203 protein-coding genes, 6 tRNA genes and 1 riboswitch (1 of these 210 only partly in view) are annotated in these 227,133 nt (G+C 67.5%); of the genes, 107 read left to right on the top strand and 102 right to left on the bottom strand.

Annotated features, from left to right (window positions below; all coding sequences use genetic code 11):
• Positions 1–35 precede the first annotated feature (35 nt).
• Entirely contained in the window at positions 36–2,036 is a 2,001-nt protein-coding gene (gene acs, locus FHY06_RS05005; RefSeq protein ID WP_145758599.1) for an acetate--CoA ligase, read from the bottom strand.
• 163 nt (positions 2,037–2,199) lie between these two features.
• On the opposite strand from acs, the gene FHY06_RS05010 reads away from it, so the two are divergent.
• Positions 2,200–2,835, top strand: a complete 636-nt coding sequence (locus FHY06_RS05010; protein WP_126182026.1) for a YqhA family protein — start codon at positions 2,200–2,202, stop codon at positions 2,833–2,835.
• Between the two features lie 6 nt (positions 2,836–2,841).
• Here the strand turns inward: FHY06_RS05010 and FHY06_RS05015 are convergent, their stop codons facing one another.
• The gene (locus tag FHY06_RS05015) at positions 2,842–3,774 is read right to left on the bottom strand and encodes a LysR family transcriptional regulator (protein WP_019652341.1); all 933 of its coding nucleotides are present in this window, start codon (positions 3,772–3,774) and stop codon (positions 2,842–2,844) included.
• Positions 3,775–3,878: 104 nt separating this feature from the next.
• Between FHY06_RS05015 and FHY06_RS05020 the strand changes: the two genes are divergently transcribed.
• A complete protein-coding gene (locus tag FHY06_RS05020) occupies positions 3,879–4,496 on the top strand; it encodes an NAD(P)-dependent oxidoreductase (protein WP_184603673.1) in 618 nt (205 codons plus the stop codon).
• Between the two features lie 60 nt (positions 4,497–4,556).
• Here FHY06_RS05020 and fumC read toward each other — a convergent pair whose 3' ends face one another.
• Complete coding sequence (fumC, locus tag FHY06_RS05025) at positions 4,557–5,954, bottom strand: class II fumarate hydratase (RefSeq protein ID WP_184603676.1); 1,398 nt, start codon at positions 5,952–5,954, stop codon at positions 4,557–4,559.
• Positions 5,955–6,465: 511 nt separating this feature from the next.
• On the opposite strand from fumC, the gene proV reads away from it, so the two are divergent.
• From proV to FHY06_RS05060, 7 genes are all read left to right on the top strand, one after another.
• The gene (gene proV / locus FHY06_RS05030; RefSeq protein ID WP_184603679.1) at positions 6,466–7,731 is read left to right on the top strand and encodes a glycine betaine/L-proline ABC transporter ATP-binding protein ProV; all 1,266 of its coding nucleotides are present in this window, start codon (positions 6,466–6,468) and stop codon (positions 7,729–7,731) included.
• Positions 7,732–7,753: 22 nt separating this feature from the next.
• The gene (gene proW / locus FHY06_RS05035) at positions 7,754–8,932 is read left to right on the top strand and encodes a glycine betaine/L-proline ABC transporter permease ProW (RefSeq protein WP_184603681.1); all 1,179 of its coding nucleotides are present in this window, start codon (positions 7,754–7,756) and stop codon (positions 8,930–8,932) included.
• A gap of 17 nt (positions 8,933–8,949) precedes the next feature.
• Positions 8,950–9,972, top strand: coding sequence for a glycine betaine/L-proline ABC transporter substrate-binding protein ProX (gene proX, locus FHY06_RS05040; protein WP_184603684.1), 1,023 nt, complete (start codon positions 8,950–8,952; stop codon positions 9,970–9,972).
• Between the two features lie 91 nt (positions 9,973–10,063).
• Complete coding sequence (locus FHY06_RS05045; protein WP_184603686.1) at positions 10,064–11,617, top strand: fumarate hydratase; 1,554 nt, start codon at positions 10,064–10,066, stop codon at positions 11,615–11,617.
• 1 nt (position 11,618) lies between these two features.
• On the top strand, positions 11,619–12,422 hold the full coding sequence (gene murI, locus FHY06_RS05050; protein WP_184603688.1) for a glutamate racemase: 804 nt from the start codon (positions 11,619–11,621) through the stop codon (positions 12,420–12,422).
• 8 nt (positions 12,423–12,430) lie between these two features.
• Complete coding sequence (locus tag FHY06_RS05055) at positions 12,431–13,228, top strand: PA3715 family protein (protein WP_184603689.1); 798 nt, start codon at positions 12,431–12,433, stop codon at positions 13,226–13,228.
• 90 nt (positions 13,229–13,318) lie between these two features.
• A complete protein-coding gene (locus tag FHY06_RS05060) occupies positions 13,319–15,535 on the top strand; it encodes an Ig-like domain-containing domain (RefSeq protein ID WP_184603690.1) in 2,217 nt (738 codons plus the stop codon).
• Between the two features lie 102 nt (positions 15,536–15,637).
• On the opposite strand, the gene FHY06_RS05065 is transcribed toward FHY06_RS05060, so the two are convergent.
• From FHY06_RS05065 to tig, 8 genes are all read right to left on the bottom strand, one after another.
• Positions 15,638–16,270, bottom strand: coding sequence for a DUF6806 family protein (locus tag FHY06_RS05065; RefSeq protein ID WP_019652331.1), 633 nt, complete (start codon positions 16,268–16,270; stop codon positions 15,638–15,640).
• 20 nt (positions 16,271–16,290) lie between these two features.
• A tRNA-Leu gene (locus tag FHY06_RS05070) sits at positions 16,291–16,382 on the bottom strand.
• A gap of 103 nt (positions 16,383–16,485) precedes the next feature.
• Positions 16,486–16,559 (bottom strand) — tRNA-Cys (locus FHY06_RS05075).
• 63 nt (positions 16,560–16,622) lie between these two features.
• Positions 16,623–16,698 (bottom strand) — tRNA-Gly (locus FHY06_RS05080).
• A 61-nt stretch (positions 16,699–16,759) separates the two neighbouring features.
• A complete protein-coding gene (gene lon, locus FHY06_RS05085; RefSeq protein ID WP_184603691.1) occupies positions 16,760–19,201 on the bottom strand; it encodes an endopeptidase La in 2,442 nt (813 codons plus the stop codon).
• Positions 19,202–19,224: 23 nt separating this feature from the next.
• Positions 19,225–20,490 (bottom strand): ATP-dependent Clp protease ATP-binding subunit ClpX, encoded by a 1,266-nt coding sequence (gene clpX / locus FHY06_RS05090; protein WP_026346146.1) that lies wholly within the window; start codon positions 20,488–20,490, stop codon positions 19,225–19,227.
• 107 nt (positions 20,491–20,597) lie between these two features.
• The gene (gene clpP / locus FHY06_RS05095; RefSeq protein ID WP_019652328.1) at positions 20,598–21,206 is read right to left on the bottom strand and encodes an ATP-dependent Clp endopeptidase proteolytic subunit ClpP; all 609 of its coding nucleotides are present in this window, start codon (positions 21,204–21,206) and stop codon (positions 20,598–20,600) included.
• A gap of 116 nt (positions 21,207–21,322) precedes the next feature.
• Positions 21,323–22,639 (bottom strand): trigger factor, encoded by a 1,317-nt coding sequence (tig, locus tag FHY06_RS05100; RefSeq protein WP_184603692.1) that lies wholly within the window; start codon positions 22,637–22,639, stop codon positions 21,323–21,325.
• 261 nt (positions 22,640–22,900) lie between these two features.
• Here tig and FHY06_RS05105 point away from each other — a divergent pair, with 261 nt between their 5' ends.
• Positions 22,901–23,878: a tetratricopeptide repeat protein gene (locus FHY06_RS05105; RefSeq protein ID WP_184603693.1), complete on the top strand. Its 978-nt coding sequence runs from the start codon at positions 22,901–22,903 to the stop codon at positions 23,876–23,878.
• An 87-nt stretch (positions 23,879–23,965) separates the two neighbouring features.
• On the opposite strand, the gene FHY06_RS05110 is transcribed toward FHY06_RS05105, so the two are convergent.
• The 4 genes from FHY06_RS05110 to FHY06_RS05125 all read right to left on the bottom strand — a co-directional run bounded on the left by FHY06_RS05110 (position 23,966) and on the right by FHY06_RS05125 (position 30,505).
• Positions 23,966–24,052 (bottom strand) — tRNA-Leu (locus FHY06_RS05110).
• Between the two features lie 104 nt (positions 24,053–24,156).
• Positions 24,157–27,345, bottom strand: a complete 3,189-nt coding sequence (locus tag FHY06_RS05115; protein WP_019652326.1) for an efflux RND transporter permease subunit — start codon at positions 27,343–27,345, stop codon at positions 24,157–24,159.
• On the bottom strand, positions 27,342–28,541 hold the full coding sequence (locus FHY06_RS05120; RefSeq protein WP_184603694.1) for an efflux RND transporter periplasmic adaptor subunit: 1,200 nt from the start codon (positions 28,539–28,541) through the stop codon (positions 27,342–27,344). Before FHY06_RS05120 ends, FHY06_RS05115 begins: the two co-directional genes overlap by 4 nt.
• 119 nt (positions 28,542–28,660) lie before the next feature.
• Complete coding sequence (locus FHY06_RS05125) at positions 28,661–30,505, bottom strand: potassium transporter Kup (RefSeq protein WP_126182355.1); 1,845 nt, start codon at positions 30,503–30,505, stop codon at positions 28,661–28,663.
• Positions 30,506–30,655: 150 nt separating this feature from the next.
• On the opposite strand from FHY06_RS05125, the gene hpnC reads away from it, so the two are divergent.
• From hpnC to FHY06_RS05145, 4 genes are read left to right on the top strand one after another with little or no spacing between them, the layout of a single operon-like run.
• Positions 30,656–31,570 (top strand): squalene synthase HpnC, encoded by a 915-nt coding sequence (gene hpnC, locus FHY06_RS05130; RefSeq protein ID WP_184603696.1) that lies wholly within the window; start codon positions 30,656–30,658, stop codon positions 31,568–31,570.
• Entirely contained in the window at positions 31,567–32,406 is an 840-nt protein-coding gene (gene hpnD, locus FHY06_RS05135; protein WP_145758615.1) for a presqualene diphosphate synthase HpnD, read from the top strand. The genes hpnC and hpnD overlap by 4 nt, the downstream gene beginning before the upstream one ends.
• Positions 32,407–32,408: 2 nt before the next feature.
• The gene (gene hpnE / locus FHY06_RS05140; protein WP_184603698.1) at positions 32,409–33,671 is read left to right on the top strand and encodes a hydroxysqualene dehydroxylase HpnE; all 1,263 of its coding nucleotides are present in this window, start codon (positions 32,409–32,411) and stop codon (positions 33,669–33,671) included.
• Between the two features lie 4 nt (positions 33,672–33,675).
• A complete protein-coding gene (locus FHY06_RS05145; RefSeq protein ID WP_184603700.1) occupies positions 33,676–33,984 on the top strand; it encodes a hypothetical protein in 309 nt (102 codons plus the stop codon).
• Positions 33,985–34,003: 19 nt separating this feature from the next.
• Here the strand turns inward: FHY06_RS05145 and FHY06_RS05150 are convergent, their stop codons facing one another.
• The gene (locus FHY06_RS05150) at positions 34,004–34,645 is read right to left on the bottom strand and encodes a LysE family translocator (RefSeq protein WP_132798071.1); all 642 of its coding nucleotides are present in this window, start codon (positions 34,643–34,645) and stop codon (positions 34,004–34,006) included.
• Between the two features lie 139 nt (positions 34,646–34,784).
• Here FHY06_RS05150 and FHY06_RS05155 point away from each other — a divergent pair, with 139 nt between their 5' ends.
• Positions 34,785–35,090 carry an NIPSNAP family protein gene (locus FHY06_RS05155; RefSeq protein WP_126182041.1) on the top strand — a complete coding sequence of 102 codons (306 nt, stop codon included), beginning with the start codon at positions 34,785–34,787 and terminating at the stop codon, positions 35,088–35,090.
• 124 nt (positions 35,091–35,214) lie between these two features.
• Here FHY06_RS05155 and FHY06_RS05160 read toward each other — a convergent pair whose 3' ends face one another.
• Complete coding sequence (locus tag FHY06_RS05160) at positions 35,215–35,961, bottom strand: HAD family hydrolase (RefSeq protein ID WP_132751249.1); 747 nt, start codon at positions 35,959–35,961, stop codon at positions 35,215–35,217.
• Positions 35,962–35,976: 15 nt separating this feature from the next.
• Between FHY06_RS05160 and hemH the strand changes: the two genes are divergently transcribed.
• Genes hemH through FHY06_RS05175 form a run of 3 tightly spaced genes read left to right on the top strand, consistent with a single transcriptional unit; the run spans position 35,977 to position 38,974 of the window.
• Positions 35,977–37,023: a ferrochelatase gene (gene hemH / locus FHY06_RS05165; RefSeq protein ID WP_184603702.1), complete on the top strand. Its 1,047-nt coding sequence runs from the start codon at positions 35,977–35,979 to the stop codon at positions 37,021–37,023.
• Positions 37,020–37,868, top strand: a complete 849-nt coding sequence (locus FHY06_RS05170; protein ID WP_019652315.1) for a class I SAM-dependent methyltransferase — start codon at positions 37,020–37,022, stop codon at positions 37,866–37,868. Before hemH ends, FHY06_RS05170 begins: the two co-directional genes overlap by 4 nt.
• Positions 37,865–38,974: a hypothetical protein gene (locus FHY06_RS05175; RefSeq protein WP_132751251.1), complete on the top strand. Its 1,110-nt coding sequence runs from the start codon at positions 37,865–37,867 to the stop codon at positions 38,972–38,974. Before FHY06_RS05170 ends, FHY06_RS05175 begins: the two co-directional genes overlap by 4 nt.
• A gap of 10 nt (positions 38,975–38,984) precedes the next feature.
• On the opposite strand, the gene FHY06_RS05180 is transcribed toward FHY06_RS05175, so the two are convergent.
• The 13 genes from FHY06_RS05180 to FHY06_RS05240 form a co-directional block, all read right to left on the bottom strand.
• Entirely contained in the window at positions 38,985–39,548 is a 564-nt protein-coding gene (locus tag FHY06_RS05180; RefSeq protein WP_184604129.1) for a thioredoxin family protein, read from the bottom strand.
• Between the two features lie 133 nt (positions 39,549–39,681).
• Positions 39,682–40,188, bottom strand: coding sequence for a DUF1993 domain-containing protein (locus FHY06_RS05185; protein ID WP_019652312.1), 507 nt, complete (start codon positions 40,186–40,188; stop codon positions 39,682–39,684).
• A gap of 65 nt (positions 40,189–40,253) precedes the next feature.
• On the bottom strand, positions 40,254–41,138 hold the full coding sequence (locus FHY06_RS05190) for an alpha/beta fold hydrolase (protein WP_184603704.1): 885 nt from the start codon (positions 41,136–41,138) through the stop codon (positions 40,254–40,256).
• Positions 41,135–42,202 carry a branched-chain amino acid ABC transporter permease gene (locus tag FHY06_RS05195; RefSeq protein WP_126182047.1) on the bottom strand — a complete coding sequence of 356 codons (1,068 nt, stop codon included), beginning with the start codon at positions 42,200–42,202 and terminating at the stop codon, positions 41,135–41,137. Before FHY06_RS05195 ends, FHY06_RS05190 begins: the two co-directional genes overlap by 4 nt.
• Positions 42,203–42,218: 16 nt before the next feature.
• Positions 42,219–43,202: a branched-chain amino acid ABC transporter permease gene (locus FHY06_RS05200; RefSeq protein WP_184603706.1), complete on the bottom strand. Its 984-nt coding sequence runs from the start codon at positions 43,200–43,202 to the stop codon at positions 42,219–42,221.
• On the bottom strand, positions 43,199–43,927 hold the full coding sequence (locus FHY06_RS05205; protein ID WP_019652308.1) for an ABC transporter ATP-binding protein: 729 nt from the start codon (positions 43,925–43,927) through the stop codon (positions 43,199–43,201). The genes FHY06_RS05200 and FHY06_RS05205 overlap by 4 nt, the downstream gene beginning before the upstream one ends.
• Entirely contained in the window at positions 43,924–44,688 is a 765-nt protein-coding gene (locus FHY06_RS05210) for an ABC transporter ATP-binding protein (protein ID WP_019652307.1), read from the bottom strand. Before FHY06_RS05210 ends, FHY06_RS05205 begins: the two co-directional genes overlap by 4 nt.
• Before the next feature lie 45 nt (positions 44,689–44,733).
• Positions 44,734–46,194: an extracellular catalytic domain type 2 short-chain-length polyhydroxyalkanoate depolymerase gene (locus FHY06_RS05215; protein ID WP_184603708.1), complete on the bottom strand. Its 1,461-nt coding sequence runs from the start codon at positions 46,192–46,194 to the stop codon at positions 44,734–44,736.
• Positions 46,195–46,439: 245 nt separating this feature from the next.
• Complete coding sequence (locus FHY06_RS05220; RefSeq protein ID WP_019652305.1) at positions 46,440–47,630, bottom strand: substrate-binding domain-containing protein; 1,191 nt, start codon at positions 47,628–47,630, stop codon at positions 46,440–46,442.
• Between the two features lie 132 nt (positions 47,631–47,762).
• Positions 47,763–48,050 carry a hypothetical protein gene (locus tag FHY06_RS05225; RefSeq protein WP_184603711.1) on the bottom strand — a complete coding sequence of 96 codons (288 nt, stop codon included), beginning with the start codon at positions 48,048–48,050 and terminating at the stop codon, positions 47,763–47,765.
• Positions 48,047–48,382: a hypothetical protein gene (locus FHY06_RS05230; RefSeq protein WP_019652303.1), complete on the bottom strand. Its 336-nt coding sequence runs from the start codon at positions 48,380–48,382 to the stop codon at positions 48,047–48,049. The genes FHY06_RS05225 and FHY06_RS05230 overlap by 4 nt, the downstream gene beginning before the upstream one ends.
• A 48-nt stretch (positions 48,383–48,430) precedes the next feature.
• Positions 48,431–48,946, bottom strand: coding sequence for a hypothetical protein (locus tag FHY06_RS34725; RefSeq protein ID WP_221404096.1), 516 nt, complete (start codon positions 48,944–48,946; stop codon positions 48,431–48,433).
• On the bottom strand, positions 48,943–50,481 hold the full coding sequence (locus FHY06_RS05240; protein ID WP_132798085.1) for a sigma-54 interaction domain-containing protein: 1,539 nt from the start codon (positions 50,479–50,481) through the stop codon (positions 48,943–48,945). Before FHY06_RS05240 ends, FHY06_RS34725 begins: the two co-directional genes overlap by 4 nt.
• Before the next feature lie 135 nt (positions 50,482–50,616).
• On the opposite strand from FHY06_RS05240, the gene FHY06_RS05245 reads away from it, so the two are divergent.
• The 4 genes from FHY06_RS05245 to FHY06_RS05260 are packed head-to-tail and all read left to right on the top strand — an operon-like array spanning position 50,617 to position 57,213.
• Entirely contained in the window at positions 50,617–51,315 is a 699-nt protein-coding gene (locus FHY06_RS05245; protein ID WP_260310032.1) for a TetR/AcrR family transcriptional regulator, read from the top strand.
• On the top strand, positions 51,312–52,871 hold the full coding sequence (locus FHY06_RS05250) for an efflux transporter outer membrane subunit (RefSeq protein WP_184603713.1): 1,560 nt from the start codon (positions 51,312–51,314) through the stop codon (positions 52,869–52,871). Before FHY06_RS05245 ends, FHY06_RS05250 begins: the two co-directional genes overlap by 4 nt.
• Complete coding sequence (locus FHY06_RS05255) at positions 52,868–54,076, top strand: efflux RND transporter periplasmic adaptor subunit (RefSeq protein WP_184603715.1); 1,209 nt, start codon at positions 52,868–52,870, stop codon at positions 54,074–54,076. Before FHY06_RS05250 ends, FHY06_RS05255 begins: the two co-directional genes overlap by 4 nt.
• 20 nt (positions 54,077–54,096) lie before the next feature.
• Positions 54,097–57,213 carry an efflux RND transporter permease subunit gene (locus FHY06_RS05260; RefSeq protein ID WP_132751260.1) on the top strand — a complete coding sequence of 1,039 codons (3,117 nt, stop codon included), beginning with the start codon at positions 54,097–54,099 and terminating at the stop codon, positions 57,211–57,213.
• An 84-nt stretch (positions 57,214–57,297) separates the two neighbouring features.
• Here the strand turns inward: FHY06_RS05260 and FHY06_RS05265 are convergent, their stop codons facing one another.
• From FHY06_RS05265 to FHY06_RS05275, 3 genes are all read right to left on the bottom strand, one after another.
• Positions 57,298–58,821: a tripartite tricarboxylate transporter permease gene (locus FHY06_RS05265; RefSeq protein WP_126182054.1), complete on the bottom strand. Its 1,524-nt coding sequence runs from the start codon at positions 58,819–58,821 to the stop codon at positions 57,298–57,300.
• A gap of 1 nt (position 58,822) precedes the next feature.
• On the bottom strand, positions 58,823–59,359 hold the full coding sequence (locus FHY06_RS05270) for a tripartite tricarboxylate transporter TctB family protein (RefSeq protein WP_184603717.1): 537 nt from the start codon (positions 59,357–59,359) through the stop codon (positions 58,823–58,825).
• A gap of 142 nt (positions 59,360–59,501) precedes the next feature.
• Positions 59,502–60,461: a Bug family tripartite tricarboxylate transporter substrate binding protein gene (locus tag FHY06_RS05275; protein WP_019652295.1), complete on the bottom strand. Its 960-nt coding sequence runs from the start codon at positions 60,459–60,461 to the stop codon at positions 59,502–59,504.
• Between the two features lie 136 nt (positions 60,462–60,597).
• Between FHY06_RS05275 and FHY06_RS05280 the strand changes: the two genes are divergently transcribed.
• From FHY06_RS05280 to FHY06_RS05295, 4 genes are all read left to right on the top strand, one after another.
• Complete coding sequence (locus FHY06_RS05280) at positions 60,598–61,281, top strand: response regulator transcription factor (protein ID WP_019652294.1); 684 nt, start codon at positions 60,598–60,600, stop codon at positions 61,279–61,281.
• Positions 61,282–61,396: 115 nt separating this feature from the next.
• Complete coding sequence (locus FHY06_RS05285) at positions 61,397–62,839, top strand: sensor histidine kinase (protein WP_184603719.1); 1,443 nt, start codon at positions 61,397–61,399, stop codon at positions 62,837–62,839.
• A 19-nt stretch (positions 62,840–62,858) separates the two neighbouring features.
• Positions 62,859–63,293, top strand: coding sequence for an Hsp15 family ribosome-associated heat shock protein (locus FHY06_RS05290; RefSeq protein ID WP_132798099.1), 435 nt, complete (start codon positions 62,859–62,861; stop codon positions 63,291–63,293).
• Positions 63,294–63,349: 56 nt separating this feature from the next.
• A complete protein-coding gene (locus FHY06_RS05295) occupies positions 63,350–64,156 on the top strand; it encodes a PPK2 family polyphosphate kinase (protein ID WP_184603721.1) in 807 nt (268 codons plus the stop codon).
• A 56-nt stretch (positions 64,157–64,212) separates the two neighbouring features.
• Here FHY06_RS05295 and FHY06_RS05300 read toward each other — a convergent pair whose 3' ends face one another.
• Positions 64,213–64,881 carry a hypothetical protein gene (locus tag FHY06_RS05300; protein ID WP_019652290.1) on the bottom strand — a complete coding sequence of 223 codons (669 nt, stop codon included), beginning with the start codon at positions 64,879–64,881 and terminating at the stop codon, positions 64,213–64,215.
• A gap of 142 nt (positions 64,882–65,023) precedes the next feature.
• Here FHY06_RS05300 and FHY06_RS05305 point away from each other — a divergent pair, with 142 nt between their 5' ends.
• The gene (locus tag FHY06_RS05305) at positions 65,024–65,368 is read left to right on the top strand and encodes a c-type cytochrome (protein ID WP_132798103.1); all 345 of its coding nucleotides are present in this window, start codon (positions 65,024–65,026) and stop codon (positions 65,366–65,368) included.
• A 100-nt stretch (positions 65,369–65,468) separates the two neighbouring features.
• Positions 65,469–67,412, top strand: coding sequence for a sensor histidine kinase (locus FHY06_RS05310; protein ID WP_184603724.1), 1,944 nt, complete (start codon positions 65,469–65,471; stop codon positions 67,410–67,412).
• Here the strand turns inward: FHY06_RS05310 and FHY06_RS05315 are convergent.
• Complete coding sequence (locus tag FHY06_RS05315; RefSeq protein ID WP_409327435.1) at positions 67,400–69,109, bottom strand: acyl-CoA dehydrogenase family protein; 1,710 nt, start codon at positions 69,107–69,109, stop codon at positions 67,400–67,402. The genes FHY06_RS05310 and FHY06_RS05315 overlap by 13 nt on opposite strands.
• On the opposite strand from FHY06_RS05315, the gene FHY06_RS05320 reads away from it, so the two are divergent.
• From FHY06_RS05320 to ileS, 12 genes are all read left to right on the top strand, one after another.
• On the top strand, positions 69,108–69,422 hold the full coding sequence (locus FHY06_RS05320; RefSeq protein ID WP_184604158.1) for a hypothetical protein: 315 nt from the start codon (positions 69,108–69,110) through the stop codon (positions 69,420–69,422). The two genes, FHY06_RS05315 and FHY06_RS05320, sit on opposite strands and share 2 nt — an antisense overlap.
• Positions 69,401–70,240: an AraC family transcriptional regulator gene (locus FHY06_RS05325; RefSeq protein WP_019652286.1), complete on the top strand. Its 840-nt coding sequence runs from the start codon at positions 69,401–69,403 to the stop codon at positions 70,238–70,240. The genes FHY06_RS05320 and FHY06_RS05325 overlap by 22 nt, the downstream gene beginning before the upstream one ends.
• Before the next feature lie 279 nt (positions 70,241–70,519).
• Positions 70,520–71,512: a class I SAM-dependent methyltransferase gene (locus tag FHY06_RS05330; protein WP_026346142.1), complete on the top strand. Its 993-nt coding sequence runs from the start codon at positions 70,520–70,522 to the stop codon at positions 71,510–71,512.
• An 80-nt stretch (positions 71,513–71,592) separates the two neighbouring features.
• Positions 71,593–72,408: a hypothetical protein gene (locus FHY06_RS05335; RefSeq protein ID WP_019652284.1), complete on the top strand. Its 816-nt coding sequence runs from the start codon at positions 71,593–71,595 to the stop codon at positions 72,406–72,408.
• Between the two features lie 35 nt (positions 72,409–72,443).
• Entirely contained in the window at positions 72,444–72,758 is a 315-nt protein-coding gene (locus FHY06_RS05340) for a DUF1330 domain-containing protein (RefSeq protein ID WP_126182059.1), read from the top strand.
• A gap of 89 nt (positions 72,759–72,847) precedes the next feature.
• Entirely contained in the window at positions 72,848–73,768 is a 921-nt protein-coding gene (locus FHY06_RS05345; RefSeq protein WP_184603728.1) for a DMT family transporter, read from the top strand.
• A 50-nt stretch (positions 73,769–73,818) separates the two neighbouring features.
• Entirely contained in the window at positions 73,819–74,544 is a 726-nt protein-coding gene (locus FHY06_RS05350; protein WP_184603730.1) for an alanyl-tRNA editing protein, read from the top strand.
• Between the two features lie 30 nt (positions 74,545–74,574).
• A complete protein-coding gene (locus tag FHY06_RS05355; protein ID WP_184603732.1) occupies positions 74,575–75,192 on the top strand; it encodes a Rieske 2Fe-2S domain-containing protein in 618 nt (205 codons plus the stop codon).
• Between the two features lie 279 nt (positions 75,193–75,471).
• Positions 75,472–76,575, top strand: coding sequence for a Leu/Phe/Val dehydrogenase (locus FHY06_RS05360; protein WP_184603735.1), 1,104 nt, complete (start codon positions 75,472–75,474; stop codon positions 76,573–76,575).
• On the top strand, positions 76,572–77,714 hold the full coding sequence (gene argE, locus FHY06_RS05365; RefSeq protein WP_126182063.1) for an acetylornithine deacetylase: 1,143 nt from the start codon (positions 76,572–76,574) through the stop codon (positions 77,712–77,714). The genes FHY06_RS05360 and argE overlap by 4 nt, the downstream gene beginning before the upstream one ends.
• Positions 77,711–79,102: an MFS transporter gene (locus FHY06_RS05370; protein WP_126182064.1), complete on the top strand. Its 1,392-nt coding sequence runs from the start codon at positions 77,711–77,713 to the stop codon at positions 79,100–79,102. Before argE ends, FHY06_RS05370 begins: the two co-directional genes overlap by 4 nt.
• Before the next feature lie 58 nt (positions 79,103–79,160).
• Positions 79,161–81,953, top strand: coding sequence for an isoleucine--tRNA ligase (gene ileS, locus FHY06_RS05375; protein WP_184603736.1), 2,793 nt, complete (start codon positions 79,161–79,163; stop codon positions 81,951–81,953).
• Between the two features lie 71 nt (positions 81,954–82,024).
• On the opposite strand, the gene FHY06_RS05380 is transcribed toward ileS, so the two are convergent.
• From FHY06_RS05380 to cysS, 6 genes are all read right to left on the bottom strand, one after another.
• Positions 82,025–82,117 (bottom strand) — tRNA-Ser (locus FHY06_RS05380).
• A 27-nt stretch (positions 82,118–82,144) separates the two neighbouring features.
• Positions 82,145–83,413 (bottom strand): aspartate kinase, encoded by a 1,269-nt coding sequence (locus tag FHY06_RS05385; protein WP_019652220.1) that lies wholly within the window; start codon positions 83,411–83,413, stop codon positions 82,145–82,147.
• A gap of 55 nt (positions 83,414–83,468) precedes the next feature.
• Positions 83,469–84,446: a tRNA lysidine(34) synthetase TilS gene (tilS, locus tag FHY06_RS05390; RefSeq protein WP_184603738.1), complete on the bottom strand. Its 978-nt coding sequence runs from the start codon at positions 84,444–84,446 to the stop codon at positions 83,469–83,471.
• Positions 84,447–84,465: 19 nt separating this feature from the next.
• Positions 84,466–85,446: an acetyl-CoA carboxylase carboxyltransferase subunit alpha gene (locus FHY06_RS05395; protein ID WP_019652218.1), complete on the bottom strand. Its 981-nt coding sequence runs from the start codon at positions 85,444–85,446 to the stop codon at positions 84,466–84,468.
• 153 nt (positions 85,447–85,599) lie between these two features.
• The gene (locus tag FHY06_RS05400; protein ID WP_020722911.1) at positions 85,600–86,250 is read right to left on the bottom strand and encodes a DNA-3-methyladenine glycosylase family protein; all 651 of its coding nucleotides are present in this window, start codon (positions 86,248–86,250) and stop codon (positions 85,600–85,602) included.
• 17 nt (positions 86,251–86,267) lie between these two features.
• Complete coding sequence (gene cysS, locus FHY06_RS05405) at positions 86,268–87,644, bottom strand: cysteine--tRNA ligase (protein ID WP_019652216.1); 1,377 nt, start codon at positions 87,642–87,644, stop codon at positions 86,268–86,270.
• A 215-nt stretch (positions 87,645–87,859) separates the two neighbouring features.
• On the opposite strand from cysS, the gene FHY06_RS05410 reads away from it, so the two are divergent.
• The 6 genes from FHY06_RS05410 to FHY06_RS05435 all read left to right on the top strand — a co-directional run bounded on the left by FHY06_RS05410 (position 87,860) and on the right by FHY06_RS05435 (position 92,026).
• Positions 87,860–88,450, top strand: a complete 591-nt coding sequence (locus FHY06_RS05410; protein WP_019652215.1) for a tetratricopeptide repeat protein — start codon at positions 87,860–87,862, stop codon at positions 88,448–88,450.
• Positions 88,451–88,536: 86 nt separating this feature from the next.
• On the top strand, positions 88,537–89,130 hold the full coding sequence (locus tag FHY06_RS05415) for a peptidylprolyl isomerase (protein ID WP_019652214.1): 594 nt from the start codon (positions 88,537–88,539) through the stop codon (positions 89,128–89,130).
• A 54-nt stretch (positions 89,131–89,184) separates the two neighbouring features.
• Positions 89,185–89,697, top strand: coding sequence for a peptidylprolyl isomerase (locus FHY06_RS05420; protein WP_019652213.1), 513 nt, complete (start codon positions 89,185–89,187; stop codon positions 89,695–89,697).
• Positions 89,698–89,743: 46 nt separating this feature from the next.
• On the top strand, positions 89,744–90,526 hold the full coding sequence (locus FHY06_RS05425; protein ID WP_184604134.1) for a UDP-2,3-diacylglucosamine diphosphatase: 783 nt from the start codon (positions 89,744–89,746) through the stop codon (positions 90,524–90,526).
• 17 nt (positions 90,527–90,543) lie between these two features.
• Positions 90,544–91,335, top strand: coding sequence for a M90 family metallopeptidase (locus FHY06_RS05430; protein ID WP_184603740.1), 792 nt, complete (start codon positions 90,544–90,546; stop codon positions 91,333–91,335).
• Positions 91,336–91,429: 94 nt separating this feature from the next.
• Complete coding sequence (locus FHY06_RS05435; RefSeq protein WP_184603742.1) at positions 91,430–92,026, top strand: hypothetical protein; 597 nt, start codon at positions 91,430–91,432, stop codon at positions 92,024–92,026.
• Positions 92,027–92,112: 86 nt separating this feature from the next.
• On the opposite strand, the gene FHY06_RS05440 is transcribed toward FHY06_RS05435, so the two are convergent.
• Together FHY06_RS05440 and FHY06_RS05445 are read right to left on the bottom strand one after the other, a co-directional pair.
• Positions 92,113–94,965 (bottom strand): DUF349 domain-containing protein, encoded by a 2,853-nt coding sequence (locus FHY06_RS05440; RefSeq protein ID WP_184603744.1) that lies wholly within the window; start codon positions 94,963–94,965, stop codon positions 92,113–92,115.
• 254 nt (positions 94,966–95,219) lie between these two features.
• Positions 95,220–99,053, bottom strand: coding sequence for a DUF748 domain-containing protein (locus tag FHY06_RS05445; protein ID WP_184603746.1), 3,834 nt, complete (start codon positions 99,051–99,053; stop codon positions 95,220–95,222).
• A gap of 670 nt (positions 99,054–99,723) precedes the next feature.
• On the opposite strand from FHY06_RS05445, the gene FHY06_RS05450 reads away from it, so the two are divergent.
• From FHY06_RS05450 to nrdR, 3 genes are all read left to right on the top strand, one after another.
• On the top strand, positions 99,724–100,563 hold the full coding sequence (locus tag FHY06_RS05450) for a lytic transglycosylase domain-containing protein (RefSeq protein ID WP_019652207.1): 840 nt from the start codon (positions 99,724–99,726) through the stop codon (positions 100,561–100,563).
• Positions 100,564–100,604: 41 nt separating this feature from the next.
• A riboswitch (ZMP/ZTP riboswitch) is annotated at positions 100,605–100,728 on the top strand.
• Between the two features lie 41 nt (positions 100,729–100,769).
• The gene (gene glyA, locus FHY06_RS05455) at positions 100,770–102,014 is read left to right on the top strand and encodes a serine hydroxymethyltransferase (RefSeq protein ID WP_019652206.1); all 1,245 of its coding nucleotides are present in this window, start codon (positions 100,770–100,772) and stop codon (positions 102,012–102,014) included.
• A 42-nt stretch (positions 102,015–102,056) separates the two neighbouring features.
• Positions 102,057–102,500 (top strand): transcriptional regulator NrdR, encoded by a 444-nt coding sequence (gene nrdR, locus FHY06_RS05460; protein ID WP_007836918.1) that lies wholly within the window; start codon positions 102,057–102,059, stop codon positions 102,498–102,500.
• 39 nt (positions 102,501–102,539) lie between these two features.
• Here the strand turns inward: nrdR and FHY06_RS05465 are convergent, their stop codons facing one another.
• Genes FHY06_RS05465 through FHY06_RS05490 form a run of 6 tightly spaced genes read right to left on the bottom strand, consistent with a single transcriptional unit; the run spans position 102,540 to position 108,753 of the window.
• Positions 102,540–103,001 (bottom strand): type IV pilin protein, encoded by a 462-nt coding sequence (locus FHY06_RS05465; RefSeq protein ID WP_184603748.1) that lies wholly within the window; start codon positions 102,999–103,001, stop codon positions 102,540–102,542.
• 10 nt (positions 103,002–103,011) lie between these two features.
• On the bottom strand, positions 103,012–106,185 hold the full coding sequence (locus FHY06_RS05470; protein WP_184603751.1) for a PilC/PilY family type IV pilus protein: 3,174 nt from the start codon (positions 106,183–106,185) through the stop codon (positions 103,012–103,014).
• A gap of 18 nt (positions 106,186–106,203) precedes the next feature.
• Positions 106,204–106,905: a pilus assembly PilX family protein gene (locus FHY06_RS05475; RefSeq protein ID WP_132798137.1), complete on the bottom strand. Its 702-nt coding sequence runs from the start codon at positions 106,903–106,905 to the stop codon at positions 106,204–106,206.
• Positions 106,906–106,907: 2 nt separating this feature from the next.
• Entirely contained in the window at positions 106,908–107,714 is an 807-nt protein-coding gene (locus FHY06_RS05480) for a PilW family protein (RefSeq protein ID WP_132798139.1), read from the bottom strand.
• Positions 107,711–108,259, bottom strand: a complete 549-nt coding sequence (gene pilV, locus FHY06_RS05485; protein ID WP_126182077.1) for a type IV pilus modification protein PilV — start codon at positions 108,257–108,259, stop codon at positions 107,711–107,713. The genes FHY06_RS05480 and pilV overlap by 4 nt, the downstream gene beginning before the upstream one ends.
• Positions 108,253–108,753 carry a GspH/FimT family pseudopilin gene (locus FHY06_RS05490; RefSeq protein ID WP_184603753.1) on the bottom strand — a complete coding sequence of 167 codons (501 nt, stop codon included), beginning with the start codon at positions 108,751–108,753 and terminating at the stop codon, positions 108,253–108,255. Before FHY06_RS05490 ends, pilV begins: the two co-directional genes overlap by 7 nt.
• A 204-nt stretch (positions 108,754–108,957) precedes the next feature.
• On the opposite strand from FHY06_RS05490, the gene ribD reads away from it, so the two are divergent.
• The 11 genes from ribD to FHY06_RS05545 all read left to right on the top strand — a co-directional run bounded on the left by ribD (position 108,958) and on the right by FHY06_RS05545 (position 118,569).
• Positions 108,958–110,079, top strand: a complete 1,122-nt coding sequence (gene ribD / locus FHY06_RS05495) for a bifunctional diaminohydroxyphosphoribosylaminopyrimidine deaminase/5-amino-6-(5-phosphoribosylamino)uracil reductase RibD (protein ID WP_184603755.1) — start codon at positions 108,958–108,960, stop codon at positions 110,077–110,079.
• 44 nt (positions 110,080–110,123) lie between these two features.
• A complete protein-coding gene (locus tag FHY06_RS05500) occupies positions 110,124–110,780 on the top strand; it encodes a riboflavin synthase (protein WP_019652198.1) in 657 nt (218 codons plus the stop codon).
• Positions 110,777–111,934 carry a bifunctional 3,4-dihydroxy-2-butanone-4-phosphate synthase/GTP cyclohydrolase II gene (ribBA, locus tag FHY06_RS05505; protein WP_019652197.1) on the top strand — a complete coding sequence of 386 codons (1,158 nt, stop codon included), beginning with the start codon at positions 110,777–110,779 and terminating at the stop codon, positions 111,932–111,934. Before FHY06_RS05500 ends, ribBA begins: the two co-directional genes overlap by 4 nt.
• Positions 111,935–111,939: 5 nt before the next feature.
• Positions 111,940–112,407, top strand: coding sequence for a 6,7-dimethyl-8-ribityllumazine synthase (ribH, locus tag FHY06_RS05510; protein ID WP_019652196.1), 468 nt, complete (start codon positions 111,940–111,942; stop codon positions 112,405–112,407).
• Positions 112,404–112,958 (top strand): transcription antitermination factor NusB, encoded by a 555-nt coding sequence (gene nusB, locus FHY06_RS05515; RefSeq protein ID WP_019652195.1) that lies wholly within the window; start codon positions 112,404–112,406, stop codon positions 112,956–112,958. The genes ribH and nusB overlap by 4 nt, the downstream gene beginning before the upstream one ends.
• A 52-nt stretch (positions 112,959–113,010) precedes the next feature.
• Positions 113,011–114,207, top strand: a complete 1,197-nt coding sequence (locus FHY06_RS05520; protein ID WP_184603756.1) for a pyridoxal phosphate-dependent aminotransferase — start codon at positions 113,011–113,013, stop codon at positions 114,205–114,207.
• On the top strand, positions 114,204–114,662 hold the full coding sequence (gene ybgC, locus FHY06_RS05525) for a tol-pal system-associated acyl-CoA thioesterase (RefSeq protein WP_019652193.1): 459 nt from the start codon (positions 114,204–114,206) through the stop codon (positions 114,660–114,662). The genes FHY06_RS05520 and ybgC overlap by 4 nt, the downstream gene beginning before the upstream one ends.
• Entirely contained in the window at positions 114,659–115,378 is a 720-nt protein-coding gene (gene tolQ / locus FHY06_RS05530; RefSeq protein ID WP_019652192.1) for a protein TolQ, read from the top strand. Before ybgC ends, tolQ begins: the two co-directional genes overlap by 4 nt.
• Positions 115,379–115,393: 15 nt before the next feature.
• On the top strand, positions 115,394–115,831 hold the full coding sequence (locus tag FHY06_RS05535; protein WP_126182081.1) for an ExbD/TolR family protein: 438 nt from the start codon (positions 115,394–115,396) through the stop codon (positions 115,829–115,831).
• A 3-nt stretch (positions 115,832–115,834) separates the two neighbouring features.
• Complete coding sequence (locus FHY06_RS05540; protein WP_019652190.1) at positions 115,835–116,752, top strand: cell envelope integrity protein TolA; 918 nt, start codon at positions 115,835–115,837, stop codon at positions 116,750–116,752.
• Positions 116,753–116,838: 86 nt separating this feature from the next.
• Entirely contained in the window at positions 116,839–118,569 is a 1,731-nt protein-coding gene (locus FHY06_RS05545) for a peptidoglycan D,D-transpeptidase FtsI family protein (RefSeq protein ID WP_184603757.1), read from the top strand.
• A gap of 22 nt (positions 118,570–118,591) precedes the next feature.
• Here FHY06_RS05545 and FHY06_RS05550 read toward each other — a convergent pair whose 3' ends face one another.
• Positions 118,592–119,002 carry a YgiW/YdeI family stress tolerance OB fold protein gene (locus FHY06_RS05550; RefSeq protein ID WP_145758647.1) on the bottom strand — a complete coding sequence of 137 codons (411 nt, stop codon included), beginning with the start codon at positions 119,000–119,002 and terminating at the stop codon, positions 118,592–118,594.
• Between the two features lie 104 nt (positions 119,003–119,106).
• Positions 119,107–122,625, bottom strand: a complete 3,519-nt coding sequence (gene dnaE / locus FHY06_RS05555; RefSeq protein WP_019652187.1) for a DNA polymerase III subunit alpha — start codon at positions 122,623–122,625, stop codon at positions 119,107–119,109.
• Between the two features lie 135 nt (positions 122,626–122,760).
• On the opposite strand from dnaE, the gene FHY06_RS05560 reads away from it, so the two are divergent.
• The 5 genes from FHY06_RS05560 to FHY06_RS05580 all read left to right on the top strand — a co-directional run bounded on the left by FHY06_RS05560 (position 122,761) and on the right by FHY06_RS05580 (position 128,108).
• Entirely contained in the window at positions 122,761–123,546 is a 786-nt protein-coding gene (locus FHY06_RS05560) for a sulfurtransferase (RefSeq protein ID WP_184603758.1), read from the top strand.
• 31 nt (positions 123,547–123,577) lie between these two features.
• Positions 123,578–124,294 (top strand): response regulator, encoded by a 717-nt coding sequence (locus FHY06_RS05565; protein ID WP_019652185.1) that lies wholly within the window; start codon positions 123,578–123,580, stop codon positions 124,292–124,294.
• Positions 124,245–125,849: a sensor histidine kinase gene (locus tag FHY06_RS05570; RefSeq protein ID WP_184603759.1), complete on the top strand. Its 1,605-nt coding sequence runs from the start codon at positions 124,245–124,247 to the stop codon at positions 125,847–125,849. Before FHY06_RS05565 ends, FHY06_RS05570 begins: the two co-directional genes overlap by 50 nt.
• A 155-nt stretch (positions 125,850–126,004) precedes the next feature.
• Positions 126,005–126,535, top strand: coding sequence for a tripartite tricarboxylate transporter TctB family protein (locus tag FHY06_RS05575; protein WP_184603760.1), 531 nt, complete (start codon positions 126,005–126,007; stop codon positions 126,533–126,535).
• A 4-nt stretch (positions 126,536–126,539) separates the two neighbouring features.
• Entirely contained in the window at positions 126,540–128,108 is a 1,569-nt protein-coding gene (locus FHY06_RS05580) for a tripartite tricarboxylate transporter permease (RefSeq protein WP_019652182.1), read from the top strand.
• 78 nt (positions 128,109–128,186) lie between these two features.
• Here the strand turns inward: FHY06_RS05580 and FHY06_RS05585 are convergent, their stop codons facing one another.
• The 4 genes from FHY06_RS05585 to FHY06_RS05600 form a co-directional block, all read right to left on the bottom strand.
• Complete coding sequence (locus FHY06_RS05585) at positions 128,187–129,110, bottom strand: pirin family protein (RefSeq protein ID WP_019652181.1); 924 nt, start codon at positions 129,108–129,110, stop codon at positions 128,187–128,189.
• A 148-nt stretch (positions 129,111–129,258) separates the two neighbouring features.
• On the bottom strand, positions 129,259–129,810 hold the full coding sequence (locus FHY06_RS05590; protein ID WP_019652180.1) for a flavodoxin family protein: 552 nt from the start codon (positions 129,808–129,810) through the stop codon (positions 129,259–129,261).
• Positions 129,811–129,950: 140 nt separating this feature from the next.
• Positions 129,951–130,370 carry a DoxX family protein gene (locus FHY06_RS05595; protein WP_019652179.1) on the bottom strand — a complete coding sequence of 140 codons (420 nt, stop codon included), beginning with the start codon at positions 130,368–130,370 and terminating at the stop codon, positions 129,951–129,953.
• 87 nt (positions 130,371–130,457) lie between these two features.
• The gene (locus FHY06_RS05600; protein WP_019652178.1) at positions 130,458–131,159 is read right to left on the bottom strand and encodes a pirin family protein; all 702 of its coding nucleotides are present in this window, start codon (positions 131,157–131,159) and stop codon (positions 130,458–130,460) included.
• Between the two features lie 162 nt (positions 131,160–131,321).
• On the opposite strand from FHY06_RS05600, the gene FHY06_RS05605 reads away from it, so the two are divergent.
• The 8 genes from FHY06_RS05605 to FHY06_RS05640 all read left to right on the top strand — a co-directional run bounded on the left by FHY06_RS05605 (position 131,322) and on the right by FHY06_RS05640 (position 139,982).
• Positions 131,322–132,275, top strand: coding sequence for a LysR substrate-binding domain-containing protein (locus FHY06_RS05605; RefSeq protein ID WP_019652177.1), 954 nt, complete (start codon positions 131,322–131,324; stop codon positions 132,273–132,275).
• A gap of 149 nt (positions 132,276–132,424) precedes the next feature.
• Positions 132,425–133,552 carry an NAD(P)/FAD-dependent oxidoreductase gene (locus tag FHY06_RS05610; protein WP_184603762.1) on the top strand — a complete coding sequence of 376 codons (1,128 nt, stop codon included), beginning with the start codon at positions 132,425–132,427 and terminating at the stop codon, positions 133,550–133,552.
• A gap of 10 nt (positions 133,553–133,562) precedes the next feature.
• Complete coding sequence (gluQRS, locus tag FHY06_RS05615) at positions 133,563–134,525, top strand: tRNA glutamyl-Q(34) synthetase GluQRS (protein ID WP_184603764.1); 963 nt, start codon at positions 133,563–133,565, stop codon at positions 134,523–134,525.
• Positions 134,525–135,280, top strand: coding sequence for a tRNA (guanosine(46)-N7)-methyltransferase TrmB (gene trmB, locus FHY06_RS05620; RefSeq protein ID WP_132751300.1), 756 nt, complete (start codon positions 134,525–134,527; stop codon positions 135,278–135,280). Before gluQRS ends, trmB begins: the two co-directional genes overlap by 1 nt.
• A 70-nt stretch (positions 135,281–135,350) precedes the next feature.
• Positions 135,351–135,806, top strand: coding sequence for a helix-turn-helix transcriptional regulator (locus FHY06_RS05625; protein ID WP_145758653.1), 456 nt, complete (start codon positions 135,351–135,353; stop codon positions 135,804–135,806).
• Between the two features lie 35 nt (positions 135,807–135,841).
• Complete coding sequence (locus tag FHY06_RS05630) at positions 135,842–136,252, top strand: VOC family protein (RefSeq protein ID WP_019652172.1); 411 nt, start codon at positions 135,842–135,844, stop codon at positions 136,250–136,252.
• 17 nt (positions 136,253–136,269) lie between these two features.
• Positions 136,270–138,723: an ATP-binding cassette domain-containing protein gene (locus FHY06_RS05635; protein ID WP_184603767.1), complete on the top strand. Its 2,454-nt coding sequence runs from the start codon at positions 136,270–136,272 to the stop codon at positions 138,721–138,723.
• An 86-nt stretch (positions 138,724–138,809) separates the two neighbouring features.
• Entirely contained in the window at positions 138,810–139,982 is a 1,173-nt protein-coding gene (locus FHY06_RS05640; RefSeq protein ID WP_184603769.1) for an ABC transporter substrate-binding protein, read from the top strand.
• A 15-nt stretch (positions 139,983–139,997) separates the two neighbouring features.
• Here FHY06_RS05640 and FHY06_RS05645 read toward each other — a convergent pair whose 3' ends face one another.
• Complete coding sequence (locus FHY06_RS05645; RefSeq protein ID WP_184603770.1) at positions 139,998–140,720, bottom strand: Crp/Fnr family transcriptional regulator; 723 nt, start codon at positions 140,718–140,720, stop codon at positions 139,998–140,000.
• 154 nt (positions 140,721–140,874) lie between these two features.
• Here FHY06_RS05645 and FHY06_RS05650 point away from each other — a divergent pair, with 154 nt between their 5' ends.
• The 10 genes from FHY06_RS05650 (at position 140,875) to FHY06_RS05690 (ending at position 154,360) form a co-directional block, all read left to right on the top strand.
• Positions 140,875–141,468 carry an HD domain-containing protein gene (locus tag FHY06_RS05650; protein ID WP_126182093.1) on the top strand — a complete coding sequence of 198 codons (594 nt, stop codon included), beginning with the start codon at positions 140,875–140,877 and terminating at the stop codon, positions 141,466–141,468.
• 159 nt (positions 141,469–141,627) lie between these two features.
• A complete protein-coding gene (locus FHY06_RS05655; protein ID WP_019652166.1) occupies positions 141,628–142,395 on the top strand; it encodes a class II aldolase/adducin family protein in 768 nt (255 codons plus the stop codon).
• 128 nt (positions 142,396–142,523) lie between these two features.
• Positions 142,524–143,450, top strand: coding sequence for a LysR substrate-binding domain-containing protein (locus FHY06_RS05660; protein ID WP_132798164.1), 927 nt, complete (start codon positions 142,524–142,526; stop codon positions 143,448–143,450).
• A gap of 82 nt (positions 143,451–143,532) precedes the next feature.
• Positions 143,533–144,960 carry an FAD-dependent tricarballylate dehydrogenase TcuA gene (gene tcuA / locus FHY06_RS05665; RefSeq protein ID WP_184604136.1) on the top strand — a complete coding sequence of 476 codons (1,428 nt, stop codon included), beginning with the start codon at positions 143,533–143,535 and terminating at the stop codon, positions 144,958–144,960.
• Positions 144,944–146,170 carry a tricarballylate utilization 4Fe-4S protein TcuB gene (gene tcuB / locus FHY06_RS05670; RefSeq protein ID WP_184603771.1) on the top strand — a complete coding sequence of 409 codons (1,227 nt, stop codon included), beginning with the start codon at positions 144,944–144,946 and terminating at the stop codon, positions 146,168–146,170. Before tcuA ends, tcuB begins: the two co-directional genes overlap by 17 nt.
• Positions 146,171–146,369: 199 nt before the next feature.
• On the top strand, positions 146,370–148,961 hold the full coding sequence (locus FHY06_RS05675; protein ID WP_184603772.1) for a type VI secretion system Vgr family protein: 2,592 nt from the start codon (positions 146,370–146,372) through the stop codon (positions 148,959–148,961).
• A complete protein-coding gene (locus FHY06_RS05680) occupies positions 148,961–150,820 on the top strand; it encodes a Tle4 family T6SS lipase effector (protein WP_184603773.1) in 1,860 nt (619 codons plus the stop codon). Before FHY06_RS05675 ends, FHY06_RS05680 begins: the two co-directional genes overlap by 1 nt.
• Positions 150,821–150,856: 36 nt before the next feature.
• Entirely contained in the window at positions 150,857–151,804 is a 948-nt protein-coding gene (locus FHY06_RS05685) for a T6SS immunity protein Tli4 family protein (protein WP_184603774.1), read from the top strand.
• Between the two features lie 11 nt (positions 151,805–151,815).
• Positions 151,816–151,968, top strand: a complete 153-nt coding sequence (locus FHY06_RS34730) for a hypothetical protein (RefSeq protein WP_221404097.1) — start codon at positions 151,816–151,818, stop codon at positions 151,966–151,968.
• Between the two features lie 85 nt (positions 151,969–152,053).
• On the top strand, positions 152,054–154,360 hold the full coding sequence (locus FHY06_RS05690; protein ID WP_184603776.1) for a glycoside hydrolase family 3 N-terminal domain-containing protein: 2,307 nt from the start codon (positions 152,054–152,056) through the stop codon (positions 154,358–154,360).
• A 19-nt stretch (positions 154,361–154,379) separates the two neighbouring features.
• Here the strand turns inward: FHY06_RS05690 and FHY06_RS05695 are convergent, their stop codons facing one another.
• Positions 154,380–154,739: a hypothetical protein gene (locus FHY06_RS05695; protein ID WP_019652158.1), complete on the bottom strand. Its 360-nt coding sequence runs from the start codon at positions 154,737–154,739 to the stop codon at positions 154,380–154,382.
• A gap of 167 nt (positions 154,740–154,906) precedes the next feature.
• Here FHY06_RS05695 and FHY06_RS05700 point away from each other — a divergent pair, with 167 nt between their 5' ends.
• The 4 genes from FHY06_RS05700 to FHY06_RS05715 are packed head-to-tail and all read left to right on the top strand — an operon-like array spanning position 154,907 to position 156,579.
• Entirely contained in the window at positions 154,907–155,419 is a 513-nt protein-coding gene (locus FHY06_RS05700) for a GNAT family N-acetyltransferase (protein ID WP_221404098.1), read from the top strand.
• A 13-nt stretch (positions 155,420–155,432) separates the two neighbouring features.
• Positions 155,433–155,915, top strand: coding sequence for a hypothetical protein (locus FHY06_RS05705; protein ID WP_184603780.1), 483 nt, complete (start codon positions 155,433–155,435; stop codon positions 155,913–155,915).
• 20 nt (positions 155,916–155,935) lie between these two features.
• The gene (locus FHY06_RS05710; protein WP_184603782.1) at positions 155,936–156,232 is read left to right on the top strand and encodes a hypothetical protein; all 297 of its coding nucleotides are present in this window, start codon (positions 155,936–155,938) and stop codon (positions 156,230–156,232) included.
• Positions 156,229–156,579 carry a VOC family protein gene (locus FHY06_RS05715; protein ID WP_184603784.1) on the top strand — a complete coding sequence of 117 codons (351 nt, stop codon included), beginning with the start codon at positions 156,229–156,231 and terminating at the stop codon, positions 156,577–156,579. The genes FHY06_RS05710 and FHY06_RS05715 overlap by 4 nt, the downstream gene beginning before the upstream one ends.
• A 30-nt stretch (positions 156,580–156,609) precedes the next feature.
• On the opposite strand, the gene FHY06_RS05720 is transcribed toward FHY06_RS05715, so the two are convergent.
• The 9 genes from FHY06_RS05720 to urtA all read right to left on the bottom strand — a co-directional run bounded on the left by FHY06_RS05720 (position 156,610) and on the right by urtA (position 165,324).
• The gene (locus FHY06_RS05720; RefSeq protein WP_019652156.1) at positions 156,610–157,905 is read right to left on the bottom strand and encodes an aspartate carbamoyltransferase; all 1,296 of its coding nucleotides are present in this window, start codon (positions 157,903–157,905) and stop codon (positions 156,610–156,612) included.
• A 142-nt stretch (positions 157,906–158,047) separates the two neighbouring features.
• Entirely contained in the window at positions 158,048–158,398 is a 351-nt protein-coding gene (locus tag FHY06_RS05725) for a hypothetical protein (protein WP_020722905.1), read from the bottom strand.
• A 200-nt stretch (positions 158,399–158,598) separates the two neighbouring features.
• Positions 158,599–158,940 carry a zinc ribbon domain-containing protein gene (locus tag FHY06_RS05730; protein WP_132751317.1) on the bottom strand — a complete coding sequence of 114 codons (342 nt, stop codon included), beginning with the start codon at positions 158,938–158,940 and terminating at the stop codon, positions 158,599–158,601.
• Positions 158,941–158,962: 22 nt separating this feature from the next.
• On the bottom strand, positions 158,963–160,195 hold the full coding sequence (gene fmdA, locus FHY06_RS05735) for a formamidase (RefSeq protein WP_126182110.1): 1,233 nt from the start codon (positions 160,193–160,195) through the stop codon (positions 158,963–158,965).
• A 39-nt stretch (positions 160,196–160,234) separates the two neighbouring features.
• The gene (gene urtE / locus FHY06_RS05740; protein WP_019652152.1) at positions 160,235–160,936 is read right to left on the bottom strand and encodes an urea ABC transporter ATP-binding subunit UrtE; all 702 of its coding nucleotides are present in this window, start codon (positions 160,934–160,936) and stop codon (positions 160,235–160,237) included.
• Position 160,937: 1 nt separating this feature from the next.
• On the bottom strand, positions 160,938–161,681 hold the full coding sequence (gene urtD, locus FHY06_RS05745) for an urea ABC transporter ATP-binding protein UrtD (RefSeq protein ID WP_019652151.1): 744 nt from the start codon (positions 161,679–161,681) through the stop codon (positions 160,938–160,940).
• A gap of 15 nt (positions 161,682–161,696) precedes the next feature.
• Positions 161,697–162,896: an urea ABC transporter permease subunit UrtC gene (gene urtC / locus FHY06_RS05750; protein WP_126182111.1), complete on the bottom strand. Its 1,200-nt coding sequence runs from the start codon at positions 162,894–162,896 to the stop codon at positions 161,697–161,699.
• Between the two features lie 94 nt (positions 162,897–162,990).
• Entirely contained in the window at positions 162,991–163,905 is a 915-nt protein-coding gene (urtB, locus tag FHY06_RS05755) for an urea ABC transporter permease subunit UrtB (RefSeq protein WP_019652149.1), read from the bottom strand.
• Positions 163,906–164,058: 153 nt separating this feature from the next.
• On the bottom strand, positions 164,059–165,324 hold the full coding sequence (gene urtA / locus FHY06_RS05760) for an urea ABC transporter substrate-binding protein (protein ID WP_019652148.1): 1,266 nt from the start codon (positions 165,322–165,324) through the stop codon (positions 164,059–164,061).
• A gap of 241 nt (positions 165,325–165,565) precedes the next feature.
• On the opposite strand from urtA, the gene FHY06_RS05765 reads away from it, so the two are divergent.
• The 3 genes from FHY06_RS05765 to FHY06_RS05775 all read left to right on the top strand — a co-directional run bounded on the left by FHY06_RS05765 (position 165,566) and on the right by FHY06_RS05775 (position 170,705).
• On the top strand, positions 165,566–168,970 hold the full coding sequence (locus FHY06_RS05765) for a hybrid sensor histidine kinase/response regulator (protein WP_260310048.1): 3,405 nt from the start codon (positions 165,566–165,568) through the stop codon (positions 168,968–168,970).
• On the top strand, positions 168,948–169,844 hold the full coding sequence (locus tag FHY06_RS05770; RefSeq protein ID WP_019652146.1) for a response regulator transcription factor: 897 nt from the start codon (positions 168,948–168,950) through the stop codon (positions 169,842–169,844). Before FHY06_RS05765 ends, FHY06_RS05770 begins: the two co-directional genes overlap by 23 nt.
• A gap of 90 nt (positions 169,845–169,934) precedes the next feature.
• A complete protein-coding gene (locus tag FHY06_RS05775; protein ID WP_184603790.1) occupies positions 169,935–170,705 on the top strand; it encodes a TIGR04325 family methyltransferase in 771 nt (256 codons plus the stop codon).
• A 13-nt stretch (positions 170,706–170,718) separates the two neighbouring features.
• Here the strand turns inward: FHY06_RS05775 and FHY06_RS05780 are convergent, their stop codons facing one another.
• A complete protein-coding gene (locus tag FHY06_RS05780; RefSeq protein WP_184603792.1) occupies positions 170,719–171,213 on the bottom strand; it encodes a Spy/CpxP family protein refolding chaperone in 495 nt (164 codons plus the stop codon).
• A 224-nt stretch (positions 171,214–171,437) separates the two neighbouring features.
• Between FHY06_RS05780 and FHY06_RS05785 the strand changes: the two genes are divergently transcribed.
• The 3 genes from FHY06_RS05785 to FHY06_RS05795 all read left to right on the top strand — a co-directional run bounded on the left by FHY06_RS05785 (position 171,438) and on the right by FHY06_RS05795 (position 173,556).
• Positions 171,438–172,337, top strand: coding sequence for an SPFH domain-containing protein (locus tag FHY06_RS05785; protein ID WP_019652143.1), 900 nt, complete (start codon positions 171,438–171,440; stop codon positions 172,335–172,337).
• Between the two features lie 40 nt (positions 172,338–172,377).
• Positions 172,378–172,590 carry a type II toxin-antitoxin system antitoxin gene (locus FHY06_RS05790; RefSeq protein ID WP_019652142.1) on the top strand — a complete coding sequence of 71 codons (213 nt, stop codon included), beginning with the start codon at positions 172,378–172,380 and terminating at the stop codon, positions 172,588–172,590.
• 99 nt (positions 172,591–172,689) lie between these two features.
• On the top strand, positions 172,690–173,556 hold the full coding sequence (locus FHY06_RS05795; RefSeq protein ID WP_240649862.1) for a substrate-binding domain-containing protein: 867 nt from the start codon (positions 172,690–172,692) through the stop codon (positions 173,554–173,556).
• 41 nt (positions 173,557–173,597) lie between these two features.
• On the opposite strand, the gene FHY06_RS05800 is transcribed toward FHY06_RS05795, so the two are convergent.
• The 5 genes from FHY06_RS05800 to FHY06_RS05820 all read right to left on the bottom strand — a co-directional run bounded on the left by FHY06_RS05800 (position 173,598) and on the right by FHY06_RS05820 (position 179,695).
• Complete coding sequence (locus tag FHY06_RS05800) at positions 173,598–176,132, bottom strand: response regulator (protein ID WP_260310049.1); 2,535 nt, start codon at positions 176,130–176,132, stop codon at positions 173,598–173,600.
• Positions 176,125–176,583: a response regulator gene (locus FHY06_RS05805; RefSeq protein ID WP_019652139.1), complete on the bottom strand. Its 459-nt coding sequence runs from the start codon at positions 176,581–176,583 to the stop codon at positions 176,125–176,127. Before FHY06_RS05805 ends, FHY06_RS05800 begins: the two co-directional genes overlap by 8 nt.
• On the bottom strand, positions 176,576–178,825 hold the full coding sequence (locus tag FHY06_RS05810) for an ATP-binding protein (protein WP_311733671.1): 2,250 nt from the start codon (positions 178,823–178,825) through the stop codon (positions 176,576–176,578). Before FHY06_RS05810 ends, FHY06_RS05805 begins: the two co-directional genes overlap by 8 nt.
• A 103-nt stretch (positions 178,826–178,928) precedes the next feature.
• Positions 178,929–179,558: a biliverdin-producing heme oxygenase gene (locus FHY06_RS05815; RefSeq protein ID WP_184603795.1), complete on the bottom strand. Its 630-nt coding sequence runs from the start codon at positions 179,556–179,558 to the stop codon at positions 178,929–178,931.
• Positions 179,555–179,695, bottom strand: coding sequence for a hypothetical protein (locus FHY06_RS05820; RefSeq protein WP_184603797.1), 141 nt, complete (start codon positions 179,693–179,695; stop codon positions 179,555–179,557). The genes FHY06_RS05815 and FHY06_RS05820 overlap by 4 nt, the downstream gene beginning before the upstream one ends.
• A 163-nt stretch (positions 179,696–179,858) precedes the next feature.
• On the opposite strand from FHY06_RS05820, the gene FHY06_RS05825 reads away from it, so the two are divergent.
• A complete protein-coding gene (locus FHY06_RS05825) occupies positions 179,859–180,611 on the top strand; it encodes a transporter substrate-binding domain-containing protein (RefSeq protein ID WP_184603799.1) in 753 nt (250 codons plus the stop codon).
• Positions 180,612–180,621: 10 nt separating this feature from the next.
• Here FHY06_RS05825 and FHY06_RS05830 read toward each other — a convergent pair whose 3' ends face one another.
• The 22 genes from FHY06_RS05830 to alaS form a co-directional block, all read right to left on the bottom strand.
• Entirely contained in the window at positions 180,622–181,035 is a 414-nt protein-coding gene (locus FHY06_RS05830; RefSeq protein ID WP_132751327.1) for a hypothetical protein, read from the bottom strand.
• Positions 181,036–181,114: 79 nt separating this feature from the next.
• Positions 181,115–183,355, bottom strand: a complete 2,241-nt coding sequence (locus FHY06_RS05835) for a M1 family metallopeptidase (RefSeq protein ID WP_184603801.1) — start codon at positions 183,353–183,355, stop codon at positions 181,115–181,117.
• Between the two features lie 657 nt (positions 183,356–184,012).
• A complete protein-coding gene (locus FHY06_RS05840; protein WP_132751328.1) occupies positions 184,013–185,347 on the bottom strand; it encodes an MFS transporter in 1,335 nt (444 codons plus the stop codon).
• Positions 185,348–185,381: 34 nt separating this feature from the next.
• A complete protein-coding gene (locus tag FHY06_RS05845) occupies positions 185,382–186,488 on the bottom strand; it encodes a porin (protein WP_132798208.1) in 1,107 nt (368 codons plus the stop codon).
• Positions 186,489–186,532: 44 nt separating this feature from the next.
• A complete protein-coding gene (locus tag FHY06_RS05850; RefSeq protein WP_184603803.1) occupies positions 186,533–187,501 on the bottom strand; it encodes a PDR/VanB family oxidoreductase in 969 nt (322 codons plus the stop codon).
• A 19-nt stretch (positions 187,502–187,520) separates the two neighbouring features.
• Positions 187,521–188,576: a Rieske 2Fe-2S domain-containing protein gene (locus FHY06_RS05855; RefSeq protein WP_019652128.1), complete on the bottom strand. Its 1,056-nt coding sequence runs from the start codon at positions 188,574–188,576 to the stop codon at positions 187,521–187,523.
• A gap of 16 nt (positions 188,577–188,592) precedes the next feature.
• Positions 188,593–188,817, bottom strand: coding sequence for a recombinase-like helix-turn-helix domain-containing protein (locus FHY06_RS05860; RefSeq protein ID WP_019652127.1), 225 nt, complete (start codon positions 188,815–188,817; stop codon positions 188,593–188,595).
• A 34-nt stretch (positions 188,818–188,851) separates the two neighbouring features.
• Positions 188,852–190,015 (bottom strand): FAD-dependent monooxygenase, encoded by a 1,164-nt coding sequence (locus tag FHY06_RS05865; protein WP_184603805.1) that lies wholly within the window; start codon positions 190,013–190,015, stop codon positions 188,852–188,854.
• Between the two features lie 28 nt (positions 190,016–190,043).
• Entirely contained in the window at positions 190,044–191,039 is a 996-nt protein-coding gene (locus FHY06_RS05870; protein ID WP_184603807.1) for a Bug family tripartite tricarboxylate transporter substrate binding protein, read from the bottom strand.
• A 17-nt stretch (positions 191,040–191,056) separates the two neighbouring features.
• Positions 191,057–192,028: a VOC family protein gene (locus FHY06_RS05875; RefSeq protein WP_145758675.1), complete on the bottom strand. Its 972-nt coding sequence runs from the start codon at positions 192,026–192,028 to the stop codon at positions 191,057–191,059.
• A 151-nt stretch (positions 192,029–192,179) separates the two neighbouring features.
• A complete protein-coding gene (locus FHY06_RS05880; RefSeq protein WP_184603809.1) occupies positions 192,180–193,658 on the bottom strand; it encodes an aldehyde dehydrogenase in 1,479 nt (492 codons plus the stop codon).
• A gap of 14 nt (positions 193,659–193,672) precedes the next feature.
• On the bottom strand, positions 193,673–194,482 hold the full coding sequence (locus tag FHY06_RS05885; RefSeq protein ID WP_184603811.1) for an aspartate dehydrogenase: 810 nt from the start codon (positions 194,480–194,482) through the stop codon (positions 193,673–193,675).
• A gap of 14 nt (positions 194,483–194,496) precedes the next feature.
• Positions 194,497–196,197 carry a thiamine pyrophosphate-binding protein gene (locus FHY06_RS05890; RefSeq protein WP_184603813.1) on the bottom strand — a complete coding sequence of 567 codons (1,701 nt, stop codon included), beginning with the start codon at positions 196,195–196,197 and terminating at the stop codon, positions 194,497–194,499.
• Positions 196,190–197,026: an SDR family oxidoreductase gene (locus FHY06_RS05895; RefSeq protein WP_184603814.1), complete on the bottom strand. Its 837-nt coding sequence runs from the start codon at positions 197,024–197,026 to the stop codon at positions 196,190–196,192. Before FHY06_RS05895 ends, FHY06_RS05890 begins: the two co-directional genes overlap by 8 nt.
• Before the next feature lie 10 nt (positions 197,027–197,036).
• Positions 197,037–197,882, bottom strand: a complete 846-nt coding sequence (locus FHY06_RS05900) for an IclR family transcriptional regulator (RefSeq protein ID WP_019652119.1) — start codon at positions 197,880–197,882, stop codon at positions 197,037–197,039.
• Between the two features lie 40 nt (positions 197,883–197,922).
• Entirely contained in the window at positions 197,923–198,780 is an 858-nt protein-coding gene (locus tag FHY06_RS05905; protein ID WP_184603816.1) for an alpha/beta fold hydrolase, read from the bottom strand.
• Between the two features lie 113 nt (positions 198,781–198,893).
• Positions 198,894–199,442 (bottom strand): cupin domain-containing protein, encoded by a 549-nt coding sequence (locus tag FHY06_RS05910; protein WP_184603818.1) that lies wholly within the window; start codon positions 199,440–199,442, stop codon positions 198,894–198,896.
• A gap of 45 nt (positions 199,443–199,487) precedes the next feature.
• The gene (locus FHY06_RS05915; RefSeq protein ID WP_132751337.1) at positions 199,488–200,303 is read right to left on the bottom strand and encodes an SDR family oxidoreductase; all 816 of its coding nucleotides are present in this window, start codon (positions 200,301–200,303) and stop codon (positions 199,488–199,490) included.
• Positions 200,304–200,334: 31 nt separating this feature from the next.
• The gene (locus tag FHY06_RS05920) at positions 200,335–201,318 is read right to left on the bottom strand and encodes a Bug family tripartite tricarboxylate transporter substrate binding protein (RefSeq protein WP_184603820.1); all 984 of its coding nucleotides are present in this window, start codon (positions 201,316–201,318) and stop codon (positions 200,335–200,337) included.
• Between the two features lie 178 nt (positions 201,319–201,496).
• Positions 201,497–202,756, bottom strand: coding sequence for a D-amino acid dehydrogenase (locus FHY06_RS05925; RefSeq protein ID WP_184603822.1), 1,260 nt, complete (start codon positions 202,754–202,756; stop codon positions 201,497–201,499).
• Between the two features lie 51 nt (positions 202,757–202,807).
• Complete coding sequence (locus tag FHY06_RS05930; protein WP_019652113.1) at positions 202,808–203,824, bottom strand: 2-dehydropantoate 2-reductase; 1,017 nt, start codon at positions 203,822–203,824, stop codon at positions 202,808–202,810.
• 35 nt (positions 203,825–203,859) lie between these two features.
• Complete coding sequence (alaS, locus tag FHY06_RS05935; RefSeq protein WP_184603823.1) at positions 203,860–206,484, bottom strand: alanine--tRNA ligase; 2,625 nt, start codon at positions 206,482–206,484, stop codon at positions 203,860–203,862.
• A gap of 264 nt (positions 206,485–206,748) precedes the next feature.
• Between alaS and FHY06_RS05940 the strand changes: the two genes are divergently transcribed.
• Positions 206,749–207,573 (top strand): ferritin-like domain-containing protein, encoded by an 825-nt coding sequence (locus FHY06_RS05940; RefSeq protein WP_019652111.1) that lies wholly within the window; start codon positions 206,749–206,751, stop codon positions 207,571–207,573.
• 185 nt (positions 207,574–207,758) lie between these two features.
• Positions 207,759–208,073 carry a hypothetical protein gene (locus FHY06_RS05945; protein ID WP_019652110.1) on the top strand — a complete coding sequence of 105 codons (315 nt, stop codon included), beginning with the start codon at positions 207,759–207,761 and terminating at the stop codon, positions 208,071–208,073.
• Positions 208,074–208,565: 492 nt separating this feature from the next.
• Here the strand turns inward: FHY06_RS05945 and FHY06_RS05950 are convergent, their stop codons facing one another.
• From FHY06_RS05950 to FHY06_RS05960, 3 genes are all read right to left on the bottom strand, one after another.
• Positions 208,566–208,865, bottom strand: coding sequence for a hypothetical protein (locus FHY06_RS05950; RefSeq protein WP_019652109.1), 300 nt, complete (start codon positions 208,863–208,865; stop codon positions 208,566–208,568).
• A 281-nt stretch (positions 208,866–209,146) separates the two neighbouring features.
• Entirely contained in the window at positions 209,147–209,584 is a 438-nt protein-coding gene (locus FHY06_RS05955) for a hypothetical protein (protein WP_184603825.1), read from the bottom strand.
• 362 nt (positions 209,585–209,946) lie between these two features.
• A complete protein-coding gene (locus FHY06_RS05960) occupies positions 209,947–210,873 on the bottom strand; it encodes an SDR family oxidoreductase (RefSeq protein ID WP_184603828.1) in 927 nt (308 codons plus the stop codon).
• A 310-nt stretch (positions 210,874–211,183) separates the two neighbouring features.
• Here FHY06_RS05960 and FHY06_RS35135 point away from each other — a divergent pair, with 310 nt between their 5' ends.
• From FHY06_RS35135 to FHY06_RS05990, 6 genes are all read left to right on the top strand, one after another.
• A complete protein-coding gene (locus FHY06_RS35135) occupies positions 211,184–211,420 on the top strand; it encodes a helix-turn-helix domain-containing protein (protein ID WP_409327441.1) in 237 nt (78 codons plus the stop codon).
• A 13-nt stretch (positions 211,421–211,433) separates the two neighbouring features.
• Positions 211,434–211,604 carry a hypothetical protein gene (locus FHY06_RS05970; RefSeq protein WP_184603833.1) on the top strand — a complete coding sequence of 57 codons (171 nt, stop codon included), beginning with the start codon at positions 211,434–211,436 and terminating at the stop codon, positions 211,602–211,604.
• A gap of 71 nt (positions 211,605–211,675) precedes the next feature.
• Positions 211,676–212,158, top strand: a complete 483-nt coding sequence (locus FHY06_RS05975; protein ID WP_126182139.1) for a hypothetical protein — start codon at positions 211,676–211,678, stop codon at positions 212,156–212,158.
• Positions 212,159–212,700: 542 nt separating this feature from the next.
• Positions 212,701–213,174 carry a hypothetical protein gene (locus FHY06_RS05980; protein ID WP_221404099.1) on the top strand — a complete coding sequence of 158 codons (474 nt, stop codon included), beginning with the start codon at positions 212,701–212,703 and terminating at the stop codon, positions 213,172–213,174.
• A gap of 577 nt (positions 213,175–213,751) precedes the next feature.
• Positions 213,752–213,825, top strand: a tRNA-Gly gene (locus FHY06_RS05985).
• A 123-nt stretch (positions 213,826–213,948) separates the two neighbouring features.
• On the top strand, positions 213,949–214,554 hold the full coding sequence (locus FHY06_RS05990) for a hypothetical protein (protein WP_184603837.1): 606 nt from the start codon (positions 213,949–213,951) through the stop codon (positions 214,552–214,554).
• Here FHY06_RS05990 and FHY06_RS05995 read toward each other — a convergent pair.
• A complete protein-coding gene (locus FHY06_RS05995; RefSeq protein WP_184603839.1) occupies positions 214,540–215,331 on the bottom strand; it encodes a Crp/Fnr family transcriptional regulator in 792 nt (263 codons plus the stop codon). The two genes, FHY06_RS05990 and FHY06_RS05995, sit on opposite strands and share 15 nt — an antisense overlap.
• A 73-nt stretch (positions 215,332–215,404) precedes the next feature.
• Here FHY06_RS05995 and FHY06_RS06000 point away from each other — a divergent pair, with 73 nt between their 5' ends.
• Complete coding sequence (locus FHY06_RS06000) at positions 215,405–217,654, top strand: DUF6351 family protein (protein ID WP_184603841.1); 2,250 nt, start codon at positions 215,405–215,407, stop codon at positions 217,652–217,654.
• A gap of 16 nt (positions 217,655–217,670) precedes the next feature.
• Here FHY06_RS06000 and FHY06_RS06005 read toward each other — a convergent pair whose 3' ends face one another.
• Complete coding sequence (locus FHY06_RS06005) at positions 217,671–218,570, bottom strand: LysR family transcriptional regulator (RefSeq protein WP_184603844.1); 900 nt, start codon at positions 218,568–218,570, stop codon at positions 217,671–217,673.
• A 107-nt stretch (positions 218,571–218,677) separates the two neighbouring features.
• Here FHY06_RS06005 and FHY06_RS06010 point away from each other — a divergent pair, with 107 nt between their 5' ends.
• The 4 genes from FHY06_RS06010 (at position 218,678) to FHY06_RS06025 (ending at position 221,896) form a co-directional block, all read left to right on the top strand.
• A complete protein-coding gene (locus FHY06_RS06010) occupies positions 218,678–219,958 on the top strand; it encodes an SGNH/GDSL hydrolase family protein (RefSeq protein ID WP_184603846.1) in 1,281 nt (426 codons plus the stop codon).
• Between the two features lie 102 nt (positions 219,959–220,060).
• Positions 220,061–220,285 (top strand): hypothetical protein, encoded by a 225-nt coding sequence (locus FHY06_RS06015; RefSeq protein WP_184603849.1) that lies wholly within the window; start codon positions 220,061–220,063, stop codon positions 220,283–220,285.
• 21 nt (positions 220,286–220,306) lie between these two features.
• On the top strand, positions 220,307–220,828 hold the full coding sequence (locus FHY06_RS06020; RefSeq protein WP_184603851.1) for a 2'-5' RNA ligase family protein: 522 nt from the start codon (positions 220,307–220,309) through the stop codon (positions 220,826–220,828).
• A gap of 36 nt (positions 220,829–220,864) precedes the next feature.
• Positions 220,865–221,896, top strand: a complete 1,032-nt coding sequence (locus FHY06_RS06025; RefSeq protein ID WP_184603853.1) for a phosphotransferase enzyme family protein — start codon at positions 220,865–220,867, stop codon at positions 221,894–221,896.
• A gap of 36 nt (positions 221,897–221,932) precedes the next feature.
• Here FHY06_RS06025 and FHY06_RS06030 read toward each other — a convergent pair whose 3' ends face one another.
• From FHY06_RS06030 to FHY06_RS06040, 3 genes are all read right to left on the bottom strand, one after another.
• Positions 221,933–222,859, bottom strand: coding sequence for a hypothetical protein (locus FHY06_RS06030; protein WP_019652093.1), 927 nt, complete (start codon positions 222,857–222,859; stop codon positions 221,933–221,935).
• A gap of 77 nt (positions 222,860–222,936) precedes the next feature.
• The gene (locus FHY06_RS06035; protein ID WP_184603855.1) at positions 222,937–226,293 is read right to left on the bottom strand and encodes an error-prone DNA polymerase; all 3,357 of its coding nucleotides are present in this window, start codon (positions 226,291–226,293) and stop codon (positions 222,937–222,939) included.
• Positions 226,286–227,133 carry the 3' portion of a Y-family DNA polymerase gene (locus FHY06_RS06040; protein ID WP_184603857.1) on the bottom strand. The gene runs 526 nt beyond the window's last position, so 848 of the gene's 1,374 nt are visible here — the last part of the coding sequence; its start codon lies beyond the right edge, outside the window; it ends in the stop codon at positions 226,286–226,288. The genes FHY06_RS06035 and FHY06_RS06040 overlap by 8 nt, the downstream gene beginning before the upstream one ends.

Raw genomic sequence — 227,133 nt, forward strand, 5'->3', positions numbered from 1 at the left:
GCTTCGCACGCACCAGCCTGCGGCCGGATCCCGGATCAGTTCGTCTGCGACAACTGCTCCAGGATCGCAGGGTTCTCCAGCGTGGAGGTGTCCTGCGTGATCGCCTCGCCCTTGGCGATGCTGCGCAGAAGGCGGCGCATGATCTTGCCGCTGCGGGTCTTGGGCAGGTTGTCGCCGAAGCGGATGTCCTTGGGCTTGGCGATCGGGCCGATTTCCTTGGCGACCCAGTTGCGCAGTTCGTTGGCGATCTGCTTGGCTTCCTCGCCGGTCGGGCGGGCGCGCTTGAGCACGACGAAGGCGCACACGGCCTCGCCGGTCACGTCGTCGGGGCGGCCCACCACCGCGGCCTCGGCCACCAGGTCGGTCTTGGCGACCAGCGCCGATTCGATCTCCATCGTGCCCAGGCGGTGGCCCGACACGTTCAGCACATCGTCGATGCGGCCGGTGATGCGGAAGTAGCCGCGGTCGGCGCTGCGCACCGCGCCGTCGCCGGCGAGGTAGATCGTGCCGCCCATCTCCTCGGGGAAGTAGCTCTTCTTGAAGCGCTCGGGGTCGTTCCAGATCGTACGGATCATCGAGGGCCAGGGCCGCTTGATGACCAGCATGCCGCCCGCGCCGTTGGGCAGGTCCTTGCCCGTCTCGTCGACGATGGCGGCCATGATGCCCGGCAGCGGCAGCGTGCACGAGCCCGGCACCAGCGGCGTGGCGCCCGGCAGCGGCGTGATGACGTGGCCGCCGGTCTCGGTCTGCCAGAAGGTGTCGACGATGGGGCAGCGCTCGCCGCCCACATTGCGGTGGTACCACATCCAGGCCTCGGGATTGATCGGCTCGCCGACCGAACCGAGGATGCGCAGGCTGGTGAGGTCCCAGTTCTTCGGATGCACCTTCTCGTCGCCGTCGGCCGCCTTGATGAGCGAGCGGATCGCGGTGGGCGCCGTGTAGAAGACGCTGACCTTGTGCTTCTCGATCATCTGCCAGAAGCGGCCCGCGTGCGGGAAGGTCGGGATGCCCTCGAACACCACCTGCGTCGCGCCGGCGGCGAGCGGGCCGTAGGCGACGTAGGTGTGGCCGGTGATCCAGCCGATGTCGGCGGTGCACCAGAACACGTCCTCGGGGCGGATGTCGAAGGTCCAGTCCATCGTGAGCTTCGCCCACAGCAGGTAGCCGCCGGTGGAGTGTTGCACGCCCTTGGGCTTGCCGGTGGAGCCCGACGTATAGAGGATGAAGAGCGGATGCTCGGCGTTGACAGCAACGGGCGCGCATTCGGTGCCCTGCCCCTTCAGCGCCTCGGTGAAGGTGATGTCGCGCCCCTCGACGCGGTTCCACGCGGTGGGCGTGCGCTCGTAAACCAGCACGGTCTTGATCGACTCGCAGCCGCCCAGCGCGATGCCGTCGTCCACGATGGCCTTCAGCGGCAGTTCCTTGCCGCCGCGCAGCTGGTAGTTGGCGGTGATGACGGCCACCGCGCCCGCGTCGATGATGCGCTCCTGCAGCGCCTTGGCAGAGAAGCCACCGAACACCACGCTGTGGGTGGCGCCGATGCGCGCACAGGCCTGCATGGCGACGACGCCCTCGATGGTCATGGGCATGTAGACGATGACGCGGTCGCCCTTCTTGATGCCGCGTGCCTTCAGCGCGTTGGCGAACTGGCTCACGCGCGCGAGCAGTTCCTTGTAGGTGACCTTGGTGACGGCGCCGTCGTCGGCCTCGAAGACGATGGCCGTCTTGTTCTCGACCGGGGTGCCGATGTGCCTGTCGAGGCAGTTGGCACTGGCGTTGAGTTCGCCGTCGCCGAACCACTGGTAGAACGGCGCATTCGATTCGTCGAGCGTCTTCGTGAAGGGCTTGGTCCAGTTCAGGTTGTCCTTGGCCAGGCGGGTCCAGAAACCCTCGAAATCCTGCTCGGCCTCCTTGCACAGGGCCTCGTAGGCGGCCATGCCGGAAATGCGCGCGCCCTGCGTGGCGCGGGCGTCCGGCGGGAAGACGCGGTTCTCGACCAGGACGGATTCAATGTTCTTCGATGCGCTGCTGCTCATGCTCTTTGTCTCCAGGATGGGTGCGGCCGTAATGTCGGCGGACCCACTTACGGGTCACTGACGGGTGCCATGTTAGAGCCTGTTCGATGGCCCTCTCGGGGTTATCACGAGTGCGTCACCGGGACACCCCTAGAATTCCCGGTCCTCCACAACCGCACTGCAGATGTCTGCTCCCGACCCTTTCGACACCCGGAACCCGCCCGTACCACGCCGTGGTTCGCCGCTTCGCCCCCTGCCCAAGCTGATCTTCGCGAGCCGCTGGCTGCAGCTGCCGCTGTACCTGGGCCTGATCGTGGCGCAGGCTGTGTACGTGGTGCACTTCCTGGTCGAGCTGCTGCATCTGGTGGAGGCCGCCTTCGGCTCCAAGGAGGCGCTGCAGGCGCTGATCACCAGCATCGGCTACAAGACCACGGCTCCCGTGGGCACGCTGAACGAGACGGTCATCATGCTCGTGGTGCTCGCGCTGATCGACGTGGTGATGATTTCCAACCTGCTCATCATGGTGATCGTGGGCGGCTACGAGACCTTCGTGAGCCGCATGGACCTCGAAGGCCACCGCGACCAGCCCGAGTGGCTGAGCCACGTGAACGCCTCGGTGCTCAAGGTGAAGCTGGCCACCGCCATCATCGGCATCAGCTCCATCCACCTGCTGAAGACCTTCATCAACGCAGACAACTACACCGACCGCGTGCTGATCGCGCAGACCGTGATCCACATCGCGTTCCTGTTCTCGGCGATGGCCATCGCCTACACCGACCGGCTGATGGCGCCCGCCCATCCGCCCGCCGACCCACACTGATCTCCCCTAGCCCCGACCCTGGCCTGCCTGCGATGCAACGTCCCAGGCGGGCGGGTCGGAGAAGCGCTCGGCAAGGAAGTCGAGCATCGTGCGCAGCGTGGCCGGCATGTGCTTGCGCGAGGCGTACACCGCATACATGCCCACCACCTGCGGCTCGAAATCGGGGAAGAGCGGCACCAGCTCCCCGTCATGTACCCGCTGCGCAGTCAGGTAGGTCGGCAGCATCGCGATGCCCGCGCCGGCGCGCGCCAGCGACATCAGGCTGACCGCGTCGTTCGCCGACACGTTCCCGTCGACTGCCACCGACACCGGCTCGCCGTCGCTCTTTCGCGTGAAGTTCCAGAGGCTGCGGCCGAAATACGAATGCGTGAGGCAGTTGCGCTGCGCCAGTTCGTCCACGCGCTGCGGGTGCCCATGCCGGGCCAGATAGGCCGGTGAGGCGCAGACCACCGAACGGCAGGTCGTGAGACGGCGTGCGATGAGGTTGGGGTCGATCTCGGCCGCGGTGCGGATCGCAAGGTCGATGCGCTCATCGACCAGGTTCACGGTGCGATCCAGCAGAACCAGGTCGACCATCACGGCCGGATGGAGCCGCACGTAGTCCGCGATCGCATCAGCAAGCTGGGCCTGCGCGAAGGAAGTGCCGGTGGTGATCCGAAGCTGCCCCCGCGGCGCCTCCGCCGGATGGCGCACCGCCGCCTGCATGTCGCCGGTGAGCTCCAGCACCTGCCGGCATCGCGGCAGCAGTTCCTCGCCCGCCGCAGTGAGGCTCAGGCGGCGCGTCGTGCGGTGCAGCAGGCGCGCGCCGGTCCATTGCTCCAGCTCGGCGACATAGCGCGTGACGACCGGGCGGGACATGTCGAGCTTGTCGGCCGCGGCCGAAAGGCTGCCTGAATCGACCACGGTAACGAACACGCGCATTGCGTTCAATCGGTCCATTCGAACGATTCTAGGAATAAACAAGCGCGTAAATCGAGGTATTTCTTTCGAAAGCAGAAACCTAAGATGCGGCTCATCCCATCCGATCTTTCACAGGAGTCACCATGAGCCACATCGCCATCATCGGCGCCACCGGACGTGCCGGCAGCCAGCTTCTCGAGGAGGCCCTGCGCCGCGGCCACACCGTCACCGCCATCGCCCGCAAGGCCAGCGCCAAGCTGGCGGGCCGTGCCAACGTGAAGGCCGTCGACCTCGACGTGCTCGACGGCGCAGCGCTCGAGAAGGCACTTGCCGGCCACGACGCAGTGTTCAGCGCAGCGCACTTCGCCACCGTGCCGCCCGCGGCCATCATCGAGCCGACGAAGCGTGCCGGCGTGAAGCGCCTGCTGGTCGTCGGAGGCGCGGGCAGCCTGTTGGCGGCGCCCGGCCTGAAGGTGATCGACACGCCCAACTTCCCCGACGCGTACCGCGCCGAAGCCTCTGCCGGCGGCGTGTTCCTCGACACGCTGCGCAACGAGAAGGACCTGGACTGGACCCTCCTCTCGCCCTCGGCCGAATTCGTCGAAGGCGAGCGCACCGGCAAGTTCCGCCTGGGCAAGGACGACCTGCTCGTGAGCGCCGAAGGCCGCAGCTGGATCAGCTTCGCGGACTACGCGATCGCGTTCATCGACGAACTGGAAAAGCCGGCGCATTCCCGCCAGCGCTACACCATCGGCTACTGAGCCGCAGGCAACAACAAAAAAAGGACCCTCGCGGGTCCTTGTTTGCTTGCGCTGGCCGGATCAACGCCCGGTCATGTTCTCCGGCACCACCCACTGGTCGAACTGCTCGGCCGTCAGGTGGCCCGAAGCGATCGCCGCCTCGCGCAGGCTGGTGCCTTCCTTGTGCGCCTTCTTGGCGATGAAGGCGGCCTTGTCGTAGCCGATGTGCGTATTGAGCGCCGTCACGAGCATCAGCGAGCGCTGCACCAGCTCGGTGATGCGCTCGCGGTTGGGCTCGATGCCCACGGCGCAGTGGTCGTTGAAGCTCACCATGCCGTCTGCCAGGAGGCGCACGCTCTGCAGGAAGTTGTGCGCCACCATCGGACGGAACACGTTCAGTTCGAAGTTGCCCGAGGCGCCGCCGATGTTGATGGCGACGTCGTTGCCGAACACCTGCGCGGCCAGCATCGTCACGGCTTCGCTCTGCGTCGGGTTGACCTTGCCCGGCATGATCGACGAACCAGGCTCGTTCTCGGGAATGCTCAGTTCGCCGATGCCGCTGCGCGGGCCGCTGGCGAGCCAGCGCACGTCGTTGGCGATCTTGTTCATGCTGGCAGCCAGCGTCTTCAGCGCGCCGTGGGCGTGCACCAGCGCATCGACGCTGGCCATGGCCTCGAACTTGTTCGGTGCGGTCACGAAAGGCAGGCCGGTGAGCTTCGCCAGCTCCGCTGCCACCTGTTCCGCATAGCCCTTGGGCGCGTTGAGGCCGGTGCCGACGGCCGTGCCGCCCAGCGCCAGTTCGCACAGGTGCGGCAGCGCGGCGCGCACATGTGCCTCGCCATGGGCGAGCTGGGCGACATAGCCCGAGAACTCCTGGCCCAGCGTGAGGGGCGTGGCGTCCTGCAGGTGGGTGCGGCCGATCTTCACGATGTCGGCGAAGTCATTCGACTTCTGCTCCAGCGTGGCGCGCAGCTTGCCGATGGCCGGCAGCAGCTTGTGGGTGATGGCCTCGACGGCGGCCACGTGCATCGCCGTCGGGAACACGTCGTTGCTCGACTGGCTGCGGTTCACGTCGTCGTTGGGATGAACGAGGCGCCCTTCGCCGCGCTCGCCGCCGAGGATTTCGCTGGCGCGGTTGGCCAGCACCTCGTTGACGTTCATGTTGGTCTGCGTGCCAGAGCCGGTCTGCCAGACCACCAGCGGGAACTCGCCCGGGTGCTTGCCGGCGATGACTTCGTCGGCCGCGGCCACGATGGCCTGGGTCTTCTTCTCGTCCTGCAGGCCCAGCGCATGGTTGACCACGGCGGAGGCGCGCTTGACCTGGGCCAGCGCCTTGATGATCTCGCGCGGCTGCTGCTCGCCGGAGATGTCGAAGTTCTGCAGCGAGCGCTGTGTCTGCGCGCCCCACAGCTTGTCGGCCGGAACGTCGATCGGTCCGAAGGTGTCGCGCTCGGCACGGGTCTTGGGGGAAGTCGTCATGAGAAAAAGCTCCGCAGGATCGTGAAAGGTCGCGCCGCTTGCCGGCGCGACCCGGAGTATCGCCCCGATGAGAGTAGCTCTCATCTGACGAGGGCATTGCGCCGCCGCCGACACCGCCGGCCAGCGGCTCGCCTTGACCGCATCATGTCGAAAAGTTATAATCAACGTCCTCTGACGACCAGCAAGTCATGATGATGACGCCGCTGGTCAAGCCTGCACTACTCGCGGATCTCCGAATCCCGTCGCGGTGCAAGGTGCTCCCGCCGGGCCCTGCCCGGCAAATCGGCCGGATTTTTCCGGCTCCATTGCCACGTCACGCTCTTCCAGCCGGCGCCCCTCGACCAGGCCCGTCGCGCTGCGAATGAAGCATCCGGCGGGCACTGGCTTCGTCGCCCTGTCGTCTTCAGTGCCTGTCGGCCGCCCCTTCTTCTGACGGGCCGGGGCGTGGCTGCGCCGTTCCTTCGGGACGGCGAACTCTCAGTCAACCTTCAACCAAGGAGAGCCCCGACTTATGGCCAAAGGAATTCTCATCGACCATGTCTTCAAGGTGTTCGGCGACGAGCCCGAACAAGCCCTGGAGCTGGTCCGGCAAGGACTTTCGAAGAAGGAGATCCTGGCGCGCACCGGCCAGTCGATCGGCGTGTTCGACGCCACCTTCGAGATCCAGGCCGGAGAAATCTTCGTCATCATGGGCCTCTCGGGCTCGGGCAAGTCGACGCTGGTGCGCCTGCTGAACCGGCTGATCGAGCCGACCGCGGGCCGCATCGTGATCGACGGCGCGGACATCAACGAACATTCCGACATCAAGCTGCGCGCGCTGCGCCGCAAGGACATCAGCATGGTGTTCCAGTCGTTCGCGCTGATGCCGCATATGACGGTGCGCGAGAACACCGCCTTCGGCCTCGAGCTCTCGGGCACCGGCAAGAAGGAGCGCCTCGCGCAGGCCGACAAGGCACTCGCGCAGGTGGGCCTGGCGGGCTGGGGCGACAGCTATCCCGACGAGCTCTCGGGCGGCATGCAGCAGCGCGTGGGCCTGGCGCGCGCGCTGGCATCCGACCCATCGATCCTGCTGATGGACGAGGCCTTCTCGGCGCTCGATCCGATCATCCGCACCGAGATGCAGTCGGAGCTGCTGCGCCTGCAGCAGGAGCAGCGCCGCACGATCGTCTTCATCTCGCACGACCTCGACGAGGCGATGCGCATCGGCGACCGGATCGCGATCATGAAGGACGGCCAGGTGATCCAGGTCGGCACGCCCGACGAGATCCTGCGCAGCCCCGCCAACGACTACGTGCGCAGCTTCGTGCGCGGCGTGGACGCGGCGGCGGTGTTCAAGGCGGGCGACATCGCGCGCAAGCAACTCACCGTGGTCAGCGAACACCCGGAGCGCGGCGCGCGTGCGGCGCTCAAGCAACTGGAGGACCAGGACCGCGACTTCGCCTACGTGACCAGCCCCAACAAGCGCTACCTGGGAACCGTGTCGGCCGACACCCTGCGCGCCGCGCTCGACGGCCATTCGGGGCCGCTGGGGCTGCGCCACGCGTTCCTGAACGACCTCGGCACGATCGACGCCGATGCCCCCGTGGCGGGACTCTTCGGCCAGGTGGCCCAGGCGCCGTGCGCGATGCCGGTGGTGGCTGCCGACGGCCGCTTCTGCGGCGCGATCAGCAAGACGACGCTGCTGAAGTTCCTGGACCGCGACACGCCGCCCATCGACCCGGCGCACCAGCCGCAGCAACCCGTGGCCGCCACCGCCGACGCCGCCAACGCGGCCTGAACGAACTCGAAGGACACATCAGATGAACGACACCGCACTGTCTTCCGAACTCGCACCGCTGAACGACGCATCGACCGCGCTCGCGACGCCCTCGCCTGCGCCGATGCCTGTCGACCCGTGGGAAGCCCTGTCGGCAGCGCCCGACACCTCCGCGACCAGCGCCTGGCTCGACGCCCCCGCGCCGCTCGATGGCGCCCATCAGCTCGCCGACCACGCGGATGCCGCCGGCGGCCTGCAGCTGCACCGCCTGTGGGACGGCTCGCTGCCCGTCGAATCCTGGATCAACAGCGGCCTGGGCTGGGTGGTCGAGCACTTCCGCCCCTTCTTCCAGACCGTGCGCCTGCCCATCGACGGCACGCTGAACTGGATCCAGGGCCTGCTCACCGGCCTGCCCACGCTGGCGATGATCGCGCTCATCGGCCTGCTGGCCTGGCAGTTCGCTGGCCGCGCGCTGGCCATCGGCACCACGGTGGCGCTGCTGCTGGTGGCCATGCTGGGCATCTGGCCCGAGGCGATGGTGACGCTGTCGCTGGTGCTGACCTCGCTGGTGTTCTGCATGGCCGTCGGCCTGCCGCTGGGCGTGCTGCTGGCCAGCAGCGACCGGGCCCAGCGCGTGATGCGCCCGGTGCTCGACGCGATGCAGACGACGCCGGCCTTCGTGTACCTGGTGCCGGTGGTGATGCTGTTCGGCATCGGCAACGTGCCGGGCGTGATCGTGACCATCGTCTTCGCGCTGGCGCCGCTGGTGCGCCTGACCAACCTCGGCCTGCGCCAGGTGCGCCCCGACCTGATCGAGGCCGCGCGCGCCTACGGCGCCTCGCCCTGGCAGATGCTGGTGAAGGTGCAGCTGCCGCTGGCCATGCCGTCGATCATGGCGGGCATCAACCAGGCGCTGATGCTGTCGCTGTCGATGGTGGTCATCGCTTCGATGATCGCGGTGGGCGGCCTCGGCCAGATGGTGCTGCGCGGCATCGGCCGGCTCGACATGGGCCTGGCCACCGTGGGCGGCCTGGGCATCGTGCTGCTGGCGATCTCGCTGGACCGCCTGACGCAGGCCATGGGCAAGTCGCGCCGCGGCGGCGGACGCCGCTGGTGGCACACCGGGCCGGTGGGTTTCGCGCTTCGCCTGCTGCAGCGTGCCGTGGCGCCGTCGCGTACCGACGCCGAGCCCGCGCCCGCCCTTTCCGCCCAGGTGCGATGAACGGAGGAACCCGCCACATGAACTTCGTCGGCAACAAGACCGGACTCATCGCCCGCGGCCTGCTCGCCCTAGCCTTCGTGGCCTCGGGCGCGGCCGCCCAGGCCTCCAACGACCTGCCCGGCAAGGGCGCCACCGTGCAGCCGCTGAAGAGCTCGCTTGCGGAAGAAGCCTTCCAGACGCTGCTGGTGATGCGCGGCCTGGAGAAGCTCGGCTACAAGGTCGAGCCCATGAAGGACCTGGAGCCCGCCACCGAGCACCTGGCCATCGCCAACGGCGACGCCACCTTCATGGCCAACCACTGGAGCCTGCTGCACGCAGACTTCTACAAGAACAGCGGCGGCGACGCCAAGCTGTGGCGCAAGGGCGTGTATTCCGCAGGCGCGGTCCAGGGCTACCTGATCGACCGCAAGACGGCCGAGCAGTACGGCATCACCAACATCGCGCAGCTGAAGGACCCTGCCATCGCGAAGCTGTTCGACACGGACGGCGACGGCAAGGCCGACCTCACGGGCTGCAACCCGGGCTGGGGATGCGAACTGGCCATCGAGAGCCACCTGACGGCCTACCAGCTGCGCGACACCGTCAGCCACCGGCAAGGCAGCTACGCCGCGCTGATGGCCGACACCATCGCGCGATTCAAGCAGGACAAGCCGGTGCTGTACTACACGTGGACGCCGTACTGGGTCAGCGCCGTGCTGCGCCCCGGCAAGGACGTGGTGTGGCTGCAGGTGCCCTTCTCGTCGTCGCAAGGCGACGGCGGCAACGTCGACACGCAGCTGCCCAACGGCCGGAACTACGGATTCCAGGCCAACGACGAGCAGATCGTCGCCAACCGGGCCTTCATCGAGAAGAATCCCGCCGCGGCGAAGCTCTTCGAGGTGATGAAGCTGCCGATCGGCGACATCAACGCCCAGAACCTGCGCATGAGCCAGGGCGCCAACACGCAGCAGGACGTGGAGCGCCATGCCGACGGATGGATCCGGGCGCACCAGGAGCTGTTCGACGGCTGGGTCGAGCAGGCCCGTGCCGCGGCAAGGTAGGCGGGACGGGCGGCACGGGTGGGCCAGGCGGGGCAGGCGCCGCGGCTGAGATAATCGGGGGGCGTTTCCACACTCCTACAAAGCCCCCACCATGACGACCACGATCCAGCAGGCCGACCTGATCGAATCGATCAGCGCCGCGCTGCAGTACATCAGCTACTACCACCCCGCCGACTACATCGCCCACCTGGCGCGCGCCTACGAGCGCGAGCAGAGCCCGGCGGCCAAGGACGCCATCGCGCAGATCCTGACCAACAGCAAGATGAGCGCGACCGGCCAGCGCCCGATCTGCCAGGACACCGGCATCGTCAACGTGTTCCTCAAGGTGGGCATGGACGTGCGCTGGGGCGGCTTCACCGGCAGCCTGGACGACGCCATCAACGAAGGCGTGCGCCGCGGCTACAACCACCCCGACAACACGCTGCGCGCCTCGGTCGTGGCCGATCCGCAGTTCGACCGCAAGAACACCAAGGACAACACGCCCGCAGTGATCTTCACGGAGATCGTTCCGGGCGACAAACTGGAGGTCACCGTGGCCGCCAAGGGCGGCGGCAGCGAGAACAAGAGCAAGCTGGTCATGCTCAACCCCGGCGACAGCGTGGTCGACTGGGTGCTCAAGACCGTGCCCACCATGGGCGCCGGCTGGTGCCCGCCGGGCATGCTGGGCATCGGCATCGGCGGCACGGCCGAGAAGGCCGCGCTGATGGCCAAGGAAAGCCTGATGGACGACCTCGACATGCACGAGCTGCTGGCCAAGAAGAATTCCGGCGCAGAACTGAGCAAGGTCGAGGCGCTGCGCGTCGAGCTGTACGAGAAGGTCAACGCCCTGGGCATCGGCGCACAGGGCCTGGGCGGCCTGGCCACCGTGCTGGACGTCAAGATCCAGATGTACCCCACGCACGCGGCGAGCAAACCCGTGGCGATGATCCCCAACTGCGCGGCCACGCGCCACGCGCACTTCGTGATGGACGGCAGCGGTCCGGTCTACCTCGAGGCGCCCTCTCTCGACCTGTGGCCCGAGGTGAACTGGGCCCCCGACGAGAAGAAGAGCAAGCGCGTCGACCTCGACAAGCTCACGCCCGCCGAAGTGGCGAGCTGGAAGCCGGGCGAAACGCTGCTGCTCAACGGCAAGATGCTCACCGGCCGCGACGCCGCGCACAAGCGCATCCAGGGCATGCTGGCCAAGGGCGAGAAGCTGCCGGTCGATTTCACCAACCGCGTCATCTACTACGTCGGCCCGGTCGACCCGGTGGGCGACGAGGCCGTCGGCCCCGCCGGCCCCACCACCGCCACCCGCATGGACGGCTTCACCGAGATGATGCTGGCGCAGACCGGCCTGATCGCCATGATCGGCAAGGCCGAGCGCGGCCCGGTCGCCATCGAGGCCATCAAGAAGCACAAGAGCGCATACCTCATGGCCGTGGGCGGCGCCGCCTACCTGGTCAGCAAGGCCATCAAGACCGCCAAGGTGGTGGGCTTCGAGGACCTGGGCATGGAAGCCATCTACGAATTCGACGTGGTCGACATGCCGGTGACGGTGGCGGTCGACGCCGGCGGCACCAGCGCGCACATCACCGGCCCGGCCGAGTGGCAGAAGCGCATCGCCACGGGCGAGTACAAGACCATCATGATGGAAGAAGCCTGAGTTGAGCCCGGTAGGCGTCTTCGACAGCGGGGTCGGCGGGCTCAGCGTGCTGGCCGCGCTGAGGGCCGAACTCCCGCACGAGCACTTCGTCTACTTCGCCGACACGGCCTATGCGCCCTACGGCGAGCGTGGAGACGCCTACGTGATCGAACGCTCGCGCGCGGTGGTCGAACACCTGCTGCGCGAGCACGGGGTCAAGGCGCTGGTGGTGGCCTGCAACACGGCCACCACCGCCGCCATCCACCTGCTGCGGGCAGACCATCCCGACCTGCCGATCGTCGGGCTGGAACCCGGCCTCAAGCCCGCGGTGGCGGCAAGCCGCACCGGGCACGTCTCGGTGCTCGCCACGCGCGGCACGCTGGCCAGTGCGAAGTACGCAACCCTGCGCGCCTCCTTCGCGGGATCGGCCGACGTGCGGCCCGTGCCCTGCGACGGGTTGGTGAAGGCCATCGAAGGCTTCGACTCGGCCGGCATCGCGGCGCTGGCCGAGCGCTACATGGCCGAAGCCGGCCCTTTCGGCGACGGCCCCGACGAAGTCGACACGGTGGTGCTCGGCTGCACCCACTATCCGCTGGTGAAGGACGAGCTGGCCAAGCATGCGCCGGCCACACTGCGCTTCATCGACACCGGCGTGCCGGTTGCGCAGCAGACGCGGCGCCTGCTCGCATCGGCGGGCCGGCTCGCCGACGCCACCGAAGCAACCGGCGCCGTCGGGAGCCTGCTGCTGCAGAGCAGCGGCGACGTCGCGGTGCTCGAAGCCGCGGCTGCCAGGTGGCTCGGGCTTTCCGCAGCCGCCACGGCCTGAACCGAGCCATGCGCCTGCCGCTTCCGCGCCGCGCCGCCCCGTGGGCCTTCTTCCTCCTGGGCCTCTCGGTCGCCGGAGTGAGCCATGCGGCCTGCGAGAGCGGCCTTGCCGAGCGCATGCATGCCAAGCTGCACCCCAAACGCCAGCTCGACGAGCGGCTCGCAGCCTGCAAGGTGTGGCCGGCCTTTCCGGGGCGCAGCATCGTCGTGCTGCCGATGCCGCGCGAAACCACCGACCGCGGCGCCAAGGTATTCGACCTCGAGATCCTGCTGATCCAGCGCCCCGACAACGGCAACACGGAGCGCGACACCGTCATCGGCCGGCTCGTGCAGCCCGAGGCGCTCGACGAGGACGCCACCACCTCCATCCAGGACATCCGCATCGACACCTCGCGGTACGTGCTCTCGCCCGAGGCGCGCGCCTTCGGGCTGCGCGTGCGCTACAAGGGCAGCAACGGGCCCGGCAGCCCGCTGGCGAGCGAGACGGTGCGGCTGTACGTGCATCACGGCAAACAGCTGCGCCAGGTGCTGCAGGAGATCGAGCTCGACCACGACCATGGCGGCTGGGACTCCACCTGCACCGGCCACTTCGAGAAGCTGCGCACCATGCTCTCGGTCGGCAAGGGCATCAGCAACGGCTTCGCCGACCTGCAGCTGTCTCGCACCTTGCTGCAAAGCCGCGCGCAGGAGCAGGAAGACCAGGGCTGCATCGAGAAGGCCCTGCCCCCGAAGTTCAACACCGTCACGCTGCGCTACGACGGCGAGCGCTTCAAGGTGCCGAAGTCGCTCCAGCAGCAGATTCCCTGACGGGAGGCTGATCCAGGGCCCGCTTTTTCACCGGGCCGTCACACAGAAGTACCAGCATGCGCGGTTTGTCAAAAAGTATTGCCGCGCACAATGAACTCCCTCCCCCAGCTTCGCATTCCCTTCAAGCCCCTGATCCTCGTCGGCGCCCTCGCGCTGGCCCTTGGCGCCTGCGGAGGCGGCGGTGGAGGCTCAGGGCTTGGCGGGATCTTTCCGCCAGTCAGTTCGGCGCCGCCCGCTGCCCAGCCTCCCGCACAGCAACCCGCGCAGCCGCCGGCAACGCCCTCCGAGCCCGGCCAGTTCGTCTCCGAGGCGCGGTTCACGCCCAATGCGGGCACCACCGAAGGCTCGTCCGACGCATCGACCGCCATCGCGCTGCCCGACAACTTCATGATCGTCGCGGACGACGAAGCCAACGTGCTGCGCGTCTACCCGCGCGCCGGCGGCGCGGCGGTGAAGGAATGGAGCTACAAGCTCGACGGCCCCAAGCTCACCAAGGAACTCGACCTCGAGGCCGGCACGCGCATCGGCGACACGCTGTACCTCACCGGCTCCAACAGCAACAAGAAGGACGGCGCGGACGCCGCCTCCGACCGCTCGCACCTGTTCGCCGTCAGGGTCAGCGGCACCGGCGCGGCCACCGCGTTCGACTATGTCGGCCAGTTCGCGCTGCTCGAAGCGCAGCTCATCGCGTGGGATTCCGGCAATGCGCACGGCCTCGGCGCCAACCACTTCGGCTTTGCCGTATCGGCAGGGGCCGGCATCGCGCCTGAGCGGGTCGACGGCTTCTCCATCGAGGGCATGACCAGTTCGCCGGGCGACACCGCGCTATGGCTGGGCTTCCGTGCGCCGCAGACGGGCGCCGCCGTACGCTCCAAGGCGCTGATCGTGCCGCTGCAGAACTACGCGGCGCTGGTCGCCGGCACCGCCACCCAGGCCGCCTTCGGTACGCCCATCGAGCTCGAACTGGGCGGCCGCGGCATCCGCTCGATCGACAAGGGCACCGATGGCAACTACCTGATCGTCGCCGGCCCGGCAGGCCCCGCGAGCCCGGACGTGGACCGCAACTTCGCGCTGTTCGCGTGGAACGGCAACCCTGGCAGCGCACCAGTCGAGCTGTCGAACGACCTCGATTCCCTGTCGAAGAAAACCGGCGGCAGCTTCGAGTCCGTCGTGGAGGTGCCGGGCCCCGTGAAGGCCGGCACGGTGGTCCAGCTGCTGCTGGACAACGGCGATACCAAGTGGGACGGCAAGACCGCCTCGAAGGACCTGCCGCCCGCCGACCAGAAATTCGACGGCTTCGTGGTCCGCCTGGGTGCGCCCCTGGTCGACACCACAGCGCCGAAGCTGAAGAAGGCATCACCGGCGGGCCTCGTCGGCGTGAACCTCGATGCGTCGCTCACGCTGACGTTCAACGAAGCCGTTCGCCTGGGCTCGGGCAGCATCGTGCTGCACAAGGCCGACGGCAGCGTGGTCGAGACCTTCAACTCCAACAGCCCCGCCGCACGCCTGCAGGTGGCCTTCAACAAGCTGAAGCTGGTGCCGACCGCACTGCTGTCGGCAAGCAGCGGCTATTACGTCACGATCGACGGCAACGCCATCACCGATCCCACCGGCAACGCCTTCCCCGGCATCGGCGACGCGACGACGCTGAGCTTCACCACCACCGCTGGCGCCACCACGCTCGCCACCGGCGACCTGCTCTTCATGGCGGCCAACGCCGAGGCGCCCGACGCCTACGCCTTCGTGCTGCTGAAGGCGGTCAACGGCGGCACGAAGGTGCTCTTCACCGACCGCGACCGCAAGTCGGGCACCAACGAGTTCTCCGGCATCACCAACGAGACCGCCTTCTTCTGGACCGCCGACCGCAACCTGCCGGCAGGCACCATCGTGACGATCCAGACCGACGTGACGGGCAATCCGATCGCGGACAAGGGCTTCACGCTCGGGTCGCCGGGCGGCATCGGCAAGTCGGAAACCGTCTATGCCATCGCGGGCGGCACCATCGCCGGACTGGGCGACGGCGTAGCGGGACAGATCACCGCCGTCGGCGACTACCTCGCGACCATCACGCTGGGCGGCACCGCGGGCACCATTCCCGACGCCGTCACGGCCGCAGGCACCGCCTTCAGCTTCACGGTGAGCCCCGCCAACCAGACCAACGCGATCTACACGGGTTCACTCGATCGCTCGGACCTGGCAGCCTTCGCGGCGCGCGTGAAGAACCCGGCGAACTGGACGGTGCGCTACGCACCCGAAGTCGGGTGGCCGCTGACCAACGACAGCCTGTTTGGCGACAAGCGGCCCTGATCGCCGGCGGTCAGGAGAAAGCGCGCTGCGCGGCCTGCAGGCCGCGCCATGCCCGGAGTTGCGGAGTTGCGGAGTCCCGCCCGGGCAGGCGGGGGACTCTGCTCAGTGCAGATGGCGCGGACGACGACCGCCGCCGTGACCACCGCCGCTGCCCGGCCCGCCCGTACCGCGCGGGCGTTTGCCGATTTCGAGCGAGTTCACGAGCGCGTCGAAACGGTCGCTGAACAGGCGGTCGATCTCGGCAACCACGCCGCCCAGTTCGGAGCCGTCGAAATGACGCTCCATGAGATTGACCACGTCTTCCACCAGCAGGTCGCGCTGCACCTGCATGATCGCGGCCGGGTTCGGGCCGACGAACAGCATCAGGAAGTCGTCGCGCGATTCTTCCTCGGGGTCGCCTTCTTCCTCGTCGAAGTCGGTGTCGTAGAAGGTGACCTCGATGGCCGCACCGCGCTCGGAAAGCTCGTTCAGGCCCATGCACATCTCGTCGAGCGCCTGGCGGAAGTCTTCGTCGCCGGCCACGGTCCAGCACATCTGGAGCATGTGGTCCTTCTGCTCGTAGCGGATGCCGGGCTCTTCCTCGTAGGAACTGGTCGCGCCATCGGCCAGCGACTTGGCGCCGGCGTACTTCCACAGCGGCTTGAGCGCTTCCTGGATCTGATCGAAGGTCACGTCCGAACGCAGCGGCACGTCGCCGTGCACATGAATTTCAAATGGAGCGTTGTAGCGAGGCATCTAATGCTCCCTTTTAAGTGTGGTACCCGGAACGGGGGTCGAACCCGTATGCCCCGATTAAGGAAGCGGCGGATTTTAAGTCCGATGTGTCTACCAATTTCACCATCCGGGCATCAGGTTGGACATCGACGATAACCCAAATAAAACAAGCCCCGGCAACGTCGGTTGGCGGGGCTTGGTGTTCGGGGTCGAATCAGTTTGAACCGAGAGGAGAGTGGAGGCGCGATCCGGAGTCGAACCGGACTAGACGGATTTGCAATCCGTTGCATAACCGCTTTGCTATCGCGCCACGCTGAAATACGAAATCGACCTAGCGAAAAAAAGGGAAGCTGGAGCTTCCCTTTTTCAAAACTGGAGCGGGAAAAGAGTCTCGAACTCTCGACCTCAACCTTGGCAAGGTTGCGCTCTACCAACTGAGCTATTCCCGCGTTTCGAGCCTTGAAGTATATACCAATTTTTCAAGGTCCCGCAACTTCTGCGACGCTTCGATCAGTGCTTGACCGAGCCTTCCGAAGCCGGTGCAGGCGCGCGCTGCTTGGCCAACTCGGCCATCGCAGCAGCGGATGCAGCCACCTCTTCGTCCGACAGCGGCTCGGGCATCTTCTCGAGGGCGATCTCGAGCACCTTGTCGATCCACTTCACCGGCACGATCTCGAGGCCGTTCTTCACGTTCTCGGGAATGTCCTGCAGGTCCTTGGCGTTCTCTTCCGGGATCAGCACGGTCTTGATGCCGCCACGCAGCGCCGCCAGCAGCTTTTCCTTCAGGCCGCCGATGGCCGTGACCTCGCCTCGCAGCGTGATCTCGCCCGTCATCGCGACATCGCTGCGCACAGGAATGCCCGTGAGCGCCGACACGAAGGCCGTCGTCATCGCGGCGCCCGCACTCGGGCCGTCCTTTGGCGTCGCGCCATCGGGCACGTGGATGTGGATGTCGCGCTTTTCGAAGACCTCGTCCTTGATGCCCAAGCGGCGCGAGCGGCTGCGCACCACGGTGCGCGCGGCCTCGACCGACTCCTTCATCACGTCGCCGAGCGAACCGGTGCGGCTGATCACGCCCTTGCCGGGCATGGTGACCGCCTCGATCGTCAGCAGGTCGCCGCCGACTTCGGTCCACGCAAGGCCGACCACCTGGCCGACCTGGTTCTGCTTCTCGGCCAGCCCGAAGGTGTACTTGCGCACGCCGAGGAAGTCGTTGAGGTTCTCGCCCGTGACGGTGACCTTCGGCGTGAGCTGCTTGAGCAGCAGGCCCTTCACCACCTTGCGGCAGATCTTCGATAGCTCGCGCTCGAGCGAGCGGACGCCGGCCTCACGCGTGTAGTAGCGCACGATGTCGCGCACCGCTTCTTCGGTGACCGCGAGCTCGTCGTCCTTCACGCCGTTGTTCTTCATCTGCTTGGGCAGCAGGTACTTGATCGCGATGTTGGTCTTCTCGTCCTCGGTGTAGCCCGAGAGGCGGATGACTTCCATGCGGTCCAGCAGCGCCGGCGGGATGTTCATCGAGTTCGAGGTGGCGACGAACATCACGTCGCTCAGGTCGAAGTCGACTTCCACGTAGTGGTCGCCGAAGGTGTGGTTCTGCTCGGGATCGAGCACCTCGAGCAGCGCGCTCGACGGGTCGCCGCGGAAGTCGGTGCCCAGCTTGTCGATCTCGTCGAGCAGGAACAGCGGATTGCGCGTGCCGATCTTGCTCAGGCCCTGCAGCACCTTGCCCGGCAGCGCGCCGATGTAGGTGCGGCGGTGGCCGCGGATCTCGGCTTCGTCGCGCATGCCGCCCAGCGCCATGCGGGTGTACTTGCGGCCGGTCGCCTTGGCGATCGACTGACCCAGCGAGGTCTTGCCCACGCCCGGAGGTCCAACGAGGCACAGGATCGGCGCCTTCACCTTGTCCACGCGCTGCTGCACCGCGAGGTACTCGAGGATGCGGTCCTTGACCTTCTCGAGGCCGTAGTGGTCGGCATTGAGCACCGCCTCGGCATTGGCGAGGTCGTGCTTGATCTTGGTCTTCTTGCTCCAGGGCAGGCCGACCAGCACGTCGATGTAGTTGCGCACCACGGTGGCCTCGGCCGACATGGGCGACATGAGCTTGAGCTTCTTGAGCTCGCCCTCGGCCTTCTTCAGGCCTTCCTTGGACATCTTCGCGAGCTTGATCTTCTTCTCGATCTCCTCGATGTCCGCGCCCTCTTCGCCTTCGCCGAGCTCCTTCTGGATGGCCTTGACCTGCTCGTTGAGATAGAAGTCGCGCTGGTTCTTCTCCATCTGGCGCTTCACGCGCCCGCGGATCTTCTTGTCGACGTTGAGGATGTCGACCTCGCGCTCGAGCTGCCCGAACAGGTTTTCCAGACGCTCCTTGACGTCGTCGAGGTCGAGCACGGCCTGCTTGTTGTCGAGCTTGAGCGGCAGGTGCGCGGCTATGGTGTCCGCGAGGCGGCCCGGATCGTCGATGCTCGAGATCGAGGTGAGGATCTCGGGCGGAATCTTCTTGTTCAGCTTGACGTACTGGTCGAACTGCTGCATCACCGCGCGGCGCAGCGCCTCGACCTCGGTGCCCTTCTCGCCACCTTCGGGCGCCTCGACGGGCGTCACGTTGGCGGAGAAATGGGTCTCGCCGTCATCGATGCGGTTGACGCGGGCGCGCTGCTGGCCCTCGACGAGCACCTTCACAGTGCCGTCGGGCAGCTTGAGCATCTGCAGGATGGTCGAGACGCAGCCGACCTCGAACATGTCCTCGACGGAGGGCTCGTCCTTGGCCGCGGCCTTCTGGGCCACGAGCATGATGCGGCGCTCCGCCTCCATGGCCAGCTCGAGCGCCTTGATGCTCTTGGGGCGTCCCACGAACAGCGGGATCACCATGTGGGGAAACACCACGACGTCGCGCAGCGGCAGCAGCGGCAGGTCGAGGGCTTCGGGAGGCAAGGGGGTGTGGCCAGACATGCAAATCCTTCGCGTCTTAGGCTTTAAGCCTTTTTCGCCGCTTCGCGGTACACGAGCAGCGGGGGCTTGTTTTCGTCGATGGTCGATTCCTCGACCACCACCTTGTCGACATTGGTCGCGTTCGGCAACTCGAACATGGTGTCGATCAGCGACTGTTCAAGGATCGAACGCAGACCGCGTGCACCGGTCTTGCGGGCCAGCGCCTTGCGGGCGATCGCCTTGAGCGCCGCCGGACGGATCTCGAGGTCCACGCCTTCCATCTGCAGCAGCTTGGTGAACTGCTTGACCACCGCGTTCTTGGGCTCGGTGAGGATCTGCACCAGCGCGTCCTCGGAGAGCTCGGCGAGCGAGGCGACCACGGGCATGCGGCCCACCAGTTCGGGAATCAGGCCGAACTTGATCAGGTCCTCTGGCTCGACCTCGCGGAACACTTCCGTGAGGCTGCGCTGCTGCTTGCTCTTGACCGCTGCCCCGAACCCGATGCCCGAGGCCTCGGTGCGGTTTTCGATGACCTTCTCCAGGCCCGCGAACGCGCCGCCGCAGATGAACAGGATGTTGGTCGTGTCGATCTGCAGGAAGTCCTGGTTCGGGTGCTTGCGCCCGCCCTGGGGCGGCACGCTGGCCATGGTGCCTTCGATGAGCTTCAGCAGGGCCTGCTGCACACCCTCGCCCGACACGTCGCGCGTGATGGAGGGGTTGTCGGACTTGCGCGAGATCTTGTCGATCTCGTCGATGTAGACGATGCCGCGCTGGGCGCGCTCGACTTCGTAGTTGCAGCTCTGCAGCAGCTTCTGGATGATGTTCTCGACGTCCTCGCCGACGTAGCCGGCTTCGGTCAGCGTGGTGGCGTCGGCCATCACGAAGGGTACGTCGAGCATGCGCGCCAGGGTCTGCGCCAGCAGCGTCTTGCCCGAGCCGGTGGGACCGATCAGCAGGATGTTGCTCTTGCTGAGCTCCACGTCGTCGCCCTTGGCCTTTTCCTTGTGGCGCAGGCGCTTGTAGTGGTTGTAGACGGCCACCGACAGCATGCGCTTCGCCGGCTCCTGGCCGATCACGTAGTTGTCGAGGTTGGCCTTGATCTCCAGCGGCGTCGGCAGGTCGCTGCGCGCTTCGCGCGCTTCCTCACCCGCCGGGAGCTCGTCGCGGATGATCTCGTTGCAAAGGTCGATGCACTCGTCGCAGATGAAGACCGAAGGGCCCGCGATCAGCTTCTTGACCTCGTGCTGGCTCTTGCCGCAGAACGAGCAATAAAGCGTTTTTTCGCTGGAGGAGCCTTTTTTATCGGCCATGGACATTTGCCTCGTTACAGGGTAGGGACAATGATAACTAAACAAAAACGGCGTTCCCCGTGTGGAAAACGCCGTCTTTTGCCATTTGGCGCCCTCGGCGCCGGCGTTTAACCGCGCTTGGTGACGACCTGGTCCACCAGGCCGTACTCCTTGGCCTCGTCAGCCGTGAGGAAATAGTCGCGCTCCGTGTCGGCCTTGACCTTTTCCAGCGGCTGGCCGGTGCGCTCGGCCAGGATACGGTTCATCTGGTCCTTTGTACGCAGGATGTCCCGTGCGTGGATCTCGATGTCCGTGGCCTGGCCGCGTGCGCCGCCGAGCACCTGGTGGATCATGATCTTCGAGTTGGGCAGCGAGAATCGCTTGCCCTTCTCGCCGGCAGCCAGCAGGAAGGCACCCATGCTGGCCGCGAAGCCCAGGCACATGGTCGAAACGTCGGGCTTGATGAACTGCATGGTGTCGTAGATGGCCATGCCGGCGCTCACGCTGCCGCCCGGGGAGTTGATGTAGAAGGAAATGTCCTTGTCCGGGTTCTCGCTCTCGAGGAACAGCAGCTGGGCCACCACGAGGTTGGCGGTCTGGTCGTTGACCTCGCCCACCAGGAAGACGATGCGCTCCTTGAGGAGGCGCGAGTAGATGTCATACGACCGCTCGCCGCGGCCCGATTGCTCGATGACCATCGGGATCATGCCGAGGGCCTGGATATCCTGTGCGCTCATGAATTTGCTCTCCGGGAAAAGGGATCGTTCGCTGTTTCTGGAATGTACGCCTTGAGTGAAATGGGGCTCGTGCCGCAAAGCACAAGCCCCATCGGCGTAGCGGGCGAAGACGGAGATCAGCCCTGCTGCTGAGCCATCAGCTCGTCGAACGAGACCGACTTTTCGTTGACCTTGGCCTTGCCCAGCACGAAATCGGTCACGTTGTTCTCGATGACCACGGCTTCGACTTCCGCCAGGCGGTTGTTGTCGCTGAAGTACCAGCGCACCACGTCGGCGGGCTTCTCGTAGCTGGCGGCCAGCTCGTCGATGTGGGCCTTGATCTGCTCGGGCTTAGCCTGCAGGTTGTTGGCACGCACCAGCTCGGCGACCACCAGGCCCAGGCGCACGCGGCGCTCGGCTTGCGGGCGGAACACTTCGTCGGGGATCGGAGCCTTGTCGGCATCCTTGATGCCGCGCTGCTTCAGCTCGGCGCGGGCGCCTTCGATCATGCGGTTGACTTCCGCCTGCACGCTGGCGTTGGGCAGGTCGAGCTCGGCGTTGGCGACCAGGGCATCCATGACGGCGTTCTTGTTGCGCGCCAGCAGGCGGAACTTCACCTCGCGCTCGAGGTTGCGCTTGATGTCGGCGCGCAGGCCTTCGACGGTGGCTTCGGCGATGCCGAGCGACTTGGCGAGCTGCTCGTTGACTTCGGGCAGGTGCGAGGCTTCGATCTTCTTCACGGTGACGAGGAAGTCGGCCTGCTTGCCGGCCACGTCCTTGCCGTGGTAGTCGGCCGGGAACGACAGCGGGAAGGTGCGGCTGTCGCCCGACTTCATGCCGCGCACGGCGTCCTCGAATTCCTTCAGCATCTGGCCTTCGCCGACGACGAACTGGAAGTCTTCGGCCTTGCCGCCCTGGAAGGGCTCGCCGTCGATCTTGCCTTCGAAGTCGACGGTCACGCGGTCGCCGTCCTGGGCCACGGCGTCCTGGGCGCGCTGGGCGAAGGTGCGGCGCTGCTTGCGCAGGATGTCCAGGGTCTTGTCGATGGCGTCTTCACCGACTTCGGCCGACAGCTTCTCGACTTCGGCACCCGACAGGTCGTTGATCTTGACGTCGGGGAACACTTCGAAGACGGCGTCGAAGGCCAGTTCGCCTTCGGGCGCGCCTTCCTTCTCGGTGATGCGGGGCTGGCCCGCGACGCGCAGCTTGGCTTCGTTGGCGGCCTGCGAGAAGGCCTCGCCGACCTTGTCGTTCATGACTTCGTAGTGCACCGAGTAGCCATAGCGCTGGGCCACGACGTTCATCGGCACCTTGCCGGGGCGGAAGCCGTCCATCTTGACGGTGCGCGCGAGCCTCTTGAGGCGCGAATCGACTTCGGACTGGATGGTGCCGACCGGCAGGGTCAGCGTGATCTTGCGTTCGAGCTTCTCGAGGGTTTCAACGGTCACGGTCATGATGTCTTCCTGGTGAGGGGCTGCCGCGCAATGCCTGTGTCTTTTGTCGATACGGATCAAAGACTTGCACGCGCTGGCGGGATTTAAGCGGAGGCACGCGTGTGCCGCCTGCAAAACTGGGCAACCTGCAATTCTAATCTGGCCGCAAAGCGGGTTTTCACGGGGTTGGAGCCGGGGCCCGGCGGCGGTCAGGTTCGTCCAATATTCAGCCCGTAGAGTGGCCGTGTCATCCTCCTGCACAGGAACGCACAGGAAAATCTCATGCTCCAGCGAATGTTCGCCGCCCTCGCCTTCACCCTTGCCCTGGCACTGGGCCTGCCCTCGCTCGCGCAGGCCGGGACCGAGGCGGCCGCGCCGAAAGACCCCACCATCCAGCAGATCTACGAAGCGGCCAACGGCGGGCGCATGTCCGATGCCGACGCCATGATCGCGAAGGTGCTGAAGGATCATCCCGACAGCGCGAAGGCCCATTTCGTCCACGCCGAACTGCTCGCGGCAGAAGGCAGGCTGCAGGACGCGAGAGGTGAGCTCGCGAAGGCGAAGAAGCTCTCACCCGGCCTCGATTTCGCCAGGCCGGAAGCCGTCGAACGGCTCACGAACAAGCTCGACTCGCCCGCGCCGCGATCCGTGAACACGCCTTCGCGCGTCAGCGAGTCCGCTCCCACTCCCGCACCTGTGACAAGCGAAGGCAGGACGGGCTCCGTGCCGTGGATGCCGATCGCCCTCGTCGGCCTGCTGGTCGTGGGCTACCTGGCCTTCCGCAGCCGGGTGGCGCCGCCCGCGGCCGCGCCTTCGCCGTCGTACGGTCCCGTGCCCGGCGCACCCGGCGCGCAAGGCATGCCGGCGGGCTACGGAAGCTACGGTCCCGGCGGCAACTGGACGCCTGCGCCCCCGCCTGCGGCAAGCCCCGGCATGGGCCTCGGCTCAGCCCTCGCCACCGGTGCGGCCGTGGGCGTCGGCGCGGTGGTTGCGGAAGAAGCCGTGCGCCACTGGATGCACGGGCGCAGCGACAACGGCGTGTTCGACAGGAACGACAGCGGCACGACGACGCACGTGCCCGACAGCGGCAACACCGAGATGGGCCGAAGCCTCTGGCCCTCGTCGTCCACGCCCTCGACCTCGCAGGAGCCCGACCGCTTCGTCGACAACGACTTCGGCATCAAGGACACGAGCTCCTGGGACGACTCGAGCAGCAGCGGCGGCAGCTTCGACAGCGGCAGCAGCGACAACGACTGGTGAAGAAAACGAAGAGGCAGAAGGAAAAAGCCCCGCTCCTTTCGGAACGGGGCTTTTAGTCTGCTCGATAGAACGGGCTACGTGCAGGGCTGGTGCGCGGGGCCGGACTCGAACCGGCACGTTCTTGCGAACGTCAGGACCTAAACCTGGTGCGTCTACCAATTTCGCCACCCGCGCGATGCCAATCTTTTTTCAGGTGAATGCAAAAGCGGACGGCCTTTTCGCACCACGGATTCCCGTGGGCCAAAGACCATCCGCTTGAAATCGGTCAGCCAGCGATTTTAGACGCTAATCGGCCGCGTTTCCGGCTCACGCTTCACACGGAATGCAGCGGCGTACATCGCAGGCAGCGCGAGCAGGGTCAGCACCGTCGCCACGATCAGTCCGCCCATGATGGCGACGGCCATCGGCCCCCAGAACACGCTGCGCGACAGCGGGATCATCGCCAGCACCGCCGCGGCGGCCGTCAGCACGATGGGCCGCAGTCGGCGCACCGCGGATTCGACGATCGCATCCCACGCCGGCACGCCCGCCGCGCGGTCGAGCTCGATCTGGTCGATCAGGATCACCGCGTTGCGCTGGATCATTCCCATCAGCGCGATCACGCCCAGCAGCGCGACGAAGCCGAAGGGCCGGTTCAGCACCAGCAGCGCACCTGCCACGCCGGCGATACCCATCGGACCGGTGATGAACACCAGCAGCGAGCGGCTGAAGCTGTGCAGCTGCAGCATCAGCAGCGTGAACACCAGGAACAGCATGATCGGCACGCCCGCCACGATGGAGGCGGAGCCCTTGCTGCTTTCCTCCACCGCACCGGCCACCTCGATGCGGTAGGCGCCCTGCCCGGCCGCGACCCAGCCGGCCTCGAGCTCGCGCAGCTTCGGCAGCAGCTGCGCGGTCACGGTGGCGCCCTGCAGGCCCTCGACCACGTCGCCCTGCACGGTGATGGCGTAGTCGCGGTTCTCGCGCCACATCACGCCCGGCTCCCAGGTGAACACCGGCTTGGCGATCTGCGTGAGCGGAATCGAGCGGCCCGAGGCCGTCGGGATGTAGGCGTTGCCGATGTCGGAAATGGCCTGACGCTCGTCGGGCGCCTGGCGCAGCACGATGTCGATCAGCAGGTCGTTCTCGCGGTACTGGCCCACCGTCGTGCCGCTGAACATGGTCTTGGAAGCCTGCGCGATGGCCTGGCTCGTCACGCCCAGGGCGCGCGCTTTGGCCTGGTCGATCTCGAGGCGGATCACCTTCACCGACTCGTTCCAGTTGTCGTTCACGCCGCGCATGTTGGCGTTGTCGCGCAGCACGGCCTTCACCTCGTCGGCATGGCCGCGCAGCAGCGCCGGGTCGGGGCCGATCACGCGGAACTGGACCGGGTAAGGCACCGGCGGGCCGTTGGGCAGCAGCTTGACGCGGCCGCGCACCTCGGGGAATTCCTGCGCCAGCAGCTGCGGCAGCCTGATGCGCAGGGTCTCGCGCACCTTCAGGTCCGTGGGCAGCACGATGAGCTGCGACACGTTGGTCTGCGGGAACACCTGGTCCAGCGGCAGGTAGAAGCGCGGCACGCCCGAGCCGATCCAGGTGCTGACGGTGCTCACGCCGGCCTCCTGCATGATGCGTTTCTCGACGCGCTTGGCCACTTCCTCGTTCGCGGCGAACGAGGTGCCTTCTGGGAACCAGATGTCGACCAGGATCTCGGGCCGGCTCGAATCCGGGAAGAACTGCTGCTGCACCTTGCCCATGCCGAAGATGCCCAGCGCGAAGATCAGCACCGTGGCGCCGATGGTCATCCAGCGGTGCTGCACGCACCAGTTCACCGTCTTGCGGAAGGCGTTGTAGAAGGGCGAGTCGAAGAGCTCGTGCGGCGTCGCGTCAGGAGTGGACTGGCCAGGCGACTCCGTCGCAGCCGCGTGCGGCTTCACCTTGAGCAGCAGCGTGCCGAGGTAGGGCACGAAGTACACCGAGACGATCCACGACAGCACCAGCGCGATCACCGTCACCGCGAAGATCGCGAAGGTGTATTCGCCCGTCACCGACTTGGCGATGCCGATCGGCAGGAAGCCAGCCGCCGTGATGAGCGTGCCCGTGAGCATCGGCTTGGCCGTCACGTCGTAGGCGAAGGTGGCGGCGCGGACCTTGTCGTAGCCCTCTTCCATCTTCCGCACCATCATCTCGACCGCGATGATCGCGTCGTCCACCAGCAGGCCCAGCGCGATGATGAGCGAGCCCAGCGATATCTTGTGCAGCCCGATGCCGAAGTAGTTCATGGCCAGGAAGGTCACGGCCAGCACCAGCGGAATAGTGATCGCCACCACCAGCCCCGGGCGCATGTCGATGTACCAGCCGAAGCGTCCGCCCTTGTGCAGGCCGAGCGAGACGATGCTCACGCCCAGCACGATGGCCACGGCCTCGATCAGCACGCCCACGAACTCGTTGACCGAGCTGGCCACCGCCACCGGCTGGTCCTGCACCTGCGCCAGCTTCACGCCGGCCGGCAGCCGCTGCCCGATGGTCACGGCCGTGGCCTTCAGCGCCTTGCCCAGCGCGATGATGTCGCCGCCCTTGGCCATCGACACGCCCAGGCCGATCACTTCCTTGCCCTGGTGGTGCACCTTGACCGAAGGCGGATCGATGTAGCCGCGATGGATGTCGGCGATGTCGCCGAGCTTGAGCTGGTTGCCCGAGCTGCCGCGGATGGGCATCTCGCGCAGCTGGTCGACGCTGGTGAACTGCCCCGCGACGCGCACCTGCACCACGTCCGCCGGCGACTGGATCGTGCCTGCGCTCTCCACCGCGTTCTGCGAGCCGAGCTGCGAAAGCACCGCGTTGAAGTCGAGCCCCAGCTGGGCCAGGCGCTTCTGCGAGATCTCGATGTAGATCTTCTCGTCCTGCACGCCGAACTGGTCGACCTTGGCCACGTCCTTCACGCGCAGCAGCTGCTGGCGCACGTCGTCGGCCATCGTCTTGAGCTCGGCGTAGCTGAAGCCCTCGCTCTCCAGCGCGTAGATCACGCCATAGACGTCGCCGAAGTCGTCATTGAAGAACGGTCCCTGCACGCCTGCCGGGAGCGTGGCGCGCATGTCGCCGATCTTCTTGCGCACCGTGTACCAGACGTTGGCCACCTCGGTGGACTTCGACGAATCCTTGATGTTGAAGATGATCTGCGACTCGCCGGGCTTCGAGTAGCTGCGGATCTTGTCGGCGTACGGGGCCTCCTGCAGCGTGCGTTCGAGCTTGTCGGTGACCTGCTCGGCCACCTGCTGCGCTGTGGCGCCGGGCCAGTAGGTGCGCACCACCATCGCACGGAAGGTGAAGGGAGGGTCCTCGTCCTGCCCGAGCTGGAAGTACGCGAATGCGCCCAGCACCATCAGCACCACCATCAGGTAGCGCGTGAGGGGCGCGTGGTCCAGCGCCCATTTGGAGAGATTGAAGCCGGAAGGCTTGTCGGTGGGGTTCGCTGCGCCGCCGCTCATTTGGCGGCACCCGATGCGATCTCCTTGTTCGTCGCAGCGACAGCCGTGACGGGCTGTGCCGACTCCTTCGCAACGGCATTGGCGGCAGCCGCGGCCGCCTCCCTGGACTGGTAGATGGTGACCTTCTGCCCCGGCGACAGCACGTGCACGCCGGCCGCCACGACCATCATGCCGGGCGAGATGCCGCCGGCGATCACGGCTTCGTTGCCGTCGGCGGTGGCCACCTGCACGGGCTGCGAGCGCACGGTCATGGTCGACTTGTCGAGCACCCACACGGCCGTGCCCTTGCCTTCCTGGCGCAGCGCGCTCGTCGGAAGCTTCATCACGGGAGCGCTGGAGTGCGCGAGCGCCTGCGGGCGCGCATAGACCGTGGCCCCGAGCGGCGGCGCGGTGGCGGCGTCGATCGCTACCTTGACCGAGTAGGTGCGCGTGACCGCGTCGGCACTGGCCGCCACCTCGCGCACCTGGCCCTGCAGCTCATTGCCTCCGGACCAGCCGCGCACCGTGACGGGCGAGCCGGTCTTGATCAGCGTGGCGCGGTCTTCGGGCACCGCGAACACCACGTCGCGCGCGCCGTCCTGGGCGATGCGCACCACCGGCGTACCGGCCTGCACCACCTGGCCCGGCTCGGCCTCGATGGCGGTGACGATGCCGGCCACGTCGGCCACCAGCGTCGTGTAGTTGGCCTGGTTGCCCTGCGATGCGAGCTGCGCCTGGGCCTGTTCGAGCTGGGCCTGCGCGGCCTTCCAGGTGGTTTCGCGGCGCTCCAGCTCGGCGCCGCTGATGAAGTTCTGGGCCCGCAGTTCGGTGTAGCGCTTGAGGTCGGCGGCAGCGAGGTCGCGATTGGTGAGCGCAGCGGCCTGCTGGGCGCGTGCGGCTTCGGCGGCCAGGCGATAGTCCTGCGGATCGAGCTGGGCCAGGACCTGGCCGGCCTGCACGTGCTGGCCGAGCTCGGCCTGGCGCTTCGTGATCTTGCCTCCCACGCGAAAGCCCAGGCGCGATTCGACGCGGGCTCGCACCTCGGCCGAGAACTCGGGCTGGGCATCGAATTCGCTGGTCCCCACGGTCACGAACTTGACCGCCCGGACCGGATCTTCGGCCGCGGGCTTCGGAGAGCAGCCGGCCAGAAGCACGGCGGGAAGCAGCAGCCAGGCGGCGCTGCGCACACGGAACGGAGAGACGGTGGAGGCGGTCATGAGACACCCTGGATAGGACGAACCGAGTCATTACTGACCCACTGGTTAGTAATCTAGGGTAAACGTGAACCAGTGTCAATGACCCGTTGGTCACTAGGACGCCCGCCCGCCGAAAAAATCTAGGTGCGCTGGCCCATCTCCACGAGGCGGTTGTCAGGAAGCTCGAAGTAGTCCGATGCCCGTCCCGCATTGCGCTGCAGCCAGCCGAAGAGCGCACGCCGGACCGGGTTCATGCCCGGCAGGTTCTCCTCGCCCACCGAGGCGCGCGAGACGAAGTACGAGGTCTTCATCGAATCGATCGCCAGCGTCTTCTGGTAGGCCAGGATGCGGATGAATTCCGGCACGTCGGGCCGCTCCATGAAGCCGTGGCGCGCCGTGACCATCCAGATGCCCTCCATCAGCTGCTCGGCCTCGATGCGGATGCGCGCGTCGACGCGCGGCGTGTCGCAGGCCAGCACGCGCAGCACGATCACCTGCTCGTGCAGCACCTGGTTGTGCTTGAGGTTGTGCAGCAGCGCATGCGGCACCGCCGTGGCGTCGGGGTTCAGGAACACGGCCGTTCCGCTCACCCGGTGCGGCATGTGCTGCGCCAGCGACTCGACGAAGGGCCGCAGCGGCAGGCTCTCGGCGGCGGCCGCTTCCAGGCCCAGCCGGCGCCCCTTCGCCCAGGTGGTGAAGAGCACCATCACCACAGCCGCCACGGCCAGCGTGAGCCAGCCGCCCTCGGCCACCTTCAGGCTGTTGGCGATCACGAAAGTCAGGTCGACCACCGCGAAGGCCGCGACGCCGATCACCACCGCCACCTTGTTCCAGCGCCACAGCCCCCAGGCCACGATGCCGGCCAGCAGCGTGGTCGTCACCATGGTGATCGACACCGCGATGCCGTAGGCCGCCGACAGTGCCCCCGAGCTCCTGAAGCCCAGCACCAGCAGCAGCACGCCCACCATCAGCAGCCAGTTGACCGTCGGCACGTAGATCTGCCCGATGGCCGTGCCCGAGGTCTGGATCACCCGCATGCGCGGCAGGTAGCCCATGCGCATCGCATGCGCCGTGAGCGAGAACGCGCCCGAGATCACCGCCTGCGAGGCGATCACCGTCGCCATCGCGGCGAGCACCACCATCGGCAGCACGCCCCACGAGGGAAAGAGCCGGAAGAACGGGTTGTCGATGGCCGCCGGGTTCGCCAGCACCAGCGCGCCCTGCCCGAAGTAGTTGAGCACCAGGCCCGGCAGCGCGATGAAGAGCCACGCAAGGCGGATCGGGCGGGCGCCGAAGTGCCCCATGTCGGCATACAGCGCCTCGCCGCCCGTGAAGGCCAGGAACACCGCGCCCAGCACCGCCAGCGACTGCGCCCGGTGCTCGACCAGGAAGCCCAGGGCACGGCGCGGATCGAGCGCGGCGAGCACCTGGGGCTGCTGCAGCACCTGCCACGCGCCGGCCGCCGCCAGCACGATGAACCACAGCAGCATGACCGGCCCGAAGATCTTGCCCACCGTGCCGGTGCCCTTCTTCTGCACCATGAAGAGCGCGATCAGGATCGCCACCGTGATCGGCAGCACCGCACGCTGCAGCACCGGCGCCTGCACCTCCAGCCCCTCGACCGCCGACAGCACCGAGATGGCCGGCGTGATCAGGCTGTCGCCGTAGAACATGGCCGCGCCCACGAGGCCCAGCAGCCCGATGACGTTCCACACCCAGGGCTTCGTCTTAGGCCCAGACACGGCGCTTCGCGCGAGCGCCTGCAGCGCCAGGATGCCGCCCTCGCCGTCGTGGTCGGCGCGCAGCACGAACACCACGTACTTCAGCGTGACCACGAACATCAGCCCCCAGAAGATCAGCGAGAGCAGGCCCAGCACCGAATCGGGCGTGAACGGCACGCCGTGCTCGGGGTTCATCGTCTCCTTGAAGGCGTACAGCGGCGAGGTGCCGATGTCGCCGAACACGACGCCCAGCGCTGCGACCATGAGCGCCGGCCCCGCCGGGTGCGCCGCCTCGCCGTACGCTGAAACCTGTGGCCCGGAAGCCGGAGCGGATGCTTTCATGAAGCGGGAGTTCGTAGTGGCGACGCTGCGAGCATAGTGCCGGGGCATTGCATCGTGGCTGACAATCGTGGCGTGTCCGCCACTCCCCAACACGCCGCGCCGCCGGCGCACTACGAAAACTTTCCCGTAGCCTCGTGGCTATGTCCGCCGCACCTGCGCCCGCCCATCGCGGCGATCTACCACTTCGCGCGCACCGCGGACGACATCGCCGACGAAGGCAGCGCCTCGCCCGCCGAGCGCCTGGCCGACCTGCACGCCTACCGGGAAGAACTCGCAGCCGCAGCCCGCGGCGAAGTGCTGCCCGAATCGCGCTGGCCCCACGTCTTCGGCCCGCTGGCCCACAGCATCGCCCACCATGGCCTGCCCGAAGGCCTGCTCGCCGACCTGCTGAGCGCCTTCGTGCAGGACATCGAGAAGACCCGCGACCGCAGCACCTACGCCGACCGCGCCGAGCTGCTCGACTACTGCCGCCGCTCCGCCAACCCCGTCGGGCGCCTCCTGCTGCACCTGTACGGCGTGCATGACGCACAGGCCCTGGCGCAGAGCGACGCCATCTGCAGCGCGCTGCAGCTCATCAACTTCTGGCAGGACCCGAGCGTCGACCTGCCGCGCGGCCGCTTCTACTTTCCGCTGACCGACTGCGACCGGCGCGGCCTCTCGCCCGAGAACTTCAAGGTCTTCGCGCCGCTCTCGCGCGCGGAGCCTCCGCAGGAAGCTATCAATCTCATAGCAGTGATGTGTTACTGGGCGCGCGAGCTCATGACCGAGGGCGCGCCGCTTGTGCACCGGCTGCCCGGTCGCGCCGGCTGGGAGCTGCGCCTCGTGGTGCAGGGGGGACTGCGCATCCTCGACAAGATCCAGGAGCTGGGCTTCGACACCTTCAGCCAGCGCCCCACCATCGGCAAGCTCGACGCTCCGGTGCTGCTCTGGAAGGCCGTGCGGATGCGGAGACAATCACGCCCCATGAAAGCAGCGCCTCCCCGATGACCCCCGAGCAATACGTGCAAGACAAGGCCGCCGCCTCGGGCAGCAGTTTCTATTACGCCTTCCTGTTCCTTCCCAAGCCGCGCCGCGCCGCGATCACGGCCTTCTATGCCTTCTGCCGCGAGGTCGACGACGTGGTCGACGAGGTCAGCGACCCGGGCGTGGCCGCCACCAAGCTCGCCTGGTGGCGCACCGAGGTCTCGCAGTCCTTCGCGGGCACGCCGCGCCATCCGGTCATGCAGGCGCTGATGCCGCACGCCGCGGCCTACGGCATCGAGGCGCGCCAGCTCAACGAGGTGATCGACGGCTGCCAGATGGACCTCGATCAGACGCGCTACCTCGACTTCCAGGGCCTCGCGCGCTACTGCCACCTTGTGGCTGGCGTGGTCGGCGAGGTCGCCGCCCGCATCTTCGGCCAGACCGAAGCCCAGACCACCGCCTACGCCCACAAGCTGGGCCTGGCGCTGCAGCTCACCAACATCCTGCGCGACGTGGGCGAGGACGCCATGCGCGGTCGCATCTACCTGCCGGTCAACGAGCTGCAGAAGTTCGACGTGAAGGCGCACGAGATCCTGAACCGCGTGCACTCCGAGCGCTTCGTCGAACTCATGAAGTTCCAGGCCGCGCGCGCCCACGCCGCCTACGACGAAGCGCTCGCCCTCCTCCCGCTGGCCGACCGCCGCTCGCAGAAGCCCGGCCTGATGATGGCCAGCATCTACCGCACCCTGCTGCGCGAGATCGAACGCGACAACTTCCAGGTGCTCAACCAGCGCGTGAGTCTGACGCCAGTGCGCAAGTTCTGGCTGGCCTGGAAAGTCCAGGCCCTCGGACGCATCTGAGCTTGAGCAAGAAGAAGACCGCCGTCATCGGCGCCGGCTGGGCCGGCCTCGCCTGTGCGGTGGAGGCCACGCGGCTCGGCCATGCCGTGACGCTGTTCGAGGCGGCGCACACGCCGGGCGGGCGGGCGCGGCGGGTCGACGACATGCACGGGCTGGCCCTGGACAACGGCCAGCACATCCTGATCGGCGCATACACCGCAACGCTGCAGCTGATGCGCGATGTGGGCGTCGACGTCGAAGGCGCGCTGCTGCGGCTGCCTCTTTCGCTGCGTTTCGCCGACGGCGGCGGGCTGAAGCTGCCGCGGCTGCCTGCGCCGCTCGATCTGCTGGCGGGCATCTTCACGGCGCGGGGCTGGACGTGGCGCGACAAGTCGTCGCTGCTGCGCACCGCCATCGGCTGGAGGCTCTCGGGCTTTCGCTGCGGCCGCGCCGCGACGGTTGCCGATCTTTGCGCCGGGCTCACTCCGCGCGTGATGCGGGAGCTGATCGAACCGCTTTGCGTTTCCGCGCTCAATACGCCCGTCGCGCAGTCGAGCGGCGAAGTCTTCCTGCGTGTGCTGAATGACGCGCTCTTCAGCGGAAGCGGCGGCGCCGACCTGTTGCTGCCGCGGGCGGATCTCGGAGCGCTGCTGCCCGACGCCGCGATCCACTGGATGGGGCAGCACGGCGCCCAGGTACACATCGGCACGCGCGTGCGTGCCATCGCATCGAAGGCGGGGCAGTGGCTGCTCGATGGTGAAGCCTTCGATCGGGTCGTGCTGGCCTGCGCGCCATGGGACGCGGCGCGCCTTGTCCGCAGCTCGGGCCTGCCGGCGGACCGCTGGTGCGAGACCACCGAGGCGCTGCGCTTCGAGGCCATCGCGACAGTCTACGTGCGCGGCGCCAAGCCGCTGGCCGAGCCGATGCTCGCGCTTCGCAGCGATCCGGCCACGGCACCGGCCCAGTTCGCCTTCGACAGGAGCCAGCTCGGCGGCCTGCAGGGCGTGCTCGCGATGGTGGTGAGCGCGAACGAGGCGTCGCGCGAGGTGCTGGAAGCGCAGGTCATCGCGCAGGCCGAAGCCCAGCTGGGCCAGTCGAATCTGGAGCTGGTGCAGACGGTGATCGAGAAACGCGCCACCTTCGCCTGCACGCCCGGCCTCGCGCGGCCGCCCTCGACCATCGCACCGGGCCTGCAGGCCTGCGGCGACTACGTCGAAGGCCCCTACCCCGCCACGCTCGAAGGCGCGGTGCTCAGCGGTCTCGCCGCCGCCAGATCACTGGATTGACCACATGACGACCGAACTGCGCTACCTCGATTTCGACTACAGCGAGGACACCGAGGGCCACGGCACCTTCGACGCCATGGCATCGACCTCGCCCGACAAGACACCCGAGGTGCGGGCCGAAGTCGCGCAGGTGCTCGCGTGGGCCGAGGCCGCGTTTCCCGATGCGCGCGGCGCCCTCGAAGACGGCGGCACGTGGGACTACGACCTGCAGGAATCGAGCGAGGACGATCCGCGCTACGAGACCATCACCCTCTCGATCAGCGGCACCGCCGACTTCTGCGCGGCGCTGCGCGAACGCTTCGGGATCGACTGAAGCAGAAGGAAGGCCGGGCTCAGGCTGCCTTGTTGCGCAGTCTCAGCAGGCTCAGCCCCAGCAGCACGAAGGCCGCGCCCGACACCTTGTTGAAGATGCGCGTGCGGCGCACGTCGGAAAGCTGCTTGCGCAGCAGGCGCGCCAGCAGCACGTAGAACGAATGCGCGATCACCGACGCTGCTGCGAAGGTGCCGGTCAGTACCGCGAACTGCGTGAGCATCGGCGCGTCCTGCGTGAGGAACTGCGGGAACAGCGCGGAGAAGAAAAGAATGCCCTTGGGGTTGGTCAGCGCTACCGTCATCCCGTGGCCGAAGAGGCGCCAGCTCGATCGCGGTGCCGCGCCGCCCTGGCCGCCCTGCACGTCGGCGAACACGCTGCCCTGGCTGCGCCACTGCTTGATGCCCAGGTAGATCAGGTAGGCCGCACCAGCCAGCTTCAGCACCATGAAGGCATGGGCCGAGGTGGAGAGCACCACGCCCAGCCCGGCCATGGCGGCAGCGGACACCATGAAGAGCCCCGCCGCATTGCCCAGCGAACTGATCATCGCCCGTCGCGGGCCCACGCTCATCGAGTTCGAGACCGCCAGCAGCACGGCCGGTCCGGGGGTGAACGCAACGAGCAGCGTGACGCCGCAGAAGATGAGCCAGTTGGAGAGATGCACTTCGGGTTTCCTGTCCGGCGCGAGGCCGCGGAGGGTGGGACAACAGCCGGGAAACTATAGTCAGCCCCGCGCGCGGCCGCAGACGCCGCGAGCAATACCCCTCACCACTCCCCGACCTGCATCCCGAAAGACATCCCTCATGGTCACCTGCTACCTGCGCTACATCGTCGATCCCTACAAGCTGAAGGAATTCGAGCACTACGGCAGGCTCTGGATCCCGCTCGTCGAGAAGTTCGGCGGCAAGCACCACGGCTACTTCCTGCCCTCGGAAGGCACGAACAACGTCGCGCTGGCGATGTTCAGCTTCCCGAGCCTGGCCGACTACGAAAAGTACCGCGCCGATTCGATGCAGGACGCGGAGTGCCAGGCCGCCTTCAAGTACGCGGAGGAGACGCGCTGCATCCTCAGCTACGAACGCAGCTTCTTCCGACCTGTATTCGGCTGACCCCCCAAGGCTTCGCGCACTTCGTTTCGCGACGCCCCCTTGCAGGGTGCGACACCTGCGGCCCGGCAAAGCCGGTTCCGCGGGGTTTTGAAAGGCGCGCGGCTCTTGTCGGACTGGTGGCGCCTCAGCCGTCGAGCGCCATGCACAGGGCGTGCAGGTTCGGCACGATCAGCTGCGGCCGCGCGCCGTGCACCCAGGGGCGTTCGTCGCGCACCAGCCAGGCGGCCTGCATGCCGGCGTTGAGCGCGCCGACCACGTCGAGCTCCGCATCGTCGCCCACGTGCAGCACGTCCTTGGGCAGCAGGCCGACCGATGCGGCGGCGGCGCGGAAGATGGGCGCGTGCGGCTTGCCGCTGCCGAAGGCCCGCGCATTGAAGGCGGTGCGGAACCAGCGGCCGACGCCCGTCTTGTGGATGTCGGCGTTGCCGTTGGAAATGGCCACCAGCGGATAGCGTTCACTGAGCCACTTCAGCGCGGGCAGCGCGTCGTCGTACAGCGTCACGCGCTGGCGCTCGGCGAAGAAGGCATCGAAGGCCGGTTCGGCCAGCGCCGGGTCTTCCCCCGCGCGGGTGAGTGCGGTGCGGATCGACTCCCGGCGCAGCGCGCTCAGGTCGTGCGCGAGGTCGGAACGCTCCTTGGCAGTGGCTTCGCGCAGCTCGCGCAGGATGCCCGGGGTCATCAGCAGCGTGGCGGTCTTGGGCGCCTCGCGCAGCAGCCACTGGTGCAGCACGGCCTCGGCGCGTTCGATGGTGGGCCAGATCGGCCAGAGGGTGTCGTCGAGGTCCAGTGAGATCGCCGAAATGCGCTTGAGCTCGAGAGGCTTGAGATCGAGAGGCGCGGCGCCCGCTGGCACCGGGGAAGCGGAAGTCATGCCGCAGAATACCGCATGCCTTCGATCCAAGAGAACGCCACTCCGAGTACCCCCGGTTCCCTTCGCACCGCAGTGCTCTGGTGCAACCTGGGCTCTCCCGACGCCCCCACCGCCGCCGCGGTACGCCCCTACCTCGCCGACTTCCTGGGCGACCCGCGCGTGGTCGAGATCCCGAAGGCGCTGTGGGCGCTGATCCTGCACGGCATCATTCTTCGCACGCGCCCGGCCAAGTCGGCCGCCAAGTACGCGAGCATCTGGATGCGCGAAGGCTCGCCGCTGAAGGTGTGGACGCAGAAGCAGGCCACCCTGCTGGCCGGCTGGCTCGGGGAGCGCGGCCATCGCGCGACCGTGCGCGACGCGATGCGCTACGGCAGCCCTTCCATCGCCTCGCGGCTCGACGCGCTGCAGGCCGAAGGCGTCGGCCGCGTGCTGGTGCTGCAGGCCTATCCGCAGTACTCGGGCACGACCACCGCGAGCGTGATCGACGCGGTGAACGCCTGGAGCAGCAGGCAGCGCCGCGTGCCCGAATTCCGCTTCGTCAACGACTACCACGACGACCCGGCCTACATCGAGGCGCTCGCGCAGAGTATCGAGAAGCACTGGAAGACCGAAGGCCGCGGCCAGGTGCTCCTCATGAGCTTCCACGGCATTCCCGCACGCAACATCGCGCTGGGCGATCCGTACCAGGCGCAGTGCCTCGAAACGGCCCGTCTCCTCGCCGCGCGCCTGGGCCTGTCGGACTCGCAGCACCGCGTGACCTTCCAGTCGCGATTCGGCCGCGCCAAGTGGCTGGAGCCCTACACAGAGCCTACGCTGCGCGAGCTCGGTGCGTCCGGCGTGAAGCGCGTGGACGTGGTGTGCCCGGGCTTTCCGGCCGACTGCCTCGAGACCCTGGAAGAAATCGCCATGGAAGGCCGCGAAGCCTTCCTGCACTCGGGAGGCGAAGCCTTCAGCTACATCCCCTGCCTGAACGACAGCCCCGCATGGATCACCGCGCTCGCGGGCATCGCCGAACGCAACCTCGCCGGCTGGCCCACGCAAACGGTGCCCGCAGCCCGATGAAGAAGGACCTGCACGAAGCCAACCGGCTCTCATGGAACGCGGCCACCGTCGCGCACAACAGCCACAAGGGCGACCAGGCCACCTTCTTCCGCCAAGGCGGCTCCACGCTCTTTCCCGAAGAAGCCGGCCTGCTCGGCGACGTGAAGGGCCTGTCGGTGCTGCACCTTCAGTGCAACGCGGGTCAGGACAGCCTGAGCATCGCGCGTCTGGGCGCCGACGTGACGGGCGTGGACATCTCCGACGAAGCCGTCGACTTCGCAGCGCGGCTATCGCTGCAGTCGGGCATTGCCGCGCGCTTCGTGCGCTCGGACGTCTACGACTACTTCCGTGACGCACAGGTGCGCGGCGAGCGCTTCGACATCGTGTTCTGTTCGTACGGCACGCTTTGCTGGCTCTCCGACATCGCTGCATGGGCACGCGGCGTGGCGCAGATGCTCAAGCCCGGCGGGCGCTTCGTCATCGTCGAATTCCACCCCTTCGCGCTGGTGTTCGATCCGGCCTGGAAGTTCCACTACGACTATTTCAACGACGCCGCCGTGCCCGAAGAGGGCGTGGGCGACTACGTGGCGGAGTCCGGCGACGGCCTGGTGCGCGAAGGTTACGAGCGCGGCGTGGAGAACTTCAGCAACCCGCACCCGAGCTTCGAGTTCACCTGGGGTGTGGGCCAGGTGACGACCGCGCTGTCGCAGGCCGGCCTCGTCATCGAGCAGTTCGACGAGTATCCGTACGCCAACGGCTGGAAGCCCTTCGAGGGCATGCGCGACATCGGCGGGCGCCGCATGGCACCGCCCGAGGGCATGCCGCGCATTCCGCTCATGTATTCCATCTCCGCCCGCAAGCCATGAAACATCTCCGCGCCCGGTGCCTCGCCGGCCTGATCCCGCTGCTGCACCTGCTGCCCTGCCCGGCCGCAACCGCGGACGTACCCAAGGGCGTATGGGAAGGCACGCTCGGCACCAAGGCCATCGTGGCCTGCTTCAACGCGGAGTTTCCGAGCGGGAGCTACTTCTACAGGCAGTACAAGAAGCCGATTCCGCTGAGCCGCATCGAGAAGGACAGCTTCTGGCACGAAACCGGCGACACCGGCCTCTGGTCGCTCGAGCCGGCCAGGGGCAATACGCTCACCGGCACCTGGAAGAGCGTGAAAGGAACACCCGTCACGCTGCCGATCAAGCTCGACCTTGCCGACGCCACGGGCGGCGACAGGGCCTGCGGAAGCGAAGGCTATGCAGGCCAGCTCGAGACGCCGCCGAAGATCGAGATCGGAAAGAAGGAGGAGTTCGCCGCCGGCCGCAGCTTCCGCCGGCTGCGCTTCGCCGGACAGGAAACCATCGAGCTCTCCGGCCCCGAGCCCACGCTGGCGGCCATCAACCGCGAACTGCGGCGCGACTTCGACACCAGCAAGGACGCGGTCACGGAATACTTCGACAAGCGCCGCGAGTTCCTCGGCCGCGTCGGCGTGCCGGCGGAGGACGAGAACACCGCCGACCCCGAGTACTGGACCTCGCAGTGGCTCAGCATCCGCAACTACACCTGGGCGGCCGGCATGGGCCGCTCGGGCATCTCATGGTTCTACCGCACATGGGACCTGCAGACCGGCAGGCAGATCGACCCGTGGTCCTGGTTCGGACTGCGCTCGCTGTCGAAGGCCCGCCCGGCCGAAGGCCGGATATCCGGCACCGGAGGCGCCTCGATGACACCGAAGCTGCGCCGCTTCCTGTTCCGCCATGCGGGCATCGATCCCTCGAAGGCCGAGGACAACTGCCGGTCGAACTACGAAGAAGGCGCCTACTACGACCTCACGCTGGAAGCCAAGGGCATGCGCTTCGCCCAGCCCGCCTACGGCAACGGTTGTGAGATCGAGATCGAAGTGCCCTACACCGAGCTCGACCCCGTGCTCACGCCAGTGGGCAAGGCGGCGGTGCGGCGCATCATCGAGTCGGCGAAGTAGCGCCGCTGATTCAGGCCGGCGGCCTGCGCGCCAGCAGCGCCTCGATCGCGGCCTCCATCTCGGCGTACTCCCCTTCGCCGAAGTGCTGCCGCATCACCTGCCCGTTGCTGTCGGCCAGGTAGAAGGCCGGCCAATACTGGTTGTTGTAGGCCTTCCAGGTAGCAAAGCCGTTGTCCTGCGCCACCGGGTAGCGGATGCCGAAGCGCTGGATCGCGTCCTGCACGTTGCGCGTCGACTTCTCGTAGGCGAACTCGGGCGAATGCACGCCCACCACCACGAAGCCCCGCTCCTTGTACTTCTCGTACCAGCTCACGACGTAGGGCAGCGTGCGGATGCAGTTGATGCAGGAGTAGGTCCAGAAATCGACCAGCACCACCTTGCCCGCCAGGCCCTGCATTGTGAGCGGCTCCGAGTTGAGCCATTTGTCGATGCCCGTGAATTCGGGCGCCTTGCCGTAGTCCCGCAGGCCCGGCGACGCAGCCAGCGCGGTGCGCACCGGCCATGCGCCGCCCGCAGCGGCCGCGAGCGCCGAGGAGCCGATGGCGAGCCCCGAGAACGCCCTTCTGGACAACATCTTCATGATCGCGAACCTCGCTCGAGTGTCAGACCGAAAGCGGTCAGGCGCGATTGTTCGCGGCGCACGCCCCGCGTGCGCATGTGTCACGGCAATTTGAAGTTTGTCCCGGCGGCGTGACGGCCTGCCCGGATCAGAACTTGCCCAGGTAATCCAGCTTGCCGATGGGCATGCCCTTGTGGCGCAGCACGTCGTAGGCGGTGGTCACGTGGAAGAAGAAGTTCGGCAGCGCGAACTGCAGCAGGTAGCGCTGCGCCGTGAAGGTCGCCTCGCCTTCGCGGGTCTTGATGGTCACGGCGCGATCCTCGTGGCCGTCGATCAGGGCGCGATCGACGCCGGCCAGGAAGTCGTGTGTCTTCGCGATGCGCGCGACCAGGTCGTCCCAGGTCTTTTCCTCGTCGGGAAAGCTCGGCGCCGCGATGCCGGCGATGCGGGCCGTGCCGAGCTTGGAGGCATCGCTCGCACGCTGGATCTGGCCGACCAGCGTGAGCATGTCGGGCGCCAGCCGCGCATCGACCAGCGAGGCCGGGTCGATACCGTTGGCCTTCGCATGCGCGAGGCTCTTGTCGAGGATATGGGTGAGCTGGCCGAGTCCGCGCGTGAAGACAGGCACGGACAGGTCGTACATCGAGAGCGCCATGGTGTTCGAGGCCTTGTCTCGGCCTTGTGGTTGAGGTGGGCGGCGATTGTCACGCCGCCGCAGCCTCAGCGGCCGGCCGCCCGGATAAACCCCTCGACGGGATCAAGTTGTTCGGGCACGTTGAGCGCGGGCGCGTGACCGCAGGCAGGAACTTCGATCACCTGCAGCCTGCCGGCCACGCCGGGGCCGCGCCGCTTCATTTCCTCGACCACGCCGGGCAGCACCAGGTCGGACTCGGCTCCGCGCAGGCACAGCACGGGCACCTCGATGGCGTCGTAGTGCGGCCAGATCAGGTAGTCGTTGTCGTGTGCGCTGAACTGCCGGACCATGGCCGGGTCGTAGTGCGGCGTCACGCGGCCGTCGGGCAGGCGGCGCGTGGAGGTCTCGGTCAGGCGGCGCCACTGCGCGCCGCTGAGCCAGCCGTAGGGCTTGTAGACCGTGCGGAAGAAGGCCTCCAGCTCGGCCACCGTGTCGAAGGCCGGCGGATTGCCCGCGTAGGCGCGGATGCGCTCGATGGCGGGCTGCGCCAGCTCCGGCGCGTTGTCGTTGAGCACCAGGCTCGCGATGCGCGCCTTCATGCGCGGCTCGAAGAGGCCCGAGGCGCATACGGTGCCGATGGCGCCGCCCATCGAGGTGCCGACCCAATGCACGCGCCCCAGCCGCAGCTCGTCGCACAGCGCGTTGGCGATGCGCGCATAGAACGCGAGCGTGTATTCCTCGTCGGGCAGCGGGCTCCACTGGCTCAGGCCGCGGCCGATGGTGTCGGGGCAGATCACGCGGAAACCGCGCGAGGCGAAGTGCTGGGCCAGTTCGTCCATGTCGCGGCCCGTGCGTGCGAGGCCGTGCCAGGCGATGACCACGGGCGCCTCGGGCGCGCCCCATTCGAGCCAGTGGATCTCGCGGCCCGCGAGCCGGGCGTAGCGGGAAAGTGGAATCTGGTTGTCGCTCATCGCGCTGCCCTTGCTCGCAGTTTTCCGACGATGCCGGTGGGAAAGTAATAGACGGAGAGCACGAACAGCAGGCCCAGCCACAGCAGCCAGCGGTCGGGCGACAGCAGCGCGGCCAGCCATGGCAGGCCGCTTGCGGCCTCGTTGCCGATGCGAAGCAGGTCCTGCAGGTAGCTCTGCGCCACCACGAAGAGCACCGCGCCGATGGCCGCGCCGTAGATGGTGCCCATGCCGCCGATCACCACGATCAGCAGCACGTCGATCATGATCTCGAAGCTCAGCGAGGTGTCGGGCCCGTTGTAGCGCAGCCAGATCGCGAGCATCGCGCCGGCCAGCGTGGCGAAGAGCGCCGACAGCACCGCGGCCGTGGTGCGGTAGACCACCACGCGGTAGCCGATGGCCTCGGCGCGGAACTCGTTCTCGCGGATCGCCTGCAGCACGCGGCCGAAGGGCGAGTTCACGATGCGCAGCAGCGCCAGCACCAGCACCACCGCCGCCACGAACAGCAGGTAGTAGCAAAGCAGCCGGCCGTCGAGCGAGACGCCGAGGAAAGGCTCTTCGGCGAACTCGAAGCTCGGCGAGATCAGCTCGGGCAGCTTGAAGGTGAGGCCGTCCTCGCCGCCGGTGAAGTCCGACATCTGCGAGGCCAGCGTCTGGAAGGCCGAAGCCACGGCCAGCGTGATCATCGCGAAGAAGATCGCGCGCACCCGCAGCGAGAACAGGCCGATGGCGAACGAAAGCACCAGCGAGATCGCCAGCGAAGCGCCCAGCCCCACGAGCACCGCGCCCCAGTTGGGCCCGAGCCGCGAGGCGGAGATGGCGATGCCGTAGGCACCGATGCCGAAGAACATGGTGTGCGCGAAGCTCACGATGCCCGTGTAGCCTAGCAGCAGGTCGAAGCTGGCCACCAGCACCACGAACACCAGAATCTTGGCCGCCACGCTCAGCGCCTTCACGCCCGGGAAGATGAACGGCGCGAAGGCCAGCGCGACGAACACCGCGATCAGCAGCACCGCCAGCAGGCGGCTGCGGGGCATGTCGTTGGAGAGAAGTCGTTTCAGGAACATGTGGTCTTCTCCCCCTTCAGCGGTTGGCCACCGGGTACACGCCCTGCGGGCGCCACAGCAGGACGGCCACCATCAGGAAGATGCTCGCGAACTGCGTGAGCGTGGGCAGCAGGAAGCCCACGTAGTTGGTCATCAGCCCCACCAGCAGCGCGCCGATGAGTGCCCCGCCCGTCGAGCCCAGCCCGCCAATGATGATCACGATGAAGATCAGCACGTTGACCTGCGCGCCCATCTGCGGCACCAGGTTCTGCTGGAAGAGGCCCCACATCACGCCGCCCAGCCCGGCAAGCGCGCTGCCGACCACGAACACCCCGACGAAGAGCCGCCCGATGCGGTAGCCCAGCGACTCGACCATCTCGCGGTCCTGCACGCCGGCACGGATCAGCAGGCCGATCTTGGTTCGGCCCAGCGTCCATGCGAGCACGCCGAACACCACCACGCCCACGGCCACCGCGAGCAGGCGGTACTTGCTGATGGCCGCATCGCCCACCAGCAGCGAGCCGCGCAGCGCCTCGGGCAGCGGCAGCGGAACCTGCGCCGGGCCCCAGATCACCTTGATGAGCTCCTCGCCGATGATCATGCCGCCCATGGTGATTAGGATCTGCTTCAGGTGCTGGCCGTACACCGGCCGCACGATGAAGCGCTCGAAGGCGAAACCGATCGCGCCCGCCACCGCCATCGCGGCCAGCATTGCCGGGAACACCGCCACGAGGTTGCGCCACAGCTCGCCCGAACCGGTCCAGTCGCCCATGAGGCCGAGCACGCTGCTGGCCACGAAGGCGCCCAGCGCGATGAACACGCCGTGGCCGAAGTTCAGCACGTCCATGAGGCCGAACACCAGCGTGAGGCCCGAGGCGATGATGAAGATGATCATGCCCATGGCCAGCCCCGCCACCGTGAGCGTGAGCCAGGTGGAGAAGGAGCCGGTGAGCGGCAGCGCGACGAGCGCGAGCGCCGGCGCGAGCAGCAGGGGCCGCAAGTCGAAGTCGAGTTTCTTCATAGAGCCAGTCCCAGCAGCGATTGCTGCAATTGCGCGTCCGCAGAAAACTCCGCCATGGAGCCCGCATGCACCACGCGCCCGTTGTCCATCACCGCGACGGTGTCGCCCAGCCGCTGGGCGAAGTTGATGTTCTGCTCCACCAGCAGGATGGTCACGCCGCTGCGCTTGAGCTCTGCGAAGGCGTCGATCATGTTGTTGATCATCACGGGCGCCAGGCCCTTGCTGGGCTCGTCGATGATCAGCAGCTCGCGCGGCTCCACGATGGCGCGCGAGACGGCCAACATCTGCTTCTGCCCGCCCGAGAGCTTGCCCGCCGGGTGGTTCCAGAACTTCTCGACCGCGGGGAAGAGCTTGAAGATCCACTTCAGCCGCGTGTCGTCGATCTGCGCCGCGTTCTTCGCGCCGCGCGCGGCCAGCAGCATGTTCTCCTTCACCGTGAGGTCGGAGAAGATGCCCATGTTCTCCGGTACGTAGGCGATGCCCAGGCCGGCGATCTGCGGTGTGTGCTGGGCGGTGATTTCTTTCTCGCCGAAGCGCACCCTGCCCTGCGACGCATGCCACAGGCCCATGATGGTCCGCAGCGTGGTCGTCTTGCCCGCGCCGTTGCGGCCCAGCAGCATGGTGAGCTGCCCGCGCGGCACGGCGAGGTCGACGCCGTGCAGGATGTGATACGCCCCGATGTGCGTGTGCACGCCCTCGAGGGTCAGCAGATTGTTCGCGCTCATGCGGCCTCCTTCGAAACGCCCAGGTAGGCCTCCTGCACCACCGGCGAGGCGATCACCTCGGCCGGCTCTCCGTCGGCCACCAGCGTGCCGTTGTGCAGCACGATGATGCGGTCGGCGAGTTCGCGCACCACGTCCATCTTGTGCTCAACCAGCAGGATGGTCTTGGTCTTGTCCTTCTTGAGCTTGCGGATCAGGTCGAGGATGACGGGCGCCTCGGCCGCGTTCATGCCGGCCGTGGGCTCGTCGAACATGAAGACCTTGGGCTCCAGCGCCATCAGCAGCGCCACTTCCAGCTTGCGCTGGTCGCCGTGCGGCAGGCTCGCCACCGTGGCGTGCTCGCGCGACTTCAGCGCCACGTCGGCCAGGATCTGGTCGGCGCGCTCGGTCAGCGCCCTGTGGTCGCTCCAGATGCTCCACAGGTTGAGCCCGCGCCGGTGCGCGCCTTCGCGCGTGGCCTGCACCGCGAGGCGCACGTTCTCCAGCACCGTGAGGTTGGGGAAAAGGTTGGTCAGCTGGAACGCCCGCCCCAGCCCCGCGTGCGTGCGCGCGGAGGGGGACAGGCCCGACAACGACTGCCCGTCGAGCGACACGGTGCCCGCACTCGCCTTGAGCTGGCCCGAGATCAGGTTGAAGTAGGTGGTCTTGCCCGCGCCGTTGGGGCCCACGATGGCCGTCAGCGTGCCGGGCGCGAAGGCGCAGCTCACGCTGTTGACGGCCACGTGCCCACCGAAGCGGATGGTCAGATCTCGGGTCTCAAGCATCGTCGTTGGTCATTGCGAATCGGAAAACAGGAAAGAAGACCGGCCTCAACAGGTGCCGATCACGTAGTAGTTGGGCCCCGTCTGCTTCAGCGTGGTCGTCACGTAGATGTTCCACAGCCCCATCGACTGGTTCGAGCCGTACGCATAGGTCAGGCCGTACAAGGCATAGGCGCGCCCGGCGATGGTGTGCGTGTAGTTGCTGGCGGTGTAGCAGGTGCCGCCGCTGCCGCCTCCGGTGGTGGTGCCGGTGGCGGCCGACGACATGGCGCCCTCGACGTTGCTCGCGTTCAGCGCGGCCACGGTCCAGCTGTAGGTGGTCGACGCGGCAAGGCCGCTGTCGGTGTAGCTGGTGGCAGTCACCGGCGAGGCGTTGACCTTGCTGCCGCCGCGGTACACGTTGTAGCCGCTGGCGCCGCTCACTGCGTTCCAGGCGATCACCATGCTGCTGGCGGTGGCGCCCGACGTGCCCACGCCGGTCGGCGCCGGCAGGCCGCTGCCGCCCGAGGAGCCGGTGACGCGGTCGATCATCGCCTTCATAGCGGCCATCTGCGGGCCCGACTTCTTCGCATAGTTGGCGTTGTCGTAGCCCCACCAGTCCCAGCAGCTGTTGGTGGCGGCCGTGCTGGTCTGCGGATAGATCAGCACGATGTTGTTGGTGTCGGCCCAGCGGTTGTAGCCGGTCTTGCGAACGTACTGGTCGCCCACGTCGGTGTAGTTCTGCTTGCAGCCGTGCAGCACCAGGTGCACGCGGCACGAGGTGGTGGTGCAGGCCTGCGGCACGTAGATCCAGCCGGTCGCGGCCATGCCGTGGCCGCTGACGAACTCCGACTGGTTGAACTCGGTGAAGGTGCCGCCGAGCGCGCCGTTGTTGCGCGGGTTCAGCGGGCCGTACAGCTGCGTGAGGATCTCGCCCGCGAGGTCGAAGCCGCAGTTGTTGATGTAGGGGGCTGCAGTGGTGCTGCAGGCGCTGCCGTAGTCGTCGGTGACCATCGCGTGGCCCGCGCCGATGTTGTTCTTGTAGACGACGTTGGCCGCGGGCACGAAGCTCTGGTAGTAGGTCTTGAGGTCGTCCATCACCGCCTGCTTGACGGTGTTGTCCGAGGTGCCCGAGAACATGTAGACCTTGGAGCCGCTCATGTTCGACACCGGGTCGATCGCACCGCTGGCAGCCCAGCTGTTGGTGGTGCTCACGAGCGAGGACACCGGGATGCTGGTGCTGTGCGTCATGCAACGCCCCGTGGCGTTGAGCACCGAACCTTCGGCGCAGTAGTACGGGCCGCCCGCCACCACGCCCGCGCCGCGCTTGAACGTGGCGGAGTACGCCACGTGCAGCTGCACGGCCATGAAGCCGCCGGCCGACAGTCCCGACACGCTCACCTCCGCCGGATTGGCACCGAGCGCGGGCAGCGGCACGGCCGCCTGCGCGGCGTGCACCGCCGCCGTCATCGCCGCGGCTGCGGCGAGCGCCTTCCAGTTCTTCCACTTGTTCCATTTCATCGCTGGCATCGCTGTCTCCTTGTGTTGTGGGTATCGAACGCTTGCTTTGCTGACTGACGAATCGAATCGGCCGGGGGAACAACATGCCGCCGCGAAGAAGGACGCAGGCTGGCGCTTCGCCCGGCGGCCATCCGGGGCGAAACTGAAATTAAGTCGAGGAACACCGCGGAACCGGCTTTGCCGGGCCGCAGGTGTTGCCCCCCTGTAGGGGTTGGCGTAGCGACACGAAGGGCGCGTAGCCTGGGGGCGAGTTCTTACCTCTTGTTCTTGATCGGGATGTCCATCTCTTCAGGCTTGATCTCGTGCACCAGCTCCGGCACGCCCCAGGCGAACGCCGGGTCGACCTTGATCTTGAAGTGGTACATCGACTGCATCGCCTGATGGTCTTCCTTGCGGAAGGTCATCTTGCCCTTGGGCGTGTCGAAGCTCATGCCTTCCATCGTGCTGATGAGCTTGTTGGTGTTGGTGTCGCCGTTGGTCTTCTTCAGCGCGGTCACCACCGCCATCGCGGCCGAGAAGCCGCCGGCCGTGAAGAAGTCGGGCGGCGTCTTGAATTCCTTGTAGTGGGCCGACACCATCGCCTCGTTCACCGGGTTCTTCGGAATGCCGAAGTAGTAGTAGGCCGCGCCTTCCATGCCCGGCAGCGCCTTGTAGGCGGCCATGGCCGGCAGGATGTTGCCGCCGGTGGCGATCTCGATGCCGTAGCGCTTGAGGTCGAGGTCGACGATCTTGAACGGGTTGCCCGCGCCGGCCCAGACGATCCAGATGATCTTGCGGCCCGGCTGGTCCTTCAGCTTGTCGATCAGGCGCTGCGCGCCGGCGGTGAAGTCGGTGGTGGCGGGCGGCAGGTATTCCTCGTGGACCAGCTTGGCCTTCTTGAGCGCGGCGCCGAAGGCCTTCACGCCGTCGCGGCCGAAGGCGTTGTCCTGCGCCAGCGTGGCGACGGTGACGCCGGGCTTGTCGATGGCCACCGCGTTGGAGATCGCGTCCTGGCTCGAATTGCGGCCGGTGCGGAAGATGTACTTGTTCCACTTGTCGCCGGTGATCGAGTCGGCAACCGCGGGCTCGACGATCAGGATCTTCTTGTACTCCTCGGCCACCGGCAGCATCGCCAGCGCCACGCCCGAGGCCGTCGGGCCCACGGCCAGCGCGGCCTTGTCGTCGGAATACGCGGCGGCCAGCAGCGACTTGCCCAGGTCGGGCTTGCCCTGGTCGTCCTTCTCGATGACCACCAGCTTCTTGCCCGCCACGGTCATCGTGCCGCCGGTGGCGTAGTCCAGGCCCATCATGAAGCCGGTCTGGGTCTGCTTGCCGTAGGCCTCCAGCGCGCCGGTCTTGCTGTAGATGTGGGCGATGCGGATTTCGTTGGACTGTGCCCAGGCCGGAGCGGTGGCTGCGGCACAGGCGGCGAGCGCGGCCAGAGCGACGAGGTGGCGACGGTTCATTCTTTGTCTCCTGAAAAAGGTGACTGAATATTGCACAGTTCGTGCCACCCGCTAAGCCATTGATAACAAACGTTTCTCCATTCGAGAGAAGCGCTCTCCGGCTGAATTCAGAACACTCGCAGTGTCTGAATTTCAGTCGAATGTCTGATTTTCAGTCAGGGTTTTCGCGGAGACCTGACGCTGGGCGATCCACTGCTCGAACTGGCGCTCGGCCTGCTGGCGGAACTCGTTGCGCGCATGGTTGCAGGCGGCGTGCGCGAGCCGCCGGTGCTTCGAGGAGCGCACTCCGCCGAAGGTCGAATCCACCAGATGCTCGATGGTGGCCGACTCCGGCCGGCCCGCCGGCTCGTCGAAGTCCATCGGCAGCCCGCACCAGTGGCAGTTGGGGCCGAAGGTGGAACGCAGGGCCTTGACGCTCACAGGTCCGCGTACTCCAGGATCTCCTGACCCATCAGCGTGCAGTCGTTGCCCGACACGTAGTAGATGAGCCGCATGCGGTACTGCCCCTTGTAGATGCTGCCCCAGACCTCGAGCACCTTGAACTGCTGCTTCTTGTTGGCGGGGTTGCGGATCGGCGGCAGCTCCTTCACGTCGGGACTGATGCGGATGCGGTCGTCCTCGCCGAAGTGGAAGGTCAGCAGCTTCTTTGCGCGGGAGACGGCTTCGCCGGAACACTGCGGCGCGGCGTTGGCCATGCCGGCGACTGCGCAGAGGCCAAGACAGGCGGCGATACGGACGAGGGCCTTCTTCATCGGATGTGGCGTCGGGGTTGTGGGATGGGGCGGGAGTATCGCTCGGGCTCAGTGTTCAGGCCCTGCAGGCTCCACCCAGTAGAGCTGCTTGTGACAACGTGCCTCGTAGACTCGCCGGTAGTAATCGGCAACCCGGCGGCTCTCGTATTCGCGCATCAGAATGCGATTTCCGTTGTCGTCCAGCCGAAAAAGACGGCAGTGCTGCAGGTGCTTTGTGAAGGCCGGAGACTTCGTCCTCAGCAACTCCACCATGTGCGCATCAACGTGCATCTTGAAATCACTGAGCTTCAGAAAATCCAGCACGGCCTCGATCTCCAGTGATTCCAGATAGATATTGAACCAATCGATGGAAGTGTGGCGCTCGAGGGTGATCTTGTGTCCCCATGGGAGCTCGAAGAACCATAGTTCTACGGGTCCCGGCGCATCCCAGTCGGGGGGATGGTCCGAATGCCTTTCACCAAACCGACTGCTGAAGTCCGCCGGCGACATCTCGATGGAGATCAATCGCTCGCCAAGCTCGATGTCCGCCCGATCTATCCTGCGCATTGCAAGCAGCGGATTCACGTCGATTGCTCCTGACTCGTCATCCGCTCATAGAGCGTCGCGCGCGAAATGCCCAGCAGCCGCGCAGTCGCCAGCTTGTTGCCGCCGGTGGACGCCATTGCCGCGGCGATCGCCTTGCGTTCCAGCTCGGCCACCTGCTGCGACAGCGGCCGCAGCAGCGCGGCCTGCTCGTCGGCGTCGTGGCTGGTCTGCAGGGTGGCAGGCAACTCGATCTGCTCCAGCCCGGCTTCGCGCAGGATGCGTTCGAGCTGCACGGCGTCGATGCGCTGCGAGTCGCTTCGCATCGTCACCTGCTCCAGCACGTTGCGCAGTTCGCGGATGTTGCCGCGCCAGTGCTGGCCGGCGAGCAGCGCGAGCGCGTCGGGCGTAAGTTCGGGGGGCGCTTCGCCGCTGCGCAGCGCCATGTCTTCGCCCAGCGCCTCGACGAGCGCGGGGATGTCGGCGCGCCGCTCGCGCAGCGGCGGCACACGCAGCGGGAGCACGTTGAGGCGGTAGTACAGGTCTTCGCGGAACTGGCCGCGGCGCACGAGTTCAGGCAGGTCGCGCGAGGTGGCGGCGATCACGCGGGCGTCGAAGGGTACGAGCTTGTTGGAGCCCAGCGGCTCGATCTCGCCCTCCTGCAGCGCGCGCAGCAGCTTGGCCTGCAGGCCCAGCGGCATGTCGCCGATCTCGTCGAGGAAGAGGCTCCCGCCATCGGCCAGCTTGAACTTGCCTTCGCGGCCCTTGCGGTCGGCGCCAGTGAACGCGCCGGGCGCGAAGCCGAAGAACTCGGCTTCCAGCAGCGTGTCGGGCACGGCCGCGATGTTGACGCTGACGAACTGGCCCCTGGCCCGCGCCGACGAGGCATGGATCGCATGCGCGAGCAGCTCCTTGCCGGTGCCGGTCTCGCCCAGCAGCAGCACCGGGCTCGTCGATTGCGCCGCGCGCCGAGCATGCCGCTTCACCTCCACCGCCGCCGGGCTGCTGCCGATGAAGCTCGCGAAGGTGTACTTGGAGCGACGCTGGCCATCGCCCGAGTGCTGGTAGAGCGGGTTGTTGCGCTGGCTCGCGAGTTCGCGGCGGGCGTCGTCGAGGTCGCGCTGCAGCAGCGCGAACTTGCTGATGAGCGGCTGCAGCGTGGTCTCGGGCTGGTCGAAGAGCACGATGCCGATCGCACCGATGACCTTGCCCATGCCGCCCTCCCCGCCACCGCGCTCTTCGCGCAGCGGAATGCGGCTGACGACGAAGGTACCGGCCTTGTTGGTCAGCAGGTCGACCAGGATGGGCTCGCCGGTCTCGAGCACGCGCCGCATCTGGGTGTTGGGGATCACGTCCTCCACCATGTGGCCCATGAACTCGTCGATGGACGAGAAGCCCAGCGCGGGCAGGAAGCGCCGGTAGCCTTCGTTGACCCACACGATGCGCCCGGTGCTGTCGACCAGGAACATGCCCTGGCTGATGCTCGAAAACAAATGAAACATCGAGCGCGCGGCGAGCGCGAGAATGCCCTCGGCATCGAGAGGCAGCGAGGGTGTTGCGGTGGAGGCTGCAGGCATGCCGGGATCGTAGCGCGGGCCGGGCCCGCCCCTTAAGTCTTAAGGATTCGCTTCGACGGGCACGGTCCGGCAAAGACCTTCAGGAAGCCTTAAGTTAATCAATCGTTTGATTTTGTACGTGGTGTAATGCCGGGCATGAACGCGAGAGATCCGATCACCCAGGCACCTCGCCGCGCACCGCGCGCAGACGGTGCCGAGGCACGCCACCGGCTGCTCCACACCGCCTTGAGGCTGTTCGCGCAGAAGGGCTTCGCAAAAACCTCCACGCGCGAGATCGCCCGCGAGGCCGAGGTCAACATCTCGGCCATCAGCTATTACTTCGGCGACAAGGAGGGGCTCTATGCGGCCACCTTCAGCGAACCGATGGGCGGCGACTCCAGCGACCTCATCGCCGCCTGCAACGTGCCCGGCCAGCCGCTCGAGGCCACGCTGCGCAGATGCATGGTGTTGATGATCGACCCGCTCAAGCAAGGCGAGATCGTGCGGCAGTGCATACAGCTGCACATGCGCGAGATGCTGGAGCCCACGAGCCGCTGGGCCGAGGAGCTGGAGCGCGACATCAAGGGGCCGCACCGCGCCATCGCCGAGCTGCTGTGCCGCCACCTGAAGGTGGAGCGGCCCGACGACGACATCCATCGCCTGACCTTCGCGATCACCGGATTGTCGATGCAGCTCTACGTGAGCCAGGACTTCATCGAGGCCCTGCGTCCGTCGCTGCTGCGCACACCGCGCGCCATCGACACCTGGGCCGATCGCCTTACTTCCTACGCGCTGGCGCTGGTCCAGACCGAGGCGGCGCGCAGGCAGGCCGAGAGAAAGCAGAAGAAACAATGAGAAAACTCCGATTCAGATCCAGGCTGACGGCCGTCCTCTGCATGGGGATCGGCATCGGCCTCTCGGGCTGCTCGCTGACGCGTCCGCCCGCGCAGGTCGAAGCGCCGGTGCCCGCGCAATGGCGCGCGCCCCTGCCCCATGGCGGCTCGCTGGCCTCGCTGGCCAACTGGTGGAGCCAGCTCGACGATCCGCTGCTGGTCGAACTCATCGCCGCCGCCGAGGCCGCGAGCCCCAACGTCGCAAGCGCAGCCGCGCGCGTGGCCGAGGCGCGCTTCACGCGTGTGCAGGCCGGTGCGGCGCTGCTGCCCAGCCTCGACGGCACCGCTTCGGCAAGCCGCGGGCCGGTGGGCGTTTCCGGCGGCAGCCCATCTGGCGCGGGCACGGGCGCGGGCACGGGTGCAGGTTCAGGAAGCAGCAGCAGCAGCGGCGGACTCTCTTCCAGCACGCCGATCACCACGCTGCAGGCGGGCCTGCAGTCGAAGTGGGAAGTCGATCTGTTCGGCCGCCTGCGCGCCGACCGCGACGCGGCCGAAGCCAAGCAGAACAGCGCCAACGCCAAGTGGCACGACGCCCGCGTGGCGGTAGCGGCGGAAACCGCCAACGCCTATTTCGCAGAACGCGCCTGCCAGCAGCAGCTTCGCGTGTCGGAGGCCGATGCACGCTCGCGTGCCGAGACTTCGCGGCTCACCGACCTGTCGGCGAAGGCCGGCTTCACCGCGCCCGCCGATGCGGCCCTTGCACGCGCCAGCGCATCCGATGCATCGGGCCGGCTCACGCAGCAGCGCGCCCAGTGCGCCGTGCAGCGCAAGGCGCTGGTCGCGCTCAGCGGCATCGACGAGGCCACGCTCGAAGGCAAGCTCGCCGCCGCGCCGGCGCAGCGCGCTCTGCCGGCCGTGGGCAGCGTCGCGAGCGTGCCGGCCGAGGCGATCTCGCAGCGCCCCGACGTGTACGCGGCCGAGCTCGGCGTGGCCTCCGCGAGCGCGGACGTGGGTTCGGCCGAGGCCGAGCGTTATCCCAAGCTCACGGTGTCGGGCTCCATCGGCCGCTCGCAGTACCGCGTGAGCGGCGTGCGCCAGTCGCTCGAGACCTGGACCGTGGGCCCCGTCGCGCTGACGGTGCCGCTGCTCGACGGCGGCTCGCGCAAGGCGAACGTCGATGCGGCCAAGGCACGCTATGCCGAGGCCGTGTCGCTCTACCGTGCCAACGTGCGGCAGGCCGTGCGCGAGGTCGAGGAGGCACTGGTCAATCTCGACGCTACCGACACCCGCACGGCAGACGCCGATGCCGCGGTGAAGAACTACCAGGCCTCCTTCGACGCCACGCAGGCGCGCTACAGCACCGGTCTCGCAAGCCTGTTCGAGCTGGAAGACTCGCGCCGCACGCTGTTCTCGGCACAGACCGCGCGCGTCTCGCTGCAGCGCGAGCGCACCGAGGCATGGGTGGCGCTGTACCGCTCGATGGGCGGCGGCTGGAATCGCCAGGCCGCGCAGGGCCCCTCTTTCGAATCGTCCTCAATGACCACATCCCCGGCCGCGAAGGTCGCGACGTCGCCATGAAAACAATGAAGCGTTCCACTCTCGCCATCGCGCTGATCGCGCTGGTCGTCGTCATCGCGGCGATCTTCTTCATGAGGGGCGGCAAGCCCTGGGGCAAGGCCGGCGACCAGGTCGCGGCAACCAAGGGCAAGGACGGCGCCGCGGCACCCAAGCCCGCGCTGACCGTCACCGTCGCCAAGCCAGAGCCCACCGAACTGATGCTCACGCTCGCGGCCAACGGCAACGTGGCCGCGTGGCAGGAGGCAGTCATCGGCTCCGAGTCCAACGGCCTGAAGCTGGCCGAAGTGCGCGTGAACGTGGGCGACACGGTGAAGAAGGGCCAGGTGCTCGCCGTGTTCTCGCCCGAGACGGTGCAGGCCGACATCGCGCAGGCACGCGCCTCGCTGGCCGAGGCCCGCGCCACCGCGGCCGACGCCGCCGGCAACGCGGCGCGCGCACGCACGCTGCAGGCCACGGGCGCACTCAGCCAGCAGCAGATCAACCAGTACCAGACCACCGAGCAGACCGCCAAGGCGCGCGTTGAAGCGGCCGAGGCCGTGCTGGCCGCGCAGCAGGTTCGCGGCCGCAACACCCAGGTGCTGGCACCCGACGACGGCGTGATCTCGGCGCGCACCGCCACGGTGGGCAGCGTGGTCGCGGCGGGCACCGAGCTCTTCCGGCTGATCCGCCAGGGCCGCCTCGAATGGCGCGCCGAGGTGACCTCGGCCGAGCTGAGCCGCGTCGCGGTCGGCACCACCGCCTTCGTGGTGAGCGCCAGCGGCGCGCAGGTGCGCGGCAAGGTGCGCAGCATCGCGCCCACGGTCGATCCGCAGACGCGGGCGGCCCTGGTGTACGTGGACCTGCCCAACGTGCAGCAGAACACCGGCGTCAAGGCCGGCATGTTCGCGCGCGGCGACTTCGAACTCGGCCGCAGCACGGCACCGACGGTGCCGCAGGCCGCCGTGGTGCCGCGCGACGGCTTCAACAACGTGTTCATCCTGAAGCCCGACAACAAGGTGGCGCAGATGAAGGTGCAGATCGGCCGGCGGCTGAACGACCGCATCGAGATCACCAGCGCGCTGCCCGAGGGTGCCCAGGTGGTGGTGCAGGGCGCGGGCTTCCTCAACGACGGCGACCTGGTGCGCGTGGTCGATGCGCCCTCGCCTTCTTCATCCGCCGCGGCCCAGCCCGCCAGGCCGGCGGCATCCGACGCTGCGGCGAAGTAAGCAATGCAAAGGACACGCCCATGAACGTTTCCGCCTGGTCCATACGAAACCCGATTCCGGCGGTGATGCTGTTCGTGCTGCTCACCTTCGGTGGGCTGCTGTCGTTCAACGCGATGAAGGTGCAGAACTTTCCGGACATCGACCTGCCGACCGTGACGGTCTCGGCCTCGCTGCCCGGCGCCGCGCCTTCGCAGCTGGAGACCGACGTCGCGCGCAAGCTCGAGAACTCCATCGCCACGGTGCAGGGCCTCAAGCACATCACCACCAAGGTGCAGGACGGCGCCGCCACGCTGATCGTCGAATTCCGCCTCGAGAAGCCCGTGCAGGAGGCGGTCGACGACGTGCGCTCCGCCGTGCAGCGCGTGCGTGCCGACCTTCCGGCCGACGTGCGCGACCCCGTGGTCACCAAGCTCGACTTCGCGGCGCAGCCGGTGCTGGCCTTCACCATCGCCTCCTCGGCCATGGATGCCGAGGCGCTGAGCTGGTTCGTCGACAACGACGTCACCAAGAAGCTGCTCGCCTTGCCCGGCGTGGGTGCGGTGAACCGCGTGGGCGGCGTCACGCGGCAGGTTCACGTCGACCTCGATCCGGCCAAGCTGCAGGCGCTGGGCGCCACCGCGGCCGACATCTCGCGCCAGTTGCGGCAGGTGCAGACCGAGAGCGCGGGCGGCCGCTTCGACCTGGGCGGCAGCGAGCAGCCGGTGCGCACCATGGCCACGGTGAAGTCGGCCGACCAGCTCGCCGACATGCAGATCGCGCTGAGCGACGGCCGCCGCATCCGCCTCGACCAGGTGGCGCGCGTGAGCGACACCATCGCCGAGCCGCGCGCTGCCGCGCTGCTCAACGGCAAGCCCGTGGTGGGCTTCGAGGTGGCCCGCAGCCGCGGCGCCAGCGAGGTGGAGGTGGGCCATGCAGTGATGAAGGCGCTGGCCGACATGCGCGCCGCGCGCCCCGACATCGAGCTGACCGAAGCCTTCAACTTCGTCGAGCCGGTGGAAGAGGAATACAACGGCTCGCTGCACCTGCTGTACGAGGGCGCCATCCTCGCGGTGGTGGTGGTGTGGCTGTTCCTGCGCGACTGGCGCGCCACCTTCGTCTCTGCCGTGGCGCTGCCGATGTCGGTGATACCGGCCTTCATCGGCATGCACCTGCTGGGCTTCTCGGTGAACGTGATCTCGCTGCTGGCGCTGTCGCTGGTGGTCGGCATATTGGTGGACGACGCGATCGTGGAGGTCGAGAACATCGTGCGCCACCTGCGGATGGGCAAGACGCCCTACCAGGCGGCCATGGAAGCGGCCGACGAGATCGGGCTGGCGGTGATCGCCACCACCTTCACGCTGATCGCGGTGTTCCTGCCCACGGCCTTCATGAGCGGCGTGGCCGGCAAGTTCTTCAAGCAGTTCGGCTGGACGGCCTCGCTCGCGGTGTTCGCGTCGCTGGTGGTGGCGCGGGTGCTCACGCCGATGATGGCGGCCTACATGCTCAAGCCGGTGGTCACGGCCGAGACGGAGCCGGGCTGGATGCGCTGGTACATGCGCGCCGTGACCTGGAGCACGCACAACCGCTTCAAGACGATGGTGCTGGCCACCCTCTTCTTCTTCGGCTCGCTGGCGATGATCCCGCTGCTCAAGACCGGCTTCATTCCGCCGGACGACAACTCGCAGACGCAGATCTACCTGTCGCTGCCGCCGGGCTCCACGCTGGCGCAGACCACGGCGGCGGCGGAGGAAACCCGCAACCGCGTGATGAAGATCCAGCATGTGCGCAGCGTCTACACCACAGTGGCCGGGGGCAGCGCGGGCGGCGACCCGTTCGCGAACTTCGGCACGCCCGAAACGCGCAAGGCGACGCTCACCATCAAGCTCGACCCGCGCGGCGACCGGCCGCGCAAGCAGGTGATCGAGAACCAGATCCGCGCGGCGCTCGAGACCCTGCCCGGCGTGCGCAGCACGGTGGGCTTGGGCGGCTCGGGCGAGAAGTACATCCTGGCGCTCACGGGCGAGGACCCGGTGGCGCTGTCGAGCGCGGCCAGCGCGGTGGAGAAAGACCTGCGCACCATCCCCGGCCTGGGCAACATCACCTCGACCGCGAGCCTGATCCGTCCCGAGATCGCCGTGCGCCCCGACTTCGCGCGCGCCGCCGACCTGGGCGTGACCAGTTCGGCCATCGCCGAGACGCTGCGCGTGGCCACGCTGGGCGACTACGACCAGTCGCTGGCCAAGCTCAACCTCGCGCAGCGTCAGGTGCCGATCCTGGTGAAGCTCGAGGACTCCGCGCGCACCGACATCGACCTGCTGGGGCGTCTGTCCGTGCCCGGCACGCGCGGGCCGGTCATGCTGAACCAGGTGGCATCGCTGAGCATGGAAGGCGGCCCGGCGGTGATCGACCGCTACGACCGTTCGCGCAACGTGAACTTCGAGATCGAGCTCTCGGGCGTGGGCCTGGGCGACGCGAAGGACGCGGTGCAGAAGCTGCCGTCGATCCAGAACCTGCCGCCGGGCGTGCGCATCGCCGAGGTGGGCGACGCGGAAGTGATGACCGAGCTGTTCGCCAGCTTCGGCCTGGCCATGCTCACGGGCGTGCTGTGCATCTACATCGTGCTGGTGCTGCTCTTCAAGGACTTCCTGCACCCGGTGACCATCCTGTGCGCGCTGCCGCTCGCGCTGGGCGGCGCCTTCGTGGGCCTGCTGATTGGGCAGAAGGCGCTGTCGATGCCTTCGCTGATCGGGCTGATCATGCTGATGGGCATCGCCACGAAGAACTCCATTCTTCTGGTGGAGTACGCCATCGTGGCGCGCCGCGACCACGGCATGAACCGCTGGGACGCCCTGCGCGACGCCTGCCACAAGCGCGCGCGCCCCATCATCATGACCACGCTGGCCATGGGCGCGGGCATGCTGCCCATTGCGGTGGGCTTCGGTGCGGCCGACTCCAGCTTCCGCTCGCCGATGGCAATGGCGGTGATCGGCGGCCTGATCACCTCCACTGTGCTGAGCCTCCTGGTGGTGCCGGCCGTCTTCACCTACGTCGACGATATCGAGCACTGGATCAAGCGGACGGTGCGCAGGCTGCGCGGGCAGCCGGCGGATCCGCACATCGACGACGACCTGGTCGAGACGCCCGCGCCGGGGCGATAGCAAGAAGCTGCTGCGCAAACAAAAAAAGCTGCGGCAATGCCGCAGCTTTTTTTTGGCCAGGCCTCGAACGAAGCCTTCGGAAGATCAGGCGTCCATCTGCGCCAGTTTCGCCAGCTTGCGTTCGCTCATGCGCTTGGCAAGGCGCGGCAGGACCAGCACGGCCACCACGATGACGACCAGGGCGATCGACATCGGGCGCTGGAAGAACACCGCCGCGCTGCCCTCGCCGATCGACATCGCGTTGCGCAGCTGCGCTTCGGCCAGCGGGCCGAGGATCATGCCGACCACCACGGGAGCGGTCGGGAAGTCGAAGCGGCGCATCACCACACCCAGCAGGCCGATGGCGTACAGCAGGAACAGGTCGAACGCGCTCTGGCGCATGCCGTAGGCACCCACCGTCGCGAAGATCAGGATGCCGGCGTAGAGCTGGGGCTTCGGGATCTTCAGCAGCTTCACCCACAGGCCGACCATCGGCAGGTTCAGCACCAGCAGCATCACGTTGCCGATGTACAGCGACGCGATCAGCGCCCACACCAGCGCGGCGGAGGTGGTGAAGAGCTGCGGCCCCGGCTGGATGCCGTAGTTCTGGAACGCGCCCAGCAGGATGGCGGTGGTGTTCGAGGTCGGAATGCCCAGCGTGAGCAGCGGGATCAGCGCGGCCGTCACCGTCGCGTTGTTGGCGGCCTCGGGGCCGGCCACGCCTTCGATGGCGCCGGTGGTGCCGAACTCGGCCTTGGCCGCCTCGTCCTTGGCCAGCTTCTTCTCGGTGGCGTAGCTCAGGAAGGTCGGGATCTCTGTGCCGCCAGCCGGAATGCAGCCGAAGGGCGTGCCGATGGCGGTGCCGCGCAGCCAGGCCGGGATGGAGCGCTTCCAGTCGCGCCTGGACATGTGCACGCGGCTGAGCTTGTTCTGCCCTTCCACCACGCGGCCTTCGTACAGCACGGCGTACAGCACCTCGGCCACGGCGAACAGGCCCACAGCCACCAGCACGATCTCGATGCCGTCGAGCAGTTCGGGGATGCCGCCGGTGTAGCGGCCCTGGCCCGAGATCTGGTCTAGGCCGATGCAGCCTGCGGCAAGGCCGACGAACAGCGCCGTCATGCCGCGCAGCGTGCTCTTGCCGAGCACCGCGCTCACCGTGGTGAAGGCCAGCAGCATCAGCATGAAGTATTCCGGCGGGCCGAGCTTGACCGCGAAGTCGGCCACGAAGGGCGCGAACAGCGTGACGATGACGGTGGCGATGGTGCCGGCCACGAAGGAGCCGATGGCGGCCGTGGCGAGCGCCGCACCCGCACGGCCGCTCTTGGCCATCTTGTTGCCCTCCATTGCCGTCACCATGCTGGCGGTTTCGCCGGGCGTGTTCAGCAGGATGGAGGTGGTCGACCCGCCGTACATGGCGCCGTAGTAGATGCCCGAGAAGAAGATCATCGAGGCCGTGATGTCGACCTTGCCGGTGATCGGCAGCAGCATGGCCACCGCCACGGCCGGGCCGATGCCGGGCAGCACGCCGACGGCGGTACCCAGGGCGCAGCCGACCAGGCACCAGAGGAGATTGACGGGAGTGATGGCGGCCGCGAAGCCGGCCATCAGGGCGTTGAAGATTTCCATGTCAGATCCAGCCGGTCGAAGTGAGGCCAGGCAGGTTGATGGCCAGGAATTGCGTGAACATCCAGAACACCGGGGCGGAGATCACGGCGCCGGTGACGAAGTCGGTCGCCCAGGTGCGCGGCGAATTGACGCCGGCCTGCCCGCTCGCGCGGCGCAGGCCCTGCACCGCCAGCAGGTAGCACAGCGTGCAGCTCAGGATGAAGCCCAGCGTGGTGATGAGCGCCGCATTGAGCAGCAGGCCCGCCGACACCCAGATGAAGCCGGGCCAGTAGGCATGCTCGGCGCCCGACGGCGCATCGAGTTCGCGAAAGCCGCCGGTGCGCGCCTCCCACAGAATCCAGGCGCCGCACAGCACGAGCACCACGGACACCAGCCAGGGCAGGAAGTTGGGACCGACGCCGCCGTAGCCCGCGTCGGAGGAAATGCCGATGGCGCCGAAGGCCAGCGCCACGCCGGTCAGCAGCACGCCGGCGCCGACAAGGGTTTGGGGCCACGTGGCCGCAGGTTGCGGCGAGGCCGAGGAGTCTGGAGTTGTCATTTTTTGCTCCCGCATCGAGGGGAAAGAGAGCCCCTTCGGCAAGAAACACCGAGGAGCCGGCTTTGCCGGGCCTCGGGTGTTGACCCCGAAGGGGGAAGGCGCGCGCGTCACGAAGTGCGCGCAGCCCGGGGGAGAACCAGGTTCAGACCATGCCGGACTTCGTCATGATCGCGCGCAGGTTCGCGAAGTCGTCGTCCACGAACTTGGCGAAGGCGTCGCCCGAGAGCACCGCCGCCGTCCAGTCGTTCTTCTTGAGCGATTCGGCCCACGAGGCGCTCTTCATCGCGGCCAGCACCATGTCGGTCAGCGCCTTGCGCTGCTCGGCCGAGATGCCGGGAGCGCCGTAGACGCCGCGCCAGTTGCCGATCTCGACGTCGATGCCTTGCTCCTTCAGCGTGGGCACGTCGACGCCCGGCAGGCGCTGGGCGGAGGTGACGGCGATGGGCTTCATCTTGCCGGCGGCGATGTACTCGGCGAACTCGCTGTAGCCGCTGCCGCCGACGGTGACGTTGCCGCCCAGGACGGCGGCGGTGGCCTCACCGCCCCCACGGAAGGCGACGTAGTTGATCTTGGACGGATCGGCGCCGACCTTCTGCGCGATCATCGCCGCGGCGATGTGCTCGGTGGAGCCGCGCGAACCGCCGCCCCACTTGACGCTGCCCGGGTCCTTCTTGAGCTGCTCGACCACGTCCTTCATGGTCTTGAACGGCGAGTTGGCCGGCAGTACGAACACGTTGTATTCGGTGGTCAGGCGCGCGATGGGCGTGGCCTGCGACAGGTTGACCGGCGGCTTGCCGGTGATGATGCCGCCCAGCATGACCGAGCCCATGACCATCAGCGCGTTGGCGTCGCCCTTGGAGCCGTTGACGAACTGGGCCAGGCCCAGCGCGCCGGCGGCGCCGCCCTTGTTGTCGTAGGTGACGGTGTCGGCCACCTTGGCGTCGGTCAGCGCCTTGCCCAGCGCACGGCCGGTGGTGTCCCAGCCGCCGCCCGGGTTGGCGGGGATCATCATCTTGACGTTGGCGGCCGCGCGCGCCGACAGTGGCAGCGCTCCCACGGCGGCCATGGCGGCCAGTGACTTCAGAAAGGTGTCGCGACGCATGCTTAGGTCTCCTGATTGGAAGTAACTTGAAAGGAAGCTGACTTGTAGCTGAGCGCTATCATGCGCCGCCCCGCTGTCAGTTGGCTGTCCGCCAGACTGGGGAAAACACCAAAGTACGCACCCCGAAGCCCCACGTATGAAGCTGCTGCTGGTCGAAGACGACCCCACGATGCAAATCACCCTGCAGCGCACCCTCGGGCGCCGCCGCATCGACGTGCGCGTCTGCGGAGACGGCGCCCAGGCCGTCACCCAGTGGCGAGCCATCGAACCCGACGTGGTCGCCCTCGACCTGAGCCTGCCGAACCTGGACGGCCTGCAGGTGCTGGCCCAGGCCCGCGCCGAAGGTTTGCGCACACCGGTGCTGCTGCTGACCGCGCGCGGCACGGTGGGCGACCGCATCGTCGGCCTGAACGCCGGCGCCGACGACTACCTGCCCAAGCCCTTCGACCTCGACGAACTGGAAGCGCGCATCCGCGCGCTGCGCCGCCGCAGCCACGGCGCCACCGGGCCGGACGCGGGCCTGAACCCGCAGGAGATCGGCGGCCTGCGCTTCGAGCCCGACAACGGTGCCATCTACAACCGCGCCGAGCTGCTCGAGCTCACCCCGCGCGAACTGGCCCTGCTGAAGGCGCTGATGATGAAGCCCGGCCACGCAGTGACCAAGGAGCGCCTGTTCGAACTGGTGTTCCCGGGCGAGACCGACGTGCAGTACGAGGCCATCGAGGTGGTGGTGTACCGGCTTCGCAAGAAGCTGGTCGGCACCGGCGCCGTGCTGATGACGATGCGCGGACTCGGCTATCTGCTGCGCCCTGAAACATGACAAACCCCCAGGCTGCGCGCACTTCGTGCCGCCTCGCCAACACTCTTGCAGGGGACAGCGCCTGCGGCCCGGCGAAGCCGGTTCCGCGGCGTTCGCCGGCCTGCGCGCGCATTCGATGATCCGCGCGATCTCGTTGCGCGCGCGGCTGCTGATCGGCATCCTCGCGCCGGTCACGGTGTTCATCGTGATCAACAGCGTGAGCCTGTACCGCCAGAGCCTGGCGGCGGCCACCACCGCCTACGACCGCACGCTGCTGGCCTCGGCCAAGACCATCGGCGAGCAGCTCGACGTGGAGGGCTACGACGACATGGCTCGGCTGCGCGCCATCGTGCCCTACTCCGCGCTGGAGGCCTTCGAGGCCGACAACCGCAGCCGGCTCTTCTACCGGGTCTCGGCACTCAACGGCGAGATGATCTCGGGCTTCGCGGAGCTGCCCTTCTGGCACGGCCGCATCCCTGACCGCAGCGCCTATGCGGCCCTGGTCGACTTCTACGACGCGCAGTTCCGCAACCAGCCGGTGCGCGTGGCGGTGCTCCTGCAGCCCGTCGCCAGCGCCACCGGCCGCGGCATGGCCGTGGTGCAGGTGGCCGAGACGCTGGAGATCCGCGAGACGCTGGCGCGCAAGCTGCTCATCGACACGCTGTGGCGCCAGCTGCTGCTGATGGGCGTGATCGCGCTGGTGACCGTGTTCGTGGTGCAGCGCGCCACGCGGCCGGTGCGCGAACTGGGCGAGGCGATCGAGAAGCGCCAGGCCGACGACCTCTCGCCCATCGACGCCCCCGACGCGCCGCGCGAACTGCGCCCGCTGATCGACGCCACCACCCAGGTCATGGGCCGGCTGCAGCGCCTGCTGGACCACCAGAAGCGCTTCGTGCGCGACAGCGCCCACCAGCTGCGCACGCCGCTGGCGGTGCTCAAGGCGCAGGTGCAGTCCGCGCAGCGCGGCGACGTGGTGCCGGAGCAGGCGCTGGACGAGATCAGCGGCACCGTCGACCGCGCGACCATGCTGGCCAACCAGATGCTGTCGCTCGCCAAGGTGGAACAGCTGCGGCAGCAGCCGGAATCGGTGACGCTCGATTTCGCCGAGGTGGCACGCGACATCGCGCTCGACCTGTCGCCGCTGGTGGCCGACAAGGCGCTCGACTTCGAGCTCGCCGTCGACGAGCCCGTGCCTGTGCGTGCCCACCAGTGGATGCTGCAGGAGCTCACGCGCAACCTGCTGCACAACGCGATCAAGCAGAGCCCGCCGGGCGCCGCGCTTTCGGTGGCGGTGCGCGCGGAGGGCGCCGACGCGGTGCTGGTGGTGAGCGACGACGGCCCCGGCATCTCGCCCGAGCTTCGCCAGCGCCTGTTCGCGCCCTTCTCGGCTGGCAGCACCTCCAGCGGCTCGGGGCTGGGTCTGGCGATCTGCCGCGAGATCGTGCTGGCGCTGGACGGGCACATCAGCCTGGACAACCGTACCGAGCCCGACGGCAGCGGACGGATCGTCGGGCTGGACGCCGTCGTGCGCCTTCCGCTCGCGTCGCCGCAGCCGGTGCCGTCGCGGCACAATGCCTGACCTCCACTCCTCGAATTTCATGGACCGTCTGCGCATCGACAAATGGCTCTGGGCCGCCCGCTTCTTCAAGACGCGCTCGCTGGCTGCGGAAGAAATCGGCAAGAACCGCGTTCAGGTGAACGGAGACGTCGCCAAGGCCTCGCGCGAGGTCAAGGCGGGCGACACCGTCGCGATGCGCATGGGCCCGCTGACGCGGACCGTCACGGTGCGCGGTCTCAGCGGCCAGCGCGGGCCGGCGCCGGTGGCGCAGCAGCTCTACGAGGAAACGGCGGAGAGCCTGGCGGCGCAGGCCGCCTTCCGCGAGATGCGCCGCGCGGGCATCGAACCGGCACTGACCATCGAGCAGGGCCGCCCCACCAAGCGCGACCGGCGCGAGCTCGACGGCGCGGTGCGCCAGCATGCCGAGTGGGACAACCGCTGGAGCGCATCGCTGCCCGAGGACGACGAGTCCTGAGCAATCGCTTAACCTGCGGGCTTCGTCGTTCCCTTCCCAACACGGAGTCCAGCTACATGGCCAGCTTCAAGAAGTACCGCGTCGGCGGCAAGTTCAAGCTCACCCACATCGACCCCGACGACACGCCCTTCTGCGAAGGCGACGAGAACGCCCAGCGCGTCGAGCTCGATGCCCTCGCCGTGGAGCTCGACGAGCTGCAGGATCTGCTGAACGCCGAGGGCAAGCGCAAGCTGCTGCTGGTGCTGCAAGGCATGGACACCAGCGGCAAGGACGGCACCGTTCGCTGGGTGTTCTCGCGCACCTCGCCGCTGGGCGTGCGCGTGACCGCATTCAAGGCCCCGACGGTGGACGAGCGCGCGCGCGACTACCTCTGGCGCTGCCATGCCGTGGTGCCGCGCACCGGCGAGATCATGGTCTGGAACCGCAGCCACTACGAGGACGTGCTGGTGCCCGTGGTGGAAGGCTGGATCGACAAGGCCGAGGCGAAGCGCCGCTACGCACAGATCAACGACTTCGAGCGCCTGCTGACGGAAACCGGCACGGTGGTCGTCAAGTGCATGCTGCACATCGACAAGGACGAGCAGCGCGAGCGCCTCCAGGCCCGCATCGATACGCCCGGCAAGCAATGGAAGTTCAGCATGGACGACCTGTCGGTGCGCACCAAGTGGAGCGCCTACCAGCAGGCCTACCAGAACGCCCTGGTGGCCACGTCGAGCGACCATGCGCCGTGGCACGTGGTGCCGGCCAACAGCAAGCGGCACCGCAACGTGATGATCGCCCAGCTGCTGGTGAAGACCATGCGGCAGATGAAGCTCAAGCCGCCCGCGCCCGATCCGGCGCTGAAGGGAATGATCGTCAAATGAAAAACGGGCCCGCGTCGCGGGCCCGTTTGCCTTGCCGAGGGCGGGAAGCCGCCGACTCAGGAGCGGCGTATCGCCGCCTGTGCCAGCACGCGGCACTTGCCGAACTCGCAGCGCACCGCCCAGGTTCCGCCGTTGTCGCAAGGCACGTTGTAGCTCTCGTAGCCGGGGCCCTTGGCCGTCAGCTCGGCGCGCGGCTGGATGTTGCAGCGGCCGGCCTTGGCCAGCGCTTCGACGTTGTAGGTGTCGACGCCGGTGCGGCGCGGCTTGACGATCACGCCCGGATCGAAGGTGTTGCCGTAGAAGGTGTCGCGCACGTTCGGGTCGAGGTTGCGGTAGCCGCGCTTGGCCATGCAATGCACGATGGCGATCTGCTGATGATCGGCGATGAGTTCGGAACTCGGGCGGCCGTTCCAGTCGATGACGGCCGCCGTGATGCCGGTGTACGACGCCGCGGCGACGATGCCCTGCCCGTACACGGTGATCAGGCCCACGCCCAGCGCGCCCCACATGGCGTCGCCGGTTTCGCTGCGGGCGGTGATGCGGTTGGCGGCGGTGCGGCAGTCGGCCACGTCCTGGTCGTAGCGCACCTTGTCCACGCCTTCCATGGCCACCATCGGCACATAGGAAGTCCCCCTGCCCGTTCCGGGTTCGGTGGGGGTGGTCGGAGCGCTGGCGCAACCGGCCAGGGCCACGGCGGCGAACGCAATGCTCAGCAGCAGCTTCATGCAATCCCTCGTCTTCTTCGCGATAGTTGCGGGGATTTAACCATACATATAGTTACTCTTGAATCGTCTTGTCGTGAATGCACGACGGCCGGCCCCGCGCAAGCGGCATGCGACGATGACGGGCGCAGGCACCGCCCCACCCATGAAGATCCAGACTCCCGTCCAGCGCCTTTGCCAGTTCCTCGCGGGCTGTGCGTTGGCCATCCATTCGCTCTCCGCCATCGCCCAGACGCCGGCCGAGCTGGCCCGCAAGAACGCATGCATGGCCTGCCACGGCCTCGTGCACAAGCAGGTGGGCCCGGGCTTCGCGCAGATCGCCGAGCGCTATCGCGGCGATGCGGAGGCGGCCGCGCGGCTGGCCGGGAAGATTCGCAACGGCAGTGTCGGCACCTGGGGCCGCGTGATCATGCCGAGGCAGACCCAGGTGTCGGAGGCCGACGCACAGGTGCTGGCGCAGTGGATCCTCTCGCAACCCGCCCCGCGGTGAGGCCATCGGGGCTCACCCGATGGGCCGGCTGGTAACAAAGTGAGAAAATAGGTTACATAAACCTCCGCGCCGGCCCGGGTCGCGGCACTTCCAGCATCCCTTGAACTACCGCCCCGCACCCTTATTCGCCTCCGTGGTGCTCGTTCTCTCGATCGCACTGCTGGGCATCATCGGCGTCTACCTGGTCGGGGCGACCGGCGTGCGGCAATCCGACGCGCTCCTGCACATGACGCACGCCGACTGGCAGGTGCAGGACGCTTCGGGCTTCAGCACGCCGCCGGCCCGGCAGGACAGCGGCGCGCTGCCGCAGGACTGGAAGCAGATCGAGCTTCCGCTGGCCCTGCCCATCGCGCTCCTGAGGCAGGCCGGGAACACCTCCACCAGCACCACGCGCACGACCTGGATCAGGCTCGGCACCCGCGGCCTGCCGGCCGGCGCCGGCCCCTGGGCGCTGTACGGCGCGCGCATCAAGACCGACGGCACCATTGCCGTCTATGCCGATGGCCAGTTGGTTCATCGCGCGCAGCAGTCGGGCCCGCTGTGGAACAGCACCCGCACGCCGCTGTGGGTGCAGCTCGACGGACATGGCGCCGGCGGCAACGCGCCGCCTGCGGAGATCCTCCTGCGCCTGGAGCACACCCATAGCGCGCAGGTGGCGCTGTCCTCACTGTGGATCGGCCCGGTGGATGCGCTCAGGGGCCGCCACGGCATGCGCCAGTGGCTGCAGCAGGAACTGCCCGCGATGCTGGGCGCGGCCTTCATGGCGGTGGGCGTGTTCGCCCTCTTCGTGTGGTTCAGGCGCCGCGACGAGACCGGCTACCTGCTGTTCTTCAACCTCTCGGCCACCTCGTTCATGCGGGGGCTGCACTTCTACGTGGGCCTGCCGGTGCTCAACGACTGGTTCGCGTGGCTGACCGTCAACTCGCTGTTCTGGCTGGTGATGGTCGTGCACTTCTTCCTGCGCCAGCTTCATGGGCGGCAGCTCGTGTGGCTGACCCGCGGCGTCGTCGTGACCACCACGGCCATCGGCATCGTCACGATTCCCGGTCTTGCCATCGTGCAGAACACGCCCCAGGTGACGCCGCTGATCTACGCGATCGCCGCGATGATGGGCACCGCCGTTTGCCTCGTGGGCGGCGTCAGTGCCTGGCGCCGCTCCAGCGAAGGACGGCTGGTGGCGGTGGGCATCGGCGTCTGCGTGCTGCTGGGCGTCACCGACTGGCTGCTGCAGAACAACTTCATCAGCCCCGAAGGCTGGTATCTCGGTGCGTACACGAACGCGGCCACCTTCATCGTGTTCGGCGTGCTCATGTACCGCCGGTACGTGCATGCCATCGGCGAGGTCGAGGAGCTCAACGCGAGCCTCGCGCACCGCCTGCAGGTGCGCGAGGCCGAGCTCGAGCTCAGCCACCGCAGGCTGCGCGAGGTCGAGCGCCTGCAGACCATCAGCGACGAGCGCCAGCGGCTGATGCAGGACATGCACGACGGGCTGGGCTCCTCGCTGATCAGCGCCATCCGCTCGGTGGAGGGCGGCGGCATGAGCGACGACAAGGTCTCGCAGATCCTCAAGAGCTGCCTGGACGACTTGAAGCTCACGCTCGATTCGCTGGAGCCCATCGAGGCCGACCTGCTCGTGCTGCTGGCCACGCTGCGCTACCGGCTCGAGCCGCGCCTAGAAGGCACGGGCGTCTCGCTGCGCTGGGAGGTGCAGGAGCTGCCCGCGCTGGAGTGGCTCGATCCGTCGAGCGCGCTGCACATCCTGCGCATCGTGCAGGAGAGCATCTCCAACATCCTGCGCCACACGCGCGCGACCGAAATCCGCGTGGGCACCTCGCTGGGTGACGGCGGCGTGCGCGTGACAATCGAGGACAACGGACAAGGCTTCGACATCGACAAGGCCATGGCCGCATCATCGGGCCGGGGCCTGCAGAACCAGCGGCGGCGTGCGCGCTCGATCAACGGCACCGTCAGCTGGGAGCCGCTGCCGAGGGGAACGCGCTTCGTGCTGTGGCTGCCGCTGCGGCGCCAGGCTCAGGCGGCCTGACGCACGGGCGCGACCGACGCGCGGGAGACGATCCCGCGCAGGTCGGCTCCGGCCTCCAGCGTGCCCATCACACCGGCATGACGGCCACCCAGGCGCGATTCGACGAAGCGCTGCGCAACCGCGCCATCGCTGTGCTTCAGCATCTCGCTCGCCTGCAGCGCAAGCGCCATGCGCGTCACGATCGCGCGTGCGTTGCCCTCGTCGATCGCGCCCGCGGCAAGGTCGTCGCGCAGCGCGGCAACGAACTTCGCGTGCGCGGCGTTGGCCTGTGCCTGCGGCGGCGAAACCTCGTCCATGAAGACCTCGAGCGCGCCCTTCTCGCGCCCCAGCGCGCGCAGCACGTCCATGCACATCATGTTGGTCGTGCCTTCCCAGATCGAATTGAGCGGCGCCTCGCGGTACAGCCTGGCGATCGGGTTCTCCATGATGAAGCCGTTGCCGCCGTGCACCTGCAGCGCCTCGTAGACGAAGTACGTCGCCCTCTGGCAGTTCCAGTACTTGGCCACCGGCGTTGCCACGCGTGCAAGAAGCCGCTCGCGTTCGTCCGACGCCATGCCGTCGGTCGCGCGCGCCACGCGCATTGCGCAAAGCATGGCCGCTTCGCTCTCCAGCGCGAGGTCCGCGAGCACGTTGGTCTGCATCGGCAGGTCGGCCATGCGGCGGCCGAAGCCGTCGCGCGTCGATGCGTGGCCGATCGCCAGCGTCAGCGCCTGGCGCATCAGGCCCGCCGAGCCGACGGCGAAGTCCAGCCGCGTGAGGTGCGCATGCGAGAGGATCTCGCGGATGCCGCGCCCCTCCTCGCCGACCAGCATCGCCCATGTCTTGTTGAACTCGACCTCGCTCGATGCGTTGGAGCGGTTGCCGCACTTGTCCTTCAGGCGCTGCACCGCGACGCGGTTGGCACTGCCGTCGGGCAGGAAGCGCGGAACGAAGAGGCAGCTCACGCCCGACCTGGTTTGCGCGAGCGTATAGAAGCCATCGGAAGTGGGCACCGAGAAGAACCACTTGTGGCCGGTGACGCTGTAGACCTGCACGCCGTTCTCGGTTCCGACGAAGGTGGCGGTGGTCTGCGTCTGGCGCAGGTCGGAGCCGCCCTGCTTCTCGGTCATCGCGTAGCCGATCACGGCTCCTGTCTTGTGCGAAAGCGGAAGGCGGCGCGGATCGTACTTTCCGGAGAGCGTCTTCTCTCTCCAGAGCGCGAACTCGGGCCTTCCCTCGAAGCCGGCGCATGCGGCATACGCCATGCCCGTGGGGCAGCCCGTGCCGTTCTCGACCTGGTTCCACAGGTAGCTGAGCACGGCGCGTGCGAAGTGGCCCGAGCTTTCGCTCGTGGTCCATGCAAGCCCGGGCACGCCATGCGCGAAGGCCAGGCTCATCAGCTGGTGCCATGCGGGATGGAACTCGACCCAGTCGAGCCGGTTGCCGAAGCGGTCGTGCGTGCGCAGCTGCGGGTTGTGCTCGTTGGCCAGCCGCGCGAGGTCCTGCACCTGCTCGTCGCCCGCCAATGCACCGACGGCCATCGCATGCGGAATGCTCCATGGTGCATGGCGCTCCACCAGCCCACGTAGCGCCACGTCGTCGATGAACGCGTTGTGGCCGATGCATGGCTCGGCCTGGTTGAATACCTTGTGCGTTTCGACGCCATCGGCAAGCGAAAACTGAAACGCCAGTTCGGTGCTCTCGAGAGGCATGTTCATGAAGGTCTCCAATGAGCGGCGGCAAGATGGCTGCGCCGCGAAGTATGTTGAGGCATTCGCCGCCGTTCGTGAATCTGATCTTTCCCGCAGCGGCTGCGGGCCATGCAGGGGCCGCCGAATGGCACACCGCTTGCTTGATTTCCGCATCGAGGCTGGAGGCTTTCCGCATCCACCAAGATCGCGCTGTAATCACCGCAACGAGACGGCCTTGCTCACCATTCAGGTGCCATCGATCGGTTCGACGACGCTGGCGGGATGTGTGGCAACCGCCGATGCAAACGGAGGTTTTCATTGGCCAAGCTGGACCCTCTGAACACGTCGCGCTACTGGCATGCATCCGGAATTCCCGGCATGGACATGCTGCATGCCGACTTCACAACGCACGAGTACGCGCCGCACGTGCATCATTCCTTCGTGATCGCGGTCACCGAAGTGGGAGGCGCGGAATTCAAGAGCCGCGGGCGCACGGGCATCGCGCATCAGCAGGCGCTGCTCGTCTTCAATCCTTCCGAGCCCCACTCGGGCCGCATGGGCGGCAGCGCGCGCTGGCGGTACCGTGCCCTCTACCTCGCAGACCCGGGCATCAGGCATTTGATGTCGACGCTGGGCATCGACCAGACCCGATACTTTGGTTCCAACATCTACGACGACCCCGAACTCATCGCCTGCTTCCTGGAGTTGCACCGCGCCTTCGATGGAGACAGCGGCCAGTGGGACCCATTGCGGCAGCAGGAACTGTTCGTCCATAGCTTCGGCACGCTCTTCCAGAACCATGCGCAGCCGGGACAGCGCGTGCTTCCTGTGCCGGCGGATGCGAGCGTGCTCGCGCCGGTGCTCGAGTTGCTGCGCGACGCGTTCGCCGAGCGGCTGACGCTCGAGCAGATGGCGTCGGCCGCCGACCTCACGCCCTTCCAGCTGATCGGCGCATTCAACCGCACGATCGGCCTGACGCCTCACATGTACCTGACGCAGCTGCGGCTCAGGGCCGCGATCGGCCTTCTCACCGCGGGCCGCCCGCTCATCGAGGCCGCGGTGGCGAGCGGCTTCTACGACCAGAGCGCACTCACGCGGCATTTCAAGCGCACCTTCGGCATGACGCCGCTGCAGTACGTGCGCGCGCGGATCAACTGACAGCCTGATCGCCGCCCACCCTCGCGATGCACGTCGAGGGGTTCGCACCCTTCCCTTCACAAGCCTCTGGCAGCTGAACGCCGCGCCGGCCACGTGCCGCGCGCGAATGCATTCGCACGCCCGACTGGAATTCTTCGGCCCACTTTTTTGCGGATTGCTGCTGTGCCGCAATTTTTGCCAATACGGGTTCGGGCGCCCCCTCTATCGTGCAACTAAATGGTTTCGGCCAGAGCAGATTAATCAGTTCGTTTTCAATAGCTTTCAACCCACAGGTGACCCATGCAAAACGTTGATCGCGGCATTACTGGTTCTTCCCTCGCAGGTTCCGCAATCCTGCTGGAAATAGGCGCCGAATACGGAGTCATTGAATTCCTCCAGAAATCGCCGGTCGTGGATGCCGCCGCGGCATCCCGTTCCTGCGGCATCAAGGAGTCGGTCATTTCGGCGTACCTCGATTCGCTGAGCAAGGCCGGCATCATCGAAGACCTCGGCACCAAGGCGCCGGCGACCTACAAGGTGGGAAGCAACTTCGACGAGCTGATCAACGAGGTCGGCTATCTCTCGTGGGCGCTTCGCGCCTGCGCGCCGCTGATCAACAACGCGAAGGAGTTCTCCGAGAACAACGAGGAGGCGCAGGCCAAGTACCCGCGCAGCGGCGGCCTGGTGGCGCGCACCTCGAAGTGGATGGGCGAGAAGTCGTTCTATCCCCAGCCGGAGAACGCCATCGTCGCGATGGCACCAAAGAAAATCGTGGATCTTGGATCGGGCTCCGGCGGCTTCCTGATCCGCATGCTGCGCAAGATCCCGGGCTCCACCGGCGTGGGCATCGACCTCAGCCCGTCGGCCACCGAGCAGGCGGTGCAGGCGGCGCGCGAGGCCGGCATGAGCGACAGGCTCCAGTTCGTGACCGCACCCATCCAGGTGCTCGTGGAGGACGCCTCCCTCATCAAGGACGCGGACATCATCCACGCGGGCTTCGTCATGCACGACCTTCTTCCCGCGGAAGAAGAAACGCTGGATTCGTTGCTGCGCGCCTGCTGCGCCCATGCCATCAAGGGCACGCTGATCATCGTCGACGCAATTCCGGTCGCCCAGTCGAATTGGGAAAAACCGTTCGCCGCCGCATTCAATCATCTGCACAACCATTTCATGTCCAGAAGGCTCCTGAGCGAGGAGGAATGGACGGAAAAGCTTTTCCGCGCGGGATTTTCAAACGTCAGGATCGAAGTACTCGACCACCCTGGAGGGCGCATGTTGATGGCAAGCAAGTAACCCACCCCACCCTTTGAAACACGAGCAATCGAATTTTCCCCTTGGTATTTTTTTCAACCCACTGTGATTAGGAGCAAGAAATGAGCGTGACCATTTCCGATCTGGTTGACAGAGTCAAAAATCATCGGTGCTATTCACACCCGATTTTCAAGAATTGGGCCAAAGTCGAACCGGAGCCGCCCGTCGTCGGCGCGCTGTTCCATCAGATCCAGAGCTTCTGCGCCTCGACGCGGCCGGGCTGGAGCTTTCCCGATGCGCTGAAGAAGCACGGTCTGCACAAGCAGAGCGAGCTGCTCGAGGAGATCGTCGAGAGCGAATCGGGCCACGGACCCGAACTCGCGACGATGGCCGGCTTCATCGTGAACCAGTCGGCGGACCAGCCCGTCTTCGCGGACCTCTACAACCAGGAGAAGGTCGAGGCGAAGCTGAAGGCCTTCTCCGACCAGCTGCTCGGTTCGCTGCCGGGCTACGACATGGAGACCGGGCTGACCACGCAGGTGCGCAAGGCCATCGGCGTGTTCGACCACCGCAAGCTGACGGACATCGAGAACACCTACCGCAACCTCGGCACCACGCTGGCGCTGGAGATGATCTCGAACCAGCAGCTGATCCCGGGCGAGAAGTACTGCCTGGTGGACAGCGGCATCTACAACGCCGACCTCGAAAAGCCCGAGATGCACTACCTGCTGGAGCACTGGGGCGAAGTCGGCGCCGAGCAGCACCATGAGCAGAACGCGCGCACCGCGGTCGAGCTCGCGCTGAAGACGGAGTACGCCCACCTGGTCATCGAAGGCGCGGACGACTTCCTCGATTCGCTGACCGGCCTCTGGGACGTCCTGGACGCGGCGCTGCTGCAGTCGGGCGTCGCGACGCAGAAGAAGGTGGCCTACGTCTAGCAGCGCCCGCGGCTGAGCAACCTCGGGAACGCCAGATGGTCGCCTATCTGATCGGCCGGATGTCCATCGTGAATCCGGACCAGTACAACCGATACAAGCAACTCACGCCCGGCATTGTCGAGAAATTCGGCGGCAGGTTCCTGACGCGGGGAGGCGAGCGCATGCACCTGGAAGGCGCTCCCGATGACAGGCGAGTGGTTCTTGTCGAGTTCAAGACCGCGGACGCGGCGAGGAAGTTCTACGAGTCGCCCGAGTACACCCACGCAAGAGGGTTGCGCAAGGACGCCGCGGTCGACATGCAGCTCATGGTGATCGAAGGTTTCGAAGAGCCGCCGCTACTACGGCCCTAGCCCGTCGCCTTCGCCATGTCCGTGCTTCAGACGATTCACAACAAACCGAAGGATGCGACCGATGGAGACTCGGTCGCATCAAGCAGAACATGACGACAACCATCGCACTACCGGCTGCATCGAAGAGCAGCTTCTTCTCTTTCGTCGCGCTCCTGCTGGGCGCGGCGGCATTGGCGCTGGGCGGCGTGTTCCTGCGCCACAGCGAACTGCCGCCGACCGCGAGCGCGGTCTACCGGGTCGCGCTCGCGATCCCGATCTTCTTCCTGCTCGACATGCTCTCGGCAAGGGCCGAGCCGGCGCCTGCAGGCACGCAGCAACCCGCGCAGAAATCCACGCCAGGCATTCCCTTCAAGCTCATCCTCGTGGGCTTCATCTTCTCGGGAAACCTCGCGCTCTACCACTGGTCGATGACGCTGACCACGCTGGCCAACTCCAACCTGCTGGCCAACCTGGCGCCGATCTTCGTGGTGCTCGGCTCCAGGATCTTCCTCGGCAAGAGGTTCAAGCCGGGCTTCCTGTTCGGCATGCTGTTCGCGCTGACCGGCGCATTCATCCTCATCGGCCACCGGCTCGACTTCGGCTCCAGCTACATGGCAGGCAACCTGCTGGGGCTGCTCACCGCGGTCTTCTACGGCTCCTATCTGCTGGCGGTGAGCCTCGTGCGCTCCAACTACCGGACGATGACCGTCATGGCATGGAGCAGCGTCGGCACCTTCATCGTGCTGCTGCCGATCACGCTGCTGCGCGGCGAATCGCTGGTGCCGCACACGCTCCACGGCGTGCTGATGCTGGTGGCGCTCGCCGTGGTGTCGCACGTCGGCGGCCAGGGCCTGATCGCCTATGCGCTGGCCAAGCTGCCGGCCGCGATGTCGTCGATCACGCTGCTGATACAGCCCGTCATCGCGACGGTGTTCGGCGCCTACCTCTTCCACGAGTACCTGAGCGTCACCGAGTTCGTGGGTGCCGTGATCATCCTCGCCGGCATCGTGACGGCCCGGCGATTCTCCTGAGCGGCAACCCGCAAGCAAGCAACCCAGCATTCCGCACAACCGAGGAATCCATGTCCCAGTATCTTTGCCACATCGAACCCGACCGCCTCCAGTTCGAGGCCGACGTCATCGCGCGCAGGCCGAATGCAGTTCTTCTCGACAAGTCCTATTTCTATCCGGGAGGCGGCGGGCAGCTGGCGGATCGCGGCACGCTGCAATGGAACGGCAGCACCGTGAAGATCGACCGCATCGAGATGGAAGGCAAGAACGCCTGGCACGTCTTCGACGAGGCGGACATCGGCAAGGCCCCTGGCGAGAAGGTGGTCGCCAGCGTGGACCCCGACTTCCGCCTCATGATGTGCCAGCTGCACACCGGCCTGCACATCCTCAACGCGCTGGTCTACCAGCGCTTCGAAGGCTCGCTGGTCACCGGCGTGCAGATGGCCGCCGACGGCACCGCCCGCATCGACTTCGACCTGCCCGCGGTCGACAACAACGAACTGCGGAAGCTGGAGCCGGAGCTCAACAGCCTGATCTCCGACGGCCTGCAGGTGAATGCGGTCTACCTCGACTCCACCGCGCTCGCACGCGAGCCGGGCGTGCTGCGCAGCCGCTCGGTCGCGCCACCTCCGCAGGACGACGGCACCACCCGCATCATCGAGATCGTGGGCCTCGATCGCCAGGCCTGCGGCGGCACGCATCTCTCGAAGACTTCGCAATCGGCGCCGCTGCGCATCATGAAGATCGAGAACAAGGGCCAGCACAACCGGCGGATCCGGATCGGGCTGGTGAAGTAGACCGATTCAACGCGCACAGGGAGGCGAGACATGACCGTCGAAGCGGCTTCTGCCCGCCCGCTGCCCGAGGGCTTTCTCCCGCCGAACTGCACCTACACGGAGCAGGACTGGCCCGTGCTGGCGCGGCTGTGGTTTCCCCTGGTGCGCGCGGACGATCCGCTCGCGAAACCGCGGCAGGTCGTGCTGCTGAACCTGCGGCTGGCCGTCTACCGAATGCCCGAGGGCATCCGCATCGGCCGCGACATGTGCCCGCACCGCGGATTGCCGCTGAGCAGCGGGCGAATCGAAGGCGAAGAACTCGTCTGCGCCTACCACGGCCTGCGCTTCGCATCGGACGGCAGCTGCAGCAAGGTTCCGGAGAAGCTGGCGCCCAAGACACCGGACTGCTTCAGGATCACTGCGTTTCCGGCCGTCGAGCGGCACGGACTTATCTGGACCTGCCTCATACCCGAAGACGAAGCTGCGATTCCCGAAATTGCTTCGGGCGCCGTGGTGCATGGTCTGGTCGACGAGACATTCGATTTCAAACTTTCAAACGATCTCCTTGGCGATTCACAAATCGATCTTGCCATTAACGAATACAGAAGACTGATCAACGAGATGAGTCAGGCGAGTACGCTTCAGGCGCTTCATGCTTCTCGAAGCTGATTCTTCGTCGATCGAAATTTTCGCCAATATCGCGGCGACCTTCCCTGTCATGCTGCACCTCAAAGCGAGGCCAACACATGACGCAATCATTTCGCCAAGCAAGCCCTGAAATCCTGCCGCTATGTGGCACGGAATTCGATGTGCAGCACATCGAGCTGCTGCTATATCTACGTCGACTGTTGCTGTTCCTAGCCTGCTTGACCAGGCATGGATGCGGCGGCCCTGCATAGCGCGAAGCCGGTCCGCACTCGTTCAAACGAAATTCAGAAGAAGAACCAGATGACAGTCTTTTCCACCGAGTCTTTCGCGGACCACGAGCAGGTCGTTTTCATATCCGACGACAAGGTCGGGCTGCGCGCCATCATCGCCATCCACAGCACGAGGCTGGGGCCCGCGCTGGGCGGATGCCGGATGTATCCCTACGCAGACGAGGCCTCGGCCCTGCGCGACGTGCTCCGGCTGTCGCGCGGAATGACCTTCAAGGCCGCGGCGGCCGGGCTCGGCCTGGGCGGCGGAAAGTCGGTGATCCTCGGCGATCCCCGCAAGAGCAAGACACCCGACCTGCTGCGCGCCATGGGCGTGGCGGTCAACCGCCTGGGCGGCCGCTACATCACGGCCGAGGACGTGGGCACCACGGTCGACGACTTCGCCTGGGTACGGCAGAGCACACGGCATGTGGTCGGCCTGCCCGAAGCGCTGGGCGGCACGGGAGATCCGTCGCCGACCACGGCGCTGGGGGTCTACCACGGCATCGTGGCCAGCGTCGCGCACCGCCTGGGCTGCGGGCTGCAGGGGCTGACCGTGGCGGTGCAAGGCCTTGGCAACGTCGGCTGGAACCTGTGCCGGCTGCTCGACGAGGCCGGTGCGCGACTCGTCGTGTGCGACGTCGATCCGGCACTTGCAGCCAGGGCGAGCGCCGAATTCGATGCACGCATCGTCGAGCCCGATGCGATCTACGCGGTGCAGGCCGACGTGTTCGCGCCCTGCGCGATGGGCGCGGTGGTGAACGACAAGACGCTGCCGCAGATGCGCTTTCGCGTGATCGCGGGCGGCGCGAACAACCAGCTCGCACGCGACGAGCACGGCAGGCAGCTGCGCGAGCGGGAGATCCTCTACGCACCCGACTTCGTCATCAACGCGGGCGGGCTGATCCGCGTGGCGTCGGAGCATGAAGGCTTCAATGCCGCGAAGGTGGATGCGCAGGTGAAAGGCATCGGCGCCACGCTGCGCCGCATCTTCGAGCTCGCCGACCGCGACGGCACGCCGACCCAGTCGGCCGCGATGCGGCTCGTGCAGGAGCGATTGGGCAGCACCGGCAGGCCGGGCGGCGCCGCCGCGAACAACAACACCAATGAGCGGCCCCTTGCCGAGCGCATCGCATGACCACCATCGACATCCTGCGGGCCCTGGTGGCGTTCGACACGACCTCGCACCGCTCCAACCTCGACCTGATCCACTGGATCGGCAACTACCTCTCGGGGCACGGCGTCAAGGTGCACCTGGTGCACAGCGAGGACAGGCGCAAGGCCAACCTGCTCGCGAGCATCGGACCCGACGCTGCGGGCGGCATGGTGCTCTCGGGGCACAGCGATGCCGTCCCCGTGACCGACCAGAACTGGAGCGCCAGCCCCTTCGCGCTGGTCGAGCGCAACGGCCGGCTCCACGGGCGCGGCGCGGCGGACATGAAGGGCTTCATCGCGGCCTGCCTGTCGGCGGTGCCCGCGTGGCGGCGGCAGCCGTTGCGCCGCCCGATCCACCTGGCCTTCTCCTATGACGAGGAGATCGGCTGCCTGGGCGTTCCGCAGCTCGTGGAGCGCCTGAAGACGCAGATCGAGGCACCCGCGCTGGCCATCGTCGGCGAGCCGACCGAGATGCGCGTGGGGGTGCGGCATCGCGGCTTCTTCGGACACCGCGCGCTTTTCACGGGGCTGCCCGCCCATTCGAGCGATCCCTCGCTGGGCGCCAGCGCGATCGAGCCGGCGGCCTACCTCGTCACGCGTCTGGCCGGGCTGCGGCGCAACCTGGCCGGGAAAGGCGGCGAGGCCACCATCAACATCGGCCAGATCAACGGGGGCACCGCGATCAACATCGTGCCGGGCAGCTGCGAAGTGCTGTGGGAATTCCGTCCGCAGGACGAGGCCACGGCCCAGCTGGTGCGCGACACGGTGCGCGAGGCGCTGGCCGAGCTTCCCGAAGGCGTCACCGTCGAGGCCGGGCAGGTCGCGGGCGTGCCGGCGCTTTCGGCGCGCGACAACGACGCGGCCGTCTCGGTGGCGCGCGAACTGGGCGCGCTCTGGCCCGAGGCGGAACTGCCCTTCGGCACCGAGGCGGGGTTCTTCCAGCAGGTCGGCATCTCGACGGTGGTATGCGGCCCCGGCTCCATCGCCCAGGCGCACCAGCCCGACGAATGGATCGCCGCAAGCCAACTGCAGGCCGCCGACCGCTTCATGCAGTCGGCCGGCGCATGGGCTCTTTCCGGGGCCACCGACCGTTCCACCACTCCAACCCTCAAGACAGCATGAAAAACCTCGACGCAGCCGCGCTGGCGGACGCCACGAGCAGCCTCGCTCCCCTCTCCTCCTCTCCCCCTTCTTCCTCTTCTTCATCTCTCTCCTCCGCTCACGGCCTCCCTGCACAGGGCGCAGGGACTCGCGACGCCACGCGCCGGACGATCCTCGCCGCCGTCATCGGCAACACGCTGGAGTGGTTCGACTTCGCGGTCTACGGCTTCTTCGCGCTCACCATCTCCCGGCTCTTCTTCCCGACGGGCGACGAGACTTCGTCGCTGCTGCTGACGGTGGCGACCTTCGGCGTGGGCTTCGTGATGCGGCCCGTCGGCGCGGTAGTGCTGGGTGCGCTGGGGGACTCGCGCGGGCGCAAGGTCGCGCTGTCCACGACCATCCTGCTGATGGCACTGGGCACGGCCATGATCGGCTTCGCGCCGACGTATGCCGACGTGGGCCTGTGGGCGCCGGCCTGGATCGTGCTGGCGCGGCTCATCCAGGGCTTCTCCGCCGGCGGCGAAGTGGGCGGCGCGACCGCATTCCTCGTCGAGCACGCGCCCAAGGGCCGCAGGGGCTACTTCGCGAGCTGGCAGCAGGCGAGCCAGGCCGGCGCGCTGCTGCTGGGCTCTGTCTTCGGCGCGACGCTCACGGACGTGCTGACGCCGGAGCAGCTCGAGGCGTGGGGATGGCGCGTGCCGTTTCTCTTCGGCCTGGTCATCGGACCGGTGGGCTGGTACATCCGCACCCGCACGCACGAATCAGAGAGCTTCGAACAGGTGAGGGCCGCCAACAGGCAGACCTCGCCGCTGAAGCAGGCACTGGGCTCCTACCGCCGGGAAATCATCGCGGGCTTCGGCGTGACCATCGTATGGACGGTGTGCACGTATTTCTTTCTCGTCTACATGCCGACGTACGCGGTGCGCACGCTGAAGCTGCCGCAGAGCGTGTCGCTGTGGGCCAATGGCGCGGGGCTGATGGTGCTGGTGGTGCTGGCGCCCTTCTTTGGCGCGCTGTCGGACCGGATCGGGCGCAGGCCCCTGCTGATCGGCTTCGCCACTGCGATCCTGGTGCTGGCCTATCCGGCGCTCTGGCTTCTCACGGCCGTGCCCAACCCGTCGACGCTGACCATCGTGCTGCTCGTGTTCGCGGTGCTGATCGCCGGCTTCACCGGGCCTGCGCCCGCCGCCATGGCGGAGCTCTATCCGCCGCAGGTGCGCTCCACAGGCCTTTCCATTGCCTACAACTTCGCTGTCACGATCTTCGGAGGCTTCGCGCCCTTCATTGCAACGGCGCTGATCGCGCGGACCGGGAATCCGCTCGCTCCCGCCTGGTACGTGGTGTTCGCCGCGGCGGCCAGCCTCGTCGCGCTGCTGGCCGCCGGCTCGGCCCTGCGCAACAAAGACTGAGCACCACGCGGCCGCTCACCCCATCGACGAGAAGAAAAGAAATCGACGAAGCCACCACATGTCAGACCTGAAGAACACACTGAACCTGCTGACCACTCCGTTCCCGATGAAGGGAGACCTGCCCAGGCGCGAACCCGCACTGGTCGAGCGCTGGGCGCGGCAGCGCATCTACGAGCGGATGCGCGAGGCGGCTGCCGGCCGCCCACCCTTCATCCTTCACGACGGCCCGCCGTACGCGAACGGCGACATCCACATCGGGCACGCGGTGAACAAGGTGCTCAAGGACATGGTCTTCAAGAGCCGCTTCTTCGACGGCTTCGACTCGCAGTGGATTCCTGGCTGGGATTGCCACGGCATGCCCATCGAGCACCGCATCGAGCAGATGAACGGCCGGGGCCTGCCGACCGAGCAGGTCCAGGCGCTATGCCGCGAATACGCCTTCTCGCAGACGCAGAGCCAGAAGAAGGATTTCCTGCGCCTGGGCCTGCTCGGCGACTGGGACAACGCCTTTCGCACCATGGACTTCGAGACCGAAGCCAACGAGATCCGCTTTCTCGATCGCATCCGGCAGCGCGGCCTGCTGTTTCGCGGCCAGAAGCCGGTGAACTGGTGCGTCGACTGCCAGTCGGCGCTGGCGGAGGCGGAGCTCGAATACGCGCACAAGCGCTCGACGACGGCCTACGTCGGCATGCAGGCCATCGACGCGGCCGACCTGGCGTCGCGCTTCAAGTGCGCTCCCGTCGCAGGCAAGCCGGCGCGTGTCGTGATCTGGACCACGACGCCATGGACGCTGCCCGGCAACGCCGCCGTCGGCCTGGACCCGGAGGCGAGCTATGGCCTGTACGACACGCCCGAGGGCCTGCTGGTGCTGGCCTCGGATAGCGCTGCGAAGCTGCTGGGCGGCTTCGGCATCGCGCACGAACTCCGCGCGGTCGCGCCCGGCATCGACCTCGTGGGCGCGATGCTGAAGCATCCGCTGCACGACAAAGCAGTGCCCATGGTGGCGGCCGATTTCGTCTCGCTGGACACCGGCACCGGCCTCGTGCACCTGGCGCCGGCGCACGGCGCGGAAGACTTCGAGCTGTGCCGCGGGCTGGGCATCACCGGCGACAACGTGATCGACGGTGCCGGGCGCTTCGTGCCTGGCCTGCCGGTGATCGGCGGCATGTCGCTGGAGGAAGGCAGCAGGACCATCCTCGAAATGCTGAAGGCCGACGGCTCGCTGCTGCGGCAGGAGCGCATCGAGCATTCGTATCCCCATTGCTGGCGGCACAAGACGCCGATCCTCTTCCGCTCGACGACGCAATGGTTCATCGCCATGGACCATCCCGCGAAGGGCGACGAGCGTACGCTGCGCGAGACCGCGCGCGAGGCGATCAGGGACGTGCCGTTCTATCCGGCATCCGGCCGCTCGCGCATGGAAGCGATGATCGACGGCCGCCCCGACTGGTGCATCTCGCGCCAGCGCGCATGGGGCGTGCCCCTCGCCTTCTTCGTCAGGCGCAGCGACAACTCGCTGCACCCCGAGACCTCGCGCCTCGTCGAGGAAGTGGCACAGCGCGTGGAGCGCGAAGGAATTTCCGCCTGGACTCGACTGAGTCCCGCGGACCTGGGCGTGGATGAGTCGGAGTTCGAAAAGCTGTCCGATACCCTCGACGTGTGGTTCGACTCCGGCTCCATCCACGCAACCGTCTACAGGGACCCGCGCCGCCTTGACGCGCACGACCACCCGGCCGACCTGTACCTGGAGGGCTCCGACCAGCACAGGGGCTGGTTCGGCTCCTCGCTCATGACGGGCTGCGCGGCGGACGGCCGCGCGCCCTTCAAGGCCGTGCTCACGCACGGCTTCGCCGTCGACGGGAACGGCAAGAAGATGAGCAAGTCGCTGGGCAACACCGTCAGCCCGCAGGAGGTGGCGAGCACGCGGGGCGCGGAGATCATCCGGCTGTGGATCGCGAGCACCGACTACTCGACGGACATCTCCGTCTCCGAGGAGATCCTGGATCGCGTCGTCGAGATGTACCGGCGAATCCGCAACACGATCCGCTTCCTGCTGCTGAACGTGTCGGACTTCGACGCGCAAGCCGATGCAGTGTCCGAGCACGATCTCGCGAGCGTCGACCGCTACGCCATGGCCCGCTGCCGCGAACTCGGCGAGCAGTGCCGCAGGAGCTACAGGGACTACGACTTCGTCGCGGTGACGCGGCTCATCCATGGCTATTGCGCCGACGAACTCGGCGGCTTCTATCTCGACGTGCTGAAGGACCGGCTGTACGCGAGCGCGCGGGACAGCCACGAAAGGCGGTCCGCACAGACTGCGCTGCATGCGATCCTGAAGAACCTGCTGCTGCTTTCGGCGCCCATCCTCAGCTTCACCGCCGAGGAGGCATGGACGGTGCTGTTCGATGCAGAAGAGGAGAAAGGCGACAGCGTGTTCCTTCACACCTGGGACGAAGCGCTGCCGCCCGGCATGGAAGACCCGGACGTCCGCGACTTCTGGCGCCATGCAAGGCAGCTGCGCCCGAGCGTGATGAAGGCGATCGAAGACCTGCGCTCGTCGGGAAGCATCGGCCGTTCCAGCGAGGCGAATCTGGTGATCGAGGCGCCCGTGGAGATCCTCGAGTCGCTCGCGCTGCTGGGTTCGGAACTGGCCTCGATCTTCATGGTCGCCGACGTGGTGCTGAAGGTAGGCGACAAGGTCGAAGTCCGCGTCAGGCCGACCTCGTTCCTTCGCTGCCGCAGGTGCTGGCGGCACGACGCCACCGTGATGGGCGACGACGCCGAGCAAGCGATGCTCTGCGAGCGGTGCCGGACGGTACTGGCGGGGTTCCCGGAATTGCATGGCGCCTGAGGCGCCCCGGACGGAGTCCGGACCTGGAAAGAAAAAACCCCTGTAGCTGGGTTGCTACAGGGGTTGCATCTTGGCGGAACCGGAGGGATTCGAACCCTCGATGAGGCTCTACACCCCATACTCCCTTAGCAGGGGAGCACCTTCGGCCACTCGGTCACAGTTCCAGAAAGAAGCTGAGATTATGCCACTACTTAGGCGCCCGGCTGATCAAGATCGAAGGCTTTGTGCAGTGCGCGCACTGCCAATTCCATATATTTTTCGTCGATCACGACCGAGGTCTTGATTTCGCTGGTCGAGATCATCTGGATGTTGATGCCCTCTTCGGCCAGAACGCGGAACATCTTGCTCGCCACACCGACGTGGCTGCGCATGCCGATGCCCACGATGCTGACCTTGCAGATCTTGGTGTCGCCGACCACTTCGGTCGCGCCCAGCGAGGGCATCACCTTCGACTGCAGCAGGTCGATGGTGCGCGCGTATTCGTTGCGGTGGACGGTGAAGCTGAAGTCGGTCTTTCCGTCCTTGCTCAGGTTCTGGATGATCACGTCGACTTCGATGTTGGCGTCGGCCACTGCACCGAGGATGTGATACGCAATGCCCGGCTTGTCGGGCACGCCCAGCACCGAGATCTTGGCTTCGTCGCGGTTGAATGCGATGCCGGATACGACGGCTTGTTCCATGTTTTCGTCTTCCTCGAAAGTGATCAGCGTGCCGGACTTGGCCTCTTCATTGATATCGATGTCCCACGGCGTGAAGCTCGAAAGCACACGCAGCGGCACCTTGTACTTGCCGGCGAATTCCACCGAGCGGATCTGCAGAACCTTGGAGCCCAGGCTCGCCATCTCGAGCATCTCTTCGAAGCTCACGGTCGTCAGCCGACGTGCGTCGGGCTCGACGCGCGGGTCGGTCGTGTAGACGCCGTCGACGTCGGTGTAGATCAGGCACTCGTTCGCCTTCATCGCAGCCGCGATGGCCACGGCAGAGGTGTCGCTGCCGCCGCGACCCAGCGTGGTGATGTTGCCCTCGTCGTCCACGCCCTGGAAGCCGGTGATGACCACCACCTTGTTGGCGTTCAGGTCGGCCATCACGCGCTCGTTGTCGATGCTCTCGATGCGGGCCTTGGTGTAGGAGTTGTCGGTGCGCACCGAAACCTGCCAGCCCGCGTAGCTCACGGCCTCGACGCCCTCGGCCTGCAGCGCGATGGCCAGCAGCGCCGACGAAGCCTGCTCGCCGGTGGAGGCCAGCATGTCGAGTTCGCGGTTATGGGCCACGCCGGGTTTGCTGGGCGCCAGCTCCTTGGCCAGGCCGAGCAGGCGGTTGGTCTCGCCGCTCATGGCACTCGGAACCACGATCATCTGGTGGCCTGCGCGCGCCCACTTGGCGACGCGCTTGGCGACATTCTTGATGCGCTCGGTCGAGCCCATCGACGTACCGCCGTATTTGTGAACGATCAATGCCATGGGTGAAATCAGAGAAAAGGAAAGGGCCGCTGGATAGGCGGCGCCCTGCAAGCGGTCAGAGCGAAGTCTTCGGCGAGGGCGCAGCATTGTACCAATGCAGCAAGTCACCCCTGCGTTCGACGAAACCGGCGGCCACCTTCAGGTGGATGCGATGGCCGCGCGTGGTGCAGGCCCGAACCTGGTCGAGCAGCTGATCGAGCTGCGCCGCGCTAGGCGCACATCCGTGCGAGCGCATCAGCCAGTGGCGCAGCAAGTTGGCCTGCCGGGCGCGCGACAGCGCCTGCAGCGCGGCGATGCGCGGCGGGCTGCCGACGCTTTCCAGGTCCTGCGCCGCCAGCTCGCCCAGCAGCTGCTGAGCCTGGGCGGCATGGCCCACGCTGCGCGCGAAGGTGGCCCGGAACTGCGGAAAGGCCTGCTCCAGCGCGGGCAGGAGCACGGAGCGGATCCTGTTGCGGGTGTAGCGCGCGTCGTCGTTGGTCGGGTCCTCGATCCAGGGCAGGTCGCGGCCGGCCAGCCATTCGCGGATCTCCGCCCCCGGCACCGCGAGCAGCGGCCGGTAGATGTCGAGCCCGCTGCGCTGGGCCAGCGCCGGCATGGCAGCCAGCCCCGGCAGCCCTGCCCCGCGCGACAAGGCGAGCAGCAGCGTCTCGACTTGGTCGTCGGCATGGTGCCCCAGCGCCACGGACCGGATTGCCGCCCTCGCCCCATCGGCATGCGCCATTTCGGCGAACGCCGCATAGCGGGCCCGGCGGGCCGCGTCCTCTGGGCTTTCGCCCGGCGCATGCCGGGCATCGACGCGATGGACGACCAGCGGCACGCCAAGGCGCTCGCACACCGAGCGGCAATGCCGCTCGAAGCCATCGGCCGCTGCCTGCAGCCCGTGATGCACATGGAAGGCGACCACCTGCCCCGGCCAGCGCGCCGCGCAGGCAGCCAGCAAGGCGGTCGAATCGGCACCCCCGCTGAACCCCACCGCCAGCGGCCATTGCGCCGGCTCGAACGCGGCGATGGCGCGTTCGAAAGCGGAGTTCATGGCAGCGCCCGGGCGGGAATCACCTGCCGGTATCGGCCTTGGTGTCGTTGAAGCGGCCGTAGCTCTGCAGGCGCTCGTAGCGGCGCTCCAGCAGCTCCTTCGGTTTCAGGTCGCTGACCTGGCGGAAGGCGTCGTTGAGGGCACGCTTGAGGAAGGCGGCCATCTGGCGATGGTCGCGGTGCGCGCCGCCCACGGGCTCGTTGACGATCTTGTCGACCAGACCCAGCGCCTTCAGGCGGTGGGCGGTGATGCCCAGCGCGTCGGCGGCTTCCTGAGCCTTCTCGCCGGTCTTCCAGAGGATGGAAGCGCAGCCCTCGGGGCTGATCACCGAATAGATCGAGTACTGCAGCATCAGCAGCTGGTCGCCGACCGAGATCGCCAGCGCGCCGCCTGAGCCGCCCTCGCCGATGATGGTGACGATGATCGGCACCTCGAGCTGCGCCATCTCGAAGATGTTGCGGCCGATGGCTTCCGACTGGCCGCGCTCTTCGGCATCGATGCCGGGGTATGCGCCGGGGGTATCGACGAAGGTGAAGACCGGCAGCTTGAACTTCTCGGCCGTCTTCATCAGGCGCAGCGCCTTGCGGTAGCCCTCGGGCTTGCTCATGCCGAAGTTGCGCGCCGTGCGCTCCTTCGTGTCGCGGCCCTTCTGGTGGCCGATGACCATGCAAGGCACGCCGTTGAAGCGTGCGAGGCCGCCCACAATCGACAGGTCGTCGGCGAAGTGCCGGTCGCCGTGCAGTTCGACGAAGTCGGTGAAGATCTCGTTGACGTAGTCCAGCGTGTAGGGGCGCTCCGGGTGCCGCGCGATCTTGGTGATCTGCCAGGGCGTCAGGTCGCTGTAGATGTCCTTGGTGAGCTGAAGGCTCTTCTTGCCGAGCTGATCGATTTCTTCAGAGATGTCGACCGCGGATTCGGTCTGCACATAGCGCAATTCTTCGATCTTTGTTTCGAGCTCGGCAATCGGCTGCTCGAAGTCGAGGAAGGTTCGTTTCGCCAACGTCTTCTCCTGTTTATTTCAGTTTGCTGCCCGCTCAACCACCGCACCATCCATTCCAGGAACACCGCGGAACCGGCTTCGCCGGGCCGCAGGTGTTGCCCCCTAGAGGGGGTTGGCGAAGCGACACGAAGTGCGCGCAGCCTGGGGGTGTTGCTAATACACGACTGGAGCGGGATCCAGCGATCGCCAAATATACCAAGTCGCCACGCTGCAATAAGGCGCCCACGCCACTGCGACGTCGCGGGCATCGCTGCGGCTGACGGGGTCTCCCGAAAAGTAGTTGACGCTGATGCCGTTGAGCAGCCCCAGGTCGTCCACGGGCAGCACGTTCGGGCGCATCAGGTGGAAGATGAGGAACATCTCGGCCGTCCAGCGGCCGATGCCGCGGATCGCGACGAGCTCCTCGATGATCTGCTCGTCGTCCATGTCCTTCCACGCATCGACGTGCACCAGGCCCGAGTCGAAATGCAGGGCCAGGTCGACGAGGTACTCGATCTTGCGTGCCGACAGCCCCGCGCCGCGCATGTCGTCGACCTTGAGCTTGAGCACGTTGGCCGGTGTCAGCTTGCGCGGCAGCGCGGCGAACTTGTCCCACACCGATTGCGCGGCCTTGACCGAGATCTGCTGGCCGACCACGCTGCGCGCGAGCGTGGTGAACGCGTCGCCGCGCGACTCCAGGCAGGCGTCGCCGAACTTCGGGATCAGCCGCTTCATCACGCGGTCCTTGCGCGAGAGGTGCTTGCACGCCTCTTCCCAATAGTCCGGCGTATAGATCTTGACGCTGGGCTTCCTGGGGGCGGGCATGGGGTTCGTCGTTCCGTTCACTGCGCAGCCGCCCAGGTCGTGCCCGTGGGCGAATCCTTGAGCACGATGCCCTGCTCGAGGAGTTCCTGGCGGATGCGGTCGGCTTCGGCGAAGTTCTTCGCGGCCTTGGCTGCGGCGCGCGCATCGATCTTGGCCTGGATGGTGGCTTCGTCGAGCGTGCTGCCGGCCTGCAGGAAGGCGCGCGGGTCGCCCTGCAGGATGCCCAGCGACGCCGCCAGCGCCTTCAGCAGCCCGGCGGTTTCGGCGGACTTGGTGCGGTTGACCTCGCCGGCCAGCTCGAACAGCACGGCAATGGCTTCCGGCGTGCCGAAGTCCTCATCCATGGCGGCCTTGAAGCGCGCGGCATGGGGCTGGGTCCAGTCGATCTCGACGTCGGCCGGCACGACCAGGTCGAGCGCGGTGTACAGGCGCTTCAGCGAATTGCGCGCGTCGTCGAGATGTGCGTCGCTGTAGTTGAGCGCGCTGCGGTAATGCGTGCGCACCAGGAAGAAGCGCAGGGTCTCGGCGTCGTACTTCTGCAGCACCTCGCGGATGGTGAAGAAGTTGCCCAGGCTCTTGGACATCTTCTCGTTGTCCACGCGCACGAAGCCGTTGTGCACCCAGAAGCGCGACAGCGGCTTGCCGTTGGCACCCTCGCTCTGCGCGATCTCGTTCTCGTGGTGCGGGAACTGCAGGTCGGCGCCGCCGCCGTGGATGTCGAAGGTCTCGCCGAGGGTGGCGCAGCTCATGGCCGAGCACTCGATGTGCCAGCCCGGACGGCCCGTGCCGTAGGCGCTTTCCCATTTGGCATCGGCGGGTTCGGTCGGCTTGGCGGCCTTCCAGAGCACGAAGTCGAGCGGGTCCTGCTTGCCGTCGAGCACCGCGACGCGTTCACCCGCGTGCAGCTCGTCGAGGGACTTGCCAGAGAGCTTGCCGTAGCCCGGGAACTTGCGCACCGCGTAGTTCACGTCGCCGTTCTCGGAGCGGTAGGCCAGGCCCTTCTGCTCGAGCTTCTCGATGATGCCGAGCATCTGCGGCACGTATTCGGTGGCGCGCGGCTCGATGGTGGGCGGCTCGATGCCGAGCGCGCCGATGTCCTCGTGCATCGCCGCGATCACCTCGTCGGTCAGCTGGCGGATGGTGATGCCGCGCTGCACCGAGCGGGCGATGATCTTGTCGTCGATGTCGGTGATGTTGCGCACATAGGTCACCTCGTAGTCGCTCGCGCGCAGCCAGCGCTGCACCACGTCGAACGCCATCATCATCCGGGCGTGGCCGATGTGGCAGAAGTCGTAGACCGTCATGCCGCAAACGTACATGCGCACCTTTCCCGGTTGCAATGGGGAGAATTCCTCCAATTCACGCGACAGCGTGTTGTAGATGCGCAGACTCATGAGATTCGGAAAACGTCGTTTCGCGCACGTGCGGCACGGGCGAAAGACGGTGTTTTTCAGGGGTGGCTGGGACTGTGTTCGCGAGGGGGTCGAGATAGCCCCTCGGTTACAATCCGCTCAAGTATAAACGGCCGCCGTCGGGTAGCGTCCGGGTGTTCCCCAAGCCCGCACCCCGAGCTCGCCCCCCGCATCTCCCCCAATTCCGCCGAGGCTTCATGAAGCACGCCGCCTTCTCCAGACTCTCCATTGCCTTCGCACTGCTGTTCAGCCTCTGGGGCTCCGCCGCGCACGCGAACGAATACGACGACGTGAACGCGCTGCTGCGCCAGGGCAAGTCGAACGAGGCGCTCGCCAAGGCCGACACCTACATTGCCGGCAAGCCCCGCGATCCGCAGATGCGCTTTCTTCGCGGCGTGATCCTCACCGAGCAGAACAAGCAGGCCGAGGCCATTGCCGCCTTCACCCAGCTCACGCAGGACTTCCCCGAGCTTTCCGAGCCCTACAACAACCTCGCGGCGCTCTATGCGTCACAGAGCAAGTTCGACCAGGCGCGCGCCGCGCTGGAACAGGCCCTCAAGCTCAACCCGAACTACGCCACGGCGCACGAGAACCTCGGCGACGTGTATGCCCGCCTGGCTGCGCAGGAATACGTGCGTGCGCAGCAGTTCGCGAGCACCAACGCCAGCGTCGCGCCCAAGCTCGCGCTGATCCGCCAGATCTTCACCCCCAAGACCGAAGCCGAGGCGGCCGCCCTGCCCCCCGCGCCGGCGGTGATCCGCAAGCCGGTCGGCCGTACGAGCAAGTAGCCAGGTCATCCAATCCGTCGCCGCCGCGGCACCGCCATGGTCTGCACGGCGCGGCACCGTTCCTCCATCCGCATACGGAGCCTCACTTGACGATTCATTCCCTCTCTCGCTTCAGCCGCCGCGGCGCCCTCGCCCTGGCCGCCGCATTCGCGCTCGCCGCCAGCGGCCATGCGCAATCGGCCACGCCGCGCGTCAAGCTCGCCACCACGGCCGGCGACATCGTGGTCGAACTCGACGAAGCCAAGGCGCCCAAGACGGTCGAGAACTTCCTGCAGTACGTCAAGGACAAGCACTACGACGGCACTGTGTTCCACCGCGTGATCGACGGCTTCATGATCCAGGGCGGCGGCTTCACGGCCGACCTGCAGCAAAAGCCCACGCGCGCGCCCATTCCGCTCGAGGCGAGCAACGGCCTGAAGAACGACAAGTACACGATCGCCATGGCGCGCACCGGCAATCCCAACTCGGCGACCTCGCAGTTCTTCATCAACGTGAAGAACAACGACTCGCTCAACGCGCCCAACCCCGATGGCTACGGCTACACCGTGTTCGGCAAGGTCGTCTCCGGCACCGACGTGGTCGACAAGATCCGCGCCGTGGCCACCGGCAACAAGGGCGGCATGCAGAACGTGCCGCTCGAAGCCGTCACCATCAAGTCCGCCACCGTCGTGGCGAAGTAATCGCATCGCATCGGTTTTCGAATCGGTTTTTCCCTTCCCAAGCAGGAGCCCAACATGAGCAACCCCCAAGTCGAACTGCACATCAAGAACCTCGGCGTGATCACGCTCGAACTCGACGCCGCCAAGGCGCCGAAGTCGGTCGAGAACTTCGTCTCCTACGTGAAGAAGGGCCACTACGACAACACGGTGTTCCACCGCGTCATCCCCGGCTTCATGGTGCAAGGCGGCGGTTTCGAGCCCGGCATGAAGCAGAAGCCCACCGATGCCGAGATCCAGAACGAAGCCAACAACGGCCTGAAGAACGACAACTACACCGTGGCCATGGCCCGCACCAGCGCGCCCCACTCGGCCACCGCCCAGTTCTTCATCAACGTGGCCGACAACGGTTTCCTGAACCACACCGCTCCCACGGCCCAGGGCTGGGGCTACGCCGTGTTCGGCAAGGTCATCAACGGCACCGATGTGGTCGACAAGATCAAGGGCGTGAAGACCGGCCGCAAGGGCTTCCATGACGACGTGCCGCTCGAGGACGTCGTGATCGAGAAGGCCGTCGTCACCGCGGAATGATCCTCGACCGGGCCAGCTCGGCGGCAACGGCGCCGGCAGCATGAGCATGGCGGCGAACCCGGCTTTCGCTGAGCTGGTGGCGCCGCCCGGGTGGCGCACGGTCGACCTCATCTCCGACCTGCACCTGCAGGCCGGCGAGCCCGCCACCTTCGAGGCCTGGCAGGGCTATCTGCAGACCACGCCGGCGGACGCGCTCTTCATCCTCGGCGACCTCTTCGAGGTGTGGGTGGGCGACGATTCCGCCGCGCAGCCCGGCGAGCCCGCGACCTTCGAGGCCCAGTGCGCCGAGCTTCTGCGCCGCACCGCGCAGCGCCTGCCGGTGTTCTTCATGCACGGCAACCGCGACTTCCTCGTCGGCCCCGCCTTCGCGGCGCAATGCAACATCACGCTGCTCGACGACCCGACCGTGCTGGTGCTGCACGGCCAGCGCTGGCTGCTGAGCCACGGCGACATCCTCTGCCTGGAAGACACGGAATACCTGAAGTTCCGCGCCCAGGTTCGCACGCCCGGATGGCAGGCCGCGTTCCTCGCCCGCCCCCTCGAAGAGCGTCGCGCGCTCGCGCGTTCCATGCGCGTGCAGAGCGAAGACCGCAAGCGCAACCCGTCGATGGTCTGGGCCGACGTCGATACGCCGGCCGCGCGCGACTGGCTGCGGCAGGCGAATGCCCACGCGCTGGTGCACGGCCACACCCACCGGCCTGCCGACCATGACCTGGGCGACGGCCTGCGCCGCATCGTGCTGAGCGACTGGGATGCCGCCGCGCATCCTCCGCGCGCGCAGCTGCTGTGCCTCTCGCCCGCCGGCGCGCAGCGCGTCGACCTGCGCTAGCCGCGCCGCCGACGACGATGTTCAAGTGGCTGCGCCGCCTGCGCGCCCTGCCCCCGATCCCCGAAGCCGCCTGGCAGGCCACGCTGCGGCGCTACGCCTTCCTGGGGGCGCTGTCCGAGTCCGACCGCCAGCGGCTGCGCACGCTCACGGCCGAGTTCCTGCGCGACAAGGAATTCCACGGCGCCAAGGGCTTCACCATCACCAACGAGGTCGCGCTGGCCATCGCGGCCCAGGCGGTGCTGCCGGTGCTGCACCTGAAGGGCGGGCTGAACTGGTACGACGATTTCGTCGGTATCGTCGTGCATCGCTCCGAGGTGGTGGCGCGGCGCAAGGTGGTCGACGAAGCGCAGGTGGTGCACGAATACGGCGAAGTCGTCGCCGGCGAGGCCATGGACCGCGGCCCCGTCATGCTGAGCTGGGACGACGTGCTGGCCAGCAGCATCACCAGCGAGCGCGGCTACAACGTCGTGATCCACGAGTTCGCCCACAAGATCGACATGCGCAACGGCGAGGCCAACGGCTGTCCGCCGCTGCCGCCGGGCTTCGCCGGTCAGCGCAGCTCGCGCGCGGCCCGCGAGGCCTGGCTGGCCGTGCTGCAGCCCGCCTACGAAGACTTCCGCGAGCAGACCATCAAGGCCGAACGCTTCGGCACCGAGGCGCCGTGGCTCGATGCCTACGGCGCCACCTCGATCAGCGAGTTCTTCGCGGTGGCTTGCGAGGCCTACTTCGTGAACCGCCCGAACTTCGCGCGGGACTTCCCTGGAGTGCTGGCGATCTTCGACGAATTCTTTCTTCCTAAACAGCCTTAAGCCCACACCCAGACTCAGTTGTCAGCTATCTATTTGATAGCGATTCAACCCTTAACATCGACGGGTTATCAACTCGTCCAAAAAGGTACACAACATGAGGGACTGGCTCTATCAACTCACGGGCAAGGCATGGATCGCGCTGCTGTTCGGCATCGGCATCCTGGGCTGGGCTGCGTATGCGCAGTTCAAGGCAAGCTCCGATACGCACGGCACGGCCGTCGAGGACCTCGTCGCGAAAAGCGGCACGATCGTCAGCGGCAGCGAGGTCACCGAGACCACCAAGCGCCGTCGCGGCGGAACCAGCACGCGCCGCTACTTCATGCTCGACGCGAAACTGGCCGATGGCAACACCGAGAAATGGCGCGTCGACTACGCGGTCGGCCGCAGCAAGCTCGAGCCGCTGATCGACGAAGCCGTCGAGGTGAGGGTCGATCCCTCGGACAACAACCTGGTCTACGAAGTGAAGCTCAAGGGCAAGCCCGTGGTGTCGCTGGCCGACGTGCAGAAGATCATGGAGGTGAAGGACAAGGCGGCCGCCTCGAGCGCGACCGACAAGGGCACGCTGATCGTCGGCGCACTCGCGCTGCTGCTGGGCATCGGCGGGCTGCTGGTCCGCCGGAAGATCCGCGACGGCTACCTGGCCGAGCAGGCCGGCGCCGTGCAGACGCCGGCCATCGGAGAGAAGGTCTGAGCCGGGCCGGGTCCCGACCGGCCTGAAACGAAAAAAGAAAAGGCGCCCCGCGGGGCGCCTTTTTCATGGAGGAAGCGACCTGCGCCTTACTTGCGCAGCAGAGCCTTCAGCGCGTTCTGCAGGCGGCGTGCGCTGGCGGCATCGTGCGCAGCGGCGAGCACCTTGCCGGCGTCCTGGCCCCAGGTCTGCGACGGTGCCGGGTCGCCGCGCTTCGTCAGCAGCTTCAGCTGCAGCGCACGGCGCGCCTCGAGCTGTTCGGCTGGCGTCGGCACCTCCGCTGCCATCTCGAGGCGCAGCAGCGCTTCGGCGGCATCGTTGGCAGCAGCCGTGGGCGCGGAGCCGATGGCTTGCGACCAGCCGCTGCGCACGGCCGGCGTGACCGCCCGGCCAAGCTCCTGCACGCTCGGCAGGCGGCTGGCATCGCGCTGCTCCCACGCGCCCAGCACCTGGGTCAGGGCCTCGCCATGGGCCTGGGCAGCGAGCTTGCGCAGTGCCATGTCGGCGCGCTCGAGTGCCTCGCGCTGTGCCCTGAAGGCTGCGTCGCCCAGGCGCGGGCCGCGGTCTTCGCGCGGAGGACGGTCGCCGAAGCGGCCGCCCGGGGCGCCGCGATCGCCACCACGAGGAGCCCCACGGTCGCCGCGATCACCGCCGGGACGACCCGGACCGCCGGCACCGGGACGGCCGCCATCGCGGCGGTCGCCGAAGCGGCCACCGGCACCGCCGCGCGCGGCAGGCGCCGCCTCGGCCTTCTTGCTGCTCGGACGGTCGTCGCCGCGCATCGCAACGACGGGCTTGGGTGGAGCCTTCGGCGCAGAAGCCGGTGCCTGGACGACTGCGGCGGCTTCACCGGCGTCGTGCGCCGCAGCATCGGCGCGCGCCGAAGCGTCGGCACCGTCGGCGGGCGCCACCAGGTCCTCGGCAGCAGCGGATGCCGCGCCTGCTTCGTGGAACGTGCCGGGAGACGCTTCCGCATCAGCCGGGCTCGGCGCTTGTTCGGCGCTTTCACTGAATTCTGCGGCTGCCTGCCCAGGCGCCACGATCTCGGTCGCGCCGACCGCCGGGCCGTCGGCCTTCGGCGCGGGCGGCGGCGCTTCGCCGCGCAGGGCGCCTTCGAGGCGCGCGATGGCCGAGCGGATCTTCTGCGCGTCGCCGGTGGCATTGGCCGCGTCGAGCGCCTTGGAGGCCTCCAGCACATGACGGTCATGCTCGTTCATCGCGGCCGATGCCTTCTCGCGCTCGGCCGTCTTGCGATTGAAGGCCTCGTCGATGGGCGCGCGGAAGGCATCCCAGAGCTTCTGTTCCTGGCGGCGATCCAGCGGCACGGTCTGAGCTTCGGCCTGCCAGCGCTGCTGCAGCGCCTTGACGGCATCGATGCGCAGCACCGGCTGGGCGCCGAGCTCGGCCGCCTCGGCGATCATGGACTGGCGGCGTTCGATGCTGGCCTTCTGAGCCTTCTCGAACGGGGCACGGGCGGCGCCGAAAGCCTCGTTCCACAACGGCTGCAGTTCTGCGAACACCTTCTCGCCCACGTGGCCGGCATCGCGCCAGCGGTCGGCGAACTGGTGCAGCGCGCGGTTATGCGCCTTCAGGTCGGTGGCCCCGGCGTGTTCGGCGGCCCAGGCCTTGACCTCCTCGATCAGGGCGACGCGCAGCGCGCGATGCTCGGCCGCATCGGCGCGCACCTTCTCGAGCCAGGCCTCGACCACCTTGTGGGCTTCGTTGCAGGCCTCGTCGAAGCGCTTCCACAACGCGTGGTTCGGCACCCCGCCCTGGTCGGCCTGCTTCCACTGGTCGCGCAGCGAGCGCAGTGTTTCCTGCATCTTGCGGCCGCCCAGCGCCTGGCCTTCGGGGCGCTTCAGCAGGCCTTCGGCCTTGGCGACCAGGTCTTCGCGCACCTTGTCGGCACTCCAGCGCTGCCAGCCTTCGAGTTCGCCCGCAGCGACCAGCGCGGCGTGCACGCGGGCTTCGAGCGGCGCGTCGACCAGCTTGCCGTGCTCCTTGAGCACGGCGCGCAGCGCGGCAGCCGCGCCGGCGCTGGCCTTGCCATGGCCTTCGGCTGTTTCCTGCTCGAGCTTGGCGAGCGCAGCCTGGACGGCCTCCTGCGCGGCGGCGCGCACGGCCGGATCGACCTTGGGCGCGGCCGGACGGGCCGGCGCCGCAGGCTTGGGCGCCACGACTTCGCCGCGCGCGGCGCGCAACTCGTCAGCCCACACGGGCACCGGCGGCAGCGGCGCTGCAGCGTCGGAAGCCGCGGCAACGGCCTGCGCCAGAGCGCTGTGGAACGCGTCGGAAACCACGAGCAGCTGCGACTTGGAGGCTTCGAGCTGGGGCGCGAACTTGGCGTCGAGGCTGCTCCAGTTGGCATCGGCCACGATCTCGGCGGCCTGCTGCTGCCAATGCGCCACATCGGCGCGCAGCGATTCCTCGGCGGCCTGGGCGTCCTGCCAGCCCTTGGTGGACAGCACCTCGAAGCGCTGTGCCAGCAGCACGGCGGCTTCGCGATGAACCTGCGCGCGGTGCTGCAGGTCTTCGATGCCCTTGACGCGCTCCGACAGCTTGAGCTTCAGGCTCGCCAGCGGCTCGCGCGACAGGGGCGCGCCGGCCTTGGCGGCGTCGCGCTGCCAGGCGAGCGCATCGGCGATGTTGAGCTTGGACTGGGCGACCAGCGCCTCCGCCTTCTGGGCCCATTCGGCGGCGATGGCCTCCTGGCCCTTGGCGCGCTTGAGTTCGTCGAGCTTCTCGCGCAGCAGGCGTGCGGCGCCCTTGTCACGCCCGCTCAGCTCCTTGAAGACTTCCTGCATCTGCTCGGGCGCGGGGTTGCCCGCGAGCCAGTCGCGGATGCGCGCAGCGCGCTCGCCGGAGGTCGGCGCGGTGAAGGCGCCGCCGGTGAGCGTGTCGAGGGCCTGAATGTCGTGTGGCTTGGAAGAATTAGAGGTCACTGCGCGAAATCGTTGTCTTGGTGGAGAAAGCGAAGGCGCCGGCAAAGGCCGGCGCAGATCGACATTTTGACCCACTTGGGGCCGCTCGCTGAATTCCGCCATGAAACGGCGGCACTGCGCGGTGCCGTGGGCCGGGGGCTGACGGACTACATATATAGCAAGCCCAGGCGAAAAACCAAGGGGCGGGCAAGTCCGGGCGAGTGCGACGAAGCGCCGACCAACCGCGCGTCGCCCTCCTCGCACCCTCCCCTGGCTCACTTCATGGTGAGGCTCAGCTCGGCGCCGGGCTTCCAGTCGCTGCCGCTCGCACTGGTACGCACCGCGCCCAGGAAGAGCCGTTCGCTCGGCACGTTCTTGGCCAGCAGGTAGTCGCGCACCGCCGCACCGCGCTCCACCGCGAGCTGGCGCATCGACTCCTCGTCGACGGGCACGCTGGCGAAGAGCAGCTTTTCCATGTCCTGCAGCGGCAGATCCTTGGCCAGGCCGACGATGTTGCGCGGCTTGGTGATGTCGGCGCGCTTGTAGACGGCAGTCAGCAGCTCGGGATATTCGGCGTCGGTCACGGGCGGCACGTCGGTGCCAGTCTGGCCGCCGCGCACCGCGACGCGGCGCTTCTCGGCATAGGCCAGCTGGCGCACGCGCTGGCGCTGGTAGGCGTCGCGTTCCTTCTCGAGGCTGGAAGTGCCGACCACCGTCATCTGCAGCGTGGGCCGGTCGGTCAGCGCCTTGGCGACCTTGTCGAGGCTTTCCTTGGCGGAAGCGCTGAGTTCGGAGCTGCCCGCCTCGAAAGTGATGGCGCTCGATTCGCCGCTGCCGCCGCCCAGGCCGCCCGTGAGCAGGCTGAACGGTGCGGTCACCGCCTTGACGACCAGGTTGACCACCGCCTTCCAGATCAGCGGGCCGATGCTGAACTGCGGGTCGTTGAGCGATCCGCTGAGCGGCAGGTCGACGTCGATCACGCCGTTGCGGTCAGCCAGCAGCGCAACAGCCAGCTTCACCGGCAGGCTGTTGGTGGAGCCGGCCACCTCGTCGCCGAACTGCAGCTGGTTGAGCACCAGCTTGTTGGTGGCGGTGAGCTGGCCGTCGGGCGCGACCTTGTAGTTGACGTCCATGCTCATCTTGCCGCGCTCGATGCCGTGGCCGGCATAGCGCACCGAGTACGGCGACAGCGGCGCCAGGTCGAGGTCGCGCATCTTGGCGGTGATGTCGAGTTCGAGCGGCTTGGCCAGCGGGTTGAGCTTGCCCGTGATCTCCAGCGCGGCGGTCTGCTGCGCCTTGCCGCGCAGCTCGAGGTCGGCCAGCGCAGGCCGGCCGCTCTCGCCCTTGGGCGGGTTGGACGAGAAGGAACTGAGCTTGCCGGTCAGCTCGCTCAGGTCGGCCGAGTAATTGGGCTTGACGAACAGGTCGGTGAAATCGATCTTGCCGTTGACCAGGCTCATCGGGCCGAAGTTGATGACCGGCGCCAGCCCCGCATCGGCCGGGGCCGCCGGGGCGGCGGCGGTCGCGGCCGCCACCGGCTTCGCGGGTTCCGGCCCTGCGCCGACCATTTCCTCGGCCGACATCGGCCTGCCGGCGGAAGCCTTCGGCGCCGATGCCTTGGCCGTCGTCGTGGTGGTCGTCCCACCCGGGCCCTTGCGCGTGTTGGCCTCTCCAGCGGCCGCCGCTGCGGCAGCGGCTTCCGCTTCGCCCTTCTTCGTCAGGCTCAGCAGATTCAGGCGGCCGGTCGGGTCGACGATCACGCGGGCGAAGAAGTCGGTCAGCGTGGTCTCGCGCACGTCCACGTTCGGTGGCGTATTGGGCGCCATGCTGACCTGCAGTCCGCGCAGGCTCAGCGTCTTCCAGCTCAGCAGCTGGTTGTTGTTGCGGTCGAAGCCGGGCGACTGGGTCAGCGAGACGCTGTTGGCGCGGAAGTCGTCGAGCGCGGTGTCGCCGGCCAGCTTCACGCTCATGCCTGCGGGCGAGGTCGCATAGCGCACCGTGCCGCGATAGCTCGCGAAGGCACGGCGGATGTCGATATTGAGCGCGTCGGCGTAGTAGGCCTTGAAGGCGTGCGCCGGGAACGACGCGATCTCGACCCTGCCCTCGGCCGCCAGCGGCTTGAGCACGATGTTGCCCTTGTAGTCGAAGCGGCCCGGGTCGGAGCGCCCGGAGCCGATGCGGCCCGACACCTCCAGCGGCGAGGTCGCGCTGGTTTCGGGCGCCAGCTTCTGGGCGTGCAGCTTGAAGGCCGTGACTTCCACCGTCACCGGGGCGGCGCCGGCCTTGTCTGAATAAGAGAGCGCGCCGTTGTCGACCGCCAGCGTGCCGATGGTCAGCGCCCACGGCTTGGTGTTGGCGCCGGGCTGGGGCGTCTCGGCGGCCGCGGGCTTGGGCGCGGCGACCTTCGCCTCCGCTTCCTTCGTGGCACCGCTGCCGGCCGGTGTCTTGAGCCAGCGTTCGAACATCCAGCGCTTCTCGCTGTCGCGCTCGACGCGGATCTTGGGATTGGTCGCGGTGAACGAAGCCACGTTCAGCGTGTGCTTCGTCATGTCGGCCTCGGCATCGACGAGCTCGAAGCGACCGACGCTCGCCAGCGCGGTCTTGCCCTGGGTCAGCGCCAGGCCGTCGGCGGCGACGCGGCGCGCCTTGAACTTCAGGTCGGGCTGGGCCCATGCGATGTCGATCTGGCCGCTGAGCTTGCCGTCGAGCGTGGGTTCGAGGCTCTGCGCCAGGTAGGGCGCCGCCAGCGAGAGCGGCAATGCCTCGACCTCGGTTTGCACGTCGGCCACCTTGTCGGTGGCGCTGCCCTTGAACTTGAGCGAAGCGCCTGCGATGGCGGTGCTGCCGCTGAACTCGGCGGGCTTCTCCATCGGCCAGGTGACGCCCGACACGTCGATTCCGAGGCCGGTGAGGTCCACGGCGGCGGCCGGATTGACGGTCTCGTCGCGCCAGCCGATGCGGCCACCGCTCAGCGCGACCTTGTCGACCTGCACCTTGAGCGCCGGCTTCTGCGCTGGCTGGCCTGCCGCGGCCGGTGCGCTCGCCGCCGCTGCGGGCGGCGCAGCGACCTTTTCCGCCGCGCCGGTGGCCGGGTCGGTGGCCAGCAGGTTGAGCTTGCCGGCCGCGTCGCGCGCCACCGCCAGCTGCGGATTGGCCAGCGCGACCTCGCTGAGGTGGAACGCCGACTCCAGCGGCCGAACATCGGCCAGCCCCAGCTTGAGCGAGTCGAAGGCCAGCAGGTCGCGGCCTCGCGCGTCGGCCACCTTGGTGGCGTGGGCCTCCACGGTGCCGGTGATCTTCAGGCCGGTGGTGGCCGCCTGCTCGAAGGCGATCTTCAGATCCGCATCAAGGCTGCCCGCCTGCAGCTTCACCGGCAGCCCACCGGGGATGTAGCCGAGGTAAGGCACCAGATCGAGCCCCTTGAACTGCACGTGGGCGTCGGTCTTGCGGCTGTCGGCGAAAGGCGTGGTGAAGGCGGCCGAGTCGAACTTGCTGCCGTTGAGCGCGAACGCGAGCTTGGGTTCGGTGTTGACGTCGCGCTTGGAATCGAGGTTGCTCAGGAAAGGCACCTTCAGCACGAAGTCGCGCAGCTCGTGCTTGCGCTTGACGGTCTGGTCGTCGAAGTCGACCGAGCCGCCATTGATGGCGATGTTGTAGATGGCGAAGCGCGCGGGCTTGGCGTTCGGATCGGGCGGCGGGCCGGCCGAGAGCTTGGCCAGGATGTCGTCGATGTCATATTTGCCGTCGGCCAGGTGCGTGAGCAGGATGGCCGGGCCGTCGATGGTGACGGCGTCGATCACCGGTGCGAGGCGGAAGATCGACTGCAGCTCGGCGTCGGCGTAGATGCGGTTGACGGCCACCTGCGGCTTGCTGCCGTCGGCGGTGGCGATGCGCAGGTCGTTCAGCGTGAGCTCGAGAGTCCAGGGCTTGAAGTCGATCTTGCCGACGGTGACCTGCCTGCCGAGTTTCTCGCTTGCGATCTTCTGGAGCTGGCTCTTGGCGATCGGCGGCACCGCCAGCCATGCGATGACCCAGAAGGCCAGGAGCGCAAGCAAAGCGACGATCCCACGCCGCACCCATTTGTTCTGTTTGATCGAAGCTACGTCCATCGCTGGAGTGTGCCGCAAACATGCGCCGGCGCTGCGTACGCAGAAAGGACGCACGCGCATCTGCGGGAGAAATACCGCAGACAGTCCATCGCGGAGTTTCCAGAATGAAGAAAGCCCGGTGAGTCGACGAGCGTCTTCTCACCGGGCTTGATGGCGGGCCCAAAACCCATGCCATCGATTCGCGCGACGGGAAGTCGATGGTTCCCACCGTGCTGGCAGCAAGAGATTGCCACCGTGGCTCCTCGACCGCCGAACCCTCGGACTTGCACCTCGGGTTTCCCGGGCCTCGGAAGAACGCCTGAAAATCCAGGCCCGTTCAGATTAGGCGTGGCTCCCTCCGATTGCAAACGTGTTTTACAAAGGGATTTCCCCTAAGCCGAAACGCCTCTGTGGCGGCCAACTTTTTAAACAATTATTAGCATAAGAAAACAAATGCTTATGCTTGACCGGGTATTTAGCCACGCTAGAATCCGCGCTGCCCTGACTGCCCGACGCAGAGGGGCCACCTGAAACCGCTGCCGGGTTCCCCGGCTTGATCAGGTCACCACGCACCCAACCAACCCCTTCACTCCATGCGCGGAGCCTGATTCGTACCAATCCAAGCGCCGCTGCCTTCATCCCTCGCCTTCCATGGCGTTGCGAACCGGGTGCCGCACAGAAAGGAAGAGCGATGAATAAGGCGTTTGATGTCACGGCCCGCGGGCTACGGACTTTCTTGTCCGACGTGGCAGACGGCTTTTTTGAAATCACGCACAACGGGTTCGCGCTGGTCGGCCTGGCCATCGTGTTCGCGGCCCTCGCCCTGGTGGCGCGGCCCGACCTGCGCAAGACCGGCGAAGAGGAACTGATGGGCTGGCTGCAGTCGCGCAAGCCCGCGCCCGAAGCCACGGACCTCGAGCCCACGGCCATCGAGCGCACCACGGCTGCAAGCCCCGCCGACCTGCCCAAGCAGCAGGCGGCCGTGGCCTACTGGCTGAGCAAGAAGTACCGCGTGGCCGCCGAGCCGCTGAGCGTGCTGGTAGCCGAGGCCTACGGCATCGGCAAGCGCACCAAGATCGATCCGACCCTGATCCTCGCGATCATGGCCGTCGAATCCAGCTTCAACCCCTTCGCCCAGAGCCAGGTCGGTGCCCAGGGACTGATGCAGGTCATGACCCGCGTTCACGGCGACAAGTACGAAAGCGCGGGCGGCACGCTCACCGCCTTCGACCCGGTCACCAACATGCGCGTCGGCGTCAAGGTGCTGCAGGAATGCATCGCCCGCGCCGGCTCGCTCGAAGGCGGACTGCGCTACTACGTGGGAGCAGCCAACCTCGAGGACGACGGCGGCTACGCCGCCAAGGTGATGGCGGAGCACGAGCGCCTGCTGCAGGTCGCCAACGGCCGCGCGCCGTCCACCGTCACGCCGCCGACCGTGCGGCCGCAGCCGATCCCGGTGGTCGCGCCTCCCGCGAAGCGCGAGGAAGGCGGCGAACCCGCCAAGGTGGCCCTGCTGTCTTCCGTTTCCTGAAGGAGTTTCGGCAGCGCGGGTGCGGCCTGCTGAGCTACACTCGAGCGGTACGCGACTGGCGATAGGCGCAGCACCCGTCAAGGTGCCACGCGCTGACGTGGAATACCACTGGGAAGCGTACCGCCTGGTCACACAGGTGTTCAGCCGTTCGCCTGGGCAGCCCTTGTTTGGTTGAAGAACAAGGACCTCGTCTTCAAAGGACTGCCATGTACCAACGCAATATCCTGGTCGAACAGACCGACCCCGAAATCTGGGCCGCGATTCAAGCCGAGAACGCACGCCAGGAACACCACATCGAGCTGATCGCCAGCGAGAACTACGCCTCCCCGGCCGTCATGGCCGCCCAGGGCTCGCAGCTCACCAACAAGTACGCCGAAGGCTATCCGGGCAAGCGCTACTACGGCGGCTGCGAACACGTCGACGTGGCCGAACAGCTGGCCATCGACCGCATCAAGCAGATCTTCGGCGCCGACGCGGCCAACGTGCAGCCGCACTGCGGCGCCTCGGCCAACGAAGCCGTGATGCTGGCTTTCCTGAAGCCCGGCGACACCATCATGGGCATGAGCCTGGCCGAAGGCGGCCACCTGACCCACGGCATGCCGCTGAACATGAGCGGCAAGTGGTTCAACGTGGTGAGCTACGGCCTGAACGAGAAGGAAGAAATCGACTACGACGCGATGGAGCGCAAGGCGCATGAGCACATGCCCAAGCTGATCATCGCGGGTGCCTCGGCCTACTCGCTGCGCATCGACTTCGAGCGCTTCGCCAAGGTGGCCAAGGACGTCGGCGCGATCTTCATGGTCGACATCGCCCACTACGCCGGCCTCGTGGCTGCGGGCGTCTACCCCAACCCGGTGCCGCACGCAGACGTGGTCACCTCCACCACCCACAAGAGCCTGCGCGGCCCGCGCGGCGGCATCATCCTGATGAAGTCGCAGCACGAGAAGGCGATCAACAGCGCGATCTTCCCGGGCCTGCAAGGCGGCCCGCTGATGCACGTGATCGCCGCCAAGGCCGTGGCGTTCAAGGAAGCCATGTCGCCCGAGTTCAAGGCCTACCAGCAACAGGTGGTCAAGAACGCCCAGATCGTGGCCGAGACCCTCACCCAGCGCGGCCTGCGCATCGTGAGCGGACGCACCGAAAGCCACGTGATGCTGGTCGACCTGCGCTCCAAGGGCATCACCGGCAAGGAAGCCGAAGCCGTGCTGGGCAGCGCCCACATGACGATCAACAAGAACGCGATCCCCAACGACCCGGAAAAGCCGATGGTCACCAGCGGCGTGCGCATCGGTACCCCCGCATTGACCACCCGCGGCTTCAAGGACGAAGAGGCCCGCATCACGGCGAACCTGGTTGCCGACGTGCTCGAGAACCCGCGCGACGCGGCGAACATCGAAGCGGTGCGCGCCAAGGTTCATGCCCTGACGAGCCGCTTCCCTGTCTACCGCTGATCTGTTGTCGGCTCGTAGAGAGAAGCAGGAAGACCTGGCCGCATGAAATGCCCCTTTTGCGGCCATCTTGAAACGCAGGTTGTGGAGACCCGCGTTTCAGAAGACGCCGACTTCGTCCGCAGGCGCCGCCAGTGCAGCGCCTGCGACAAGCGGTTCACCACCTACGAACGGCCCGATGTCAACTTTCCCGTGGTCGTAAAGAAGGACGGCAGCCGCGCCGACTTCGATTCGACCAAGGTGCGCGCCTCCATGATGCTGGCGCTGCGCAAACGCCCCGTGAGCATCGAGCAGATCGACAACGCGCTGCTGCGCATCGAGCAGAAGCTGCTGGCCAGCGGCCTGCGCGAGATCGATTCGACCAAGGTCGGCGAGCTCGTCATGCGCGAACTCAAGAAGCTCGACAAGGTCGCCTACGTGCGCTTCGCCTCGGTGTACCGCAGCTTCGAGGACGTGGACGAGTTCAGGCAGTTGCTGCGCGATATCTGAGCCGCGCCGCGCGCCCCAACCTCCTCTCTCCGCCCGAATTCAGCGGGTCCAGCAGAGCTGAACCAATGAATCCGCGCTGCTTGTCCGCCCTGCGGCCAGTTTGACGCCTCGATGGTTCACCGTCAGCGTTCCGCACTCGTCTGCGGTTGACGCGCCTTGAGGTACGGCCTGCAGGGTATAGCTGGTTTCGCTGCGAGATACATAGCCTATGTTGTAGCTGGCCGACCCGGACGAAGGTGACTGCTTCAGCCCGGAGGGCAATCCGACGCTGCCGAGCGGATATTTGCCGTTGGCTGTCAGGTAGCGCTCGTTCCATTGCGCCGCCTGCAGCAGTTGCTGCTTTGCGTCCGCGCGCTTGGCCCGCAGCACATAGCGGGTGTAGCTCGGGTAGGCAATGGCAGCGAGGATTCCGATAACCACCGTCACGATCATGAGTTCGATCAGCGTGAAGCCGCACGAACGAGCCCACGGGCGGGCTTGTGCTCTGGGATTCCTGTCCATGGTTTCCGTTTCAGTCGCTCGAAATCAGACTGCGCCAGCCGAATCGGCGCACGATGTCCGGCCGGATGGGTGACTTGCAGTCGCCAGCGGCATTGCAGATCACGTCCTGGCCCTTCTGCCGGTTCTGCGGCTGCAGGACCAGGTCGTCCCTGCCGGACCGGTTCCTGAAGCCCGCGTAGGCGCCCACCGCACCGGATGTGGTGTACGAAATGCCTGCCGGTGCGGAGCCGCTGAAGAAGTCGATCAGCAGCGACCACCCGTCGTCGCCCGTGCCGGCGGCGCAGTCGACCGAATTGCTGCTCGAACCAGGGATGGTTGTCGAGAACAGACCCACGCCGCTGCCCAGGACGTCACCTGGATAGACGATGCGCTCGCCGGCCACCGGCAGCTTCAGATGCCAGCCACGTCGGGCCCGCGAACCGCCGAAGCTCACGCCATTGCGGGAGACGGTGCGCAGTTCGGCGTCGCCCTCAGTGACGGAAGCGTCGCCGATGGTCTGCGCCACGAGATCGGTGAAGGCCGCAGTGCCCGAGCTTCCGTTGGCCAGGTCCCGGATGCCATACAGGTACTGGTCCGCAGTCGAGCCTTCATCACCCGAGGCGAAAAGTCGTCCGGTGCCGAACACCACCATGTAGCCGCCGTGGGGATGCCCGACCACAACAGGCGCCGCCGTGATCGGCTGGCTGGCTCCTGCTGCAAACAACGGCTTGTCGTCGAGGCCGGAGGCGGATTCCGATCCGGCCGCGCGGCGCCTGTCGAAGGGCCCCATGGTGGCCTTCCACCGGCGACTGTCGGTGCTGCTGAGATCGAACTTCCAGAGATTGCCGAGCAGGTCGCCGGCGTAGACAAGGTCGACCTTGCCGTCGCCGTCATGGTCCACCGGACGTGGCGCGGACAGGCCGTTGCCCGTGTCTTTCGCCTGCGTGGTCGGCGCGGGAATCTTGAGGATCTCCTTGTCCCCATCGAGATACTGGATCCACAGCACCGCCTTCTCGCTCCTGCTGTTGTAGCCGTTGCCCAGGATCAGGGCCTTTCGGTCGTTGCTCAACTGTGCGACCTGCAGCGCCCGCCCCGAGAAGGCGTCGATCGCAGGCTGCTGGAACTGATGGCCCAGGTCATCGTCCGCAAGCGCGGTCGTGTCGATCAGCGCCACGGCGGCGGCATTGCCTTCGTCGATGCTTTCCGGCCGCGTGACGTCGAGTACGAAGTACCCCTTGCCACCCGCGCCCAGGGTGCCCACGAGCAGCGACTTCCAGTGGGCCGCCTTCTGCGCGTCGGTCGTCCTGGCCGAGGATGCCGCCCCCATGTAGATGTCGGCGACGAAGGCACTCCCGTCGACGTAGTACCGGTGGGTGTAGCCGCCTTCGCTGAGCCGCTTGAGATTCGGCGCCGCCGCCGTGCCGTAGAGGCCCTCGGGCACGTAGGCGAACGTCTCCTTGCCAGTGCTTGCGTTGAAGGCGTGCAGCATGCCGTCGTTGGCGCCGACATAGACCATCGGCGCGCGAGGGACTGCTGCGAACGCGGCATAGGCGTTACCTGTGAAGCCGCTTTTCGGTTGTCCCGAATACCAGACGCTGGAGCCCACGATATCGCCGAGCACGTGGCCGCGTTTGCGGAACTGGCGACCGGCGCCCTCGTTGCTGCGGTCCCCGCGCAGGAAGTCGAGCACGGCCCGGCCCAGGGCGGTGCTTTCGGGACCGGTGTCGGCGCTGGCCTTGAGCGCGGCTCTCTGCACGTCGCTCAAGGCGGCCCACCTGAACGGCACGCCCACGCCGGTCGTCGCCGCACGCCCACCCGACGCAGGCGTGGTGCCTGAGAAGCTGAGCACATTGCGATCCCGGTCGTGTGCGCCAGCGCCTGCCATGCGGGTATCGAGCAGATCACGCGCCGACCAGTCGGCTTTGGCAGAGAGCTTGCCGTCGGCGCCGAACTTCGTGGCGCTGAGGCTGCCGGACCAGTCGGCCGTGTCGTAGCCGGCCCGATAGACGGAAGTGTTGGTCGAGACCCGGGAAGCGTTTGCCGAGATCGACGTCAGCGGTGTGCTGGTGTTGACAAGAACCTGTCCGAGGATCGATTTGAAGGCACCGCTCAAGGCTTGGGCATTGGAGACCGGCGTGAACGTGCCGCGGCTGTTGAGGGCGGCATGCCAGAGGTCCATGCGTTCGTTACCCTCGAACGGGTTCAGCCATCGGATCGAGCCGTCGACCAGGCGGGCATAGTCTCCGCTGTAGCTGGGCTGCGATGCAGTTGCAGAGATTTTCGGCGACGACCACCACGTGCCCGCGGCACCGAACCCGATGAAGTGAGTCGTCAGGTGCTGCCAGGTGGCCGGGTCGTTCTTGGGATTCCAGTACTCGGGAAGCTTGGCGCTTCCGACTGTCGCGTCGCCGGGCTCGGCAATGATCTTCCTCAGGTTGTTGGGCACCCCCGGCTGCAAGTCGGTGGCCCAGTAGTGAAAGCTCAAGTCGGCGAGCGTCGGACGCTTCGTCCTGCCGAAGTTGTCGGCATAGGGTGCACGCGGCTCGTAGCGCGTTGAGTCGGGCAGGACGCGGCGAGAGCCATCTTCATTGGCAACCGCGGGCATGAAGCTCTCCAAACCCGTGGGATGCCAATAGTCGCCATCCGTCATGAAGATATGGAACGACCTGCGGCAACTCGACTGCGCGGCTCCAGCCACGCCCGGCTCATCCGAGAAGGGGCTGTGCTGACCGGTGGTCTGCATGTACTCGCCGGCGCGGGCCATCATCTCATGAAGAGGCGTGCCGCCCGTCGCCTGAACGGCGTCGACCCAGGCCATGAAATTGGCTCGGTGCGTCCGGTCCAGCGAACGCATCAGGTTCGCGTTGACGCGTCCGCCGATCAGGCAAGGACGCTCGGCGTTTCGGAATGCAGCGCAGTTGCGATCGCTGTGGTCGTCGTTCAGCGACTGCCAGGCCAGACGGATGCGGTGATCGGGCATGTTGGCCTCGGAAAAGTTCTCCTTGAGCGCAGCGCGCAGGGTCGCCATGCCGCTGCCGTCCATGCTTCCGGAGTTGTCGACCGAAACGATCACGTTCGGCGCGGGCTCTGCGACCGCGGCATTTCGCGGCACCTGCGCCAGCGGATACTGCGCAGCGTGGACGATGGTCTGTGCAAGTACGAGGCCCGACATGACTGCGCGTGCTGGCAACTTCCTGATCCTCATCTCTTTCTCTCCCAATGCTCAGTTGATCCGGGAGACCGGGTCCGGATCGAACGACACCTGCAGTTCGACCTTCGTCCCCTCCCCTTTGCCGATGACGCTGCGCGCCCCGGTGGCAGTGGCCGTGATGCGAAACAGCGGGTATTTGCTGTTCCTTCGGTCGATCACCTCGATCCAGTACCTGGCGCCATCCAGCGCCGGACTGCCGGCTTTGAGCGCTCCGGTGAACTGGCCGTACCTGGCGTACTTGGACTTGTATGCATCGCGGTGCCAGAAGCGGTAGGCCTCGCTGCCGTGGGCGGCAACAACAGAGCCCGCCTCCGAGAAATAGCAGATGCCCCGCTCGCAGCTGTTGGGGCCGTCGTTCATGTAGGCGGTGACCCAGCCCGTATCCCGGTCGGGAAAGACGCGTCCGTCCTCCGACTTGCGGCAGCGCGCCGTGGCGAGTGCCGTACACGCCACATAGGTCTTGCTCGCGGAATCGAAGGCGAGTTGCCGGATGTCGCGCTCCGCATCCAGCAGCGCTGCCTCGGCGGCCTCGAAGGCGCGCTGGTAGTCGCGCTGGTTGCCTGCCATCGATTCGAGAAGCACCGCGGTGCGCGCCCCGCCTATCAGCAGTAGCGCCGAGAGCAGCAGCATGATCATCACGATGAAGAGCGTGAAGCCATGCTGCGCCGGCAGTTCGCCGGCCTGCCCGCGCGCGGGCCCCGTCGCCTTCGTCATGCTCACAGCGCTCCCAGGTCGTTGCGCAGCGAGAACACTGCCGTGTAAACGCGCCGCAGCCTGCCGTCGCTGCTCGTCTTCGAAACCCCGTCGCAGTCGACATGGCTGCCCGCAGGATTGCTCCTGGAGGCGCCCGCGAGTTGAAGGCAGATGCGAACCGTTCGGACGTTGCGGAAGCCATCGTCGACGCCGTCGGCCGTCACGTAGCGCACCACCTGCCGGCTTCCGGACGTGGCGCTGACCCCATACATGACGTCGAAACGCTCCACACCGTCGATGACCGGCTGCGGAGTCGCATTGCCGCTGCCCTGGCACCTGAGCGTGCCGTTCGACACGGAGAACTCGCTGGTGATGAGCCGCGCGTTGCCCTGCGCTTCGGGCTCGGTCCGGTCGTATTCGCCGCCCGAAGAACGCCCCGGCTCCTGACCCAGGCAGTCCTTGAAGTAGTCGGGGTTCGGCGCGTAGCCCAGCTTCAGCTTGTCGTTGGAGCCGTCCGCGGACTCCACGCCCTTGACCGCGAAGAAGGCCTGCTCGTCGGTCAGGTTGGTGCCCCGGTCGGCGCTGGTGTTGAAGTAGTAGAGCGGCTCGGTGGGATCGATGGGGATGTAGCCCGCCTGCCGTATCTGCTGGCCGAGCATCCTGAAAGCCAGCGCCGACGATTGGTTGAGCGTGTTGACGTCGTCGCCCGTCATGGCGTTACTGCGCGTGCCGAGCATGGCCGCGATGGCGGCCAGCACGATCAGCATTCCGACGACCAGTGCGACGAGGAACTCGACCAGCGTGAAGCCGGATGGCGCTCGGCTCTTCATGGCTGCGGCACCGCGACGGAGACTTCGAGGCAGGCCTTGCCTGTGGGGCACTGCCAGTCCGGATCGGGCGCGATGGGGTCGAGCACCGCCGGCTCGTCCCAGGCAAGGTGCATGAGCAGCACGCCGCCCGCCGTGGCGCTGGCCCTCACGTCGGCCGCCCCGCCGGGCAAGGCGGCAGCTATCGCGCGCTTCCAGTTCCATAGATCGTGCGCCGCAAGTTCGGCGGCGTTGCAGGCGGCCTTGAGCCCCTCGCAAGAAGGTCTGGGCCCGTTGGCTGACGCAGCCGACCAGTCTGTCACGTACCGGCTGGGCGTCGTCGCCGCTGCTGCGGGATTGGCACGGATGCGATCGGCCAGGTCGCCGGCCAGCTGGATTGCGAGGTTCTGGTTACTTGCACCGACACTGTCGACCAGCACGCGAACCTGGAAGCCGGCCAGCGCCAGCAGGCCCAGCGAGAGCACGAGCAGCGCGACCAGCGCTTCGATCATCGAGAAGCCCGGCTGCACCCGCTGCGCCCGGCTGACGCGGGGACGGCGCATCAGCATGAGTCGCTCCCCCTCACCAGCCGAACGCGGCCCCCAAGGGCAAGGCACACCACGACGATCTTGGACGAACCGGAGCTGTCGGCCGGACGAAGGCGAAAGCGGCCCCCACCCGTCGAGTGGCCTATCGGGTCGAACGACATGGCGCCCGCGGTGCTCTTCTCGATGGCGACACGTCCGTCGGGATCCTGGCGCTTGAGGATTTCGATGGCCTCGCCGCTTCCGACCAGCGTCTCCCAGCCGCAGCTCCAGTCCCGGCCCTGGCACTCCGATCGCTGCTGCATGGTCACCTTCACCCCTCGGCGGGCCGCCTCGGCGCGCGCATCGCTGACGCTCGCCATCAGCGCCCTGGCCATGCCCTCGACCCGATGCGTTTCGATGAGGCCGTTGAAACTCGGCAGAGCCAATCCCAGCATCACGGCCATCAGTACGATCACGACCATCATCTCGATGAGCGTGAAGCCCCGTTCGGACGCGCAGAATCCGTTGTTGTCCATGTCGTGCCACCCGCTGCGTGCATCTGCGTGCCGGCGGGCGCTCCTCCCTGATTTCAATTGGTGCGAATTCTATTTTTCCGGTTTCCCAGTGACCGGCCAATAACGTCAATTGCGCGACGGGCGGTCAAAACAGATGGATTGGCGGCAAATTGTTTTCGATCAATTTCGAATTGACATTTGCAACGAATTTGATTTAACAAAAGAATGACAAAAGAAAATCCGAATTTCATGATCCAGGCGCTGAATCTGGCGCGCCAGGCCGGCCCGGAGACCGATCCGAACCCCCGCGTCGGCTGCGTGCTGGTGGCGCCAGACGGCACGGTGATCGGCGAGGGCCACACCCAACAAGTCGGCGGTCCGCATGCCGAAGTCATGGCGCTGCGCGATGCGGCAGCGCGGGGCAATTCGGTGGCAGGGGCAACTGCCTGGGTCACGCTGGAGCCCTGCTCCCATCACGGCCGCACCGGTCCGTGTTGCGACGCCCTGGTCGCGGCAGGCATCGGCCGGGTCGTGGCGGCGATGGCCGATCCCAATCCGCTGGTCTCGGGCCAGGGTTTCGGGCGGCTGCGCGCAGCAGGCGTTCAGGTCGAGGTGGGGACTGGCGCGGATGAGGCGCGGGAGCTCAACCTCGGCTTCTTCAGCCGCATGGTCCGCAAGACGCCTTGGGTGCGGCTCAAGGCGGCGGCCTCGCTCGACGGCAAGACCGGCCTGCGCAACGGCGTGAGCCAGTGGATCACTTCCGAGCAGGCGCGCACCGACGGCCATGCCTGGCGGGCTCGTGCCAGCGCGGTCCTGACTGGCGTGGGCACGGTGCTGGAAGACGACCCGCGCCTGGACGTACGGCTGGTGCAGACCACCCGGCAGCCGCACGTGGTGGTGATCGACAGCCAACTGCAGACCCCCCCGGATGCGAAGCTCTTCATGCCCGGCCGTGCGGTCTGGATCTACGCCGCGACGCAGGACGCGCAGAAGTCCGCCGCCTTGGAGGCGCGCGGCGCCACGGTCACCTGCCTGCCGAATGCGCAGGGCAAGGTCGACCTGGCGGCGATGCTGAAAGACCTTGCCCGCCGGGAAGTCAACGAATTGCACGTGGAGGCCGGGCACAAGCTCAATGGCTCGCTGCTGCGCGAAGGTCTTGTCGACGAATTGCTGATTTACCTGGCGCCGAAGCTGATCGGCGACGGGCTGGATATCGCTTCCGAAATCCACGCTGGTGGGCCGTTGACGGAATTGACGGGCGCCCTGCCCCTCGAATTCCGCGGCTTAGAGCAGGTCGGTCCCGACCTTCGCATCGTCGCCCGGGTCGCCGGAAGGGACGCCTTCTAGCCCGCCCGCCGCGTGGCCCCTTCGTTCTCTGCGAAAATGGCGGGATGTTCACCGGAATCATCACCGGCGTGGGGCGCATCGCCGCCATCCACGACCTCGGCACCACCTCCTCCCATGGCAAGAGACTCAGCATCGAGGTGCCCGCGGGCTATCTCGACGACGTCGGTCTCGGCGACAGCATCGCGCTCAACGGCGCCTGCATGACGGTCACCACGCTCGCTCCCGAGCGCCAGCAGTTCACCATCGACATCTCGGCCGAATCGCTCGACAAGACCGCCGGCCTGACCGACGAAGGCAGCCGCATCAACCTCGAGAAGGCCCTGCGCGCAAGCGACCGCCTCGGCGGCCACATCGTCTCGGGCCACGTCGACGGAATCGGCAGCGTCAGCCGCTTCGAGCCGGTCGGAGAAAGCTGGGAGCTCCGCGTGGTGGCTCCCGCCGCCCTCGCCCGCTTCCTCGCCTACAAGGGCTCGATCACCATCAACGGCGTGAGCCTCACGGTCAACAGCGTCAGGGACATCGCCGACGGCGCGGAGATCAGCATCAACCTGATCCCGCACACCGTCGAGAACACCTCTCTCGGCGGCCTGAAGGCCGGCTCGAAGGTCAACCTCGAAATCGACACCGTGGCGCGCTACGTGGAGCGCATGCTCCAGGCGGGCGTGCTCGCACCGACTCCATCCAAGGACATCTCCAAATGAACGCCTCCGTCACGCCGATCGGCGCCGCTTCCCGCGCCGCGCGCGCACCAGCCCCGATCTCCTCGGTCGAAGAGATCGTGGCCGAGCTCGCCGCCGGCCGCATGGTGATCCTGGTCGACGAGGAAGACCGCGAGAACGAAGGCGACATCGTCATCGCTGCCGACCACATCACGCCCGAGGCGATCAACTTCATGGCCCGCCATGCGCGCGGCCTGATCTGCCTGACGCTCTCGCGCGAGATGTGCGAGCGTCTGCAGCTGCCGCCGATGGTCCAGCGCAACGGCGCCAAGCACTCCACCGCCTTCACCGTCTCCATCGAGGCGGCCGAGGGCGTGACCACCGGCATCTCTGCCGCCGACCGTGCGCGCACGGTGCAGGCCGCCGTGGCGCCGAATGCCGTGGCCGCCGACCTGGTGCAGCCCGGCCACATCTTCCCGCTGCAGGCGGTGGACGGCGGCGTGCTGATGCGCGCGGGCCATACCGAGGCCGGCTGCGACCTCGCCGCCATGGCCGGCTGCTCGCCCGCCTCGGTGATCTGCGAGGTGATGAACGAAGACGGCACCATGGCCCGCCTGCCCGACCTGCAGGTCTTCGCGGCCGAGCACGGCCTGAAGATCGGCACCATCGCCGCGCTCATCGAGCACCGCAGCCGCGTCGAATCGCTGGTCGAGAAGGTCGGCTGCCGCGAGATCCAGACCGCCTGGGGCAGCTTCACCGCCCACGCCTTCCTCGACAAGCCCAGCAACGGCGTGCACCTCGCGCTGGTGCGCGGCAAGTGGGCGCCCGAAGAGACGGTGTCGGTGCGCGTGCACGAGCCGCTGTCGGTGCTCGACGCGCTCGAGATCAACCGCTCGCTGCACTCCTGGAGCCTCGATGCCAGCCTCTCGCACATCGCGAACGAGGGCAAGGGCGTGGCCGTGCTGCTGAACTGCGGCGAGACCGCCAGCGAGCTGCTCGCGCAGTTCGACGGCACCGCCCGTCCCGCGCAGGCGCCCGAGCGCGGCCGCATGGACCTGCGCAGCTACGGCATCGGCGCACAGATCCTGCGCGAATGCGGCGTGCACAAGATGAACCTGCTGGGCACGCCGCGGCGCATGCCCAGCATGGCAGCGGGCTACGGCCTCGAGATCGCCGGCTACCTCACGAAAGACTGAAGACCATGCAAGGTGCAAACAAGGGAGCGGACGCCAAGCTGCTCAACGGAAAGGGCCTGCGCATCGGCATCGTGCAGGCGCGCTTCAACGCCGACATCACCGACGCGCTGGCCTCGGCCTGCCTCTCGGAGCTCGAGGCGCTGGGCGTGGCCGCCAGCGACATCCACCACGTGCAGGTGCCGGGCGCACTCGAAGTGCCCGTGGCGCTGCAGGCGCTCGCCGAGCGCGGCGGCTACCACGCGCTGGTGGCGCTGGGCTGCATCATCCGCGGCGAGACCTACCACTTCGAACTCGTGGCCAATGAATCGGGCGCGAGCGTGAGCCGCGTGGCGCTCGACTACCGCCTGCCCATCGCCAACGCGATCCTCACCACCGAAAACCTCGAGCAGGCCGTCGCCCGCCAGACCGACAAGGGCCGCGACGCTGCCCGCGTGGCTGTCGAGATGGCGCAACTGCTGGCCACCCTTTCATGACCGAAGACAGCTCCAAGTCCCTCAAGGCCCTAAAGGCCACCGGCGAAAAGCCCAAGCAGTCGCGCGTGGGCCTCACCAGCACCGGTGCGCGCAAGGCTTCGGCCAAGTCGAACCGCACCCGTGCGCGCGAGTTCGCGCTGCAGGCGCTCTACCAGCACCTGGTGGGCCGCAACGACCCGACCGACATCGACCACTTCACGCGCGACCTCGCCGGCTTCCACAAGGCCGACGCGCTGCACTACGACGCGCTGCTGCACGGCTCCATCGAGGGCGCCGAGCAGCTCGACGCGCTGATCCGTCCGCTGCTCGACCGCAAGTTCGAAGAGATCTCGCCGATCGAACATGCCGTGATGTGGATCGGCGTCTACGAATTCCAGAACTGCCCCGACGTGCCCTGGCGCGTGGTGCTCAACGAGTGCATAGAACTCGCCAAGGAATTCGGCGGCACCGACGGCCACAAGTACGTGAATGCCGTGCTCAACGGCCTGGCGCCGCAGCTTCGCCCGCTCGAGGTCGAAGCCGACCGGGCTTCCGGAAAAGCAAGGGCATGAGCGGCGCCGCTCGGCCGACCGCAGGCGCACAGCGCCGCAGCCAGGGGGTGCGATGAGAATTTCCACGCGCGCGCAGCGCATCGAGCCCTTCTACGTGATGGAAGTGGCCAAGGCCGCGGGCGTGCTCGCCCGCGAGGTCGCACACACCGACCGGCCGATGATCTTCCTGAACATCGGCGAGCCCGACTTCACCGCGCCGCCGCTGGTCCAGGAAGCCGCAGCCCGCGCGGTGCGCGCCGGCGCAACGCAGTACACGCAGGCCACCGGCCTCGACCATCTTCGCGAACGCATCAGCGCCTGGTACCGCCAGCGCTTCAACGTGGACGTGCCGGCGCGCCGCATCGTCGTCACCGCAGGTGCCTCCGCCGCGCTGCAGCTGGCCTGCCTGGCGCTGATCGAGTCGGGCGACGAGATCCTGATGCCCGACCCGAGCTACCCGTGCAACCGCCACTTCGTGAGCGCTGCCGAGGGCAAGGCGGTGCTGCTGCCGACCACGGCCGAGGAGCGCTTCCAGCTCACGGCCGCCAAGGTCGAGGCCGCCTGGACCGACAGGACGCGCGGCGTGCTGCTGGCATCGCCCTCGAACCCGACGGGCACCTCCATTGCGCCAGATGAGCTGCGCCGCATCCACGAGGTGGTGTCGAAGCGCGGTGGCATCACGCTGATCGACGAGATCTACCTGGGCCTCTCCTACGACGACGCCTTCGGGCAGACCGCGCTGGCCATCGACGAGAACGTCATCAGCATCAACAGCTTCAGCAAGTACTTCAACATGACCGGCTGGCGCCTGGGCTGGCTGGTGGTGCCCGAAGTGCTGGTGCCCGTGGTCGAGCGGCTGGCGCAGAACCTCTTCATCTGCGCGAGCACCGTGTCGCAGTACGCGGCGCTGGCCTGCTTCGAGGACGAGAGCATCGCCGAGTACGAACGCCGCCGCGCCGAATTCAAGGCGCGTCGCGACTGGTTCATTCCGCAGCTCAATGCGCTGGGCCTGAACGCGCCCGTGGTTCCCGACGGCGCCTTCTACGCCTGGGCCGACTGCACGTCCTTCGCCGAGAAGCTCGGCATCTCGGGCAGCTGGGACTTCGCCTTCGAGACCATGAAGCGCGCGCACGTCGCCGTCACGCCCGGTCGCGACTTCGGCACCGCCGAGACCGCGAAGTTCGTCCGCTTCTCCACCGCCAGCTCGATGGCTCACCTGCAGGAATCCATCGAGCGCCTGCGCGAGATGGCAGAGAACCGGGCGCGATGAGCTACGCGTTTCCGATCCGCGTCTACTGGGAAGACACCGACGCCGGCGGCATCGTTTTCTATGCCAACTACCTGAAGTTCATGGAGCGCGGCCGCACCGAATGGCTGCGCTCGCTGGGCGTGGAGCAGCGCAAGCTGCGCGAGGAGACCGGCGGCCAGTTCGTGGTGAGCGAGACCCAGCTCAAATACCATCGGCCCTCGCGGCTGGACGACGAACTCCTCGTGACTGCCGAACTTCGACAGTTGGGAACTGCCTCGTTGATAATCGGACAACGCGTGCTATCGAAAACAGAGCAGGAGCGAACGGGGGCCTCCGAACCCGTCCTGCTGTGCGAAGGCACGATCCGCATCGGATGGGTGGACGCAGCCACGCTGCGGCCAGCACGCATCCCGAAACAGGTGACGGGAACCCTCGAGCGCTACAGCGGCTCCATGACTCAAACTTTCAAGCCATGAACCAAGACCTTTCCATCATCAATCTCCTGCTCCATGCGAGCTTCGTGGTGCAACTGGTGGTGGCGCTGCTTGTGATCGTATCGATCGCAAGCTGGGCCGCGATCATCCGCAAGTACTTCGCGCTGCGGCGCATGCGCGCCCTCAACGAGGACTTCGAACGCGAGTTCTGGTCGGGCACCAGCCTCAACGAGCTGTTCGCCTCCGCCGCGCAGAACGCCAAGTTCGCCGGCCCCATGGAGCGCATCTTCGCCTCGGGCATGCGCGAGTACCAGAAGCTGCGCGAACGCCACGTCACCGACGCAGGCACCCTGCTCGACGGCGCCCGCCGCGCGATGCGCGCGAGCTTCCAGCGCGAACTGGACGCAGCCGAGCAGAACCTCTCGTTCCTGGCGACCGTCGGCTCCGTCTCACCGTACGTCGGCCTGTTCGGCACGGTCTGGGGCATCATGCACGCCTTCACCGGCCTGGCCGCGCTGGCGCAGGTGACGCTGGCCACCGTGGCCCCCGGCATCGCCGAGGCGCTGGTGGCCACGGCCATCGGTCTCTTCGCCGCCATCCCGGCGGTCGTGGGCTACAACCGCTTCGCCCGCGAGATCGACAAGATCGCCATCGCCCTCGAGACCTACATCGAGGAGTTCTCCAACATCCTGCAGCGCAACCTTTCGGCCAACCCGAACGCGGGCGGTGCATCCTCGGTGGCTCCGGCCAACCGCTGAACGGAGGCGCAGCCCATGCCCGCAGTTTCATCCCGCGGCCGCGGCCGCCGGACGATCAACGAGATCAACATGGTCCCGTTCATCGACGTGATGCTGGTGCTGCTGATCATCTTCATGGTCACCGCACCGCTCATCACGCCGAGCGTGATCAACCTGCCCTCGGTCGACCGCGCCAACAAGCAGCCCGACAAGCCCATCGAGATCGTCATCAAGAGCGAAGACGAAGTGCAGATCAAGAAGGACCCGTCCACCGGCACGGGCGGCACCTCGATCCCCATGACCCAGATCGGTTCTGCCGCCAAGCAGGCCCAGGGCGGCGACGACCAGCGACCGGTGGTCATCAGCGCCGACAAGGCCGTGAAGTACGAAACCGTCGTGAAGGCGATGAACCAGCTCAAGCGCAGCGGCATCGAGCGCGTGGGCCTGTCGGTCACGACCACGGGCGGCAAGTAAGGCATGTCGCTCGCACTGGATCGCCCCGAGTTCGCACCGCCGCCGCAGCGCGGCACGCTGCGTGCCCTGGTGCTGGCGCTCATCGCCCACGGCCTGCTGATCGCGGCGCTGACCTGGGGCGTGCGCTGGCGCAGCGACGCCGACGAAGGCGCGGTCGACGCGGAGTTGTGGTCGTCCACGGTCCAGCAGGCGGCCCCTCGCCTGCAGGCGCCGCCGGCCCCCACCCCGGTTCCCGCGCCGCCGCCGCCCGCCCCTGCGCCGCCGCCTCCTCCGGCTGCGAAGGCGCCAGAGCCCGCTCCTGCACCCAAGGCCCCGGACATCGCCCTCGAACGCGAGAAGAAGCTCAAGGAGCAGAAGGAACAGCAGGAACGCGAGCTCGAACGCCAGCAACAGCAGAAGAAGAAGGAGCTGGAAGCCAAGCAGCGCGCCGAGGAAGAGGCCGAGCGCAAGAAGGAACAGCAGAAGAAGCTGGCCGAGCAGAAGAAGCAGCAGGAGGCTGAAGCCAAGCTGGCCGAGCAGAAGAAGGCCGAAGCTGCCGCGAAACAGGCGGCCGCCGACCGCGCCGCCGCTCTCAAGCGCATGCAGGGCCTGGCCAACGCCACCGGCAGCGACGACTCGCGCGGCACTGCCCAGCGCAGCTCCGGTCCGTCGAGCGGCTATGCCGGCCGCATCGCCGCAGCGGTGCGCCCGAACATCACCTTCCCCGATGCCGACACCGTGAACGGCAACCCGGCAGCGGAGTTCGAGGTGAACCTGGCGCCCGACGGCACCATCGTCGGCGTGAAGCTCAGCAAGTCGAGCGGCCTGCCCGGTTGGGACGACGCTGCCGAGCGCGGCCTGCGCAAGACCGACAAGCTCCCGCGCGACACCGACGGCCGAATCTTCCCGTCGCTGATCGTCACGCTGCGGCCCAAGCGCTGATTTCCCTGCGCCCCTAACGCGCAGCTAAGAAAACGGGGCCCTTCCGGGTGACTTGCACGTCACCCGGAACTCGATAATCAGGGCTCATGACCCCCAACGGCCGCATCCGCTATGGCAGCAGTCCCCTGCTGGCCAGCCCCACCCCCGTGTGGCGCAGCAAGTTCATCGTGGCCAGCGTCGCATTCGGCTTCGTGCTGCTCGCCGGACGCGCGGCCTACGTCCAGATCTTCGCCAACGACTTCTTCCAGCACCAGGGCGAGGTCCGCTACCAGCGCACGCTGGAGCTGCCCGCCAACCGGGGCCGCATCCTCGATAGGCACGGCCTGATCCTGGCATCGGACATTCCCGCTCCCAGCATCTGGGCCATTCCCGAAGACATCGAGCGCAACGACCCGGCCACGCAGGAGAAGCTCAAGCAGGCCGCCAAGCTGCTCGGCATGCCGCAGAAGGACTTCGACAAGAAGCTCGAGGATGAGGACAAGAGCTTCGTCTGGATCAAGCGCCAGGTCGACGAGCCCATCGCCAAGCAGGTCGCGGCGCTCGACATCAAGGGGATCTACCTGCGCCGCGACTACCGCCGGCAGTACCCCGAGGGCGAGGCGGCGGCGCACCTGGCGGGCTTCACCAACGTGGAGGACATCGGCCAGGAAGGCGTCGAGCTGGCCTTCGACCACGAGCTGGCCGGCAAGGCCGGCTCGCGCCACGTGCTGAAGGACCGGCTGGGCCACATCATCGAGGACACCGAGGACCAGGTGCCGCCCACGCCAGGGCACGACATCCAGCTGAGCATCGACGACCAGGTGCAGTTCGTGGCGTACGAGAAGATCCGCGACGCCGTGGTCGCCAACAAGGCGCGCGCCGGCAGCGTGGTCGTGGTCGACGCACAGACCGGCGAGCTGCTGGCGATGGCCAACTACCCGAGCTACGACCCCAACGACCGCCGCAGCCTCACGGGCGAGCAGTTGCGCAACCGCGCGATGACCGACGTGTTCGAGCCCGGCTCGACGATGAAGCCCATCACCGTCGCCACCGCCTTGCAGCTGGGCCGCGTCACGCCCAAGACCATCATCGACACCAACCCGGGGCGCATCACGGTGTCGGGCGCGACCATCCACGACGACGAGAACTTCGGCGTGCTCACGGTCGAGGGGGTGATCCAGAAGTCGAGCAACGTGGGCGCCACCAAGATCTCGCAGCGCATGTCGGCGCAGGAGATGTGGAACTCGCTCACCGCCGTGGGCATCGGCCAGAAGCCGCAGACCGCCTTCCCCGGCGCGGTGACCGGCCGACTGCGCCCGTGGAAGTCATGGCGCCCGATCGAGCAGGCCACCATGTCCTACGGCTACGGGCTGTCGGCCTCGCTCTTCCAGATCGCGCACGCCTACACGGCCTTCGCGCACGACGGCGAGGTGATCCCCATCAGCCTGCTGAAGAACCAGGGGGAGGAGCCTCCAGGCGTGCGGGCGTTCTCGCCGCTGGTCGCCAGCGAGGTGCGCCAGATGATGCACATGGCGGCCGCGCCCGGCGGCACGGCGCCGCTCGCGCAGACGGTGGGCTACTCGGTGGGCGGCAAGACCGGCACTGCGCACAAGCAGGTGGGCAAGGGCTACGCGAGCAACAAGTACCGGGCCTGGTACACGGGCATGTCGCCGATCGACAAGCCGCGCATCATCGTCGCGGTGATGGTCGACGAGCCCAGCGCCGGCAAGTACTTCGGCGGCCTCGTGGCGGCGCCGGTGTTCAGCCAGGTGGTGCAGCAGACGCTGCGCATCATGAACGTGGTGCCCGACCTCGCCGTGACGCCGATGGCGCACTGAGGCCGCCTGGCCGGGACCGGGCTCAGCGCAGCACGCTGAGCCGCTTCACGTCGAGCTCGACCTTGCTGCCGATCAGGTCCTTGTCGAACTCGCCCGTGACCTCCACGCGCACCTTGTCGTCGATCTTCACGCCCGCCGGGAAATGCTTGGCATCGATCTCCGCCTTGATGCGGCCGGTCTCGTCGGCGAAGGTGTAGTGCTCGCCGCCGTCGTGCGACACGATGAAGCCGCGCAGCGTGACGTACTGGTCGTCCTTGCCGGTGTCCAGCAACTGCTTGACCGTCATAGCCGGCACGGTGCTCGGGCCGGCATAGGGCGTGCCTGAGGCGGCGGCAGGCTGGGTGCTCGGGCCGGTGTACTGGGCCGAGGCGGCGAACGGCAATGCCAGGGTCAACGCCAGAGCCGACGCGATGACGAGAGACTGTTTCTTCATGACGGGATCCTCCTTGTGCTTCGCGGTTGAAATGCAGGAGGCATCGTAGTCAGGGCTCCAAAGAGCCCACGCCCGCCGGGCACTTGGCGCCGTGCCGGAAGAAATCAGTCGTAGACGATCAGCGCCTTGCCCGCTTCGGCCTGCGCGGTCCAGCTGGCCAGCGCGGCGTCGGTCGGGAAGAACTTGGCGCGCTCGCCCAGCTGCAGCTCGACCTGCGCGCCGCCGCGCGCCATCGACAGGCGCACCGGCAGGCCCTGGATCAGGTCGCCCACCTCGGTCTGCTCGGTGCGCGGCGGGAAGTCCTTCAGCAGGCGCGCGATGTCGGGCGCCTTGCCGTTCACGGCCACGCGCAGGAACTTGCCGAAGCGGCAGCGCGCCGAGGCCAGGTCCCACACCTGCTGCACCTGGAAGCGCGCCTCGAAGCCGCCGCGCGCGGGCTGCAGCCGGCCGCTGACGATGACCAGCTCGTCGTCCTTCAGCGTGTTGCGGTTGGCGTTGATGAGCGCCTCGTCGGCCGTGGCCTCGATGGAATCGGACTTGTCGTCGAGCTTGAAGATCGCCAGCCGGCCGCGCTGGCCATTGATCACGCGGAAGTCGCTCACGATGCCGGCGATGACCTGCTGGTCGCGGCTGTCGAGCAGGTCGGTGATCTCGCGCTTGCAGAAGCGCCGCACCTCGTGCGAGACCTCGTCGAACAGGTGGCCCGAGAGATAGAAACCGATGGCCGTCTTCTCGAGCGTCAGGCGTTCCTTCACGCCCCAGGGCGTGGCGTCGACGAGATCGGGCTCGGCGGTGGCGGAACCGTGCTCGCAGTCGCCGAAGATGTCGGCCTGCGAGGCATTGGCCGCCGTGGCGTTGGCGAATTCGAAGGCGCGGTCCAGCGAGGCGACCAGCGCCGCGCGGTTCTGCTGGATGGCGTCGAAGGCGCCGGCCTTGATCAGCGCTTCCACCGTGCGCTTGTTGATGCGCTGGCGGTCCACGCGAACGCAGAAGTCGTACAGGCTCTTGAACGGCCCGCCCTCCTCCCGTGCGCGCACCACGGCCTCGACCGCGAGCTGGCCGGTGCCCTTGACAGCGCCGAGGCCGTAGCGGATCACCTTGTTGGTGACCGGCTCGAAGCGGTAGTTGCCGCGGTTCACGTCCGGCGGCTCGAAGGTGATGCCGAAGTTCTTCTGGGCGTCCTCGAACAGCAGCTTGAGCTTGTCCGTGTCGTCCATTTCGACGGTCATGTTGGCGCAGAAGAACTCGGCCGTGTAGTGGACCTTGAGCCAGCCCGTGTGGTACGCCAGCAGCGAGTAGGCGGCAGCGTGCGACTTGTTGAAGCCGTATCCCGCGAACTTCTCCATCAAGTCGAAGATCTCGTCGGCCTTGTCCTGCTCGATGCCGTGGGTCTTGAGGGCGCCCGCGCGGAATTTCTCGCGGTGCTCGGCCATCTCCTCGAGCTTCTTCTTGCCCATCGCGCGGCGCAGCAGGTCGGCGCCGCCGAGCGAGTAGCCGCCCAGGATCTGCGCCGTCTGCATCACCTGCTCCTGGTAGACCATGATCCCGTAGGTCTCGGAGAGCATCTCGGCCACCGCCGGGTGCGGGTACTCCACGTCCTCGCGGCCGTGCTTTCGCGCCACGAAGCTGGGGATCAGGTCCATCGGGCCCGGGCGGTACAGCGCGTTCAGCGCGATCAGGTCTTCCAGGCGCGTCGGGCGCGCGTCCTTCAGCATGCCCTGCATGCCGCGACTTTCAAACTGGAACACGGCTTCGGTCTTGCCGTCGGAGAAGAGCCGGTAGGTGGCCGCGTCGTTCAGCGGGATGTTCTCGAACGCGAAGTTCTCCTGGCCCTTGTGGCGCTTCATGATGAACTCGCGCGCGATCTCCAGGATCGTGAGCGTCGCCAGGCCCAGGAAGTCGAACTTCACGAGGCCGATGGCCTCCACGTCGTCCTTGTCGTACTGGCTCACGGCCGACTCGCTGCCGGGCTGCTGGTAGAGCGGGCAGAAGTCGGTGAGCTTGCCCGGGGCGATGAGCACGCCGCCGGCGTGCATGCCGATGTTGCGGGTCATGCCTTCGAGCTTCTGCGCGAGCTCGACCAGCATCCTGACTTCTTCTTCCTTCTCGATGCGCTCCGCGAGCTGCGGCTCCATCTCGATGGCGTAGTTGTTCTTGTCGCCCTCGATCTTCTTCTCGGGCGGATACTGCAGCGTGACCGACATGCCGGGCTTGTTCGGGATCAGCTTGCTGATGCCGTCGCAGAACATGTAGCTCATGTCGAGCACGCGGCCCACGTCGCGGATGGCCGCGCGCGCGGCCATGGTGCCGAAGGTGGCGATCTGGCTCACGGCGTTGCGGCCGTACTTGTCCTTCACGTAGTCGATGACGCGGTCGCGGTTGCCCTGGCAGAAGTCGATGTCGAAGTCGGGCATCGAGACGCGCTCGGGGTTCAGGAAGCGTTCGAACAGCAGCTTGTATTCGAGCGGGTCGAGGTCGGTGATCTTCAGCGCGTAGGCCACGAGCGAACCCGCACCCGAGCCCCGGCCCGGGCCCACCGGACAGCCGTTGTTCTTGGCCCACTGGATGAAGTCGCCCACGATCAGGAAGTAGCCCGGGAACCCCATCTTCAGGATGGTGTTGATCTCGAACTCCAGCCGCTCCACGTAGCGCGGGCGCTCGGCGTCGCGCTTGGCCTCGTCGGGATACAGGTGATTCAGGCGCAGCTCCAGGCCGGCGAAGGACTCCTGGCGGAAGAAGTCGTCGATCGGCATGCGCACGCCTTCTGCGACGAAGGGCGTCGGGAAGTCGGGCAGCTGCGGCTTGCCCAGCACCAGCGTGAGGTTGCAGCGCTTGGCGATCTCGACCGTGTTGGCCAGGGCGCTGGGCACGTCGGCGAACAGCGCCTTCATCTCCGCGCTCGACTTGAAGTACTGCTCCTCGGTGAAGCGGCGCACGCGGCGCGGATTGCCGAGGATCTCGCCTTCGGAGATGCACACGCGCGCCTCGTGCGCCTCGTAGTCCTCCCGCGCGGCGAACTGCACGGGGTGCGTGGCGACCACCGGCAGGTGCAGCCGGGCCGCGAGCTGCACGGCGGCAACCACGTGAGGCTCGTCCTCCGGACGGCCCGCGCGCTGCAGCTCGATGTAGAAGCGGTGCGGGAAGATGCCTGCCAGCTGCAGCGCCAGCTCCGCCGCGCGCTCGCCCTGCCCCTGCAGCAGCGGCTGCCCCAGCGGGCCCGCCTGCGCGCCCGACAGCGCGATCAGCCCGCCCGAAAGCTCCTGCAGCCATTCGAGCTTGCAGGCCGCCTGCGACTGGCCGCGGCCCACGTTCTGCGTCCAGGCCCGCGCCAGCAGTTCGGACAGGTTGAGGTAGCCCTCCATGTTCTGGACCAGCAGCACGATGCGGGTCAGAGCGCCGGGCTCCTTGCCCAGCCCGTCGACGAAGACTTCGGCGCCGACGATCGGCTTGACGCCCTTGCCGCGCCCCTGCTTGTAGAACTTGACGGCCCCGAACAGGTTGTTCAGGTCGGTGATGGCCAGCGCGGGCTGCTTGTCGGCAGCGGCGGCCTTGACGACATCGTCGATTCGGGTGGTGCCGTCGACGACGGAGAACTCGGTGTGCAGGCGCAGGTGAACAAACATGCCTGCATTGTAGAAAGCAGGCCCTCCACGATGTGGGTTGGCAATCCCTGAAACCGCCCTCCGCGGCGCCCCGCGGGAGCCCGGCAGAGGCCCCGCACCCGGGCGATATTCCGGCGGCACCTAAAATCCCGCCCCGTGCAAGAGATTTTGAATATCGCGGCCTACAAGTTCGTGGCCATCGACGACGGCCCCGCGCTGCGCGAGGACCTGCGCGCCCGCACCCAGGCCCTGGGGCTCATGGGCACCATCCTGGTGGCGCCCGAAGGTATCAACATGTTCCTGGCCGGAGCGGCCGACAACGTGCGGGCCTTCCTGGCGCATCTGCGTGCCGACGCCCGCTTCGCGGACCTCGAGGCCAAGGAAAGCTGGTCTGCCGCGCAGCCGTTCCGCCGCATGCTGGTGAAGCTCAAGCGCGAGATCATCCGCATGGATCACCCCGCCATCCGCCCCGCCGCCGGCCGTGCGCCCGGCGTGGACGCGCCGACGCTCAAGCGCTGGCTCGACCAGGGCCATGACGACGAGGGCCGCGAGATCGCCCTGCTCGACACCCGCAACGCCTTCGAGGTCGACTACGGCAGCTTCGAGGGCGCCATCGACTGGCGCATCGGCAAGTTCACCGAGTTCCCGCCCGCCCTGCGCGCGCACCGCGACGAGTTCAAGGGCAAGACGGTGGTGAGCTTCTGCACCGGCGGCATCCGCTGCGAGAAGGCGGCCATCCTGATGCACGAGGAAGGCGTCGAGAACGTGCTGCAGCTCGAAGGCGGCATCCTCAAGTACTTCGAGGAAGTCGGCGGCGCGCACTACAAGGGCGACTGCTTCGTCTTCGACGGCCGCGAAGCACTGGCGCCCGACCTGAGCGCGCGCTCGGCACGCGCCAGCGCCCGGGCATCCGAAGACCCCGACCTCGCCATAAAGCAGTAACCGCGGCGACGACGAGACCCACAGGCTCCCCATGCGCATCCTCCTGGTGGAAGACGAACTGGACATGGCCTCGTGGCTGGTCCGCGCGCTCACGCAGAGCGGCTTCGTGCCCGACCACGCGCCCGACGCACGCACCGCCGAGGCCTTCATGGCCGGCACCGAATACGACGCCATCGTTCTCGACCTTCGCCTGCCAGACAAGCATGGCCTGAGCGTGCTGGCCGACATGCGGGCCGCCGACGACCGCACGCCGGTGCTGATCCTCACCGCGCAGGGCGCGCTGCAGGACCGGGTGCGCGGCCTGAACCTCGGCGCCGACGACTTCCTCACCAAGCCCTTCGAGCTGGAGGAGCTCGAGGCGCGGCTCTCGGCGCTGGTGCGGCGCAGCCGCGGCAAGCAGCACCCGCGCCTGCAATGCGCCTCGCTCTCCTACGACAGCCAGAGCCGCGCCTTCACGCTGCGCGGCACGCTGCTGTCGCTCACGCCGCGCGAGCAGGCCGCGCTCACCGCCCTGCTGCTGCGCAGCGGCTCCCCGGTGGGCAAGTCGCAGCTCTTCGCCAAGGTGTTCACCAACGACAGCACCGCCGGCCCCGACGCCATCGAGGTGGTGCTGCACCGGCTGCGCCGCAAGCTCGCGGACAGCGACGTGCGCATCGTCACCGTGCGCGGCCTGGGCTACATGCTGGAGAGCATCGCCGATGGAACCTCAGCCCCAGTCCGCAGCGAATTCCCCGGCGCACACGACTGAGCAGCAGCATCGGCAGCAACAGCCGCAGCGCTTAGGCATCCGCGCGCGCCTGCTGGCGCTGCTGCTGCCGGGCCTGGTCGTGCTGCTGGCGCTGGACAGCTGGAACGACTACCGCGCGCTGACCGACTCGCTCGTGGTCGCCTACGACCAGAGCCTGCTGGAGCCGGTGCAGGCCCTGGCCAACGGCATCGTGGTGGCCAGCGACGGCAGCGTGCGCGTGCAGGAACCCTTCTCGATCCAGGCGATGTTCGAGTCCACCCGGCTGCGCTACAAGTACCTGCACGTCGGCGTGCAGCGCATTCCCAAGGGCGAGACGCTGGACGTGAACTCGCCCGAGACCACCCTCATGGGCGTGCCCGGCCTGCCGCGCCCGGCGCATCGCCCGCCCGACGGCACTCCCGTGTTCTACGACGCGGTCTACCAGCAGCACCCGGTGCGCGTGGCCGCGCTGCGCCAGACGGTGTACGACAACGTCCATCCCGGCGCGGCCTACAGCGTGCTCATCCAGGCGGCAGAGGGCACCGGCCCGCGCACAGAGGCGCAGGCCGAGACGCTGCGCCAGGAGTTCCTGCGCGACACGCGCATGGTGGTGGTGATGGCGCTGCTGGTGTGGCTGGGCGTGGCCTGGACGCTGCGCCCGCTGGAGCGCCTGCGCCGCTCGCTGCGCGAGCGCCCGCGCGACGACCTCACGCCGCTGGACGCCGGCGGCGTCCCCCACGAGGTGGCGCCGCTGGTCGACGCGGTCAACCACCACATCGCCGGCCACCGGCGCCTGGTGGCGGAGCAGTCGCAGTTCCTCGCCGATGCCTCGCACCAGCTGCGCACGCCGCTGAGCATCCTGTCGATCCAGGCCGGCTACGCGGTGCGCGAGACCGACCCGGCGCGCATGCGCGAATCGCTGCACGCGATCGTCGCGCAGCTCGCACGCACGCGCCGCCTGAGCGAACAGCTGCTGGCGCTGGCCCATGCCACCGCGGGCGACGAAGCCGCGCCGGCCGGCGCCGCGGTGGCCGATCTCAACGCCATCGCGCGCGGCGTGGTGCTGCAGTACCTGCCGCTCGCGCGAGAGAACGACCAGGACCTCGGCTGGGTCGACGCGCGCGGCGACATCGGCACGGAAGAAGCAGACGGCACGGACCGATCAAGCGACGACGAAGGAGAGGCTCCCGTGCTGCCCGTGGCCGCCAACGCGGCCGAACTGCACGAGGTGCTTTCCAACCTCGTGCACAACGCCATCAAGTACACGCCGCGCGGCGGCAATATCACCGTGACCGTGCGGCGCGATGCCACGCATGCGCTGGCCGAGGTCTGCGACAGCGGACCCGGCATCGCGCCCGAGCGGCGCGAGAGCGTGTTCGAGCGCTTCCATCGCGACAGCTCCACCACCACGGGTCCGGCGCAAGGCGCGGGACTGGGCCTCGCCATCGCGCGCGGCTACGCGCGGCGCAACGGCGGCGAGATCGAACTATCGAACGCCGACACACCAGAGCGCCCCAACGGCGGCGGACTGCGCGCGACGCTCAGGCTGCCGGTGCTCGCTCCGCGAGACCGCTGAAGGCCTTGCAGAGGCCGTTTCCGCAAGGGTTTCACCCGATACACCGGTACGTGATTACACGTATTTTGCGGCCCGCAAGGCCGTGAAGGCCTCCTCCGAAAGGGGACTGAAAGCCCCGCTTCCTAGACTGCGCTCCTTCCAGATGAAGGAGACATATGCAGCACCAGCTCGGTGAAGAAACGGCCTCGCACGCGCCCCGGCCCGCTTCGAAATTCAAGAAGGACTACTACGGCGGCGCCCTGCTGATCGTCGTCGGGCTGGCAGCCGTCTATGCCGGCGTCGGCTACCGCGTGGGCGAGCTCGCGCACATGGGGCCGGGTTTCTTCCCTGTCGCCCTCGGCGCCCTGCTGGCACTCACCGGCCTGCTGATCGCGGTGTCCGCACGCGGCGACAAGTCCGGCGGCGGCGCGAGCGAGGAAGCGGCCTCGCACGGCCACCCGGGCGGCATGCCCGACCTGCGCGGCGGCATCTGCATCATCCTCGGCATCCTCGCCTTCCTGCTCTTCGGCGAATACGGCGGACTGCTGCCCGCGACTTTCGCGATCGTGTTCATCTCGGCGCTCGGCGACCGCGACAACACGCTGACCGAGGCGCTGCTGCTTTCGCTTGCGATGTGCTTCATCGCAGTGGTCGTGTTCTGGTGGGCGCTGAAGCTGCAGCTGCCCCTCTTCCAGTGGGGAGGCTGAAGCCATGATCGGTCAATCGCTCCACGACCTCTGGTACGGCTTCGGCGTGGCCTTCCAGGGCTCGAACCTGATGTGGTCCTTCTTCGGCGTGCTGGTGGGCAACCTCATCGGCGTGCTGCCGGGCATGGGCGCGCTGCAGGCCATCTCGATCCTGCTGCCGCTCACCTACGTGATGCATCCGGTGCCCGCCATCCTGATGCTGGCCGGCATCTTCTACGGCTCGCAGTACGGCGGCGCCATCGGCGCCATCCTGATGAACATGCCCTCGCATCCGCCGCACGCGGTGACCTGTCTCGACGGGTATCCGATGACCAAGCAGGGCAAGGGAGGCGTCGCGCTGGGCGTGACGATGATCGCCTCGTTCTTCGCGGCCTCCGTCGGCATCATCGTGATGATCTTCGCCTCGCCGCTGCTGGTGCAGATCGCGTTCAAGTTCGGCCCGACCGAGATCTTCTCGATCATGCTGCTGGGCCTGCTGGCCGGCTCCACCATGTCGCGCGGCTCGCCGCTCAAGGGCGTGGCGATGACGCTCTTCGGCCTGCTGTGCGGCGTGGTCGGCACCGACGTGAACAGCGGCAGTTTCCGCTTCGCGTTCGGCCTGCCGGAGCTGAGCGACGGCCTCGAACTGGTGGCGATCTCGATGGGGCTGTTCGGCGTGGCCGACTTCCTGCTGAACGTGAACCGCATGAAGGCCATCGGCGACACCGGCACGCTCAAGCTCAGCGACATGCGCCCGAGCAAGGAAGAGCTCAAGCGCGCCTTCCCCGCGATGATCCGCGGCACGCTGGTGGGCACGGTGTTCGGCGCGATGCCCGGCACGGGCCCGACCATCACCACCTTCATCGCCTACGCGCTGGAGCGCAAGGTGTCGAAGACGCCCAACAAGTTCGGCACCGGCATGATCGAAGGCGTGGCCGGCCCCGAGGCCTCGGCCCACTCGAAGACGCAGGTCGACTTCATACCGACGATGAGCCTGGGCATTCCCGGCGACGCGGTGATGGCGCTGATCCTCGGTGCGCTGCTGATCCAGGGCATCCAGCCCGGTCCGCAGCTCATCACCGAGCACCCGGACATCTTCTGGGGCCTGATCGCCTCGTTCTGGATCGGCAACGTGATCCTCGTGATCCTGAACGTCCCGATGATCGGCGTGTGGGTGAAGCTCCTGAAGGTGCCCTACAAGTACCTGTTCCCGGCCGCGATGTTCTTCATTGCGACCGGCGTGTACAGCACGCAGAACAGCCTCTTCCAGATCTGGGAAGTGCTGGTGTTCGGCATCGTCGGCGCGGTGCTGATGACGCTGGAGTTCTCGGTCGCGCCGATCCTGCTGGGCTTCGTGCTCGGGCCGATGGTGGAGGAGAACTTCCGCCGCGCGCTGCTGCTGTCGCGCGGCGACATGTCGGTGTTCGTGACGCGGCCGATCAGCGCCACCTTCATCGGCTTGTGCGCGCTGCTGCTGCTGGGCGTGAGCTACTCCGCATGGCGCGGCCGCGGCAGCCGCAAGGCCGTGCTCGAGCTGCCGAAGGCGCCCGAGGGCGCACCGCCTGCAGAGAGCCTGACGATCGGCGGCAAGTAGGCAGCCCGGCAGGAAAACGAAAGGCCCGCATCGCGGGCCTTTCTTCTTTGGCGTTTACCTCCGCATGCCTGCCGAGGCTCAGACCGGCGTGGTGCCCGTATCGGGCTCGCGCACGCCGAAGGGCTTGCCGGGCAGCGGGATGAACTCGGTCTCGCCCGGCACATGGCCCATACGTTGCGCTGCCCAGTCGGCGCCGGCTTCGAGGATGCGCTCGCGGCTGCTGGAGACGAAGTTCCAGGTGATGTAGCGCGGGCCGTCCAGCGGCTCGCCGCCGATCACCACGAGGCGCACGGCGGCGTCGGCAGTGATGGTGCCACCCTGCCCGTGCGGCAGCACGGCCATGGTGTGGACCTCGACCGGCTCGCCATTCACCGCAAGGTCGGCATCGACCGCGTAGACGGCCAGCTCGGGCGCCAGCGCGGGCAGCTCGAAGCGCCCGCCTGCCGGCAGCGCGATGTCGAGGTACACGGTCTGCGAAAGCGTCTTCACCGGCGAGCGGGCGCCGAAGGCCTCGCCCACCAGAACGCGCACCGCCGCGCCCTGCTGCGTCAGTTCGGGAATCGCGTCGGCCGGGGTGTGCTCGAAGCTGGGCTCGATTTCTTCGTGCGCCTGCGGCAGCGCGGCCCACAGCTGCAGGCCGTGGTTCACGTAGGTGTCGGCCTTCAGGCGCTCTGGCTTGCGCTCGGAGTGCACGATGCCGCGGCCGGCGGTCATCCAGTTGATGGCGCCGGGCAGGATCTCCTGCACGCTGCCGAGGCTGTCGCGATGCATCATCGCGCCCTTGAAGAGATAGGTGACCGTCGAGAGGCCGATGTGCGGGTGCGGACGCACGTCATGCTCGCTGCCCGGCTGCTCGGTGGCCGGGCCGAAGTGGTCGAAGAACACGAAGGGACCGACCGAGCGCTGCTGCGCCGCGGGCAGCAGCCTTCTCACCTTGAAGCCGCCTCCGAGGTCCTTGTCGTGCGGCTTGAGCAGTCGGGTTTCGGGGGTGGCGTCGGTCATCGTGTTTCTCCGTGAGTGATTGATCGGCTTCGTTCGTCGCATCCAGTTCGCGGAACACCGCGCAACCGGCGTTGCCGGGCCGCCGGTGCTGCCCCCTGCGAGGGGGTTGGCGCAGCGGCACGAAGTGCGCGAAGCCCGGGGGCGAGTTCTAGCCCCGCGATCTTGCCACCGTGGCGATGCGCTCGCCGAAGGCGCGGGCGGTGTCGAAGTCGCCCTTGGACATCTCGGCCGGGCTGGCGTCCGAAGGTGCCTGCGTCAGCAGGCCGCCGTAGCCGCCCACGTAGTTCAACGAGTCGCGCGTGGCCGCCTTGTTGTTGCTCGGCAGGATGCCCATGCTGACCCAGATGCCGCTGTGCTGCATCGCCAGCGTCCACAGGTAGTTCAGGGTCGTGACCTTGTCGCCGTTCATGGTGGCGCTGTTGGTGAAGCCGGCGAAGAGCTTGTCCTTCCAGCCCTGCGTGAACCAGACCTTCGACGAGGCGTCGGCGAACTTCTTGAACTGCCAGCTCACGCCGCCCATGTAGGTCGGCGAGCCGAAGACGATCGCGTCGGCCGCGGCCAGCAGCTCCCAGCCGCCTTCGGGCAGGTTGCCGTCCGCGTCGATGGCGAGCAGCTGCGCGCCCGCGCCGTCGGCGACGGCCTGCGCCACGCGTTGGGTGTGGCCGTAGCCGGAATGGAAGACGACGACGATGTTTGCCATTTTTGGAACTCCTGAATGAAAAAGGAAGGGAGGCGGTCTCTTCGCGGAACACCGAGGAACCGGCTCTGCCGGGCCTCAGGTGTTGCCCCCGGCGAGGGGGCGGCGAAGCGACACGAGGTGCGCGAAGCCTGGGGGAAAGCTTACTTTTTGTCGATGCTGAAGCGTCCAGGACCGAAGGCGGCGAGCGCGAGCAGGCCGCCGGCGATGGCGATGTTCTTGTTGAAGTTGATCTGCTGCATCATCTTCATCGCATCGGGTGCCGACCAGTACTTGTGGAAGAACAGCGCGGTCGCGATGCTGAAGATCGCCATCACGATCGCGGTCCAGCGGGTCTTGAAGCCCAGCAGCAGCGCGATGCCCAGGCCCAGCTCCACGATGATCGCGATGACCGCGCCCACCTCGGGCAGCGGCAGGCCGACGGACGTGATGTAGCCGACGGTGCCGCTGAAGCCCATGAGCTTGCCGATGCCGGCCGGAATGAACAGGTAGGCGATCAGGATGCGGCCGATGAGGGCCAGCGTGTCCTGCGCGGGGTTGGGTGCGGTGTTTGCGGTTGCCATGGTTGAGAACTCCTCGGTTGTTGACTGGACTGGAAAAAAGACACGGGTGAAAAAAAGCCGGGCGGCCAGCGCCCGGCAAGGGGGAGATCAGGCGGCCAGGTCGAACACCAGCACTTCGGCATCCTTGCCGCCGGCCAGCGTCACCTGCGATTCGCCTTCGAGCATCGCGGCGTCGCCGCCGGAGAGCTTCTGGCCGTTCACTTCGAGCTCGCCGCGCACCAGGTGCACGTAGCTCTTGCGCTTCGGGTCGAGCGAGAGGCTGGCCTTCTCGTCGCCGTCGAAGAGACCGGCGTACAGGCTCGCATCGGCATTCACCTTCACCGAGCCTTCGCTGCCTTCGGGCGACGCCACCAGGCGCAGCTTGCCGCGCTTCTCGTCGTCGCTGAACTTCTTCTGCTCGTAGCCGGGCTCGATGCCGCGCTCCTTCGGCAGGATCCAGATCTGCAGGAAGTGCGTGGTCTGGTCGGCCTTGTGGTTGAACTCGCTGTGCATCACGCCGCGGCCCGCGCTCATGCGCTGGACGTCGCCCGGGGGAATGCTCTCCACGTTGCCCATGCTGTCCTTGTGCGCCAGTTCGCCCGAGAGCACGTAGCTGATGATCTCCATGTCCTTGTGGCCGTGGGTGCCGAAGCCGGCACCTGCCGCCACGCGGTCCTCGTTGATCACGCGCAGGTTGCCGAAGCCCATGTGGGCCGGGTCGTAGTAGTTGGCGAAGGAAAAGCTGTGGAAGGAGCGCAGCCAGCCATGGTCGGCATAACCGCGTTCCTGTGATTTACGGACTTGCAACATCGTCTGACTCCTTCTGCCCTGCCCCTGTGGGGGGTGTGCGGGCCTTCTTCGTATGCCGCGCCGGATGCGCAGCGGATGTGAAGAATTTTGGGTCTCGGCACCCGCTCGAAAGACGCCGCGGTTTGATGGCACCATTCAAATATTTTGATCAATGGAACCGCCATGCCCAGCCCCAGAGACGTGCTGACCCCCGACGCACTTGCCATGCTCCAGGCAGTGGCCGCCACCGGCAGCTTCGCCGCCGCCGCCCGCGCCCTGAACCTCGTGCCCAGCGCACTGAGCTACCGGGTGCGCCAGATCGAGGACGCCCTCGACGTGCTGCTGTTCGACCGCAGCACCCGCCAGGCACGGATGACCGAGGCCGGCGCCGAGCTGCTGCGCGAGGCCGAACGGCTGCTCGGCGAGATCGACGCGGTGGCCAACCGGGTGAAGCGCGTGGCCACCGGCTGGGAGGCGATGCTGACCATCTCGGTCGACAGCGTGATCGCCCGCGACCCGCTGCTCGACCTGGCCACCGCCTTCTTCGCGCTGGAGCCGCCTACCCGGCTGAAACTGCGCGACGAGACCCTGCTGGGCACCATCGAGGCACTGACCACGGGCGAAGCCGACCTCGCCATCGGCGCGGTGCTCGATGCCGCGAGCCTGGCCTTCAGCGCCACCGGCATCCGCAGCCGACTCATCGGCGAGCTGTGCTTCGTCTATGCGGTGGCGCCGCACCACCCGCTCGCACGCGAAACCCAGCCGCTGACCGATGCCGTGATGCGCCGGCATCGCGCAGTGGCGGCGGCCGATTCGGCGCGCCATGGGCCCAGCATGACGGTGAACCTGGTCGGCGGGCAGGACGTGCTCACCGTGCCGAGCATGCAGGCCAAGATCGCGGCGCAGTTGCACGGGCTGGGCGGTGGATTCCTGCCTGAGCCGATGGCGCGGCCGTACATCGAGGCCGGGCATCTTGTCGAGCTGAAGACGGAGCGCAAGCCGCCGCTGGGATCGCTGCACTGCGCATGGCGGGTGCCGAGCGCCGGCAAGCCGGGGCGCGCGCTCGAATGGTGGCTCGCGCAGTTCGAGCACGAAGGCACGCGGCGCGCGCTGCTGGAGCGCCATCGGGGCCGATGACGCAGCCGCGCTCCATCGACGGGGCCGACGAGTATTGCCGAGGATCGCGCGGCGCCGCTAAGGGTGTGCCCTCAGGCGGAGCGGCTGCCGGACCGATGTAGAGTGCAGACACATCCATCCGCATTCCATCCAGAAGAAAAGAGCCGTTCATGAGCACTCGCGCAACTGCAAGGAAACCGGCCAAGGCCGCCGCCGACCGTCACCGAACCCCGCCGGCCCCTAAACAGCCCAAACAGCCCGCCCAGCCCCGCCACTTCGCCGTCGTCGGCGCCGGCATCGCCGGGGTGGCCTGCGCGCGGACGCTGGTGCAGGCCGGCCACAAGGTCACGCTGTTCGAGCGCAACGACGCCCCCGGCGGGCGCATGGCGAGCGTGGACACCGCCTTCGGCCGCTTCGACAGCGGCGCCCAGTACTTCACCGTGCGCGATCCGCGCTTTGCCCTGGCACTGGAGAACACCCCCGGCGTGTGCAAGCGCTGGAGCGCCAACCTCGTGCGCGTGCTCGACGCACACGGCCGCGTGGCCGAAGCTGCGCTGCCTTCTCTCGAGCCGCACTGGGTGGCCCAGCCCGGCATGGATTCGCTGGTCGCCCGCTGGGCGGAGCCGCTGGGCGACAGCCTCGTCACCGGCGCGCGCGTCACGCAGATCGAGCCCGATGCGCTCGACGCGAAGCGCTGGCAACTGCGCACCGCCGGTGCCGACGATTCGCAGCACGTCTATTCGGGCTTCGACGCCGTGCTGCTCGCGGTGCCGCCCTCCGCTGCCCGTGCCCTGCTGGGCGACGGCGGCAAGCTCTCGGCCACGCTGGCCCGCAAGATCGCCCCCGTGCGCATCGCGCCCTGCTGGACGCTGATGATCGCCTACCCCCAGGCCAACCAGCCCAACATGTCCCACCTGGGCCCGCAGTGGAACGCGGCCCGCAGCACGCACCACCGCGTCGCCTGGCTGGCGCGCGAATCGTCCAAGCCCGGGCGCGAGCCGGTCGAGCGCTGGACGCTGCAGGCCAGCGCCGCCTGGTCGGAGGAACACCTGCGCGACGCACCCTCGCGCGTGGAAGCCAAGCTGCTGCGCGCCTTCGCCGAGATCACCGGCATCTACGCCACGCCCGCGCATGCGCAGGCCACCCGCTGGGACGAAGCCCAGACCCAGGTGCCCGTGGGCACCACCCACCTGTGGGACGCCAAGGCCCGCATCGGCGTCGCGGGCGACTGGTGCACCGGCCACCGTGTGGAGGAAGCCTTCCTCTCGGGACTGTCGCTCGCGCTCGACGCGATCTGACCGGGCCGCGATGAGGGAGACCGGCCGCTTCGCGCCATCGCCCACCGGAGCGCTGCACGCGGGCTCGCTGGTGGCCGCGCTCGCGAGCTGGCTCGACGTTCGCGCGCGCGGCCCGCAGGCACGCTGGCTGGTGCGCATCGAAGACGCCGACACCGAACGCTGCCTGCCCGGCATGGGCGAGCACATCCTCCAGCAGCTGGCCGCCTGCGCCCTGCTGCCCGACGAGCCGCCCGTGTGGCAGACCCGGCGCACCGACCGTTACGAGGCCGCCCTGGAGCGGCTGAAGGCGCGCGGCCTCGCCTATCCCTGCGGCTGCTCGCGCAAGGACATCAGCGAAGCGCTCGCCAGGCTGGGTCAGCGGCACGAACGCCACGGCGAACGCGTGTACCCCGGCACCTGCCGCGACGGGCTGCACGGCAAGCCCGCGCGCGCCTGGCGCTTCGCCACCGAGAAATTCGAGGCCGACCTTCCGCCCACGCCCGGCGTACCCTGGGAGGAAGACGCCGGCGATGCGACCGCTGGCGGCGAACTCTGCTTCACCGACCGCCGCCTCGGCCGCCCGTGCCAGAACGTGAGCCGCGAGGTCGGCGACTTCGTGCTGCGCCGCGCCGACGGCCCGTGGGCCTACCAGCTCGCGGTGGTGGTCGACGACGCCGAACAGGGCGTGACCGACGTGGTACGCGGCGAGGACCTCGTGGACAACACCGCGCGCCAGATCCTTCTGCAGCGCGCGCTGGGCTTTCCCACGCCAAGTTACCTGCACACGCCGCTGGTGCGCGGCGCCGACGGCGACAAGCTCTCCAAGCAGAACGGCGCGACCTCCATCGACACCCGCTCCCCGGCCGCCGCGCTGGCCGCGCTCGACGCCGCGGCGCGCGTGCTGGGCCTGAGCCCTTCCACGGCCACCGACTGCCCTGCGGCGCTGGCCGGCTGGGTGCCCGAATGGCGTGCTCTCTACAATTCGCGCCCGTGATGAATCTTTCCGATACCGTGTCCAACGACCTTCCGCCGGGCCATGACGAGGGTGCCGACGAAGGCGCCGACAAGCCCCATCCGCTGCACCGCCGCCTCAAGAGCTTCGTCAAGCGCGGCGGCCGCACCACCGAGGGACAGGCGCGCGCCTTCTCCGAGCTGGGGCCGCTGTTCCTCGTGCCCTACAAACCCGAGCCGATCGACCTGACCGCCACCTTCGGCGGCCGCGCCGGCCCGACGGTGCTGGAGATCGGCTTCGGCATGGGCGAGGCCACCGCGCACATCGCGACAGTGCTGCCCGACACCAATTTCTTCTGCTGCGAAGTGCACGAGCCCGGCGTGGGCGCGCTGCTCAAGCGCATCGGCGAGCAGCAGCTGTCGAACATCCGCATCTGCGCGCACGACGCGGTCGACGTGCTCGACCACATGCTGCAGCCCGGCACCCTGGCCGGCGTGCACGTGTTCTTTCCCGACCCGTGGCACAAGAAGCGCCACAACAAGCGCCGGCTGATCCAGCCCGGGTTCGTGACCAAGCTCGCGCAGCACCTGCGCCCCGGCGGCTACATCCACTGCGCGACCGACTGGCAGCCCTACGCCGAGCAGATGCTCGAGGTGCTCTCGGCCGAGCCGCTGCTGCGCAACACCGCAGAGGGTTACGCGCCCAAGCCCGACTACCGGCCGCTGACCAAGTTCGAGAACCGCGGCATCAAGCTGGGCCACGGCGTGTGGGACCTGGTGTTCGAGCGCAAGGCCTGACGCACTCGCATCGGCCCGAGCGGGCCTTGCCGGATTGAGCCTGCTGCCGCGGCATGGCACGATGCCGCGGATGACCAGCAACAAGACTGACGCAGAGCAGCTCCATCTGCGCGACCTCGCCCGGCTGCGCCGGGTTCGCGACCGCATCGACCGCGAGTACGCGCAGCCGCTGGACGTCGAGGCCCTCGCCTTCGGCGTGCACATGTCGGCAGGCCACCTCAGCCGCCAGTTCAAGCTCGCGTATGGCGAGGCGCCCTATTCCTACCTGATGACGCGGCGCATCGAGCGCGCGATGGCGCTGCTGCGCCGGGGCGACCTGAGCGTCACCGAGGTCTGCTTCGAGGTCGGGTGCTCGTCGCTGGGCACCTTCAGCACGCGCTTCACCGAGCTGGTGGGCATGTCGCCCAGCGCCTACCGCCGCGAGGCCGCCATGCAGACCGAGGGCATGCCGCCGTGCGTGTCGAAGCAGGTCACGCGACCGATCAGGAATCGAGAAGCGCCGGCCCCACGGTCGAACCTAGACTGAGCGCTCCTCGACAACAACACACCGGAGCGACCACGATGAACATCAGCATCCACGCGAGTTTTCTGCCGCACAACGACCCCGAGGCCTCGCTCGCCTTCTACCGCGACCTGCTCGGCTTCGAGGTCCGCAATGACGTGGGATACGGCGGCATGCGCTGGATCACCGTCGGCCCCGCGGGCCAGCCCGGGGTTTCCATCGTGCTCTCGCCGCCGGCCGCCTACCCCGGCATCACCGACGACGAGCGCCGCACCATCGCCGAGATGATGGCCAAGGGCACCTACGCTGCCATCCTGCTGGCCACGCCCGACCTCGAAGGCACCTTCGCGAAGCTGCAGGCCAGCGACACAGAGATCGTCCAGGAGCCGACCGACCAGCCCTACGGCGTTCGCGACTGCGCGGTGCGCGACCCCGCGGGCAGCCTGATCCGCATCCAGCAGCTGGGCTGAGGCGGAGAGACGGACCGATGAGCACCAAGGCGACGAAGAAGACGACCACGGCCGCAAAGACAGCCGCAAAGACAGCAACAAAGACGACAGCGAGGGCGGCGGCGCCTGCGAAGGCGCAAGACGCCGCCGACAGCCACGACATGATCCGCGTGCACGGCGCGCGCGAGAACAACCTCAAGGACATCAGCATCGAGATCCCGAAGCGCAGGCTGACGGTGTTCACCGGCGTCTCGGGCTCGGGCAAGAGCTCGCTGGTGTTCGGCACCATCGCGGCCGAGTCGCAGCGGCTGATCAACGAGACCTACAGCGCCTTCGTGCAGGGCTTCATGCCCACGCTGGCGCGGCCGGACGTCGACGTGCTCGACGGCCTGACCACCGCGATCATCGTCGACCAGCAGCGCCTGGGCGCCGACCCGCGCTCGACCGTGGGCACGGTCACCGACGCCAACGCGATGCTGCGCATCCTGTTCAGCCGCCTGGGCAAGCCGCACATCGGGCCGCCTGGCGCCTTCGCCTTCAACGTGCCTTCGGTCAGCGCGGCGGGTGCGATCACCGTGGAACGCGGTGCGAAGACGAAGACGGTGAAGGAAAGCTTCAACCGCATCGGCGGCATGTGCCCGCGCTGCGAGGGGCGTGGCGCGGTCACCGACTTCGACCTCGCCGAGCTCTACGACGACGGCAAGTCGCTCAACGAAGGCGCGCTCAAGATCCCCGGCTACAGCATGGAAGGCTGGTACGGGCGCATCTTCCGCGGCTGCGGCTTCTTCGACGCGGACAAGCCGATCCGCAAGTTCACCAGGAACGAGCTGCACGACCTGCTCTACAAGGAGCCGACGAAGATCAAGGTGGACGGCATCAACCTGACCTTCGCGGGGCTGATCCCGACGATCCAGAAATCATTCCTGTCGAAGGACGTGGAAGCGATGCAGCCGCACGTGCGCGCCTTCGTGGAGCGCGTGGTGACGTTCTCCACCTGCCCCGAATGCGAGGGCACGCGGCTCGCGGCGCCGGCGCGCTCGTCGAAGATCAGGGGCGTCAACATCGCCGACGCCTGCGCGATGCAGATCAGCGACCTCGCCGAGTGGGTGCGCGGCCTGAAGGAACCCTCGGTGGCGCCACTGCTGCAGGCGCTGGCTGCGAGCCTCGATTCCTTCGTGGAGATCGGCCTGGGCTACCTCTCGCTGGACCGGCCCTCGGGCACGCTGTCGGGAGGCGAGGCGCAGCGCACGAAGATGATCCGCCATCTCGGCTCCTCGCTCACCGACGTGACCTACGTGTTCGACGAACCCACCACCGGCCTGCATCCGCACGACATCCAGCGCATGAACGAGTTGCTGCTGCGGCTGCGCGACAAGGGCAACACGGTGCTGGTGGTCGAGCACAAGCCGGAGGTCATCGCCATCGCGGACCACGTCGTCGACCTCGGCCCGGGCGCGGGCTCGGCCGGCGGCAGCGTTTGCTTCGAGGGCAGCGTCGAGGGGCTGCGCGGCAGCGGCACGGTCACGGGGCGGCACCTGGACGACCGGGCGACGCTGAAGAAGAAGGTTCGCAAGCCGACCGGCAAGCTCGAGATACGCGGCGCGACGACGCACAACCTGCGCAAGGTGAACGTCGACATTCCGCTCGGCGTGCTCGCCGTGGTCACCGGCGTGGCTGGCTCGGGCAAGAGCTCGCTGGTGCACGGCTCCATTCCGGCCGGCGCGGGCGTGGTGAGCATCGACCAGAGCGCCATCCGCGGCTCGCGGCGCAGCAACCCGGCCACCTACACCGGGCTGCTCGACCCGATCCGGAACGCCTTCGCGAAGGCCAACGGCGTGAAGCCGGCTCTCTTCAGCGCCAACTCCGAAGGCGCCTGCCCCACCTGCAACGGCGCGGGCGTGATCTACACCGACCTCGCGATGATGGCCGGCGTGGCAACCCCCTGCGAGGAATGCGGCGGCAAGCGCTTCCAGGCCTCGGTGCTGGAGTACCGCTTCGGCGGGCGCGACATCGCCGAGGTGCTGGCGATGCCGGTGGACGAGGCCCTCGCCTTCTTCGGCGAAGGCGAGGCGCGCACGCCGGCCGCGCACGCCATCCTGCAGCGGCTGGCCGACGTGGGACTGGGCTACCTGCGGCTCGGGCAGCCGCTCACCACGCTGTCGGGCGGCGAGCGCCAGCGGCTCAAGCTGGCCACGCAGATGGCCGAGAAAGGCGACATCTACGTGCTCGACGAGCCCACCGCCGGCCTGCACCTGGCCGACGTGGCGCAGCTGCTGGGCCTGCTCGACCGGCTGGTGGATTCGGGCAAGTCGGTCATCGTGGTCGAGCACCACCAGGCCGTGATGGCGCATGCCGACTGGATCATCGACCTCGGCCCCGGCGCGGGGCACGAGGGCGGGCGCGTCGTCTTCGAGGGAACGCCGGCGGACCTCGTCGCCAAGCGCTCGACGCTCACAGGCAGGCATCTCGCTGGCTACGTGAAGGGAGACTGATCGAAGCCCCTTCAGCGGGCATGCCTGCCTTCCACCCTGGCCCTGAAATTGCTACACTTTTTTACTAATGTGAAAGAAGGTGTCCAATGAACACGTCACGCAGGGAATGGTTGGGCAAGGCAGGCGCGCTGGTGCTCGGAAGCGGCATCGGCATAGCCCACCCCGTCATGGCGCAGACCGCGCGGACGGCGGCCGCGGCCGGAGCAGCGCGCGTCGTGCTGCTGGGGCAATCGGTGCCGCTCACTGGCAGCGCCTCCGAGATCGGCAACGCCTTCGCGGCCGGCAGCCGCCTCGCGGTGACCGCGTTCAACGAGCGCAATGCGGCCGGCGGCCTGCAGCTCAAGCTGCTGCAGCTCGACGACGGCTACGACGCGGCCCGCGCCGCCGCCAATGCGCGCACCCTGCTCACCACCGACAAGGCCGACATGCTCTTCGGCTTCGTCGGCACGGCCAGCAGCGAGGCCGGCGCGAACGTCGCCACGCAGCAGGGCAGCCTGCTGTTCGCGCCCTTCGCGGCTTCCGACACGCTGCGCGGGGCCGATCATCCGAACGTGTTCCATGTGCGCCCCGGCATGATCGACGAGGCCCTGAAGATCGTGAGGCAGTGCGCCACCGTGGGGCAGACGCGCGTGGCGCTGGTGGGCGACGACGACGCCATGGGCCGCGCCGGCCTCGCGGCCGTGGAGCAGGCCATCAGCGAACTCAAGCTCACGCCGCTGGTCGCCAGCGCGCTGGTGCCGGCCAATGGCGACAAGCTGGATGCGGCCCTGAAGGAGGTGCAGAAGCAGTCGCCGCAGGCCATCGTGCTGGTGTCGCTCTCGGGCACCACGGCCAACGCGATCCGCAAGCTGCGCAAGAGCGGCTACTCGGGCAGCTTCATGGCCTTCTCCATCGTCGGCATCGACCCGCTCTACGCCACGCTCGGCAAGGACATCGGCGGCATCGTGATCTCGCAGGTGGTGCCTTCGCCGCGCCCCTCGGCCATTCCGATCGTCAAGGAGTACCTCGCGGCCGTCGACAACTCCGACCAGAACCCCTCGTACGAAGGCCTGGAGGGCTTCATCGCGGCCAAGGCCGCGGGCGAGGCGGTGAAGCGCGCCGGCCGGGGGCTGAACCCCGCGGGCCTCATGCGGGTGATGTCGGGCATGACCGACTACGACGTGGGGGGCTTCCGCATCAACCTGCGCCCGGGCCTGCGCGACAGCGTGCGCAACATCGACCTGATCAGCATCTCGGCCGACGGGCGGGTGCTGAGGTAGGCGGCACCCGCCCTTCTAGCCGGTGCTCACGAGCGCACGCAGCGCGTCGAGCGAGCGCAGCTCGATGCGCCCGTAGCCCAGCGAAAGCACGCCCTCGGCCGCCAGCGCATTGAGCTCCTTCGACAGCGTCTGGCGCGTCACGCCGAGCATCATGGCCAGCGCCTCCTGCGGCAGCTGCAGTTCGTGGCGCAGCTGCACCGACTGCGTGGCGTCGCCGCGCGCCAGCACCAGCAGCCGGTGCGCCACCCGCGCGCGCAGGCTGCGCAGGGTGGCGTCCTCCGCGAGGCCGTAGAGCATGCGCACGCGCGAAGCGAGCATCGCCGCGATGGCGTTGGAGAAAACCACATCGCGCATCAGCTGCAGGAAGGCCGCGGGCGGCACCACCAGCAGGTCGAGCGCCTCCAGCGCGGTGGCGTCGTGCGTGCGCGGCGAGCCGTCGATCAGCGTGATCTCGCCGAACCAGTTGCCCGGCTCCAGCACGGCGAGGATGGCCTCGCGGCCGTCCTGGCGCAGCGACGAGACCTTGATGGTGCCCGCCACCAGCCCGTAGAAGCCGCCGTCGGTGGCATGGATGGGGTCGCCCTGGCGGAACACCATCGCGCCGCGGCGTACGTGGTGCAGCTCGGCCGCACCCACCAGTGCCTCGCGCTGAGCGCGCGGCATGCTCATGAACCACGGGTTGCCTTCCAGCGCGGCACGGTGCGCGGCGGAAAGACGCGGCTTCGAAGTGGCGGCCATGAAGATGGAAATGACGAAGGAATAACGAAGGAATGACGCGGGAACGGGGGTTTACCAGAACCCCGCATTGTCAAATTCTTGACAGTTGATGGTCAAGCGCAGGCATACAGTGGCCAGCTCCCCCACAGGACTCAAAAGAACGGAGACTCCGGCGATGAATGCACGCGCAAGTTTCAAGAGCATGCAGGAAAGCACGCGCGAAGACTGGCAGCTGATCGGTGGCGAATTCATGCAGTTCGCGGGCGGCCTGCCCGCTCGCGTGATCAAGCACCTGCAGATCCTCGAAGGCGACTACGGCGGCTTCCCGGTCGACCGCTACACCCACTCCCTGCAGACCGCCACCCGCGCGCTGCGCGACGGCCGCGACGAGGAATACGTGGTGTGCGCCCTGCTGCACGACATCGGCGACACGCTCGGCAGCTTCAACCACCCCGACATCGCCGCAGCCATCCTCAAGCCCTTCGTGAGCGAGGCCAACCACTGGATGGTGCAGAACCACGGCATCTTCCAGGGCCACTACTTCTTCCACCACATCGGCCTGGACCGCGACATGCGCGACAACTTCAAGGGGCACCCGCACTACGAGCGCACCGCCGAGTTCTGCGCGCTCTACGACAACCCCGCCTTCGACCCCAAGGCCGAGACCCTGCCCATCAGCGAGTTCGAACCCATGCTGCGCCGCGTGATGGCGCAGCCGAAGCAGAGCATCTACAAATCGGCGCTGCAGCCTGCTGCACAGGCCGCCTGAGGTCCGACAGCCGAACGCACAAGGAAGACAAGAGCCACGCAGGAGTCGAAGAGAAAACCGGAAACCATTTCTTGGTCTTCCTCCTGCGACTGCTGCGCAGCCTTCGCACCCTCCGCGTCCGGCCGCCCGATTTCGACAACTTCCAAAGGACACCCCACCATGAACGCCTTCGCACAACCCGAAATCCAGAAGCTGGTCTCCGCCGAGGAGTGGCAGCTGCGCGTCGACCTTGCCGCCTGCTATCGCCTCGTGGCGCTGCACGGATGGAGCGACCTGGTCTTCACGCACATCAGCGCGCGCATTCCGGGCCCCGAGCACCACTTCCTGATCAACCCCTACGGCCTGATGTTCGACGAGATCACCGCGTCGAGCCTAGTGAAGGTCGACCAGCAGTGCAACAAGGTCATCGATTCGCCCTACCCGGTGAACCCGGCGGGCTTCGTGATCCACAGCGCGGTGCATGCGGCGCGGGAAGACATCCAGTGCGTGCTGCACACCCACACCCGCGCCGGCATCGCCGTGAGCGCGCAGAAGAACGGCGTGCTGCCCATCAGCCAGCAGTCGACCTTCGTGCTGGCCTCGCTGGCCTATCACGACTACGAGGGCGTGGCCTTCCGCGACGACGAGAAGCCGCGCCTGCAGGCCGACATGGGCAACGCCAATTTCCTCATGCTGCGCAACCACGGCCTGCTGACCTGCGGCAAGACCATCGCGGACGCTTTCCTGTCGATGTACACCTTCGAGGCCACCTGCCAGATCCAGATCGCGGCGCAGTCGGGCGGAAGTGAACTCACGCACGTGGACCCGCGCATCGTGGAAGGCGTGGGCCAGGCCATGAAGGTGCAGACCGGCGGCCTGGGCGGGCAGTTCGTCTGGCCCGCGCTCATCCGCAAGCTCGACCGCATCGACGACAGCTACAAGCAGTAGGCCCTTCGCCGGTCCCGGTTTCCACGGCTGCCAGCGCCTGCGCGACGGGTGCCGGCGGCCATTTTTTTGCCTTCCCGCCGGGGCAGCTGACAGGTGCCGGCCCCCGTTGCCGGTGCGATGATCGCCCGATGGAACTGAGGCAACTGCGCTACTTCGTCAAGGTCTGCGAGCTTCGCAGCATGGGCCGCGCCGCGGTCGAACTGGGCGTCGTCACCTCGGCGCTGAGCCAGCAGATCAGCCGGCTCGAGGGCGAGCTTTCCACCCGGCTGCTCAAGCGCAGCGCCAGCGGCGTGGTGCCCACCGATGCCGGCGTGGCCTTCCTTCACCAGGCCCAGCTCGTTCTGCGCCATGCCGACGACGCGGTGCTCGCGGCGCAGCAGGCGCGGCTCTCGGGCCACGTGAGCGTGGGCCTGGCGCCCACCACCGCCACGGTGCTCGGCGTGCCGCTCATGCGGGCCATGCGCGAGCGCTACCCCGAGGTGCGGCTGCACCTGGTCGAGTCGCTCTCGGGCCATCTCACGACCATGCTGCAGTCACGGCAGCTCGACCTGGCCGTGCTGTTCCAGACCGACACGCCGCGGCGATGGAGCGTGACGCCGCTCCTGGCCGAGAAGCTCTTCGTGATCGCCTCTCCCACGCTGGCGCACCGCCCCACCGGTGCACGCGTGCGGCTCGCGCAGCTGGCGGAGCTGCCCCTCATCCTGCCCAGCGGCAGCCACGGCCTGCGCGCCACGCTGACGGCCGCCTTCACGCGGGCCCGCATCTCGCCGCGCATCGTGGCCGAGGTCGACGGCCTCGCGCTGCTGATGGATGCGGTGCGCGCCGGCCACGGCGCGACCATCCAGCCCGGCGCCGCCACCGCGCGGCATGGCCGCGACGACCTGCAGCTCACCCAGATCGCGGACGCGCACGTGGGCCGGCGCAACCTGCTCGTGAGCCTGTCGGACGACGAACTCTCCCCCGCCGCGCTGGCCACCCGCGTGGTGGTGGCCGACACGGCGCGCGCCCTGGTGCGCGACGGACTCTGGGCAGGCGCCAGCCTTCTCGAAACGTGAACACCCCTTGCCCGAACCGGCCTTTCGCCTGAAGGCCGGCCTGCCTACAGTCTCCCGATCCCAAGGAGACCCACGAGTGAGAGTGATCGACGTACTGGTTGTCGGAGGCGGCAACGCCGCCCTCTGCGCCGCCCTGATGGCGCGCGAGGCTGGCGCCTCGGTGCTGCTGCTCGAAGCCTCGCCCAAGGCATGGCGCGGCGGCAATTCGCAGCACACGCGCAACCTGCGCTGCATGCACGACGCGCCACAGGATGTGCTGGTCGATGCCTATCCCGAAGAGGAGTACTGGCAGGACCTCCTGAAGGTGACCGGCGGCCTCACCGACGAGCGCCTCGCGCGCCTGGTGATCCGCGCCTCGTCCAACTGCCGCGACTGGATGCGCAGCCACGGCGTGCACTTCCAGCCTCCGCTGTCGGGTGCGCTGCACGTCGCGCGCACCAACGCCTTCTTCATGGGCGGCGGCAAGGCGCTGGTCAACGCCTATTTCCGCAGCGCCGAACGGCTCGGCGTGCAGATCCGGTACGACACGCCCGTGGCCTCGGTCGAGCTCGACGGCGACCGCTTCGTGGCCGTGCGCACCGAGGCCGGCGAACGCATCGAAGCGAGGAGCTGCGTGCTGGCCGCCGGCGGCTTCGAGTCGAACCGCGAATGGCTGCGCGAGGCATGGGGACGGAACGAGCGCGGCGAATGGCCGGCCGACAACTTCCTGATCCGCGGCACGCGCTTCAACCAGGGCGTGCTCTTGAAGCACATGATCGAGGCGGGCGCCGACAGCATCGGCGACCCGTCGCAGGGCCACATGGTGGCCATCGACGCACGCGCACCGCTGTACGACGGCGGCATATGCACGCGCATCGACTGCGTGTCGCTGGGCGTGGTGGTCAACCGCGAGGCGAAGCGCTTCTACGACGAGGGCGAGGACTTCTGGCCCAAGCGCTATGCGATCTGGGGCCGGCTGGTGGCGCAGCAGCCGGGGCAGATCGCGTGGTCGGTCATCGACCAGAAGGCGGTCGGGCGCTTCATGCCGCCGGTGTTTCCCGGCACGCAGGCCGGCACGCTCGGCGAACTCGCACGCAGGATCGGGCTGGACGAAGCCGCCTTCGTGCGCACCGTGGAGGACTACAACGCCGCATGCCGCGTCGGCCGCTTCGATCACACCACGCTGGACGACTGCCGCACCGAGGGCCTCGCACCCGCCAAGACGCACTGGGCACGCCCCATCGACACCGCGCCCTTCCATGCCTATCCGCTGCGGCCCGGCATCACCTTCACCTACCTGGGCCTGAAGGTCGACGAAACGGCGGCCGTGCGATTCGGCGGACGGCCCAGCCCGAACCTCTTCGTTGCCGGCGAGATGATGGCCGGCAACGTGCTGGGCAAGGGCTACACCGCGGGCGTCGGCATGAGCATCGGCACGGCCTTCGGCCGCATCGCAGGCACGCAGGCAGCGAAAGCCGCGCGGGCCTCCACGAAGAACGACAAGGAGGCCGCGCTTGCAGCAGCTCACTGATCTCATCACGCGCGCACAAGCGGATGCCCAGGGCACGCCAGCACGGCGCGTGATTTCCATCGCCCCCGCGCTGCCGCTGACTGCCGGCGCAGAGGAAGTCGCGCGCATCCTGCAGATCTGCAACGCCTGCCGCTACTGCGAAGGCTTCTGCGCCGTGTTCCCGGCCATGACGCGCCGGCTGGACTTCGGCAACAAGGCCGACACCCACTACCTCGCCAACCTCTGCCACAACTGCGGCGCCTGCCTGCACGCCTGCCAGTACGCGCCGCCGCACGAGTTCGCGGTGAACGTGCCGCAGGCCATGGCGCGGGTGCGCATGCAGACGTACCACGACTACGCCTGGCCGCCCGCGATGGGGGCGCTGTACCGCAGGGCCGGCCTCACGGTCGCACTGGCACTGGCGGGCGGGCTCGCCCTCTTCCTGGTGCTGGCCATGGCGATGTCGGGCTCGCTGATGCACGAGCCGATGGCGGGCAACTTCTACGCGATCTTTCCCCACAACCTGCTCGCGCTGGTGTTCGGCGCGGTGTTCCTCTTCGTGATGCTCGCGCTGGCGATGGGCGTGCGCCGCTTCTGGCGCGAGGTGTCTCCGGCGAACGATCCGCAGAACGCGCCAGACCTGCCGGGCGTGCGCGGCGGCGCCAGCGTCGAGGCCGCGCACGACGCGCTGCGCCTGAAGTACCTCGACGGCGGCCACGGCGAAGGCTGCAACAACGAGGACGACCGCTTCACCCCGTGGCGCAGGCGCTTCCACCACTTCACCTTCTACGGCTTCATGCTGTGCTTTGCATCGACCTGCGTGGCGACGCTCTACCACTACCTGCTCGACCTGCATGCTCCCTATGCCTTGACCAGTCTGCCGGTGCTGCTGGGCACTGCCGGCGGCCTCGGGCTGCTGATCGGCCCTGCGGGCCTGCTGTGGCTGAACCTGCGGCGCGACCCGGCGCATGGCGACACGGCACAGCGCCCGATGGACCGCGGCTTTATCGCCCTGCTGCTGCTCACCAGCCTCACCGGCCTCGCGCTGCTGGCGTGGCGCGACACGCGCTTCATGGCGCTGCTGCTGGCGGTGCACCTGGGCGTGGTGATGGCGCTCTTTCTCACGCTGCCCTACGGCAAGTTCGCGCACGGCATCTTCCGCTCGGCGGCACTGCTGAAGTTCGCGATCGAGAAAAGGCTGCCGAGCCGATTGCAGCTGGGCGCGGATTGATCGCTGGACCTCCGGTGGCGCGGAGGCGTCCTGAAATTATTCCCGTCAGAATTTAACTGGCCTGCCAACGCACTTTCTCTGCGAATTTATTCACGCACCGGCTGGCTTTCAGCGACTGGCCACCCTCCTCGAATCGCGCGCTCGAATAATCCGAAAAAACTAATTTCGGTCGAGCGATCGATTATTCAGGGAGGATCCCGTGACCAAGCCCATCCTGGCTGGCCGTCGCGTCACCATTGCCACGCCCGTCGGCGAGGCGCTGCAATTCCATCGGCTGGTCGGCCGTGAGGCGCTGAGCCAGGCCTACGCCTTCGATGTCGACCTGCTCGGCCGCAGCAACGCCATCGAGCCCAAGGCGCTCCTGGGCAAGACGGCAACGGTGTCGCTGCAGACCGAGCACGGCGGTACGCGCCATCTCGCCGGCATCGTCACCCGCTTCGGCCTCGCTCGGGAGGATGCGCGGCAGAGCTTCTACGCGATGAGGCTGCGCCCCTGGCTGTGGCTCGCGACCAGGCGCCACGACTACAGGATCTTCCAGGACCGCAGCGTTCCCGAGATCGTCGCCGAAGTACTCGGCCGCTACGGGCATCCCTTCGAGCAGAAGCTCACGCGCAGCTACCGGGTGTGGAACTACTGCGTGCAGTACGGCGAGAGCGACTTCGACTTCGTCTCGCGTCTGTGCGAGCACGAGGGCATCCATTACTGGTTCCGCCACGAGACCTCGCAGCACGTGCTGGTGTTCGCGGACGACATCGCCATTTCGCACGGCCCGCTGCCCGGCGGCGAGACAGTGCGCTACCACCCGCACGAGCAGTCCGGCATGACCGGCGGCGAAGAACCGGCCGAACGCATCTACGCATGGGAGATGGCCGAAGACCTGCGCTCCGGCCACCACTGCACCGACGACTACGACTTCGAGAGGCCCAAGGCCGACCTGCGGAGCCAGCGCCAGATGCCGCCGGGCCACGATCACGACGACCATGAGGTGTTCGAATGGCCCGGCCACTATCTGCTGAACGGCGACGGCGACACTTACGCGCGCATCCGCAATGAAGAGCAGCTGAGCGCACGCAGTCTTGTCAGCGGCCGTTCCAACCTGCGTTCGCTGGCACCAGGCCACACGCTGCGGCTGGCCGGCCATCCTCGCGACGACCAGAACCGCCAGTACCTCGTGCTGGGCGTGGCCTATCACCTGCAGGAGAACCTGCGCGCCACCGAAGGCACGGCCGCCACGTCGGGCGGCTCCATTCAGCGCTTCGCCTTCGATGCGCAACCCACCAGCTTCGCCTGGCGACCTCCGCGCACGACGCGCAGGCCTCGCACCGGCGGTCCGCAGACTGCTGTGGTAGTCGGCCCCGCCAGCGAGGAGATCTGGACCGACCAGTACGGCCGTGTCAAGGTGCAGTTCCAGTGGGACCGCCTGGGCGGCAGAGACGAGAACTCCTCCTGCTGGCTGCGCGTGTCTCACGGGTGGGCCGGGGCCCGGTTCGGCACAGCCGCGCTGCCACGCATCGGCCAGGAAGTGGTCGTCGATTTCCTCAACGGCAACCCCGACCATCCCATCGTCGTCGGGCGCTTCCACAACGCCGACGAGATGCCGGCGTGGAAGCTGCCCGCCCAGACGCACCTGACAGGCATCCGAAGCCGCGAATTCGGAGCCAGCCTGCGCGGAAACCACCTGGCACTCGACGACAGCCCGGGCAAGGTGCAGGCCCAGCTCAAGAGCGACCACCATTGCAGCAGCCTCAGCCTCGGATACATAGGCCGCATCGAGGACACCACGGGCCGCAAGGACGACCGCGGCCAGGGCTTCGAGCTGCGCACCGATGGGCACGGGGCACTGCGCGCCGCCAGCGGCCTGCTCGTGAGCACCGAACCGCGGCCGAACGCACGGGCGCATATCACCGACATGGGCGAGACCGTTGCGCGGCTCACGCAGGCACGCGAGGTGCACGAAGGCATGTCGCAGCTCGCGCTGGAAGCCAAGGCGCACGAAAGCGGTGACCAGAACGAGGTCGCCGCTGAACTCAAGCTGCAGAACGACGCGATCCAGGGCAAGGGCAACCACGCCGCGCAGAGCGAATTCCACGAGTTCAGCCAGCCGCACCTCACGCTCGCGAGCCCCTGCGGCATCCAGGCCACGGCGCAGGGCTCCAGCCACTTCGCGAGCGCGGGACACAACGCACTGACCAGCGGCGGGCACACCAGCGTGGCCACTGCGAAGAGCTTTCTGGTCTCGGCAAAGAACGCCGTGCGCATGTTCGCCTACAAGGCCGGCATGAAGCTGGTGGCGGGCAACGCCGACATCGACATCGTGGCGCTGAAGAACAGCATCAGCGTGCTCGCGAAGATGAACATCCGCCAGGAGGCCAACCGGATCACGATCACTGCGGCGGAAGAAGTCGTCATCAACGGCGGGGCGAGCTACACCTGCTGGAACGCCTCGGGGATCGTGCATGGCACGCGCGGAGCATGGCGGGCGCACGCGGCGAAGCACAGCTTCATCGGGCCCGACAGCCGCACGCCTGACAAGATGAACCGGGATGTGCAGACGCGGTTCGACCAGGAGGTGCTTTTTCATCACATCGACGAGGAGGACACGCCTGCGGCAAGGCAGCTGTTCGAGCTGATGCGTGACAGCGAAGGCGCGGCAACGCCCGCCCCTTCGGGCAGGACACTTGCGCAGGAAGCACCCGTTGGCGACATCACCAGCAACGACGGCACCACGCGGCAGCAGCGCTCGGACGGCCCTGAGTCGTACAAGGTCGCATGGCTCGGGAGGGCCTCCTGATGGCAGTGCAGGGAGAAGAAGAGGACATCTGGCTGGACTTCAGCCTGGGCCTGGACGGCTTCGCGGAGGTCACCGCCGTGACGACGCCGCTCGACGACAGGAGAAAGGTCCGCGTGCGCGTGCCCCCGGGCAAGCTGATCCCGATCGTGTTCCTGCCCGGCATCATGGGCAGCAACCTCCGCCTGTCCCGCGAGCGGCAGGAGCTGCTCAAACGAAGCGACAACCTCGCATGGTGGCCCGACAAGAAAGGCGATGCGTTCTCGCGGCGCAACGCAAGCGCCGCGGCCCGCCAGATGCGGCTGGACCCCGACGAGGTGGAGGTCGACCGCTACAACGTCACCGACGAGAAGATCGAGGGCAAGAAGCGCCGCCGCTTCGATGCCACGGGCGATACGACCATCAGCTCCGACAAGCGCCACGACAACGTGCCCGATGACCTTGGCGACATCAGCAAGCTGCTCATCACCGATCCCAAGGCCGATCCGACGCACCCGCTGGCGAGCAATCGGCAATGCTTCACCGCTGCCCAGAAGGCCCGTGCACGCGGCTGGAGCGAAGTGATGTTCGACGCCTACGGCAGCATCCTGCAGTCGATGGAACGCCAGCTCAACGACATGCTGCGCCGCGAGGAAAACAAGCTCGTCGTGTCGCCGGCATGGGTCGACAAGAGCAATCCCGAAGCGCTCATCGGACGGTCACCTTCGAGCTTCGGCGTTCACGACGCGCAGCCGCTGAGCGAGGACGATATCCGCAGGATCGGCAACTGCTGGTATCCGGTGCACGCCTTCGGCTACAACTGGCTCAGGAGCAACGGCGAGGAAGGAAAACAGCTCGCGAAGAAGATCGAGCTGCTGATCGACACCTACAACCACAACGGCTTCGACTGCCCCGGCGTCATCATCGTCACGCACAGCATGGGCGGCATCCTGGCGCGGGCGATGATGCACGCGGACTACGGCGGCATCAGGCATCGCATTCTGGGCGTGGTGCACGGGGTGATGCCCACCACCGGCGCGGCCGCCGCATACAAGCGCATGCGCGCGGGCTTCGAGGGCAGCAACAAGCCCTGGTGGCATCTGAAGTCCCGGTTGATAGGTGGCATCACGCAGGGCGTCCTGGGCGACAACGGCGAGGAAGTGACGGCCGTGCTGGCCAATGCGCAAGGCGGCCTGGAACTGCTGCCGGCAGCCGCCTACGGCACGCAGTGGCTGCAGGTGCAGGACGACAACGGCAAGTTCCTGGCGAAATGGCCCAGTAGTGACGCAACGAGCGAGATCTACACGCTCGATCGGGACAAGTGGTGGAGGTTGATCAATCCGGATTGGATTGATCCGGCGGGGCAGGGACAGTTGCCTCCTGATAAAGGCGGAAAGACCGAAGAGCAGATCGGTCCGAAGGCAACGACAGAGCGCATCAAGGAGGCCATGCGCTTTGCCAACACGATCCAGGACACCTTCCATCAGCGCACGTACGCACACTACGGCAGTGATCCGAGCCAACCCGCTTGGAACGACCTGGTGTGGCGCGTCGTAGATGGTGACCCCGCCATCGCCGGAGATCCGCTGGCCTGGACATTGCTGCCCGGAGACCAAGGTGACGACGGCCAGGGCACCTTGCGGGTCAGAGGCGACCGGGGCGAAGTTCTCAAGCTCAAGCTCCAGCGGCCGATGACACCCAGCGACGGCACGGTGCCCGTGGAGCGCAGTGCAGCGAAAGTGCGCGCGAAAGCCAAGTTCGTGCAGGCCGGATACGACCACCAGGGCAGTTACAGCGACGCCAACGCCAGCGCGGCCACGCTCTACGGCATCGTGCGCATCGCGGCCGACTTCGACACCCAATGGTGGTCCGAAAAGAACTGAACTCACCAACCAACCCTGAAGACGAGGACTTTCTGCATGAGCCGACGCATCGAGAAACTGTTCGAGCACACCAAGCTGCTTTGCTTCGGGCGCTATGTGCTAACCGCACCGGTCGATTCGAGACTGGCGTTCGGGCGCGACTTTCCGACGCTCCCCGATCAGGCGAACGATATAGAGAAGGTGATGGAGGCGGAGCGGGCGAGGATTCTTTCCAACAACAAGACAGCCAAGATCACCTACTTCGGGAAAGGCCCCGCACCGGGTACCTGGCTGATCCGATCGTTCAAAAGCGCGTCCGCTAGAGAGGTTGATCTGGAAGGCTTCCGCATCTACTACGTCGTCGGACCACACATCTTCATGAGCGGCCGTGGCACGGACAATGGCGCGACCGCAGATTCAATCCTTCGAGATGCTGTCGAACTCGCCAGCAACCTGCGCGCACGCGAGCGCGACGAGGTCCCCACGGACGAAGGCCTTTGCCATGAATACGGCTTCACCCGTGTCGACGGCACTCGAGGCCCGGCTCTGTCCCAGGCCGGCCTGCACATGGCGGCCCTGCCGGACGTCGTGTTCAGCGTCCAGAGCAACCAGAGCCAGAGCACGAAGGGCAGCAATGGCTACGGCCTGCTCAAGCTCATCAACGACCGCAAGCGGGACGCCGGCAGCAGCTATCCCAGGCTGACGACGCTGCGCGAGGGAAAGAAGAAAGTCCACGGCTGGGACGGCGAAGAGTCGCTGGTTCGCGAAGCCGATGGATCGCACGACTTCGAGTGGATGTTCATCGGTGAAACCGGCAACGTCGCACGTCCGGCCTTGCTGCAAGCGGCGATGTTCACCAAGGTGGCATCAGACCGCGTGGGTGCGGCTGCGGCCTCATCGCTCAACGACGAGGAAGCCATCGCCCTATGGGACAAGCTGCTCGAAGGCCTCAAGTTCCGAGTGGCTGTGCCCGGCGCCCCTGCCAGTGCGATAGCAATCAAGTGAATCGACCCCTGATGACAAAGACACAAGCACCCACCCGCCGCCAGGCTCTGCAGGCCTTGGCATCCGCGCTCGCGCTGCCGCTTGCCAACCTCCCATCGGCACAAATCGCACGGCTCGCCTCACAGCAGGCCGCGAACCGGCTCTGGCGCCCGATCAATGCCTGATGGCCGCCAGCGTCACATCAGGCAACAACCAGCGCCAAAACCCACCGTCCTGGGACGACTCCCGATATCTGCAGAATAGGAGCCCATGCACGTCCGACTCCCGCGCCTTCCGGCGCGCTCTCTCGCCCCCGCCTGCGCCCTCCTCTCCTTCGCGCTCCTCCTGCCGTCCGCATCGGCCGCCCCCGATGCGTCGACGGCTGCGTCCCGGCAACAGCAGGACGCCGACGCCCGCATAGAAGCCCTGATCTCCCGCATGACGGTGCAGGAGAAAGCCGGCCAGCTCAGCCTGTACGGGCCCGCCGACATCGACACGCCCAACAATCCGCAGGCCGGCTGGCGCAACGCCCAGCAGGAGACAGCCGACGTTCGCGCCGGCCGTCTCACGGGCCTTTTCAACAACGCGGGCCTCGAAGGCAAGCGCAGGCTGCAGCAGATCGCGACCAGGGAATCGCGCCTGGGCATTCCGCTGATCTTCGGCGCCGACGTGATCCATGGCTTTCGCACGATGTTCCCTATGCCGCTGGCCGAAGCCTCGAGCTGGGAGCCCGCGCTGGCGGAGCGCACCGCACGCGCCGCGGCAGTGGAAGCCACGGCCGACGGCTTCCGCTGGACCTTCGCGCCAATGGTGGACATCGCACGCGACGCGCGCTGGGGCCGCGGCCTCGAAGGCGTGGGCGAGGACGTCTTCCTCGCGAAGCAGTTCGCGGCCGCGCGAGTCCGCGGCTTCCAGGGCCCGGATCTCTCCCGGCCCGACTCGATGCTGGCCACGCCCAAGCACTTCGCGGCCTACGGGGCGGCCGAGGGCGGGCTGGACTACAACGCGAGCGACATCTCCGAGCGCACGCTGCGCGAGGTGTACCTGCCTCCGTTCCGCGCGGCACTGGACGCGGGCGCGCTGTCGGTGATGAGCGCCTTCAACGAGATCGGCGGCGTGCCCTCCACCGCCAATCCCGCGCTGCTGACAGGCGTGCTGCGCGACGAATGGAAGTTCCGCGGCTTCGTGGTCTCCGACTACACGGCCGACGAGGAACTCGTGGAGCACGGCTACGCGGCCAACCCGCGCGAGGCAGCCAAGCAGGCCTTCATGGCGGGCACCGACGTGAGCATGCAGAGCGGCCTGTACATGCGCTACCTGCCCGATCTCGTCGCCTCGGGCGAAGTGCCGATGTCGCGGCTCGACGAGGCCGTGCGCCGCGTGCTGCGCGTCAAGCAGAAGCTGGGCCTGTTCGACGACCCCATGCGCGGCCTCGACGGCCTGCCCGCCGCACAGCGCCCCGAGAACCCCGAATTCATCTCGCTGGCCCGCGAGAGCGCACGCCGCTCCATCGTGATGCTGAAGAACGAGCGCATGCTGCTGCCGCTGCCCAAGGCCGGCACGAAGATCGCGCTGATCGGCCCCTTCGCCGAGGGCACCATCGACCTGATGGGCGCCTGGAGCCTGTTCCCCGGACAGTCGGCGCCGGTGGGCATCGACCAGGGCCTGCGCACGGCGCTGGGGCCCAATTCGTCGGTGAACGTGGTGCGCGGCTCTGGCATCGAATCGGCGCTGCCCGGCGGCATCGAAGCGGCGGTGGCCGCCGCGCGCGATGCCGACGTGGTGCTGCTGGCCATCGGCGAAAGCCAGAAGATGTCGGGCGAGGCACGCTCGCGCAGCGACATCGGCCTGCCGCAGGCGCAGCAGGACCTGGCCGAGGCAGTGGCCGCCACCGGCAAGCCGGTGGTCGTGCTGCTGAGCAACGGCCGCGCGATGGCGCTCAAGGGCGCGGTGCGCAATGCGCGCGCCATCCTAGTGACCTGGTTCCTCGGCGTGCAGACCGGCAACGCGATCGCCGACGTGGTGTTCGGCGACTTCAATCCCTCGGGCCGGCTGCCCGTGAGCTTTCCGCAGACGGCCGGTCAGGTGCCCTACTACTACGGCCACAAGCGCACCGGCCGCCCCTCGCCCGAGAACGTACCCGACATGGCCTTCAAGACCCGCTATGTCGATGCGACGAACGAGGCGCTGTACCCCTTCGGCTTCGGCCTCGGCTATGCACCCGTGCGCTACGACAACGTGGAACTGAGCAGCGAGCGCATGCCGCTGTCGGGCACGCTGCGCGTGCGCGCCACCGTCACCAACACCGGCACCCGGGAGGCCGAGGAAGTGGTGCAGCTCTACATCGGCGAACGCGCCGCGAGCGTCACGCGGCCGGTGCGCGAGCTCAAGGGGTTCCGCAAGCTGAGCATCGCGCCGGGTGCGTCGGAGATCGTCGAGTTCACGCTCACGGCCGACGACCTATCGTTCATCGGCCGCGACATGAAGCCCATCGTGGAGCCTGGCGAATTCGACCTGTGGGTGGCGCCTTCGGCCGCGAGCGGCATCCGCAAGCGCTTCGTGCTCACGCGGGACTGAGGCCCGGCCCCACCTCGTCCTACTCGCCCATCGCGTGCTCGACCGGCGAACCCGACGGGTTCGCCGACGCCACGGGCGGCGCCACCTGCGACTCCATCACCTCGGTCGGGTGGATGCCGTTGTTCGCGCGAATCGCCTCGGCCTGCACCTGGGCGCGATCGGCGCCGGACACGCTCGGTGCCGGCTGCGACTCGGCAACCTCGGTCGCATGGACGCCGTTGTTCGCGCGCGCGGCCTCGTCGGCCACCGCATCGCGCGACTGCGTGGAATGCGAGAGCTGCGGGTAGTCCGGATCGGCACGCCCGCCCGCATGCGCGAGCGATGCCAGCACCAGCGCGGGCGCAGCGGCGATGCACAGGGCAATGGTTCGAACTCTCATGGCTGTCTCCTTGAGTTGAGTGATGACGACGGATTCACTCTAGGGCGCGGTACTTATCGGCCGCTGAGGGGCTGCTTAGGTTGGGGTGAGGGTTCGCTTAGGCACGCGTGAGCATGTGCGGCGCAGCCAAGCTCTATATTCGACCGCTTCGCTCTCGGAAATCATCTGTGGACACAACGTACGCCGAAGCCTCGCCGATCGCCATTCGCCGCGCCAGGCCCGGGGATGCCAAGGGCATCGAGAACCTCTATGGCGAGCTTGTAGACAGCGCGAACGTGTGCGTGTTGCCGGAGCGCATCGCAGAACTTGAAGATGACCCAAGAACCTCGCTGCTCGTGATGGAGGACAAGGGTGTGCTGCACACGACGGCGCTCCTGATCTTCTGCGCCGACGTGATGTACGCGACCCAGCCATTCGCGATCGTCGAAAACATCGTCGTGAGCTTGGCATCTCGTGGCAGAGGCCTGGGGACTGCGTTTCTGCGGCACATCGAAGAGGAATGCATCGCGCGTGACTGCACCAAGATCATGTTGCTGAGCGCCGTCGAGCGCGGCAGAGCGCACAACTTCTTCGAACGATGCGGGTTCTCCGGCTCGAAGAAGAAAGGTTTCGTCAAGTACCGGCGAGCTTTCCGCAACGGCGCCGGATCCAGTCCCGTCAGCATTGCACGCAAGACATGAGGATCGATTCAAGATGACACGATTCACGCTGACCGAAGCAACACCTCTGGTTCCCGAGGGCCTTCGCTGCCGCTTCCTTCTGGCTGATCCGGCGCAAACAGACCGGATGACGGTGCTTGTCGTTTCCTTTGAAGGCGAGTATCCGGAGGGTAGCCTCGGCAACGGCCATGCCAGCTACATTGCCACAAGCACACTGACGGGCCTCAAGGCATTCGACGCGGACTGCGTGATCCTGGACTTTCGCGCCATGACGTATCGCTGGGGCAATTCGTTGCTCCAGGTGTTCCATGACGTTGCACAGTTTCGTGGCGAGGAAGGAGAGCCCGGCGCGCCACCCTTCCCGGTGCTTGCCGTCACTTCGAAAAGATCCCGAGCGGGATTCCTGTCGCTGGTCACCCCCACCGGCCGTCCAGCGCCAGACTGGCATTTAGAAGACATCGACGAGGCGATCGCCCACGGCGTCCGGAGGGCAAGGGAATGGCTGGATTTCATCTGAAGGATTCAAGAGAGGCCCGCATGGCCATCGCCGCCATTCCCTTCGATCGGGCGTTGGATCTCGTCTCCGACACCGACGCGGGCACCTATCGGTTCCGCTCGGACGGCAGCGTCGTCGCCACCATCGGCACGAAGAACGGTCCGGTGGCCGCCCCCGTCTTCAGCTATCGCGTCGTGTCTCCCCACCGTCTCGAGATCGTGGGTTCCGACGGTCACGTCGATCAATGGACAGGTATCCGCGTCGAGGGCAACCTGCTGCACGCCGAGTGCAACGGCCGGGCCCGAACCTTCACCATCAGGAAAACAACGGTCTCATGAAAGTCAAACGCCTGGTCGCCAACTTCGCCACCCCCGATCCCGCACGCGCCGCCGTGTTCTACAAGGACATCCTCGGCCTCGACCTGCTCATGGACCACGGCTGGATCCAGACCTACGGCTCGCAGGCCGGCATGACGGTGCAGCTGAGCTTCGCATCCGAAGGCGGCTCGGGCACCGCGGTGCCCGATCTGTCCGTCGAGGTCGATGACGTGGACGAAGCCTTCGAGCGCATGAAGGCCTCGGGCTTCGACATCGAATACGGCCCGGCCGACGAGCCCTGGGGCGTGCGGCGCTTCTACGTGCGCGATCCGTTCGGCAAGCTGGTCAACATCCTCTCCCACACCTGACACGCCTGACGCACCCGACAGCCGCGGGCCTCAGTCGAGCCCGTGGAAGATGCTGTCGTCCGGCCCGATGTGCGAAGGCGGTGTCCAGGCGGCGTCGCGCATCGAGCGGCTCACCAGCTTGTCCACGCCCAGCAGCGTGGCGAAGATGGCCATGCGCACCGGGATGCCGTTGTCCGTCTGGCGGAAGATGGCCAGGCGCGGATCGTTGTTCAGGTCGACGCTGAGGTCGTGGGAGCCGGGGCGGCTGTCGCGCGGCAGCGGGTGCATCACGACCACCTCGGGCTTGCAGGCCGATTCGATGAGCGCGCGGTTGATCTCGAAGGCGTTGTCGAAGCCTTCCAGCACTTCGTCGTGCGCGAAGCGCTCCTTCTGGATGCGCGTGGCGTAGATGATGTCGGCGCCGGCCAGCCCCTGGGCCGGCGTGGCGGCCGTCTCGACCACGTGGCCGTTGCGGCTCACCGCATCGACGATCTCCTGCGGCATGGCCAGCGAAGGCGGCGAGATCAGCGTGAACTTCAGGCCCTTGTACAGCGCCAGCAGCTTGATGAGCGAGTGCACGGTGCGCCCGTATTTCAGGTCGCCGACCATCGCGATGTGCGCGCCGTCGACCAGCTTGCCCAGACGCGAGAACTCGCGCTGGATGGTGTAGAGATCGAGCAGCGCCTGGCTCGGATGTTCGCCCGGGCCGTCGCCGCCGTTGATGACGGGCACGTTGGTGGCGCGCGCGAACTCCGTCACCGAGCCCTGCTCAGGGTGCCGCACCACGATGGCGTCGACGTAGCCGCTGATCACGCGGCTGGTGTCGTAGATCGACTCGCCCTTGGCCATCGAGGAGAAGGTGAAGCCCGTGGTGTCGCACACCGAGCCCCCCAGCCGGCAGAACGCGGCACCGAAGCTCACGCGCGTGCGGGTGCTGGCCTCGAAGAACAGATTGGCCAGCACCGCCCCTTCGAGCACGCGGCTCACCTTGCGGCGGCGCGCGATGGGCTGCATCACGTCGGCCAGTTGGAACAGCTCGTCGATGGCGTCGCGGTTGAACTGGCTGACCGACAGCAGGTGGTGCGAGCCCTCGACCGCCATGGACCTGCGCAGCGCCCCATCATGTGCGCTTTGCGTATATTCACCGCGCCGACCGTCGGAAGCGAGGATCTCGCTCACGAAGCGCCGCGCAACCTCGGGCATGGCCCTGAATTCATTGGATTCATCGGGCAGCAGCCAGGCGTCGAGCGCCCTTCTTCGGCTGCCGATGCGCTCCGCGAAGGCGTCGCGCGTCATGTTGAGTTGACGCATCGCGTCGCGGAGGAGCACCTGTTGCGGCATGTTCATGGCCGCAAATATATACTCAATGCGTATATTTTCAAAGCGCTTGGGCAACAAGGTGAATCGGCCGCCCATGAAAAAAGCGGGCCTTTCGGCCCGCTTCGTCCTTTTTCAGGCAACCGCCGCAGCAGCTGCCGGTGTCACCTGATTACAGGCCAGCCTGGCGCGTGAACGACACGCTGGGCTTCTTGTACGCAGCCGGCACTTCGTCGCGGTAGAAGGCGCGGCGGTCGAGGCTGGCGAGCGGGTCGTGCGCCTTGGCGACGGCTTCGGCCTGGACAGTGGCGCGGTTGGCGGTCGACGTGAAGGCCTGGGCGCCAGCGGAGGAGGCTTCGCTGTATTCGTTGCCGACGCGAGCGGCGGCAACGGCTTGCGGAGCGACTTCGGCGCGGCTCACCGAGGAGTTCACGACGTGCACGCCGTCATAGGTTTCTGCTTGGGCGCCGGCAGCAGCCAGGAGCGAGAGGGCGGCAGCGGCGAGGATCTTCGAGGCATTCATTTCAATCTCCTTCAGGGCAAACGGTTGGTTGGTGAGGAGAAGTTTGATCCTGATCGGCATCAAAAAACGCTCGCAAAATGAACCGCGGCGTTCACAGGATTGAAACAATGCAGCCTCTTGAAAAGAAACTGGTCAATAGGGGGTTCATCCCTCCCCTTCCCCCTTTTTCCTTCCTGCTGCCTGGCTCGCGGCACTGTTCTTCAGTGGCTGATCATCCAGGGGCGCCTCGACGGCGCCGCCTTCGCGCCGTTGGGCGCGGTCACCGTCGCCCCTCGCTTGCCCGATCCGCAGCACCCGCAGCCCGCCGGATGGCGAAGCCGCGCATAGTCGCGAGAGCTCACGGGCTCGTGCCGCGCGCGCTCGTTGGTCTCGATGGCGCGGCGCGTGCCCGAGGCCATCAGCGCGAGACGCGGCGCGGCCGACAGCACGCGCGGCGAAGCGCTGCCGCAGTCGGGACACGCGGCCGGCTCGTCGCGCAGGCCCGAAGGCCGCAGCGCCTCGAAGCCGCCGCAATGCCCGCAGGCGTAGTCGTAGGTGGGCATGGACGCGCGCCTTTCTCTTTCTTCAACGCAGGTCGGGCGACAGCGGCATGCTCACGCTGCCGTCGATCATCTTCACCGGGCCGGCGGCGCTCGGGTTGATGTCGAAGTCGAAGATGCCCGTGGGCAGCCACAGCGTGGCGCACGAATTGGGCACGTCCACCACGCCGCTGATGTGCCCCTGCACCGGTGCCGTGCCGAGGATCGAGTAGGCCTGAGCGCCCGAGTAGCCGAACTTCTTCAGGTACTCGATCGCGTTCAGGCAGGCCTGGCGGTAGGCCACGTTCACGTCGAGGTAGTGCTGCTTGCCGCTCTCGTCGACCGAGATGCCTTCGAAGATCAGGTAGTCGTTGTATTGCGGCGTGATGGGGCTGGGCTTGAAGATCGGGTTCTTGATGCCGTACTTGGCCATGCCACCCTTGATGAGGCTGACCTTCATGTGCACCCAGCCGGCCATCTCGATGGCGCCGCAGAAGGTGATCTCGCCGTCGCCCTGGCTGAAGTGCAGGTCGCCCACGCTCAGGCCCGCCCCATCGACGTACACCGGGAAGAACACCTTGGAGCCGCGCGACAGGTCCTTGATGTCGCAGTTGCCGCCGTGCTCGCGCGGCGGCACGGTGCGCGCGCCTTCCGCGGCGGCCTTCGCCCTCGCCTCGCCGGTCATCTTGCCCATGTGGGCGGTGCCGGCGAAAGGCGGGTTGGCCAGGCCGGGAACGCGGTCCGGGTCGGTGGCGATGAGCGCCTTCTCGCGCTCGTTCCACATGTCGAGCATGGGCTTGTCGGGCAGGCAGCCGATGAGGCCGGGGTGGATGAGGCCCGCGAAGTTCACGCCCGGCACGTGGCGCGAGCTGGTGAACATGCCCTTGAAGTCCCAGATCGATTTCTGCGCTTCGGGGAAATGGTCGGTGAGGAAGCCGCCGCCGTTCTTCTTGGAGAAGAAGCCGTTGAAGCCCCAGAGGCTGTCCTGCTTGGCGCCGATGTCCAGCAGGTCGACCACCAGCAGGTCGCCGGGCTCGGCGCCTTTCACGCCTACTGGGCCCGAGAGGTAGTGCACGGTGCTCAGGTCGATGTCGCGCACGTCGTCGGCGCTGTCGTTGTTCTTGATGAAGCCGCCGGTCCAGTCGAAGGTCTCCAGGATGAAGTCGTCCCCCGGGTTGACCCAGCAGGCCATCGGGATATCCGGATGCCAGCGGTTGTGGATCATCTCGTTCTCGGTGGGCGGCTTGGTCAGGTCGACCTTGATCAGCGTGTCCGTCATATGCAGTGGCTCCTGGTTGGGTTGTGTTGAACGGAAGAATCAGACAGAGAGATAGGCCTTGATGCGCTCCACGTCGGTCTTGTCGCGCGCCGTCTCGTGCACGAGGCGTCCGCCCTCGATCACGAAGAGCCGGTCGGCCACGTCCATCGCGAAGCTCAGCACCTGCTCGGACACGACGATGGTGATGCCGCGCAGCTTGCGGATCTCGTTGAGTGCCTTGGCGATGTCCTTGATGATCGAAGGCTGGATGCCTTCGGTGGGCTCGTCGAGCAGGAGCACCTTGGGGTCGGTGACGAGCGCGCGCGCAATCGCCAGCTGCTGCTGCTGTCCGCCGGAGAGGTTGCCGCCCTTGCGGTTCTTCATGTCCCACAGCACCGGGAACAGCGCGTATATCTCCTCTGGAATGCGCCGCGTCTTCGAGTTCTCCAGGCCGGTCTGGATGTTCTCCTCCACCGTCAGCGTCGGAAAGATCATGCGGCCCTGGGGCACGTAGGCGATGCCCTTGGCCACGCGGCGGAAGCTCTCGTCGCGCGAGACGTCCTGCCCCGCCACCTCGATGCGCCCGCTCTTGAGCGGCAGCACGCCCATGAGGCTCTTGAACAGCGTGGTCTTGCCCATGCCGTTGCGGCCCATGATGGCGACGGTCTCGTTGGCATGGCCGTCGAACGAGATGCCGTGCAGGGCCTCGCTCTGGCCGTAGGCGACGTGAAGGTCCTCGACCTTGAGGTTGATGTTGCTCATGTCAGTGCCCCAGGTAGACGTCGATGACCTTCGGATCGGCCTGCACCTTCTCCATCGGCCCTTCGGCGAGGATCTTTCCCTGGTGCATCACCGTGACCTTGTGCGCGATCTGCTTCACGAAGGCCATGTCGTGCTCGATGACGATCACGGCGCGGTTCTGGCAGATGCGCTTGAGCAGCTCGGCGGTGAGCTCGCGTTCGCGTGCACTCATGCCGGCGATGGGCTCGTCGAGCATCAGCAGCTCGGGCTCCTGCATCAGCAGCATGCCGATCTCCAGCCACTGCTTCTGGCCGTGGCTCAGCAGGCCGGCCTCGGTGTCGAGCCTGTCGGCAAGGCCTATCTCTTCGGCGACCGCCTGCACCCTGGCCTTGACCTCGTCGTCGCACTTGAAGGCGAGCGCGCCGAACACCGAACGCCCTTTGGGAAACGACACCTCCAGGTTCTGGAAGACGGAAAGGTTCTCGTAGATCGACGGCGTCTGGAACTTGCGTCCGATGCCCAGGCGCACTCGCTTGTGCTCCGCCATTCTGGTGAGCTCGGTGTTCCTGAACTTGATGCTGCCGGCGCTGGCGCGGGTCTTGCCGCAGATCAGGTCGAGCAGCGTGGTCTTGCCGGCGCCGTTGGGGCCGATGATCACGCGCAGCTCGTTGCGGTCGATGTACAGCGTCAGGTCGTCGATGGCCTTGAAGCCATCGAAGGAGACGGTGAGGTCTTCCACGGCGAGCGCGAAGTCGGTGTTGCTCATGGATGCTGGCTCCGGTCAGGCGCGCTGGCTGCCGACGCCTTCGGGCAGCGTCGGTTCGGGCGGGGTCGATGTGGCGGACGGCGCGGGCACGGCAGCGGAAGCGGCGGGCGGCTTCACAGCGGCTTCGCGCAGCGCCTGGCGGCGCGACTTCCACCAGGGGCGGATCTTCTCTTCCCACACCCCGGCGAGCCCCATCGGGAAGGCCATGGTCACGCCGATGAAGAGCGCCGCCATCAGGAACAGCCACAGGTCGGGGAAACTCTCCGAGAACAGCGTCTTGCCCGCATTCACCAGCAGCGCGCCGTACACCGCGCCCACCAGGCTCATGCGGCCGCCCACGGCGCAGAAGATCACCATCTCGATGGAGGGCACGATGCCCACGAAGCTCGGCGACATGAAGCCCACCTGCAGCGCGAACATCGCGCCGCCGATCCCCGAGAGCCCCGCCGCCAGGCAGAAGATGAAGACCTTGAAGTTCGAGACGTCGTAGCCGGAGAAGCGCACGCGGTCTTCCTTGTCGCGCATCGCCAGCAGCAGCGTGCCCAGCTTGCTGGTCTGGATCCAGCGGCACAGCAGGATGCTGCCCACCAGCAGGCCGACGCAGACGTAGTAGAGGACGTACTTGGCGCTGTCGGTGCGCGTGTCCCAGCCCAGCAGGGTCTTCAGGTCGGTCATGCCGTTCACGCCGCCGGTGTAGCCCTGCTGGCCGATGATGAGCACGGTGCAGATCAGCGCCACCGCCTGCGTGATGATCGCGAAGTACACCCCGCCCACGCGCCGCTTGAACATCGCGAAGCTGATGAGCCAGGCCAGTGCCATCGGCGCGAGCACCACGAGCGCGAGGCTCACCGGCAGGCTCTTGAACGGCAGCCACAGCGTGGGCAGCTCGGTGATCTGGTTCCAGTCCATGAAGTCCGGGATGCCGGGCGTGGTCTGGATCTTGGTCGACACCGGATCGGAAGCCTCGAGCTTGAGGAACATCGCCATCGCATAGCCGCCGATGCCGAAGAACACCCCCTGCCCCAGGCTCAGCACGCCGCCATAGCCCCACACCATGACGAGGCCCACGGCCACGAAGGCGTAGGTGAGGTACTTGCCCACGAGGTTGAGGCGGAAGATGTCGAGCGACAGCGGCAGCACCACCGCGAGCAGCAGCACCAGCAGCAGCAGGCTGCCGAGCTGGTAGCGCTGGATCGAGGCCTTGATGAAATTCATCGATGACTCCAAAGCAGGAAGAGGGAATTGAAGGCGCGCAGGATCCGTAGCGAGCGGTGCGAGATCGGATCGCGCAGCAGGTTCATGCGTGCCTTCAACGGCGGACCTTGACGGCGAAGAGACCCTGCGGGCGCAGCATCAGGATGAAGACGATCAGCGACAGCGTCAGCACCTTGGCCATCGAGCCGGTCATGAAGAACTCCGAGACCGACTGCGTCTGCGCGATGCCGAAGGCCGAGACCACCGTGCCGAACAGGCTGGCCGCGCCGCCGAAGGTGACGACCAGGAAGGCGTCGACGATGTAGAGCGACCCCGAGGTGGGCCCGGTCGAGCCGATGGTGGTGAAGGCCGCGCCCGCCACGCCGGCAATGCCGCAGCCGATGGCGAATGTGAGGCGGTCGGTCTTCTTCGTGTCGATGCCGGTGGCGTTGGCCATGGTGCGGTTGGCCACGGTGGCGCGCACCCTCAGGCCCCAGCGGCTCTTGTGCAGCGCGACCAGCACGCCGCCCGTGACCAGCGCGGTGAGCGCGAGCACGAACAAGCCGTTGATCGGGATGTCCAGGCCCTCGTGCGGCGTCCACGAGCCCATGAGCCATTCGGGCAGCGTGGGGCTCACCTCCTTCGGCCCGATGAAGGTGCGGAAGATCTGCTGCAGCCCCAGGCTCACGCCCCAGGTGGCCAGCAGCGTGTCGAGCGGCCGCTTGTAGAGGTGGCGTATCAGCACCCACTCCACGATCCAGCCGACGATGAAGGCGAAGACGAAGGCCAGCGCGATGGCGATCGGGAAGTAGTACGGCATGAACTCGGGCGCGAGGCTCTCGGTGACGCGCGCGGCCAGGTAGATCGAGTAGGCGCCGATGGTCATGAACTCGCCATGCGCCATGTTGATCACGCCCATCTGGCCGAAGATGATCGCCAGGCCCAGCCCCATCAGCAGCAGCACCGCGAAGAGGCTCAGCCCCGCGAAGCCCTGCATGAGGCCGATGTTCAGCATGTCCGACAGAGTCATGGCAACGGATTCCGATGTTTGGGGTATTGGCTCCTTCCCCCTTTGGGGGAAGGTTGGGATGGGGACAGACGGCGCCTGCGAGCGCAAGGCTTCATCGATGGTTGCCTGCCCCCACCCCTGCCCTCCCCCGGAGGGGGAGGGAGAAAGACACGGTTACTGGTAGCCCTTCGGGAACGGATCCGGCTTGATCAGCTCGGCCGACTCCGCCACCACCTTGAAGGTGCCGTCCGCCTGCCCCTGCCCGATGCGCGCCTTGCTCCACAGGTGGTGGTTGGCGTCGAGCTTCACGTAGCCCTCGGGCGCGGTCTTGAGTTCGATGCCGGGCGATGCGGCCACCACCTTGTCGACGTCGAAGCTGCCGGCCTTCTCCACCGCGGCCTTCCACAGCCAGGGTCCGAGGTAGCCGGCCTGGGTCACGTCGCCGATGACGGCGTCCTTGCCGTACTTGGCCTTGAAGGCTTCGACGAACTTCTTGTTGTTCGCGTTGTCCAGCGTCTGGAAGTACTTCATCGACGAGTAGAAGCCAGCGAAGTTCTCGCCGCCCACGCCGGTCATCTCGTCCTCGGTCACGGCCAGCGTCAGCAGGAACTGCTTGTCGCCGGTGATGCCCGCGGCCTTCAGCTGCTTGTAGAAGGCCACGTTCGAGCCGCCCACCACGGCCGCGAAGATGCAGTCGGGCTTGGCCACCTTGATCTTGTTGATCAGCGAGTTGAAGTTGGTGTGGCCCAGCGGGTAGTACTCCTCGCCCTTGACCGAGCCCTTCTGGAAGTTCTCGATGTGCTTGCGCGCGATCTTCATCGAGGTGCGCGGCCAGATGTAGTCGGAGCCCACCAGGAAGAAGGTCTTGGCCTTCTTCTCCTTCGCGCCCCAGTCCAGGCCCCAGATGATCTGCTGCGTGGCCTCCTGGCCGGTGTAGATCACGTTCTTGCTCTGCTCCAGGCCTTCGTAGAAGGTCGGGTAGTACAGCAGGCCGTTCTCCTTCTCGAACACCGGCAGCACCGCCTTGCGCGAGGCGCTGGTCCAGCAGCCGAAGACGGCCGCGACCTTGTCGTTGACCAGCAGCTTCTTCGACTTCTCGGCGAAGGTGGGCCAGTCGGAGGCGCCGTCTTCCTTGATGACCTTGATCTTGCGGCCCAGGATGCCGCCCATGGCGTTGATCTGGTCGATGGCGAGCTGCTCGGCCTGGATGGAGCCGGTCTCCGAGATGGCCATGGTGCCGGTGGACGAATGCAGCTGGCCCACCGTCACCTCGGTGTCCGTCACGGCGAGCTTCGTCGTGTTGACCTTGGCCGTGGGGAACTGGCCCTGGCCGAAGCTCAGGCCGCTGAGGCCCATCACGGGCAGCGCGGCGGCGCCCTGCAGAAGGCGGCGGCGGCGCAATGCCATGGCATCGAGGGAAAGATCGGAATCACGCGACATCAGGAAACTCCAGGCAGGTTGTTGGAAAGGAAGGCCGCGCACCATCGAAGTGCATCGGACGGTGCCCCGAGCACCATGGCTGGAACTTTAGAAATCACCGGCGTATGCGCGAATACGTCATTCAACGTAGCGGCGAGGGCCCCCCGTGCCTGCAGACTCGCGAGCCAGAAACCGGTGGAAGCACGCAGGGAGCGCTTCTTGCTGTACCCGGGCCATGCCACCGCCGCCGCGAGAACCCGCCATGCAATCCGTCTCCGGACAGAAGATCTTCCGCATCCGCCGCGACTACAACGCCTGGGTCGCGAACGAGACGCTGGAGGACTACGCGCTGCGCTACACGCCGCGCAGCTTCCGCAAGTGGTCGGAGTTCCGCGTCGCCAACGCAGCCTTCGGCGCCACCTCCTTCCTGGCGCTGGAAGCCATCGGCGGGGCGATCGCGCTGAGCTACGGCTTCTCGAACGCGCTGTGGGCCATCCTCGTGGTCGGCCTCATCACCTTCCTCACGGGCCTGCCGATCTCTTACTACGCGGCGCGCCACGGCGTGGACATGGACCTGCTCACGCGCGGCGCGGGCTTCGGCTACCTGGGCTCCACGCTCACCTCGCTGATCTACGCGAGCTTCACCTTCATCTTCTTCGCGCTGGAGGCGGCCATCCTCGCGCTGGCGTTGCAGATGTACCTCGACTGGCCGCTGTGGCTGCTGTACATGGTGTCGTCGATCGTCATCATCCCGCTGGTTGCGCGGGGCATCACGCTCATTTCGGGGCTGCAGCTGTGGACGCAGCCGATCTGGATCGTGCTGTTCATCTGCCCCTTCGTCGCGGTGCTGGTGAAGAAGCCGGAGCTCTACGCCGACTTCACCGGCCTCGTAGGCCGCACCTCCGACAGCAGCGGCTTCGACCCGCTGATGTTCGGCGCCGCCGCCACGGTGGCCTTCTCGCTGGTGGTGCAGATCGGCGAGCAGGTCGACTACCTGCGCTTCCTGCCCGAGAAGACCGCCGCCAACCGCGTGCGCTGGTGGACGGCGGTGCTGGTCGCGGGCCCTGGCTGGATCGTGCCGGGCATGCTGAAGATGATGGGCGGCGCCTTCCTGGCCTTCCTCGCGCTGCAGCACGAGATACCGGCCAACCATGCGGTCGAACCCACGCAGATGTACCTCACGGGCTTCTCCTACGTGCTGCGCGATCCGGCCTGGGTGCTGGGCATCACGGTGCTGTTCGTGCTGGTGTCGCAGATGAAGATCAACCTCACGAACGCCTATGCGGGTTCGCTGGCATGGTCGAACTTCTTCGCGCGGCTCACGCACAGCCACCCGGGGCGCGTGGTGTGGCTGGTGTTCAACGTGGCCATCGCGATCCTGCTGATGGCGCTGGGCGTGTTCGCGGCGCTGGAGCACGTGCTGGGCTTCTACAGCAACATCGCCATCGCCTGGGTGGGCGCGCTGGTGGCCGACCTGGTCATCAACAAGCCGCTGGGCTGGAGCCCGCGCACCATCGAGTTCAAGCGCGCGCACCTGTACGACATCAACCCGGTGGGCCTGGTGTCGATGCTGGTGGCGGCGGCGCTGGCCATGCTGGCGTACTCCGGCACGCTGGGGCAATGGGCGAAGGCCTTCTCGCCCTTCATCGCGCTGGCCACCGCGATGGCGCTGTCGCCGCTGCTGGCCTGGCGCACGCATGGGCGCTACTACCTGGCGCGCAACGACATCGAGCGCTGGACGCCGGGCCAGGCCGTGAAGTGCTCGGTGTGCGACAACAGCTTCGAGTCGGAGGACATGGCGCACTGCCCGGCCTACAGCGCGCCGATCTGCTCGCTGTGCTGCACGCTCGAGTCGCGCTGCCACGACCGCTGCAAGACCGATTCGCGCGCGGCCGAGCAGATGAGCGGCTGGCTGCAGGCGCTGCTGCCGCCTGCCCTGTCGGCGCGCCTGAACTTCCGCGTGGCGCACTACCTGCTCGTGGCAGCGTCGCTCATCGCGCTGCTGGCCACCGTGGTGGGCGTGGTCTATGCACAGGAAGCGCTGGCGGGCACCAGCGACACGGTCATGGCCACGGCCTTCCTGAAGGTGTTCGCGCTGCTTTCCGTGGTGGCGGCCGTGGCCGCGTGGTGGGTGGTGCTGGGCAGCGAGAGCCGGCAGATGGCGCAGGAGGAGTCGAACCGCCACAACAACCTGCTGGCGCTGGAGATCGAGGCGCACCGCCGCACCGACGCCGCGCTGCAGGCCGCCAAGGAAGCCGCCGAGGCCGCCAACCAGGCCAAGACCCGCTACGTGGCCGGCATGACGCATGAGCTGCGCACGCCGCTCAACAGCATCCTGGGCTATTCGCAGATCCTGCTGAAGGGCGACTCGGTGAAGCCGCCGCGCGAGGCGGTGCAGACCATCCACCGCAGCGGCGAGCACATGCTGGGCCTGATCGACGGCCTGCTCGACCTCGCGCGCATCGAGGCCGGCCGGCTGCAGCTGGAGCCCGCGCCGCTGGCGCTGCCGGCCTTTCTCGACCAGCTCGTGCACATGGTGCGCCCGCAGGCCGAGAACAAGGGCCTGGCCTTCGTCTACACGCACGCGGGACGGCTGCCGCCTTGGGTGCATGCGGACGCGAAGTGGCTGCGGCAGATCCTCATCAACCTGCTGACGAACGCGGTGCGCTTCACCGACAGCGGCACCGTCACGCTGCACGTTGACGCCCGCCGCGAGGTGCTGCGCTTCGACGTGGCCGACACCGGCATCGGCGTGGCGCCGCAGGACCACCAGCGCATCTTCCTGCCCTTCGAGCGCGGCGCGGCGGGCCGCCGGCGCGGCGAGCCGGGCACGGGGCTGGGCCTGACCATCACCGGCCTGCTCACCTCGCTGATGGGCGGCGAGCTCAAGCTCGCGTCGACCTCCTCGCAGGGCAGCACATTCAGCGTGCGCGTGTACCTGCGCGAGGTGGCCGACCCCGGCCCGCAGGCCGGCAAGGCGGGTGCCGTGCGCCAGCCCGTGTCGGGCTACATCGGCGAGCGCCGCACGCTGCTGGTGGTGGACGACCAGCCGGTGCAGCGCCAGATGCTCGCGGGCATGCTCGCGCCGCTGGGCTTCGAGGTGCGCGAGGCCGCCAGCGGCACCGAATGCCTCGACAGCCTGCGCGAGGAACTGCCCTCGGCCATCCTGCTCGACCTGACGATGGACGACATGGACGGCTGGCAGACCGCCGCGTCGGTGCGCGCCTCGGGCTTCGGCGAGATCCCGATCATCATCGTCTCGGCCAACATGTTCGAGAACCAGGCCGAGCGGCTGCGCGCGGCGGGCTGCCAGGCCTTCGTGGGCAAGCCGGTGATCGAGTCGGAGCTCATCGCCACGCTGGAGCGCCACCTCGGCCTCGAATGGCTGGCGGCCGGCGACGCCCTGCCGCCGAACGCCCGCGACGACGATGCGGACACCGCACCGCGCCCCAGGCAGCTCGACCTGCCCGAAGACGACCGCGCCGAGCTCATGCGGCTTGCACAGATGGGCCACGTGCGCGGCCTGCACACCGCGCTCGACCGGCTGGCCGCTTCCTCGCCCTCGGCGGCGGCCACATGCACCTGGCTGCGCGGCATGGTCGCGCGCTTCGAACTCGACAAACTCCGCAACGCACTGTCAGAAGATGCAGACACCCTCGCTCCCTGATTCGCCTTCGGCCGAACGCCCCGTGGTGCTGGTGGTGGACGACGCCCCCAGCAGCCTCGGGATGCTGTGCGACACCCTCGAGGCCAGCGGCTACACCGTGCTGGTGGCGGCCGACGGCGAGGCCGCGCTGCAGCGGCTCGAACTGGTGGTGCCCGACGCGATCCTGCTCGACGGCCTGATGCCGGGCCTCTCGGGCTTCGAGACCTGCAGGCGCATCAAGGCCAACCCGGCGCTCGCGCACATCCCGGTGCTGTTCATGACGGGCCTGTCGGAGACCTCGCACGTGGTCGAGGGCTTCGAGTGCGGCGGCGTCGACTACGTGGTGAAGCCGATCCGCGCGCAGGAAGTGCTGGCGCGGCTGCACACGCACGCGCGCAACGCGCGCATCACCCGCATGGCCCGCGACGCGGTGGACGTGGCGGGCATGGGCGTGGTCTTCGTCGACACGCGCGGGCGCATCGCATGGCGCTCGCCGCAGGCCGCGCTGTGGCTGCATGCGCTCGAGGTCCCGCCGGCGCCGGGCCTGCTGCCGGGCTCGCTGGAAGCGGCGCTGGCGCCGGGTGCGGTCATCGCCGTCGGCACGTCCACCGGCATGCGGCTGTCGGTGCGCAACCTCGGCGCGGCGGCGCTGGGCGAGACGATGCTGCTGTTCGCCGTGCAGCGCGAGGGGCCGGCCGCGCGGCTGGCCGATGCGGCGCTCACGCCGCGAGAGACTGAGGTGCTCTCGTGGCTCGCCAAGGGCAAGACGAACCGCGACATCGGCGAGATCCTGGGCACCAGCCCGCGCACGGTGAACAAGCACCTGGAGCACATCTTCGAGAAGCTGGGCGTGGAGACGCGGGCGGCCGCCGCGGCGTTGGCGAGCGGTATGTAACCCCCATGGGGTAACTGCCCCAACCGCACTGGGCTATAGCGCCTTCGCGCTCCCGTTGCGCCCAGAATGGGCGAGCCAACGGAGAACGAGATGCTCAACAGCCTCCTGCAATTTCCTGCCCGCGAAAGCGCGTACAGGCGCAAGTTCCTCAACAACACCGACGAGAACCTGTTCATGGGCTCGTTCGACAGCTTCGCCGCGGCCGAGGCCGGGGCGCCTTCCAGCAAGGCCGTGGGCTATGCCAACGCCGACGCAGGGGAGCTCTACAGCCCGCAGATCTACTTCTACGACTACCCAGGCCTCTTCTGGCTGGGCCGCTCCATCGACGCGGGCATGATGCGCGTGTTCGACCTCGGCGGACACGTCGGCATCAAGTACTACGCCTTCCGCCGCGTGCTGAGCTATCCCTCCACGCTGCGCTGGACGGTGTGCGACGTGCCCGGCGTGGTCGAGAGCGGCCGCGCGATGGCCGTCAAGCGCGAGGCGACCGAGCAGCTGGGCTTCACCACCGACTACCGCGATGCGAGCGGCTGCGACGTGCTGTACGTGTCGGGCAGCCTGCAGTACCTGCCGGTGCGCATGGACGCAATCCTTTCCGAACTGACGGTGAAGCCCCGGCGCATCGTGATGAACACCACCGCCGTGCACCCGGAGCGAACGATCTACACGCTCAACAGCATCGGCATCGCGGTGTGCCCCTACCGCATCCAGCACCACGACGAGCTGCTTGCGGACCTCTCGCGCTCCGGCTACCGAAAGCGCGACGTGTGGCGCAACGAAGGCAAGCCCATCGAGGTGCCTTTCGTCGAGGGCGGCGACAAGCCCTACTACGCGGGCTGCTGCTTCGACCTGATCGACTGACTGATCAGGGCGATCAGGGAATGACCGCCGGCAGGTTCTGGTCGGCCGTGTGGCGCTGCTCGGGCGTCATCGACTCGTAGAGCTTCGACAGCGCATCGCTCACCGCCTGCATGCGGTGCGCACGATCCTGTGCCTGCATCGCGCGCTGCTGGACGAACTGCACCGCGTTCAGGTCGTCGGATGGCGCGGCGGCCGTCATGCCGGGGCGGCCGGCGAGCTCCCAAACCGCGTCGGAGAAACGGTCCCACAGCGGCGACTGCTCGGGCGTGACCATGAGCTGCAGGCGCAGGTCGTAGAGCTTGTCGCGAATCTTCCCTGCGGCTGTTGCCGGCGTGGTGAGGCCTTCGCCGGTGCGCGAAGCGGCGGAGCTGTCGGGCCGCGCGCCGCGCCGGCCGCCGCCCATGCCGGGACCACCTCCACCAGCACCGAATTGCGCGAACCCCTGGCCGCTCACGGCGACGAGGGCGGCGGCAAGTGCGAGGCGTTGCAGGGAGCGGTTCATGGTCATGGCTGGAGTCCTCGGTGGCCGGCCCTCCGAAGGGCCACCGCGAATTTCAGGCGCGGCGGCTGTCGCCTGCGTTGCGAGCCCGTAAAGCGGCGGTAAAGCGCGCCGTCTTTACCTTGGCGCCGGCAGCGGGCGGCGGAAAACCGGCGCGCTTGCCGGGACATCCAAAACATCTTGACTGGTCCTAAAAAGATATTAGAGTGATATCACTTTCAACGGAGGCAGTGATGCAAGAGAAGACCCCCAACATCAATCCGCGACCGGTCCGCATGGAGCGCCCCTACCGGTCGATCAACGGCTATGGCGTTTCCGCCGTGGTGCTGCTGCTGATCGCCATCGGCGTCTGGGCGATCGTGCAGCGCCTCATGCCGCTGCCCATGAGCGTCCTGCTGATCGTGGTCGGCCTCGTGCTGATCCCCGGCCTCTACATGCTGCAGCCCAACGAGGGCATCATCCTCACGCTCTTCGGCCAGTACCAGGGCACCGACCGCTCCGAGGGCCTGCGCTGGACCAACCCGCTGCAAAGCGGCCAGAAGATCTCGCTGCGCGCACGCAACCTCAACACGCCGCCGCTGAAGGTGAACGACAAGCGCGGCAACCCCGTGGAGATCGGCGCAGCGGTGGTCTGGCGGGTGTACGACACGGCGCAGGCCGTCTTCGAGATCGACGACTACAACAAGTTCGTCGCCATCCAGTCCGAGGCCGCCATCCGGCACCTGGCCACCCTCTACGCCTACGACAGCGGCGACGACCTGCCCAGCGAGGAAACCACGCTGCGTGCCGGCCTCGACACCGTGGCCGACGCGCTGCGTGACGACCTGAACCGCCGCTTCGCCAGCGCGGGCGTCGAGGTGCTCGACGCAAAGCTCACACACCTGGCCTACGCCCCCGAGATCGCACAGGTGATGCTGCGCCGCCAGCAGGCGGTGGCCATTGTGAGCGCGCGGCACCAGATCGTGTCGGGCGCGGTCGGCATGGTCGAGGCGGCGCTCAAGGGCCTGTCGGAACGCAACCTCGTCGTGCTCGACGACGAGCGCAAGGCCTCGATGGTGTCGAACCTGCTGGTGGTGCTGTGCTCCGACCGCGAGACGCAGCCCGTGGTGAACACCGGTACGCTCTACACCTGAGGCGCGAACCGTACGCTCCCTCCCGATCCGTACCCATCCGATGGCCAGTCCCGGCAAGAAAGCCTACCCCCTGCGCATCGATCCGGCCCTGTGGGCCGAGATCGAGCGCCTTGCCGCGCAGGAGCTGCGCAGCGCGAACGCGCAGGTCGAGTTCCTGCTGCGCGAGGGGCTGGCCCGGCGCGGGCGGCTGCCGGGCGCGGATGCAGGCAGGAGCACTCCCGACAAGCCCGAGGCACCCGAGGCGCCTCAGTGATAACCCCGACTTCGCTGAAGGCCGAATGACAGCCCCGGCTTCTACGATGACAGCGGCACGCGGCGACCGCGCCGCAATCCTCTTCCTCCTGGAGACATCGTGACGAAGCCCTTCAAGACCCCCTCTTCTTTCCGCTCTTCCTTCCCCTCTTCCTTCGGCGCCCTCACCCGCCGCGCCGCGCTACCGCTGGTCGCGGCCCTCGCGCTCGCAGGCTGCGGCAGCCTCGGCACCACCAGCAGCAGCAAGCCCGCGGGCGGCGCCGACATCCACGTCATGACCTCCGGCGGCTTCACCGCCGCCTACAACGACCTGCGCCCCGAGTTCGAGCGCAGCACCGGCCGCAGCGTGAAGACCGCCTACGGCGCCTCGATGGGCAATGCCGAAGACTCCATCCCCAGCCGCCTCGCCCGCAACGAGCCGGCCGACGTGGTGATCCTCGCGCGCCCCGCGCTCGATGCGCTGGTGGCCGAAGGCAAGGTGGTGCCGGGCAGCCAGGTCGACCTGGTGCGCTCGGCCATCGGCTTCGCGGTGCGCAAGGGCGCGCCCAAACCCGACATCAGCACGGTCGACGCGCTCAAGCGCACGCTGATCGCAGCGCCGTCGATCGCCTACTCGGCCAGCGCGAGCGGCACCTACTACGAGACCGAGTTGCTCAAGAAGCTCGGCATCGAGGACCAGGTCAAGCCCAAAAGCAAGCGCATCCTGAGCGAGCGCGTCGGCTCCGTGGTGGCGCGCGGCGACGCGGCGCTGGGCCTGCAGCAGGTCAGCGAACTGCTGCCCATCGCGGGCATCGACTACATCGGACCGCTGCCTGCCGAAGTGCAGCGCGTGACGGTGTTCTCCGCCGGCATCGCCAGCGCCTCGAAGCAGCCCGACGCGGCGCGGCAGCTCATCCGCTACCTCAATTCGCCCGCAGCGGCTCCCACCATCGCCAAGACCGGCCTGGAGCCGCTGACGGCGCGCTGATCTCCCGGAGCCCCGGCCGGGCGCGTACCGACGGTCGGGCGCTAGCGCTCTTCGATCAACTGCTTCACGCGGCGCGCCAGCACGTCCATCTCGAAGGGCTTGGTCATCACGTGCATGCCGGGGTCGAGGTGGCCATGGCTCAACACGGCGTTTTCGGCATAGCCCGTGATGAAGAGCACCTTGAGGCCCGGCCGGGCCGTGCGCGCGGCGTCGGCCACCTGACGGCCGTTCATGCCGCCGGGCAGCCCAACGTCGCTCACCAGCAGATCGATGCGCTGCCGCGGCGTCTGGAGGATGCGCAGTGCCTCGGCCCCGTCCCCGGCTTCCAGCGTGGCGTAGCCCAGGCCCCGCATCACCTCGACGATGATCATGCGCAGCGCGGGTTCGTCGTCGACCACCAGCACGGTATCGCCCTGGTCGGCGCGCGGCGCGAGCATGGCCACTGCCGGTGCCGCGGACACTTCTTCCTGCATGTCATGGCGCGGCAGGTAGATGCTGACGGAGGTGCCCTTGCCGACCTCCGAGTAGATGCGCACCTGCCCGCCAGACTGCTTCGCGAAGCCGTAGATCATCGACAGGCCCAGTCCGGTGCCCATGCCGATCGGCTTGGTGGTGAAGAACGGATCGAAGGCCCGAGCCACCACTTCCGGCGGCATTCCCACGCCGTTGTCGCTGACGGTGAGCGACACGTACTGCCCCATCGGCAACTCGCGGTCGCGCGCGGTCCGGGCGTCGATCCAGCGGTTGGCGGTTTCTATCACCAGGGTGCCGCCTTCGGGCATGGCGTCGCGCGCGTTGATGCACAGGTTGAGCAGCGCGTTCTCGAGCTGGCCCGGATCGGCGTGCACGTTCCACAGCCCGACGGCCGCCACCGTCTCCAGCGAGATGTGAGGGCCCAGCGTGCGGCGCAGCAGCTCTTCCATTTCCGTCACCAGCCGGTTGGCGTTGACCGGCTTGGGCTCCAGCGTCTGGCGCCGCGAGAAGGCCAGCAGCCGGTGGGTGAGCGCGGCCGCGCGCTTGACCGCGCCCTGCGCCACGCCCACGTAGCGCTCCATGTCCGCCGGATTGCCCTGAAGGCCGCGCCGGCGCATCAGTTCGAGGCTGCCGCTGATGGCGGCCAGCAGGTTGTTGAAGTCGTGCGCCAGGCCGCCGGTGAGCTGGCCCACGGCCTCCAGCTTCTGGCTCTGGCGCAATTGCTCGCGCGCGGCATCGAGTTCGGCGGCGCGCTCCTTCTGCTCGGTGATGTCGCGCGCAGCGGCGTACAGCAGGCCGTTGTCGGGCACGGCGGTCCAGGAGAGCCAGCGGTAGCCGCCGCTCCTTGTGCGGTAGCGGTTCTCGAAACCGGTGGTGCGCTCGCCCTGCAGGAGGCGCTCCAGCTCGGCCTCGGTGTGGATCAGGTCATCGGCATGCACCAGCGAGCGAAAGGGCATGGCGCAGATCTCTTCGGCGTTCCAGCCCAGCACGGCTTCCCAGGCGGGGTTCACGCTCACGAAGAAGCCCTGAGAGTTGGCCACGCCCAGCAGGTCCTGGCTCAGGGCCCAGGTGCGGTCGCGCTCGTGGGTGCGCGCCTCGACCTGGCGCTCCAGCGACTCGGCCAGGGCCATCAGCTCGATCTGCGCCTCGCGCCGGGCGATGGCCGAGCGCACGCGGTCGCCGACCTCGCGGATGAAGTCCAACTCGTCGCGCGTCCACGGCCGCACTTCGCCATGGTTGAGATAGAGCAGCCCGACCAGCCCGCCGCGCTCGGTGAGCGGCATGTTGACCACCGCGCGCGCAGTGATGGCCTCCAGCGCCTGCGCGTTGTCGCGTGTGCGGGAGTCGAGCCGTGCGTCGGCGAAGGCCACGGTGACGCCCTTGCGCAGGTCGTCGATGTAGGAGCCGTAGTCGCGAAAGTGCAGCAGGCCCGCGAGGCTGGCCACGCCGGGCGCGGTCCAGTCGCGGGCGATGACGATGGTCTCGGCCGCCGTGTCCACCAGGCCGTATCCGGCGCGGTCCACGTCCAGGCTGCGCCCGAGCATTTCGGAGGCCGCATAGGCGATGTCGCCCGGCTCGTCCATGTCGCGGATGCGGTCGCCCAGCTCCATCAGGGCCAGGCGGCGCGCTTCGGCTTCCATGATGGCCTCGTTGGCCGCGTTCAGCCGGCGCTCCGCAAGCCCCTTGGCGCGCCGGTCGGCGGCCTCCTTGAGCGCGCGCTCCAGCACCACGGGCAGCCGCGCGAGACGGCCCTTGCTCACATAGTCGGTGGCCCCGCTCTTGAGCAGCTCGACCGCGTTGTCCTCGCCGATCACGCCCGAGACGAAGATGAACGGCGTCTCCGGCGCCAGGCGGCGCGCCAGCTCGAGCGCATGCGCGCCCGAGAACCCCGGCAGCTCGTAGTCGGACAGGATCAGCGAGAAGCCGCCTTCATTCAATGCTTCGACGAAGCCGCGCTCGTCGCGCACCGCGCGGATCGTGGCCAGCGGCAGGGTCTGGGCCAGCGCCTCGGTCAGCAGCTCGACGTCGAAGCGCGAGTCTTCGAGTACCAGGATGCTCGTCGGCTGCATGGTCGCGGCAGGGGCGCCGCCGTCGCTACTCATGTTTGCGCGCAGCCTTCAGGGAGCCCGGCGGCGGTTCGTTGAGCACGGCCCAGAACACACCCAGCTCGGCGATTGCGGAGACGAACCGGTCGAACGCCACCGGCTTGACCACGTAGGCGTTCACGCCCAGTTCGTAGCTGCGCAGCACGTCCGACTCTTCCTGCGACGAGGTGAGCATCACCACCGGAATGCTGCGCAGCGCCGGATTGGCGCGCACCGCCTGCAGCACCTCCAGTCCGGTGACCTTGGGCAGCTTCAGGTCCAGCAGGATCACGGCCGGATTGCCCTCGGCGCGGTCCGCATGCTCGCCCTGGCGGTGCAGGTACTCGAGCGCCTGCGCGCCGTCGCGCAGCACGACGACTTCGTTGGCGAGCTGGCTGCGCTCCAGCGCGATCAGGGTGAGTTCGAGGTCTCGCTTGTCGTCCTCGACAAGCAGGATCGGCTTAAGCATGTTCCTCTCCGTTGTCGGGGCCCTGGCGCGGCAGGATGAAGCCGAAGCTCGCCCCCGCGTCGATCTCCCCTTTTGCCCAGACCGTGCCGCCATGGCGCTCCACGATCCGCTTCACATTGGCCAGGCCGATGCCCGTGCCCTCGAAATCCTCTGCCTGGTGCAGCCGCTGGAACACGCCGAACAGCTTGTCGACGTATTTCATCTGGAAGCCCACGCCGTTGTCCTGCACTTCGAGCCCGTCGCCCAGGTCGCTGCGGATCCCGCGCACCGCGATGCGCGACAGGCTGCGGGTGCGCGAGTACTTGACCGCATTGGCCAGCAGGTTGCGCACCGCCACCTGCAGCAGCAGCGGGTCGGCATACAGCGCCGGCAGGTCGGCATCGACCTGCCATTCCACCTTGCGCTGCGGCTCCAGCCGCGTCAGCTCTCGCACCAGGCCCTCGACCAGCGAGGCGCTGTCGACCTGCCGCCGCTTGAGCGCGGAGCGGCCCATGCGGGAGAAGTCGAGCAGCGCGTCGACCATCTGTCCCGCGAAGGCGGCCGCCTCCTTGACGTGCGAAAGATAGCGGCGGCCCCGCTCGCTGAGCTGCTCGCCCTCGGTCTGCCCCACCAGGTCGACGTAGCCGGCGATGTGCCGCATCGGGGCGCGCAGGTCGTGCGACACGGTGTACGAAAACGCCTCCAGCTCCTTGTTGACGCGTCCCAGTTCGGAGGCCACGGAGGCCAGTTCCTCCGCGCGGCGCAGCACGATGCCGATCAGCGCCTGGCGCAGTTCGGCGGCCGCCCCGACCTCGGCCGGCGACCAGGGCTTGGAGCATCCGCGGATGTGCTCCACCCAGCTCGCAAAGCTCAGGCGAGGATGCATGCGGCCGTTGACCAGGCTCTGCGGTTTCTGCGGGTCGCCCGCCCAGCGGACCGTCTGCACGATCTCGGGGCGGAACCAGAGGATCAGGTGCCGGTGCACCTGCGAGATGGAGATGGCGAGCACGCCCGCCGCCACGTCGACGAACTGCGAAGCCGGCGCGAAGTGCGCCGCCAGCGCATTGCTCTCATAGACCTCCACGCCCAGCCCCGCGATCCAGCCCGCAAGCTCCTGCACGTGCGCGCGCGCCGGCACGTCGCCCACGCACCAGACCTCGTCGTCGAGCACCACGGCGGCGCCCGTGGCGCGCATCACGCGCAGCATCAGCGAGACCTCGGACGTGAGGTGCTGCAGGGTGCCGTCGCTGTTGGACAGGTGCGAGACGATCTGCAGCGTGAGCTTGCGCAGCTCGAGCCGCTCGGCCACCTCGCCGTTGCTTTCCTTCGAACGGATCTGCAGCGACAGCAGCTGCCCCAGGTGCTCGCACGCGAGCCGCGTCGCCGTGTCGAGGAAGCGCGGCGCATGGTCGTGGCAGGAGATCAGGCCCCAGAGCCTGCCGTCGATGACGATCGACACCGACATGGACGCCAGCGTGCCCATGTTGCGCATGTACTCGAGGTGGATCGGCGAGACGCTGCGCAGCTGCGCCTGCGAAAGGTCGATGTCGGCGGCCGTGAGCGACGCGTCGTTGGCACGCAGGCGCACCGGCTGGTAGTTGGCGTCGGCGATCAGCCGGAAGTGGTTGACGAGGTACAGCTCGCGCGCCTGGCGCGGAATATCGGACGCGGGAAAGTGATGGCCGCTGTAGCTGTCGTAGCCCGGCTCGGCGGCCTCTGCCAGCACCTCGCCATGGCCGGCTGCGTCGAAGCGGTAGACGAGGCAGCGGCCGAAACCGGTGAGCCGCTTCATCTCGCGTGCGGCCAGGCAGCACAGTTCGTCCACCGTGGCTGCATCCTGCAGCCGGGGCAGGAAGACGCGGCCCAGAGAATAGATGGGCGCCTCGTTGCCGCCCGGGGGCGAGGCGGCCTCGAACTCGACGATCAGGTGGTTCCCGCCACGGTGCGCGGAAACGTCGAAGAAATTCTGCGCAAGACTCATCGCCCCGAGCGACACCGGAGAGCCGCCCGGCGGCATCGCCGGCAAACGCAACCCGCGCACGGCCTCGAGCGCGGCGGGCAGTTCGGCGTCGGGCCAGTTCTCGCTCCATGCGACAAGCGCCAGCGAGCCGCCGTCGAGCACCAGCATGCGGCCGTGCGGCTGGATCGAGCCCGGAACGCGGATCGGCTCGAGGTCGCAATTGGACAGGTCGACCGGCACGGGCTCGAGGGCCCGCGAGCCGGCCTGCGGCTGGGGCTCGGTGAGGGTCAGGGGCGGCGGCACGTTGGTCAAGTTCGGGCGAGGCGGCGGCGGCCGCACTGGTTTATCTGGAAACAGGTTGACAGGATCATGCCAGCGCGTCTTCGGGGGATTCGTCGGCGGCTTCCTACAATCCGGCCGGCTGCAAACCGAAGCGCGGGATGAGGGTTTCGAAGCCGGCCACCGCGCCGCGCTGGGCCGAATCGACAGCCGCCGGATCGCGCAGCGCCGCGGCCAGTTGCGCGACGAATTCCTTCCAATGCGCGGGCAGGCCGTCGGGTGCGTCGACGGGCTGGAAGTAGCGCATCGGATGCGGCGCCAGCTTCGGCGCCAGGCGCTTGTGCATGGCCAGGCCGCCGAGCTGGGAGCCTTCGAGCACGTAGGCCAGGCCCCAGGCGAACGCAGGCTCGGCGGCGGCCTCCACGAGCCGAGGCGCAAGGCACGCCTGGGCCGTGGCGGCGGCGTGCTCCCCGACCGGCGCTGCACCGGCATCCTCCAGATCGAGCGCCAGGGCCGCCAGGCGCCGGTCGGTGCGCCGCGCCACGCGGTCGAGCCCGGGATCGCCGGGGACGGCCAGCGCCTGCCGCACCGCCTCCAGCCAGGGACGCAGGGCGCGCAGGTGATCCGCGTAGTCGGCCAGCGAGGCATCTTCGCGGGCGATCGGCAGCTGGCTGTCGAGCGCTTCGTGCAGCGCATGCGTGGCATTGCGCAGGGGGCGCAGCACCTCGGCCATCGAGGGTTGGACGGCGGCGCTCATCGCGGGAGGCCCTCCGGCTGGGCGGTCACGTCGATCGTGGGGCCGAACACACGAATGTCGAGCTCGCTCTCCGTCGCCGATACCAGGTTGCGGCGGACGGGGACGTTGTCGTCGACAGGAAAGGTGGAAAGCGGCACGGCGGAAACGGCAGGAGTTAAAGAGAAAAGATTACCTTCGAATATGCCCGAGCCTACGGGAGCCGCCGGGCCTCGCCGGTGAGCGCGCTTCCCTACATCCGGTAGGAAATTCCGCAGGCCCGCCCGTAAACTGGCGCGCTCCTCCTGCCGACGAACGAACGCCATGACACAGCCTCAGCCGACGACGATCTCCCCCTCCCTCGTTTCCGCCTTCGCGCCCGGCGGCACGCTGCGCGCCTCGATCAACCTGGGCAATCCGATCCTCGCCAACAAGGACGCCGCAACCGGCGAACCCGTGGGCGTGTCCATCGACCTGGCACGCGAGTTCGCGCGGCGCCTGGGCGTGGGCATCGAGCTGGTGGTGTTCGAGAAGGCCGCCGCATCGGTGGACGCGGTCAAGAACGAGAAGGCCGACATCGGCTTCTTCGCCATCGACCCGGCGCGCAGCGAAGGGCTGCTCTTCACCGCGCCCTACGTGCTGATCGAGGGCAGCTACCTCGTGCCCGAAGGCTCGGCCCTGAAGGACAACGCGCAGGTCGATGCCAAGGGCAACCGCATCTCGGTCGGGTCCGGCAGCGCCTACGACCTGTTCCTCACGCGCGAGATCAAGGCGGCCGAGATCGTCCGCCTCCAGGGCGCGGGGCCCGCACTGGCGGCATTGCGCTCGGGCGAGGTCGAGGTGGCGGCCGGCATCCGCCAACTGCTCGAAGGCGAGGCGCAGCGCGCACCCGGCGTGCGCGTGCTGCCGGGGCGCTTCATGGTGATCCAGCAGGCCATGGGCACGCCCGCCAGCCGCGGCGCCCAGGCGCAGGCGCTGCTCGCGGCCTTCGTCGAGGAGATGAAGGCCAGCGGCTTCGTGGCCGACGCGCTGAAGCGCCACCGCATCGAGGGCGCGAGCGTGGCGCCGGCCGCCTGAGCCTCCGGGTTCAGAGCTTGTACGCCTCCACCGGCCCTCGCGAATAGAACAGGAAGTAGCCGGTCGAGGTCTGGAAGCCGTTCTTCTTCCAGCCGGCCGGCACCTTGAAGATTCCGAGCTGCTCGCTCGCCACGCCGACGAAGGCGGTGTTCTCCCGGTCGGTGGTGATGCGCGTCCAGTGCTCGCGCGTCACTGGCTTCATCGTCATCTTCGGCTCGCTCCACTCGGCCGTGCGGACCTTGTCGCGCATCACGTAGGCGTCGCCCTGCTTCTCGATCTTGATGAGCTCCTTGAGCGCACCGTTCTGCTTCACGGCGTAGGTGCCGACCAGTTCGGCCTCGGGCGCGCCGCCGCTGTTCGCGCCGCAGGCGGCGAGCAGCAATGCCGACGCACCGGCGGCCAGCCATTTGAGTGCTGTGTTCATGATGATCCCTTGTCGAAGGAGCGCGCACCGCCCTGCATGCCGCATGCAGGACGGCGCGCGCCGTTTCAGCCGATGCCGCTCAGCGCTTCTCGTTCTCGCGCAGCTTCAGGCTGCCCTGGAAGCGCAGTGCGTGCGGGTACTCCTCCTTCTCCGCACCGGTGGCCACCGCAGCCATCTTCTGCTCGCTCACCTGGGTCTTGGCCAGCAGCGGTGCGGGCAGGTTCAGCACGCCCTTGATCTGGTCGTACTGCGCCTGCGTGATGCGGCCCACGCTCAGCAGCCGGAACGCATCGCGCTCGATGTTCAGCAGCAGCGGCTTGTTGCCCGCGAAGTTCTGCGCCCTGGCCAACAGCGCGCTCCACGAGGGGGCGCTGTAGTTGCTCACGTAGTAGTCCTGCCCGGTCGGCCCGGCCAGCACCGCGGTGCAACCGGGCAGCTCGATCTGCGTGCTGTTGCCCGACATCACGAAGGTCTTGCGCTGCTCCATCGAGTCGCCATAGGCCAGCGTCACGGGAATGGTCCAGGTCGATGCTGGGTACAGGTTCTGGTTGGGGAAGGCTTCCTGCGTGATGTTCACGTAGGTGCTTTTGCCCGCGCACTGCGCGTCCACCGTGAGCAGCGGAATGCCGGTCTGGCGGATCAGGCTGTCGCCGATCTCGCTCACCTTCTTGCCGTTGCTGGCCTTCTCCAGCGAACTCCACAGCCGCGACGGCGTGACGTTGCCGAAGGCGTAGTCCTTCAGGTAGATGCGCAGGCCCTTCTGCATCGCTTCCTCGCCGATGTAGTTCTGGATGGTCTCCAGCACGTGGCTGCCCTTGTTGTAGACGAAGATCGACGGGCTGATGAAGCCGAACGAGCCCGCGTCGTTGAGGTTGCGCTGCACCGGCACGGCCGTGCTCTTCAGGTCGGCGACGATCACGTTGTGCTTGTCGAGCACGTAGTCGGAGAAGCTGTAGTACTCGGGGTGGAACTTGATCGTGGTGCGCCTTTCGAACCAGCGCGCGAAAGACTCGTTGAGCCACACGTTGTCCCACCAGTCGAGCGTGACCAGATCACCGAACCACTGGTGCGCCACCTCGTGCGTCACCACCGTCACCGAGTACAGCGTGGGCGTGTCGCCCGGCTTGGTGAGCACCGAGTCGGCAAACTCGAAGATCGAGCCCCAGTTCTCCATGCCGCCGAAGCCGGTGTTGGGCTTGTTGTTGTAGCTGTCGTTGGCAGCGACGGTGTCGAACTTCTTGAACGGCAGCGGAATGCCGGTGTAGTTGTAGTAGTAGTCCATCGACACCTTGGTCCACTCCATCGCGAACTTGGCCCAGTCGGAGCGGCCCGGCGGCGTGAACCAGCGCAGCGGCATCTCGCTGCCGTCGAGCGGGTTCTTGAACTTGTCGGCCAGGATGTCGAACTTGCCGCCGCCGAAGAAGGTCAGGTACATCGGCATGGAGGGCGTCTTCTCGAAGGCCACGCGCTGGTAGCCGTCGGGCAGTTTCGTCGCCTCGATCTGCGCGCCGTTGGACACCGTCTTCCAGTCGCCCGGCACCTCGGCCGATATCTCGAAGGTGTGGCGGAAGGCCGGCTCGTCCCATCCCGGGAACCACTGCCGCGCGTAGTTGGTCTCGCCCTGCGTCACGATGGCGTCGCTGCTCACGCCCTCGGGCGTGGAGAGTCCTACCTTGAAGATGCCGGTGGCGGCCGAGCAGAACGGGTTGCGCGCCACCTCGGCCGGCGGGCAGTACTCGGCGTCGGAGAACTGGATCTTGCCGTCCCACTCCATGTGCAGCAGGTACTTGCCCTTGGCGATCTGGCCGTCGTTCAGGCGCAGCTGCACGAAGTCGCCCAGCGTCTGCGGCGTGGGAATCAGCGGAATCGCCTCCGAAGGGTTCGACACCTTGCGCAGCGTGGTGCGGCCCCTCGCGAAGTTCAGGTTGTGCGCAGCGACGACGATGGCATCGACAGGCTTTAGCACTTCGATCTCCACGTCGCCGCGGCCCACGAAGGTCTTGAGCGCCGCATCGGGGCGGAACCACAGCTTGTAGTTGCTGGGCCAGACGGTGTCGGGCAGCTCCATCGGCCGCGCCGAGCGGTCGACGGCGGCGACCGCATTGTTCGCCGCGTTGGGCACGCCGTCATCGGGCGCCTTGGCGGTGGGATCGGACACGGGAGCGGAAACGACCTGGTCCGAAGGTGCGCTGAGGCCGACGCCTGCACCGCCCAAGGAAGAGCCACCGCCGTCTCCGCCGCCGCCGCAAGCCGTGAGGACGGCAAGGGTGACTGCGGTGATGGCAAGATGATGGAGCACGGGTGTATTGAATCTTTTCATGATCGCCTCTGAGTACTCTTGGTAAGAAGAAACATGCGCCGGCTTCGCAGCCGCCGGCGGATAGCCGGCGATGCGCAAGACGCGCGCGGTGATGAGTGAGATGAACAACGGGGGAATCGGGGAGAAACGGGCAACACGGTGCCCTCCCGGCGAACTCGTTCGTTCGTCAGGACCACACGGTCATGCAGGGTCGCACCGCGCGCGAGGCGGCGGTCCCAGGATGCGAGGCGTGAGAGGTTCCATTCCCGTCGATCGCGGGGTGATGGGATGGGCAGGCGGGGCTTGTGGCGCGAAGGCCTTCGTCAATGCATGCGCATCGTCGGCGCGACACGCACCCGCGAAGCGGGAACGGTGCGAACCGTGTTGGCGATGGCAAGACTTGCTGCGGCTCTTGTCGTTGATTTCACGCGCATTCCCTCGTCCATTGATGTCACGCAGTTGTAGCTGATGGGCGCTGCGTGCTCAATGAATCGCGGAACTTTTCCTTCTCAAAATGTTCGCGCGCGATAGGCCGAATGGCGTCATGGCACGCGACGCATGCCATGCAATACGAAGATGGTTCAGCCGCCGAAACACCTGCTCACGCAGATGACGGAAACCGGGTCGCCGCAGTGTGACCCGACCACGACAGTACGAAGGTACAAGCCTTCGAAAAAGCTACGAAAGCTGTGAACCAGAGACTGTGTGCGCGCTGCGCGCGCGGTCGCGCAGCCACAGCATGAGGCCGCAGCCGAACACGACCACCTGCGTGCCGATGAGCAGCGCGAAACCCGCGAAGAAGCCGGAGGCAGATGAAGCTGCCGCCGCCGGGCCGGCACCAGCCCCATGCGACATCGCACCGATCACGCCGCCCATGAGCGCAGGCATGAAGCCCGCCACGAGGCTGCCCACGCCGTTGGTCACACCGAACGCGCTGGCCGTGTGCTCGGGACGCGAGCAGTACTGCACCGTGCTGGGGATGGCCGGGCTCTGCAGCCCCCAGAAGAAATTGGCCGCCACCAGGCAGCAGGCCGCCACGTAGGGGTCATGCGCATTGATGGCCATGAGCACCGACAGCGCCACGCCCACGCTCGCGCCCATGAAGATGAAGGGCACCCGCTCGCGGCCCACCTTGTCGATGAGCACGCCGCCCACGAACACCGCGAGCACCGTGGCGTACTGAGGCAGCGAGGCCAGCCAGCCCATCTCGCGCATCGAGAAGCCGCGCGCCTCGCGCAGGTAGGTCGGCAGCCAGTTGCTGCTGCCCCAGAGGTAGGCCAGCGCTGCCGAGGTCAGCAGCGTGACGACGAAGAGGTGCCGCGTCTGCAGCGCGCCCTTCACGATGCCGCCGACGCGCGACATCGCCTCGCCGAAGGAAGATGGCTTCACGCCGTCGGCGTGCCCCGGCGGCATGCGCACGAAGGCCAGCACCAGAGGAATGCCCAGCACGATGTTCATGACGCCGAGCACGTGGAAGGAGCTGTCCCACGCGAACTGCGTGAGCAGCCAGCCGACGAGCGGATAGCCGATGGCCAGCCCCAGGCCCGTGCCCATGTTGACGAAGGCATTGGGCTTGCCGTTCTCGTCGCTGCGGAAGTGCGCCTTGATGTACGCGGAAGCCAGCGAGAAGAGCGGCCCTTCCGACACGCCCAGCAGCACGCGCGAGGCCAGCAGCAGGCCGTAGCTGTGGAACATCGGCGAGGCCCAGGTCACCACGCCCCAGAGGATCAGCCCGTAGACCAGGCTGCGCCGCACCCCGAAGAGCGCGGAGCAGAACGGCGTGAGCACGAAGGCCGACACGCCGTAGCCCAGCATGAAGGCCGTCGCCAGGAAGCCCTGGCTCACGCGGTCGGTGGCCGCGAGGCCCACGTGCTCGAGGAACGCTGCATCGGTGATGAGCACGGCGATGTTGATGCGGTCGACGTAGGAGATGGCGACGATCACGAACAGCGTGATGACGCCGTACCAGCGAAGGCTTGCGCCGCCGTTCTTGTTGCTGCTGCTGTTCTGCATGGCCGGTCCTGACGGGGTGAAGGTGATGGGGCGCCTAGAACATGTGGCGCATGCCGAACTCGGTGCCGCTGGAGGCACGGTTCGGCGCGGTGATCGCGCCCGAGAGGGCCTGCGACGCACCGTTGCTGTTGCTGATGCGCGCGATGGTGGCGTAGAGCGCCGTGCGCTTCGAAAGGTTGTGCACGTAGCCGATGGCCAGCTTCGACGACGTGGGCTTCAGCAGCGCACCGGCCGGCTCCAGCCGGTAGCGCGCATACGAGGCCTTGATCTCGCCCGGCCCGATGGGCAGCTGGAAGCCAACGAGCACGCCCTTGGCATCGGTGCTGCCCTTCGACTCCTTGTACAGCTCGCTCGTGAGCTTGAGGTTCATGAGCGAGGCATCGAAGGTGTAGGAGGCGCCGAGGTTGGTCACGCGCAGGTCGCCGCTCGCGTAGCGGGTACGGCCGGTGGCCAGCGCGATGTTGAGCCCGCCGCCCTGGTAGCCCAAGCGTGCGCCGGTGTGGTCGCCGTCGTGCCTGTTCGACACCTGCGTGCCTGGCAGCACCGAGTTCGAGTCGTTCTCGCCCATGGCGTACATCACCTGGCCGTAGAAGCCGCCGAGGTCGGCCGGCAGCAGGTAGCCGATGCTGTTCGACGCGCGCGTGCCGGTGGGCGCGACCAGGCCGCCGAGGCCCGAGAAGTAGATCTGGTTGGCTCCGATGCCGCCGCCCGTGCCGAAGGGGTCGAAGATGGCGGTGTTCCAGAAGGCGGGTACGTAGTCGCGGCCCAGCCGCAGCTCGCCGAAGGGGCCCGCGAGGCTCACTGTGGAGCGGCGGTTGAAGCTCAGCACGCCGGCCGGGCCGTTGCCGCTGGCCTGGTTGTTGGAGTTCGAGGGAAAGCCCTGCGCGCTGTCGTTCTGCAGGCCCATCTCGAGCCAGAAGTTCGCCGAGTAGCCGCCGCCCAGGTCTTCGGTGCCGCGAAAGCCAAGGCGGCTGAACATGTTGCCGCTGTTGGTCAGCTGCGTCTTGCCGGCCGAACCGGGGCCGCTGCCCTTGGTGTAGGTGACGGCCGCATCGACCACGCCGAAGAGCGTGAGGGAAGACTGGGCCAGCGCTCCGCCAGCCCCGCTGGCCGCAGCCAGCGCGATCAGGTACTTTTTCATTGAGTTGTCCCGGGTGGTTTTCTTCTGTCGGCCGGTGGCCCCGTTCAGATGTCGAGCACCAGCCGCGCGCCCTTGCAGCGCGAGACGCAGATCATCATGGTCTTGTTCGACGCACGTTCGATCTTGGTGAGGATGCCGTCGTGGTGGTCGACCTCGCCTTCGAGCACGGCCGTCTCGCAGGCGCCGCACACGCCTTCCTTGCAGCTGTGGTCGGGGTTGAGGCCGGCATCGATCAGGCTGTCGAGGATCGACTTGCCCGCCGGCACCTCCACGCTCTTGCCGCTCCTGGCGCACTCCACCACGCATGCCTGCGAGGCGGCGCCCGCCTCCACCTGCACGGCGGCGAAGCGCTCGATGTGCGCATTGGCGTAGCCCAGCTGCTCGCAGCTCTTCTCGAAGGCATCGAGCATCGGCGTGGGGCCGCAGCAGTAGTAGTGGCTGGCGGCGCCCTTGCCGGACAGCAGCTCGGCGAGGTTCGGCGGGGCGCCCTTCTCGTCGTCGAAATGCCAGGTAAGCTGCACCGACTTCTCTTTCGCGAGCGCCTCGATGGCGTCGCAGAAGGCGGCCTCCTTGCGGGTGCGCGCGCAGTAGACGATCTCCACCGGCTTGCCGATGGCCACCAGCCGCTGCAGCATGCACCAGATGGGCGTGACGCCGATGCCGCCGGCCACGAGCACCGAGCGCTCGGCGCCCTCCTCCAGCCGGAAGTTGTTGCGCGGTGCCGAGATGGGCAGCGTCATGCCCACGCGCAGCTGCTGGTGCACGTAGCGCGAGCCGCCGCGGCTCTTGCGGTCGTTGAGCACGCCCACCACGTAGCGCTGGCGGTCGCTCGACGGATTGCACAGCGAGTAGCTGCGCACCAGCCCGTTGGGCAGGTGCAGGTCGATGTGGGAGCCGGCCTCGAAGGCGGGGAAGTCCACAGCGGGCGTGGCCGGCCGGAACTCGACGCTCACGATGCCTTCGGCCTCGTAGCGCATGGTGTGCACGAGGGCGTTGAGCGTTGGGGAAGACATGGCGAAGCTCTCTCCCCCGTCAGGCCGTGGCGGCTTCGCCTGCCTCGGCCAGCTGCGCAACGGCCAGGTTGCGCATGTGGCGGCGCAGGCGGACGATGCCCAGGTCGTGCTGGTACAGGTTCTCGTGCTGGTTGGCGTCGGGCTCCATCTCTTCCAGCATCACGCGGTCCTGCTCCAGCACATGCCAGTGGCGCGCCTCCAGGCGGTTGCGGTACAGGAAGCGCCAGGTGTCGCGCTGCCAGCCCGGCTGCAGCTTGCGCACGCGCCAGAAGAAGGTCGCCGTCATGCCCTTCACGATGGGCGAGAAGGCGCCGATGATGATGAAGTTGCCGCCGGGACCGCCGGTCTTCGGGTACGGGATTTCGAGGCGCATCCAGTGGATGCCGGTGTCGGCCCACTCGGTCCAGTCGAAGTTGACGTTGCGCTGGCCTTCCTTCTCGAAGACGAAGCCGGTGTCGGTCTGGCGGATGCCGAACTTGGCGCTCGAATCGCCCTCGGCCATCGAATGCGACTGCTTGTGCAGGTAGGTGCCGTGCATCGGGTCCATCACGTTGTCGAGCACGTAGCGGTAGTCGCCCTTCCACTCGGTGTAGCAGAGGAAGCTGCTGTACTCGGCGTCGTCGGTGAGCTGCTCGGGCAGCACCAGCGGCGGCGGCACGTCGACCGGCTCCTTCGAGTTGTAGAGGAACACCGCGCCGGCGCGCTCCTGCACGTGGAAGTGCATCGTGGCCTTCGAGCCCTCGAGCTTGCAGCCGGGGCTGCCCGGCACGCGGGTGACGACGCCGTCGTGGCGCACTTCCACGCCGTGGTAGGGGCACGAGAGCCGGTCGCCCAGCACCACGCCCTGCGACAGCGGCGCGCCGCGGTGCGGGCAGCGGTCCTCCAGCGCATGCAGCACGCCTTCGCCGTCGCGCCACAGCGCGATCTTGCGGCCGAGGCGGCGCAGGGAGATCGGGTTCTCCTTGATGAAGTGCGAGGGGCAGATCGGGTACCAGAGGTCCTTCAGCCCGATCTCGAGCAGATGGTCGACCGGGTCCGCTGCAGCGTTGCCGGCGGGTTGGATGGCGATGGTCATGATGTTCCTTTCCCTCTCAGGCCGCCAGCGCGGCCATTTCCTTGCGGTAGAGCTCTTCGGTCCACTGCTGGCCGCCCGGCGTGGCGAGGCCGCTGTCGTTCAGGCGCTGCACCAGGCCCGGCAGGTCGTGGATGCCATCTGCGAAGGCGCGCTCGATCACGTCGCCCAGCAGGTCTTCGTAGGTGGTCGCGGGGCGCCGGCGCGCCTGGTGCGGTTGCAGGTAGCGGTCTTGGGTTTGCATCGTGGGCCTCCGTAGGGCGGAATGAATTGAAGATTCAGGCGGCGGCCGCCATGGCCGGGGTCGCGAGCGGCACGGCCCAGGCGTCGTAGCCGTAGACCCAGTCCGCGTTGCCGCCTTCGCGCAGCCAGTTGTTGCCGCGCGAGCCGAGCTGGACCTGGCTGGCCCGCTCGATGCGCGCGGTCTCGAAGCCCTGCAGCGCGGCAGGCAAGTCGGCCATGGCCACGCCTTCGAGATGGCGCGACAGCACCACAGCGTCCTCGATGGCCATGCCCGCGCCCTGCGCCATGAAGGGCAGCATCGGGTGCGCGGCATCGCCCAGCAGCGCCATGCGGCCCTTGGTCCAGGCGGGCATCGGGTCGCGTTCATACAGCGCGGTCTTGAGCACCGTGTCGCAGGCGTCGAGCAAGGCGCGCGCCTCGGGGTGGTAGGCCACGTACTGCTCGCGCAGTTCCTCGACGCTGCCGGGCGCGGTCCACGATTCGAGGTGCCAGCTGTCCTGCGGCGTGGTCGCGAAGATGAAGACGTCCTTGCCCCGGTTCAGCGGGAAGGTGACGATCTGGCTCTGCGGATTCGGGCCCCACCACTTGGTGAAGGCGCCCAGGTTGGGCACGCCGGCCACGCGCTCGGCCGGCACCACGGCACGGTAGGCCACGATGCCGGTGAAGCGCGGGCTCTCGGCGCCGAACATCGCGGTGCGCACGCACGAGTGGATGCCGTCCGCGCCGATCAGTGCGCCGACGCGTGCATCGGTGCCGTCCGCGAACGAGAGGCTCACGCCCCTTTCATCGGCGGCGATCTTCTCGGCCCGCTTGCCGAGCGCGACGCGCTCGTTCGGGAACATGTCGGCCAGCGCCGCCAGCAGGTCGGCGCGGTGGATGGTGAGCTGCGGCGCGCCGTAGCACTGCTCGGCGGTGTCGGCCATCTCCAGGCGCGAAGTCTCCTCGCCGGTGTCGTAGGTGCGGCTGATGCGGTGCGAGGGGCGCGCCGCCGTGACGCGGGCCGCCTCGCCCACGCCCAGGCCGTCGAGGGCGCGCACGGCATTGGGCGTGAGGTTGATGTCGGCGCCGACGCGGGCGAACTGCTTCGCCTGCTCGAACACGACCACGTCGTGGCCTGCGCGGCGCAGCGCGATGGCCGCGACGAGCCCGCCGATGCCCGCGCCGACGATGCCGATGGTGGATTCGCTGGTGGTCTTCATGAGACTTTGCCTTCGTTCCTGCGCCGGCTCACTCGGCAACGATGTTGCGGGCCTTGATGATCTTGGCCCACACGGCCGTCTCGTCGCGGATGTAGGCAGCGAAGTCGGCCGGCTTCATGGCCGCGTCGGTCATGCCCTGCAGCTTCAGGCGCTCGCGCACGTCGGGCTTGGAGAGCATTTCGGCAGCGTCCTTGGCGAGTTGCTCGACCACGGCGGGCGGCGTGCCCGCGGGCGCCATCAGGCCGTACCACGAGGTCACGGTCACGCCCTGGATGCCCTGCTCCGCCAGCGTGGGGATGTCGGGCGCCGCGGCGCTGCGCTTCGCCTCGGTCACGCCGATGGCGACCAGCTTGCCGTTCTTCAGGAAGGGCAGCGTCGCCGGCAGGTTGCTGAACATCAGCGGCACGGTGCCGCCGAGCACGTCGTTGAGCGCGGGCGCCGTGCCCTTGTAGGGCACGTGCAGCATGTCGATGCCGGCCTGCTGCTTGAAGAGCTCGCCCGCCAGGTGCAGGCCGCTGCCCACGCCGGGCGAGGCATACGAGAGCGTGCCGGGCTTGGCCTTGGCCTGAGCGACCAGGTCCTTCGCGTTCCTGATGCCCGATTCGGGCGATGCCACCAGAACGTTGGGCGCCTTCGCGAGCATGGTGACCGGCACGAAGTCCTTCGCCATGTCGAAGGGGAAGTTGGGCATCAGCGTCGGGTTGATGGTGACGTTGCCCGCCGGGATCACCAGCAGCGTGTGGCCGTCGCCCTTGGCGCGCTTGACCTTGTCCATGCCGATGTTGCCGGCCGCGCCCACCTGGTTGTCGACCACCGCCGCCTGGCCGTAGCGCTTGGCCAGGCCGTCGGAGAGCACGCGGGCCAGCGTATCGACCGGCCCGCCCGGCGGGAACGGCGAGATGATGGTGAAGCGCTCGCTCGAGAGCTGCTTCTGCGCCTCGCTCTGCTGCGCGTGCACGGGCGCGGCGAGCGTGAAGGCCGCGACTGCGGCGAACAGGACGGAAAGAGAGAAACGTCGTTGCATGTCGGTGGTCGGGTGAGTCATTTCTTTTCGGTGATGAAGGCGCCCTTGGGCCCTTCGGCATTCTTCTGGCGGCGCGTGTTGCCATCGAGGCCGCCGTCCACTGCCCATTCGGCGAAGACCGTGGGGCCAGGCTCGAACTCGCGCGGCTGCCAGTCGGCGGTGAGCTGGTCTTCGTCGGCGTAGTACTCGATGAGGCCGCCCGCCGGATTCTTGAAGTACCAGAAGTACGCCGAAGACACCGGATGGCGGCCCGGGCCGAGCTGGGTTTCCCAGCCGCAGCGCGAGAAGTGCAGCCCGCCGCCGAACACCTCGTGGATGTCGCGCACCGTGAAGGCCACGTGGTTCAGCCCGCGCTTGCCCGAGGGGATCTGCAGCAGGAACAGGTCGTGGTGGCCGCCTTCGGCCGCGCAGCGCATGAAGGCGCCGCGGTTGGGGTAGCTGTCGGAGGCCACGAAGCCGAAGCGATCGGCATAGAAGGCGCCGGTGGCCTTCACGTCGCTCACGAAGAACACGACATGGCCGACCTCGATGGGCGTGGCGCGTTCATAGATGGGCGCCGGCTGGTTGATGCGCAGCTTCGCGTTCCAGGTGTTCATGGCGCCGCAGTCGACCTGCACCGCGTGCTTGCGGCTGACCTGCAGTCGCACGGCTAGGCCGTTGGGGTCGATGCAGCCGATGCGGCGGGCGCCGTCCACCGTGTCGTCGAAGAACGCCGGGTCTCGCGCGATGGCGGCGGCGTAGCGGTCGAGATCGGCTTCGCTTTCCACGCCCCACACCACTTCGCGCAGCGTCGGGCCTTCCTCCATCGCGGGCGGCAGGCCCGGCTTGTCCAGCGCCGCGACCACCACCTTGCAGCCGTTCAAGCACTCGAAGACGAGTTCGTCGGCGGCCTCCGACTTCAGGGAAAGGCCCCAGTCCTGGAAGAACCGGCGGCAGGCGGGCAGGTCGTCCGCGCCGTAGGTGATCTGGTCGATGCCAAGTACGCTCATTTCAATCTTTCTTTCATGCCGAGCGGCACACGCGCGGCACCGAACATCTCGTTCCAGGAATACCGCGGAACCGGCTTTGCCGGGCCGCAGGTATCGCCCCCCGCAAGGGGGTTGGCGCAGCGACACGAAGTGCGCGAAGCCCCGGGGGTTTTCATGGTGCTGCCCAAGGCAGAGGCTGGTCATTGGTGCCCCAGTACATGCTCTTCTGCTCCATGTACTGGAAGATGCCTTCGCGGCCCTTCTCGCGGCCCAGGCCGCTGTCGCGCCAGCCGCCGAAGGGCGTGGACACCGAGAACTGCTTGTAGGTGTTGACCCAGACCGTGCCGGCCTGCACCGCGCGCCCCAGCTTCCAGGCACGCTTGAAGTCGCGGCTCCACACGCCGGCCGCCAGCGCGTAGACGCTGTCGTTGGCCTGCGCGATCAGTTCTTCCTCGCTGTCGAAGGGCATGGCGACCAGCACCGGGCCGAAGATCTCTTCCTGGCTGATGCGGGCGCCGTTTGTCAGGCCCTCGATGATGGTCGGCTTGTAGAAGTAGCCGCGGTCATAGCCGTCGCCGTGCGGGCGTACGCCGCCCGTGCGAATCCTGCCGCCTTCGGAAACGCCGAGCTCCACGTAGCGCTCGATGCCCTCGCGGTGCTTCGCGGTGATGAGCGGACCCATCTGCGTGCGCTCCGAAGCCGGATCGCCCACGCGCAGCGCGTTGGCGCCTTCGGCCAGCCGGGTGAGGAACTCGTCGTAGATGCCGCGCGCCACGAACAGGCGCGAACCCGCGATGCACGACTCGCCCGACGAGCTGAAGATGCCGTAGAGCACGCCGTTCACCGCGTGGTCGAGATCGGCATCGTCCAGCACCATGGTCGGCGACTTGCCGCCGAGCTCCAGCGACACCGGCATCATCTTGTCGGCCGCGATGTGGGCGATGTGCCTGCCGGTGGTGGTGCCGCCGGTGAACGACACGCGCTTGATCAGCGGATGCTTGGTGATCGCGTCGCCGATCACCGAGCCCCTGCCCGGCAGCACGCTGACGATGCCCTTGGGCACGCCGGCCTTCTCGCAGATGCGCGCCAGCTCCAGCGCCATCAGCGGCGTGACCTCGGCGGGCTTCACCACCACGGCGTTGCCCGCGGCCAGCGCGGGCGCCAGCTTCTGCGCCTCGCTGGCGATGGGCGAGTTCCACGGCGTGATGGCGGCGACCACGCCCATGGGCTCGTGCACGCTCATCGTGACGAAGGCGCCGCGCGACGGCGTGATGGTTTCCTCCAGCGTCTCCAGCGCCGCAGCGAAGAACTGGAAGGTGCCTGCGGCGCTGGCCACGAGGTTGCGGGTCTCGTTGATCGGCTTGCCGTTGTCCAGGCGCTGCTTCTGCGCGAGCGATTCGGCCTCTTCGCGGATCAGTTGCGCCACGCGATGCAGCACGGCCGCGCGCTCGTGGGGCAGGCGCTGCGCCCAGCCACTGGTTCGGAAGGCGCGGTCTGCGCCCGCGATGGCTTCCTCGACGTCGGCCAGGCTCGCGGCCCGCAGGCGCGCGATGGGCTCGCCGGTGGCCGGGTAGAGGCTTTCGTAGACGTCGCCGCCACCCAGGCGCCATTCGCCGGCGATGCAGATCGGAAGGAGTTCGGAGGAGATCATGGAAGACGGCGGATTCAGATGGCGAGCGCGGCCACGCGGTTGCGCAGCGCGCGCACGGCGCTGTAGACGGTGAGCGCGGATGTCTTGGGGTTGGCCGCCAGCGGCTTGTTGCGCATGGTCAGCTCGAAGCTGCCGAAGGCGCCCTCGGCCTCGACGGTGTGCACGTTCTCGGCGGTGGCCGGGTCGGCGATGAGGCGCACCATCGTCCTGTCCAGCCCAAGCCCCGCGAGCGAGACGGTGGCCGCGACGTTGGCGTTCTTCGGATAGAGCAAGGCCGCTTCGCGCGCGCTGCCTTCGAAGATCACGGTTTCATGCGCCAGCGCGCCCAGGTCGCGGCCCTGCTCGGCCGGCGTGCCCTTCCAGGCCAGCGGCGGCTTGCGGCCGGTGTAGCGCACGCTGTCGAGGCCGCCGATGCGGGCGGCAGCGAGCGCGTCGATGGCGCCGATGGCGCCGGGAATCAGCTGCACCTGCGTGCTGCCGGCAACCGCCGCGGCTTCGAGCTTCTCCGCAAGGCCGGTGGCCGACAGCGCGCCGACCGAGGCGACCACGCAGGGCAGGCCTCGCGCCAGCGCGGGCAGCACGTGCTGCTCGATGGCGGCATGGCCTGCGGTCTCGACCACGAGGTCGATGCCGTCGGCGGGCACCGCGCTGCCCACCTGCGCGTCGGGTGCAGCCTTCTGCGCAGCGGCGATGGCGTCGGCGGGCACGACGACAGCCACCACCTTCAGCGCGGGATCGCCGTGGAGCAGTTGCAGCACCGAGGTGCCGATCGCTCCGCAGCCGACGAGTGCGATGCGCGTTGGCGTGGGCGTTGACGTGGGCATGGAATGGCCCTCCCTCACTTGCCCACCGTGCCGAGCGCCGGGATCTGCGTGACCGTGTTGGTCGGCGGGCCGGCGAAGGTGGTCTTGAAGCTGCCGATCGAGAGCATGTCGATCTCAAGCAGGAACGGGCCCTCGGCCGCCAGCGCCTCGCCGATGCGGGCGGGCAGCTCGGCCAGGTCCTGCACGCGGGCATGCGGCAGCGCGATCGACTTGCACAGCAGGTCGTAATCGGGCGTGTGCAGCTCGGCGTAGCACTGGCGGCCGCCGTACTGCGCGTCCTGGATGTTCTTGATGACGCCGTAGCTCTTGTCGTTCATGAGCACGATCACCATCGGCGCCTTCTCCTGCACCATGCAGGCCAGCTCGCCCAGGTTCAGGATGAAGCCGCCGTCGCCGGCCAGGCAGAAAGTCTTGCGGCCCGATCCCGTCACCGCCGCGCCGATGGCCGCGCCGATGGCCATCGGCATGCCCTGGCCGATGCCACCGCCCGTGGCGTGCACGCCGGCGCTCGGTTCGAAGACGCGCAGCTCGCGATTGCCCCAGGTGCTGTTGGAGACGGTCACGTCGCGCACCCAGTTGAAGTTGCGCCCGGCCGCCGACTGGAGCTGGCGCACGAGTTCGGCGTACGGGCCGAGGCCGTCGCGCAGCCCCGCAACCGCCTGGTCGTGCGCGGCGCGCAGGTCGACCAGCAGCTGCGGGTCGGCCTTGTACCTGGCGGCTTCGAGGCGGTCGGCCAGGCCTTCGAGGGCCAGCGCGGAATCGCCGCAGACGAAGGCTTCGGACGCGTAGCAGCGGCCTTCGGCGGCGGCGTCGACGTCGATGCGGTAAAGCGGGCGGGGCAGCTTCAGCTCGTACTTGAGCGTCTCGTTGCCGCGCAGGCGCGAACCGACCACGAGCATCGCGTCGCAGGTCTGGTAGAGGGCCTCGACCGGCTTCTGGATGTTGTAGGCGCCGAGCGAACCGGCGTCGTCCTCGGGCACCGTGCCGCGACCCTGCGTCGTCGTGACGACACCGAAGCCGAGTTTCTGCAGGCGCTGGATGGCGGCGCGGGCATGGCGGGCACCGCCGCCGACCCACAGCATCGGGCGCCTTGCAACAGCGAGGCGCGCGGCCAGCGCGTCGAGTGCGGCGGCCGACGGCACGGCGCGCTCGATGGGCAGCGGCGACAGGTCGGCCGGCATCGTGGTCAGCGCCGACTGGATGTCGATCGGGATCTCGACGCTGACAGGGCCGGTCGGCGCCGTCAGCGCGAGCTGCACCGCGCGCTTGAGCGTGCCGAGCACCGTCTCGACGCTGCGCACGCGCAGCGCGGCCTTCGACACGGCCTTGAGCATGGTGAGCTGGTCGGGCGCCTCGTGGATGTACGACATGCCCTTGTCGAGGTACGGCGTCTCGATCTGCCCGGTGATGTGCAGCAGCGGCGCGCCGGCCGTCAGGGCCTCGACCATGCTGCCCGCGATGTTGCCCGCGGCAGGCCCGGTGCTGGTGATGCACACGCCCAGGCTGGCGGTGGAGCGTGCGTAGGCGTCTGCCATGTTGCCCGCGCCGGCTTCTCCGCGCGCCGAGATGAAACGCACCGTGCCGCGCTGCGCGAAGGCATCGAGGATCGGCATGTTGTGGATCGAGATCACGCCGAAGGCCGCCTTGACGCCGCACTGTTCGAGAAAGGCGGCGACGACGGCGCCGACGGTGACGGTGTTGTTGGGGTTATGCATGGCGTGACAGGCCTCCGGAAATGTCGATGTGGCTGCCCGTCGTGTACGACGCGAGGGGCGAAGCGAGGAAAAGGATCGCGCGCGCGGCTTCGGTCGGAAGCCCCAGGCGACCCAGCGGGATGTGCTTGTTCTTCGCGAGCTGGCCGCTCCAGGCGGCCCAGTCGAGCGACTTGTCTTCGCGCGCCTCGAAGCGGCGGCGCCACTGGCCCGACTCCACCAGGCCGATCAGGATGCCGTTGACGCGCACGCCCTGCGGCGCGAATTCGGTCGCCATGGAACGCACGAGGTTCAGCAGGCCGGCGCGCGCGGCCGAGGTGGCGACCATGTGCGGCTCGGGCTGGCGCGCCAGCAGCGAGTTGGCGCAGACGATGGCGGCATCGCCCAGCACCGCACGCTGTGCCGCGAGCTGCGGCAGGAAGGCGCGCGTGGGGTTGATGACGGAGAAGAATTTCAGGTTCAGCTCTTCGGTCCAGGCCTCGTCGTCGGTGTTCGCGAAAGTCGAGACCCTGCCCTGCCCCGCGTTGTTGACCAGCATCGAGGCCGGGCCGAGCGCGGCTTCGCTGGCGGCGGCGAAAGCGCGCACCGAGGAGGCATCGAGCACGTCGCAAGGCTGAGCGAAGAGCTTCGCGTCCGGGAACTGACTGCGCAGGCCGGCCACGGCGCCGTCGAGCCGCTCGGCATTGCGGCCGCACAGCGCGACGGCGGCGCCGCAGCCCAGCAGCAGCTCGACGGTGGCCAGGCCGATGCCCGACGAGCCGCCCGTGACCACGGCCACGCGGCCGGCCAGCGCATCGGCGGCGAAGAAGGAAGGAAGAGCCTGGTCTGTCATGGTTTCAGGGTCATGCGGAGCGCAGCGGCACCACCTTGGCGGTGCGCGCGGGCGAGTAATTGAGCAGGCCGGAGATCTCGTCGGCCGTGCCGCGCACGCGCTGCACCATCTCGTCGATGCGGCTTTCCTCGATGTGGCTGGCGGTGACGGTGGCGCCCAGGGCGGCGACGATGTGGCCGCTGTGGTCGCGCACCGGCGCGGCGATGCTGGAGATGTTCGATTCGAAGAAGCCCTCGCCCAGCACGTAGCCGCGCTGGCGGTCGGCCTGCACCATGTCGAAGAGTTCGTTCACGGTCTTGGGCGTGCTCGGCGAGAAGGTCTCGAGCTTGTCTTCGGGGTAGAGCGCGCGCAGCTGCGGCAACGTGAGGTCTTCGAGCAGGATGCGGCCCAGCACCGTGGCATGGGCCGGCAGCCGCGTGCCCACGGTGACCGAGCTCGCGAAGGGCGTGGGCGGCGCGACCTTGGCGACGTAGACGATGGAGCGGCCGTCGCGCACCACCAGGTTGCAGGGTGTGCGCAGCTCGTCGCACAGGCGGTTGAGCAGCGGCGTGCCCAGCTGGGTGAGCTCCAGCGAGGCGAGGTATTCGAAGCCCAGGCGCAGCACGGCCAGGCCCAGGCGGTAGTCGCGACCGCCCTCGGTGCGCTCGAGAAAACCCATGTTCTCCAGCGTGGTGAGCAGGCGGAAGACGGTCGAGCGCGGCAGATCGAAGCGGCGCGCCAGTTCAGGCGCCGAGAGCGTGCGGCTTTCGCGGCTGAACTCGCACAGCACGCGCAGTCCGCGCTCCAGCGCGGGCACGTTGTAGCGGTCGGCGCCCTCTTCAATCGCTTCGTTGCCGTCGTTGTTGTTGTTGGCCATGCCAGTGGTTCCTTCCTCGGATGTCTCTGTGTGGTTGCGGTCAGCCGGCGAGCGATTCGCGCAGCAGCTTGGCGACGGCCTGTGGTTGCTCCACATAGCCGGCGTGGCCCGCATCCTCCACCAATTCGAGCGGCACTCCGCACTGGCGCGCGACTTCTTCGCAGGCCGACGGCGGCGTGACCACGTCGAGCGCGCCGCAGGCCACGCGCACCTGCATGGGCGGCGGCAGGTCGGCCAGAAGGTCGGCGTTGCACAGCAGCTCGACCGCCTGGCGGTAGCCGCGGTCGTTCAGCCGGGCCATGTTCCAGCGCACCCACTGGCGGGCGTGCTCGGAGGCGTTGTCGGAAACCAGCCGGGCCGAACGCTTCGCGGCCATGCCTGCGATGCCGAGTTCGTCGAGCGTGGCGAGGCGCTCGGCGCGGACCCTGGCGCGGGCTTCCGCACGAGACGCCGCGCCGTAGCCGACGGCCGGGCTGACCAGCACCAGCCGGCGGATGCGCGCATCGCTGCGCGCGGCCGAGGCGGCGGTGATGGCACCGAGCGAATGGCCGACCAGCACGCAGGAATCGATCTCCAGCGCATCGAGCAAGGCGCCCAGGCGCGCCGCGTAGTCGGCAGCGGTCGGCGCACCGGCCTCGAGCGGCGTGGAGCTTCCGTAACCGGGCGCATCCCAGGCAATCACGCGGGCCTGCGATGCGAGCAGCGCGGCGGTGTCGATCCACGATGCCGCGCCCGAGCCGATGCCGTGCAGGCACACGATGGCCGCGCCCCGCCCGCACTCGCGCACCGACACCACCGCGCCGCCGCCGACCGCGACATCGCGCGCCGGAAAGCGGGCGTCGAGCCGTGCCAGCTCGGAGGCCGGCAGGAGCGCATCAGGATGGGCAGCGTGGTTCATGGGCTGAGGGTCTTTTTTCGGGAATACCGCGGAACCGGCCTTGCCGGGCCGGAGGTACTGCCCCTGCAAGGGGGCGGCGGCCGCGCGGAGTGGGCGGGCCTGAGGGGTTCGCCTTATCGCTTGATCTTGGCGAGGGGGTGATCGGCCGGGTACGTCGGGGTCACCGGCTTCTTCGCGCCGAGCATCACGCACATCAGCGCGTCCTCGTCGCCGATGTTGATCTCCTCGCGGTACACGCCGGGCGGCACCGAGATCAGGTCGCGGTCGGTCATGATGGTCTCGAAGCGCTCGCCGTCCTTCTCGATCACCACCTTGAGCTTGCCGCGGATCAGGAAGAACACCTCCTCCACGTCGGTGTGCAGGTGCGGCGGGCCTTCGTGGCCGGCGGGGATCACCATGGTCGAGAAGGTGAAGTGCTCGGCGGGCACGGTGTTGACGTCGGCGGCGACGCCGGTGCCGCCGGTGCCCACGTAGCGCATCTGGGCTCGGCGGTACTTGGGGTCGAAGTCGGCCTGGAACTTCAGCGCGTCCCAGTCGTACTTGCGGGTCTCGTAGCGGGCGATGCGGGTGTTCATCCACTCCGCGAGGCTGCTGCCTTCGGGCCGGGCCAGCGTGCTGGTGGCCGCGGGGTTGATCTTCTGCTGTTCGGACAGGTCGCTCATCGGGTTGACTCCTTGGTCGGAAAAATCAGGTGCGTGGGTTCGCTCTCAGTGCATCGCGAAGCCGCCGTTGACGGCCAGCAGCTGGCCCGTCACGAAGCGCGCGAGCCCCGAGAGAAGGAAGACGGTGGCGCCGCACACGTCGGCGGCCTGCTGCTCGCGCGGGATGGCGCGGCCTTCGAGGTACTTCTGGTGGCGCGCCATCGGCACGTATTCGGTGGCCTCCACCAGCGTGAGGCCGGGCGCCACGGCGTTGACGGTGATGTCGTCGCCGCCCCACTCGCGCGCCAGCGAGCGCGTCATGGAAATGACCGCGCCCTTGCTCGACGCATAGGCCAGCAGGTTGGGCGCGCCCCACAGCGCGGTGTCGGAGGCGAGGTTGACGATCGCGCCGCGGCCGCTTTCGGCCAGCGCGGCGCGGCAGGCGCGGCCCATGAGCCAGCTGCCGCGCACGTTGACGTTCATCACGCGGTCCCACACGTCGATCTCGAGCTGGTGCGCGTCGCGGCCGCCGGAGTTGGTGATGGCGGCGTTGTTGACGAGACCGTCGAGGCCGCCGAGCAGGCGGATGGCTTCGTCGGCGCAGGCCACCACGGAGCCCGGGTTGGCCAGGTCGACCGGCAGCGCATGGGCGTTGCGGCCCGCTTCGCGCAGCGCCTTCGCCTCGGTCTCGGCCAGTTCGCCGAGGATGTCGGCCAGCACCACGCTCGCGCCCGCGGCGGCGATGCATTGCGCGAAGGCGAGGCCCAGGCCGCGCGCGCCGCCGGTCACGAGCACGCGGCGGCCGGCCAGCAGGTTGGCGGGCATCTCGGCGAGCAGCGCCTGCAGGCTCGAGGGGTCGGCGATGGCTTTGAGTTCGGTCATGGAAATGAGGTGCGTGGGTCGGTCGTGCGGATCAGTCGGCCTGGATGCCGAGCTCCTTGATGACCTTGCCGAATCGCGCGTAGTCGGCGGCGTTGGTCTTGCCGAGCACGTCGGCGTCGCCTCCCACGGGCGTGGTGCCGAGCACGGCCATGCGCGAGACGATCTCGGGCATCTTCAGGATCTCGTTGAAGTGGCCGTTGAGCGTCTTCACGATCTCAGGCGGCAGGTTGCGCGGGCCCCAGAGGCCGTTCCAGGCGGTCACCTCGACGTCCTTGTAGCCCTGCTCGGCCAGCGTGGGCACGTTCGGCGCGAGCGGCGAGCGCTGGGCCGAGGCCACGGCCAGAGGGCGCAGCTTGCCGCCGGCGAGGTACGGCGCCACCGGCCCCAGTGTGACGAAGGTGACCGGCACGTGGCCGCCCAGCACGTCGTTGATGGCCGGTGCCACGCCCTTGTATGGAACGTGCGCAAGGCTGGCTCCGGATGCGCGGGCGAACATTTCACCCAGGATGTGCATCGGCGATCCGCTGCCCGGGCTCGCGTAGCTCAGCGACTTGCCGCCCTTGGCCGCAGCCACGGCGTCCTTCAGCGTGGAGAGGCCGCTGTTGCCGCCGGCCACCAGGAACAGCGGCTGGCTGCCCGTCTGCACGATCGGCGTGAAGCCGTTCAGCACGTCGTAGCCCGAGCCGTTGGTCTTGAGCACCAGCTGCGCGATCGAGAAGGTGCTGGGCGCGAGCAGCAGCGTGTAGCCGTCGGGCGCGGCCTTCGACACATAGGCGCTGCCGATGATGCCGCTGGCGCCGGGGCGGTTGTCCACCAGCACGGTCTGGCCGACGCGCGCCGACAGCTTCTCCGCGAACAGGCGCGCCAGCGCGTCGGTGTCGCCGCCGGCCGGATAGGCGACGACCAGCGTGATCTGCTTGGCCGGGTAGCCGTCGGCTGCCCAGGCGAGTCCGGAGGCGAAAGCGGCGGCCATGGAAATGGCGGCGGCGATGGCATGGCGGCGTGTCGATTTCATCGTGTCCGTCTGATCGAGGTTTGTTTCACTAAAGAAACAACGATTTATTAATGGAACGCCACGAAGAATATCGAAGAAGACAACTTCATGACTAAGGGAAAACCCGTATTCCTGTATCGCAACGAAAACAGGGCGGCCTTTGGGGGCCGCCCTGTTTGGATTGAGAGAGAACGAGGCCTCAGCCGCCGTAGCGCGCCACGGTGAGGCCTTCCATGTCGATCGCAGGCGCCCTGCCCTCGATCAGGTCGGCCATCACCCGACCGGTGCCCGCCGCCATGGTCCAGCCGAGCGTGCCGTGGCCGGTGCTCAGCATCAGGTTGGGAACGCGGGTGGCGCCGATCACCGGCGTGCCGTCGGGCGTCATGGGACGCAGGCCGGTCCAGAAGGAGGCGTCGCGCACGTTGCCGCCTCGCGGGAAGAGATCGGTCACGACGTGTTCGAGCGTGTCGCGCCGCCGCTCGTTGAGCCGCAGGTCGAAGCCCGAGAGCTGCGCCGTACCGCCCACGCGAATGCGGTCGCCCAGGCGCGTGACCGCGACCTTGAAGGTCTCGTCCATCACGGTGGATTCGGGCGCGCCACCCGCATCGGTGATCGGCACCGTGATCGAGAAGCCCTTGACCGGATACACCGGCAGCCGGATGCCCAGCGGCCTGACCAGCGCCGGCGAGTAGCTGCCGAGTGCGACGACATAGCGCTCGGCGGTGAAGCTGCCCGCGTCGGTGCGCACAGCCGTCACGCCCCTGGCCGCGTCGTGCTCGAGAGCCTGGATGTTCACGCCGAACCGGAACTTCACGCCCTCGGCCTCGGCCAGCTTCGCCAGCGCCTGCGTGAACTTGAAGCAGTCGCCGGTCTCGTCGCCCGGCAGCCGCAGGCCGCCGACGAACTTGCCCTTCACCGCCGCGAGCGCCGGCTCGTACTGCACGCAGCCTTCGCGGTCGAGCAGCTGGTAGGGCACGCCGGAGGCCTGCAGCACTTCGACGTCCTTCGAGGTGCCGTCGAGCTGCTGCTGCGTGCGAAAGAGCTGCAGCGTGCCCTGCATGCGCTCGTCGTAGGCGATGCCGGTGTCCGCGCGCAGCGCCTTCAGGCAATCGCGGCTGTACTCGGCGAGCCGCACCATGCGGCTCTTGTTGACCTCATAGCGCGCCTGCGTGCAGTTGCGCAGCATCGAGAGGCCCCAGCGCCACATGGCCGGATCGAGCATCGGCTTGATGACCAGCGGGCTGTGCTGCATCAGCATCCACTTGATCGCCTTGACCGGCACGCCGGGCCCGGCCCAGGGTGCCGAATAGCCGGGCGACACCTCGCCCGCATTGGCGAAGCTGGTTTCGAGCGCCGGCGCCGGCTGGCGCTCCAGCACCGTCACCTCGTGCCCGGCGCGCGCCAGGTAGTAAGCGATCGAGGTGCCGATGACACCGCTGCCGAGAATCAGGACCTGCATCAGAACAACCCCTTGAAACTGCCGAGATGCAGCCGAGGGTACAGGCCCCGGCTACAGGCCCAGCGCGTCCTGCAATTGCCGTGCCGTCCAGCGCTTCGGCTGCTGCGGCCAGGCTTCGAGCAGCGAAACCATGCGCGAATTGCGCGGCGCGCTCAGGCCGTGCTCGCGGGCGAGGCGCACCACCTCGCCGCTGAGCGCGTCGATCTCGGTGCGGCGGCCCAGCGCGAGGTCGTCGGCCATGCTGGAGCGCGCCTTGGCGTCGATGCGCAGCATGCGCGCCGCGACGATGCGGAAGATCCAGTCGGGCAGCCGCAGCAGGCCGGCCAGCCGGTGCGCCGGCACCGCCGCGACCTGCGCGGGCGCGATGCCCGCAACCTTGAGGACGCCCAGGGCCTCGTCGATCAGCGAAGCGAAGCAGCGGCGGTAGCCGCGCTGCATCAGCTCCTCGCGCAGCGGCAGGCCCGAGAGCGCGTTGACGGGGTTGTTGAGGTTGAGCATCAGCTTGCCCCACTGCACGGGCAGCAGGTCGGCATGCAGGTCGAGCGGCACGCCGGCGCGCTCGAACACCGGGACCCAGGGGCGCAGCACGGCGTCGTCTTCCGCGGCCAGACGGCCGCCGGTGCCGCGGTGGAAGGCGCCCGGGCCGATCTCGGCGACGTTGTAGGGAACCATGCCGGCGCGCACGTTGAGCGAAGGGCCGGTCTGCGCGGCCGCCGCGCAGTTGGAGATGCCGTTCTGCAGCGAGATCACCGCCGTGCCCGCCGGCAGCGAGAAGGCCAGTTCGCCCGCGGCCTCGGCCGTGGCGCCGCTCTTCACGCACAGCAGCACCAGGGCGGGCTTCGCACCGGCGGGCACCTGCCCGCAAAGGCGCAGCGAATCGGCAGGCAGCGTGCGCTTCGCGCCGTCGATGTCGGTGAGCGTCAGGCCGTGCCTGGCGAGCTTCTCGAGCACGCGCGGACGGCCGACGAAGGTGACGGGCACGCCTGCGGCCGCGAGGCTGCCGCCGATGAAGCACCCGATGGTGCCCGCCCCCATCACAAGCACTTCACCGGGGATCGCTTCTGGCATGGGTGGCGTGCTCGTTCCGGTGATGCTGCCGGCCGTCAGGCGCGCTCGGATACCCAGGCCTGCACCGACTGCAGCGCGGCCGGAAGGCCCGCCGCGTTGGTGCCGCCGGCCATGGCCATGTCGGCCTTGCCGCCGCCCTTGCCGCCGACCTGCTGGGCCACGAAGTTGACCAGCTCGCCGGCCTTGACCTTGCCCGTGCTGTCGGCGGTGACGCCGGCTGCGATCTGCACCTTTTCGCCGTCGACGGCGGCCAGCACGATGGCGGCGGTCTTGAGCTTGTCCTTGAGCTTGTCCATGGTCTCGCGCAGCGTCTTGGCGTCGGCGCCGTCGAGCTTGGCGGCCAGCACCTTGATGCCCTTGACGTCCACGGCCTGCGACACGAGCTCGTCGCCCTGCGACGACGCGAGCTTGCCCTTGAGCGCACCCACTTCGCGCTCGAGCGCCCTCACCTGCTCCAGCACCTGCGAGAGCCGGCCCTGCAGTTCGGCGGCCGGCGACTTGAGCGTGGCAGCCACGCTCTGCACGGTCGATTCGAGGTCCTGCAGGTAAGAGAGCGCATTCGCGCCGGTGACGGCCTCGATGCGGCGCACGCCGGCGGCCACGCCGCCTTCGCTGACGATCTTGAAGAGACCGATGTCGCCCGTGCGGCCCACGTGAGTACCGCCGCACAGCTCACGGCTGGTGCCGATGTCGAGCACGCGCACGGTCTCGCCGTACTTCTCGCCGAACAGCATCATCGCGCCGGTCTTCTGGGCCGACTCCATGTCCATCACGCGGGCGTGCGTCTCGGTGTTGGCGAGGATCTCGGCGTTCACGCGCTTCTCGATCTCGAGGATCTGCTCGTGCGTGACGGGCGCGTTGTGCGCGAAGTCGAAGCGCGTCTTGTCCGCGTCGACCAGCGAGCCCTTCTGCTGCACGTGGCCGCCGAGCACTTCGCGCAGGGCCTTGTGCATCAGGTGGGTGACCGAGTGGTTGCGCATGGTGGCGGCGCGGCGGGCGGTGTCGACCGCGGCCTTGACCGTGTCGCCGACCTTCAGCGTGCCCTGGGTCTGGGTGCCATGGTGGCCGAACACGTCGGCCTTGATCTTCTGCGTGTCTTCCACGCCGAACTGCACGCCTTCGGCCACGAGCACGCCCTGGTCGCCGACCTGGCCGCCGCTTTCCGAGTAGAAGGGCGTGGTGTCGAGCACGACGATGCCGCTCTGGCCTTCCTTGAGCTCGTCGACGGCAGAGCCCTCGAAGTACAGCGCGACGACCTTGGCGCTTTCTTCCAGGCGCTCGTAGCCGGTGAAGGTGTTGCCCGCGCCGGCGTAATCGACGTTGCGGTCCATCTTGAACTTGCCGGCGGCACGGCCCGCGGCCTTCTGCTTTTCCATGGCGGCATTGAAGCCGGCTTCGTCGACGCTCACGCCGCGCTCGCGGCACACGTCGGCCGAGAGGTCGAGCGGGAAGCCGTAGGTGTCGTGCAGCTTGAAGGCGACGTCGCCGGGCAGCGTCTTGGCACCGCCGGCCAGCGCCGCGTCGAGGATTTCCATGCCGTTGGCCAGGGTCTCGAAGAAGCGTTCTTCTTCGGCCTTCAGCGTGTCGGTGATGCGCTTCTCGTCGGCCACCAGCTTCGGATAGGCCTCGCCCATGAGCCTGACGAGCTCGGGCACCAGCTTGTGGAAGAAGGGCTTCTTCTGGCCCAGCTTGTAGCCGTGGCGGATCGCGCGGCGGATGATGCGGCGCTGAACGTAGCCGCGGCCTTCGTTCGACGGGATCACGCCGTCGGCCACCAGGAACGAGGTGGCGCGGATGTGGTCGGCGATCACCTTGAGCGAGTTGTTCGACAGGTCCTGCGTGCCGGTCGCCTTCGCGGCGGCCTTGATCAGTGCCTCGAAGATGTCGATCTCGTAGTTGCTGTGCACGTGCTGCAGGATCGCGGCCAGGCGCTCCAGGCCCATGCCGGTGTCGACGCAGGGCGCAGGCAGCTTGACCACGCTGCCGTCGGGCTGCATGTCGAACTGCATGAACACGTGGTTCCAGATCTCGATGAAGCGGTCGCCGTCTTCCTCGGGGCTGCCCGGCGGGCCGCCGGGGATGTGCGGGCCGTGGTCGTAGAAGATCTCGGAACACGGGCCGCAGGGGCCGGTGTCGGCCATCATCCAGAAGTTGTCGGACTTGTACTTGCCGCCCTTGTTGTCGCCGATGCGGATCACGCGCTCGGGCGGCAGGCCGATTTCCTTGGTCCAGATGTCGTAGGCCTCGTCGTCCTCGTGGTAGACGGTGGCCAGGAGCTTGTCGGCCGGCAGCTTGTAGACCTGCGTGAGCAGCTCCCAGCCCCACTTGAGCGATTCGCGCTTGAAGTAATCGCCGAAGCTCCAGTTGCCCAGCATCTCGAAGAAGGTGTGGTGGCGGGCGGTGTAGCCCACGTTCTCGAGGTCGTTGTGCTTGCCGCCGGCGCGCAGGCAGGCCTGGACGGAGGCTGCGCGCTTGTAGGGGCGCTTGTCGGTGCCGAGGAACACGTCCTTGAACTGCACCATGCCCGAATTGGTGAACATCAGCGTCGGGTCGTTGCCCGGCACGAGCGGGCTCGACGGGACCGCCGTGTGGCCCTTGGAAGCGAAGAAATCGATAAAGGTCTTGCGGATGTCCGCGACCGTGAATGTGGGCTGGCTCATCTTTGGATTCGTCTTCTGCCGTCGAGGGCGGCGCGGCGATGGCGACCCTCATGTCGAACCCACTGCGGCGAACCGGCCTAACTGCTTGATTTGCTTGAACAAACGATTATAGGTTTGGCCATGCCGCCCACGCCGGGCAAGGGCTCCCGGACGACACCACGATGCGCGCTCCAAGGCTAATATGTGTCCTGGCGCAAAAAACGAGAACCAACGACGGTCTGCGCCATCCGTACTTGTACGGACAAAAAAGATCAAGGAGTTCGCATGGCAAGCCAAGATGCCGAGAGGCACTGGACGATCGAAGACCTGGATTTCTCGCGCATCGCGCTCGACAAGGTACGCCCGGACGAGAACCTCTTCTACCTGGTGACCTCCGCCTCTTTCATCGAGAGCGGCTCCGACCTGTACACGCACAACCTGGTCGACTTCTTCAAGGGCGACCAGGAGGTCACCGACTGGCTCTCCCAGCACTGGGAACTCGAGGAACTGCAGCACGGCAAGGCCCTTCGCGCCTACGTGCGCCACGTGTGGCCGGAATTCGACTGGGACACCGCCTACCGCAACTTCCTGGAGGAGTACGCGACCTACTGCAAGGTCGAGCTGCTCGCCCCCACCCGGGGCCTCGAGATGACCGCCCGCTGCGTGGTCGAGACCGGCACCGCCACCTACTACCGGGCCATGGCCCGCAGCACCGACGAGCCGGTCCTGCAGGATCTTGCGACCCGCATCGCCACCGACGAAGTCAACCACTACAAGCACTTCTACCGCTACTACCGGCGCTACCGAGAAGAAGAGAAGCTGGGCCGCCTGCGCGTGCTGGGCACCATCGGCCGGCGCACGCTCGAACTCAAGAGCGAGGACGCCGACTGCGCGATCCGCCATGTGGTCAGGACGCGTTCGCCGGAGCGCGCCGACGACATCGCCTACGTGCAGCGGCTGAGCGCCGACATGAACGGCACCATCCGCACCCACCTGAGTCCGGGCACCACGCTCAAGATGCTGATGCGGCCGCTGGAACTGCCGGCGAAGGTGCAGACCGTGATCCAGTATCCGATCAGGCAGTTCATGGAGCACGTGTTCCTGCGCTGACTGCCGCGCGGGGGGTCGCGCATGGCGACAAACCGGAACGCCGATTCCATTTCGCTCAACAGGCGCTTGGCTAATATTTCCGGCCCCCTTCTATCCAGACAGAGGCAAGGCCTGAGACCTTCGGACAAGCGCGGTCGCATGCGCTCCCGGCAAGTCCGCTCGCGGCCTTGTTGCATGCGCGTCCGATGTTCGATCACACAGCCAACCGCGAGCAGCTCTACACCGTCCGTCTGGAGGGCGCCAACCTCACCATTCGCGACCTGATGGAGGTGCGCTTCACGTTCCTGCGGTTGCTCGAAGAGCGCATCGGGCCCTCTTCGCGCCTCCTGAAATGCCACCGGGCATGGCAGAACCTGCTCGAATTCGGCATCGATTCGATGAGCGAAACCCAGATCACCCATGCCCGCATCTGGCGCGAGGCCTGGGAGCATGCGAGCGAGGTCGCGACCCCGCTGCTGAGCCAGCCGCAGACGACCACCTTCCGCTTCGAACTTTTCTGAAAGGAGAAGGGAAAACGAAGGCGCCGCGCAAAAAAAACCCAGCGCGAAGGCTGGGCTGAACCTCTTGAGTGCTGTCACGCACAGAGAACTCGCACTTCAAGCGAGCCCACAAAATCTAGGGCTTCATGTGCCGCAGCCTTGTCGGACGGGACCGACACTTCGGAGCGACTAGTCCGGCTGATGGGAATTCGAGGGCTGCGCAACCCCGCCAAACTGCCAACTAGTTCACAGTCTGAGGAGTGTCCTACGGCGACTGCCTGCTCCCGGCTGACACGGCCTGTCAAGGCCGGCAACGACGATACCGATGCTGTCACGCAACAGGGCCGCATAAAAGAAGAGCTCTCTGTCAGTACTTAGAGCATGCCCCCGAGGGGCACTCGCAACCCGCTCCGGCGGGTATTTTTTTGCCCGTGCGGGCATGCGTGACAGGCGCACGCAACCAACGCCCCGACCATGCCGGGTGCCTGGCGTGCCTGCGCCGGCCCGCAGTGCTCAGATCGCCGAGCTCAGGCCGGGCTTCCGGCTCCCGTCCAGCGAATACAGCTGGGGCCGCTCGTCCGGGGAGCCACCAGCTTCAGCCGAAGGCCCTGCCCCATGCGCCGCGCCCTGAGGCTGGCGATAGAGCTCGTTCTCAAGACGCCGGACGCGTTCGGCGTACATCCTGGCAAGCGCGCTGTGGTGCTCCGCCGCAGCCTGGTGCTCGATGCGCGCCATCTGTGCCTCTTCCAGGAGGGCTGCCGCGCGCCGCAGGTACGCGGTGTGATTCGGTCGAAACAGGAAATCGAACGTCATTTCACGCTCCTTTCCGCAGGGATGCGGTAAAGGGCATGTTCCTCCCCGAGGGCAGCGCAGTCTGTCGGCGCCCGCCTACCCTGCACCTACCTTTTCCAGCATCCGATCCCGCCCAGATCGCCTAGCACAAGCCGATGACGGGTTTTCCCGTTCCGATGGGGACAATGCTGTGGAAAACTGTGTGTGCATCGCTCGGAAGCGTTGCTGGGCGTGGCCTGCAACACGGTGCCCACCAAAGAGGCAGCGTTCGAAAAATATTTCGAGGGCGAGCGCAGAAGCGCTTATCCGAGCTCAGAGCGCTTGCAGTCGAAGACCTTGCCGGGCTCGATCGTCCGCAACGTCGGCACCTTGCCGACGAACACGACACCCGCACTCGCCAGCCGCCATTCGCCGGCCTTGTGCAGCCTGAAGAGATGCGTGACTTCGGCGCCGTCAGCGGCAATCGCGTTGAACACGTAGGCAGGCTCCCCGCCCGGGGCCTCCTCGATGCCGAGCAGGTCCGCCCTGATCTTGCCCATGGTGTCCGCTTCCTTCGTCCTGTGACGCACCACGTCCATGTTGACCGTGCGCGAGTGGTCGTCGATGGCGATCCGGCGGATCCAGGAGGCCGGGCCTGCGCCGGCAGGAGCAGGAGTGCATGTGATGCTGCCAGCGAAGGCCGAGCCCGTGGAGAGGACGAAGAAGGCTTGAAGGGCGATTTTTGCGGACTTGGGGTTCATGCTCGGTGGGCGTTTGGGGTCGAATGGCCTGCGCGGCAGCGCGAGCCTCGAACGACATGCATCTGTACTCCAGGTTGTCGTCGACGGCAGGCTTTCGATCGGCGGCTTGTCAGATGCGGGTGCAGTTCGATGGTAAGAGCACACCCGCCGGTGAGAACACCGCAGTTTCACTGAAAACCTACGCCAACAATCAGGCCTCGGCTGGCTCTTCTTCCGCCGCGGGCGCTGCGTCGTCAATTGCCGGACCTGTATCGATCACGCTCACGGACGGCCGCATCAAGCCTGCGCTTCTGGCTTTCAGCATTGCAGCCTACCTGAACCTGCTTGTGCGCCGAGGGCACAGTCATCACCGCGGCAATTGGCTATTGGGGCTCGCCGTCGCAAAGAAAGTCCCGCTGGTGCAGACGTATCCATGTCTGCACGTCGGTGGGTTTGAATTCTTCCAAGCCACTTTGAGGCGTGTAAGGCCGGGACAGGATCGAGTCCGCCTCTTCAGGGTGGGTCTCGAAATATCGAAACTTCGAGCCAATGCGCTTCCCCATTCCCGCGCCCATGGTGGCATCTACCTCACGTTCGAACACGTCAATGGCCTGTGCGCGGTAGGCGACGGGTCGGCCAAGACCTGCGGAGATACAGGCCGCAAGCTCATCGCCATCAAGACTCTGCGGCCCCGCGATGCGGTAGTCGCCCGTGGCGCTGCACTCCAACAACTCAACCGCTGCACGGGCGCAGTCATCGACAGATGTCCAGGCAATGCGCTGAGAGGCTGCGATCGGCAGTGAGAAAACTCCGTCTTCGACGATCTCCCGGCGTGCCGACGGTTTGAGCAGGTTGTCCAGGTACATCGTGGGCCGGACCGTGACGCAGGCCAGACCGGCTCGCCGCACGGCATCTTCGACGCGGGCGTTGCCGACGAAACTCGGTTCGGCGCACTGAGTGGGCCGACTCGCACTGGCCAGCTTGAGCACGATCGAACGCACGCCAGCATCGACCAGCGCGGTGGCGGCACGGGCCGCCCGGGCGGCCATCGTGTCGGCAGGGCCGGTAGGCACCTGCAGCACGGCATGGCCCACTCCGGCACTGGCGGCGCGCAGGGCCTCTGCATCGTCGAGGTCGGCTTCGACCCATTCGACTGGGCCCGATGGCAACGCGTTGGCTCCGGCGCGGTCACGCACCAGGGCTCGCACTCGGAACCCCCGAGCCAGCGCGGCGCGCACCACGGCACGGCCCTGTACGCTGGCGGCCAGGTGAATGAGAACGATGGGTTTGGAGGGATGCTGGATGGTCATGGAATGGCTCCGTCAACAAGGACCTGAACGAGCCACTCACCATCGATGGCGCTGGACAGGCCCGCAAAGCGCACGGCGGCGCGGGACTGTCGGGGGTCACGCACTGCGTGCGCGGCCAGAGCTTTCCTTTGAAGAGAAGGAAAGGGCTTGGGCCTACCCAGACCAAGCCTGCCATTTCGACGTGTGGAGTGTAGCCGCGGCCCGTCGGGTGACGGTCCGGAGACCTTGGAGGCCGGCCTGAACATGATCACGCTCGCAGCAGGCCGCGATGCTCGCGATGCCACGCAGACTCAGCGAAGCGGTAGCGACGATGTCCATCGGCAGTCGCATCGGAGAGCAGAGATGCGAGATTGGCTGGAGCCAGGTTCGGCTGGCAGACGAGGCTGGTGTAAAGCAGAGCGCCATCGGCAACATCGAGTCCGGCCTGAGGCAACGCCCGCGGGAACTCGTGTCCATCGCCAGGGCGCTGCGTGTCTCGCCGGAATGGCTGGAGACTGGCAAGGGGCCCGAAGACCGAGCGGTCGCCGCTCAAGCTCGTCGGAGCTGATGCCGAGCCGTCAGTGCGAGCGCTGGTGGAGTACCTGGCCCAGATCGCCGCTCAGCAGCGGCCGACTCTTCGAAAGAATTTGGCCAATCTGCTGGTGGATCTGGTCGAGCATCCGGAGGGCACGGCGCTCATCGAGCAGACCATTGCGGACATTGAGCGGTTCTTCCCACCTCAACCGAAATAGCAGGGGTTCTCGCCCACGAGTGGTCCGTAACCAAAGGTTAGGATATGGGCTCGAACCAAAGGAGTGAGGGAATGAAAAGACTCGGCATCGCCTTGTTGGCAGCCGCGTGCTCGATGGCGCACGCCGTGGGCTGGAACTATGAAGCTTCCACCGACAAGATGACGGGAAAGAAGTCGGCGGAGGCTCAAACGGTATCTGACAACAGCCTCAATTTCGACTTCCCGTACAAGGGAACAAACAGAGGCTACATAACTGTTCGTCAGCACCCACAATACGGTCTCGATGTCCTGATCTCAATTGACAAGGGCCAGATGCTTTGCAGCAGCTACGACTGCAAGGTCACCGTCAAGTTCGACGACGCTCCTCCGGTCAGATTTAGCGGAAACGGTCCGTCCGACCACAGCAGCCAGACCATCTTTCTCCAGGGAGCTGCGAAGTTCATTGCCTCGGCCAAAAAGGCGCAGAAGATACTGGTGCAGTTCAATGCCTACCAGAACGGCTCTCCTGTGCTTGAGTTCAGCACCCCGCAACCGCTGGACTGGCCGAGAAAGTAGCGGACACTGATCGCGGCACCAATCCGGGGGCCGGCCGCCAGCGATCTCGACACGACATTCAGCCAAGTCAAGCTGTCCAACAACGAACGACGCGGCTTCTCCGCCAACGCGACAAGCAACTATGCGACGGGCCTCGAACCCTGGAGCATGGGAGGCGCGACCACTCCCATTTCCACACTCAGTGGCGACAGCGGCGATGGCTTCTCCGACTTCCAATCACCGCAGCCGAACACTACCCCCTGTACCGCTGCTACGACGCCAGCAGGACACACCACTTCGCCTCCAACCAAGCCGACTGCGAAGGCCAAGGCACGATGGAGTGGTTGCTGGGTTACGCCCTGCAGTATTGAGCCCCGACGGTGTGAGGAACGGCCCGCGTCCTGCGGGCTTTCTGCTTCCCGGGGCCGCCATCGAACCGGCATGTTTTTGGGTGAGGGATTCATGCAGCGCGAACCGGTCGAGCAACCCGGGTGGCATCGTCCCGCCAGAAGACACAGGCAACGAGCCGCCGCCCCAATCAGCAATCAGACGAGCACTTGAATATGGCGCACGCAGAAGAACTTCTCGCCGAAAACCTCGACCCGGTCCTCGGCAATCTTTCCTGGGAGACTTCCGAATGGGTGGGCGACATTCAGGTCGGTACGCACCACGTCCGCCTGCTCATCGACCTCGACGAGGAAGATCATTCCCGGGAGCGTCAGATCGAATCAATCGCCTACGCCAAGGCGCTGCTGCCCAAGGTGTTGAAGAACGAAGCACAACTCAGACGACAGGCTGCGGATGAGATAGCAGAAGCAGCCGGATCGGAGGCGAGTGAAGAAGATCGTCGCCGCTATGCAAGTGAGGTGGACTCCGCCGCAGCGGCGATGGAGCCGCAGGTACTTTGCATCAGCTTTCCCGACGGCGGATATCTTGAGTGCCGCGATGCGACTCAGGCTTTCTACGGTGCCTCGACGGTGGTGATCCGGTTCGATGATGAAGGCAACTACGAGGAGGCTGAGGTCGATTTCGAATGAGCGCGTTCAGCCGTTGGGTAGGTGGTAGAAATGGAACCCGGAGATTTAGGAAGTCAGAGAGCCGCTGAAGGTCAGCCGTCAAATCGAGCGGCCTGATCTCATTGGCCCGAAGCGTCCTCATGTGGAAGCGATCTATTGGCGCGCTGGCAATGTCGGGACCGGAGGGACCAAGTTCCGAGTAGCCATACACCCAGTCTTCCAGTCGCAGTTCCACAGTAAAGGACCGGAAATACGGGCCGCCAGCAAATGCATCATTGACGTCCCGAGCGACGATCAGATACAGCCCGATCCAGGGCTGCTTCATCCGTCCCGTTCCCGGCTGCTTGTAGCGGTAGGTCCATGCCATCCCTCGAGGCGGACGGGACGAGGCGCAGCCCCTCGCAACCCTCCACGACGAGATGCTCGCCAGGCTTGAGCTGCTTGGCAGCACGAACGTCGAACAACATGCCCCTATACTCCCGGCTGTCGTCGTGACCGGATGACGTTGGGAACACGGTCGAAGTCTAAAAGGCTTCTTTCCTCTGTAGAATCAGGCACTTAGGTCTATAACTCGTTCGAAATCAACGGGTTATGAAATGCGGGTGTAGTTCAATGGTAGAACGGCAGCTTCCCAAGCTTCATACGAGGGTTCGATTCCCTTCACCCGCTCCAGTCCATGCTCCCTGAGCATTGCCCACGCAAGGTGGCAACCGCACACGAAGCCTCACGCTAGTACGCCTTCGTCCAGCCTCCCGATCACGTAGCATCCGGCTTCACCTTCTTCGGAGCCAGTTCATGAGGCTGCTGTTCGCTCTGTTCCTCTCCGCGCTCCTGTGCGCATGTGCCAGCGCTCCGGGTACGACGCCTTCAGCCACGGATGCCGCAACCGAGTCGGCGCCGGCCCAGCCGACCGGGGTGCAGTGGCGCTACATCAACTCCAAGTCGTACGAAGCGCTGAACGCCGGACTGGGCAACAGCCATCGATTCGAGAGCAGCCTGGGCTGGATCGACGTCTATGTCTACGACATGAACCGCAGCTGGCAGCCGGGCGTCGGCGATCCGCAGTTCGACGATCACTTCCGAAGCACCATCGCCGAGGTGCAGCGCGCCGCAGCGCAGGGCGTGTATGCAAGCGCGCGGATCGGCCCGACGAGGGACGTCCGCATCGAAGGGCTGACTTTTCGCAGTGTCTCGTTCCGCCTCGTGCATGCGCGCGACGGCAAGGCCTACGACTCGTTCACCTACCTCGCGGTGCGCAACGGCAAGCTGCTGAAGTACCGCATGTCCTTCAACACACCGCCGCCGGCGAACGTCGAGGCGATTGCGCGGGAGTTCATCGAGCGCAACGTGCGCACGGGCCCGGAGACGCCTGTCGGCACGCGCCAGCTACGCAGCACCTGAGCCATGGCGCCCGCCCTCTTCGGCGAGCGCACAGTTGCACGTGGCCCTGTAGCCGCGCAGGCCTGCGGGGTCCAGCACGGTCAGCCCGCGCTTTTCGAGCCGGATGAGCCCCAGCGCCTGGAATCGCTGCAGCGCGACGTTCACGCGCTGCCTCGACACGTTCGCGAGCAGTCCGATCTCGATCTGCCCCACTTCGAGGAACCGAGGCGCATGGGGATAGAGCTCAGGATTGAACAGGCTCGCCAGGCAGTTCGCGACGCGCGCGTCGGTGTCGAGCAGGCGTTCGTGCTCCAGCGCTCCGATGAAGAGGCTGAGCCGTGCGTTGAGCAGGTCCTGCAAGTAGTGGTTGAAGGGCACGCTGGTGCCACGCAGCCATTCGAAGGTCCGGCGCGGCATGAGTGCCACGCGGGCGGGCCGCAGCGCGAACACGTCGTAGCGGCGGGCCTCGTGCTTGAAGAGCGAGCCTTCGCCGAACCACACGCCAGCCGAAACGCCGGTCAGCGTGGACACCCGCCCGTCTTCCGAGGCCACCGACATCTTGGCGAAGCCGTCGATCAGCGCCATCCAGTGCTCGACCAGTTCCCCCGCACGCGCGATGCAGCCGCCGCGCGCGAACTGCCGCTCCTGCATGCTGCCGAGCACATGTTCCAGATCGGCGTGCGAAAGAGCCGACGCCCACCTGGAGCGCCGCACCATCTCCTCCATCGCCTGCAGGGCGGCAGGCTCGCCGACGGGATCGTGGGGATCAGGGATTACCTGTAGCAATTCGCGCGTCATCTGTCGTCGCAACGACCGCGGCCCGGAACGTCCATTCGTATTCTTTCAAGGACATACAACACAGGAGACGTTCATGTTCGCTACACCCCGCCGCCCGCGCAAGCGGGTTTTTCCGTGGCCTCGCCCCTCCCGTGCCGTTGCGGCCGGGCTCGTCGCGATGGCCGGCGCACTGCTGGTCGCCGCATGCGGGGGAGGCTCCGACAGCGGCCCCGGTTTCTCGTTCATTCCCGGTGCCAGCCCGCCGCCTTCGACGCCGACGCCAGCGGCCTTCCAGGTGAAGACGCTCTCGTCGGCGCCCGACATGATCAGCGGTGGCGACACGCTGCTCGAGATCACGGCACCCGTGGGCGTCGCGCTCGACAAGGTGCGCGTGAGCCTCAACGGCAAGGACGTGAGCGCGCAGGTGCCGGTGGCAGACAGCACGGCCCGCGTGCTGCGCGGCCTCGTCACCGGGCTCACGACCGATGCGTCTAGCAGCACCGGCAGCACCAATTCACTGGTGGTGAGCAATGCCGACAACAGTGCGCAGCGCACCGAGGTCAAGCTGGTCAACTACCCGATCACAGGCCCGATCCTTTCGGGCCCGCACATCTCGCCCTATGAATGCCGCACGGTGCAGAACGGCCTGGGCGCGCCGCTCGATGCCGACTGTTCGGCTGCGACGCAGGTGGTCTGGTACTACCGCAGCACCTCCAATGCTTTCAAACCGCTTTCGGACCCGACGGGCACGCGCCCTGCCGACCTCGCGACCACGACCACCAACGATGGCAACACCGTGCCCTACATCGTGCGCGTGGAGTCCGGCACCATCAACCGCGGCGTGTACCGGCTCGCGGTGCTCGACAACCCCGCGAAGAACGCTCCTGCAACCTGGAAGCCGGGCCCCGGATGGAACAGGAAGCTGGTCGTGTACTTCGACTGCTGTGGCTCCGCCCAGTACAACCAGGGCGTGCACCCCATCGAATCGATCCTCGGAGACGCGGGCCACATCCAGCTCTCGCGCGGCTTCGCCTTCATGAACTCGACCGAGCTCTGGAACAACCAGCACGCCAACCCACACCTGCAGGGCGAGACGCTGATGATGCTGAAGGAGCACGTGATCGAGGAGTTCGGCGCCGTGCCCAAGTGGACCGTCGGCTTCGGCGGCTCGGGTGGCGCCATCCAGCAATACCTGATCGCGCAGCTCTACCCGGGCCTGCTCGACGGCATCCAGCCGATCGTTTCGTTCCCCGAGACGCTGATGCCCGAGGTGATGGAGTGCCGGCTGCTCAACAACGTCTACAAGCTCGACACGGCCACCTGGACCACGGCCAAGCAGAACGCGGTGAACGGCTTCAACACCAACACCTGCTTGGCCTGGGACCTCTCGTTCGCGAGCATCATCAAGTCCGACAACGCACCGGGCTGCGGCTTCCTGGAGCCGGCCAATGCGTCGAACGTGTTCAACCGCGCGACCAACCCCAACGGCATCCGCTGCGACCTGTTCCAGACCAACGTGAACCTGCTGGGCAAGCGCGCAGGCACGCAGGAGGCCCGGCGCCCCATCGACAACACCGGCGTCCAGTACGGCCTGGCGGCGCTCAACAGCGGCGCGATCTCGGTGAAGGAGTTCCTCGACCTCAACGAGAAGGTCGGCGGCTACGACGGCGACGGCAACACGCAGGCCGCGCGCTCCGAGGCCGACCTCGACGCGCTGAAGGCCACCTACTCGGGCGGCTTCAAGAACAGCTTCAAGGGGCCGGGTCTGGCGAACATCCCGATCGTCACGCAGCGCGGCAACGCCGATTCGGTGGGCGACATCCACGACACGATGCAGGACCTGATCATCCGCGCAAGGCTGCAGCGTGCCAACGGCCGCAGCGACAACCAGATCATCTGGACGCTGGGCTCGAAGTCAGGAGTCGACTACATGTCGGCCTCGCTCGACCTCATCAACAAGTGGCTGGACAACATGGCCGCCGACACGTCCGCGCCATCGATCGACAAGGTGGTGCGCAACAAGCCCGCGGGCGCCAATGACGCCTGCTGGGACGCTGCCGGCAAGCGCATCGACGAGGCTGCCTCGAGCGATCCGGCCGCCGCCTGCAACAAGGTCTACCCGCGCTTCAGCACGCCGCGCATGGTGGCCGGCTCGCCGCTGGTGAACGACGTTCTCAAGTGCCAGCTGAAGCCGGTCAATGCGGCGGACTACTCGGTGACCATCGCGGGCGCCGATCTGGCACGGCTGCAGACCATCTTCCCGAACGGCGTTTGCGACTGGAGCAAGCCGAGCGTCGGCCAGGAGGCGCTGCGCGGCACCTACCTGCGCTTGCCGCTGAACTGATCGGAATTCGGCAAGCTCAGGCTGCCGACGCCCCCGGCAGCTTCGCCACCCTTTCGGCGAGAAAGTCCACCAGCACCCGCACCCGCTGTGGCTGGTGGCGCCGCGCCGCATACAGCAGGTGCATCTCCTGCGCAGGACCGGTATGGCGGCCGAGCACGCGCACCAGCCGGCCCTGCGCGAGCAGGTCGGCCACCATCCAGGTCGGCTGCAGCGAGATGCCGGCGCCGCCCAGCACGGCATCGAGCATCGCCACCGCGTTGTTCACCCGGTAGCGGCTGTGCACCGGCACCGCGACCGGGCCTTCGGGGCCGTCGAGCAGCACGCCGTCATCGCCCGGGGCATAGCGCAGGTAGTCGTGCGACAGCAGGTCCTGCGGTTTTCGCGGCTTGCCGCGAGCCGCGACGTACTCGGGCGAAGCGACCAGCACGCGCGGCCATGAGCCCAGCCGGCGCGCGACCAGGTCGGGCGGCAAGGTGCCGCCGACGCGCAGAGAGACGTCGATGCGGCCTTCCAGCGGATCGATGAAGCGGTCGTCGAGCACCAGCTCCAGTTCGATGTCGGGGTACAGGCCCAGGAACTCCAGCGCCATCGCGTTGAGGTGCCGCTGCCCCAGGGTCACCGGCGCACTCACGCGAAGCAGGCCGCGCGGCTGCTGGACGCCTTGGCGCGCGTCGGCCACCGCGTCGCCGTAGTCCTCGAGCACGCGCCGGGAACGCTCATGGAAGCGCTGGCCCTCCTCGGTCAGGCTCAGGCCCGCAGCAGTGCGGCGCAGCAGGCGCACGCCCAGCGAGCGCTCCAGCCCCGCGACCAGCTTGCTGACGGTCGGCTGCGTGGTGCCGAGCGCGCGGGCCGCGCCCGAAAGGCTACCCAGTTCGACGCTGTGCACGAAGGCTTCAAGAGCGCGCAGGGTGTCCATGATGTATTCGGATATGGAATGGCGTGGATGCCATTCTGCCTTCTACCCATCTGGATGAGCATGAATGAAAGTGGTGGCCTCGCTTCAACTTTCATCCGGAAAACTCCATGTCCACATCCGCTCTCGCCTCGGCCCTGCGCCATGGCGCCTTCGCACTCGCATTGATCGGCTCGGCCGCAGCACCGGCCGCCGAACCCGCTGCCGCCACCTACTGGAGTCCCAGCTGGATGGCCAGCACCCAGCCCGTCTGGGGCGGCGATTTCGTGCTGCCCACCGGCCTGCCCTTCCAGTTCAACGGCCAGACCGTGCGGCAGGTCGCGCGACTGAGCATCGGCGGATCGCGGCTGCGTGTCGTGATCAGCAACGAAGGCGGCACTGCGCCGCTGTACATCGGCGCCGCGCACGTAGCGCGCCACGGCGAGGGCTCGGCCATCGTCGAGGGCACGGACCGGCCGCTGCGTTTCGGCGGGCACGCCGACGTGACCGTGCCGCCCGGTGCGCGCCTCGTGAGCGACCCGGTGGACATCGCCCTGCCCGCGCTCGCCGAGCTTGCCGTGTCGCTCTACCTGCCGCGGCCCAGCCAGCCCTCGGGCTTCCACTTCGACGCGCGCCAGACGGCCTACGTCGCCGACGGCGACCTGACCGGCGCGGCACGGCTGCCCGCGACCGCCACGCAATGGAGCACCCGCGTCTACTTCAGCGGACTGGTCGTCGAGACGCCTCGGCCGCCGGCCACCGTCGTCGCACTCGGCGACTCGATCACCGATGGCAACGGCTCCACGCCCGGCGCCAATACCCGCTGGCCCGACGCCCTGGCCGAGCGGCTGGCAGCGCGGAACGTTGGGATGCTCAACGCCGGCATCTCCGGCGGCCGCCTGCTGAAGGACGGCATGGGCCGCTCGGCCCTGAAGCGTGCGGGCCGGGACGTGTTCGCGCAGCCGGGCGTGCGCGCCATGATCGTCCTGCTGGGCACCAACGACATCGGCTGGCCTGGCGGCCCCTTTGCGCCCGACGAGCCCGCCATGCGCGCCGAGACCGTCATCCAGGGCCTGAGGCAGTTCGCGGAGATGGCCCGCGCCCACAACGTCCGCATCATGGCCGGCACCATCCCGCCGAACGAACGGGCGCTGGAAGGCACGCCGCTCGAAGGCCACCATTCGCCCGCCAAGGACAAGGTGCGCCAGGCCGTGAACCGCTGGATCCGCGAAGGCGGCGCCTTCGATGCCGTGGTCGACTTCGACGCCCTGCTGCGAGACCCGGCCAACCCCTCGCGGCTCAAGGCGTCGATGGACTCCGGCGACCACCTGCATCCGGGCGATGCCGGTTACAGGGCGATGGCGGCGGCAGTCGACCTCGAGGCACTTCTGGGTCCGCTGGCGCAGCCTTGAAGACCTTTTTCTCAAGGGTTTGCGGGCGCCCGAAATACTGTACATACATACAGTATTTCTCTAGAATTCCTCGTCTCCAAGAACAACATCGAGGCGACGCCCATGACCACCGCCAGTCCGCCTGCGCCCACCGCGCAGGTTCTTTTCTTCTCCAGGCTGCACCGGTTGCAGCCATCCCGCACCCGCACAGGCCGGATCTCGACCTGGCCCTTCAAGGTGGCCCGCGACAAGGACCACGACGACGGGGCCCCTCGGGACGATATCCGCGTCCACGCTGCGCGCGTCATCCGGACCACGGCAGAAAGCTGGTGGCCGCCGGAATCCTGAACCCACCCCAAGGAGCACACCATGACCGAGCGCAATCGACTTCTCGTCGGACTCTTCCCCACCACGCAGGTGCAGGCTGAAATCGAAGCGCACCGCAAGGACTGGTTGTGGCCGAAGGGCTGTTCCTTTCCACCAGTGGAGCGCATGCACCTGACGCTGCAGTACCTCGATGATCAGCAAGGCCACGCCGAACAGTGCCTGCGCACGGCGCTCGCCGCAGTGTCGATGCAGCCGCTGCAGCTCACGCTCGACAGCTCCTGCACATGGGCCAACGATGTCTCGGTGGTCCAGCCTTCGGAGCACGAAGGCCTGCGGCGCCTTCAGCACGACATCAGCCGCGCATTGGTGCAAGCCGGCTTCGCTTTGCGGGTCGGCGAACGGGGCTGGACGCCGCACATCACGATCGCACGAAATTCCGGACAGGCGGCAGCCCCCCGCTCGCTGAAACCCATCCGCTGGACGGCCACCGAGTTCCGCCTGGTCCGGTCGCACTTCACCTACCCCTTCCGGCACGAACCATTGGGCGCCTACCCGCTGCACTGAGGCGCGCCCATCATCCGACGGCGCTACAGTCCCCGGATGCTCACACCTCCCGACCTGCCGCAAGAAGCCATCACCCAACTTCTTGCCGGTGCCTACGGACTGCACGACATCCGCGCCGAATTCCTGCCGCTGGGTGCCGAAGCGAACTCCGCGGCCTTCCGCATCGACGCGAGCGACGGCGCCGCCTACTTCCTCAAGCTGCACCGCAACGGTCTCGACCAGAGCGTGGTCGCGGTGCCGGCCTTCCTGCATCACGAGAAAGGCATCGAAGCGGTGATGGCACCGCTGCCCGCAACAGGCCGCGAGCTGAGCGTGCGAGGCGACGGCTTCGACTGGGTGCTCTACCCCTATTTCGATGGCCGCAACGGCTTCGAACGCGCGCTGAGTGACGGCCAGTGGGTCAAGCTCGGCGCGGCACTGGGCGCCATCCATCGCACCGAGCTGCCCGAATCACTCTCGGCCGCGCTTCCCCGCGAACGCTACGACCATCGCTGGCGCGAAGGCGTGCGCCGCTACCAGCGCCGGTTCATCAACGACGTGAAGGGCGACGACATCGCCAGGCGTTTCCTCGCCTTCTGGGAAGAGCACGCGGAAGAGATCGACAACATCGTCTACCGCAGCGAGCAGCTCGCCTCCATCCTCCTCGAGCGCCGGCCGGAGCTGGTGCCCTGCCACGCCGACCTCCACGCGGGCAACGTGCTCGTCGGCGATATCGACGGAGAAGGCGACCGCCTGGCCATCGTCGGCTGGAACGCGCTCATCCTCGCGCCGAAGGAGCGCGACCTGATGTTCATCGGCGGTGGTGTCGGCCACGCATGGAACCAGCAGCGGGAAGAGGCGCTGTTCCAAGAAGGCTACGGTGCGAAGAAGGAAGACATCGACGCGGTGGCCCTCGCCTACTACCGCCACGAGCGCATCGTGAAAAGCCTGCTGGAGTCCTGCGACCGGATGTTCGACGGCACCTCCAGCGCGGAAGACCGCGAAGAGGGCCTTCGCCAGATGCAGACCCAGTTCCTGCCCGACGACGTGGTCGCCATCGCGCACCGGAGCTACGACGCCATCACCTGACGGTGCCGCGCCGGCGCACCGCAAGTGCAGCGCCGGTCAGACCAGCATGTCCTGCGCGTCGTCCTCGAAGCCCGGGATCGGCTGGGCCTTGGCCAGCGCCAGCCACACCGCGAACGGAATGCGCTCGAAGGCGCGATGCACCGCGGCGCGCGCCACCACCAGGCGTTCTCCCTCCAGCACCATCACGCCGCATTCGGCGGGTATCTCCTCGGGCTTCGCGATGCAGCGGCCCTTAGCGTCGTTGCCCAGCACGTACCAGCACTCGCCACCCAGGTCGAGGTACGCCGCGCGCTTGTCGGGCTTGCGCAGGTCGCCCAGCAGGTCGGCGCGGCTCACCTTCACCTCGTGCACGATGGGATGGGCATAGGCCTCCACGCTGGTGTTGCGGATCGAGAACACGTCAGGCCGGGCCATGCACCAGCGCGGCTTTCCGCCCTCTTCCAGAGGCGGAAGGCGGGCCCGAAGGCCCAGGCCGCGCCATGCGATGCGGCCGCCGCGCGTCATCTCGCGCGCCACGCGCTCCACCAGCGCCTCGTGCGGCGACAGCGCGGCGCGGTTGATGGTGAGGGTGGTCGCGATGCGTGCGATGCCGGCGTCGGTCACGCGCAGCGTCTCGTGGCCATGCGCCGTGCGAACGCGCTCCAGATAGCCGCCCGCGAGCAGCTCGACCTCGATGGTGTCGCAGCACGGCCAGCCGGCCGAGCGGTAGATCTCGCGCAGGCGACGCGCATGCAGCTTGCCGAAGGGCACACCCGCCTCTGCGTGCTGCATCGGCGGCGGCTCCGTGACCGGACGCGGAAAGCCCGGGTCGGTCACGGGCGGCTCTGCAGGGGGCGGATCGCCCTCCGGCGGCGGCATCGGAGGCTGGTGCGGCGGAGGCACGGGAATGGGCACGTCGGGCGCGGGAGGCGGTGGCCCGATGGGGCCTGCGACGGCGAGTGCGAGAACGGCGGATTCGGACATGGAGGAAACAGGTTAGCGAAAAGTCCCGGAAGGCGCGAGGCGCAAAACGATCGGTTGCATTCGGGGCTTTCGCGGGGTCAATGGAAGTCCCGGCTGGTGTTGGTCTGCGCGAGCCGGCCCATGAGCGGCGTCAGGTCCTTGAAGCCGGTGGCGATCAGGTGCTGCACCTTGCCGCCGCTGTCGTCGTCGCGCTGCCAGGTGCCCTGCACCGCGAGCAGGTGCGACTTGAGCAGCGGCTCGCGCCAGGCCTCGATGACATGGCTCCAGACGATCACGTTGACATTGCCGGTCTCGTCCTCCAGCGTGACGAAGATGGTGCCGTTGGCCGTCTGCGGGCGCTGCCGTCCCTTGACGATGCCGCAGGCGCGCGCGGTCTGTCCGCTGGAGAGCGAACGCAGTTCGGCGGCGCTCATCAGCTTCATGCGCGCAAGTCTCGGGCGCAGCAGCGCGAGCGGATGGCGGCGCAGCGTGAGCCGCAGCGCCGCGTAGTCGCCCACGATCTCCTCGCCCTCGGACGCGGCCGGCAGCAGCAGCGCCTGCTCGTTGATCGGCACACCCCGCAGCAGGGCCGGTGCTCGTCGCTGCGCGGTGGCGTCCCACACCTGCTGGCGCCGATGGCCCGAAAGCGACATCAGCGCATCGGCCGCGGCCAGCGCCGCCATGTCCTTGCCTTCGAGTTCGGCGCGCAGGGCGAGGTCTTCGGTGCTCGTGAAGGGTGCCTGCGCGCGGGCTGCGAGAAGACGCTTCGCCCCGCCTTCGCTGAGGCTCGCGATGCGGTTCAGGCCCAGCCGCACCGCGGGCTGGTTCTCGTTGCCCAGGCGTTCGGCATAGCGCTCGTCGGTGCCGGGCGGCATGCGTGGGGCATGGGGGTCGCGGGCTTCGAGGGTGGTGTCGAAATCGCTGCGCGTGACGTCGACCGGGCGCACCTCCACGCCATGGCGGCGGGCATCCTGCACCAGCTGCGAGGGGCTGTAGAAGCCCATCGGCTGCGAATCGAGCAGTGCCGCCAGGAAGCAGGCCGGCTCGTAGTTCTTGAGCCAGCTGCTCACCGTCACCAGCAGCGCGAAGCTGGCGGCATGGCTCTCGGGAAAGCCGTAGTCGCCGAAACCCATGACCTGCTTGAAGATGGCTTCGGCGAATGCCCTGGGGTATTCGTTGTCGACCATGCCTTTCACGAGCTTGTCGTGGAACTTGTCGAGGCCGCCCTTGCGCTTCCAGGCGGCCATGGCGCGGCGCAGCTGGTCGGCCTCGTCGGCGGTGAACTTGGCCGCGATCATCGCGATCTGCATCACCTGCTCCTGGAAGATCGGGATGCCCAGCGTGCGCTCCAGCGCGGGACGCAGCTCGTCCTTCTCGTAGCGTATCTCCAGCCCCTTCCTCTTGCGCTCGCGTTGCTTGAGATAGGGATGCACCATGCCGCCCTGTATGGGCCCCGGCCGCACGATGGCGACCTCGATCACCAGGTCTTCGTAGCTGCGCGGCTTCAGGCGCGGCAGCATCGACATCTGCGCACGGCTCTCGATCTGGAACACGCCGATGGTGTCGGCGTCGCAGATCATGTCGAACACCTTCGGGTCGTCGCCGGGTATCTGGTGCATCTGCAACGTCGAGCCGCGCCAGCGGTTCATGTGCTGCAGCCCGCGGCGGATCGCGCTGAGCATGCCGAGCGCGAGCACGTCGACCTTGAGCATGCCCATGGCTTCGAGGTCGTCCTTCTCCCACTGGATGACGGAGCGGTCCTTCATCGACGCCTTCTCGACCGGCACCAGCCGCGTGAGCCTGGTGTGCGTGAGCACGAAGCCGCCCACGTGCTGGCTCAGGTGGCGCGGAAAGCCCTTGAGCCGCCGCGTCATCTCGATCCAGTGTTCCAGCTTGAGCTCGTCTTCCCGCACGCCCGCACGCTCCGACGCCCGCTGCAGCTGCTCGCCCAGCACGGTGTCGTCGAACCAGTAGTGGTCTTTCGCGAACTCGTCGATCAGCCGCTCGTCGATGCCGATGGCCTTGCCCACGTCGCGCAGTGCGCTGCGGGAGCGGTAGCAGATGACGACGGCGGCGATGGCGGCACGCTCGCGGCCGTATTTTTCGTAGATGTACTGGATGACCTCCTCGCGCCGCTGGTGCTCGAAGTCGACGTCGATGTCGGGAGGCTCGTGGCGTTCACGGCTCAGGAAGCGCTCGAACAGCATGTGGCCCTTGGTCGGATCGATCGCCGTGATGCCAAGGCAAAAGCAGACCGTAGAGTTGGCCGACGACCCACGCCCCTGGCAAAGGATCCTCTGCGATGTGGCGAAACTGACGATGTTCTCGACCGTGAGGAAGAACATCTCATACTTGAGGTCGATGATGATCTCGAGTTCTTTCTGGACCTGCGTTCGCACCTTGTCGGGAATGCCGTCGGGATATCGCTTACGAGCGCCCTCCCACGTCTTGCGCACCAGCGTCTGCGCCGGGGTTTCGTGGTTGCCCACGGTCTCCAGCGGGTACTCGTAGTTCTTCCGGATCACCTCCGGATCGAACCTGCACCGCTCCATCACCACCAGCGTGTTCTCCAGCATCCGCGACAGATAGAGCTCGGCCAGCCGCATGCGCGGGCGCAGGTGCCGCTCGGCGTTCGACTGCAGGGCAAAGCCGCACTCGGCCACCGTCCTGCCTTCGCGAACCGCCGTCAGTATGTCGTGCAGCGGCTTGCACGAGCGCGCATGCATGTGCACGTCGCCGGCAGCCACCAGCGGCACGCCCGCGTCCTCGCCCGCCTGCATCAGCGAGACGAGCCAGAGGTCGTCGTCGAGTTCGTTGAACAGTTCAACCGCCAGCCAGAGGTTCCCGCCGTACAGCGCCTTGGCGGCCAGCAGGTCTTCGTGCAGCGTGGCGGTGTCCATCGCGCCGCCGGGGTTGCGGTCGGGCACGAAAAGAACCTGGCAATGCTGCAGCGAGGCCACGTCGCTTTCTTCCCAGCTCACGCGGTACTCGCCCTTGGGCAGCTCGGTGTTGCGCGCGGCGGTGATGAACTCGCAGAGGTTGCCCCAGCCCTCGGTGTCGTCCGCGATCACCACGAGCCTGAAGCGCTCGAAGCGGAACTCGCTGCCGAACAGCAGGCGGAAGGTCGGGTTGCGCGGGATCTTCGGCTCGTCGGGGTTCTCGCGCTCGTATTCGTCGAGCTTGTGCTCCATGCCGCGCAGGCAGACATGCGCCCGCACGATGCCGGCCACTGAGCACTCGTCGGTGATGGCCAGCGCCTTGTAGCCGAGCTGGTAGGCCCGGTCCACGATGTCCTCGGGCGTCGAAGCGCCACGCTGAAAGCTGAAGTTGGTCAGGCAGTGCAACTCCGCGTAGTCGGGCAACTCGAGCGAAGGCGCCTTGCGCAACGGCACCGGCAGCGCATGCACCTTGGCGGGCTGCCGCCTGCTCTCCTGCTTGTCGCTCAGCTCAGGCATAGAAGCCCTGCAGGTACCAGCGGACCTCGCCGGAAGAAAAGCGCGCGGCGGGCCGCTCGCGGAAGATCCACACCAGCCCCGCCTCGGGGCTTTCCGCGACGTAGTAGTCGCGCATCGCGGGCTGGCCGCCCTCTTCCTTGTCGCCCCACCAGCCGGTTTCGACACGCTGCGGGCCGATCAGCCGGCTCAGCGGGCCGCGATAGCACGGGCGCTCGCCGTCCATCTCGAGCAGCAGCGGCTCGGACAGCAGCCATGGCGGGTAGACGGCATCGGGCTGCGAAGCTGCCGCGGCAGCCTCCTTCCGGCTCTTGTCGCCGGCCGGCTTCTCCTTTTCCTTCTCCTTCTGCAATGCAGGCCGCCATGCCTGCTTGCGCTCGGGCCGGTGGTCGGCCCGCGCCGACGGCACCACCACCTGCTGCGGCCCGAGCCGCACGCTGAGCCGCTCGACCATCTCGTGCAGCCTGTCGCCCTTGCGGTTGTCCTCCGGCAGGAAGCTGGTGCTGGCGCCGGCCCAAGGATCGGTCTCGAGCGTGCGCAGCCTGATCCAGCTCGCAGGCGCGGCCAGCGTGGCGAGGGCCAGCTTTTCGGACAGCAGCCGGCGCAGGTGCGCCATGTCCTGCGTGGGTTCTGCCGTGCGCACGGTGAGCTGCTCGTGTGGAGGCAGGTTCACGCCGTTGAGGCGCCGCAGGTCGAGCGTCCATTGCAACTCCAGCGCACGCGCGCCGCGCTGGCGGGCACGCAGCCAGAACTGCAGCGAGGTCAGCAGCCGATTGGCCGACCACATGAGCTCGGGCGCGGTCTCGGCCAGCGCCGGCAGCTCCAGCTTCTGCTCGAACACGT

Source organism: Variovorax atrisoli (assembly GCF_014195185.1).
Taxonomy (GTDB): domain Bacteria; phylum Pseudomonadota; class Gammaproteobacteria; order Burkholderiales; family Burkholderiaceae_C; genus Variovorax; species Variovorax atrisoli.

Bases quoted from the DNA above. Each gene is read 5' to 3' on its own strand.
- acs (WP_145758599.1), bottom strand. From the start codon at position 2,036: ATGAGCAGCAGCGCATCGAAGAACATTGAATCCGTCCTGGTCGAGAAC.
- FHY06_RS05010 (WP_126182026.1), top strand. From the start codon at position 2,200: ATGTCTGCTCCCGACCCTTTCGACACCCGGAACCCGCCCGTACCACGC.
- FHY06_RS05015 (WP_019652341.1), bottom strand. From the start codon at position 3,774: ATGGACCGATTGAACGCAATGCGCGTGTTCGTTACCGTGGTCGATTCA.
- FHY06_RS05020 (WP_184603673.1), top strand. From the start codon at position 3,879: ATGAGCCACATCGCCATCATCGGCGCCACCGGACGTGCCGGCAGCCAG.
- fumC (WP_184603676.1), bottom strand. From the start codon at position 5,954: ATGACGACTTCCCCCAAGACCCGTGCCGAGCGCGACACCTTCGGACCG.
- proV (WP_184603679.1), top strand. From the start codon at position 6,466: ATGGCCAAAGGAATTCTCATCGACCATGTCTTCAAGGTGTTCGGCGAC.
- proW (WP_184603681.1), top strand. From the start codon at position 7,754: ATGAACGACACCGCACTGTCTTCCGAACTCGCACCGCTGAACGACGCA.
- proX (WP_184603684.1), top strand. From the start codon at position 8,950: ATGAACTTCGTCGGCAACAAGACCGGACTCATCGCCCGCGGCCTGCTC.
- FHY06_RS05045 (WP_184603686.1), top strand. From the start codon at position 10,064: ATGACGACCACGATCCAGCAGGCCGACCTGATCGAATCGATCAGCGCC.
- FHY06_RS05055 (WP_184603689.1), top strand. From the start codon at position 12,431: ATGCGCCTGCCGCTTCCGCGCCGCGCCGCCCCGTGGGCCTTCTTCCTC.
- FHY06_RS05060 (WP_184603690.1), top strand. From the start codon at position 13,319: ATGAACTCCCTCCCCCAGCTTCGCATTCCCTTCAAGCCCCTGATCCTC.
- FHY06_RS05065 (WP_019652331.1), bottom strand. From the start codon at position 16,270: ATGCCTCGCTACAACGCTCCATTTGAAATTCATGTGCACGGCGACGTG.
- lon (WP_184603691.1), bottom strand. From the start codon at position 19,201: ATGTCTGGCCACACCCCCTTGCCTCCCGAAGCCCTCGACCTGCCGCTG.
- clpX (WP_026346146.1), bottom strand. From the start codon at position 20,490: ATGGCCGATAAAAAAGGCTCCTCCAGCGAAAAAACGCTTTATTGCTCG.
- clpP (WP_019652328.1), bottom strand. From the start codon at position 21,206: ATGAGCGCACAGGATATCCAGGCCCTCGGCATGATCCCGATGGTCATC.
- tig (WP_184603692.1), bottom strand. From the start codon at position 22,639: ATGACCGTGACCGTTGAAACCCTCGAGAAGCTCGAACGCAAGATCACG.
- FHY06_RS05105 (WP_184603693.1), top strand. From the start codon at position 22,901: ATGCTCCAGCGAATGTTCGCCGCCCTCGCCTTCACCCTTGCCCTGGCA.
- FHY06_RS05115 (WP_019652326.1), bottom strand. From the start codon at position 27,345: ATGAGCGGCGGCGCAGCGAACCCCACCGACAAGCCTTCCGGCTTCAAT.
- FHY06_RS05120 (WP_184603694.1), bottom strand. From the start codon at position 28,541: ATGACCGCCTCCACCGTCTCTCCGTTCCGTGTGCGCAGCGCCGCCTGG.
- FHY06_RS05125 (WP_126182355.1), bottom strand. From the start codon at position 30,505: ATGGTCGCAGCGCTGGGCGTCGTGTTCGGCGACATCGGCACCTCGCCG.
- hpnD (WP_145758615.1), top strand. From the start codon at position 31,567: ATGACCCCCGAGCAATACGTGCAAGACAAGGCCGCCGCCTCGGGCAGC.
- FHY06_RS05145 (WP_184603700.1), top strand. From the start codon at position 33,676: ATGACGACCGAACTGCGCTACCTCGATTTCGACTACAGCGAGGACACC.
- FHY06_RS05155 (WP_126182041.1), top strand. From the start codon at position 34,785: ATGGTCACCTGCTACCTGCGCTACATCGTCGATCCCTACAAGCTGAAG.
- FHY06_RS05160 (WP_132751249.1), bottom strand. From the start codon at position 35,961: ATGACTTCCGCTTCCCCGGTGCCAGCGGGCGCCGCGCCTCTCGATCTC.
- hemH (WP_184603702.1), top strand. From the start codon at position 35,977: ATGCCTTCGATCCAAGAGAACGCCACTCCGAGTACCCCCGGTTCCCTT.
- FHY06_RS05170 (WP_019652315.1), top strand. From the start codon at position 37,020: ATGAAGAAGGACCTGCACGAAGCCAACCGGCTCTCATGGAACGCGGCC.
- FHY06_RS05175 (WP_132751251.1), top strand. From the start codon at position 37,865: ATGAAACATCTCCGCGCCCGGTGCCTCGCCGGCCTGATCCCGCTGCTG.
- FHY06_RS05180 (WP_184604129.1), bottom strand. From the start codon at position 39,548: ATGTTGTCCAGAAGGGCGTTCTCGGGGCTCGCCATCGGCTCCTCGGCG.
- FHY06_RS05185 (WP_019652312.1), bottom strand. From the start codon at position 40,188: ATGGCGCTCTCGATGTACGACCTGTCCGTGCCTGTCTTCACGCGCGGA.
- FHY06_RS05190 (WP_184603704.1), bottom strand. From the start codon at position 41,138: ATGAGCGACAACCAGATTCCACTTTCCCGCTACGCCCGGCTCGCGGGC.
- FHY06_RS05195 (WP_126182047.1), bottom strand. From the start codon at position 42,202: ATGTTCCTGAAACGACTTCTCTCCAACGACATGCCCCGCAGCCGCCTG.
- FHY06_RS05200 (WP_184603706.1), bottom strand. From the start codon at position 43,202: ATGAAGAAACTCGACTTCGACTTGCGGCCCCTGCTGCTCGCGCCGGCG.
- FHY06_RS05205 (WP_019652308.1), bottom strand. From the start codon at position 43,927: ATGAGCGCGAACAATCTGCTGACCCTCGAGGGCGTGCACACGCACATC.
- FHY06_RS05210 (WP_019652307.1), bottom strand. From the start codon at position 44,688: ATGCTTGAGACCCGAGATCTGACCATCCGCTTCGGTGGGCACGTGGCC.
- FHY06_RS05215 (WP_184603708.1), bottom strand. From the start codon at position 46,194: ATGCCAGCGATGAAATGGAACAAGTGGAAGAACTGGAAGGCGCTCGCC.
- FHY06_RS05220 (WP_019652305.1), bottom strand. From the start codon at position 47,630: ATGAACCGTCGCCACCTCGTCGCTCTGGCCGCGCTCGCCGCCTGTGCC.
- FHY06_RS05230 (WP_019652303.1), bottom strand. From the start codon at position 48,382: ATGAAGAAGGCCCTCGTCCGTATCGCCGCCTGTCTTGGCCTCTGCGCA.
- FHY06_RS05240 (WP_132798085.1), bottom strand. From the start codon at position 50,481: ATGCCTGCAGCCTCCACCGCAACACCCTCGCTGCCTCTCGATGCCGAG.
- FHY06_RS05245 (WP_260310032.1), top strand. From the start codon at position 50,617: ATGAACGCGAGAGATCCGATCACCCAGGCACCTCGCCGCGCACCGCGC.
- FHY06_RS05250 (WP_184603713.1), top strand. From the start codon at position 51,312: ATGAGAAAACTCCGATTCAGATCCAGGCTGACGGCCGTCCTCTGCATG.
- FHY06_RS05255 (WP_184603715.1), top strand. From the start codon at position 52,868: ATGAAAACAATGAAGCGTTCCACTCTCGCCATCGCGCTGATCGCGCTG.
- FHY06_RS05260 (WP_132751260.1), top strand. From the start codon at position 54,097: ATGAACGTTTCCGCCTGGTCCATACGAAACCCGATTCCGGCGGTGATG.
- FHY06_RS05265 (WP_126182054.1), bottom strand. From the start codon at position 58,821: ATGGAAATCTTCAACGCCCTGATGGCCGGCTTCGCGGCCGCCATCACT.
- FHY06_RS05270 (WP_184603717.1), bottom strand. From the start codon at position 59,359: ATGACAACTCCAGACTCCTCGGCCTCGCCGCAACCTGCGGCCACGTGG.
- FHY06_RS05275 (WP_019652295.1), bottom strand. From the start codon at position 60,461: ATGCGTCGCGACACCTTTCTGAAGTCACTGGCCGCCATGGCCGCCGTG.
- FHY06_RS05280 (WP_019652294.1), top strand. From the start codon at position 60,598: ATGAAGCTGCTGCTGGTCGAAGACGACCCCACGATGCAAATCACCCTG.
- FHY06_RS05285 (WP_184603719.1), top strand. From the start codon at position 61,397: ATGATCCGCGCGATCTCGTTGCGCGCGCGGCTGCTGATCGGCATCCTC.
- FHY06_RS05290 (WP_132798099.1), top strand. From the start codon at position 62,859: ATGGACCGTCTGCGCATCGACAAATGGCTCTGGGCCGCCCGCTTCTTC.
- FHY06_RS05295 (WP_184603721.1), top strand. From the start codon at position 63,350: ATGGCCAGCTTCAAGAAGTACCGCGTCGGCGGCAAGTTCAAGCTCACC.
- FHY06_RS05300 (WP_019652290.1), bottom strand. From the start codon at position 64,881: ATGAAGCTGCTGCTGAGCATTGCGTTCGCCGCCGTGGCCCTGGCCGGT.
- FHY06_RS05305 (WP_132798103.1), top strand. From the start codon at position 65,024: ATGAAGATCCAGACTCCCGTCCAGCGCCTTTGCCAGTTCCTCGCGGGC.
- FHY06_RS05320 (WP_184604158.1), top strand. From the start codon at position 69,108: ATGAAGGTCTCCAATGAGCGGCGGCAAGATGGCTGCGCCGCGAAGTAT.
- FHY06_RS05315 (WP_409327435.1), bottom strand. From the start codon at position 69,109: ATGAACATGCCTCTCGAGAGCACCGAACTGGCGTTTCAGTTTTCGCTT.
- FHY06_RS05330 (WP_026346142.1), top strand. From the start codon at position 70,520: ATGCAAAACGTTGATCGCGGCATTACTGGTTCTTCCCTCGCAGGTTCC.
- FHY06_RS05335 (WP_019652284.1), top strand. From the start codon at position 71,593: ATGAGCGTGACCATTTCCGATCTGGTTGACAGAGTCAAAAATCATCGG.
- FHY06_RS05340 (WP_126182059.1), top strand. From the start codon at position 72,444: ATGGTCGCCTATCTGATCGGCCGGATGTCCATCGTGAATCCGGACCAG.
- FHY06_RS05345 (WP_184603728.1), top strand. From the start codon at position 72,848: ATGACGACAACCATCGCACTACCGGCTGCATCGAAGAGCAGCTTCTTC.
- FHY06_RS05350 (WP_184603730.1), top strand. From the start codon at position 73,819: ATGTCCCAGTATCTTTGCCACATCGAACCCGACCGCCTCCAGTTCGAG.
- FHY06_RS05355 (WP_184603732.1), top strand. From the start codon at position 74,575: ATGACCGTCGAAGCGGCTTCTGCCCGCCCGCTGCCCGAGGGCTTTCTC.
- FHY06_RS05360 (WP_184603735.1), top strand. From the start codon at position 75,472: ATGACAGTCTTTTCCACCGAGTCTTTCGCGGACCACGAGCAGGTCGTT.
- argE (WP_126182063.1), top strand. From the start codon at position 76,572: ATGACCACCATCGACATCCTGCGGGCCCTGGTGGCGTTCGACACGACC.
- FHY06_RS05370 (WP_126182064.1), top strand. From the start codon at position 77,711: ATGAAAAACCTCGACGCAGCCGCGCTGGCGGACGCCACGAGCAGCCTC.
- ileS (WP_184603736.1), top strand. From the start codon at position 79,161: ATGTCAGACCTGAAGAACACACTGAACCTGCTGACCACTCCGTTCCCG.
- FHY06_RS05385 (WP_019652220.1), bottom strand. From the start codon at position 83,413: ATGGCATTGATCGTTCACAAATACGGCGGTACGTCGATGGGCTCGACC.
- tilS (WP_184603738.1), bottom strand. From the start codon at position 84,446: ATGAACTCCGCTTTCGAACGCGCCATCGCCGCGTTCGAGCCGGCGCAA.
- FHY06_RS05400 (WP_020722911.1), bottom strand. From the start codon at position 86,250: ATGCCCGCCCCCAGGAAGCCCAGCGTCAAGATCTATACGCCGGACTAT.
- cysS (WP_019652216.1), bottom strand. From the start codon at position 87,644: ATGAGTCTGCGCATCTACAACACGCTGTCGCGTGAATTGGAGGAATTC.
- FHY06_RS05410 (WP_019652215.1), top strand. From the start codon at position 87,860: ATGAAGCACGCCGCCTTCTCCAGACTCTCCATTGCCTTCGCACTGCTG.
- FHY06_RS05420 (WP_019652213.1), top strand. From the start codon at position 89,185: ATGAGCAACCCCCAAGTCGAACTGCACATCAAGAACCTCGGCGTGATC.
- FHY06_RS05425 (WP_184604134.1), top strand. From the start codon at position 89,744: ATGGCGGCGAACCCGGCTTTCGCTGAGCTGGTGGCGCCGCCCGGGTGG.
- FHY06_RS05430 (WP_184603740.1), top strand. From the start codon at position 90,544: ATGTTCAAGTGGCTGCGCCGCCTGCGCGCCCTGCCCCCGATCCCCGAA.
- FHY06_RS05435 (WP_184603742.1), top strand. From the start codon at position 91,430: ATGAGGGACTGGCTCTATCAACTCACGGGCAAGGCATGGATCGCGCTG.
- FHY06_RS05445 (WP_184603746.1), bottom strand. From the start codon at position 99,053: ATGGACGTAGCTTCGATCAAACAGAACAAATGGGTGCGGCGTGGGATC.
- FHY06_RS05450 (WP_019652207.1), top strand. From the start codon at position 99,724: ATGAATAAGGCGTTTGATGTCACGGCCCGCGGGCTACGGACTTTCTTG.
- glyA (WP_019652206.1), top strand. From the start codon at position 100,770: ATGTACCAACGCAATATCCTGGTCGAACAGACCGACCCCGAAATCTGG.
- nrdR (WP_007836918.1), top strand. From the start codon at position 102,057: ATGAAATGCCCCTTTTGCGGCCATCTTGAAACGCAGGTTGTGGAGACC.
- FHY06_RS05465 (WP_184603748.1), bottom strand. From the start codon at position 103,001: ATGGACAGGAATCCCAGAGCACAAGCCCGCCCGTGGGCTCGTTCGTGC.
- FHY06_RS05470 (WP_184603751.1), bottom strand. From the start codon at position 106,185: ATGAGGATCAGGAAGTTGCCAGCACGCGCAGTCATGTCGGGCCTCGTA.
- FHY06_RS05475 (WP_132798137.1), bottom strand. From the start codon at position 106,905: ATGACGAAGGCGACGGGGCCCGCGCGCGGGCAGGCCGGCGAACTGCCG.
- FHY06_RS05480 (WP_132798139.1), bottom strand. From the start codon at position 107,714: ATGAAGAGCCGAGCGCCATCCGGCTTCACGCTGGTCGAGTTCCTCGTC.
- pilV (WP_126182077.1), bottom strand. From the start codon at position 108,259: ATGCTGATGCGCCGTCCCCGCGTCAGCCGGGCGCAGCGGGTGCAGCCG.
- FHY06_RS05490 (WP_184603753.1), bottom strand. From the start codon at position 108,753: ATGGACAACAACGGATTCTGCGCGTCCGAACGGGGCTTCACGCTCATC.
- ribD (WP_184603755.1), top strand. From the start codon at position 108,958: ATGACAAAAGAAAATCCGAATTTCATGATCCAGGCGCTGAATCTGGCG.
- FHY06_RS05500 (WP_019652198.1), top strand. From the start codon at position 110,124: ATGTTCACCGGAATCATCACCGGCGTGGGGCGCATCGCCGCCATCCAC.
- ribBA (WP_019652197.1), top strand. From the start codon at position 110,777: ATGAACGCCTCCGTCACGCCGATCGGCGCCGCTTCCCGCGCCGCGCGC.
- ribH (WP_019652196.1), top strand. From the start codon at position 111,940: ATGCAAGGTGCAAACAAGGGAGCGGACGCCAAGCTGCTCAACGGAAAG.
- nusB (WP_019652195.1), top strand. From the start codon at position 112,404: ATGACCGAAGACAGCTCCAAGTCCCTCAAGGCCCTAAAGGCCACCGGC.
- FHY06_RS05520 (WP_184603756.1), top strand. From the start codon at position 113,011: ATGAGAATTTCCACGCGCGCGCAGCGCATCGAGCCCTTCTACGTGATG.
- ybgC (WP_019652193.1), top strand. From the start codon at position 114,204: ATGAGCTACGCGTTTCCGATCCGCGTCTACTGGGAAGACACCGACGCC.
- tolQ (WP_019652192.1), top strand. From the start codon at position 114,659: ATGAACCAAGACCTTTCCATCATCAATCTCCTGCTCCATGCGAGCTTC.
- FHY06_RS05535 (WP_126182081.1), top strand. From the start codon at position 115,394: ATGCCCGCAGTTTCATCCCGCGGCCGCGGCCGCCGGACGATCAACGAG.
- FHY06_RS05540 (WP_019652190.1), top strand. From the start codon at position 115,835: ATGTCGCTCGCACTGGATCGCCCCGAGTTCGCACCGCCGCCGCAGCGC.
- FHY06_RS05545 (WP_184603757.1), top strand. From the start codon at position 116,839: ATGACCCCCAACGGCCGCATCCGCTATGGCAGCAGTCCCCTGCTGGCC.
- FHY06_RS05550 (WP_145758647.1), bottom strand. From the start codon at position 119,002: ATGAAGAAACAGTCTCTCGTCATCGCGTCGGCTCTGGCGTTGACCCTG.
- dnaE (WP_019652187.1), bottom strand. From the start codon at position 122,625: ATGTTTGTTCACCTGCGCCTGCACACCGAGTTCTCCGTCGTCGACGGC.
- FHY06_RS05565 (WP_019652185.1), top strand. From the start codon at position 123,578: ATGCGCATCCTCCTGGTGGAAGACGAACTGGACATGGCCTCGTGGCTG.
- FHY06_RS05570 (WP_184603759.1), top strand. From the start codon at position 124,245: ATGGAACCTCAGCCCCAGTCCGCAGCGAATTCCCCGGCGCACACGACT.
- FHY06_RS05575 (WP_184603760.1), top strand. From the start codon at position 126,005: ATGCAGCACCAGCTCGGTGAAGAAACGGCCTCGCACGCGCCCCGGCCC.
- FHY06_RS05580 (WP_019652182.1), top strand. From the start codon at position 126,540: ATGATCGGTCAATCGCTCCACGACCTCTGGTACGGCTTCGGCGTGGCC.
- FHY06_RS05585 (WP_019652181.1), bottom strand. From the start codon at position 129,110: ATGACCGACGCCACCCCCGAAACCCGACTGCTCAAGCCGCACGACAAG.
- FHY06_RS05590 (WP_019652180.1), bottom strand. From the start codon at position 129,810: ATGGCAAACATCGTCGTCGTCTTCCATTCCGGCTACGGCCACACCCAA.
- FHY06_RS05595 (WP_019652179.1), bottom strand. From the start codon at position 130,370: ATGGCAACCGCAAACACCGCACCCAACCCCGCGCAGGACACGCTGGCC.
- FHY06_RS05600 (WP_019652178.1), bottom strand. From the start codon at position 131,159: ATGTTGCAAGTCCGTAAATCACAGGAACGCGGTTATGCCGACCATGGC.
- FHY06_RS05605 (WP_019652177.1), top strand. From the start codon at position 131,322: ATGCCCAGCCCCAGAGACGTGCTGACCCCCGACGCACTTGCCATGCTC.
- FHY06_RS05610 (WP_184603762.1), top strand. From the start codon at position 132,425: ATGAGCACTCGCGCAACTGCAAGGAAACCGGCCAAGGCCGCCGCCGAC.
- gluQRS (WP_184603764.1), top strand. From the start codon at position 133,563: ATGAGGGAGACCGGCCGCTTCGCGCCATCGCCCACCGGAGCGCTGCAC.
- trmB (WP_132751300.1), top strand. From the start codon at position 134,525: ATGAATCTTTCCGATACCGTGTCCAACGACCTTCCGCCGGGCCATGAC.
- FHY06_RS05625 (WP_145758653.1), top strand. From the start codon at position 135,351: ATGACCAGCAACAAGACTGACGCAGAGCAGCTCCATCTGCGCGACCTC.
- FHY06_RS05630 (WP_019652172.1), top strand. From the start codon at position 135,842: ATGAACATCAGCATCCACGCGAGTTTTCTGCCGCACAACGACCCCGAG.
- FHY06_RS05635 (WP_184603767.1), top strand. From the start codon at position 136,270: ATGAGCACCAAGGCGACGAAGAAGACGACCACGGCCGCAAAGACAGCC.
- FHY06_RS05640 (WP_184603769.1), top strand. From the start codon at position 138,810: ATGAACACGTCACGCAGGGAATGGTTGGGCAAGGCAGGCGCGCTGGTG.
- FHY06_RS05645 (WP_184603770.1), bottom strand. From the start codon at position 140,720: ATGGCCGCCACTTCGAAGCCGCGTCTTTCCGCCGCGCACCGTGCCGCG.
- FHY06_RS05650 (WP_126182093.1), top strand. From the start codon at position 140,875: ATGAATGCACGCGCAAGTTTCAAGAGCATGCAGGAAAGCACGCGCGAA.
- FHY06_RS05655 (WP_019652166.1), top strand. From the start codon at position 141,628: ATGAACGCCTTCGCACAACCCGAAATCCAGAAGCTGGTCTCCGCCGAG.
- FHY06_RS05660 (WP_132798164.1), top strand. From the start codon at position 142,524: ATGGAACTGAGGCAACTGCGCTACTTCGTCAAGGTCTGCGAGCTTCGC.
- FHY06_RS05680 (WP_184603773.1), top strand. From the start codon at position 148,961: ATGGCAGTGCAGGGAGAAGAAGAGGACATCTGGCTGGACTTCAGCCTG.
- FHY06_RS05685 (WP_184603774.1), top strand. From the start codon at position 150,857: ATGAGCCGACGCATCGAGAAACTGTTCGAGCACACCAAGCTGCTTTGC.
- FHY06_RS34730 (WP_221404097.1), top strand. From the start codon at position 151,816: ATGACAAAGACACAAGCACCCACCCGCCGCCAGGCTCTGCAGGCCTTG.
- FHY06_RS05690 (WP_184603776.1), top strand. From the start codon at position 152,054: ATGCACGTCCGACTCCCGCGCCTTCCGGCGCGCTCTCTCGCCCCCGCC.
- FHY06_RS05695 (WP_019652158.1), bottom strand. From the start codon at position 154,739: ATGAGAGTTCGAACCATTGCCCTGTGCATCGCCGCTGCGCCCGCGCTG.
- FHY06_RS05705 (WP_184603780.1), top strand. From the start codon at position 155,433: ATGACACGATTCACGCTGACCGAAGCAACACCTCTGGTTCCCGAGGGC.
- FHY06_RS05710 (WP_184603782.1), top strand. From the start codon at position 155,936: ATGGCCATCGCCGCCATTCCCTTCGATCGGGCGTTGGATCTCGTCTCC.
- FHY06_RS05715 (WP_184603784.1), top strand. From the start codon at position 156,229: ATGAAAGTCAAACGCCTGGTCGCCAACTTCGCCACCCCCGATCCCGCA.
- FHY06_RS05720 (WP_019652156.1), bottom strand. From the start codon at position 157,905: ATGAACATGCCGCAACAGGTGCTCCTCCGCGACGCGATGCGTCAACTC.
- FHY06_RS05725 (WP_020722905.1), bottom strand. From the start codon at position 158,398: ATGAATGCCTCGAAGATCCTCGCCGCTGCCGCCCTCTCGCTCCTGGCT.
- FHY06_RS05730 (WP_132751317.1), bottom strand. From the start codon at position 158,940: ATGCCCACCTACGACTACGCCTGCGGGCATTGCGGCGGCTTCGAGGCG.
- fmdA (WP_126182110.1), bottom strand. From the start codon at position 160,195: ATGACGGACACGCTGATCAAGGTCGACCTGACCAAGCCGCCCACCGAG.
- urtE (WP_019652152.1), bottom strand. From the start codon at position 160,936: ATGAGCAACATCAACCTCAAGGTCGAGGACCTTCACGTCGCCTACGGC.
- urtD (WP_019652151.1), bottom strand. From the start codon at position 161,681: ATGAGCAACACCGACTTCGCGCTCGCCGTGGAAGACCTCACCGTCTCC.
- urtC (WP_126182111.1), bottom strand. From the start codon at position 162,896: ATGAATTTCATCAAGGCCTCGATCCAGCGCTACCAGCTCGGCAGCCTG.
- urtB (WP_019652149.1), bottom strand. From the start codon at position 163,905: ATGACTCTGTCGGACATGCTGAACATCGGCCTCATGCAGGGCTTCGCG.
- urtA (WP_019652148.1), bottom strand. From the start codon at position 165,324: ATGTCGCGTGATTCCGATCTTTCCCTCGATGCCATGGCATTGCGCCGC.
- FHY06_RS05765 (WP_260310048.1), top strand. From the start codon at position 165,566: ATGCAATCCGTCTCCGGACAGAAGATCTTCCGCATCCGCCGCGACTAC.
- FHY06_RS05770 (WP_019652146.1), top strand. From the start codon at position 168,948: ATGCAGACACCCTCGCTCCCTGATTCGCCTTCGGCCGAACGCCCCGTG.
- FHY06_RS05775 (WP_184603790.1), top strand. From the start codon at position 169,935: ATGCTCAACAGCCTCCTGCAATTTCCTGCCCGCGAAAGCGCGTACAGG.
- FHY06_RS05780 (WP_184603792.1), bottom strand. From the start codon at position 171,213: ATGACCATGAACCGCTCCCTGCAACGCCTCGCACTTGCCGCCGCCCTC.
- FHY06_RS05785 (WP_019652143.1), top strand. From the start codon at position 171,438: ATGCAAGAGAAGACCCCCAACATCAATCCGCGACCGGTCCGCATGGAG.
- FHY06_RS05790 (WP_019652142.1), top strand. From the start codon at position 172,378: ATGGCCAGTCCCGGCAAGAAAGCCTACCCCCTGCGCATCGATCCGGCC.
- FHY06_RS05800 (WP_260310049.1), bottom strand. From the start codon at position 176,132: ATGAGTAGCGACGGCGGCGCCCCTGCCGCGACCATGCAGCCGACGAGC.
- FHY06_RS05805 (WP_019652139.1), bottom strand. From the start codon at position 176,583: ATGCTTAAGCCGATCCTGCTTGTCGAGGACGACAAGCGAGACCTCGAA.
- FHY06_RS05815 (WP_184603795.1), bottom strand. From the start codon at position 179,558: ATGAGCGCCGCCGTCCAACCCTCGATGGCCGAGGTGCTGCGCCCCCTG.
- FHY06_RS05825 (WP_184603799.1), top strand. From the start codon at position 179,859: ATGACACAGCCTCAGCCGACGACGATCTCCCCCTCCCTCGTTTCCGCC.
- FHY06_RS05830 (WP_132751327.1), bottom strand. From the start codon at position 181,035: ATGAACACAGCACTCAAATGGCTGGCCGCCGGTGCGTCGGCATTGCTG.
- FHY06_RS05835 (WP_184603801.1), bottom strand. From the start codon at position 183,355: ATGAAAAGATTCAATACACCCGTGCTCCATCATCTTGCCATCACCGCA.
- FHY06_RS05840 (WP_132751328.1), bottom strand. From the start codon at position 185,347: ATGCAGAACAGCAGCAGCAACAAGAACGGCGGCGCAAGCCTTCGCTGG.
- FHY06_RS05845 (WP_132798208.1), bottom strand. From the start codon at position 186,488: ATGAAAAAGTACCTGATCGCGCTGGCTGCGGCCAGCGGGGCTGGCGGA.
- FHY06_RS05850 (WP_184603803.1), bottom strand. From the start codon at position 187,501: ATGTCTTCCCCAACGCTCAACGCCCTCGTGCACACCATGCGCTACGAG.
- FHY06_RS05855 (WP_019652128.1), bottom strand. From the start codon at position 188,576: ATGACCATCGCCATCCAACCCGCCGGCAACGCTGCAGCGGACCCGGTC.
- FHY06_RS05860 (WP_019652127.1), bottom strand. From the start codon at position 188,817: ATGCAAACCCAAGACCGCTACCTGCAACCGCACCAGGCGCGCCGGCGC.
- FHY06_RS05865 (WP_184603805.1), bottom strand. From the start codon at position 190,015: ATGAAGACCACCAGCGAATCCACCATCGGCATCGTCGGCGCGGGCATC.
- FHY06_RS05870 (WP_184603807.1), bottom strand. From the start codon at position 191,039: ATGCAACGACGTTTCTCTCTTTCCGTCCTGTTCGCCGCAGTCGCGGCC.
- FHY06_RS05875 (WP_145758675.1), bottom strand. From the start codon at position 192,028: ATGAGCGTACTTGGCATCGACCAGATCACCTACGGCGCGGACGACCTG.
- FHY06_RS05880 (WP_184603809.1), bottom strand. From the start codon at position 193,658: ATGATCTCCTCCGAACTCCTTCCGATCTGCATCGCCGGCGAATGGCGC.
- FHY06_RS05885 (WP_184603811.1), bottom strand. From the start codon at position 194,482: ATGCCCACGTCAACGCCCACGCCAACGCGCATCGCACTCGTCGGCTGC.
- FHY06_RS05890 (WP_184603813.1), bottom strand. From the start codon at position 196,197: ATGCATAACCCCAACAACACCGTCACCGTCGGCGCCGTCGTCGCCGCC.
- FHY06_RS05895 (WP_184603814.1), bottom strand. From the start codon at position 197,026: ATGACAGACCAGGCTCTTCCTTCCTTCTTCGCCGCCGATGCGCTGGCC.
- FHY06_RS05900 (WP_019652119.1), bottom strand. From the start codon at position 197,882: ATGGCCAACAACAACAACGACGGCAACGAAGCGATTGAAGAGGGCGCC.
- FHY06_RS05905 (WP_184603816.1), bottom strand. From the start codon at position 198,780: ATGAACCACGCTGCCCATCCTGATGCGCTCCTGCCGGCCTCCGAGCTG.
- FHY06_RS05910 (WP_184603818.1), bottom strand. From the start codon at position 199,442: ATGAGCGACCTGTCCGAACAGCAGAAGATCAACCCCGCGGCCACCAGC.
- FHY06_RS05915 (WP_132751337.1), bottom strand. From the start codon at position 200,303: ATGACCGAACTCAAAGCCATCGCCGACCCCTCGAGCCTGCAGGCGCTG.
- FHY06_RS05920 (WP_184603820.1), bottom strand. From the start codon at position 201,318: ATGAAATCGACACGCCGCCATGCCATCGCCGCCGCCATTTCCATGGCC.
- FHY06_RS05925 (WP_184603822.1), bottom strand. From the start codon at position 202,756: ATGCAGGTCCTGATTCTCGGCAGCGGTGTCATCGGCACCTCGATCGCT.
- FHY06_RS05930 (WP_019652113.1), bottom strand. From the start codon at position 203,824: ATGCCAGAAGCGATCCCCGGTGAAGTGCTTGTGATGGGGGCGGGCACC.
- alaS (WP_184603823.1), bottom strand. From the start codon at position 206,484: ATGAGCCAGCCCACATTCACGGTCGCGGACATCCGCAAGACCTTTATC.
- FHY06_RS05940 (WP_019652111.1), top strand. From the start codon at position 206,749: ATGGCAAGCCAAGATGCCGAGAGGCACTGGACGATCGAAGACCTGGAT.
- FHY06_RS05945 (WP_019652110.1), top strand. From the start codon at position 207,759: ATGTTCGATCACACAGCCAACCGCGAGCAGCTCTACACCGTCCGTCTG.
- FHY06_RS05950 (WP_019652109.1), bottom strand. From the start codon at position 208,865: ATGACGTTCGATTTCCTGTTTCGACCGAATCACACCGCGTACCTGCGG.
- FHY06_RS05955 (WP_184603825.1), bottom strand. From the start codon at position 209,584: ATGAACCCCAAGTCCGCAAAAATCGCCCTTCAAGCCTTCTTCGTCCTC.
- FHY06_RS05960 (WP_184603828.1), bottom strand. From the start codon at position 210,873: ATGACCATCCAGCATCCCTCCAAACCCATCGTTCTCATTCACCTGGCC.
- FHY06_RS35135 (WP_409327441.1), top strand. From the start codon at position 211,184: ATGTCCATCGGCAGTCGCATCGGAGAGCAGAGATGCGAGATTGGCTGG.
- FHY06_RS05975 (WP_126182139.1), top strand. From the start codon at position 211,676: ATGAAAAGACTCGGCATCGCCTTGTTGGCAGCCGCGTGCTCGATGGCG.
- FHY06_RS05980 (WP_221404099.1), top strand. From the start codon at position 212,701: ATGGCGCACGCAGAAGAACTTCTCGCCGAAAACCTCGACCCGGTCCTC.
- FHY06_RS05990 (WP_184603837.1), top strand. From the start codon at position 213,949: ATGAGGCTGCTGTTCGCTCTGTTCCTCTCCGCGCTCCTGTGCGCATGT.
- FHY06_RS05995 (WP_184603839.1), bottom strand. From the start codon at position 215,331: ATGACGCGCGAATTGCTACAGGTAATCCCTGATCCCCACGATCCCGTC.
- FHY06_RS06000 (WP_184603841.1), top strand. From the start codon at position 215,405: ATGTTCGCTACACCCCGCCGCCCGCGCAAGCGGGTTTTTCCGTGGCCT.
- FHY06_RS06005 (WP_184603844.1), bottom strand. From the start codon at position 218,570: ATGGACACCCTGCGCGCTCTTGAAGCCTTCGTGCACAGCGTCGAACTG.
- FHY06_RS06010 (WP_184603846.1), top strand. From the start codon at position 218,678: ATGTCCACATCCGCTCTCGCCTCGGCCCTGCGCCATGGCGCCTTCGCA.
- FHY06_RS06015 (WP_184603849.1), top strand. From the start codon at position 220,061: ATGACCACCGCCAGTCCGCCTGCGCCCACCGCGCAGGTTCTTTTCTTC.
- FHY06_RS06020 (WP_184603851.1), top strand. From the start codon at position 220,307: ATGACCGAGCGCAATCGACTTCTCGTCGGACTCTTCCCCACCACGCAG.
- FHY06_RS06025 (WP_184603853.1), top strand. From the start codon at position 220,865: ATGCTCACACCTCCCGACCTGCCGCAAGAAGCCATCACCCAACTTCTT.
- FHY06_RS06030 (WP_019652093.1), bottom strand. From the start codon at position 222,859: ATGTCCGAATCCGCCGTTCTCGCACTCGCCGTCGCAGGCCCCATCGGG.
- FHY06_RS06035 (WP_184603855.1), bottom strand. From the start codon at position 226,293: ATGCCTGAGCTGAGCGACAAGCAGGAGAGCAGGCGGCAGCCCGCCAAG.